Origin of the sequence: Arsukibacterium sp. (assembly GCF_018402695.1) — a bacterium.
Taxonomy (GTDB): domain Bacteria; phylum Pseudomonadota; class Gammaproteobacteria; order Enterobacterales; family Alteromonadaceae; genus Alishewanella.
This window is the reverse complement of record NZ_JAGYIM010000011.1, coordinates 57,672-288,357: the sequence shown is the minus strand read 5'-3', so window position 1 is coordinate 288,357 and position 230,686 is coordinate 57,672. Positions and strand designations below refer to the sequence as shown.

The 230,686-nt window shown below is 49.8% G+C and carries 209 protein-coding genes and 1 pseudogene (2 of these 210 only partly in view); 80 read left to right on the top strand and 130 right to left on the bottom strand.

Annotated features, from left to right (window positions below; all coding sequences use genetic code 11):
* Positions 1 to 100 carry the beginning of a hypothetical protein gene (locus tag KG631_RS06100; protein ID WP_213996705.1) on the bottom strand. Its footprint begins 275 nt before the window's first position, so 100 of the gene's 375 nt are visible here — the first part of the coding sequence; it begins with the start codon at positions 98 to 100; the stop codon falls past the left edge of the window.
* Between the two features lie 291 nt (positions 101 to 391).
* Here KG631_RS06100 and KG631_RS06095 point away from each other — a divergent pair, with 291 nt between their 5' ends.
* Together KG631_RS06095 and smrA are read left to right on the top strand one after the other, a co-directional pair.
* Entirely contained in the window at positions 392 to 679 is a 288-nt protein-coding gene (locus KG631_RS06095; RefSeq protein WP_213996701.1) for a hypothetical protein, read from the top strand.
* 96 nt (positions 680 to 775) lie between these two features.
* On the top strand, positions 776 to 1,351 hold the full coding sequence (smrA, locus tag KG631_RS06090) for a DNA endonuclease SmrA (protein ID WP_213996700.1): 576 nt from the start codon (positions 776 to 778) through the stop codon (positions 1,349 to 1,351).
* Between the two features lie 363 nt (positions 1,352 to 1,714).
* Here smrA and KG631_RS06085 read toward each other — a convergent pair whose 3' ends face one another.
* Positions 1,715 to 2,635: a glyoxylate/hydroxypyruvate reductase A gene (locus tag KG631_RS06085; protein WP_213996698.1), complete on the bottom strand. Its 921-nt coding sequence runs from the start codon at positions 2,633 to 2,635 to the stop codon at positions 1,715 to 1,717.
* A gap of 176 nt (positions 2,636 to 2,811) precedes the next feature.
* Between KG631_RS06085 and KG631_RS06080 the strand changes: the two genes are divergently transcribed.
* The 5 genes from KG631_RS06080 to KG631_RS06060 all read left to right on the top strand — a co-directional run bounded on the left by KG631_RS06080 (position 2,812) and on the right by KG631_RS06060 (position 9,989).
* On the top strand, positions 2,812 to 4,551 hold the full coding sequence (locus KG631_RS06080; protein ID WP_213996695.1) for a lysophospholipid acyltransferase family protein: 1,740 nt from the start codon (positions 2,812 to 2,814) through the stop codon (positions 4,549 to 4,551).
* Between the two features lie 114 nt (positions 4,552 to 4,665).
* Positions 4,666 to 6,189, top strand: a complete 1,524-nt coding sequence (locus KG631_RS06075) for a DUF3300 domain-containing protein (RefSeq protein ID WP_213996684.1) — start codon at positions 4,666 to 4,668, stop codon at positions 6,187 to 6,189.
* 173 nt (positions 6,190 to 6,362) lie between these two features.
* Positions 6,363 to 8,210, top strand: a complete 1,848-nt coding sequence (locus KG631_RS06070; protein ID WP_213996680.1) for a bifunctional acetyl-CoA hydrolase/transferase family protein/GNAT family N-acetyltransferase — start codon at positions 6,363 to 6,365, stop codon at positions 8,208 to 8,210.
* Positions 8,210 to 9,127, top strand: coding sequence for a histone deacetylase family protein (locus KG631_RS06065; protein WP_213996675.1), 918 nt, complete (start codon positions 8,210 to 8,212; stop codon positions 9,125 to 9,127). The genes KG631_RS06070 and KG631_RS06065 overlap by 1 nt, the downstream gene beginning before the upstream one ends.
* Positions 9,128 to 9,290: 163 nt before the next feature.
* Positions 9,291 to 9,989 (top strand): OmpW family outer membrane protein, encoded by a 699-nt coding sequence (locus KG631_RS06060; protein WP_213996669.1) that lies wholly within the window; start codon positions 9,291 to 9,293, stop codon positions 9,987 to 9,989.
* An 86-nt stretch (positions 9,990 to 10,075) separates the two neighbouring features.
* On the opposite strand, the gene purL is transcribed toward KG631_RS06060, so the two are convergent.
* Positions 10,076 to 13,969 (bottom strand): phosphoribosylformylglycinamidine synthase, encoded by a 3,894-nt coding sequence (purL, locus tag KG631_RS06055; protein ID WP_213996667.1) that lies wholly within the window; start codon positions 13,967 to 13,969, stop codon positions 10,076 to 10,078.
* Positions 13,970 to 14,119: 150 nt separating this feature from the next.
* On the opposite strand from purL, the gene mltF reads away from it, so the two are divergent.
* A complete protein-coding gene (gene mltF, locus KG631_RS06050) occupies positions 14,120 to 15,580 on the top strand; it encodes a membrane-bound lytic murein transglycosylase MltF (protein WP_213996665.1) in 1,461 nt (486 codons plus the stop codon).
* 239 nt (positions 15,581 to 15,819) lie between these two features.
* Here the strand turns inward: mltF and tadA are convergent, their stop codons facing one another.
* Complete coding sequence (gene tadA, locus KG631_RS06045; RefSeq protein ID WP_213996663.1) at positions 15,820 to 16,347, bottom strand: tRNA adenosine(34) deaminase TadA; 528 nt, start codon at positions 16,345 to 16,347, stop codon at positions 15,820 to 15,822.
* Between the two features lie 189 nt (positions 16,348 to 16,536).
* Between tadA and KG631_RS06040 the strand changes: the two genes are divergently transcribed.
* A complete protein-coding gene (locus tag KG631_RS06040) occupies positions 16,537 to 16,749 on the top strand; it encodes a hypothetical protein (protein WP_213996661.1) in 213 nt (70 codons plus the stop codon).
* A gap of 224 nt (positions 16,750 to 16,973) precedes the next feature.
* Positions 16,974 to 17,195 carry a hypothetical protein gene (locus KG631_RS06035; protein WP_213996659.1) on the top strand — a complete coding sequence of 74 codons (222 nt, stop codon included), beginning with the start codon at positions 16,974 to 16,976 and terminating at the stop codon, positions 17,193 to 17,195.
* Positions 17,196 to 17,278: 83 nt separating this feature from the next.
* Here KG631_RS06035 and KG631_RS06030 read toward each other — a convergent pair whose 3' ends face one another.
* Positions 17,279 to 18,238 carry a hypothetical protein gene (locus KG631_RS06030; protein ID WP_213996658.1) on the bottom strand — a complete coding sequence of 320 codons (960 nt, stop codon included), beginning with the start codon at positions 18,236 to 18,238 and terminating at the stop codon, positions 17,279 to 17,281.
* Positions 18,238 to 18,606, bottom strand: a complete 369-nt coding sequence (locus KG631_RS06025) for a PadR family transcriptional regulator (RefSeq protein WP_213996657.1) — start codon at positions 18,604 to 18,606, stop codon at positions 18,238 to 18,240. Before KG631_RS06025 ends, KG631_RS06030 begins: the two co-directional genes overlap by 1 nt.
* 277 nt (positions 18,607 to 18,883) lie before the next feature.
* Here KG631_RS06025 and KG631_RS06020 point away from each other — a divergent pair, with 277 nt between their 5' ends.
* Positions 18,884 to 19,303, top strand: a complete 420-nt coding sequence (locus KG631_RS06020) for a YccF domain-containing protein (RefSeq protein WP_213996654.1) — start codon at positions 18,884 to 18,886, stop codon at positions 19,301 to 19,303.
* A gap of 14 nt (positions 19,304 to 19,317) precedes the next feature.
* Positions 19,318 to 19,656, top strand: coding sequence for a methylated-DNA--[protein]-cysteine S-methyltransferase (locus KG631_RS06015; protein ID WP_213996651.1), 339 nt, complete (start codon positions 19,318 to 19,320; stop codon positions 19,654 to 19,656).
* Here KG631_RS06015 and KG631_RS06010 read toward each other — a convergent pair.
* Positions 19,653 to 22,385: a choice-of-anchor B family protein gene (locus tag KG631_RS06010; RefSeq protein ID WP_213996645.1), complete on the bottom strand. Its 2,733-nt coding sequence runs from the start codon at positions 22,383 to 22,385 to the stop codon at positions 19,653 to 19,655. The two genes, KG631_RS06015 and KG631_RS06010, sit on opposite strands and share 4 nt — an antisense overlap.
* Positions 22,386 to 22,508: 123 nt before the next feature.
* On the opposite strand from KG631_RS06010, the gene KG631_RS06005 reads away from it, so the two are divergent.
* Together KG631_RS06005 and KG631_RS06000 are read left to right on the top strand one after the other, a co-directional pair.
* Entirely contained in the window at positions 22,509 to 23,285 is a 777-nt protein-coding gene (locus tag KG631_RS06005; protein WP_213996636.1) for an MbnP family copper-binding protein, read from the top strand.
* A complete protein-coding gene (locus KG631_RS06000) occupies positions 23,278 to 24,435 on the top strand; it encodes an MbnH family di-heme enzyme (protein ID WP_213996633.1) in 1,158 nt (385 codons plus the stop codon). The genes KG631_RS06005 and KG631_RS06000 overlap by 8 nt, the downstream gene beginning before the upstream one ends.
* Before the next feature lie 178 nt (positions 24,436 to 24,613).
* On the opposite strand, the gene KG631_RS05995 is transcribed toward KG631_RS06000, so the two are convergent.
* Together KG631_RS05995 and KG631_RS05990 are read right to left on the bottom strand one after the other, a co-directional pair.
* Positions 24,614 to 25,177: a BON domain-containing protein gene (locus KG631_RS05995; protein ID WP_213996630.1), complete on the bottom strand. Its 564-nt coding sequence runs from the start codon at positions 25,175 to 25,177 to the stop codon at positions 24,614 to 24,616.
* Between the two features lie 158 nt (positions 25,178 to 25,335).
* Positions 25,336 to 25,791: a hypothetical protein gene (locus tag KG631_RS05990; RefSeq protein WP_213996628.1), complete on the bottom strand. Its 456-nt coding sequence runs from the start codon at positions 25,789 to 25,791 to the stop codon at positions 25,336 to 25,338.
* A 192-nt stretch (positions 25,792 to 25,983) separates the two neighbouring features.
* Here KG631_RS05990 and KG631_RS05985 point away from each other — a divergent pair, with 192 nt between their 5' ends.
* Positions 25,984 to 27,330, top strand: a complete 1,347-nt coding sequence (locus tag KG631_RS05985; protein WP_213996627.1) for a sigma-54 dependent transcriptional regulator — start codon at positions 25,984 to 25,986, stop codon at positions 27,328 to 27,330.
* Between the two features lie 84 nt (positions 27,331 to 27,414).
* Here the strand turns inward: KG631_RS05985 and KG631_RS05980 are convergent, their stop codons facing one another.
* The 9 genes from KG631_RS05980 to xerD all read right to left on the bottom strand — a co-directional run bounded on the left by KG631_RS05980 (position 27,415) and on the right by xerD (position 36,500).
* Positions 27,415 to 27,591, bottom strand: coding sequence for a DUF1328 family protein (locus KG631_RS05980; protein ID WP_213996625.1), 177 nt, complete (start codon positions 27,589 to 27,591; stop codon positions 27,415 to 27,417).
* A 193-nt stretch (positions 27,592 to 27,784) separates the two neighbouring features.
* The gene (locus KG631_RS05975; RefSeq protein WP_213996623.1) at positions 27,785 to 28,897 is read right to left on the bottom strand and encodes an AI-2E family transporter; all 1,113 of its coding nucleotides are present in this window, start codon (positions 28,895 to 28,897) and stop codon (positions 27,785 to 27,787) included.
* Between the two features lie 257 nt (positions 28,898 to 29,154).
* A complete protein-coding gene (locus KG631_RS05970; protein ID WP_213996622.1) occupies positions 29,155 to 29,625 on the bottom strand; it encodes a hypothetical protein in 471 nt (156 codons plus the stop codon).
* Positions 29,626 to 29,627: 2 nt separating this feature from the next.
* Positions 29,628 to 29,957, bottom strand: coding sequence for a DUF883 family protein (locus KG631_RS05965; RefSeq protein WP_213996621.1), 330 nt, complete (start codon positions 29,955 to 29,957; stop codon positions 29,628 to 29,630).
* 273 nt (positions 29,958 to 30,230) lie between these two features.
* A complete protein-coding gene (gene lysS, locus KG631_RS05960; protein WP_213996616.1) occupies positions 30,231 to 31,751 on the bottom strand; it encodes a lysine--tRNA ligase in 1,521 nt (506 codons plus the stop codon).
* A 40-nt stretch (positions 31,752 to 31,791) separates the two neighbouring features.
* Positions 31,792 to 32,890, bottom strand: a protein-coding gene (gene prfB, locus KG631_RS05955) for a peptide chain release factor 2 (protein WP_213996611.1) whose coding sequence is annotated in 2 segments (ribosomal slippage) — positions 31,792 to 32,814 and positions 32,816 to 32,890 — 1,098 coding nt in all. Because the reading frame shifts where the segments join, the coding sequence is not laid out codon by codon here.
* 134 nt (positions 32,891 to 33,024) lie between these two features.
* Positions 33,025 to 34,755, bottom strand: coding sequence for a single-stranded-DNA-specific exonuclease RecJ (recJ, locus tag KG631_RS05950; RefSeq protein ID WP_213996609.1), 1,731 nt, complete (start codon positions 34,753 to 34,755; stop codon positions 33,025 to 33,027).
* Between the two features lie 61 nt (positions 34,756 to 34,816).
* A complete protein-coding gene (dsbC, locus tag KG631_RS05945) occupies positions 34,817 to 35,551 on the bottom strand; it encodes a bifunctional protein-disulfide isomerase/oxidoreductase DsbC (RefSeq protein ID WP_213996602.1) in 735 nt (244 codons plus the stop codon).
* Between the two features lie 31 nt (positions 35,552 to 35,582).
* A complete protein-coding gene (gene xerD / locus KG631_RS05940; protein WP_213996600.1) occupies positions 35,583 to 36,500 on the bottom strand; it encodes a site-specific tyrosine recombinase XerD in 918 nt (305 codons plus the stop codon).
* Between the two features lie 135 nt (positions 36,501 to 36,635).
* On the opposite strand from xerD, the gene fldB reads away from it, so the two are divergent.
* Positions 36,636 to 37,154 (top strand): flavodoxin FldB, encoded by a 519-nt coding sequence (fldB, locus tag KG631_RS05935; RefSeq protein ID WP_213996598.1) that lies wholly within the window; start codon positions 36,636 to 36,638, stop codon positions 37,152 to 37,154.
* Here the strand turns inward: fldB and KG631_RS05930 are convergent.
* Entirely contained in the window at positions 37,151 to 37,867 is a 717-nt protein-coding gene (locus KG631_RS05930; RefSeq protein WP_213996595.1) for a methyltransferase, read from the bottom strand. The two genes, fldB and KG631_RS05930, sit on opposite strands and share 4 nt — an antisense overlap.
* A 77-nt stretch (positions 37,868 to 37,944) precedes the next feature.
* On the opposite strand from KG631_RS05930, the gene srmB reads away from it, so the two are divergent.
* The gene (gene srmB / locus KG631_RS05925; RefSeq protein WP_213996588.1) at positions 37,945 to 39,168 is read left to right on the top strand and encodes an ATP-dependent RNA helicase SrmB; all 1,224 of its coding nucleotides are present in this window, start codon (positions 37,945 to 37,947) and stop codon (positions 39,166 to 39,168) included.
* A 126-nt stretch (positions 39,169 to 39,294) separates the two neighbouring features.
* A complete protein-coding gene (locus KG631_RS05920; protein ID WP_213996585.1) occupies positions 39,295 to 40,362 on the top strand; it encodes an LD-carboxypeptidase in 1,068 nt (355 codons plus the stop codon).
* A gap of 253 nt (positions 40,363 to 40,615) precedes the next feature.
* Here the strand turns inward: KG631_RS05920 and KG631_RS05915 are convergent, their stop codons facing one another.
* The 3 genes from KG631_RS05915 to KG631_RS05905 form a co-directional block, all read right to left on the bottom strand.
* Positions 40,616 to 41,914 (bottom strand): inosine/guanosine kinase, encoded by a 1,299-nt coding sequence (locus KG631_RS05915; protein WP_213996584.1) that lies wholly within the window; start codon positions 41,912 to 41,914, stop codon positions 40,616 to 40,618.
* 93 nt (positions 41,915 to 42,007) lie between these two features.
* Positions 42,008 to 42,784 (bottom strand): peroxide stress protein YaaA, encoded by a 777-nt coding sequence (yaaA, locus tag KG631_RS05910; RefSeq protein ID WP_213996575.1) that lies wholly within the window; start codon positions 42,782 to 42,784, stop codon positions 42,008 to 42,010.
* A 100-nt stretch (positions 42,785 to 42,884) separates the two neighbouring features.
* On the bottom strand, positions 42,885 to 44,501 hold the full coding sequence (locus tag KG631_RS05905; protein WP_213996573.1) for a response regulator: 1,617 nt from the start codon (positions 44,499 to 44,501) through the stop codon (positions 42,885 to 42,887).
* Between the two features lie 213 nt (positions 44,502 to 44,714).
* On the opposite strand from KG631_RS05905, the gene tal reads away from it, so the two are divergent.
* The 6 genes from tal (at position 44,715) to KG631_RS05875 (ending at position 53,399) form a co-directional block, all read left to right on the top strand.
* Entirely contained in the window at positions 44,715 to 45,665 is a 951-nt protein-coding gene (gene tal, locus KG631_RS05900; RefSeq protein WP_213996571.1) for a transaldolase, read from the top strand.
* Between the two features lie 62 nt (positions 45,666 to 45,727).
* Positions 45,728 to 47,359, top strand: a complete 1,632-nt coding sequence (gene pgi, locus KG631_RS05895; RefSeq protein WP_213996565.1) for a glucose-6-phosphate isomerase — start codon at positions 45,728 to 45,730, stop codon at positions 47,357 to 47,359.
* Positions 47,360 to 47,495: 136 nt separating this feature from the next.
* A complete protein-coding gene (locus KG631_RS05890; RefSeq protein ID WP_213996562.1) occupies positions 47,496 to 50,072 on the top strand; it encodes a vitamin K epoxide reductase family protein in 2,577 nt (858 codons plus the stop codon).
* A 29-nt stretch (positions 50,073 to 50,101) separates the two neighbouring features.
* On the top strand, positions 50,102 to 51,262 hold the full coding sequence (locus tag KG631_RS05885) for a hypothetical protein (protein ID WP_213996559.1): 1,161 nt from the start codon (positions 50,102 to 50,104) through the stop codon (positions 51,260 to 51,262).
* 167 nt (positions 51,263 to 51,429) lie between these two features.
* A complete protein-coding gene (locus KG631_RS05880; RefSeq protein WP_213996556.1) occupies positions 51,430 to 52,197 on the top strand; it encodes a class II aldolase/adducin family protein in 768 nt (255 codons plus the stop codon).
* Between the two features lie 26 nt (positions 52,198 to 52,223).
* Complete coding sequence (locus KG631_RS05875; protein WP_213996553.1) at positions 52,224 to 53,399, top strand: mandelate racemase/muconate lactonizing enzyme family protein; 1,176 nt, start codon at positions 52,224 to 52,226, stop codon at positions 53,397 to 53,399.
* An 11-nt stretch (positions 53,400 to 53,410) separates the two neighbouring features.
* Here KG631_RS05875 and KG631_RS05870 read toward each other — a convergent pair whose 3' ends face one another.
* Together KG631_RS05870 and KG631_RS05865 are read right to left on the bottom strand one after the other, a co-directional pair.
* Positions 53,411 to 54,337, bottom strand: a complete 927-nt coding sequence (locus KG631_RS05870; RefSeq protein WP_213996549.1) for an amidohydrolase family protein — start codon at positions 54,335 to 54,337, stop codon at positions 53,411 to 53,413.
* Positions 54,318 to 55,046 (bottom strand): SDR family oxidoreductase, encoded by a 729-nt coding sequence (locus KG631_RS05865; RefSeq protein ID WP_213996543.1) that lies wholly within the window; start codon positions 55,044 to 55,046, stop codon positions 54,318 to 54,320. The genes KG631_RS05870 and KG631_RS05865 overlap by 20 nt, the downstream gene beginning before the upstream one ends.
* A 164-nt stretch (positions 55,047 to 55,210) precedes the next feature.
* Between KG631_RS05865 and KG631_RS05860 the strand changes: the two genes are divergently transcribed.
* On the top strand, positions 55,211 to 55,384 hold the full coding sequence (locus KG631_RS05860) for a DUF3545 family protein (protein WP_019675643.1): 174 nt from the start codon (positions 55,211 to 55,213) through the stop codon (positions 55,382 to 55,384).
* Positions 55,385 to 55,459: 75 nt separating this feature from the next.
* Here KG631_RS05860 and ung read toward each other — a convergent pair whose 3' ends face one another.
* From ung to KG631_RS05825, 7 genes are all read right to left on the bottom strand, one after another.
* Positions 55,460 to 56,128 carry a uracil-DNA glycosylase gene (gene ung / locus KG631_RS05855; RefSeq protein WP_213996539.1) on the bottom strand — a complete coding sequence of 223 codons (669 nt, stop codon included), beginning with the start codon at positions 56,126 to 56,128 and terminating at the stop codon, positions 55,460 to 55,462.
* Positions 56,125 to 57,405, bottom strand: a complete 1,281-nt coding sequence (gene thrC, locus KG631_RS05850) for a threonine synthase (RefSeq protein ID WP_213996537.1) — start codon at positions 57,403 to 57,405, stop codon at positions 56,125 to 56,127. Before thrC ends, ung begins: the two co-directional genes overlap by 4 nt.
* A gap of 2 nt (positions 57,406 to 57,407) precedes the next feature.
* Complete coding sequence (thrB, locus tag KG631_RS05845; RefSeq protein ID WP_213996535.1) at positions 57,408 to 58,403, bottom strand: homoserine kinase; 996 nt, start codon at positions 58,401 to 58,403, stop codon at positions 57,408 to 57,410.
* A gap of 5 nt (positions 58,404 to 58,408) precedes the next feature.
* The gene (gene thrA / locus KG631_RS05840) at positions 58,409 to 60,889 is read right to left on the bottom strand and encodes a bifunctional aspartate kinase/homoserine dehydrogenase I (RefSeq protein WP_365868307.1); all 2,481 of its coding nucleotides are present in this window, start codon (positions 60,887 to 60,889) and stop codon (positions 58,409 to 58,411) included.
* 232 nt (positions 60,890 to 61,121) lie between these two features.
* On the bottom strand, positions 61,122 to 62,090 hold the full coding sequence (locus KG631_RS05835) for a sensor domain-containing diguanylate cyclase (RefSeq protein ID WP_213996528.1): 969 nt from the start codon (positions 62,088 to 62,090) through the stop codon (positions 61,122 to 61,124).
* Positions 62,090 to 62,704 carry a chemotaxis protein gene (locus KG631_RS05830; protein ID WP_213996526.1) on the bottom strand — a complete coding sequence of 205 codons (615 nt, stop codon included), beginning with the start codon at positions 62,702 to 62,704 and terminating at the stop codon, positions 62,090 to 62,092. Before KG631_RS05830 ends, KG631_RS05835 begins: the two co-directional genes overlap by 1 nt.
* Positions 62,701 to 63,066, bottom strand: a complete 366-nt coding sequence (locus KG631_RS05825; RefSeq protein WP_213996520.1) for a response regulator — start codon at positions 63,064 to 63,066, stop codon at positions 62,701 to 62,703. Before KG631_RS05825 ends, KG631_RS05830 begins: the two co-directional genes overlap by 4 nt.
* Positions 63,067 to 63,261: 195 nt before the next feature.
* Here KG631_RS05825 and KG631_RS05820 point away from each other — a divergent pair, with 195 nt between their 5' ends.
* On the top strand, positions 63,262 to 65,010 hold the full coding sequence (locus KG631_RS05820) for an ATP-binding protein (protein WP_213996518.1): 1,749 nt from the start codon (positions 63,262 to 63,264) through the stop codon (positions 65,008 to 65,010).
* 45 nt (positions 65,011 to 65,055) lie between these two features.
* Complete coding sequence (locus tag KG631_RS05815; RefSeq protein ID WP_213996517.1) at positions 65,056 to 65,961, top strand: recombination-associated protein RdgC; 906 nt, start codon at positions 65,056 to 65,058, stop codon at positions 65,959 to 65,961.
* Positions 65,962 to 65,970: 9 nt separating this feature from the next.
* Here KG631_RS05815 and KG631_RS05810 read toward each other — a convergent pair whose 3' ends face one another.
* The 6 genes from KG631_RS05810 to guaB form a co-directional block, all read right to left on the bottom strand.
* The gene (locus KG631_RS05810; RefSeq protein ID WP_213996515.1) at positions 65,971 to 66,807 is read right to left on the bottom strand and encodes an HDOD domain-containing protein; all 837 of its coding nucleotides are present in this window, start codon (positions 66,805 to 66,807) and stop codon (positions 65,971 to 65,973) included.
* A gap of 18 nt (positions 66,808 to 66,825) precedes the next feature.
* A complete protein-coding gene (locus KG631_RS05805) occupies positions 66,826 to 69,480 on the bottom strand; it encodes a hybrid sensor histidine kinase/response regulator (RefSeq protein WP_213996513.1) in 2,655 nt (884 codons plus the stop codon).
* A gap of 95 nt (positions 69,481 to 69,575) precedes the next feature.
* Positions 69,576 to 72,029 carry an MMPL family transporter gene (locus tag KG631_RS05800; protein WP_213996512.1) on the bottom strand — a complete coding sequence of 818 codons (2,454 nt, stop codon included), beginning with the start codon at positions 72,027 to 72,029 and terminating at the stop codon, positions 69,576 to 69,578.
* The gene (locus KG631_RS05795; RefSeq protein ID WP_213996511.1) at positions 72,013 to 72,939 is read right to left on the bottom strand and encodes a VacJ family lipoprotein; all 927 of its coding nucleotides are present in this window, start codon (positions 72,937 to 72,939) and stop codon (positions 72,013 to 72,015) included. The genes KG631_RS05800 and KG631_RS05795 overlap by 17 nt, the downstream gene beginning before the upstream one ends.
* A 267-nt stretch (positions 72,940 to 73,206) precedes the next feature.
* Entirely contained in the window at positions 73,207 to 74,784 is a 1,578-nt protein-coding gene (gene guaA / locus KG631_RS05790) for a glutamine-hydrolyzing GMP synthase (protein WP_213996504.1), read from the bottom strand.
* A gap of 56 nt (positions 74,785 to 74,840) precedes the next feature.
* The gene (guaB, locus tag KG631_RS05785) at positions 74,841 to 76,310 is read right to left on the bottom strand and encodes an IMP dehydrogenase (RefSeq protein WP_213996502.1); all 1,470 of its coding nucleotides are present in this window, start codon (positions 76,308 to 76,310) and stop codon (positions 74,841 to 74,843) included.
* A 153-nt stretch (positions 76,311 to 76,463) separates the two neighbouring features.
* Here guaB and xseA point away from each other — a divergent pair, with 153 nt between their 5' ends.
* The gene (xseA, locus tag KG631_RS05780) at positions 76,464 to 77,804 is read left to right on the top strand and encodes an exodeoxyribonuclease VII large subunit (protein ID WP_213996497.1); all 1,341 of its coding nucleotides are present in this window, start codon (positions 76,464 to 76,466) and stop codon (positions 77,802 to 77,804) included.
* Between the two features lie 64 nt (positions 77,805 to 77,868).
* Here xseA and KG631_RS05775 read toward each other — a convergent pair whose 3' ends face one another.
* The 4 genes from KG631_RS05775 to KG631_RS05760 all read right to left on the bottom strand — a co-directional run bounded on the left by KG631_RS05775 (position 77,869) and on the right by KG631_RS05760 (position 80,207).
* Entirely contained in the window at positions 77,869 to 78,129 is a 261-nt protein-coding gene (locus tag KG631_RS05775; RefSeq protein ID WP_213996494.1) for a DUF2442 domain-containing protein, read from the bottom strand.
* A 37-nt stretch (positions 78,130 to 78,166) separates the two neighbouring features.
* Positions 78,167 to 78,715 carry a hypothetical protein gene (locus KG631_RS05770; protein ID WP_213996488.1) on the bottom strand — a complete coding sequence of 183 codons (549 nt, stop codon included), beginning with the start codon at positions 78,713 to 78,715 and terminating at the stop codon, positions 78,167 to 78,169.
* Entirely contained in the window at positions 78,706 to 79,233 is a 528-nt protein-coding gene (locus KG631_RS05765) for a hypothetical protein (RefSeq protein WP_213996483.1), read from the bottom strand. Before KG631_RS05765 ends, KG631_RS05770 begins: the two co-directional genes overlap by 10 nt.
* Positions 79,234 to 79,370: 137 nt before the next feature.
* Positions 79,371 to 80,207, bottom strand: a complete 837-nt coding sequence (locus KG631_RS05760; RefSeq protein WP_213996475.1) for a DUF2306 domain-containing protein — start codon at positions 80,205 to 80,207, stop codon at positions 79,371 to 79,373.
* A gap of 188 nt (positions 80,208 to 80,395) precedes the next feature.
* Between KG631_RS05760 and KG631_RS05755 the strand changes: the two genes are divergently transcribed.
* A complete protein-coding gene (locus KG631_RS05755; protein ID WP_213996474.1) occupies positions 80,396 to 81,514 on the top strand; it encodes a response regulator transcription factor in 1,119 nt (372 codons plus the stop codon).
* A gap of 36 nt (positions 81,515 to 81,550) precedes the next feature.
* Here the strand turns inward: KG631_RS05755 and KG631_RS05750 are convergent, their stop codons facing one another.
* Positions 81,551 to 82,204: a hypothetical protein gene (locus KG631_RS05750; RefSeq protein ID WP_213996469.1), complete on the bottom strand. Its 654-nt coding sequence runs from the start codon at positions 82,202 to 82,204 to the stop codon at positions 81,551 to 81,553.
* Positions 82,205 to 82,532: 328 nt separating this feature from the next.
* Here KG631_RS05750 and KG631_RS05745 point away from each other — a divergent pair, with 328 nt between their 5' ends.
* Positions 82,533 to 83,135, top strand: a complete 603-nt coding sequence (locus KG631_RS05745) for a gamma-glutamylcyclotransferase (RefSeq protein WP_213996467.1) — start codon at positions 82,533 to 82,535, stop codon at positions 83,133 to 83,135.
* Here KG631_RS05745 and KG631_RS05740 read toward each other — a convergent pair.
* Together KG631_RS05740 and KG631_RS05735 are read right to left on the bottom strand one after the other, a co-directional pair.
* The gene (locus KG631_RS05740; RefSeq protein WP_213996464.1) at positions 83,119 to 83,952 is read right to left on the bottom strand and encodes a DUF4824 family protein; all 834 of its coding nucleotides are present in this window, start codon (positions 83,950 to 83,952) and stop codon (positions 83,119 to 83,121) included. The two genes, KG631_RS05745 and KG631_RS05740, sit on opposite strands and share 17 nt — an antisense overlap.
* Complete coding sequence (locus KG631_RS05735) at positions 83,945 to 85,075, bottom strand: DUF2157 domain-containing protein (protein WP_213996462.1); 1,131 nt, start codon at positions 85,073 to 85,075, stop codon at positions 83,945 to 83,947. The genes KG631_RS05740 and KG631_RS05735 overlap by 8 nt, the downstream gene beginning before the upstream one ends.
* 159 nt (positions 85,076 to 85,234) lie before the next feature.
* Between KG631_RS05735 and KG631_RS05730 the strand changes: the two genes are divergently transcribed.
* Positions 85,235 to 85,936: a hypothetical protein gene (locus tag KG631_RS05730; protein ID WP_213996461.1), complete on the top strand. Its 702-nt coding sequence runs from the start codon at positions 85,235 to 85,237 to the stop codon at positions 85,934 to 85,936.
* A gap of 107 nt (positions 85,937 to 86,043) precedes the next feature.
* Here KG631_RS05730 and KG631_RS05725 read toward each other — a convergent pair whose 3' ends face one another.
* From KG631_RS05725 to trmJ, 21 genes are all read right to left on the bottom strand, one after another.
* Positions 86,044 to 89,175, bottom strand: coding sequence for an efflux RND transporter permease subunit (locus KG631_RS05725; protein ID WP_213996459.1), 3,132 nt, complete (start codon positions 89,173 to 89,175; stop codon positions 86,044 to 86,046).
* Between the two features lie 3 nt (positions 89,176 to 89,178).
* Positions 89,179 to 90,321 carry an efflux RND transporter periplasmic adaptor subunit gene (locus KG631_RS05720; protein WP_213996454.1) on the bottom strand — a complete coding sequence of 381 codons (1,143 nt, stop codon included), beginning with the start codon at positions 90,319 to 90,321 and terminating at the stop codon, positions 89,179 to 89,181.
* A 144-nt stretch (positions 90,322 to 90,465) separates the two neighbouring features.
* Entirely contained in the window at positions 90,466 to 92,727 is a 2,262-nt protein-coding gene (locus KG631_RS05715; protein WP_213996450.1) for an arginine/lysine/ornithine decarboxylase, read from the bottom strand.
* Positions 92,728 to 92,743: 16 nt separating this feature from the next.
* Positions 92,744 to 94,228 carry a ribosome biogenesis GTPase Der gene (der, locus tag KG631_RS05710; protein WP_213996448.1) on the bottom strand — a complete coding sequence of 495 codons (1,485 nt, stop codon included), beginning with the start codon at positions 94,226 to 94,228 and terminating at the stop codon, positions 92,744 to 92,746.
* Between the two features lie 72 nt (positions 94,229 to 94,300).
* On the bottom strand, positions 94,301 to 95,476 hold the full coding sequence (gene bamB, locus KG631_RS05705; protein WP_213996440.1) for an outer membrane protein assembly factor BamB: 1,176 nt from the start codon (positions 95,474 to 95,476) through the stop codon (positions 94,301 to 94,303).
* Positions 95,477 to 95,488: 12 nt separating this feature from the next.
* Positions 95,489 to 96,118: a tetratricopeptide repeat protein gene (locus KG631_RS05700; protein WP_213996433.1), complete on the bottom strand. Its 630-nt coding sequence runs from the start codon at positions 96,116 to 96,118 to the stop codon at positions 95,489 to 95,491.
* Positions 96,119 to 96,224: 106 nt separating this feature from the next.
* Entirely contained in the window at positions 96,225 to 97,499 is a 1,275-nt protein-coding gene (gene hisS / locus KG631_RS05695) for a histidine--tRNA ligase (protein ID WP_213996429.1), read from the bottom strand.
* Positions 97,500 to 97,575: 76 nt separating this feature from the next.
* Entirely contained in the window at positions 97,576 to 98,688 is a 1,113-nt protein-coding gene (gene ispG, locus KG631_RS05690; RefSeq protein ID WP_213996423.1) for a flavodoxin-dependent (E)-4-hydroxy-3-methylbut-2-enyl-diphosphate synthase, read from the bottom strand.
* Between the two features lie 2 nt (positions 98,689 to 98,690).
* Positions 98,691 to 99,620, bottom strand: a complete 930-nt coding sequence (locus KG631_RS05685; protein WP_213996422.1) for a RodZ domain-containing protein — start codon at positions 99,618 to 99,620, stop codon at positions 98,691 to 98,693.
* Positions 99,617 to 101,659, bottom strand: coding sequence for a type IV pilus biogenesis/stability protein PilW (pilW, locus tag KG631_RS05680; RefSeq protein ID WP_301003632.1), 2,043 nt, complete (start codon positions 101,657 to 101,659; stop codon positions 99,617 to 99,619). The genes KG631_RS05685 and pilW overlap by 4 nt, the downstream gene beginning before the upstream one ends.
* Positions 101,660 to 101,680: 21 nt before the next feature.
* Complete coding sequence (locus KG631_RS05675; protein ID WP_213996418.1) at positions 101,681 to 102,808, bottom strand: bifunctional tRNA (adenosine(37)-C2)-methyltransferase TrmG/ribosomal RNA large subunit methyltransferase RlmN; 1,128 nt, start codon at positions 102,806 to 102,808, stop codon at positions 101,681 to 101,683.
* A gap of 117 nt (positions 102,809 to 102,925) precedes the next feature.
* A complete protein-coding gene (gene ndk / locus KG631_RS05670) occupies positions 102,926 to 103,357 on the bottom strand; it encodes a nucleoside-diphosphate kinase (RefSeq protein ID WP_213996416.1) in 432 nt (143 codons plus the stop codon).
* A gap of 91 nt (positions 103,358 to 103,448) precedes the next feature.
* The gene (gene fdx, locus KG631_RS05665) at positions 103,449 to 103,787 is read right to left on the bottom strand and encodes an ISC system 2Fe-2S type ferredoxin (RefSeq protein WP_213996413.1); all 339 of its coding nucleotides are present in this window, start codon (positions 103,785 to 103,787) and stop codon (positions 103,449 to 103,451) included.
* A gap of 2 nt (positions 103,788 to 103,789) precedes the next feature.
* Positions 103,790 to 105,646 (bottom strand): Fe-S protein assembly chaperone HscA, encoded by a 1,857-nt coding sequence (gene hscA, locus KG631_RS05660; RefSeq protein ID WP_213996411.1) that lies wholly within the window; start codon positions 105,644 to 105,646, stop codon positions 103,790 to 103,792.
* 8 nt (positions 105,647 to 105,654) lie between these two features.
* Positions 105,655 to 106,179, bottom strand: coding sequence for a co-chaperone HscB (hscB, locus tag KG631_RS05655; RefSeq protein WP_213996410.1), 525 nt, complete (start codon positions 106,177 to 106,179; stop codon positions 105,655 to 105,657).
* A gap of 30 nt (positions 106,180 to 106,209) precedes the next feature.
* Positions 106,210 to 106,533: an iron-sulfur cluster assembly protein IscA gene (iscA, locus tag KG631_RS05650; protein WP_213996406.1), complete on the bottom strand. Its 324-nt coding sequence runs from the start codon at positions 106,531 to 106,533 to the stop codon at positions 106,210 to 106,212.
* A 6-nt stretch (positions 106,534 to 106,539) separates the two neighbouring features.
* The gene (gene iscU / locus KG631_RS05645; RefSeq protein WP_019675682.1) at positions 106,540 to 106,923 is read right to left on the bottom strand and encodes a Fe-S cluster assembly scaffold IscU; all 384 of its coding nucleotides are present in this window, start codon (positions 106,921 to 106,923) and stop codon (positions 106,540 to 106,542) included.
* 29 nt (positions 106,924 to 106,952) lie between these two features.
* Positions 106,953 to 108,167, bottom strand: a complete 1,215-nt coding sequence (locus KG631_RS05640) for an IscS subfamily cysteine desulfurase (RefSeq protein ID WP_213996404.1) — start codon at positions 108,165 to 108,167, stop codon at positions 106,953 to 106,955.
* Positions 108,168 to 108,186: 19 nt separating this feature from the next.
* Positions 108,187 to 108,669 (bottom strand): Fe-S cluster assembly transcriptional regulator IscR, encoded by a 483-nt coding sequence (iscR, locus tag KG631_RS05635; RefSeq protein WP_046555617.1) that lies wholly within the window; start codon positions 108,667 to 108,669, stop codon positions 108,187 to 108,189.
* A 101-nt stretch (positions 108,670 to 108,770) separates the two neighbouring features.
* Positions 108,771 to 109,580, bottom strand: coding sequence for a serine O-acetyltransferase (cysE, locus tag KG631_RS05630; protein ID WP_301003631.1), 810 nt, complete (start codon positions 109,578 to 109,580; stop codon positions 108,771 to 108,773).
* A 4-nt stretch (positions 109,581 to 109,584) separates the two neighbouring features.
* Positions 109,585 to 110,334, bottom strand: a complete 750-nt coding sequence (trmJ, locus tag KG631_RS05625; RefSeq protein WP_301003630.1) for a tRNA (cytosine(32)/uridine(32)-2'-O)-methyltransferase TrmJ — start codon at positions 110,332 to 110,334, stop codon at positions 109,585 to 109,587.
* A 193-nt stretch (positions 110,335 to 110,527) separates the two neighbouring features.
* On the opposite strand from trmJ, the gene KG631_RS05620 reads away from it, so the two are divergent.
* The 4 genes from KG631_RS05620 to KG631_RS05605 all read left to right on the top strand — a co-directional run bounded on the left by KG631_RS05620 (position 110,528) and on the right by KG631_RS05605 (position 115,521).
* Complete coding sequence (locus KG631_RS05620; protein ID WP_213996398.1) at positions 110,528 to 111,352, top strand: methyltransferase; 825 nt, start codon at positions 110,528 to 110,530, stop codon at positions 111,350 to 111,352.
* Positions 111,353 to 111,366: 14 nt separating this feature from the next.
* The gene (gene purD / locus KG631_RS05615) at positions 111,367 to 112,662 is read left to right on the top strand and encodes a phosphoribosylamine--glycine ligase (protein WP_213996393.1); all 1,296 of its coding nucleotides are present in this window, start codon (positions 111,367 to 111,369) and stop codon (positions 112,660 to 112,662) included.
* Positions 112,663 to 112,665: 3 nt separating this feature from the next.
* Entirely contained in the window at positions 112,666 to 114,459 is a 1,794-nt protein-coding gene (locus tag KG631_RS05610) for an ExeM/NucH family extracellular endonuclease (protein ID WP_213996389.1), read from the top strand.
* 165 nt (positions 114,460 to 114,624) lie between these two features.
* Positions 114,625 to 115,521, top strand: a complete 897-nt coding sequence (locus KG631_RS05605; protein WP_213996386.1) for a phosphoribulokinase — start codon at positions 114,625 to 114,627, stop codon at positions 115,519 to 115,521.
* A gap of 53 nt (positions 115,522 to 115,574) precedes the next feature.
* Here KG631_RS05605 and speD read toward each other — a convergent pair whose 3' ends face one another.
* The 10 genes from speD to rpe form a co-directional block, all read right to left on the bottom strand.
* Positions 115,575 to 116,381, bottom strand: a complete 807-nt coding sequence (gene speD / locus KG631_RS05600) for an adenosylmethionine decarboxylase (protein ID WP_213996941.1) — start codon at positions 116,379 to 116,381, stop codon at positions 115,575 to 115,577.
* Between the two features lie 48 nt (positions 116,382 to 116,429).
* The gene (locus KG631_RS05595; protein WP_213996380.1) at positions 116,430 to 116,858 is read right to left on the bottom strand and encodes an OsmC family protein; all 429 of its coding nucleotides are present in this window, start codon (positions 116,856 to 116,858) and stop codon (positions 116,430 to 116,432) included.
* An 84-nt stretch (positions 116,859 to 116,942) separates the two neighbouring features.
* Positions 116,943 to 117,293: a DUF3802 family protein gene (locus KG631_RS05590; RefSeq protein ID WP_213996379.1), complete on the bottom strand. Its 351-nt coding sequence runs from the start codon at positions 117,291 to 117,293 to the stop codon at positions 116,943 to 116,945.
* 108 nt (positions 117,294 to 117,401) lie between these two features.
* Positions 117,402 to 118,871, bottom strand: a complete 1,470-nt coding sequence (astD, locus tag KG631_RS05585) for a succinylglutamate-semialdehyde dehydrogenase (protein ID WP_213996377.1) — start codon at positions 118,869 to 118,871, stop codon at positions 117,402 to 117,404.
* Between the two features lie 13 nt (positions 118,872 to 118,884).
* On the bottom strand, positions 118,885 to 119,904 hold the full coding sequence (astA, locus tag KG631_RS05580; protein WP_213996372.1) for an arginine N-succinyltransferase: 1,020 nt from the start codon (positions 119,902 to 119,904) through the stop codon (positions 118,885 to 118,887).
* Positions 119,905 to 120,023: 119 nt separating this feature from the next.
* Positions 120,024 to 121,241, bottom strand: a complete 1,218-nt coding sequence (locus KG631_RS05575; protein WP_213996370.1) for an aspartate aminotransferase family protein — start codon at positions 121,239 to 121,241, stop codon at positions 120,024 to 120,026.
* 290 nt (positions 121,242 to 121,531) lie between these two features.
* Positions 121,532 to 122,647: an HDOD domain-containing protein gene (locus KG631_RS05570; protein ID WP_213996367.1), complete on the bottom strand. Its 1,116-nt coding sequence runs from the start codon at positions 122,645 to 122,647 to the stop codon at positions 121,532 to 121,534.
* Positions 122,644 to 123,258: an aminodeoxychorismate/anthranilate synthase component II gene (locus tag KG631_RS05565; RefSeq protein ID WP_213996364.1), complete on the bottom strand. Its 615-nt coding sequence runs from the start codon at positions 123,256 to 123,258 to the stop codon at positions 122,644 to 122,646. Before KG631_RS05565 ends, KG631_RS05570 begins: the two co-directional genes overlap by 4 nt.
* A gap of 30 nt (positions 123,259 to 123,288) precedes the next feature.
* Positions 123,289 to 124,296 (bottom strand): tryptophan--tRNA ligase, encoded by a 1,008-nt coding sequence (gene trpS, locus KG631_RS05560; RefSeq protein ID WP_213996363.1) that lies wholly within the window; start codon positions 124,294 to 124,296, stop codon positions 123,289 to 123,291.
* Between the two features lie 78 nt (positions 124,297 to 124,374).
* Entirely contained in the window at positions 124,375 to 125,052 is a 678-nt protein-coding gene (gene rpe / locus KG631_RS05555; protein WP_213996357.1) for a ribulose-phosphate 3-epimerase, read from the bottom strand.
* A gap of 222 nt (positions 125,053 to 125,274) precedes the next feature.
* Here rpe and KG631_RS05550 point away from each other — a divergent pair, with 222 nt between their 5' ends.
* The 3 genes from KG631_RS05550 (at position 125,275) to KG631_RS19180 (ending at position 126,556) form a co-directional block, all read left to right on the top strand.
* Positions 125,275 to 125,955, top strand: a complete 681-nt coding sequence (locus tag KG631_RS05550) for a TorF family putative porin (RefSeq protein ID WP_213996355.1) — start codon at positions 125,275 to 125,277, stop codon at positions 125,953 to 125,955.
* A gap of 152 nt (positions 125,956 to 126,107) precedes the next feature.
* On the top strand, positions 126,108 to 126,362 hold the full coding sequence (locus KG631_RS05545; protein WP_213996351.1) for a hypothetical protein: 255 nt from the start codon (positions 126,108 to 126,110) through the stop codon (positions 126,360 to 126,362).
* On the top strand, positions 126,362 to 126,556 hold the full coding sequence (locus tag KG631_RS19180) for a DUF2970 domain-containing protein (protein ID WP_213996345.1): 195 nt from the start codon (positions 126,362 to 126,364) through the stop codon (positions 126,554 to 126,556). Before KG631_RS05545 ends, KG631_RS19180 begins: the two co-directional genes overlap by 1 nt.
* On the opposite strand, the gene KG631_RS05535 is transcribed toward KG631_RS19180, so the two are convergent.
* From KG631_RS05535 to KG631_RS05495, 9 genes are all read right to left on the bottom strand, one after another.
* Positions 126,495 to 127,373, bottom strand: a complete 879-nt coding sequence (locus tag KG631_RS05535) for a Dam family site-specific DNA-(adenine-N6)-methyltransferase (protein ID WP_213996343.1) — start codon at positions 127,371 to 127,373, stop codon at positions 126,495 to 126,497. The genes KG631_RS19180 and KG631_RS05535 overlap by 62 nt on opposite strands.
* Positions 127,374 to 127,377: 4 nt before the next feature.
* Entirely contained in the window at positions 127,378 to 128,913 is a 1,536-nt protein-coding gene (locus KG631_RS05530) for a hypothetical protein (protein WP_213996340.1), read from the bottom strand.
* The gene (aroB, locus tag KG631_RS05525) at positions 128,913 to 129,968 is read right to left on the bottom strand and encodes a 3-dehydroquinate synthase (RefSeq protein ID WP_213996337.1); all 1,056 of its coding nucleotides are present in this window, start codon (positions 129,966 to 129,968) and stop codon (positions 128,913 to 128,915) included. The genes KG631_RS05530 and aroB overlap by 1 nt, the downstream gene beginning before the upstream one ends.
* Positions 129,969 to 130,004: 36 nt before the next feature.
* Positions 130,005 to 130,523 carry a shikimate kinase AroK gene (aroK, locus tag KG631_RS05520; protein WP_097112490.1) on the bottom strand — a complete coding sequence of 173 codons (519 nt, stop codon included), beginning with the start codon at positions 130,521 to 130,523 and terminating at the stop codon, positions 130,005 to 130,007.
* Positions 130,524 to 130,689: 166 nt separating this feature from the next.
* Positions 130,690 to 132,756: a type IV pilus secretin PilQ family protein gene (locus KG631_RS05515; RefSeq protein WP_213996332.1), complete on the bottom strand. Its 2,067-nt coding sequence runs from the start codon at positions 132,754 to 132,756 to the stop codon at positions 130,690 to 130,692.
* 18 nt (positions 132,757 to 132,774) lie between these two features.
* Positions 132,775 to 133,311, bottom strand: coding sequence for a pilus assembly protein PilP (locus KG631_RS05510; RefSeq protein WP_213996329.1), 537 nt, complete (start codon positions 133,309 to 133,311; stop codon positions 132,775 to 132,777).
* Positions 133,308 to 133,907 (bottom strand): type 4a pilus biogenesis protein PilO, encoded by a 600-nt coding sequence (pilO, locus tag KG631_RS05505; protein ID WP_213996328.1) that lies wholly within the window; start codon positions 133,905 to 133,907, stop codon positions 133,308 to 133,310. The genes KG631_RS05510 and pilO overlap by 4 nt, the downstream gene beginning before the upstream one ends.
* A complete protein-coding gene (locus KG631_RS05500; protein WP_213996322.1) occupies positions 133,904 to 134,500 on the bottom strand; it encodes a PilN domain-containing protein in 597 nt (198 codons plus the stop codon). The genes pilO and KG631_RS05500 overlap by 4 nt, the downstream gene beginning before the upstream one ends.
* Positions 134,488 to 135,567: a pilus assembly protein PilM gene (locus tag KG631_RS05495; RefSeq protein WP_213996319.1), complete on the bottom strand. Its 1,080-nt coding sequence runs from the start codon at positions 135,565 to 135,567 to the stop codon at positions 134,488 to 134,490. Before KG631_RS05495 ends, KG631_RS05500 begins: the two co-directional genes overlap by 13 nt.
* A 212-nt stretch (positions 135,568 to 135,779) precedes the next feature.
* Between KG631_RS05495 and KG631_RS05490 the strand changes: the two genes are divergently transcribed.
* A complete protein-coding gene (locus tag KG631_RS05490; RefSeq protein ID WP_301003628.1) occupies positions 135,780 to 138,386 on the top strand; it encodes a PBP1A family penicillin-binding protein in 2,607 nt (868 codons plus the stop codon).
* Positions 138,387 to 138,498: 112 nt separating this feature from the next.
* Here the strand turns inward: KG631_RS05490 and argH are convergent, their stop codons facing one another.
* From argH to metB, 9 genes are all read right to left on the bottom strand, one after another.
* The gene (gene argH, locus KG631_RS05485; protein ID WP_213996311.1) at positions 138,499 to 139,887 is read right to left on the bottom strand and encodes an argininosuccinate lyase; all 1,389 of its coding nucleotides are present in this window, start codon (positions 139,885 to 139,887) and stop codon (positions 138,499 to 138,501) included.
* Positions 139,888 to 139,892: 5 nt separating this feature from the next.
* Positions 139,893 to 141,098, bottom strand: a complete 1,206-nt coding sequence (locus KG631_RS05480; protein ID WP_213996309.1) for an argininosuccinate synthase — start codon at positions 141,096 to 141,098, stop codon at positions 139,893 to 139,895.
* A gap of 7 nt (positions 141,099 to 141,105) precedes the next feature.
* Entirely contained in the window at positions 141,106 to 142,020 is a 915-nt protein-coding gene (locus KG631_RS05475; RefSeq protein WP_213996308.1) for an ornithine carbamoyltransferase, read from the bottom strand.
* 66 nt (positions 142,021 to 142,086) lie between these two features.
* A complete protein-coding gene (gene argB, locus KG631_RS05470; protein ID WP_213996304.1) occupies positions 142,087 to 142,857 on the bottom strand; it encodes an acetylglutamate kinase in 771 nt (256 codons plus the stop codon).
* Positions 142,854 to 143,885 (bottom strand): N-acetyl-gamma-glutamyl-phosphate reductase, encoded by a 1,032-nt coding sequence (gene argC / locus KG631_RS05465; RefSeq protein WP_301003627.1) that lies wholly within the window; start codon positions 143,883 to 143,885, stop codon positions 142,854 to 142,856. The genes argB and argC overlap by 4 nt, the downstream gene beginning before the upstream one ends.
* A gap of 126 nt (positions 143,886 to 144,011) precedes the next feature.
* Complete coding sequence (locus KG631_RS05460; protein WP_213996298.1) at positions 144,012 to 146,909, bottom strand: ligand-binding sensor domain-containing diguanylate cyclase; 2,898 nt, start codon at positions 146,907 to 146,909, stop codon at positions 144,012 to 144,014.
* Between the two features lie 89 nt (positions 146,910 to 146,998).
* The gene (gene metF, locus KG631_RS05455; protein ID WP_213996296.1) at positions 146,999 to 147,892 is read right to left on the bottom strand and encodes a methylenetetrahydrofolate reductase; all 894 of its coding nucleotides are present in this window, start codon (positions 147,890 to 147,892) and stop codon (positions 146,999 to 147,001) included.
* Positions 147,893 to 147,916: 24 nt separating this feature from the next.
* Positions 147,917 to 150,313: a bifunctional aspartate kinase/homoserine dehydrogenase II gene (metL, locus tag KG631_RS05450; protein WP_213996293.1), complete on the bottom strand. Its 2,397-nt coding sequence runs from the start codon at positions 150,311 to 150,313 to the stop codon at positions 147,917 to 147,919.
* A 6-nt stretch (positions 150,314 to 150,319) separates the two neighbouring features.
* Positions 150,320 to 151,606 (bottom strand): cystathionine gamma-synthase, encoded by a 1,287-nt coding sequence (metB, locus tag KG631_RS05445; protein WP_213996292.1) that lies wholly within the window; start codon positions 151,604 to 151,606, stop codon positions 150,320 to 150,322.
* Positions 151,607 to 151,804: 198 nt separating this feature from the next.
* Between metB and metJ the strand changes: the two genes are divergently transcribed.
* On the top strand, positions 151,805 to 152,140 hold the full coding sequence (metJ, locus tag KG631_RS05440; protein ID WP_213996290.1) for a met regulon transcriptional regulator MetJ: 336 nt from the start codon (positions 151,805 to 151,807) through the stop codon (positions 152,138 to 152,140).
* An 83-nt stretch (positions 152,141 to 152,223) separates the two neighbouring features.
* On the opposite strand, the gene KG631_RS05435 is transcribed toward metJ, so the two are convergent.
* Entirely contained in the window at positions 152,224 to 152,871 is a 648-nt protein-coding gene (locus KG631_RS05435; RefSeq protein WP_213996288.1) for a response regulator transcription factor, read from the bottom strand.
* Positions 152,864 to 154,006 (bottom strand): histidine kinase, encoded by a 1,143-nt coding sequence (locus KG631_RS05430; protein WP_213996286.1) that lies wholly within the window; start codon positions 154,004 to 154,006, stop codon positions 152,864 to 152,866. The genes KG631_RS05435 and KG631_RS05430 overlap by 8 nt, the downstream gene beginning before the upstream one ends.
* Before the next feature lie 129 nt (positions 154,007 to 154,135).
* Between KG631_RS05430 and KG631_RS05425 the strand changes: the two genes are divergently transcribed.
* From KG631_RS05425 to KG631_RS05410, 4 genes are all read left to right on the top strand, one after another.
* The gene (locus KG631_RS05425) at positions 154,136 to 154,894 is read left to right on the top strand and encodes a hypothetical protein (RefSeq protein ID WP_213996284.1); all 759 of its coding nucleotides are present in this window, start codon (positions 154,136 to 154,138) and stop codon (positions 154,892 to 154,894) included.
* Positions 154,895 to 154,944: 50 nt separating this feature from the next.
* Positions 154,945 to 155,754: an SDR family oxidoreductase gene (locus KG631_RS05420; RefSeq protein WP_213996283.1), complete on the top strand. Its 810-nt coding sequence runs from the start codon at positions 154,945 to 154,947 to the stop codon at positions 155,752 to 155,754.
* Positions 155,755 to 155,890: 136 nt separating this feature from the next.
* The gene (locus KG631_RS05415; protein WP_213996282.1) at positions 155,891 to 156,871 is read left to right on the top strand and encodes a sugar phosphate nucleotidyltransferase; all 981 of its coding nucleotides are present in this window, start codon (positions 155,891 to 155,893) and stop codon (positions 156,869 to 156,871) included.
* A 231-nt stretch (positions 156,872 to 157,102) separates the two neighbouring features.
* Positions 157,103 to 157,450: a DUF805 domain-containing protein gene (locus KG631_RS05410; protein WP_213996279.1), complete on the top strand. Its 348-nt coding sequence runs from the start codon at positions 157,103 to 157,105 to the stop codon at positions 157,448 to 157,450.
* 67 nt (positions 157,451 to 157,517) lie between these two features.
* Here KG631_RS05410 and KG631_RS05405 read toward each other — a convergent pair whose 3' ends face one another.
* A complete protein-coding gene (locus KG631_RS05405) occupies positions 157,518 to 158,759 on the bottom strand; it encodes a malic enzyme-like NAD(P)-binding protein (protein WP_213996277.1) in 1,242 nt (413 codons plus the stop codon).
* Between the two features lie 567 nt (positions 158,760 to 159,326).
* On the opposite strand from KG631_RS05405, the gene KG631_RS05400 reads away from it, so the two are divergent.
* On the top strand, positions 159,327 to 160,232 hold the full coding sequence (locus KG631_RS05400; protein WP_301003625.1) for a tetratricopeptide repeat protein: 906 nt from the start codon (positions 159,327 to 159,329) through the stop codon (positions 160,230 to 160,232).
* A gap of 73 nt (positions 160,233 to 160,305) precedes the next feature.
* Here the strand turns inward: KG631_RS05400 and rpmE are convergent, their stop codons facing one another.
* Positions 160,306 to 160,518, bottom strand: coding sequence for a 50S ribosomal protein L31 (rpmE, locus tag KG631_RS05395; RefSeq protein WP_019675731.1), 213 nt, complete (start codon positions 160,516 to 160,518; stop codon positions 160,306 to 160,308).
* 203 nt (positions 160,519 to 160,721) lie between these two features.
* Between rpmE and priA the strand changes: the two genes are divergently transcribed.
* The 5 genes from priA to KG631_RS05370 all read left to right on the top strand — a co-directional run bounded on the left by priA (position 160,722) and on the right by KG631_RS05370 (position 165,885).
* Positions 160,722 to 162,896 (top strand): primosomal protein N', encoded by a 2,175-nt coding sequence (priA, locus tag KG631_RS05390; protein WP_213996273.1) that lies wholly within the window; start codon positions 160,722 to 160,724, stop codon positions 162,894 to 162,896.
* An 87-nt stretch (positions 162,897 to 162,983) separates the two neighbouring features.
* Entirely contained in the window at positions 162,984 to 163,559 is a 576-nt protein-coding gene (locus tag KG631_RS05385; RefSeq protein ID WP_213996271.1) for an SPOR domain-containing protein, read from the top strand.
* A 59-nt stretch (positions 163,560 to 163,618) separates the two neighbouring features.
* The gene (gene hslV, locus KG631_RS05380; RefSeq protein WP_213996269.1) at positions 163,619 to 164,137 is read left to right on the top strand and encodes an ATP-dependent protease subunit HslV; all 519 of its coding nucleotides are present in this window, start codon (positions 163,619 to 163,621) and stop codon (positions 164,135 to 164,137) included.
* Between the two features lie 11 nt (positions 164,138 to 164,148).
* On the top strand, positions 164,149 to 165,483 hold the full coding sequence (hslU, locus tag KG631_RS05375) for an HslU--HslV peptidase ATPase subunit (RefSeq protein WP_213996266.1): 1,335 nt from the start codon (positions 164,149 to 164,151) through the stop codon (positions 165,481 to 165,483).
* Positions 165,484 to 165,516: 33 nt separating this feature from the next.
* Complete coding sequence (locus KG631_RS05370) at positions 165,517 to 165,885, top strand: gamma-butyrobetaine hydroxylase-like domain-containing protein (protein ID WP_213996265.1); 369 nt, start codon at positions 165,517 to 165,519, stop codon at positions 165,883 to 165,885.
* Between the two features lie 8 nt (positions 165,886 to 165,893).
* Here KG631_RS05370 and KG631_RS05365 read toward each other — a convergent pair whose 3' ends face one another.
* Both KG631_RS05365 and KG631_RS05360 read right to left on the bottom strand, forming a co-directional pair.
* Positions 165,894 to 167,756: a methyl-accepting chemotaxis protein gene (locus KG631_RS05365; protein WP_213996262.1), complete on the bottom strand. Its 1,863-nt coding sequence runs from the start codon at positions 167,754 to 167,756 to the stop codon at positions 165,894 to 165,896.
* A gap of 75 nt (positions 167,757 to 167,831) precedes the next feature.
* A complete protein-coding gene (locus KG631_RS05360) occupies positions 167,832 to 169,832 on the bottom strand; it encodes an EAL domain-containing protein (protein ID WP_213996261.1) in 2,001 nt (666 codons plus the stop codon).
* Between the two features lie 163 nt (positions 169,833 to 169,995).
* On the opposite strand from KG631_RS05360, the gene rraA reads away from it, so the two are divergent.
* Positions 169,996 to 170,481, top strand: a complete 486-nt coding sequence (gene rraA, locus KG631_RS05355; RefSeq protein ID WP_097112461.1) for a ribonuclease E activity regulator RraA — start codon at positions 169,996 to 169,998, stop codon at positions 170,479 to 170,481.
* An 18-nt stretch (positions 170,482 to 170,499) separates the two neighbouring features.
* Positions 170,500 to 171,558 (top strand): formimidoylglutamase, encoded by a 1,059-nt coding sequence (locus tag KG631_RS05350; RefSeq protein ID WP_213996258.1) that lies wholly within the window; start codon positions 170,500 to 170,502, stop codon positions 171,556 to 171,558.
* On the opposite strand, the gene KG631_RS05345 is transcribed toward KG631_RS05350, so the two are convergent.
* Both KG631_RS05345 and hutI read right to left on the bottom strand, forming a co-directional pair.
* Entirely contained in the window at positions 171,555 to 173,030 is a 1,476-nt protein-coding gene (locus tag KG631_RS05345; RefSeq protein ID WP_301003624.1) for a bifunctional diguanylate cyclase/phosphodiesterase, read from the bottom strand. The genes KG631_RS05350 and KG631_RS05345 overlap by 4 nt on opposite strands.
* 141 nt (positions 173,031 to 173,171) lie before the next feature.
* Positions 173,172 to 174,392, bottom strand: coding sequence for an imidazolonepropionase (gene hutI / locus KG631_RS05340; RefSeq protein WP_213996254.1), 1,221 nt, complete (start codon positions 174,390 to 174,392; stop codon positions 173,172 to 173,174).
* A 130-nt stretch (positions 174,393 to 174,522) separates the two neighbouring features.
* Between hutI and hutC the strand changes: the two genes are divergently transcribed.
* The 4 genes from hutC to KG631_RS05320 all read left to right on the top strand — a co-directional run bounded on the left by hutC (position 174,523) and on the right by KG631_RS05320 (position 180,682).
* Positions 174,523 to 175,251 (top strand): histidine utilization repressor, encoded by a 729-nt coding sequence (gene hutC, locus KG631_RS05335; protein WP_213996253.1) that lies wholly within the window; start codon positions 174,523 to 174,525, stop codon positions 175,249 to 175,251.
* Positions 175,251 to 176,924 (top strand): urocanate hydratase, encoded by a 1,674-nt coding sequence (gene hutU / locus KG631_RS05330; RefSeq protein WP_213996252.1) that lies wholly within the window; start codon positions 175,251 to 175,253, stop codon positions 176,922 to 176,924. The genes hutC and hutU overlap by 1 nt, the downstream gene beginning before the upstream one ends.
* A gap of 4 nt (positions 176,925 to 176,928) precedes the next feature.
* Positions 176,929 to 178,464, top strand: coding sequence for a histidine ammonia-lyase (gene hutH, locus KG631_RS05325; RefSeq protein WP_213996247.1), 1,536 nt, complete (start codon positions 176,929 to 176,931; stop codon positions 178,462 to 178,464).
* A 190-nt stretch (positions 178,465 to 178,654) separates the two neighbouring features.
* Positions 178,655 to 180,682 carry a methyl-accepting chemotaxis protein gene (locus tag KG631_RS05320; RefSeq protein WP_213996246.1) on the top strand — a complete coding sequence of 676 codons (2,028 nt, stop codon included), beginning with the start codon at positions 178,655 to 178,657 and terminating at the stop codon, positions 180,680 to 180,682.
* Between the two features lie 155 nt (positions 180,683 to 180,837).
* Here the strand turns inward: KG631_RS05320 and KG631_RS05315 are convergent, their stop codons facing one another.
* The 5 genes and pseudogenes from KG631_RS05315 to typA all read right to left on the bottom strand — a co-directional run bounded on the left by KG631_RS05315 (position 180,838) and on the right by typA (position 185,800).
* Complete coding sequence (locus KG631_RS05315; RefSeq protein WP_213996242.1) at positions 180,838 to 181,458, bottom strand: restriction endonuclease; 621 nt, start codon at positions 181,456 to 181,458, stop codon at positions 180,838 to 180,840.
* 111 nt (positions 181,459 to 181,569) lie between these two features.
* Positions 181,570 to 182,493, bottom strand: coding sequence for a bifunctional GNAT family N-acetyltransferase/hotdog fold thioesterase (locus tag KG631_RS05310; RefSeq protein ID WP_213996240.1), 924 nt, complete (start codon positions 182,491 to 182,493; stop codon positions 181,570 to 181,572).
* Between the two features lie 30 nt (positions 182,494 to 182,523).
* Complete coding sequence (gene dtd, locus KG631_RS05305) at positions 182,524 to 182,961, bottom strand: D-aminoacyl-tRNA deacylase (protein ID WP_213996236.1); 438 nt, start codon at positions 182,959 to 182,961, stop codon at positions 182,524 to 182,526.
* Positions 182,958 to 183,805: pseudogene (locus KG631_RS05300) on the bottom strand (virulence factor BrkB family protein). The gene dtd and the pseudogene KG631_RS05300 overlap by 4 nt, the downstream one beginning before the upstream one ends.
* A 156-nt stretch (positions 183,806 to 183,961) precedes the next feature.
* The gene (gene typA, locus KG631_RS05295) at positions 183,962 to 185,800 is read right to left on the bottom strand and encodes a translational GTPase TypA (protein ID WP_213996233.1); all 1,839 of its coding nucleotides are present in this window, start codon (positions 185,798 to 185,800) and stop codon (positions 183,962 to 183,964) included.
* 347 nt (positions 185,801 to 186,147) lie between these two features.
* Here typA and glnA point away from each other — a divergent pair, with 347 nt between their 5' ends.
* From glnA to glnG, 4 genes are all read left to right on the top strand, one after another.
* Positions 186,148 to 187,557 carry a glutamate--ammonia ligase gene (gene glnA / locus KG631_RS05290; RefSeq protein WP_097112448.1) on the top strand — a complete coding sequence of 470 codons (1,410 nt, stop codon included), beginning with the start codon at positions 186,148 to 186,150 and terminating at the stop codon, positions 187,555 to 187,557.
* A 116-nt stretch (positions 187,558 to 187,673) separates the two neighbouring features.
* On the top strand, positions 187,674 to 188,195 hold the full coding sequence (locus KG631_RS05285) for a DUF4124 domain-containing protein (protein WP_301003623.1): 522 nt from the start codon (positions 187,674 to 187,676) through the stop codon (positions 188,193 to 188,195).
* Positions 188,196 to 188,276: 81 nt separating this feature from the next.
* Entirely contained in the window at positions 188,277 to 189,341 is a 1,065-nt protein-coding gene (gene glnL / locus KG631_RS05280) for a nitrogen regulation protein NR(II) (RefSeq protein WP_213996227.1), read from the top strand.
* Between the two features lie 4 nt (positions 189,342 to 189,345).
* On the top strand, positions 189,346 to 190,755 hold the full coding sequence (gene glnG, locus KG631_RS05275) for a nitrogen regulation protein NR(I) (protein ID WP_213996223.1): 1,410 nt from the start codon (positions 189,346 to 189,348) through the stop codon (positions 190,753 to 190,755).
* A gap of 2 nt (positions 190,756 to 190,757) precedes the next feature.
* Here the strand turns inward: glnG and KG631_RS05270 are convergent, their stop codons facing one another.
* A complete protein-coding gene (locus tag KG631_RS05270) occupies positions 190,758 to 191,228 on the bottom strand; it encodes a periplasmic heavy metal sensor (protein ID WP_213996219.1) in 471 nt (156 codons plus the stop codon).
* 134 nt (positions 191,229 to 191,362) lie between these two features.
* On the opposite strand from KG631_RS05270, the gene KG631_RS05265 reads away from it, so the two are divergent.
* Genes KG631_RS05265 through KG631_RS05255 form a run of 3 tightly spaced genes read left to right on the top strand, consistent with a single transcriptional unit; the run spans position 191,363 to position 194,453 of the window.
* Positions 191,363 to 192,058, top strand: a complete 696-nt coding sequence (locus tag KG631_RS05265; RefSeq protein WP_213996216.1) for a response regulator transcription factor — start codon at positions 191,363 to 191,365, stop codon at positions 192,056 to 192,058.
* 2 nt (positions 192,059 to 192,060) lie between these two features.
* Positions 192,061 to 193,443: an ATP-binding protein gene (locus KG631_RS05260; RefSeq protein WP_213996210.1), complete on the top strand. Its 1,383-nt coding sequence runs from the start codon at positions 192,061 to 192,063 to the stop codon at positions 193,441 to 193,443.
* Positions 193,440 to 194,453, top strand: a complete 1,014-nt coding sequence (locus tag KG631_RS05255) for an alpha/beta fold hydrolase (RefSeq protein WP_213996208.1) — start codon at positions 193,440 to 193,442, stop codon at positions 194,451 to 194,453. Before KG631_RS05260 ends, KG631_RS05255 begins: the two co-directional genes overlap by 4 nt.
* A gap of 3 nt (positions 194,454 to 194,456) precedes the next feature.
* Here the strand turns inward: KG631_RS05255 and KG631_RS05250 are convergent, their stop codons facing one another.
* Positions 194,457 to 194,921, bottom strand: a complete 465-nt coding sequence (locus KG631_RS05250; RefSeq protein WP_213996206.1) for a tRNA (cytidine(34)-2'-O)-methyltransferase — start codon at positions 194,919 to 194,921, stop codon at positions 194,457 to 194,459.
* Positions 194,922 to 195,090: 169 nt separating this feature from the next.
* On the opposite strand from KG631_RS05250, the gene KG631_RS05245 reads away from it, so the two are divergent.
* Positions 195,091 to 196,956: an EAL domain-containing protein gene (locus KG631_RS05245; RefSeq protein ID WP_213996204.1), complete on the top strand. Its 1,866-nt coding sequence runs from the start codon at positions 195,091 to 195,093 to the stop codon at positions 196,954 to 196,956.
* Between the two features lie 3 nt (positions 196,957 to 196,959).
* Here KG631_RS05245 and gpsA read toward each other — a convergent pair whose 3' ends face one another.
* Genes gpsA through KG631_RS05225 form a run of 4 tightly spaced genes read right to left on the bottom strand, consistent with a single transcriptional unit; the run spans position 196,960 to position 199,180 of the window.
* Positions 196,960 to 197,967: an NAD(P)H-dependent glycerol-3-phosphate dehydrogenase gene (gpsA, locus tag KG631_RS05240; protein ID WP_213996201.1), complete on the bottom strand. Its 1,008-nt coding sequence runs from the start codon at positions 197,965 to 197,967 to the stop codon at positions 196,960 to 196,962.
* A gap of 4 nt (positions 197,968 to 197,971) precedes the next feature.
* Complete coding sequence (gene secB / locus KG631_RS05235) at positions 197,972 to 198,466, bottom strand: protein-export chaperone SecB (RefSeq protein WP_213996200.1); 495 nt, start codon at positions 198,464 to 198,466, stop codon at positions 197,972 to 197,974.
* Between the two features lie 19 nt (positions 198,467 to 198,485).
* Positions 198,486 to 198,743, bottom strand: coding sequence for a glutaredoxin 3 (gene grxC / locus KG631_RS05230; protein ID WP_213996199.1), 258 nt, complete (start codon positions 198,741 to 198,743; stop codon positions 198,486 to 198,488).
* Between the two features lie 2 nt (positions 198,744 to 198,745).
* A complete protein-coding gene (locus tag KG631_RS05225; RefSeq protein ID WP_213996196.1) occupies positions 198,746 to 199,180 on the bottom strand; it encodes a rhodanese-like domain-containing protein in 435 nt (144 codons plus the stop codon).
* Between the two features lie 163 nt (positions 199,181 to 199,343).
* Here KG631_RS05225 and gpmM point away from each other — a divergent pair, with 163 nt between their 5' ends.
* The 3 genes from gpmM to KG631_RS05210 all read left to right on the top strand — a co-directional run bounded on the left by gpmM (position 199,344) and on the right by KG631_RS05210 (position 202,951).
* Positions 199,344 to 200,894, top strand: coding sequence for a 2,3-bisphosphoglycerate-independent phosphoglycerate mutase (gene gpmM / locus KG631_RS05220; RefSeq protein ID WP_213996191.1), 1,551 nt, complete (start codon positions 199,344 to 199,346; stop codon positions 200,892 to 200,894).
* Between the two features lie 11 nt (positions 200,895 to 200,905).
* On the top strand, positions 200,906 to 202,069 hold the full coding sequence (locus tag KG631_RS05215) for a peptidoglycan DD-metalloendopeptidase family protein (RefSeq protein ID WP_213996188.1): 1,164 nt from the start codon (positions 200,906 to 200,908) through the stop codon (positions 202,067 to 202,069).
* 108 nt (positions 202,070 to 202,177) lie between these two features.
* Entirely contained in the window at positions 202,178 to 202,951 is a 774-nt protein-coding gene (locus tag KG631_RS05210) for a divergent polysaccharide deacetylase family protein (protein WP_213996187.1), read from the top strand.
* Positions 202,952 to 203,010: 59 nt separating this feature from the next.
* Here the strand turns inward: KG631_RS05210 and rpoH are convergent, their stop codons facing one another.
* From rpoH to ftsY, 4 genes are all read right to left on the bottom strand, one after another.
* On the bottom strand, positions 203,011 to 203,871 hold the full coding sequence (gene rpoH, locus KG631_RS05205) for an RNA polymerase sigma factor RpoH (RefSeq protein WP_213996184.1): 861 nt from the start codon (positions 203,869 to 203,871) through the stop codon (positions 203,011 to 203,013).
* A 128-nt stretch (positions 203,872 to 203,999) separates the two neighbouring features.
* Positions 204,000 to 204,980 carry a permease-like cell division protein FtsX gene (gene ftsX / locus KG631_RS05200; RefSeq protein ID WP_213996176.1) on the bottom strand — a complete coding sequence of 327 codons (981 nt, stop codon included), beginning with the start codon at positions 204,978 to 204,980 and terminating at the stop codon, positions 204,000 to 204,002.
* A complete protein-coding gene (gene ftsE / locus KG631_RS05195) occupies positions 204,977 to 205,660 on the bottom strand; it encodes a cell division ATP-binding protein FtsE (protein ID WP_097112429.1) in 684 nt (227 codons plus the stop codon). The genes ftsX and ftsE overlap by 4 nt, the downstream gene beginning before the upstream one ends.
* Positions 205,661 to 205,662: 2 nt before the next feature.
* The gene (ftsY, locus tag KG631_RS05190) at positions 205,663 to 206,886 is read right to left on the bottom strand and encodes a signal recognition particle-docking protein FtsY (RefSeq protein WP_213996169.1); all 1,224 of its coding nucleotides are present in this window, start codon (positions 206,884 to 206,886) and stop codon (positions 205,663 to 205,665) included.
* A gap of 81 nt (positions 206,887 to 206,967) precedes the next feature.
* On the opposite strand from ftsY, the gene rsmD reads away from it, so the two are divergent.
* The gene (gene rsmD / locus KG631_RS05185) at positions 206,968 to 207,561 is read left to right on the top strand and encodes a 16S rRNA (guanine(966)-N(2))-methyltransferase RsmD (protein WP_213996161.1); all 594 of its coding nucleotides are present in this window, start codon (positions 206,968 to 206,970) and stop codon (positions 207,559 to 207,561) included.
* Here rsmD and KG631_RS05180 read toward each other — a convergent pair.
* Positions 207,558 to 208,163, bottom strand: a complete 606-nt coding sequence (locus tag KG631_RS05180) for a YjaG family protein (RefSeq protein WP_213996145.1) — start codon at positions 208,161 to 208,163, stop codon at positions 207,558 to 207,560. The genes rsmD and KG631_RS05180 overlap by 4 nt on opposite strands.
* Before the next feature lie 29 nt (positions 208,164 to 208,192).
* Entirely contained in the window at positions 208,193 to 209,422 is a 1,230-nt protein-coding gene (locus KG631_RS05175; RefSeq protein WP_213996138.1) for a hypothetical protein, read from the bottom strand.
* Between the two features lie 369 nt (positions 209,423 to 209,791).
* Between KG631_RS05175 and KG631_RS05170 the strand changes: the two genes are divergently transcribed.
* A complete protein-coding gene (locus KG631_RS05170; RefSeq protein WP_301003620.1) occupies positions 209,792 to 210,328 on the top strand; it encodes a DUF4136 domain-containing protein in 537 nt (178 codons plus the stop codon).
* On the opposite strand, the gene KG631_RS05165 is transcribed toward KG631_RS05170, so the two are convergent.
* On the bottom strand, positions 210,325 to 210,915 hold the full coding sequence (locus KG631_RS05165; RefSeq protein ID WP_213996126.1) for a DUF3833 family protein: 591 nt from the start codon (positions 210,913 to 210,915) through the stop codon (positions 210,325 to 210,327). The genes KG631_RS05170 and KG631_RS05165 overlap by 4 nt on opposite strands.
* 176 nt (positions 210,916 to 211,091) lie before the next feature.
* On the opposite strand from KG631_RS05165, the gene KG631_RS05160 reads away from it, so the two are divergent.
* Positions 211,092 to 211,745, top strand: a complete 654-nt coding sequence (locus KG631_RS05160; protein ID WP_213996119.1) for a 2OG-Fe(II) oxygenase — start codon at positions 211,092 to 211,094, stop codon at positions 211,743 to 211,745.
* Between the two features lie 24 nt (positions 211,746 to 211,769).
* Here the strand turns inward: KG631_RS05160 and KG631_RS05155 are convergent, their stop codons facing one another.
* From KG631_RS05155 to KG631_RS05145, 3 genes are read right to left on the bottom strand one after another with little or no spacing between them, the layout of a single operon-like run.
* Positions 211,770 to 212,204, bottom strand: a complete 435-nt coding sequence (locus tag KG631_RS05155; protein ID WP_213996112.1) for a DUF192 domain-containing protein — start codon at positions 212,202 to 212,204, stop codon at positions 211,770 to 211,772.
* A gap of 46 nt (positions 212,205 to 212,250) precedes the next feature.
* Positions 212,251 to 213,120 carry a 4-hydroxybenzoate octaprenyltransferase gene (gene ubiA / locus KG631_RS05150; protein ID WP_213996106.1) on the bottom strand — a complete coding sequence of 290 codons (870 nt, stop codon included), beginning with the start codon at positions 213,118 to 213,120 and terminating at the stop codon, positions 212,251 to 212,253.
* On the bottom strand, positions 213,117 to 213,638 hold the full coding sequence (locus KG631_RS05145; RefSeq protein WP_213996099.1) for a chorismate lyase: 522 nt from the start codon (positions 213,636 to 213,638) through the stop codon (positions 213,117 to 213,119). Before KG631_RS05145 ends, ubiA begins: the two co-directional genes overlap by 4 nt.
* 164 nt (positions 213,639 to 213,802) lie before the next feature.
* Between KG631_RS05145 and KG631_RS05140 the strand changes: the two genes are divergently transcribed.
* Complete coding sequence (locus KG631_RS05140; protein WP_213996097.1) at positions 213,803 to 214,201, top strand: flagellar basal body-associated protein FliL; 399 nt, start codon at positions 213,803 to 213,805, stop codon at positions 214,199 to 214,201.
* On the opposite strand, the gene glpG is transcribed toward KG631_RS05140, so the two are convergent.
* Positions 214,195 to 215,055, bottom strand: coding sequence for a rhomboid family intramembrane serine protease GlpG (gene glpG / locus KG631_RS05135; protein ID WP_365868229.1), 861 nt, complete (start codon positions 215,053 to 215,055; stop codon positions 214,195 to 214,197). The genes KG631_RS05140 and glpG overlap by 7 nt on opposite strands.
* Complete coding sequence (gene glpE, locus KG631_RS05130; RefSeq protein ID WP_213996093.1) at positions 215,009 to 215,335, bottom strand: thiosulfate sulfurtransferase GlpE; 327 nt, start codon at positions 215,333 to 215,335, stop codon at positions 215,009 to 215,011. The genes glpG and glpE overlap by 47 nt, the downstream gene beginning before the upstream one ends.
* A 175-nt stretch (positions 215,336 to 215,510) precedes the next feature.
* Here glpE and KG631_RS05125 point away from each other — a divergent pair, with 175 nt between their 5' ends.
* The 7 genes from KG631_RS05125 (at position 215,511) to KG631_RS05095 (ending at position 221,630) form a co-directional block, all read left to right on the top strand.
* Positions 215,511 to 216,101: a LemA family protein gene (locus KG631_RS05125; protein ID WP_213996075.1), complete on the top strand. Its 591-nt coding sequence runs from the start codon at positions 215,511 to 215,513 to the stop codon at positions 216,099 to 216,101.
* Between the two features lie 6 nt (positions 216,102 to 216,107).
* Positions 216,108 to 217,964: a M48 family metallopeptidase gene (locus KG631_RS05120; RefSeq protein ID WP_213996068.1), complete on the top strand. Its 1,857-nt coding sequence runs from the start codon at positions 216,108 to 216,110 to the stop codon at positions 217,962 to 217,964.
* A gap of 103 nt (positions 217,965 to 218,067) precedes the next feature.
* On the top strand, positions 218,068 to 218,544 hold the full coding sequence (locus KG631_RS05115) for a hypothetical protein (protein ID WP_213996064.1): 477 nt from the start codon (positions 218,068 to 218,070) through the stop codon (positions 218,542 to 218,544).
* Between the two features lie 97 nt (positions 218,545 to 218,641).
* Positions 218,642 to 219,517, top strand: coding sequence for an HDOD domain-containing protein (locus KG631_RS05110; RefSeq protein WP_213996058.1), 876 nt, complete (start codon positions 218,642 to 218,644; stop codon positions 219,515 to 219,517).
* A 19-nt stretch (positions 219,518 to 219,536) separates the two neighbouring features.
* Positions 219,537 to 219,674: a DUF2256 domain-containing protein gene (locus tag KG631_RS05105; protein ID WP_213996051.1), complete on the top strand. Its 138-nt coding sequence runs from the start codon at positions 219,537 to 219,539 to the stop codon at positions 219,672 to 219,674.
* 150 nt (positions 219,675 to 219,824) lie between these two features.
* The gene (gene nagB, locus KG631_RS05100; RefSeq protein WP_213996043.1) at positions 219,825 to 220,619 is read left to right on the top strand and encodes a glucosamine-6-phosphate deaminase; all 795 of its coding nucleotides are present in this window, start codon (positions 219,825 to 219,827) and stop codon (positions 220,617 to 220,619) included.
* A 57-nt stretch (positions 220,620 to 220,676) separates the two neighbouring features.
* The gene (locus KG631_RS05095; RefSeq protein ID WP_213996036.1) at positions 220,677 to 221,630 is read left to right on the top strand and encodes a tRNA-dihydrouridine synthase; all 954 of its coding nucleotides are present in this window, start codon (positions 220,677 to 220,679) and stop codon (positions 221,628 to 221,630) included.
* Positions 221,631 to 221,671: 41 nt separating this feature from the next.
* On the opposite strand, the gene tdh is transcribed toward KG631_RS05095, so the two are convergent.
* The 3 genes from tdh to KG631_RS05080 all read right to left on the bottom strand — a co-directional run bounded on the left by tdh (position 221,672) and on the right by KG631_RS05080 (position 224,716).
* Complete coding sequence (gene tdh, locus KG631_RS05090; protein ID WP_213996029.1) at positions 221,672 to 222,694, bottom strand: L-threonine 3-dehydrogenase; 1,023 nt, start codon at positions 222,692 to 222,694, stop codon at positions 221,672 to 221,674.
* A 14-nt stretch (positions 222,695 to 222,708) separates the two neighbouring features.
* Positions 222,709 to 223,905, bottom strand: a complete 1,197-nt coding sequence (locus KG631_RS05085; RefSeq protein WP_213996024.1) for a glycine C-acetyltransferase — start codon at positions 223,903 to 223,905, stop codon at positions 222,709 to 222,711.
* Positions 223,906 to 224,050: 145 nt separating this feature from the next.
* Positions 224,051 to 224,716 (bottom strand): TetR/AcrR family transcriptional regulator, encoded by a 666-nt coding sequence (locus tag KG631_RS05080; RefSeq protein WP_213996017.1) that lies wholly within the window; start codon positions 224,714 to 224,716, stop codon positions 224,051 to 224,053.
* A 119-nt stretch (positions 224,717 to 224,835) separates the two neighbouring features.
* Here KG631_RS05080 and coaD point away from each other — a divergent pair, with 119 nt between their 5' ends.
* A complete protein-coding gene (gene coaD / locus KG631_RS05075) occupies positions 224,836 to 225,321 on the top strand; it encodes a pantetheine-phosphate adenylyltransferase (protein WP_213996010.1) in 486 nt (161 codons plus the stop codon).
* Positions 225,322 to 225,329: 8 nt separating this feature from the next.
* On the opposite strand, the gene KG631_RS05070 is transcribed toward coaD, so the two are convergent.
* Genes KG631_RS05070 through nagK form a run of 3 tightly spaced genes read right to left on the bottom strand, consistent with a single transcriptional unit; the run spans position 225,330 to position 228,763 of the window.
* Positions 225,330 to 226,655 carry a sugar MFS transporter gene (locus KG631_RS05070; RefSeq protein ID WP_213996007.1) on the bottom strand — a complete coding sequence of 442 codons (1,326 nt, stop codon included), beginning with the start codon at positions 226,653 to 226,655 and terminating at the stop codon, positions 225,330 to 225,332.
* Positions 226,656 to 226,679: 24 nt separating this feature from the next.
* Positions 226,680 to 227,849: an N-acetylglucosamine-6-phosphate deacetylase gene (nagA, locus tag KG631_RS05065; protein ID WP_213996000.1), complete on the bottom strand. Its 1,170-nt coding sequence runs from the start codon at positions 227,847 to 227,849 to the stop codon at positions 226,680 to 226,682.
* Complete coding sequence (gene nagK, locus KG631_RS05060) at positions 227,846 to 228,763, bottom strand: N-acetylglucosamine kinase (protein WP_213995985.1); 918 nt, start codon at positions 228,761 to 228,763, stop codon at positions 227,846 to 227,848. The genes nagA and nagK overlap by 4 nt, the downstream gene beginning before the upstream one ends.
* A gap of 212 nt (positions 228,764 to 228,975) precedes the next feature.
* Here nagK and KG631_RS05055 point away from each other — a divergent pair, with 212 nt between their 5' ends.
* A protein-coding gene (locus tag KG631_RS05055; RefSeq protein ID WP_213995978.1) for a family 20 glycosylhydrolase crosses the window boundary here: on the top strand, positions 228,976 to 230,686 show its 5' portion. 857 nt of this gene lie beyond the right edge of the window; 1,711 of the gene's 2,568 nt are visible here — the first part of the coding sequence; its start codon is at positions 228,976 to 228,978; its stop codon lies beyond the right edge, outside the window.

The window sequence follows — 230,686 nt, the reverse complement described above, 5'->3', positions numbered from 1 at the left end:
CCGACGCCACCCCAGTTACAGACGGCAATAACATCATACTGACTAAACCAGCAACCATGTAACTGTACGGCAATGGTTCATATATTTTAGTTGGTAGCACAGCATCACCTTCTAATATCAACCAGATTAACTGTACTAAGTATAGAAGCCTGACAGCGATTTGCTGGTTTTTTATACAAACCCATGCTTACTTCGCATATCAGATTAGCTTTTCTAAGCAAAAATGAAGCATTAACCGCTACAAATCATCCTGTTAACTGACATAGCCCGCTCTGCCACACCAATAGTCATTAGATAATGTAATACTTAAACAGCAAAATTACTCAGTTGATGAAATGTTAGCCGCTGAGCATAATGCGCGCCATTGCAGTTAGCGTTGTGGCGGTACAGTATGGAAAATATCATGTATGACATTATCAGCTGGGTTGGTTTAACCATTTGTATCGGCGCTTTTTTTATTAAAGACGTATTCTGGCTCAGATTAGCCACACTAATAGGTTGCAGCTTATTGTTTGTCTATTACAGCCATATTGCTATTCCACAGGGAGTTATCTCTAACCTGTTAGTGCTGTTAATTAATGCATATTACTTAATCCGGTTTGCCAGCGCCCGCAGAAAAGCATTAGCTGAGAGTAAAAGGTTAACCCCGGGCCCTGTCACATTAACAACTGAAAATTAGCCAATAGCAGCAGGTTCTGCCCGGGCTTTTTTCAGACCGGGCGACAGGCTATACTTAACCGCGCGACGAGCACATTGCAGTAGTAGGAGCCGGTATATGCACGATAATGAACTCGATCTGTTTCTGCAGGAAATGGCTGATGTCAAACCCTTGTCGCAGGATGAAGTGCGTCAGCAGGCCGAATTCAGCCCCACCTTAGCGCAACAGGCCCGGCGCAAAGCGGCAGAGCAGGAAATGGAGTATGACCCCAACTATCTGAGCATGGAATATGTTGATTTAGTGAAACCGGACGATCCATTCGCGTTTTGCAAAGACGGTGTTCAACAAGGGGTATATCGCAATTTACGGCTGGGCAAATATCAGCTGGACGCCACACTTAATTTGTTGGGTAAAACCCTGACCGAAGCCCGCAGCCAACTACTGCACTTTATTGAAGACTGCCACAAACGCGGCATTCGTACCTTATTAATTCATCATGGAATGGGCCGCAACAGTAAGCCACACCCGGCAATATTGCGCAGCTATGTGTTTAAATGGTTACCCCAGTTGCCCGCGGTACTCGCCGCACACACCGCCCAACGCCAGCACGGAGGCTACAGCGCCACCTATGTCTTATTGCAAAAGAATGCTGAGCAAAAACGGCAAAACCGGGAGCGGCATAGCAAAAGCTGAAAGGGCAGCGTTAAAGCACCAAGGGGCCAGTGCTATTAACCGGCTTACACCGACAACAACACTAACCCCTTGATGTTTGGTCATTCCACTTGACCGAATCTTTTCCTGCAGCCGTAAGTTTAATTAACCTTTCAGATTAACAACCAGGCCGCTTCGGCTTTGGTCAGAAACGCCGACAGTGCCATAAGACACACAACAACGGCGATTGCAGTAAAGCCAAAACCACGACTGGACGCTTTACTCATAACATACCTCAGTGACGCATTTTTTTCTTTTTATTAGAATTTCAGTTTAAGTTTCCTTAAACCGTTGCAGAGTGTAGTTAACTTGTAACATATTTACAATAACTGTGTTTTTAACCAGTTAGTAGCCTCTGACGACGTCTACCGGGTTAAGCAATGCGCTGCCTTGCTGAGCGCGGCGGTAATTGTCTGCAATCTGACTGACAACGGTGCTGACATTCGTTACCGCCGAAACATGCGGTGTAATCAGCACCGCCGGGTGCTGCCATAGTGGACTGGCTGACGATAACGGTTCCTGCCGGAATACATCGAGGCAGGCCGCTGCCAGCGCCCCCCGCTCCAGTGCCGCAAGTAAAGCCTGCTCATCTACAATGGCCCCCCTTGCGACATTAATAAAAATGGCAGCGGGCTTTAACGTGCTGAAAAAATTCTCGCCCAGCAAGTTCTCTGTTGTTGGCGTTAGCGGCAGCAGACAAATAACCACGTCTGCCGCGGCGACAGCCTGAGCCAGTTGTCCTTCGCCAGCAAAGCACTGGATATTTTTCAAGCTTTTGCCACTGCGCGCCCAGCCAGATACCTGATAACCTGAACCATAAAAATGATTTGCAACTGCCCCACCCAGCTCACCCAGCCCGAGCACTGCAATATGGTTCAGCTTGCGCGGGCTCTTTGGCCGCCATACAGACTGCTGTTGCTGGCGGCTAAACACATCCAGCTGCAACCGGTAATAGTTCACTACCCCATCCAGATAGCCGATCATCGCCTCAGTAAGCGCGGGATCTACGATCCGGCTGACTGGCAGGTTCGGTAAGGTTGGATCAGCGAGGATCGAGTCGACACCCGCACCAAAACACTGAATAGCCTTTAAATTAATCAGACCATTCAGACAACCATGAGGTTGTTTCCACACCACGGCAAATTCCACCTCTGCCGGGTCGTGCAGCTCAGGCCAGATTTCAATCCGGGTATCCGGCAAAGCTTGCTGCAGTCGCTGTTGTAAGTCATCCAATTTTCGATCAGGAATGATTAAGGCAATACTCATAAACGCATCCAGGTAAGTTGCTGACAGACAGTTTTCTTTGATTCTAGCGCAAAAACAGCACTTGCAGCGACTGCAGCAAACTTCCGAAAACTGCCATAAAACTGTCGCGCCGTTGTCATATTGCAGGGTTAGCCTGCAGGTACTGGCCATTACACCGGTATTATACGGGAGGTTCTATGTTTAATGTCGAGCAGGTTATTCAACAACAAATGCCTGGGATCACGGGCAAACCCTGGCTGTATAAACCGGTAAAAGGCGCCCTGAGTTATTTGCTGCATGAACAGGAGTTTGCCGCGTTCAGTCAGCAATATCCTCATCTGCAGGGCCTGGACTTTGTGGAACAGGTCCTGGACTACTTTAACTTCAGTTACAGTGCCCGCGACACTGAAATTGCCCGGATCCCATCCAGTGGCAAAGTGGTGATTATTGCCAACCACCCTATTGGTTCCTTAGATGGCCTGGCATTGATAAAACTGATCAGCGATATCAGGCCTGACGTCAAAATTATTGCCAATCAGTTATTAATGTCAGTGACGGCACTGCACAGCCTGCTGTTGCCCGTCAATAATATGGAAGGCGGCACTGAGCGGGGTCGCTTAAGTGAGATCAGAAAACATTTGCAGCAGGACGGGGCGCTGGTGTTATTTCCGGCTGGCGAAGTTTCACGCCTGAAACCAAATGGCGTGCGCGATGGCAAATGGCATAACGGTTTTTTGCGTTTTGCCAGCAGTGCTAAGGCCCCGATATTACCGATTTACATTGATGGCAGAAATTCTGCGCTGTTTTATGGCGCGTCGATGCTTTATAAACCGCTGGCGACGATGCTGTTGGTCCAGGAAATGTTTAAGCAACAACGCAAAAACATCACCATGCGCATTGGCGAGCAAATTCCGTTTGACAGCTATGGCCAGTTACCGCTATCGACCAAAGAGCAGTTAAAGCTGTTTAAAAAACACTTATACCGGCTGGCCAAAGACAAAGCCCCGTTGCTGCGGACCCAAAGTACTATCGCTCACCCGGAATTGCGCAGTGAACTGAAAGCCGATCTGGCAAAATGCCAGCAATTGGGCACAACCAGCGACGGCAAATTAATTTATTTATATCGACATCAGCAAAGCTCGGCTTTGATGCGGGAAATTGGCCGGTTACGTGAACAGGCCTTTCGGGCAGTAGGTGAAGGTACCGGCAATAAACGCGACATTGATAAGTATGACAGCTACTATCACCATCTGATTCTGTGGGACCCGACCGAGCTGGAAATGGTTGGCGCTTACCGGCTTGCTCCCAGTGCCGAGGTTATGGCTAGTGAAGGAGCAGGCGGCTTATACACTGCCAGCTTGTTTCATTATAACCAGGCTATGCAACCTTACTTAGAACAGGGGCTGGAATTGGGCCGCAGCTTTATTCAACCGCGTTATTGGGGAAAACGCAGCCTCGATTACCTGTGGTATGGAATTGGCGCCTATTTGCAACACAACCCACAGGTCCGGTATTTATTTGGTGCCGTCAGCATTTCTGCCAGCTACCCGCAGACGGCCCGTGATTTACTGGTCTACTTTTACACCCTGTATTTTGGTGTAAAAAACAGCCCAGCCCTGGCTAATCAGCCTTACCTGCTATCGCCTGAGCAACAACAAAGCCTGCAGCAGCACTTCAGTGGTAACGACTACAGTGCTGACTTTAGCCAACTCAAGCACCTGTTGGCTAACATGGGTCTGAACGTACCTACCTTATACAAGCAATATAGCGAATTGTGCCAGCCAGGTGGGGTCAGCTTCCTGTCTTTCAGCACAGATCCAGCCTTTGCCGACTGTGTAGATGGGCTGGTATTAGTAGACCTGCAGCAACTGAAACCCGCTAAACAAGACCGCTATCTGACTCAGGCGGCAAGCAAACGCAACGTAAAGGCTGTGTAAAGATCAAACGAAGTTCAGTTGGCATTAAGTCTCAGCTGCCTATAACCTCTATACTTGTGTAACGTGCCGTCAATCTGATTGGCGGCAATACCGCCCACTGTGGAGGAAACCACTATGTATAGCACCGGTTTAAGCTTAAAAGCCCTGTTACTTAGCGTGCTGCTGGCCTTTAGTTTCAGCACTAAAGCCAGTGATACCTTGTCTCAGGCAGAACTGGATCAGATACTTGCGCCAGTAGCGCTTTATCCTGATACCGTCCTGACCCACGTGCTGATTGCCGCCACTTATCCGCTGGAAGTCGTTCAGGCCGCCCGCTGGTCAGAACGCAATTCAGACTTAAGCGGTGATGCTGCCGTGCAGGCTGTTGCCACAGAAGACTGGGAACCCAGTGTTAAAGCGCTGGTTGCCTTTCCTGATTTGCTACAACGACTCAGTGACGACTTAGACTGGACGCAACAACTCGGTGAAATGTTTTTAACCGATGAGGCTGCCGTTCTGGCCAGTATTCAGCAACTGCGTGAGCGTGCTTATCAGCAGGGTTCGTTAGACAAAATGAAGCACTTAACGGTGCAGCGCGAGCGTGAGGTAATTGTTATTGAACCGCGCCGGCCGGAAGTGATTTACGTACCTTATTACGACACCAGAGTAGTATATGGTAACTGGTGGTGGTCATCTTACCCTCCGGTATACTGGCATGCGCCCCGCGGCTTTCATGTCAGCAGCCACTTTTACTGGGGCCCAAGTTTTACCGTACGGCCATCATTTTATTTCAGCATTTTTGACTGGCATCACCGCCATATTGTGGTTAATCATCACTATTATCACAAACCACCGCGTTATTACCCGCGTCGCAACAAGCATTACACCGACGCCCGGCGCTGGCAGCACGACAGCTACCACAGACGCGGCGTGCATTACCGGCACGAAGTGTTAAACCGGCAGCACAACTTTGGCTATGCCCGCCAGGTTACTAAAGAATACCGGGCAGAAACCGGCAAGCGTCGCGAACAACAACATCGCAATCAGTACAATGCTAACCAGCAAAGTCGTGAACACCGCGATATGCAGCGTCCAGTGATGCAACGGCGAACCGCTGAACAGGTTAATTTACGGCAGGCTCCGGCGGCGACAGCCAGCCGCCAGCTGAACAGTCAGCAGCGGGCTGAACGGATTGAGCGTGCAGAGCAGCCGCAGTTTAATAGCCGCGAACAACAGGCAAACCGGCAACAGCAAGTAAGAACGACGGTAACCCGGCCAATGCAAACCAGCATACCGAAAAATGCTGAGCGGCAGCAAGTGGTGCGCCAGCCACAAGCACGGCCGGAGCAACGGACAACACCGGTAACCCGGCCAGAACCGCAGGTTCAACGCAGCCAGCCACAGCGTCAGGTGCAGCCGCAACGTCAGGTACAGCCGCAACGTCAGGTGCAGCCACAACGCCAGGTACAGCCGCAACGTCAGGTGCAGCCACAACGCCAGGTACAGCCGCAACGTCAGGTGCAGCCACAGCGTCAGGTGCAGCCGCAACGCCAGGTGCAGCCGCAACGTCAGGTGCAGCCACAGCGTCAGGTGCAGCGCCCGTCACCCAGTACCAGCCGAGAGGTCCGCAGTAATCGCGACGCCCGTAGCATTCAGTAGCTGGCAGGGGTAAATTACAGGAATATGAGCCAGGGTTACCCAACCCTGGCTTTTTATTGCGACTAAAGTTGGGGCTGGTAACGCTTCAGACAGTGCTTTAAAGTATGATTTACCGGGCATCTTCGGGTTAAGCATCTATTTCAGGTAACACATATAGTTCAGGTAACAGATCTATGGCCATCGCTTCGCTAAACTGGCAACAGCTGCTGAAATCGGGCAACCGCATTTTTATTGGCTCGCATGCCGCGGTGCCGGTAGCGCTGATCGACGATTTAATCAATCATGCCAATAGCCTGCACGATATTGAAATTGTCCAGCTGGTCACCCTGGCTGATAACAAATGGGCCGAGCCGCAGTACCAGCACCTGTTCAAGGTAAACACCTTTTTTATTGGCGGCGAAAAAATTCGTCAGGCCGTGGCCGAAGGCCGGGCCGATTATACACCCTGTTTTATGACGGATATCCCGGCGTTGTTTACCGATGGGGTTCTGCCATTAGACGCTGCCCTGATAATGGTAAGCCCGGCAGATGAACATGGCTACCACTCCCTTGGCGTCTCAGTTGATGTGGTCGCTGCCGCCGCTAAAGCAGCGAAAATTGTGATTGCTCAGGTTAATCCGCAAATGCCGATCACCTATGGCCAGTCTTTTATTCATCGGGATGATATCGACAGCTTTTTCTATGCGGATCAGCCCCTGCCTGAAGCGGCGATGCCGGAGCTGGATGCCCGTACCGAACGAATTGGCCAGTATGTGTCATTGCTGGTAGAGGATGGCTCTACCATTCAGTTGGGGGTTGGCCGCATTTGCGCCGCGGTTACTCAATACCTTGGCAACCACAAAGATTTAGGCCTGCACAGTGAAATGATCACCGATGGCGTACTGGGGCTGATTAAGAAAGGCGTGATCAATAACCGGCGCAAAACCTTTCATCCAGGTAAAAGCGTGGTTAGTTTTTGTATTGGCAGCAAGGCGCTGTATCAGTTTGTTGACCAAAATCCACATATTGGGTTTTATCCCAGCGAGTATGTAAACTCGCCAGCCAATATCGCCCGCAACGACAAAATGGTCGCAATAAACAGCGCCATCGAAGTTGATTTAACCGGTCAGGTGGTCTCAGACTCTATTGGTCATCAGTTTTACAGCGGTATTGGCGGTCAGGTCGACTTTAGCCGCGGCGCATCGATGAGCAACGGCGGCAAACCCATTATCGCCCTGCCCTCTACCGCCAAAAACGGCACGGTTTCACGCATAGTACCGCATATTCAGCAAGGGGCCGGGGTCGTCACCAGTCGTGGCCACGTTCATTACGTGGTTACCGAGTTTGGGGTAGCATCTTTGCGCGGTAAGAGCGTCCGCGAGCGGGCTCTGGAGCTGATTAGAGTAGCCCACCCGAAATTTCGCAGCCAGTTGCTGGCGGAAGTACGTAAATTTTACTGGGTACCGCATTACCAGTTACAAACGCCGGTCGAGGTCGCGGAACTGGGCGCTGTTGGCTTTAAAGAACTGCTTATTGATGGCGAAAGTTTCGATTTACGGCCTCTAAATCCGTCAGACGAACGTCGGTTGCAGGAGTTTTTCTACTCCCACACCAAAGAAACCCTGCAAATGCGTTACAACACTGTCCCTACTCAGATGAGCCGGGAAAAATCCTGTACCCTGGTCAGTGTCGATCAAACTGAAGATTTAGCACTGTGTATTGTAAAACAAAAAGGCTCGGTGGTAGAAATTCAGGCTGTTGGCCGCTATTACCTGATCAAAACACATAACAGTTGTGAAGTAGCCTTTGTAACCCGGGAAAAACATCAGGGCAAAGGCATGGCAAAACGGCTGCTGCAGGAGATGGTTGATATAGCCCGCAGCCGTAAATTAAGCAAAATGACAGCCTATGTCCGGGCTGAAAATAAACCGATGCTCAGCGTCTTTACTAAAGCCGGTTTTAAACGCAAAGGGTATGACGACCCGTCCGAAGTGTATCTGGAACTTGATTTAGGCTTGCCCGCAGCGAAAGGAGTCAGTTAATGGCCATTACTGTTTTTAGCCACGCTGTGTGTCGCCAGCACAGTGCCGGTGATGATCATCCCGAATGCCCACAGCGGCTGGATGCCATAAACGATCAGCTTATTCGCTCTGGGCTTGATTATGTCTTGCAACAAAAAGATGCCACACCGGCCAGCCACGCCGATTTATGCCGGGCCCACAGTACCTTGTATGTCAGCGAGCTGTATGCCAAAGCCCCAGCCGAAGGCCATATCTGGCTTGATCCTGATACTCAAATGATGAATAAAACCCTGCAGGCAGCCCTCTATGCCGCCGGCAGCGGCATTAATGCCGTTGACGAAGTGATGCAGGCCAGCGATAGGCAGGCATTTTGTGCCATTCGCCCGCCCGGCCACCACGCTACCCATGACCAGGCAATGGGCTTTTGTTTTTTTAATAATATCGCCATTGCAGCCGAATATGCGCTGAATCAATATCAGCTTAAGCGGCTGGCCATTGTCGATTTTGACGTGCACCATGGCAACGGCACCGAAGATATTTTTAAAAACGAGCCCAGAGTATTATTTTGCTCGTCTTTTGAGTATCCGTTGTACCCGCACACCGGCGCGGATACTGTGTCAGACCACATTATAAATTTACCGCTGCCCGGCGGCTGCAAAGCCAGCCAGTGGCGCTCAGCGGTCAGCAGCGAATGGCTGCCGGCTCTGGATGCCTTTGCCCCAGAGCTTATTCTGGTATCGGCCGGTTTTGACGGCCACGCCGAAGATGAGATGGCGCACTTTATGTTACGTGAAGACGACTATCACTGGCTGGCGACCGAGTTAAAAGGCCTGGCAAATAAGCACTGCCAGGGCCGGGTCGTTGCGATGCTGGAGGGCGGTTATGCACTAAGTGCGCTGGGGCGCAGTGTAGTGGCCTTCTTAAAAGGCCTGATGTAAGCAATATCTGCCCTGATAAACCAGGCGCTTAGCCCCAATTTTATTGATACAGAACAAAGTAACCGGCTGTAACCCGATAACGCCGGTTTTTTATTGATCCAGGCCAATATTCTGTTTTGGCTAACGCGCACAATTGCTCCAGAACTCAACTATGGAGCACCTTATGAAAACCTCATTACTCGCTATTCCTGTTATTTCTATGTTAGCTGCTGCCCCTGCTTTTGCGGATTTTTCTATCAATATCGGCGCTATTAATGTCTCGCCGGATGACAGTAGCAGCAGCTTAAATGTGATTGAGCAAGTCGCCGGCTTACCGAACGGCTCAACTGCACTGGCTGTCGACAGCAACACCCAGTTAGGCCTGACATTTGATTACCGGATAAAACCTAACTGGGCAGTGCAGTTAATTGCAGCCACCCCGTTCAGCCATGACATCACGGTAAAAGGTTCTGCTATCGATGGCCTGAAGGTAGGTAAAACCAAACACCTGCCACCGACCCTGCTGGCACAGTATCATTTTATGCCAGAGCATCAGACTTTTGACCCCTTTGTCGGTGTAGGCCTGAACTACACCATTTTCTTTGATGAACAGATTGATAACCAGTTAAAAGATACGCTGCAGGCACTGAACGTTACCAGCGCGGATGACAGTGTTACCTTAAAAGCGAAAAGCTCGTTTGGCTTAGCCCTGCAAGCCGGAGTAAATATTAAACTCAGCGATACCCTGGGTATCCACATGATGGTGAGCAAAATGGACATTGATACCACCGGCCGGGTGCAGGTTAACGGTACTACCGTACAAAGCGTTAATATTAATATCGACCCTTATGTGGCGATGATTGGCTTACGCTGGACGTTGTAATCCATCTCAAAGCAGTAATTACAATTAAATTCAGCGATAAAAAAAACCCTGCAATTGCAGGGTTTTTATTAAGTGTTACAGCAGTTTTAACCCAGCCAGACCCGGGCGTTACGGAACATCCGCATCCACGGGCTGTCTTCCTGCCAGTCATCCGGGTGCCAGGAGTTGGCTACGGTACGGAACACCCGCTCCGGGTGTGGCATCATAATACTGACCCGGCCATCAGTAGTAGTCAGCGCTGTGATACCCGCTGGCGAACCGTTGGGGTTAGCTGGGTACTGCTCCGTAACCTTGCCGAAGTTGTCGACAAAACGCATTGCCACGGTGCCGCTGTGGTTGGCCTTGGCAAAGGCCTCGCTGCTGGCAAACTCAGCATGGCCTTCACCATGGGAGACCGCAATTGGCAGCCGTGAACCCGCCATGCCACTGAAGAACAGTGACGGGCTTTGCTGAATTTCCACCAGGCTGAAGCGCGCTTCAAACCGCTCTGACTTGTTGCGGACAAAGTGCGGCCATAACTCGGCACCCGGGATCAGGCTTTTCAAATTCGACATCATCTGACAACCATTACACACTCCCAGCGAGAAGGTGGTTGGCCGCTCAAAAAACGCCGCAAACTGGGCCCGGGCAATATCGTTAAACAACACTGATTTAGCCCAGCCTTCACCGGCACCTAATACGTCACCGTACGAGAAACCACCACAGGCAGCTAAGCCATTAAAGTCGCTGAGTTTTACCCGGCCAGCGAGAATATCGCTCATATGCACATCAACCGCGCTAAAACCTGCCCGGTTAAAGGCTGCAGCCATTTCCAGATGCGAGTTAACCCCCTGCTCGCGCAGAATAGCCACTTTTGGCGCTGCGCCTTTTAAAATAACAGGTGCTGCAACATCTTCATTTGCATCAAAGCTAAGTTTGACATTCAGGCCCGGATCAGTGTCATCGGCTTTGCTTGTGAACTCCTGCAAGGCACCTGCCGGGTTATCCCGTAATGCCTGCATCTGGTAGGTGGTTTCGGCCCAGATACAACGCAAGCGGGTGCGGCTGTCACTGAACACCACTTTGCCAGCGCGGTTGAACGTCAGGTTATCACTGGCGGTTACCGGCCCCAGGGTATGGCTGCATGCCGCCAGATTGTGCTGAGCCAGTACCTGCTGCACGTAGACCAGTTCAGTATCGGCCACCTGAAGAACGGCACCGGGCTCTTCACTAAACAGCACCGCTAAATCATCGTCACCCAGACTGCTGATATCAGCGTTAAAACCCGCTTTACCGGCAAAAGCCATTTCCGCTAGCGTGACAAATAAACCACCGTCTGACCGGTCGTGATAGGCCAGCAGTTTTTGTTCGCGTAGCAATTGCTGCACGGCAGCAAAGAAGTTAAGCAACAGCTCCGGGCTGTCTAAGTCGGCTGGCGTATCACCCAGTTGTTTATACACCTGAGTTAAACATGAGGCCCCTAAACGGTTAGCGCCCTGGCCCAAATCGATTAGCAGCAAACTACTTGCGCCTTTATCGGTGCGCAGCTGCGGGGTAACCGTTTTGCGGATATCTTCTACCCGGCCAAAGGCGGTGATCACCAATGACATCGGCGAGGTTACCGCCTGCTCAGCACCATTTTGCTGCCATTTGGTTTTCATCGACATCGAGTCTTTGCCCACCGGAATGGTGACCTCAAGCGCCGGGCATAACTGTTCGCCAATCGCTTTTACTGCGGCATACAAACCGGCGTCTTCGCCCGGGTGACCGGCAGCAGACATCCAGTTAGCTGACAATTTAATTCGTTTTAAATCGCCAATATCGCTACAGGCAATATTGGTAATAGCTTCTGCAACGGCAAGCCGGGCTGACGCTGCAAAATCCAGCAGTGCCACCGGCGTGCGCTCGCCCATCGCCATCGCTTCGCCATGATAGGTATCATAGCTGGCCGCAGTGATACCACAGTTGGCTACTGGTATCTGCCAGGGACCAACCATCTGGTCGCGCGCCACCAGGCCGGTTACCGTGCGATCGCCAATGGTCACCAGAAAAGTTTTCTCAGCAATAGCCGGCAGGCGCAACAGGCGCTCAGCTGCATCGGCAATAGTGATACCGTCACGGTTTAACGGTTGACCAACGACTTTGGCACTTTGCACATCCCGGTGCATTTTCGGCGCTTTGCCCAGTAATACGCTCAGCGGTAAATCAATGGGTGTATTGCCAAAATGCTTATCGGTTAAGGTCAGGTGTTGATCCTTGGTTGCCTCGCCCACTACCGCATAAGGAGCCCGCTCGCGCTGACAAATTTGTTCAAATATCGCCATTTTCTCCGGTGGAATGGCCATCACGTAACGCTCTTGCGACTCATTGCACCAAATTTGTAACGGTGACATGCCAGGTTCATCATTCGGCACGTTACGCAGCTCAAATTTACCACCCACGCCGCCATCGTTTACCAACTCAGGGAAGGCATTCGATAAACCGCCAGCGCCGACATCGTGAATAAAACAAATTGGGTTATCGTCACCCAGTTGCCAGCAGCGGTCGATGACTTCCTGACAGCGCCGTTCAATTTCCGGGTTTTCCCGTTGCACTGAGGCAAAGTCGAGATCCTCAGCCGACTGGCCCGATGCCATTGACGAAGCCGCCCCACCGCCCAGACCAATATTCATGGCCGGGCCACCCAGCACCACCAGCTTAGCGCCAGGTGGTAACTCGCCTTTTTGCACATGTCCGGCGCGAATATTACCCAGACCACCGGCAATCATAATAGGTTTATGGTAACCACGTACTTCTTCACCGTTGTGGCTGGTGACTTTTTCCTCATAGGTACGAAAGTAACCGTTAATGGCTGGCCGGCCAAATTCATTGTTAAAAGCTGCGCCACCTAACGGGCCTTCCAGCATAATATCCAGTGCGCTGACAATCCGCTCCGGTTTACCGAAGTCAGTTTCCCATGGCTGCTGAAAACCGGGGATCCGTAAGTTTGATACCGAAAAGCCGACTAAACCTGCTTTTGGTTTGGAACCCACACCGGTAGCCCCTTCATCGCGAATTTCACCACCTGAACCGGTCGCGGCGCCCGGGTATGGCGAAATCGCCGTGGGGTGGTTATGGGTTTCCACCTTCATCAGGATATGAATATCTTCATGATGGTAGTGGTATTCACCGCTGCCAGCTACCGGAAAAAAACGGCCGGCAATAGAGCCTGTCATCACTGCCGCGTTATCTTTGTAAGCTGACAATACATAATCAGGCGTCTGTTCAAAGGTGTTTTTAATCATTTTGAACAGTGATTTAGGCTGCACCACGCCGTCAATGGTCCAGTCGGCGTTAAAAATTTTATGCCGGCAGTGTTCAGAGTTAGCCTGGGCAAACATGTACAGTTCAATGTCGTTCGGGTTACGGCCCAGCTGCTGAAAATTAGTGACCAGATAATCAATTTCGTCATCGGCCAGCGCCAGCCCCATAGCTATATTCGCATCGGCCAGTGCCTGACGACCACCGTTTATGATATCAACGGAGCTTAAACCGGCAGGATCAGCATGCAAAAATAATGCTTCAGCCTGGCTGAACTCGGTAAAGACCACCTCCATCATCCGATCGTGCAGCAAAGCACTGACGGCAGCAACTTCGCTGGCCGTTAAATTGCGGCTACTTTCAATGTAGTAAGCTATACCACGCTCTAACCGCCTGATTTTACTCAAACCACAATTGTGGGCAATATCACTGGCTTTCGATGACCAGGGCGAAATGGTACCCGGACGCGGGGTAACCAACAGTAACTGGCCAACTGGCTCGTGGCTGGCGATGGCCGGGCCGTAGGTCAGCAGTTTATCCAGGGTGCTTTGCTCGTCACTGCTCAGGGCAGCGCTGTTTTCGGCAAAGTGCATATACTCGGCGTAAATGGTGATTACCGGCAAGGTGCGCTCAGCACATTGGTCAAGTAATTTGGCAATTCGGAATTCGGACAGTGCAGGTGCACCACGCAGGATCAACATAGGCTAGGTTTCCGTTGGTTGAGCGTCGATGGAAGCTGATTTAAGCGCGCCATTATAAAGAAATTTGGCGCCAAGTGGTATGTGAAAAAACTGACTGTCCCGCTTAAGTTTGATATAACAGGCACCAGGGTAGTAAATTTCAGGTTATGCATGCAACTAAGGGTGCTTTTATGGCTGGCTGTCTGCCTGCTTAGCGCATGTGCGCCGGTAGCAGAGCAAACCTCGCAGCTAGACAGTATTTATCAGCGCAACAGCCTGCGGGTTGGCGTGTTGCATGGTCCTACCAGCTATTTTATCGGCGTCGATGGCCCTACCGGCTTCGAATACGAGCTGGCGCAAACCCTGGCGCATCGGCTGGATGTTAAGCTGGAACTGTTTCCCAGCTACCACTTAGATGAACTGTTACAAAAACTCGATAACGGCCAGGTAGATTTTATTGCCGGTGGCTTAACCCTTACGCCACAGCGGCTCAGCCGCTACCGGGCCGCACCGGCCTATCGCTGGATCAGTGAATTACTGGTATTTCGCCAGGGTGATGACTGGCCCCGCTCGCTGGATGATATTACCGAGCCGGTTGTTGTTATTCAGGACAGCAGTCATGCTCAGACCCTCGACAGATTAAGCAACGACTATCCCAACCTGCGCTGGCTGGAACAAAAAGATCTCGATGCAGATGATGTATTACAGCTGGTCGTTGACGGCAAAATTCCCTATACCCTGACCGACTCAAACCAATTGGCGATTAACCGGCGTTTTTATCCCAATCTAAGTATTGGCTTTACCGTTAGCGACAATCTCCCCGTTGCCTGGTTGCTGGCGGATAACAATGACGACTCGTTACTAACCGTGCTGATTGAATTTTTTGGTAATATTTATCAAAGCGGTGAGTTAATTACCCTGGAAGACCGTTATTTTGGCCATGTCAGTCAGTTCGATTATGTCGATACCCTGCAATATATTGATGCCATCAGCCAGACCCTGCCTGATTTCAAAGACCTGTTTATGCAGTATGCTGGAGAGCTGGACTGGCGTTTACTGGCAGCGTTGTCCTATCAGGAGTCGCACTGGGACCCGAAAGCCCGTAGCCCTACCGGCGTGCGGGGCCTGATGATGCTAACCTTGCCAACGGCCAAACAAATGGGCGTTAGCAGCCGGCTCGACCCCGAACAAAGCATCAGAGGCGGTAGCCGTTATTTACATCGTCTGGTTAGCCGGATCCCGGAGCGCATTGCCATGCCTGACCGGCTCTGGTTTGCCCTGGCCTCATACAATGTGGGATGGGGCCATGTTGAAGATGCCCGGATTCTTACCCAGCATGAAGGAGCCGATCCGGATAAATGGCTGGAGGTAAAACAGCGCCTGCCCTTGCTGCGGCAAAAAGCCGTTTACCAGCACACCCGCTATGGCTATGCCAGAGGAGATGAAGCCGTCACCTATGTTGAAAATATCCGCCGTTATTACGATACGCTGGTATGGACTGATGAAAAACAACAAGCTGAACAACGTCTATTGCAGCAACGGCTACGGCTGAGTGAACAACTACTGCCAGATCCCGCTGTGACGACAGCGCCCGGCACTGAACCTGACCCTCAGCTGGGCATTGAACGCTAAATTGTCTGCTTTAGCTGTCAGCCTCTTGTTGTCTGGCCGCTGCGGCCCTATAGTAACGCCATATTAACGTTGCGCTGGCAACGCCCGCTTTTTACTCAGGTACGTTATGCTTAAACGAAAAAAACCACAGCTGAAACGCCGCCAACTCAGTGCCTTTGCTATCAGTTCCAGCCGCAGGCGGGTTAAACGCAATACTGAATTATTAAAACTGCATCGCAGACGTCGTAATTACCAGACGATTATGCAGGACCATCCGGGGTTGCCGGATCATTCTGCTCAGGAGCCAGCTGCGAACTAGCCTGTTTCAGGGCTTTTTTCTGCTGGCGTCGCCGCTGAAAAAAAGCGGATAATCTGGTAGCGCACTCTTCTGCTAATACCCCGCCGGTTACCTCAAGTTGGTGATTTAGCTGCGGGTGCTGCACTAAATTCATCACCGAGCCGGCCGCCCCGGTTTTATAGTCGCTGGCGCCAAATACCAGACGGGCCAGCCTGCTGTGTACCAACATACCGGCACACATGCTGCACGGTTCCAGTGTGACATACAGGGTGCAGTCAGTCAGACGGTAGTTTTGCAACTGTTGCCCGGCCTGGCGCACAGCCTGCATTTCAGCGTGCGCAGATGGGTCATTTAAGCTAATCATCTGATTGTAGCCTTCAGCAATCAGCATATTATCTTTCACAATGACCGCGCCAACCGGTACTTCGCCAGCCTCTTCGGCTTTAGCAGCCAGTTGTAACGCTCTTTGCATCCAATGTTGATCTGTCATAAACCCTTACAATTTATTCGATTACCTATGATAAGTTTACCACTACTATCTGGTGATATTGACTAAACTTTTGACTTTCATACTACGGCCATAGCAGCGCAAATAATTTAAGATATTGATTAATATAAAAATTAAAACAGTGGCATCAGCCTTGCTTTTCAACAGACACTAATAAAAAGGGAGAATATCATGGGACCATTTGAAATTGCCGCTATCGCCATTGTAGGCGGCCTAGTATATGCAGGCTACGAAGTTTATATGAAACATAAAGGGAACACCGGCAAAGGTGAACTCGACGCATTACAAGCTGAACTCCAACGCCTGAAAGAGCGGGTAAGCACCCTGGAAAGCATAGTTACTGACAAATCGTATCAGTTGAAAGATCAAATCAATAAACTCTAATTACAGTATCGCTGCTATCAAAAGCTGCCACCTTCCTGGCAGCTTTTTTTATTGACTCATGTGCTAATCAGTTTCGCCATTATTTAGTTAAAACCACCAAAATACATTCAGGCCCCATTGGACCTCTCGCAGAAAACCCATATAAACCATTGTTAATTATCACTTTTAAAATATGGCATAGCTCTTGATAACTTTTGGCTAATACATCAAAAAGGAAAGATATCATGAACAAAACTATCGTCATTATTTTAGCTGTCGCGTTAGGTATTTATTGTCTGCCAACCATCCTGGCCATTATTGGCTCAATATTTGGTATTCTGATTGGCCTGGTAGCAGCGGTATTTGCCATTGGCATTACTGCTGTTGTTACCCTGGCACCGCTGCTGATTTTTGTCTGGCTGGTCTGGTGGCTGGTGCGGGATAAACGGAGACCACAGCAATACTAGAGCCAAACCGGTAATAAAACAGCCCCGCCAGATTAGCCATGGCGGGGCTTTTACTATCCACATATTGTAACGCTGCTTTGAGGTTAGTTTTTGGAAAAATTACGCAGGCGCAGCGTATCGCGCACAACTTCATAACCAGGGAACAGGCCAATAATAACTAAACCTAACCTGATGCTATCCTGGAATGCATCCGGGCTGAAGTAACGTTCCCAACGCTCAACATCAAGCTGCAACAGTGGTCCGGACACCGCCAGCAGAATGAACATCAATGCAAAAGCCAAATTAACCCCTATATTCAGCTGCAACATAGGTTTGCTCCAGATACGACGACGCAACTGCCATAAACTACTCACTATCCCCAGCACAATAAACGGGCTGAACCACATCAGCATAGCTAACGCCAACGGACTAAACACCTCACCGCCGGGCTCTGCTGCGGCAAACATCTGCTGCCACATTGGAAACCAGATAAGCAGTAACAAAAAAGCGTAGGTTGCCAGATCCGAAAAAATGTCATGCAGACTGATATGCTGCCAGCCAGCGCCCACAGGCGGTAAGTCTTGCGGTTGCCACTGGCTGCCGGTATTACAGGAACCTGACTGTTTACCGTTGAAAGCTACAGCAAAACCGATAGTTACAGCCGTAAAAGCAAAAACGGCATCTTCAATAAAGCCCGATGCCAGCCCCTTGATAAACAGCAACAGCCCCATGTCAGCGCCTGTTAACCAAATCTTAGTCATAAACACCACCTGCAGCACCAGCAACACACCTAGTACCATAAACAGGGTATGTTTATATAACGGCATTAACCATTCAGGTATCAACGGTGTGGGCGGACAAAACTGGCGGGCGACCTGCCTGGGGTGACCCATCTCCTGCAGTACGACCGCAACCTGCTGCTCGGTCAGTTCACTTTCCTGTTGTTCAGCCAGAGCATCCAGCTGATCCATAAGATTAGCGTTCAGTTCCCGGCCTATTTCCTGGCGTTTTTGTTCAGGCAGTTCGCGCTGCACTGCGGCGACATAACGTTTAACTAATTCCATTAGCCTTGCTCCTCTGTTTGCTTAGCTGGCACAGGTTGTTCTGGCTGCAGTAGCGGCCCCAGCGCATTATTTAAAGTGGTCCACTCCCCGGTAAGTTGCCCCAGCAGCTCACTACCCAGCTCAGATATCTGGTAGTAGCGCCGCTCCCGCCCCTCGCCCTGTTGCCATTCGCTGTCTAGCAACCCCTGCTCTGCCAGCCGTCGCACCAGCGGGTACAAGGTACCTTCGTCGATATCAATGCCCGCCTCCTGCAAGTGCCGGCGCAGCGAGTAGCCATAGTGGCGCTCGCGCAGGGCGGCAAGTACCGCCAGCACTAACACACCGCGGCGCAGCTCCAGCCGCATTTTATCCAGTTGAGCCGTCGTCATAAGCTATCCTTCTTTTACTAGCCAAAGTGCACTGAGCAAAGTGTACTGATCAAAATTTACTGTGCGACACATACTGTGCAATACACAGTAACAATACTAGGCGTCACACAGTATAAAAGCAAGTGCTGAATAGTACGTTTTGCTAAAATTTGGCATTAATATGTTGTGACAGCTAACCACTCAGCCCTAATTATCTGATTTAACTATTAATAATATTGGCCTGTTTTCTGCTTAATGCTTTGCACAATAATAATTTTCAGCAAGGAAAGAGCGCAAAATGAGTGTATTAAGAATAATATTTAATATCCTGTGGTTTGTACTGGGTGGTTTTGTCATGGGTTTGCTATGGTGGCTGGTGGGCTTACTGTGTTTTATCAGTATTATCGGCATTCCGTTTGGCCGCAGTTGTTTCGTGATTGGCGAAATGGCGTTCTGGCCTTTTGGCCAGGATGCAGTAAACCGCCGTTATATTAACCGCTATGATGATATCGGCACCGGCACCTTGGGCACCCTTGGCAATATTGTCTGGTTTTTATTGTTCGGCTTCTGGCTGGCATTGGGCCATTTAGGCCATGCTATAGTCTGTTTTATCAGCATCATCGGCATACCCTTTGGTATTCAGCATTTAAAGCTGGCAATGCTAAGCCTGGCGCCGATTGGCAAAACCGTGGTGGCACGCAGCGCTATGATTAACTAACCCGAGTAAATTTTGTGGCAGCAGATAACTACCAGCGAATTTGGCAAACGGTAATGCTTATTCCCAGCGGCAAGGTGGCCAGTTATGGCCAGATCGCTGATTTGGCCGGCCTGCCCGGCCGCGCCCGTCTGGTTGGTAAAGCATTGGGCTATGCCCCGCCAGAACTGGCTGTGCCCTGGTATCGGGTATTGCGTAGCGATCGCAGCCTGGCATTTTCTGCGGGCTCGGCCACCGCGCTGGAGCAACGCCAGCTACTGTTGGCCGAGGGTGTTATTTTGCACAACAACCGTGTAGCCAAAGCGGATTTATGGCAGCCCGATTTGGCTGAACTGCTATTTAAATTACAGTATTAGTGTTTAGCCACTCGGCGCCAATACACTACGCCCAGGCCCAGCAATAACCAGCTCAGCGGCATATTGCCACCGGAAGATCCTGTTGTGGCAGGCGGCGGTGGGCTGGCCACAACCGTCAGGGTAATGCTGGCACTGGTGCTTGCCCCTCTGGCATCGGTAGCGGTAACGCTAAACACCAGCTGACTGGCGCTGGCTGGCGCAATAAAGCTTACCGTGCTACTGGCTGAATTTTGCAAACTGACGCTGGGGCCACTTTGTTGCTGCCACTGGTAGCTGATAGCATCGCCTTCTTCATCGGTTGCCACTGCAGTCAACGTGACGCTCTGGCCAGCATTAACCTGGCGATTTTCGCCAATACTGACACTGGGTGCCGTGTTCGAGTCATTATCCAGAATTGTCAGGGTAATTGCGGATATCTCACCTAACTCACTGCCAGCAATACCGGATAGCCTTAAAACGGCAGTTTCATCTTCCTCTGGCAGCTCATCGTCAATAATTTGCAGCTCAATTTGCCGCTCGCTGTTATCGCCGTCACTCCAGCTTAGCTCGCCACTGGCCGCCACAATGTCTTCATCTACTGCAGCCGTGCCGCTGTCTAGCTGGTACGCCACGCTGATAGAACCGTCACTGCCGCCAACTCTGCGCACTACCACACTAACAGCGGTATCGGCTTCTACCACTGAGACTGCTGACTCCACCAGACTTACCACACCAGCCCGGGGCGGGTCTTCACCAAAGCGTAATCGTAAGTAAGACGGGCTGCTCAGGCTGGCACCATTGGTCGGGTCAAATAACCGGATAAACAGCTCTCGCTGCGCATTCAGCCCCCGGTCAAGGGTAGTAATACTGATGGTTTTAACACTGGTATCATTTGCCGCCCAGTTTAAACGGCCGGCACTTACCTGATAGTCCAGCTCTGGTTCAGCCCGGCCAGCCAGAATTTCATAACCCACACTTGTTGCAGTGCTACCGCCTGTTCGTGCTACCTGTAGCTCCGCCACCTCGCCAGGGCTTACCTGCAACTCGCCCTGACTGAATGATAATGCCCCTGCCGTCGGGCTAACCGTATTATCCCTGAATACATAAAGACCACTATTGATATCGCTGCCGATAATCAGCCCCGATGGCAGGTACGGATACACGCCCCACATACCATTAAAAGCCGCGCTGTCTGACGCCGGAAAGGTATCAAAATACCCCGCCTGCACCGGGGCTGCCGGATCAGTGATATCCAGCACGGTTAAGCCACGTTGATAATTCGACATGTAATAACGATTGCCGCGAACGAAGCCATTATGATCAATCGCTTTGGTCGGCCCAGTGTAAGTGGCTGTTAATATCGGTGCCGTTAAATCGGTTAGTTCAAATATACGCACTGTGGTGTTCAGACCATGATTAGTTTCGTCCAGTTCATCATGCACAAATAGATATTGCTGATCTTCAGTCCACCAACCTGAATGAACATAACTGGCCAGACTATAAGTAAAGTCGGCCAGGGCCAGATTGCTGGCACCACTGATATCCCACAGTTTGATATTTTGCTCATTAAAATCAAATAACACCTGACACTCTGGCCGGTCGCATTGGTTACCTGCACGCTGGTCGGTGACCAGCATGGAAGCAACATCATGGCTGTAGTCACTGCGGCTGGCGCCGGTTTGCAGCCAGTTGGCGCTTAACTGTAGCGGGTCAGCCAGACTGTAACTTGAGACCGCCCCTCCTTGCTGGGGCTGACCCGCAATGTGCAGTGCCGGTTGCTGACCGGTTAACGCCGTATTAGTGGTGTAGTCGACGTTACTGATGTACAGATTGTGAGCCGAGCTAGCAGCGCTGTCGGCAGCTGCCAGCCGCACGCTGAACGGCAAATCGTTTAAATCGATAATCTGAATATTGTTATTGGCTTCGGATGACACGTAAGCATAAGCCTGCCACTGGCCAAGGTTAACATCGAAAAACTGCAGCACTTTAATATCACGCCAGGTGGTGTTGCTGCCCGCTATCGTTCCCACTTCCAACGGGTTGGCCGGATCGGCCAGGCTTACCACGGCGGTACCATTATTCAGGCCAATTAAGCTATACTCAATACCGCTATTAAGATCGATATGGCCCCAGATATCGTTAGCTGAAGAAGGCGTGGAGCTAAAGTCAGCCAGCGCCAGATGCGCGACCAAATCGATATTTTCACAGCTATAAATGCCGGCCTTGCCTGCGACGCAGTCTGCACTTTGCTGGCTTTGTTGCAGCGCACTATGGGCTGCCAGTTGCTGGCTAAGTTCAGTACCAAAGCGGCCTGGACCATCATTAATAATCTGAAAGCCGCGCTGATACAGGCTATCGACAAATTCAGCCGGCACGCCGGACAGTACGGTTTTATTTAGCTGTGGTGCTTGTTGTAAAAAATGATCAAATTTGTTGTAGCCGCCCAGCACCGGCACAATTTCACTTAGCAACAGCACCGCTTCATCAGCACTGACAAGTTGATAATAGCCGGACGCCACCAGCACTTTGTCGCCCTTTCCGGCTTGCGTTAAGGCATAGCCTATGGTCCGGCAAGGTCGCAACACATTGGCACAACGGCCGCTATCGCGGCCGGATTCAGCAACAAAACGCGCTTTGTCATGTTCGGCATGGGCCTGGACTCTGCCACTGCATACGCTGCTACCAACAATAATGGCAGTAGCAGCCAACCAGACCGCTGTTGCCGGCTGCCAACATTTCCACATATTCATCCCTGCCACCTGAGTTATTTATTGTCTGTTTATAATAGTAGCCACTATTGCGGCGAAGCCTGTTCGATTTTCAACGAAGTTTAGCGTATTGTTTACTGTAGTTTTCCTAAACACAACCTTACTATGGCCATCGTACCCGGCGCTTTTGCCAACACATTTCTGCTAGCCGTTGTTGGCTTGCTGATGAGTTGCCAACCTGCAGCTACTACCAGTAGTTTGCCCAAACAACTCCCCGTGCAGTTGAGCTGGCAACAACAGCCGCTCAGTTGCCAGCAATTTATTTCTATTGCTAATCAGCAATGGCATCTGCAAAGTCTGCGATTTTATTTAAGTAATTTCCGCCTGAACCAACAACCATTGTCGCTGATTACCAATCAATGGCAGCAACCGCGGCTGGCATTGCTGGGTACCGATTGCCAGGGTAACAGCAACTTGCAATTACAATTTAGTGAGCCCTTAGCTACCGGTCAGTTGTCCTTCACCCTTGGTCTGCCTTTTTCGGTAAACCATCAGAACCCACTTGCCGCCAGCTCACCATTAAATCACAGCGAGATGTTCTGGAGCTGGCAACTGGGCTACAAATTCCTGCGTCTTGATTTACAGGGACCTGAACATGGCTGGGCATTTCACCTTGGTTCTACCGGTTGTCAGTCAGCCAGTGTACTTCGCCCACCAGCCGAGCCATGCCGGGCAGCCAATACGGTCGAGGTGACACTGGACTACCAGAGCAGCCAGAGTCTGCAACTGGATTTAGCCGTTTTACTGCAGCAGGTTGAGCTTGCCAGAGACAGTAGCTGTATGTCAGATAGCCTGCAAGCCAACTGTCGGCAACTATTTAGTAATTTAACACAACCCCGGTTATGGCGTATGGGTAACGCCGACGAGCAGCAACATGATTAACAGCAGAATATACCAGCTTGCCGTCGCTATCAGCGTATTACTCGGCATCATTAGCTGCAACAAAACCACTGCGCCTGATCCAGTCTGGCAGTGGTCACTTCCGCCAGATATGCCGCAGCCGAGGGTGCCCTCTGAAAACCCGATGACCGCCGCCAAGGTTGAATTAGGGCGTTATCTGTTTTATGACACTGGCTTATCTGCCAACGGCAAACAAAGCTGCGCCAGTTGTCATCAGCAGCAATTTGCTTTTGCAGAGCCCCGCGCACTGTCGGTTGGCAGCACCGGTCAGCAGCACCGCCGTAACGCGCTCGCTTTGGTTAACGTCGCTTATAACAATACCCTGACCTGGGCCCACGATGGCCTGACTGACATTGAACAACAGCTGCTGATCCCGATATTCAGTGAGGACCCGATTGAACTTGGCATCAGCGGTAAAGAGGCCGAGATATTACAACGTTTACACCGGCAGCCTTATCCGCAATTGTTCCGGCAGGCTTTTGGCGAGACTGCACCTGACATGCAACATGTTGTGCTGGCGCTGGCTAGCTTTGTCAGAAGCTTACTGTCTTTTCAGTCTGACTTTGACCGCTATGCCTACCAGAATGATGATGCCGCGCTTAGCCCGCTGCAGATTGAAGGAATGAATTTATTTTTTTCTGAGCGTTTGGAATGCCGTCATTGCCATGGAGGTTTTAACTTTACTCAGGCTACCAGCCATAGTAAGCAGCCTCTGGATTTACGTCCCTTTCATAATACCGGCCTGTACTTTACCCAGACAACTGAAAGCTACCCACCAGGCTACCCGCAACATGACAGAGGGCTGGCTGAAATAACCATGAACCCGGCAGATGATGGCCGTTTCCGGGCACCAACTCTACGGAATATCGCGCTGACTGCACCTTATATGCATGATGGCAGCCTCGCTACTCTTGAGCAGGTAATTGATTTCTATACCGCAGGTGGCAGGAACATTGGCAGTGGCACTCATGCCGGTGACGGCAGACAACATCCCGGTAAAAGTCAATTTGTAGCTGGTTTTGAATTAACAACCAATGAGCGGGCGGCCGTGCTGGCTTTTTTACATAGCCTGACCGACCCACATTTTATTACTAATCAGGATCATAGTAACCCCTGGCCGCTATTACCCTGATCAGAGCTCCCGCAAATTTACTGGTAATTGCCCAGATAATTACCACAGCCGTTACCATAACTTGTCTGCTTCATCTCGAACCAGCCGGGCAATCAACCGCAAAAAACCGGCCTGTTTCCAGGCCGGTGTGATTATAAATGGGTAAGGGCAGGATGTAGCTTACATCCTGAAAACCTACTTAGTAGTTTTTTGCTACGGTAAGTTGATTATCCACCCGTTTCACATCATTGGTCTTCTTAGCAATAGCTTCTGCCAGATCTTTTTCTGCATCAGAATCTACTTCACCTTTGAGCATTACGACACCGTTTTTGACGTCAACGTCGATAGCAGTGCCACTGGTTTCAGACTCAAACAATAAACGGGTTTTCACAACCGTCGCTACTTTTGCGTCAGTTAAACCACTACCATCATCGTCATGGTCTTTCTTATCCCGCATGTGGCGTTCGTTTGATACCGTTAACTTATTGTCAACTGAAGTAACACCATCCAGATTTTCAATCAATTCGGCAGCCAGTGCTTTATCCACTTCTCTGTCTACCTTACCGGTCAACGTTACTTTACCATTTTTAACATCTGTGTTGATGTCAAAGGAATTGAGGTTACCATTCAACAGTAAAGTTGTTTCGGCTTTACCATCTATCCATGCGTCTTTGGCACCATCTTTCCATTCATTTGCGTTTGCTGCAACGGAAGTACCTGCCAGTGCTAAGGTCATCATTACTGCTAAAGTAGTACGTTTCATATATTCACTCCTTTGTTGTGATACACAAATACTGTTGCCAGTTTGATGCCAACTTATCAGAAAAGTCTAAGTTATTGATTTATCATAAAACGTAATTTTATCATTCATTTAGTGTTAATTTTTTGATTGTATTTTTAACCGCCTTACCGGTAAATATTTCATATTTTACTGTTTAGCAGTAGCGGGCAAAGTTGATCAGTCACAATTTGCAGCCCTGCTGTTAAATTAGCCAGCGCCTTGGCATTATCGGCCTGAGTCAGGCCGCGGCTCAGCCGTTTAAAGGTATCCAGCTGCCAACGCAGTTGCTGTGGCAATTCGGCCAGCCAGTGATATTTGTCCTCACCGGGCTCTGCTGTATAGCGTCTGTACCACTGGCAAATAGCATTGACATTCTGATCAGTAGCAACTTTAAAATTATCGGCAGCGGTAAATTGCTCTGCCTGTTGATGCAATAGTTCCAACTCAATAAAATAGCGACGAATGTTAGTATCGCTCACTAATGGCGCAGTCTGTTGATAAAACAACCGGGCCTGCTCACTTACGGCCAGCACCAGACTTAATATGGCCTGATCGCCGGCACTATGCTTTGTTACTTGTGGGTCATATGCCAGCATAATATTGCCTCCTTAAACTTCTATCCCCATAAATTCATATTCAATTCATATACCAAGTTTAAACTAATGAATATTAATGAGAAAATTCTCTCACCCTCCGCTTGATATCATATTTCAGTAAATTTTACTGACGGCTATTGTTAATTTTACATTGCTGGATTAGAGTTAAGGACCACCACAGGGAGTGACGCCATGAGCAAACCCAGGTTATTTATTCATTTGCGTGACCCGGAACTCGCTGAGAAATTATTGCAGTCACCGGCAGTTAGACAATTTGTTATTGTCAAAAGCAGCGATAGTTCAGCCTGGTCTGAACAACTTCAACAACAGGACTGCGATCTTGCTGTTATAGAGTCTGATGACTCCGACAATGATGACTACCAGCGTTTACTAGTTAGTAAAGTTTTAACCGAAATTGATTTTATCTTTATCAGCAGTGGAACCCCAAACGAACTACTTGATACTTTAATGCGGCGCGGCGCCGGGTACCATTTCCGGGCACCACTGGATTTTGGCTCGGTTATCGATACCCTGCAGGATTTCTATCAGCAGCTCAGCACTGAGCGTAAACAGGTCAAGGCAACGTCCAGCGAACTGGACCAATTTGGCATGCTGGTTGGGTCGTCTAAACCTATGCTGAAACTGTACCGTACCATCCGAAAAGTTGCGATTACCGAAGCTAACGTGTTGATTGTGGGTGAAAGTGGTGCGGGTAAAGAACTGGTAGCTAACACGCTGCACCTGGCCAGTTTACGAGCTGACAAACCTTTTGTGGCAATTAACTGTGGCGCGCTCAGTCCGGAGCTGATTGACAGTGAGCTGTTCGGTCACATTAAAGGCGCGTTTACCGGTGCCCACCGGGATCATCAGGGTGTTTTTGCCCAGGCAGAAGGGGGCACCCTGTTTCTGGATGAAATCACTGAGATGCCGATAGAGCAACAGGTAAAATTGTTGCGGGTGCTGGAGAATGGTGAATATCGCCCAGTTGGTAGTGATAAAACGTTTACTGCCAATGTGCGGATAGCCGCAGCAACCAACCGTGATCCAATGCAGGCTATTGCCGAAGATATGCTACGGGAAGATCTCTATTTCCGGCTGGCTCAATTCCCGATAGCTGTACCACCACTGCGCGATCGGGACGAGGATGTTATTGGCCTTGCCCAACATTTTCTGGCTTATCGCAATGTGCAGGAACAGCAGAGCAAGCAGTTTTCAGCTGAAGCGCAAACCCTGATTGCTACTCACAGCTGGCCTGGCAATGTCAGGGAATTAAAACATGCGGTTGAACGGGCTTATATTCTGGCTGACAACCGCATTGAACCGGAACACTTACTGCTGGATGAGCCACATATTGATGCCAAAGATGACGCAGTAGTGGATGCTATTCCAACTGGCGTGCGGTTAGATGAACTGGAAAAAGCAGCAATATTACGGACCTTAGCCAAAAATGGCGGTAATAAAACCGATACTGCTCAACAACTCGGTGTTAGCGTAAAAACGCTATATAACAAACTGGAAAAATATCAGCTGGAACGCTGAGACTGCTGCTGAGGACAGCGGAACGATTACAACAGCAAAAAGGCCACCGTATGGATTACAGTGGCCTTTTCTACTGCGCTTACACTACATCTTCGGCGTTCGGCCTCTCAACGCACCAGCTAACAGTGATATCACCAGCAACACAATAAAAATAAAGAAAATAATTTTAGCAATACCTGCTGCAGCGCCCGCGATACCGCCAAAACCCAGTACGCCTGCAATTAACGCGATAACTAAAAAGGTTAATGCCCATCCTAACATTTTTGCTCCTTAGTGCATGGTTCGCACTTTGCCTGAAATATTCACTTTACTTAATGCGAATGGCGTGCCAACAATTCACAAACCATATACCACTGATATTTAATGATTTAATCACTTTGAGTGGGGAAAGAGCAAAAAATAATATGAAAAGTTAGAAATAATTACTTACCGTCAGGTAACTTTTTCCTGACAATTATTTATTGTGATGTACTTCACTGTCCGCGCTGAGTAAAATTTGCCAGTAAGGTAATAAATCAAAATGAGAGGCAATAATTTTAAGGCAGACCAACAATGGAATTGCGATTAAAACGCCCACCGCGCCCCACATCCATCCCCAGATAAACATCCAGATCACCACTAACAGCGGGTTCATATTAAACCGCTTACCCAACGCCATTGGCGTGACCAGCTGCGACTCTATAACGTTTAAAACCAAAAACGCCGCTGGAACAAACAATGCCTGGCCGGAACTTTGAAACTCAACAAAACCCACCGCTGTCAGTAATAGCGTCAGGACAAAAGGCCCCAGATAGGGGGCAAAATTTAAAATGGTTGCTAACACACCCCATAGCAATGGGTCCGCTACACCTAACATACTAAGCACCGCAAATGTAGCGACACCCAGCATAATGTTGATAACGGTAATGACCCAAACATACCGGCTGATATCATACTCAATAGTCTGATACATTTTTACCAGGTTTTTCTTTTCATGCAACGTCGAAGCCCCCCGCACGATATTGCGAAGTAAGGTACCGCCGAAAAGCAGGAACAAATAAGTTAGAATAACAACTGTTGCCAGCTGAACCAGCACCATCGCCGTAGTTTGCGCTAACATTGATAACAACGGCAGAAAACCAGACCCTAGTGCGGTGTCCAGCGGGCCTTTCTCATCTTCACTATCAGGATCGTCGCTGTCTGGCAGCATCGAGGATTTCAGGGTGTCCAGTGACTCCGCCATACCGTCAACTTGTAGCGCCAGTTTACTGCTGAGCAACGGCAACCGCTCCAGCCATGTCGCGGCAGGACTATAAAGCAGGCTAACTCCATAGCCAACGCCTACAATAAGCAGCGTAAGGACAATCAGTGAAGCCAGGGGTTTAGGGCATTTCAGTCGGGCCAGAAATCTGACCGCCGGGCTGGCAAACAGGGCAATTAAGGCAGCAAGAATAATTGGCAGCAGTAAACTTCGGGCGAAGTAGAAAGTATAAATTATTGCCAGCAATGTCAGAATTTTCAATGCTAATTCTGCACTAAGCCGCCGCGCTCTTACCGGCTGCCTGGTAGATACAGGACTTGTTGTCAACGGGAGGGCTCCGGATCACAGCGTAACGTTATAGAAGTCGTCGCAGCCATTGTATCATCCCGAGCCCGCGCAAAGTCTTAGCCATGGCGTTATGACGAAACTGCATCAGCATACCTGCGCTGAAGCTTAGGGTGAGTCCAGGTGTTGATCCCAAAAATTGCTTAGTGCGCTGGCCCGACAAAAATAAGAATGCATGTCGCAATTGCTGATGATGCTGAAACTGCTCAATACACTGCTGTAATTTCAATTTATCTTTTTTAATCAACAGGTCTATTAACATTATTGCCTCCTGCAGGTTCAGCAGTGAATCTAAGTATGCTTTTAATCTGGGCCATAGTGTTGCTGAAACCTACCTGTTTCAGAGAATACCGCATATTTCGTAAACACCAGTACAACACTGCAACCTGCAAGATGAATAATGATGCTGCAGTCAAAGGCACCGATGCCGTGGCCTGATACAACAAATAGCCGGCAAACACCAACACTGACCCCCATAGCATTACCACACCTGCACCCAGCGCAACCAGCAAACCTGCCGCAAGCATTAAGCTACGGCGTGATAAAGCCATTTCGGTGCTGGCGGTTTGTCTGGTAATTTGAGTTTGTTGTTTATATTGCTCGCCAGTCAGGCTGAGTAGCGCGACTATCTCAGTTAACTGAGCCATTACTTTATCTGGCAATGGCTCAGTAGCCGCTTGCTGCGGCTCAGTATCCCGAGATTCAACCATAATTAATTGCCGCGGCGTAGCAGTGCGCTAACCAGCATGCCTGCGGCAAAAGCAATACCCGCAGCTGCCAATGGATTCTCATGGGCAAACTGTTTGCTACGCTCATATGAGCTTTGCATTTGCATTTTCAGCTCTTCCTGTTTCTGATCTATGGTTGCTTTTGAACTGGCAGCGGTTTTACGTAGGGTATCTTCTGCCGATGCCGCCTTTTCTGCCATAGCATCAACTGCGTGATGTGCGGCTTCAGATGCTCTTTCAGTAACAGGCGAATTAACCGCAGCATTACTGGTTGAATTGCCTGCTGTTGCAGTACCACCTTGAGTTGTAGCCATTGTAAACCTCCTGCTTGTTTAACGAAGACACAACTGTGCATTAGCGCAGTTTGCATCAGTAATTGTTGCCTTGATATGCTGCAATGCCTGTGCCAGAACGACGATTAAAAATATAATTATTTAAAATCATAAAGTTATAACGATGATATCGGGCAGAGGTCGTTTACTACCCAATCAGTATAGTGTAGAAATTACCTGATAACAGTAAACATTACAGCAACCAGCTAAATAAAAAAGCCAGACCGCAGTCTGGCTTTTTTATACTGAAAATAATTACTTATCGTGTTGTAGCCGCATATGCGGGAACAGAATAACGTCACGGATAGAAGCAGCGTCGGCCAATAGCATTACCAGCCGGTCAATACCAATACCCTGGCCAGCCGTCGGTGGTAAACCATGTTCCAGCGCCGTAACAAAGTCTTCATCATAAAACATCGCTTCATCATCACCGGCATCTTTTTGCGCTACCTGCTCGCGAAAGCGTTCAGCCTGATCTTCTGCGTCATTTAATTCGCTAAAGCCGTTACCCAGTTCGCGGCCACCGATAAAAAACTCAAAGCGGTCGGTAATTTCCGGGTTATGATCATTACGCCGGGCCAAAGGTGAGACTTCTGCCGGGTATTCGGTAATAAAGGTCGGATGACGCAACTTGGTCTCAACCAGCTCGTCAAACACTTCCATTAAAATACGGCCATGGCCATAGTTAGCTTTAACTTCAATGCCCAGACTTTTCGCCAGTTCTGCTACCGCTTCACGCGTCGCCAATTGTTCTTTGGTCACCGTTGGGTTGTAGTGCAGGATAGACTCAGTTACTGACATCCGGGCAAATGGCTTGCCGAAGTCGAACACTTCGCCCTGATAGGGCACTTCAGTACTGCCCAGCACATCAAGTGCCAGCCCACGGAACAGCTTTTCCGTTAAGTCCATCAGGTCATTGTAATCGGCATAGGCCCAGTAAAACTCCAGCATGGTGAACTCAGGGTTATGCCGGGTCGACACCCCTTCATTGCGGAAGTTACGGTTCAGCTCAAATACTTTTTCAAAACCACCTACTACCAGACGCTTTAAGTACAGCTCAGGCGCAATCCGCAAAAACATCTGCATATCCAGCGCATTATGATGCGTTTCAAACGGCCGGGCTGACGCGCCACCAGGAATCGCCTGCAACATTGGCGTTTCAACTTCTAAAAAGCCATGGTCATTAAAAAACCGCCGGATATAGGCCACGGTTTTGCTGCGCACCAGAAAAGTATGGCGCGACTGCTCGTTAGAAATTAAATCCAGATAACGCTGACGGTACCGTGCTTCGTTGTCGGTTAAACCATGGAATTTATCCGGCAGGGGCCGCAGCGCTTTAGTCAGCAAACGGATATCGCTGAGCCATACCGTTAGCTCGCCGGTTTGAGTTTTAAATAAGTGGCCGGTAGCACCAATAATGTCGCCCAGGTCCCACTTTTTAAATTGCTCGTTGTATACGCCCTCAGCCAGGTTGTCGCGAGCGACATATAACTGAATTTTACCGCCCATATCAGCAATGGTGGTAAAACTGGCTTTACCCATAATCCGCCGGGTCATAATACGGCCGCCCAGGCTGACGGTGATTTTCTGCGCTTCTAATTCTTCTTTGCTCAAATGATCGTATTTAGCAATCAACTCGGATGAAATGCTATCGCGCCGGAAATCGTTCGGGAACATAAAGCCGTCGGCACGCAGTGCTGCTAATTTATGTTTTCGCTCAGCAATCAGCTTGTTAACGTCCTGAATTTCGTCATTTGGGTTCTGCTGTTCAGCCATTTTTGATTCCTGAGTCAAGTGAGTATTAGCGTTATTTAACTTACAAACCGGCTTTTAAGCTGGCTTCAATAAATTTGTCGAGATTACCATCCAGCACCGCCTGGGTATTACGGGTTTCAATGCCGGTGCGCAAATCTTTAATCCGTGAGTCGTCCAGCACGTAAGAGCGGATTTGACTACCCCAGCCGATATCCGATTTGGTATCTTCCAGCGCCTGCTTTTCGGCATTCTGCTTTTGCAGTTCAAACTCATACAGTTTGGCACGCAATTGTTTATAGGCATTGTCGCGGTTTTTATGTTGCGAGCGATCGTTCTGACACTGCACCACGATATTGGTCGGTAAGTGGGTGATCCGCACCGCAGAGTCAGTCCGGTTAACGTGCTGACCACCAGCGCCCGACGCACGATACGTATCGATGCGTAAGTCTGCCGGGTTAATTTCAATTTCAATATCGTCGTCAATTTCCGGTGCGACAAATACCGAGGCAAAAGAGGTATGGCGCCGGTTGCCCGAGTCAAACGGGCTTTTGCGCACTAAACGATGGACGCCGGTTTCGGTGCGCAACCAGCCATAGGCATAATCGCCACTGAACTTAATAGTACAACCTTTAATGCCAGCGACATCGCCATCGGTCACTTCATAAATCTCTGGCTTAAAGCCTTTGTCTTCACCCCAGCGTAAATACATCCGCATCAGCATGCTGGCCCAGTCCTGTGCTTCAGTACCACCAGAGCCAGCCTGAATATCAAGATAGCAGTCATTCTGATCATTTTTGCCGGAGAACATGCGCCGGAATTCCAGCAAGGCCAGCTGTTTTTCCAGCCCGGCTAATTCCGTTTTTGCTTCTTCAAAGGTTTCTTCATCTTCCGCTTCAACCGCCAGCTCGACCAGCCCGGCGACATCTTCCAGGCCCTGATCCAGCCGGTCGATAGTGCCCACCACCTGCTCCAATGCTGAACGCTCTTTGCCCAAAGCCTGCGCTTTTTCCGGGTTATTCCAGACGGCGGAGTCTTCCAGTTCGCGCGAAACTTCTTCTAAGCGCTCTTTTTTGCCATCATAGTCAAAGATACCCCCGAAGCACGTTAGTGCGTTCAGTCAGATCTTTAATGCTGTTGTTCACCGGATTCACTTCAAACATGGGTTATCTCAGGCCTTAAAACGGTCAAAAAAATTGTTGCGGATTATAGCAAAGATATGGCTGGCAGTGCAGCCATCTATTGATGTTTTTATTAAGCAGCTTGCCGGCCTTGCCTGGCTACAAAACCGGCGGGGTTAACTTAGCGCCGTCATATAACGAACAATAAGTTGAAGATTTTGCTGTTCGCGGTATTCGTTAATATCCAGCTGATAAGCCAGCCGGACTTTTTTAACGTTAACATCTGGCCAGGTTTTATTATCGGCATTAAACCAGATAGCATCGACTAACAGGCCATTGGGCCCCTGTAACATCAGTTTCAGGTGACGTTCGGCCAGCATTTTCTGACTAATTAGACTGAATTCACCATCAAATACCGGTTCCGGAAAAGCCTGGCCCCAGGGACCGGCGTTTTGCAGGAGCTGGGCAAAACCAATGTCAAAACAATCGGCTTCCAACTCACCGTCGCTGTATATCACCGCAGTCAGTTGCTCGGCAGTTAAATGTTTTTTAGCGGTCAGGCTCAGCGCCAGCTGAAAAGTCTCCAGCCGCTCAGCGGCAATGGTTAAGCCCGCCGCCATGGCATGGCCGCCAAACTTTTTAATCAGCCCGGGATACTGACTGGCAATTTCTTCCAGCAAGTCGCGGATATGTAATCCGGGAATAGAACGGGCCGAGCCTTTTAACTCGCCGTTATCACCCTCGGCAAACACGATAGTCGGCCGGTGAAACTGCTCTTTAATCCGGCCGGCTAAAATTCCAATAACCCCCTGATGCCAGTCATTGCGATACAAACACAGACATTCGGGCAGGTTGCTACCATCAAAAGACAATTTACTTAAAAACGCCTGGGCTTCCAGCTGCATACTTTGCTCAATGGCCCGCCGCTCAACATTCAGCGCATCGAGCTCGGCCGCATACTGACGGGCTAAACCCAGCTCAGGTGCCAGCAGGCAGCTTATGCCCAGCGCCATATCGTCCAGCCGGCCAGCTGCATTTAACCTGGGTGCCAGCGAAAAGCCAAAGTCACTGGCGGTCAGTTTTTCGGCACGGCGGTTAGCCACATCAATTAATGCCTGAATACCCGGCCGGCAGTTGCCACTGCGAATACGCATTAAACCCTGATGCACCAGAATACGGTTATTGGTATCCAGCGGCACCACATCAGCTACCGTACCGAGCGCAACCAGATCAAGCAGTTCAGCAATATTGGGCTCGTTCAGGCCTTTGTCACTGAAATACTTATTAGCACGTAAGCCAGCGCGCAAGGCCATTAGCAGATAAAACGCCACCCCTACACCGGCCAGGGCTTTACTTGGGAAAGTACAACCAGGTTGGTTCGGATTAACAATAGCATCGGCATTGGGCAAGGTATTCCCGGCCAGGTGATGATCGGTAACCAGCACCTTCACGCCGGCTTTTTTAGCCAACGCCACCCCTTCTACCGCCGAGATCCCGTTATCGACGGTGATAATTAGTTCAGCGCCCTGCGCCACCACTAATTCAGCCAGCTCAGGAGTCAGGCCATAACCGTACTCAAAACGGTTTGGCACCATATATTCCAGGTATTTAAAACCAAAGGCTTTTAAGCCGGCCATCAGCACGGCAGTACTGGTTGCGCCGTCGGCATCAAAATCACCGACAATCACAATATGCTGCTGTTGCTGCAAAGCATTGGTTAACAATTGCACAGCAGCGTCAATATCCTTCAGCGCACTGAAAGGCAGTAAGCCGGCAGCGCCCCGCTCCAGCTCTGAGCTACTGCTGATCCCGCGATTCTGGTAGAGCCGGCGCAGCACCGGATGCAGGTTCTGCGCGATAACCTCAGCGGTTACCGGCTCGCGCCGGCTGATTTGTTTTAACTGCACGCCTGATACCTGCTTATTGTTGCTGCATGATGAAATGCTGTGAGCTGTAACACTAGTACTGTCAGTTTGCCTGCAACTGGTTCAGCAAACCGGCGACGGGTTGATAGCCGGGAATAATCCGACCACTGGCCAGTACCAGCGCTGGCGTACCATTGATACCAAACGACTGGCCGAGCTCATAATGTTGTTTAACCGGGTTATCGCACATGGCCGGAGGATTGCGTTTGCCGTCTTTGGCCAGGTCCATGGCTTTTTGCTGGTTGCGTGAGCACCACAGGTGCTGCATTTCCAAAGCGGTTTTACTGTTTAAGCCACCCCGGGGAAATGCCAGATAGCGAATGGTAATACCGGCATCATTATATTGTTTCATTTCATTATGTAATTTCTGGCAATAACCACAGGTAGGGTCAGTAAAAGCGTATACCACGTGTTGCTCGTTCTTCGCTTTATATTCAATAAAACTGTCGGCCACGGCCGGCAATTGCTTGCTGACATAGCTGCGCATCTGCACATCATTAACCAGCTCGGCCTGCTGTAAATCGTAAACATTACCTTCAATAAAAAACCGGCCATCAGCGCTGGTAAAAAACAAGCCGCGCTGGGTAAACACCTGCAGCAAACCCGGCATGGGGCTATTGGCAACGGCATTCACCTGCAAGCCCAGTGGCGCCAGACTTTCCGAAATCTCAGCAAGCTCCGGGGCTTCGCTTGTTTGTTGCGCCAGGGCCTTGTTACTTACACCGAGACTTAAACCAAAGAACCCCAACGTCAGGGCAACAGATAACCAGTTTTTCATATACCTTCCTACGTAGCGCGGTTTAACACGTTTAACCGCGCGGGTGATGTTGTTGATGTAGCCGTTGCAAACGGGCCTGGGCTACATGGGTGTATATTTGCGTTGTTGATAAATCACTATGGCCCAGCAGCATTTGTACTACCCGCAAATCGGCACCATGGTTCAGTAAATGAGTGGCAAAAGCATGGCGCAGGGTATGTGGCGACAGCTCGGCCTGAATGCCCGCTACTTTCGCATAAAACTTAATCCGGTGCCAGAAGGTTTGCCGGGTCATCTGGTTGCCGCGGCTGCTGGCAAACACTAAATTACTATCACCTTTTACTAAATCGACCCGGGCATGACGTAAATAACGACTGAGCCAGTCTTGCGCATCCTCACCCATCGGCACCAACCGCTCTTTACTGCCTTTGCCCAGTACCCTGAGCACCCCCTGATTAATACTGACTTGCTGCAAGGTCAGGCTTATCAGCTCAGTTACCCGCAAGCCGCAGGCATACAGCAGTTCCAGCATGGCTTTATCACGAAACTGAATCAGCTCGTTGCAATCAGGGGCCTGCAGCAGCGCTTCGACCTCCTGCTCAGATAAGGTTTTCGGTAAGCTACGGCCAATTTTCGGGTTAACCAGTTCAGTAACCGGGTTGGCCGCACAGCGCCCTGCCTTATGATAATGCCGGTAAAACCGCCGCAAACTGCTTAACATTCTCGAGCTGCTACGCGGGCTCAGTTGCTGCTGGTAACGCTCGGCCAGAAACTGGTTAATCAGTTGACTGTCTACGTTCAGCAATTGCTGCTGTTCTTTTGCCAGAAAACGACCAAACAGGGTTAAATCACTGCCATACGCACTGAGGGTATGCGGGCTAACATCTTTTTCCAGCCAGAGCTGGTCCAGAAACTGCTGAATTAACGCCTGTTCAGCAGGGTCAAGGGCGTGTGATTGCTGCGGATTCATGATCCTGAACCTGACGGCTTTACAACTGAAGTCTGAAGCTATCATAGCCGATTGCAGGGCCAAGGCATAGTCTGACTTGGGCTCGGCTATCAGCTTCTGCTACAATGCGCGGCAGAACTTGCTGGCGGAAATCAGATGAAAATAGGCTTATTTTACGGTTCAACAACCTGTTACACCGAAATGGTAGCAGAGAAAATTCAGGCGCTGATTGGTGCCGATGTAGTCGACTTACACAATATTAAAACCGTACCTCTGGCGAGAATGGCTGACTACCAGGTGTTAATCCTGGGGTTGTCTACCTGGGATTTTGGTGAAATTCAGGAAGACTGGGAAGCGCACTGGGATGAGATCAGCAGCGTTGATCTGCGTGGTAAAACCATCGCTATTTACGGCATGGGCGATCAAATCGGCTATGCTGAATGGTTTATAGACGCGGTAGGCATGCTGCATGCTGCGATTGCGCCACAAAACCCGGATCGTATTGGTTTCTGGCCAATCAGTGGCTATGACTTTATTGCCTCGAAAGCACTGACAACTGACGGCGAGCTGTTTTATGGCCTGGCTTTGGACGATGAAAACCAGTACGAACAAACCGATGAGCGGTTAAATGCCTGGGTCAGCCAAATTCTGACAGAAATAGCAGAACGGCTTTAAAACTTCAGATAAAAGTCCCGCAGCAATTGGCGATATTGCTCAGTGTAACTACCATCGTCATTATGGATTAATAGCTGTTGCTGCCGGTGTTGGCAGGGTACCCGCTGCCACTGCATCAACCGGCGGATAGGGGCTTTATCTGCCCGGCTTAGCACCTGACAGCTGGCAATGGCAAACCAGCCCCGGGCCTCAGCCAGCTGGCTGAATGCATCAGCGGCCTGCTCGGGTAATACCAAGGCGAAACTGCCGCCTGGCGCCAGCAACTCTGCCGCTTTTGCTAACAATAATACCAACGGTAAACTAGCGGTATGCCTGGCGTGATTGCGCTGCAAATCAGTGCTTAACAGCGCGTTGTCGAAAAAAGGCGGATTAGAGACAATTAAAGCGTAACGTTCAGCTGGCTGATAGGTTAGAATATCGCCTTTTAGTAATTGCAGACGCTTGGCAAAAGGGCTTTGCTGAAAATTGTATTCAGCCTGACGGGCGGCATTGGCGTCAAGTTCAACAGCATGCACCCTAGCGTCAGGTGCCCGCTGTGCCAGCATCAGGCTGATTAACCCGCTGCCAGTGCCAATATCCAGCAACGCAGCGCCAGCAGACCTTGTGTTTGCCAGGCTGGTCCAGGCCCCCAGCAATAAACCGTCAGTACCGACTTTCATCGCGCACTGATCATGGCCCACAAAAAATTGTTTACACTTAAAACCAGCTGACATCTTCACCTCTGCCACCAGTTTACTGGCTGCCAGGCAAGTTTGTCATCTGAATACTGTTGACCTTAAGGAATACCTTTATGAGCTTTGCCGATTTTCAATTCGACGACTCTATTAACCAGGCCCTGGAAGAAGCGGGCTTTACCGAGCCCACCTTAATTCAGCAGCTCGCCATTCCACCCGCGCTGGATGGCCGCGATGTGCTGGCCAGCGCCCCAACCGGTACCGGTAAAACCCTGGCGTTTGTGCTGCCGGCTATTCAGTATTTACTGGATTTTCCGCGGCGTGACCCTGGTTTTTGCCGGGTACTGGTTATGACACCCACCCGTGAGCTGGCATTTCAGGTTTATGAAGAGTTTAAGCAGCTGGCGCAATACACCAAGCTAAACGTTGGCGTGATCACCGGCGGTATTAACTACGGCAGCCATAAAGATACCCTGGAAAAAAACAATGATATTCTGGTGGCCACGCCGGGGCGTTTAACCGAGTATCTGGATGAAGAAAGCTTTCAGGCTGACGAAGTAGAAGTGCTCATTCTGGATGAAGCCGACCGGATGCTCGATATGGGCTTTATTGGTGAAATGAACCGGATAGTGCTGGAAGCCCGGCGGCGGCGCCAGACGTTTCTGTTCTCTGCCACCTTAGAGGGCTTATCATTAGAGCGCTTTGCCGAGCGGGCACTTAAAGAGCCCGAACAAATTGAAGCGGTACCGTCACGCAAAGAAAAAGCCAAAATTTTGCAGTGGCTTCATCTGGCCGATGACAATGTCCATAAGGTGGCACTGTTAACCCATATCCTGAAGCAGGAGGATGTTACCAAAGCCATCGTTTTTGTCAAAACCCGCGAGCGGTTGGCCAGTTTAACCGGGCAGCTGGAAAGCGCCGGTGTTAAATGCTGCTGGTTACAGGGCGAAATGCCGCAGGATAAACGCTTACAAGCCGTACAGCGTTTCAGCCAGGGCCAGGTCCCGGTGTTAATAGCCACCGACATTGCCGCCCGCGGCCTGGATATTGACGATATCAGCCATGTTATTAACTACGATATGCCGCGTAGTGCCGACACTTATGTCCACCGGATTGGCCGTACCGGCCGCGCCGGCAAAAAAGGCACGGCTATTTCGCTTATAGAAGCGCACGATATGGCGATGGTGGCCAAAGTGGAGCGCTACACCGAGCAAAAGCTGAAGCGACGGGTAATTGACAGTCTGCGGCCAAAGCATAAAGAAGCCAAAATCGGCAGCAAGAAGAAAAAACCCGGTAAACTGGCAGCTAAAAAACTGGCCAAAAAATCCGCTAAAAAATAATCCCGTCTCAGCAGATAATCGCAGCAAGCTGGCGTATTTTTGTGCCAGCGCTGCTGCATTTTTAACAAAAGCATGCTATCAATAGCGATAAATTAGGAATAATTTATTACTAAGAGGCATCAAGTTATGAATAAACGGCAATTTTTACAGTCCAGCGCGCTGGCGCTAAGTGTCTTACCGCTGGGGCTGCTCCCTCTTAGTAGTTGTGCTGCAGTGAGTAACCAACCCGGAGCCGCTAACCGCAATGCCATTCTGCCTAAAATGCTTAATCCGGGTGACACTGTGGCGCTGGTTAGTCCGTCTAAAGCTACCGACGAGCGGTTGGATATCCAAATTGCCACTGAAGTGATGCAGGCTTTAGGCTTTAAAGTGAAAACGGGCCAGCATCTGCAGGGGCGCCGCGGTCATCTGGCAGGCACCGATCTTGAACGGGCCAGCGATATAAATGCCATGTTTGCTGATCCAGAGGTTAATGCCATCATTTGCCTGCGCGGTGGCTCGGGCGCTGCCCGGCTATTGCCGCTGCTCGACTACCCGCTGATTAAACGTAACCCGAAAGTGTTGCTGGGCTACTCCGACATTACTGCGCTGCACAATGCCATTAATGCCCAGACCGGGCTGGTTACCTTTCATGGCCCCAACGGTACCGGCAGCTGGAACAGCTTTAATGCCGATCAGTTTCAGCGGGTATTTTTTCAGCGTGAGCTGATGCAGTATCAAAATGAGTTAAATGCCAAAGACGAGTTAGTGCCGCGGCAAAACCGTATTCAAACCATTACTGGTGGTAAGGTGCAGGGCCAGCTGGTTGGCGGTAACCTGACCGTATTAACAGCATTAGCAGGCTCGCCGTACTTGCCTGACTTCACCGGTAAAATTTTATTCCTGGAAGATGTCGAAGAAGCGCCCTACCGGGTAGATCGGATGCTCAGCACCTTAAAGCTGATGGGCGCGCTGGATAAAATTGCTGGCCTGATTTTTGGTGAATGTACCGCCTGCCGACCAGGTGGTGGTTTTGGCTGGTTGACGATGGATCAGATTTTTGATGACCATATTAAGCCGCTGAATATTCCGGCGTATCGCGGCGCGATGATTGGCCATTTAAGCAAACAGTTTATTGTGCCGCACGGCGCCACAGTAGAAATGGATGCTGACGCCGGTACGTTCAGGATGTTACAAGGTGTGTTTCAGAGCTAAGCCTTTCTGAGGGAGAGTGCGGATTACTCTAAGACGACCGTTGAAGCCCTGGACGGGCGGAAACGAGCCTACAGGGATGTATTTACGGTGTGTCGTCGTGAGTAATGGGTACGATCCCGGGTTCCAGCGACTAAGCTGGAAATCCCGCTGTGCTCGCCACAGCAACTCGCAAGCCATCCCTGGCTTGCTCAGACACTCTGTGGCTGTGCATCGGGACACCAGCTCAGCACGCTAAATTTATCCGTGGAGTGATTTACCGCTCCCAGTACGCTTCTTCCAGGCTATCTTCGCGCTCAGGCAGGCCTTTTGACAAGCGCGGTGCATTCTGCACCAGAATTTCATAGCTTACCCGATTCGCATATTTACAAATCTGCGCGAAGCTGGAATACGCCAGGTAAGGCATTTCATGCTTACCCGACAATGGCTGTACCTGCTTATGGAAGTGATTTGCCGCCATATCGTGCAAAATAGCCGACAAGGCACCATCACCGGCACCATTGGTATTTTTAATGCGTTCCGGCCCACCCAGGTACGGGTCAATGTGTGAATAGACTTTTAATGGCTGCTCACAATATTTACGTAACATTGGCCGGCTGAATTCAAACTGGTTAAAATCGGCCAGGCTGGCTGATTTTATCGGGTTACTACTCTCCCGCTTTACGCTGTCATCAGTATGACCACACAAATACAGGCCCTCTGGCCCGGCGGTAATCAACACCATATCTGTATGATCAAGAATGGCCTCAGCCGCTTTTAACGGATCGGCAAAACCGGTCAGCGCTTCGGCTTCCAGTTCGTTCATCGCCAACACGTTAACGTAGTTTTTAATGGTGCTGATAATTTGCTCGCGGTTCTCTTCCACTAAATGCCGGGTGCCCAGGCTCATTACCACCGGCACATCATGCGCTTTGGCATCTTCCAGCGCCTTATGCATTGCCCGTTGAATCGGCTGGCCATTAGCTCGCAGCGGGTAAGCACTGACCACAAAGGCCGAGGCGGCGGCAATAATATCGGTTGGAATATAATCCGGCTCCAGCTGATCCATGTCGCTTGGGTCGATGACAAAGGTGCGTTCGCCGTCCGGGGTTATCATGGTAATGCCCCGGCCAATATCACCGGCCACGCCCTGCAAATGGTTCATATCCACTTTCGAGCTGGTATGACAGACATAATGATAGGCCGGTGAGCCGAGCGCAATATTAGCCGACATCACGCCGAGCAATACTGATTTATCATCTGCTAACACCGAGTAATTGTGAATGGTATTGCCAATGGTACCACCGGCAAAATGGTCGGATATTGCCTGCTTGGCCACCAGTTCCTGATAAATCGCATTGGCTTTGGCATGCTCTACCAGGTTAGATAAGCCCTTTTGAATAGCATAGCGGGCCAGAAAATCATCGGTGACACTGGCCACCACATCGACGATGGTTTGGTCCAGGCCCACAATATAAGTATCCAGCTCAGGTCGTACTTCAAAGCTGGGCAATTGCGGCTTTGGCTGAGATACAGGAAAGTAATGCTTAATTTTACGCAGGCCGGGAAATTTCATGCTAAAGGCTCAACAACAAACAGGTGGCTATTTTAGCAAAAATGTCAGCAAAGCCTAAGCGCCTTATTGCGCCTTTACTTAATTATTACTGATTTATTCTGGTTGCTGGCGTAGAAACACCGGTTTATCGGCCGTTGAATCATCTTTACTGTACTGATAACCCGCCAAATTAAATTTGATAATAGCTTCAGGATCAGTAATTTGCTGCTGAATAACATATCTCGCCATTAAACCGCGGGCTTTTTTGGCAAAAAAGCTGATTATTTTATACTGGCCGTTTTTATAGTCTTTAAATACCGGAGTGATGATTGTGGCTTGCAATGCTTTAGGTTTGACTGCTTTAAAATATTCCTGCGATGCCAGATTCAGTAACACGTCTGACTTCAGCTCAGTCAGCTGCTTATTCAGGTTATCGGTAATTTGCTGCTGCCAGAACGCATATAAGTCTTTGCCAGCTGGATTCTCTAACTTGGTACCCATTTCCAGCCGGTACGGCAACATCAAGTCAAGCGGTCGCAGCACGCCATATAAACCGCTTAAAATGCGCAGATGTTGCTGGGCATACTGCAGCTGTTTTGTGTTGAGACTTGCCGCATCCAGCCCCTGATAAACATCGCCGTTAAACATAAAGAGCGCTGCTTTGGCATCTACAGCGCTGTAATCTGGTTGCCACTGGCTAAAACGGGCAGCATTGAGGCCGGCCAGCTTGTCACTGATATGCATTAAAGAGCCCAGCTCAGCCGGACTGAGTTTTTTGCAAATGTCCGCCAACTCGCTGGCCTGCGGCAACAGTGCTGGCATTGTCGTGTCAAGCTGCAGGGAAACGGGGTTTGGATCAAGATCTTTTGCCGGGGATACCACCATCAACATAAAAACATTACCTGTATTGCGAATTCATTAAAATAAAGTGTAAGTAGGCTGCAAGGCCATACGTTGCCGGGCCAGCGTTAGTTCATCGTCTGAGCCAGGCTTAATCCAGATAAAGCTCCGGCAGTGCGTCAGTTAAGCTTGTTAACCTGTCGCGCTCCTTACCAGAAAGCGCTTTACTGTTCAGCAGTTGCAATGCCGCACTGGCCAGGGGTTTTAATGCTTTATGACCGGGTAATTTACTCAGTGTCTGTACCAGATTCAGTGTTGTTTCAATATGCGCCGGACAAAGCAGAAAGGCGCTACGCAATGCCTGTAACGCAGCCTTTGGCTTATTTGCCTGCAACTGCTGCTCACCCTGCTGTTGCCATTGCCGCAACTGCTGACTGCTACTATTGAGCATTTTGGCAAAGTGCTTTACCACCAGACACGCCATGCCCTCACCACGCTGGCTTAACGCATCGGCCGCGGCAGTTGCCTGCTGCAATAATTCACTGGCAGCTTTTGTATCATGACAAGCAAAATAGTACCAAACCAAGTCCAACATACTGTTAATTGGCAAACTGGTATCGGCTGCCGCCACCTCAGCCAGCAATGCTTCACTTTTTGCGCCATCACCCTGCAGCAAATAGCCATGCGCCAGTAAGATTTTTTGCTGAATCCCGCCCTGAGCATTAAGCAATTTTAATGGCACTGAATGCAGGGTATCTAAAAATTGCTTTAACAATTGTTTATACCCGGCCAGATCAGCAGTTTGAGCTGACCGCAAATGACTGCGGCTTAACGCCAGGTAAGGTTCAATATGGTCAAAAGCGGAGAACCGGTATTGTTGCAGCAATTTCTGCCAGTAGGCTGTTGCAGCCGCATCGTCGGCCATTAAATGCAATAAATTGCCGTAATATTGCTGATAAACATTATCAGTAGCATTATAGCGTAACAACTCCAGTACCCAGTCTTTCGCCTCAGCCAGCTCCCCCTGCACCAAAGCCAGTTCCACCAGATAAGCCAGCGCTTCAGGCCTTACGTCTTCATGCTTAACCAACGCTTGCAACTGAGTAAACGCCTCATCAAACCGCGCCAGTTGCAACAACGCAATTGCTTGCCCTAGCCGGGCCCAGCTGAAATCACGTTGCTGGCAGACATACTGATACAACGTCAGTGCTGCCGGGCTATCACCAGCGGCTAGCATTACTTCTGCTTTTAAACGCAGTGTTTGTAATGTCAGGGCCGGGTATTGTTTTACTACCTCATCAGCGTGCGCTAAGGCAGCAGCGTAATCACTAGCCGCAGCGCTCTGGTAAATTTTGCGCAGAGCAACAGATGTTTGAAACGCTTTCGCCAGCTTCTTTTCCAGCTCAAGGTAACTGAAGGGTTTAAGTAAGTAGCAATCTGGCTGCCCGGCCAACACCCCATGCACCGGTTGGCGCACTGGCTCGGCCGACATAATGGCATAGCAGGCACCGGGCTTCAGCCAGCCTTGTAATTTTAATTCAGTAAAAAACTGACTGCCATCTTTACCCTCACCCAGTTGAAAATCCGCTAAAATAAAATCAAACGACTGTTTTTGAGCCTGAATTAAAGCAGCTCCGGCGTCAGCCACAGCAGTAATCTGTTCGAAACCTATTTGTTGTAGCATCCCTTTTACGGAAGCGCGCACAGGTTCACAGTCTTCAACCAACAACAATTTTTTCGTTTTATAGAACCGGCTTTGTAAGATCATTTGCATCCTGTGCTAAGGTGATCAATAAACTGCGACGCTGGGCATAACTGGCGCGGTTTAATGCCATGGCAATATAGTAATTTAGTGATAATGGTGCAACGGTTTTTCAAAAAACCGGCTGACAACGCCCCATTTTGTAGTAATATTTCTACATTTATTGCCTGGCATCGGCATAAACCCTAAAATTCGTCAAAAAAACGGTAATTAAACTATATGAGTGATTTATTAAGCCAACTTAAAGCCGTCACTACAGTGGTCGTAGACAGTGGTGATTTGGGCGCAATTGAACAGTTCCGGCCAGTTGACGCCACCACTAACCCTTCATTATTACTTAATGCCAGTCAGCTTGATTTTGCCAAACCGATGCTGAGTGCCGCCATTGATTATGCCAAAGCACATGCCAGTGGCAAAGCTGCAGTACTGGAGCTAGCCTGCGACAAGTTCGCGGTTGATGTTGGCACCGCCATCAGTAAGCTGGTGCCAGGCCGGGTATCAACCGAAGTGGATGCCCGCTTATCATTTGATACTGAAGCAACCGTTGCAAAAGCACTGCAGCTGGTTGAGCTGTATCAGCAAAATGGTGTAAGTACTGACCGTATTCTGATTAAAGTGGCGTCAACCTGGGAAGGTATTCAGGCAGCCCGTCAGTTAGAGCAGCAAGGTATTCAATGTAATCTTACCTTGCTGTTCCATATGGCTCAGGCCCGGGCCTGTGCTGAAGCCGGTGCCTATCTTATTTCACCTTTTGTCGGCCGTATTCTCGACTGGTACAAAGCCAACACCCAGCAAGACTATACCGCTGATACTGATCCGGGCGTGTTATCGGTGCGTGATATTTACCATTTTTACAAAGAACATGGTTATGCCACTGTGGTAATGGGCGCCAGTTTCCGCAATACCGGCGAAGTGCTGGCGCTGGCCGGCTGTGATCGGTTGACTATCAGCCCGGGTTTACTGGATGAGTTGAGTAAACAAACCGGCACCCTGGATGTGAAACTGGTCGATGGTGGCGCTAAAACCGCTAAACCTACAGCGTTGAGTGAAAGTGAGTTCCGTTGGCAGCTGAACGAAGATGCGATGGCGACTGAAAAACTGGCCGAGGGTATCCGCAAGTTTGCCATTGACCAGCGCAAGCTGGAGCAGTTAATTGCCGGACAACTTTAACCTACTTAACAACTTTAACCCAGTTAGAAATCAACGGATTGGCAGCAGCACAGGAGCACTTTATGTCGGGCAGTTTTATTGATCATTTAAGTCAGCTGAGGGAACTGGGTAACCAAAGTGGCAATTTACGTGATGCGTTCAAAGACGACCCTAACCGGGCAGCGCGCTATCGCACAACAGCCTGCGGTTTAACCCTGGACTATGCCAAAAACCTGATTGATGACACCAGCTGGCAGGCATTGCAGCAACTGGCTGCTGACAGTAAAATAAGTAGCTTGCGCCAGCAAATGCAGCAGGGTGCTGCTATCAATAATACTGAGCAACGGGCGGTCTGGCATACCCGGCTGCGCCAGCAGGATGTCACCGGCTTAATGCTGAATGGTGAAGATATTGGTCAGCAAATTACTGAGTGCCGGGCCAGAATGGCGGCATTGGTAGACACCCTGCACCAGCAACAGTATCTGGGATATCAGGGCAATGCTATAACCGATCTGATTTGGGTCGGTATCGGTGGCTCTTTACTGGGGCCGCAAATGGCAGTAGAGGCATTGACGCCCTATCACTGCAGCCCGGTTAAGCTGCATTTTGCCGGTAATATTGATGGCGCTGTCATCAGCGATATTCTGGCCGGATTAAACCCGGCGACAACTTTGGTAGTGGTAGCATCAAAATCATTCGGTACCGAAGAAACCAAACAAAATGCACTGGCTATCCGTCAGTGGTTTACTGAGCATGGCGCCGATAAACACGCTATTGCCCATCACTTCTGGGCCACTTCGTCTAATATCAGCGCCGCCGACGAATTTGGTATTGAACAGAAAAACATTCTGCCGATGTGGGACTGGGTGGGTGGTCGTTACTCGTTATGGTCCGCTATTGGTCTGCCGATTGCTTTGATGATTGGCAACCAGCAATTCAACCAGCTGTTAGCCGGCGCTGAGGCGATGGATCAGCATTTTTTCAATGCGCCTTTTGCTGAGAATATGCCGGTGATCATGGCATTGCTGGGTGTCTGGTACATTAACGGCCACAGCTGTCAGGCGCAGGCGCTGCTACCGTACAGCCATTATTTACGTTTACTGCCCTCTTATGTGCAGCAACTGGATATGGAAAGCAACGGCAAAAGTGTCGATAGCAACGGTAAGTCGTTGCCATACGCTACCGCACCGGTGATCTGGGGCGATGCCGGCACCAACGGCCAGCACGCTTACCATCAGTTATTGCATCAGAGTGCGTTAGCCGTGCCGGCTGACTTTATTCTGCCACTAAAGGTCAAGCACCCGTTAAAAGACCAGCATAGCCGCCTGGCAGCGCATTGTTTTGCCCAGACTCAGGCACTAATGCAGGGCAAAACCCTGCAGGAAGCTACCGCCGAATGTCTGGCGCAGGGTATGAACGAGCAACAGGCTAAAGCCCTGGCGCCACATAAAGTGTCGCCGGGCAATAAACCCAGTAATACTTTATTGCTACCTGAGTTATCACCCTACTATTTAGGGGCATTAATCGCGCTTTACGAGCACAAGGTATTTTGTCAGGGCGCCATCTGGCAACTGAACAGCTTTGATCAATGGGGCGTAGAGCTCGGTAAACAACTATCCGGCCCGATTTATCAGGCCCTTACTGGCAATAGCAGTCACAGCTTCGATAGCTCTACCACGGCATTAATAAAGCAGTTTCTGGCTGCGCAGAACTAACCCGTTTAACTGAACCGTCGCTCTACCACACCGCTTTTGCTCCGGCAAAGCGGTGTTTTTATTTCGCCCGCGTTTGGTTAACCCGGCAAAAATCGTCTAACCTTTTATTAACTAAATTTCCTCTGCCCGTATGTTGATGAAACCGGCAACCGTTTCTAGCGAACCCAGCCAGACAGGAGGACATACTATTAACGCTATACAGTCTGCTACTAACAACCAGCAAGAACCCGATAAAAAAACCGCATCAGCAAACCAGACCCAACAGAAACCTGTAGTGCTGATAACCGGTGCCGGTGGCAATATTGGTTCAGCTTTAGCAAACAGCCTGCGCCAGGACTATCAGGTGGTGGGCATGGATCAAGACGAAGCCGACGGTATTTTGCAAGCGGATTTAACCTCAGCCGACTCGCTGGCCCTGGCATTTCATCATTTTCGAGAGCAATACGGCGGCCATATCGCAGCAGTTGTTCATTTGGCGGCTTACTTTGATTTCACCGGCGAAAAATCGCCGTTATACGACGAAGTAAACGTTAAAGGAACAGAGAAATTGCTAACCGCCCTGGCCGATTTTAAAGTTGAGCGGTTTATTTATTCCGGCACTATGCTGGTGCATCAGCCGGTATCGCCTGGCGAGCGGGTCAGCGAGTCCACACCTATAGCGCCCAAATGGGCTTATCCTGAGTCTAAAGCAGAAACTGAAAAGGCTATCCGGCAGCACCGCAACGGTATTCCCTGCACTTTTTTGCATCTGGCCGGCCTGTATAACGAGCATAGCGCCGTGCCAACCCTGAGCCATCAAATCGCCCGGATTTACCAGCGGGATTTAAAGTCGCACTTATATGCAGGTGATTTGGATGCCGGTCAGTCGTTTATTCATCAGGACGATATGTTGGCGTTATTCAAGCGTTGTATTGAGCGGCGCAATGACCTGCCAGAGGACTGCACTATTCTGGCTGGCGAACCTGACACATTAAGCTATAGCGAGCTGCAGGATAAGCTGGGCAAGTTAATTCACGGCGAACACTACTGGCGTACCATCAGTTTACCGCAACCGGTCGCTAAAGCAGGGGCCTGGCTGCAACTGAAAGCCGAGCCTGTGGTGCCCGATGCGATAGACCATGGAGAAGAGCCGTTTATCCGGCCGTTTTTAATTGAACTGGCCTCTGATCATTATGCGCTGGATATCAGTCAAGCCCGCCAGCTGCTGGACTGGCAGCCGCAGCACAGAATTAACGATAAGTTGCCACAAATGGTGAGACAGCTGAAAAAAGATCCGGTTGCCTGGTATCAGGACAATGGGATCCGGCCGCCTGACTGGCTGACAGAAGCCGAAGAGCTTAGCGGCAATCCGGAAACCCTGCGAAAACGCCATGAAACCTGGTACCGTCAGGAATATCAGCGCAACTTGTGGGGGCCGTGGTTTAATATCGGTCTTGGCTGTTGGTTAATGGCCTCAATACCACGGCTGGGTTACCAGTCGCAGGCCATGATCTACAGTGATCTGCTGTCCGGTGCACTGATAGTACTGTTGGCATTTCTGGCATTGTCGTGGCGACTGCCAGCTGTCCGCTGGGCCAGCGCAGCAGTCGGCTGCTGGGTCCTTACTGCGCCACTGCTGTTCTGGACTGAAGCACCAGCAGTCTATTTAAACAGTACGATTATTGGCACGTTGGTGATCGCCTTTTCTGTGTTATTGCGCCCGGCACCCGGGGTATCGCCGGTGGCAGTCATGACAGGCCCGGATATTCCGGTGGGCTGGTCATATTCACCCTCAACCTGGTTGCAACGCCTGCCGATTATTGTACTGGCTTTTATTGGTTTTTTTATTTCAGCCTATATGGCGGCCTATCAGCTGGGCCATATTGATGTCATCTGGGAGCCATTCTTCCAAGGTGCCATTGCAGGTGACGGCAAAAATGGTACTGCCGAAATCATCACATCATCGGTATCCGAGGCCTGGCCGGTGCCCGATGCCGGCGCCGGTGCCCTGGTATATTTGTTTGAAATACTGGTTGGTGTTGCCGGCTCAACCCGGCGCTGGCGTACTATGCCCTGGCTGGTTGTGCTATTTGGCTTTCTTATCGTGCCCATGGGCGTGGTGTCTATTACCTTTATTATCATTCAACCCATAGTATTGGGTACCTGGTGCACCCTTTGTTTGATAGCAGCAACGGCGATGCTGTTACAGATCCCGTTTTCACTGGATGAACTGATTGCCACCGGCCAGTTCCTTAAACGCCGCCGTCAGCAGGGCCAGTCAGTACTACGGATCTTTTTTACCGGCGATACCGATGAAGATGATGGCCGTCGCGACCATGACAGTTTCGAGCAATCGCCACGGCAAATTATAAGCAATGTTTTCAGTGGCGGTGTTCGCGTCTGCCCTGGCCTGATGGTGTGTATCGTTACCGGCCTGTTACTTATGTTCAGCCGGGTTTTACTGGGCGTGGATGGTGCCATGGCCGATGCCCAACACCTGTTGGGGGCGCTGGTTATTACCCTATCAGTTATTGCCCTGGCAGAGGTAGCCCGGGCGCTGCGCTTTGTTAATCTGCTGCTGGCGCTGGCCCTGATGATTTGCGCCGTCGTTATTCCAAGCAGCACCCTCATTATTATTGCCAGCCTGACAGCAGCCACAGTGATAATGGTTGCCAGCATTTTCCGGGGACCGGCAAACAGCAGTTATGGCCGCTGGTCGCGGCTGATTGTCTGAATTTTTCCGAAACAACACAGGAGAGTGTTATGAATGAACAACTAAGCAAAAATACCATTAGCGAACTGCTGAAAGTGGCAGACACGGTTTGTCTGTCATTATATATGCCAACTCACCGCAGTTTTCCAAAGCGCAATGAAAACCCGATTTTGTTTAAAAATCTGCTGTCGCAACTAGCGGAGAAATTGCAGCAGCAGTACCCTGATGCCGATAAGGCCAGTCTGATGCACGGCTTTGCAAAACTGCAGGATGACCAGGAGTTCTGGCAGCATCCGCAAAATGGGCTGGCGGTATTTGCAGCCGATGATTTTTTTAAAGTGCTGAAGCTGGAGCAGCCAGTTGCGGAGCGCACCTTTGTTTGTGACCATCCATATATATCGCCGCTAATCCGGCTGACTCAGACAACCGAAAATTATCAGGTATTGTGTTTAAGCCGTGACAGTATTCGTTTGTTTGCAGGTAACCGCGATACGATAAATGAAGTGTCACTTCATCCTGATGTGCCCGCTACCAAAGAGCAGGCATTAGGGCATGAACTTACCCCTTCCGACCAGACCGGCTACCATCAGGGTTTCGGTGCGACCAGCGATCGCGGCGATCCCTATGCCCACGAGTCCGGAGGCAACGATAAACAGGAAGAAATAGACATTGACCGCCAGCGTTACTTCCGGGCGGTCGACAAAGCCATTACTGAGCATTATTCCCAGCCTTCGGCATTGCCACTGATATTAGCCGCGTTACCGGAGAATCAGGGCTTTTTCCGCGAAGTCAGTCACAACCCCAATCTGCTGGCTGACGGCGTCACTGTCGATTTAAGTGACCTTGATACCAGCAAATTACGCGAGCAGTGCTGGCAGCTGATGGCTGCGTCGTATGATCAGAAAGTTGACGACCTGTTACAACAATACGGCCAGTCAGAAAATCAGGGGCAGGCCTCCAATAAACTGGCGGACATTGAACAGGCCGCAAAAATAGGCCGGATTGCCACCTTGCTGGTCGGCAAAGATCGGCTTGCCGTGGCGAAAGTAGATAAGTACGACGCCAGCAACGAGTATCCGGATTTGCTGGAAGAGTTAGTGCTGAAGGTAGTCCAGCACGGTGGTGACGTGATGGTAATTCCGCCTGAACGTCTCCCCGGCAAGAGCAAAGCCGCGGCAATCTACCGCTTTGAGTTAGCGGGCAACAAATAATGATGGCATCTTGCCCGGGCAGCTACGCTGTCCGGGCAAGATGCATAGATAGCGCCGCCACCACCACTTTATTTAAGCAGTGCCATTGATCCCCTCTGCTAACTCACTTAGACTTCTGAACATCTATTTGCCAGCGTATTGCTGGGCAGCTTGTCGGAGGTAACGCGTTGCAACCTTTACCAAAGCTCAATTTACGTGACAAAGTCAGTGCCGCAGAATGGCAGCTACGGCTCGATTTAGCAGCCTGCTACCGGCTGGTGGAGCATCATCGCTGGGGCGATTTAATTTATACCCACTTGTCAGCACGCTTGCCCGGAACCGAGCATTATCTGGTTAATGCCTTTGGCCTGACCTTTGACGAAGTGACCGCGTCCAATCTGGTTAAAGTTGACTTACAGGGCAATATTCTGGATGACACACCGTTTCAGATTAACCCGGCCGGCTTTACTATTCACAGTGCTATCCATCAAGTGCGACCTGATGCCCATTGCGTTATTCACCTGCATACCAAAGAAACCATCGCCGTGGCCAGCCAGCAGCAAGGCTTGCTGCCATTAAGCCAATACTCGATGTTTTCGCTGGGCTCGCTGGCGTATCACCAATACGAGGGTCTGGCGGTTAATCAGGATGAGAAAGCCCGCTTGCAAAGCGATTTAGGCCAGCATAACCATATGTTGCTGGTTAACCACGGCGGCTTAACCGTAGGCCCGACGGTAGGTGATGCCTTTATGCGCTTTTACGATTTACAGCGCGCTTGCGAAATTCAGTTGGCGCTGCAGGCCAGCGGCCAGCCGGTAATACCGGTTCCGCAGGCGATAGTGGATAATATCAGCAAGCAAGCCAAGGTTGTACACAGTGGCAGCACCGGCGGTCAGTTAGCCTGGCCGGCGATGTTGCGTAAAGCCTACCGGCTTGACCCCGGTTTTGCCCAATAGCCGTTGCCCATCTAACAGGAGTCAGCATGAAAGTTACCCGCGTCGAAGTATTTGATATTTATTGTCCGGATCGCCCGGCCTGGACTCCGGTTTTTGTCAGAATTCATACCGATGAGGGCATCAGCGGGGTCGGTGAAGCCGGCCTGGCTTATGATTTAGGCCACAGTGCCGCCGCAGCAATGATTAAAGAAATGGCCGAGGCCTTTTTAATTGGTCATGACCCGTTTCAGACCGAAAAGCTCTGGTCACGGATGCTGCGCGAAAGCTTCTGGGGCCTGGGCGGCGGCCCGGTTATATACTCAGCAATGAGCGCCATAGATACCGCTTTGTGGGATATAAAAGGTAAAGCCCTGAACCTGCCGGTGTATCAGTTGCTGGGCGGTAAAGTAAACGACAAGCTGCGTACCTATGCCTCGCAGTTACAGTTTGACTGGGGCCCGGAATTTAAAGCGTTGGTGCACCCTGAGCAATACGCTGAAGCCGCGTTAAAAGCCATTGCTGAAGGCTACGACGCCGTTAAAGTTGACCCTATTCAGTACGATAAAGACGGCAATACCTACTACGACCGTACCAATATTATCTCCCGTACCGAAATGAAGCTGTACCGGGCAAGAATGCAGGCCATTCGTGATGCCGTCGGTGATGAAGTGGATATCATTTTTGAATGCCACAGTCTGCCCGGTGCCACCTCAGCTATTCAGATTGGTGAAATAGCCAAAGAGTTCGACTGCATGTACTTTGAAGAGCCGGTCAATTACCTGAACCACTCCCTGCATGCCAAAGTAGCTGATAAAGTCGCGGTGCCCATTGCCGGCGGCGAGCGGCTCTACAACCGCTGGGGGGTGCGGCCTTATCTGGAAGATCAGAGCATCGACGTGCTGCAGCCGGATATCGGCCTGTGTGGCGGCTTTACTGAGACCAAAAAAGTTTGTGATTACGCCGATATTTTTGATGTCCGCATTCAGGCCCATGTTTGTGGCGGCCCGGTGGCAACGGCTGCTGCGTTGCATCTGGAAACCGCGATACCTAACTTTTTAATTCACGAGCATCACACCTACGCCATTAAAAAGTGGAACCGCGAGCTGTGTCTTCAGGATCCGCAGCCGAAAAATGGCTTTTTTCAGGTATCAGAAGCGCCGGGGATTGGTATTGAGCTTAACGATGAGATCGTTATGCGCTCACAACGGGTTGAGATTAAATAGCGAGCGGCGGCTTATTCCTCAGTCAGCCGATAACAGGCTCTGGCTGTGCCAGCACTTAGTTGCTGCCAGCCAGCGCTGCCAAGCCCCAGCTTAGTCAGTAACTGGTAATAGCGCCGCCACAACTGCTGATAACTACCCTGCCATAAACATAACGGATAATTACTGGCCAGCATCAGCCGTTCGACCGGCCACTCGCTGAGCACTGCAGCAAATACCTGCTGCTGCCAGGCGGGGTCTGCGGTACTGTAACGACCGGCATTTAACATCTCCCAGCCAGACAACTTCATTGCCACATTGGGCAAGGGGGCCAGCATCTGAATTGCCTGCTGCCACAAGTGAAAGTGCTCAGGCCGTGCTAAACCAGCATGATTCAGCACCAGCGTTAAATCCGGAAACTGCTGTGCCAGCTGCTGAATTCTGGCGACGTTTTTTGAGCTGGCCAGGCTGCACTGCACTTCCAGCACCAGCTTATGTTGTGCAAGCCGCGGGGCAATATTCAACAACTGCGGTGCATGCAGCCAGCACTCATCATCGCCTTCAAAAATATGCCGCACCCCAGCTGGCTGATAGGGCAACAGCGCCTGCAGGTTTTGCTGGATCTGGGCTATTGGCAGGCTGCAATCCAGAAACGCCACCGCACGGTGCGGGCAGGCGATTTGCTGACCGGCTATCCAGGCCAGCTCGCGCTCGGGTGCACTGTTATCAAAGCCGGCTTCAATATGCACCAGAGCGGCCAGTTTAAAGGGTGGTTTCAGCTCAAGCTTTGCCACTGAGTAATCATGCTGCAATAAAGCCTTATCCGGCCAGGCAGGCGGATTGGCGCTTTGCAGCCAATGGTACTGGCCCGCACTGAGTTGCCACAGGTGTAAATGCGGGTCGACAATCTGCAGCACCTCTGGCCGGGTCATATGGCAGCGCTCACTGACACGTATAGCCACCGTCAATTAATTGCAGACTGCCGGTAATAAAACGGGCATTGTCACTGGCTAAAAAGGCGACCAATGCAGCCACTTCCGCAGGCTGGCCTAAACGCCCCAGCGGCTGCTCGGCAGCTTCATCAGCCACCACAGCCGCCTTATCAGCCCCACTGTTAGCACAGTAACGGTCAATCGCCTGATGAAATAACGGCGTTTCAATGGTACCCGGGCAAACAGCATTTACCCGGATATTAAAACGGGCATAATCCAGTGCCGTGGTTTTCGCCATTGAGGCCAGTGCGTGTTTGGTCAGGTTGTAGGCAAAGGAGTTTTTCTTGGCGATCAAGGCCTGATCTGACGCCAGCAGCACAATGGCACCATTATGTTGCGCCCGCATTTGAGGCAACACCGCCTGCAGCGCGGCATAAGCGCCTTTAACATTAAGTGCAAATAAGCTATCCAGAGTAGTTTCGTCAGTCGCTTCAATATCGGCACTCAGATGCCGGCCCGCGTTAGACACCAATAAATCAATGCGGCCGGTTGTGCTTAAAATATGCTGAATAACACTTTTCACTGTCACGACCCGGCTAACATCACATTCGTGATATTCACCCAGATCACCTGGCACTATATCCAGATTAAACACCCGATATTGTTCACTTAATAGCTTTTCAACGATGGCATAACCAATACCGTGGCTACCGCCGGTCACAATAGCAACTTTTTTCATGCCAGCTCCTATGGTTTTCAGTTGCAAGCATCATAAGCCAACTTAGCTTTTTTTGAAATTTTTACCATCGCTGTAACGCTGTTGTCACTTAACTATTTTATTTTACAACAAAGTGTGGTAGAACTTTCGTTGAAAATTACAACAACATCAGCAGAGGCCGTATTATGGAAAGCTTCGAAGAATTACTGAACATGTTGGAACGCCCGGCAGCAAAACCTAAAGCTGTTAAGCGTAAATGGCGCGAAATTGAAGAGCTAAAAGAGCGTCATCGTCTTAAAAAAGAGCTATGCGATATAGACTGGACCATAGAACCAGAGCTGGCTGATATCGAATTATAACAACAACGCCCAATCATTGATTGGGCGTTGTTGTTTTAACTGCAGCTACGGGTTTATTGGGCTTACTTTGCTAAGCTAGCAGCAAACCGAGTGCCAGTTAATGGCGCTACGGTTACTGTCTTGCAGTAAACTATTGGTTTGCAAAAAGTGGCCGCAGCCTAAAAACCCCCGGTGTGCCGACAACGGCGACGGATGCGGCGCTGTCAGAATATGATGGCGCTCACCGTCAATCAGCCGGGCCTTTTTCTGGGCATGGCTGCCCCATAGTAAAAACACGATACCCTGGCAGTTTTGGCTGATGGCTGTTATTACCTGATCGGTAAACTGCTCCCAGCCTAACTTGCGATGCGAATTGGGCTGGTTAGCAATTACTGTCAGTACGGTATTAAGCAATAATACCCCCTGCCCGGCCCAGCTTTGCAAATTACCATGGCCAGGCGGGCAAAAATCCGGGTATTCCAGCGCCAGCTCTTTATAAATATTGGCCAGCGACGGCGGTACTTTTACGCCGTCCCGCACTGAAAATGCCAAGCCATGGGCCTGGTTCGGCCCATGGTAAGGGTCTTGTCCCAACACCACCACTTTTAACTGCGCTAGCCCGGTAAGCTTAAACGCATTAAATACATCAGCCTGCGGCGGATATATTACGGTGCCGGCGCTGCGTGCAGCCGCCACTTCATCTAGCAGCTTTTGGAAATACGGCTGCTGTTTTTGCTCACCCAATAGTTGCTGCCAGTCGGTCATGCGCGTTTTAAGGTCCTGATCACCTGTTCAAGAGCTGCAAAGTCTGCCGCAATATCGATGCTAAGTCCAGACTCTGCGGCACAAGCGGCCAATGCCGGTGGCAACGCAATCGGGCTACCGAGAATATTCTCAACCTGCTCTTTAAACTTTGCCGGATGAGCGGTACCAAAGAAAATACCAAACTCATCAGCTGCCAGGCTGCGTTTCAGTGCCTTGTAGGCCACAGCAGCATGCGGTTCGCTTAAATAGCCCAGTTGCCACAATTGACGCACGCCAAGCTGGGTATCGTCTTCATCGACTGCTACCGCGGCAATATCAGCGCGGCTAATCACACCTTGCGCCAGCAAGGCCTCTACCCGTGGCCAGTTATTAGGGGCACTGACATCCATAGCATTGGACAGCGTCGCTACCGTGGTTTTCGGTTGCCACTGCTGGTTTTGCCAGTAGCGCGGCACCGTATCATTACTGTTGGTAGCGGCAATCATCCGTTTTATTGGCAAGCCCATGGCTTTGGCAATCAGGCCGGCGGTCAGGTTACCGAAGTTACCACTGGGCACAGATATTACCACCTTGTCCCGCTGCGCTGGCGGCACCTGCGCTATGGCTTCAAAGTAATAACAAATCTGCGCAAACAGCCGGCTGATATTAATCGAGTTGGCAGAGGTAATATTGAATTCCTCTACCAGCGCTTTATTGTCAAACACCTGTTTGACCAGCGCCTGACACTGATCAAAGTCACCGTCGACGGCCAGCGTGGTAATATTGTCACCCAGGGTAGTAAACAGCTTTTCCTGCAGACTACTGATCTTGCCCTTCGGAAACAGAATAACCACCTGCACCCCGCTCTGGCGGTAAAACGCATGCGCTACCGCAGCGCCGGTATCGCCCGAGGTAGCGGTAACAATCGTAGTCGGTTCAGGTTGGGCTTTAGCCAGCGCCTGCGCCATAAAGCGGCCGCCGAAATCTTTAAATGCCAGGGTTGGCCCGTGAAACAGCTCCAGGGCACTGACGTTGTCGGTGACTTTTACCAGCGGCGCCGGAAAGGTAAAAGCCCGATCCAGCATCGCCAGCAACTCAGCTTCCGGCAACTCATCACCAATCAATGCGGCTAAAATTTTACTGCTGCGCTCAACCAGTGGCAGCGCCAGTAAAGCGTCAATATCCAGCTTTGGCCAGCGGGTCGGAAAGAATAAGCCCTGTTGCTGGCCCAGGCCCTGGCGTACCGCCTGTAAAAAGCTGACCTGCTCGGTCGCGACTTTTAAATTTGTTAATTGCATCTTTAGTTCCTTTGGCCTGAATCGGCAGGGAGCTGTGGCAGCGCTCTGGCACCAGCAGCAGAGAGTTGGCAAATCCGGGTACAGGCATCAGCATTTTTAGCATAATGTTGCTGCAGGTATGCTGCAGCCTCAATGGCAGTATTATCATCCGGACACAGTGCGAATAAGGTGGGTCCGGCACCGGAGATACCCAGATGTAACACGCCTTTTTCCATTAACCCACAGCGCAGCAACGGCAGCTCAGGAATGAGCGGCGTGCGCGCTGGCTCAGCCACCAGATCCTGCAGTGCTGCAATGGCTTCGCTTTCATCCTGACAATATAACGCACTGACAAAGCGGCTGAGCATGCCGGCAAATTCAATACTATCGGCCAGGCTGAGTTGCTTTGGCAATAAGGCCCGGGCAGCCTTGGTAGATAACACAGTGCCGGGGTAGCTTAATACCACCCGCCAGTGGCTGAACCAGGGCAACGCCCGGCTTGCTTTGCCACTGCCCGGCAGCATCAGCTGTAAGCCACCGAGATAGCTTGGTGCCACATTATCATAATGAACACTGCCGCTAACGCCACCCTCGGCTTCTGCCATTAACTGCAGCAACTGCGGTTGGGTTAATGGCTGACCAAAATACTGATTGAAGGCATAACAGGCAACGACAATAGAGCAGGCACTGGAGCCCAGACCACTACCGACCGGCAGGTTCTTCTGTAAATGCAGCGCCAGCCGCGGCAAGGGTTTACCAACAGCCTGCTCAAAGGCATAAAAGCAACTCAGTACCAAGTTATCACTGCTGTCTGCCGGTAACTGATGGCGATAACGGCCACTGATTTGCAGGCTCAGCTCGCTCTGCTCAGCATGAATTTCCAGTACATCGCCAAATAGCTCGTCGTTTGCTGTTCTAACGGGCAGCGGTTCAAAGGCCGCGCCCAGCAAATCAAAACCAACCGAGAAATTACCGGTTGACGCCGGCGCAAAATACCGCTGTATTGTTGAATTGGTCATCGTCGTTACACCTGCTGCTGCCAGCTCAGGGTGCGCATAATATCGCTGAATACCCCCGCTGAGGTAACCGCCGCGCCGGCACCATAGCCACGCAATACAAACGGAATAGGCTGATAATAACGGCTGTGAATAGCCAGCGCATTTTCACCGTCTTTCACCTTAGCCAGCGGGTGGTCCTGGTCCAGTGCCTTAATCGCCACCTGACACTTCCCATCATGAATTTCACCTATATAGCGCAGCACCTTACCCTCTGCTGCTGCCGCTTTCACCCTTGCTCTGAACGCGTCATCCAGTGCCGGCAACCGCGCCATAAAATCATCGGTACTGCCGCTGCTGTCAAAGTCTGCTGGTAATACCGGCTCAATGCTGACATCGCTCAGCTCCAGCGCCATGCCCGCTTCACGGGCCATTATCAGCAGTTTACGGGCGACGTCGGTGCCGGATAAATCATCGCGTGGATCCGGCTCAGTAAAGCCCATCGCTTTTGCTTTAGTGGTGACGGCAGATAAACTGGCACCGGCTTCCAACTCACCGAAAATGTAAGAAAGTGACCCCGATAAAATGCCTTCAAACGCCAGTAACTCATCGCCGGCATTTAGCAACCCCTGCAAGGTATCAATAACTGGCAAGCCGGCGCCTACCGTGGTTTCATATAAAAAGCGCCGCCGTTGCTGCTGTGCTACCTGGCGCAATTGCCGGTAGTAACTGAGGCTGGCAGTATTGGCTTTTTTATTGGGGGTTACCACATGAAAACCAGCGGCCAGAAAATCTGCATACTGGCTGGCAATAGCCTCGGCACTGGTACAATCGACCAGCACCGGGTTGGTCAGATGTTGCTGGCGGACAAAGTCACTCAGTGCAACCAGCGAAAAGCTGCTGTGGCTTTGGCTAAGATCTGACTGCCAGTGACTCAGGTCAACGCCCTCTTTAGCCAATAATAACTGGCGGGAATTAGCAATGCCGTACACTGTTAGTTTTACCTGGCGTTGCTGTAAAAAGCTTTGCTGGCGCTCAATTTGCGCCAGTAGCTCCGCGCCCACCACGCCGCAGCCCACCAGAAATACATCGATACTCGGAATATGGCTGAAAAAGTTTTCATGACATACCCGCACCGCATCTTTACACACCGCCTGCTCGACCACTGCGGAGATAGAACGCTCACTACTGTCCTGGGCTATCGCCACCACATTAACCCGGGCTTGTGCCAGGGAAGCAAAAAACTTGGCGGCCACGCCGCGATGCTGGCGCATGCCATCCCCGACCAGGCTGACAATCGCCATATCGGCCAGAATACTGAGCGGTCGCAATAAGCCGGTTTGCAGTTCCAGCTCAAACTCTTGCTCCAGCGCTTTTTGTGCCCGGTTTAAATGCAATTGCGATACACAAAAACTAATACTGAATTCTGATGACGACTGGGTAATCAAACTGACTGAAATTTGCGAGCGGGCCATCGAGGCAAATACCCGGCTGGCCATGCCGACTACCCCTTTTAAACCCGGGCCCGACACGGTAAACAGCGCTAAATGCTCCAGGCTGGAAATGCCTTTTACCAGGGCTTCACCATCACCGCTGACATCAATACAGGTCCCTGGCGCTGCCGGGTTCAGGGTATTTTTGATATAACAGGGGATCTGGTAGCGTGCCAGCGGACCAATGGTTTTCGGGTGTAGCACCTTAGCGCCAAAATACGACAGCTCCATCGCTTCATCGTAGGATAAACGGTCAATTAGCCGGGTTTGTTTTACCTGACGCGGGTCAGCGCTGTATACCCCATCGACATCAGTCCATATTTCGCACGCCGCGGCCCGGATACTGGCTGCGACTATTGCCGCCGAATAGTCCGAACCATTGCGGCCAAGCAGAGTCGGCTCGCCCTGGCTATTGCTGGAAACAAAACCGGCAATCACATACACCGCAGCGCTTTGTTTGGCGATAGCCTGTTGCAGGGTTTGCTCAGAGCCAGCGATATCGGCGCTGGCATTCAAGTAATCACCCTGACTTTTAATCAGCGTCACCGCATTCAGCGCCAGCGCATTAACCCTATTAGCCACCAGCAAGGCCGTCATCAATGCGACACTAAACTGCTCACCCAGGCCCAGAATTTTCGCTTTAATATGGTCAGGACAGTGCCGCAGCAAACTAATGCCCTGTAAATGCAACGCCAGCCCTGCCAGCTGTTGCTGCCACAATGCCTGCACCTGGCTCACCTGCTCTGCAGATAAGCCTGTTGCGTCGTTCAATAACTGTTGATAACGCTCCGCCAGTGCGCTGAGCACACTCTGATAGTCAGATCCCAGATAAGCCAGGTCGGTCAGCTCTACCAGCATATTGGTGACGCCCTGCGGGGCGGACAATACCAGACATACCGGGCCGGCAGCTGCCTGATGTTGCACAATTTGCGCAACGTCGGCAAAGCGTGGCAGTGATGCCAGCGACGAGCCACCAAATTTTAGCACTCTCATTTTTTTACTCCTTGCGCATCGAATTATTTGTTAATTTGTTACTGCCGACCAAGGCTGGGTAAGTACCCTTAATTGTTTCAAAAAAAAGGCCCGTGACATTTGAGGTCACGGGCCTTTTTACAGACAACACACCGCCGACCTCCTACCCCGAAGGGTGGGTGGTAATAATAATGGTGGTGAGGTCTGCTGTTTTTATTTTCATAAGAGCCACTATGCACAGACTTATAGACGTCTGTCAAACAAAAAATAACCGCTGCTACGACTTTACCTTTTTGAGGGAATCTATCAACTCAGGATAGTAGGTGACCACCTGATTACGGCCATTGCGTTTCGCCTGATACAAGGCTAAGTCGGCCTGCTGAATAAGCTCGTCTGCGCTGGTTGCCGTGCTGAACTGACTTACCCCGACACTGACACTGGTCATCAGTTGTTGCTGCTGATACTCAATCGGCGTGGCAGCCACCCGCCGGCAAATTCGTTTAGCCACCTCAATAGCGCCCTGCAGCGGGGTGTCGGGCAGGATAATGGCAAACTCTTCACCGCCATAGCGACCAAATAAGTCAGTTTCCCGTAGCAAGCTGCCTATTAACTTAGCCACTTCAATCAGTACGATATCGCCGGCCTGATGGCCATAATCGTCATTTAAGCGCTTAAATTTATCTAAATCGAAAAATAATAATGATAACGGATGCTGGTAACGACCGGCACGCTGTACTTCTACTTCAAGTTGCTGTTGCCAGTAATTGCGGTTCAGCACTCCGGTTAACCCATCCAGCCGGTTAACCTGCTGCAACTGCAAATTGCTTTGCTGCAACTGACTTTGGTACACATAGGCATCGGTGGCGTCTTCAATTAGCAGACAAACAAAATGCTCGCCGCTGGTAGGCTCCGTCAGCGGCAACATATTACAATTTTGTGCCATGTACTGATTAGCGCTGCTGATTGGTCGCAAATGCGGGAGTTTAAACAGATACTGGCGCTGCTCCCACGAACTGAACGCCGGGCTTTGCAAGCTGAGTACACTGTTGAGTTTGCGGCTGAGCCAGGCTTTAGGCGCATCCGGAAACGCGCTGAACAGGTCTTTGCCCTGCACAGACTCCAGCTGAATGTCCGCACGGCGGCAAATATACGGATTAATATACACAATCTGCAACTGTTGGTTCAGCAGAATGACGCCGCTGTTCAGCTGCTGCAGCAACGGACCAGACAGCCAGTCAATATTCATCAGAAATCCGCCAGTACATTATCCAGAATGGTTTTTAATTTTAATACTGCCTCACCTGGGATCAGCAAAATCATATTACAGTCGAAGCTGTAATCAGTGAGCTCATACCGAATATCGACTTTTAACGCCAGCTGCCAGTGAAACGCCGTTTGCTCCAGCTTACTGATAAAGTCATTATCGCGTGACGAAATAACCCGTGGCGCGGCGTAGGAAAAGCTATTATCAAGCTGCTCTGCCAAACCATTTAAAAAAGTAGTAGTAAGAATAGAGCTGATATCAGTCAGCATCTCTGCTTCACTGGTGGCATCGTCATCATAGCCCAGCAATGCCGCAATTTTGCCGGCATTCTCCAGCTGGTAAAGCAAAATAGTTTCACCACGCAACCCACCATCGCCGAAAAAACCCAGGCTAATCATTGAACTGTTCAGGCCCTGATACTGGCCCCGAAACTGCTCAGGTATTTCCGCGGCATTAACCAGGCCAATCGCCGGCACCTGTAAATGAACAAAGGTGTTGAGAAACCGGGCCAGTTTATCACTGGCCAGGCCCATCGCTACGTTGATCAGTTCCTGCAGGCAATCACGCTGCTCTTCCGTAAAACTCAAATCCGTCATATTAAGCCATATTGTCGCATCACTGCGCTGAGTTTGTCGGTATTTACCGGCTTCTGAATAAACGCCAGGGCACCGAGATCCATTACCCGTTTCTGCATTTCCGGCTGAATATCGGCCGATACCACAATGACAAAAACATCCATTTTTTCTGCTTTAATGGCTTCCAATACACCTACACCGTCCAGCTCAGGCATGGTCAGATCCAGAAAAACCACGCCGATTTCCTGACGACGTAATACCGCCAACGCCTCAAGACCATTGGTAGCCGTAACAATCTCGGCGTCAAATGCTGCAGGCAGGGATTTTTTCATTTGATTACGGGCTAATAAAGAGTCATCACAAATTAAAGCGGTTAAAGCCATCAGTACTGCCTGTTTTAAGTTGTATTTATCCATCTGTTGGTTAAAAAATATATACAGATGGCAGGCATAATGCAATATCCGGCCAATAATTAGCGCTGTGACACTTATTTAGTACCAGCTATTTTAAAAAGCTGCTTTATTGGGTAAGGTAGGCCAGAATAAGAATTATATAATCCGGTGAAAAAAGGTTATTGCATGCAGCAAAAAAGCCTGTCCCGCAATCTGCTTACCAAGGTGTTGTCAGTTTATTTTATTCTGACCTTAATCGTTACTCTCGCTCAGATTGTGGCGGAGTATTACAACACCAAAAACCTGATTAACAGTGACTTAGAAACGTTACAACAAACCTTTTCCGGTAGTTTAACCCGGGCGATCTGGGAGCTGAACACCCCACAGGCCTTGATCATTGCCGATGGCTTGTTATCTATTCCGGCAGTCGAGGGCATCGTGGTGCGTGATGACAGTGGTGCCGTTATTACCCAGTTAGGCCGTTACATCGATGTTAAAGAGCGCTTCAGCAGCCAGTTAGTGCGCGAAGGCGTGCGCTTAACCGAGCAGCAATCCGGGATTTTTGGTTACACCTTTCCGCTGATTTTTGAATTTTCCGGCCGGGCTACCCAGGTCGGTGACGTGACCTTGTTTTCAAGCCGTGCAGTGGTTATCGACCGCATTAAAGTCGGAATTTATTTTCTGGTGGGTAATGCGATGCTGAAAACCACTTTTCTGATTATTCTGTTTTTAATGGCATTTCGAAAACAACTGACTGAGCCGCTGGCCGATTTAAGCCGGCAGATTGAAGATTTGGAGCTGGATCAGTTAGATGGTGCCCGGGTTGAGATTGATCAAAGTCAGTCCTCTGAGCTGACCTTAATGGCTGATGCCTATAACCGGCTGATCAATCGGGTGCAGGACTACAAAGCTCAGCTTGGCAATACTCAGAAACAGCTACTGACATCAAATGAGAAACTGGACCAGCAGAACCTGGTACTGGAACAGGAAGTTGCCCGCAAAACGTCGGGCCTGAGTCAGGCTATGATGGACTTACAACAACAGAAGCAGGAGCTGGAACTTAAACAACAAAGCCTGCGCGAAGAAATTGAGCGCCGCCGTCATACTGAAGATGCGTTACGCAGTAAACAAACCGAACTGGAGCAACTGGTCGAACATTTAAATCAGGCGCAGGACCGGTTAGTGCAATCGGAAAAAATGGCGGCGCTGGGCGGCCTGGTTGCCGGTATTACCCATGAAGTCAATACTCCGGTCGGGATTGGCGTTACTGCGACCAGCTTTCTGACCGAAAAGCTCACCGGCTTGCAGCAGGCGTTTAACGATAAGTCACTGACCTCAAAAACCCTGGAAGCCTTCATTAATGAAGCCTTACAGGGAACTGATTTACTGCAGTCAAACTTAAGCCGGGCATCGGAGCTGATAGCCAGCTTTAAACAAATTGCCGTTGATCAGGCCAGTGAAGCTATTCGTACTATTAACCTGGCAGAGTACATTAACGAAGTTATCCGCTCACTGCAGCCAAACTTTAAGAAAACCCAACATCAGATTGAAGTAAATTGCCCGGACAATATTACCCTGCGTTGTCCGGCCGGAGCTATTTCGCAGATTTTCACTAACTTGCTGATGAACTCACTCATTCATGGTTTTGAAGACATCAAAGAAGGCCTGATCCGGATCACGGTACTGGATGAAGATAACAACGTTGATATTCGCTTTAGTGACAACGGTAAAGGCCTGTCACCGGAGCAACTGGAAAAGCTGTTTCATCCGTTCTTTACCACCAAACGTGAACAGGGCGGCAGTGGCCTGGGTACCCATATCACTTACAACCTGGTCCGGCAGACACTGGGCGGCAGTATTACCGTCAGCAGTGAGCCTGGCCAGGGGTTGCACTACCATATCCGCTTTCCAAAAAACCTGAAACTCGACAGCTGATCCGCGTTATACTCGCCAGCTTGTTAAAAGAAGGACAGGTTTGTTATGTGGTTTAAAAATATCCGGGTTTACAAATTAAGTGCCCCGCTAAGCACTGATCCGCAGCAGCTGGAAGCCGCGCTGGCTGAATTTAAATTTGCTCCCTGCACGGGCCAGGAAGCGGTTAGAACCGGTTTCAGTTTTCCGCTGCATCCCAGCATTAAGCAGTATTGCCATCCGATGGCCCAGGGCTGGCTATTCGCCGTAAAACGGCAGGAAAAAGTGCTCCCTGCTGCGGTAATTAATGAAGAGCTGCAACCGAAAATTGATGCGATGGCTGCTGAGCAGGGCCGGCCGCTAAGCCGCAAAGAAAAACAAAGCCTGAAAGAAGAACTAATCCAGACCTTGCTACCGCGGGCATTCAGCCGATCTACCCTGACCCACGGCTATTACGACGCCGAGCATAACTGGCTGGTCATTAACACCGGTGGTGCCGGCAAAGCGGAAGATATTCTGGCATTACTGCGTAAGGCACTTGGTTCACTGCCTGCTCTGCCCTGGCTGGACAACCATAAACTCAATTCTCACCTGCAGTTGTGGTTACAAAATCAGGCACTGCCCGAGGGCTTTATGCTGGGCAATGATGCAGAGTTAAAAGCCCCTGATGAAGAAGGAGCCAAAGTAAAATTTACCAATCATCTGCTAAGTGCCGACGAAGTACAAAGTCATCTGCAGGATAAACTGGTCACCAAAATTGGTCTGCAGCAGGCTGAAGGTTTAAGCCTGCACGTCAGTGATGACAGCAGCATTAAAGGTATTAAGTATCCCGAATTACTCACCGGCCAGAATGAAGAAATGGGCTGGGAAGATTTAAGCTTGCGCCTCGATGCAGACTTACTGCTGATGAGTAGCAGCCTGAATCAGGCATTGCTGGCAATTGCTAAGCAGTTGCAGCAGGCTGGCGGCGATTAATCAACGCCATTAATTAAACAACGCCCGCACATCCTGGTAACTGTCGGCAATTTCCCGTTGCTGCATAAATTCCGGCACGGGTACCAGCTCGCGGGTCACATACTCAGTTAACAAGCTCTGAGCCAGCTCTGGCAGGTAATAATTACGGTTAATTGCTGCCAGCCTGATAAAGTCGGTATAACCCGGCTCTGGCTCAGTGCGCGGTTTACGCCAGTGTTCTACCACCGGCATAAATTCCTCACCAAAGCCCCAGTTTTTAATAATTTTCAGGCCAACTGTAGCGGCAATTTTATCAATCAACACCTGCATAAAAGCCGGGTGACCAAACACCTCTGGATGCCGCTCTGCCTCAATCAGCACCGGCAGCGCACCAATATTATGCACCAGTGCAGCCAGTGCCATTACATCACTACTGAGCTTGCAATTGCTATGGCGGGCTTTGTAAAACTGCAGGCAGGCCACGGCCACGCTGGCGGTTTGCACACTGTCCCGCCATAACCTGTCCAGCTGCTGCTGTACCTGCTTGTGCTGCGATACAAAGAGTTGCTCCATTGCCATCGCTATAGAAATATTTTTTATCTGGCTCAGGCCAATCCGGGTTACCGCCTGATGTAAACTGTTTACCTGAATAGACCGTCCCATAAAGGCACTGTTGGCAACTTTGATCATCCTGGCCGACAATGCCGGATCCTGGCTGATAACCTCGGCCATTTGTTGCAAACTGATTTGTGGATCGTCGGCCCGCTCCCGCACTCTTAGCGCAATATCAGGTAAGGTCGGCAATACCAGCCGGTCAGAGCGGATTTTTTCATCCAGAATAATTAATAACGCACGTTGTGCACTCATACCCTCTCCCGCCGGTGTTTAATACTCATCCTGACTACTTAGCTGCATATCGTTAATATACTGTTCTATCTTAACCAGTAAACCGCTAATGGTAGCAGGCTGTCCGCTCACGGCCTGCTCTATTTCGCCAGCCAGCCTGGTTACTTGTGGATAACCCATACTGCCGGCACTACCCTTCAGGCTATGCGCAGCAAAGCGCAGTGCAGCCCAGTCTTCCAACCTGAAATGCTGCTGTAATTCAGCCAGCAATACTGGTAATTGCCGGCCAAACTGTCGCTTTAATGCCTGCATTTGCGGGTCTTGCTCTAAGCGCTGCAGCCATTCCTGCTCACTGTCTTTGCGCACCTTGGCAAAACGGTTCAGGATAGCCAGAAACTCGCTTTGTACCACAGGCTTGCCCAGTAATGCCTGACAACCGGCTTTTCTGTAACGCTCAACGTCTTCACTCATCACGTTGGCTGTTACGGCAATAATCGGCACTTCTATCCCGGCATGACGGATCAGCCGGGTCGCTTCTTCGCCCCCCATTAATGGCATCTGCATATCCATAAACACCAGGTCAAAGTCATCTTGCAGCACCTTTTCCACGGCTTTGTGGCCGTTATCTACCACTACCACAGTAGCATTACTTTTCTCCAGCAGTAATTTCAGCAGTAACTGGTTGTCGGGGTTGTCCTCTGCTACTAACACTTTTACTGAATTGTCAGCCGGTAGCGGGCTGATAGTCTCTGGCGGTTTTTGCTGGGGCTGATAGCTATCCACCAATTCTATGTCTTGCTGCTGGCAATTTAAGATAACCTCGAAACAGCTGCCAATGCCCTTAACGCTCTCTACCTGAATATCGCCATCCATTTGCTCCATTAACTTTTTAGAGATTACCAGACCAAGCCCGGTGCCTCCGAAATGCCGGGTAACGGTAGCATCGGCCTGGACAAAGGGGCGGAATATCCGGGCCAGTTCATCGTCGCTCATGCCGATGCCAGTGTCTTTAACTTTTACCGACAGTTGTCTGGCTATCTGATCATAGCTAACCTGAAATATGACCTTGCCATTTTGAGTAAACTTAACGGCATTGCTACTGAGGTTCAGTAGCACCTGCCGAAAGCGCAGGCTGTCGTTATTCAGCGTTTTAGGCAGAGGGAACTGCCATTTAAGCTGACAGTTCAGGCCTTTAGCCTGTGCCTGCTCGCATGCCAGCTGATAAATATCATCAATAGCTGCCAGACAATCAAACTGCTCGCGGTTTAACTCCAGTCTATCGGCTTCAATTTTGGACAAATCCAGAATGTCATTAATTAGTCCCAACAGATGATCACCACTTTTCAGCACCCGTTTCAGGTAATCTTGTCGTTTATGCGGATCATTTTCCTGCAGTGCCTGCTCACTGAAACCAATAATAGCCGTTAGCGGTGTACGGATTTCATGACTCATATTAGCCAGAAACACACTTTTCAGCCGGTTGGCCTGTTCTGCCGTCTCACGTGCCAGGATCAGCTCCTGGTTTGCAGCCGCCAGATCATCGTTAGCACGGGCTAAATCCTGGGTGCGGCGCAGTACTTTGTCTTCCAATTGTTGCTTGTAGGCCCGCTCCCGCTCGCGATAAACCCGCAACTGCCGAACCATGACGTTAAAAGCAGCAAACATGTCGCCCAGTTCATCCTGCTTTTTCACCTCCAGCAGCACCGATAAGTCACCGCGCCCTACCGCTGTTTTAGCGGCCGTCAGTTGTTTCACCGGATTAAATATGTGCTTAATCAGCAACCAATACACCAGGAGCGGCAACAACAGACAAACCAGCACCATCAGTAACAACAGCACTCGCGACAACCAACGTTGTTCATCGTAAAGCTGCGCCGGATCAAGCCCGTACAGCAGCTGATAATTACCGGGTAACGGTGCACCCAGTAACTCTCGGTACTGACCCAGTAATAACACAGTTTTGAGACTGTCGGCACCGATGCTCTGCTGGATCTGGCGAAAGTTAGTCGGCGCAAAGGCACTACTGATTAACGCCGGATCGGCAGCATAAGCAATGGTGGCAGTTTTGCTGATCATCAATGTAGCGCTGTTGCTGGTGTATGGCGTGTTGACGACAGTATCCAGTAAGTCCGGGCTGACCATCATAACCAGGTATCCCCACAAACGACGGGATTCTGTAAACGAGCTGATATAAAGTTTTTTGGCAAAGAACAGTTTTCGCTCACGGCTGCCGGGCAACGGCGCCAGAAAATAGCCCTGCTCATCTATCATTGCCTGCAGCGGTGAAAAATACTCGTTGCGAAAACGGTTTGGTACGGCGACAGCATCAGTTATCTCGGGCAGGTGCAGCGCGTACTCACCGTTAAGTTGGACCAGCTTAATGGCTTCAACTCTGGGTTGCTCTGCACTGAAACGCTGCCAATGTTGCAATAAGGGTGTCAACAGGGCGCTGTCATTGCTTTGCAGGTAGTTTTGCAAATTAGGGTTAAGCGCCAGCATTTGCAGCTGGGTTTGCTGGGTACTGATGAAGTCGTGCAACTGCTGCTGTTGTCCAGCCAACGCACTGCGCACCTGATAATAGGTTTGCTGCTGCATATAACGCTGACTGTACTGGTACGCCAGATAGCCGAACAGCAATACTGGCAACACCAGCAACGGCAACATGTAGGCAACCAGCGTTTCTCTTAACCTCATAACAGCACGAGCCTGCTCTGTACTTCAGTAGATAATAATAACCCCAGCATAACCAGCTAAATGCCAGGCGACAAGCATCTTGGCACAAAGGCTGATTAAGCTGGCTGGCTGTCTGCTGTCACGGCCTGCTGACCAGGCCCACCAGCACTGTTTGTGACAAAGCGGTTTAACAATGCCGGTAAAATGGTTAAATCGGTCAGCAAGGCCATTAACATAGCCGCCGCGGTCAGAATGCCAAAATACACGCTGGGCAAAAAGTCTGAAAAGCCAAACACCGCAAACCCGGCTGCTATAATAACCGAGGTAAACACAATTGCCATGCCAGTATGCTGAAAAGTGGCACTTAGCGCATTACCGGCTGACTGCTGCAGGTAGTTATGAATAAAGTGAATGGTATCATCCACCGCAATACCCATAGCAATAGCGGCGATAGTAATGGTCATTAAATCCAGGGGGATATTCAGCCAGCCAATTAATCCCAGTATACCCAGGGTGGTTAGTACATTCGGCAGCAGGGCAATAAGGGCAATTTTCAGCGAGCGGAAAATCGCCAGCAATACCAAGCCCAGTGCCAGATATACCAGGCCTAAGGTGGTAACCTGTGAGTCAAACAGCCGCGATAAAATATCCTGATACAACACAAATAAATTAGTCAGTTTGTAGTCTGCCTGGTCCAGACCAACGGCTTGTAAATCCTGATGCAACTGCTGCATCAACTGCTCACGGTTTAAATCGGCGGTAGTATCCTGAATACGGCTGGCAATACGCACCTGCCTTGGAGAATCAGCCAGATAAGCCCCCACCAGTTGATTGGTTACCTTGCTGCTGAGCATTTCGTAAATGGTGTCCAGCTCATATTCCGTCAGCGGTTTATCATCATTCAGCTGCCGGGCGAGAGTGGTAAAATTAATCAGTGATGTGACACTGCCGGTGGCCTCAAAAGCATTAACAGCCGCATGGGCAAGGTGTAACTGATTCAACTGGTCGGCGGCTATCACTAAATCCGGTTTAGACTGCTCCGGGTTCAGGGTAATGACGATATCCAGTGGCGTAGAGCCACCAAATTGCTGGTCAATGAACGCCAGTTCCTGATGCACCTGAGTGTCTTTGGCAAAATAATTAATAAAGCTGTTTTCAACATTCAGCCGGCTGATACCGGTAGCCAGGCCAGTAAACAAAATAGTGATCAGGACAATAACCGGGTAGGGCCGGCGTTTCACCAGGCCAGCCGCCCGTTGCAGGCCACCTGCCAGCCAGGCAAAATCGGCGGTTTCAGTACGGGCTTTTAACAAACTCAGTAGTGCCGGAAATAACAGCAGGCTGACACTCATGGTAATTAACATCGCAATCAGCATCATAAAGCCAAAATCGACTACTGGCTGAATACCACTGAATATAAGCGAGCCAAAGCCAACCGAGGTGGTTAGGGTGGCATAAAAACAGGGTGAGATTTTTTGCTGTAACATCCCCTTCACCCGTTGATGCTGGTTAAATTCTGGCTCATCGCGGGCAATTTCCCGGTAGGCGCCCAGCAAATGGATCATTACCGCCAGGGTTAAAATAAGCTGTAAGGCAATAAAATTGGCTGAAATAACAGTAGTGCGAATGTCCAGCAGCCCAAATAAACCACAGGTGAGCAACACACTGACGCTGCAACTGAGTAGTGGAAAAAACACCCCGCGCCAGCTGCGATAAATAATTAGTAATAACACCGCAATAATCAACGCTATCGCCAGACCAAAGCTGGTTAAATCACTTTTAATCATATCGACCAGATGCTGCCCGACCACATAAGCGCCACCGACATAAGTAGCCGCCCGCTCGCCTACCTGCTGGTTAAATTGTTCAATTTGCTCTATTTCCTGCTGGCGCTGCTTAATCAAGCGCTGGCGTATTGGATCCGCCGTCTGCTGTAATTGGGTAAGCTCAGCCTGTTCATCTGCACTCAACTCACGGCTAAGTGTATGCTGCTGAATATCGAGGATCTGAGCGTCAAGTTTGGTCAGCTCGGCATCGGGCTTAAACACGATCTGAATGCCAGCAGCTGTTTGCGCTTTGTTAAATAATAAATCGGTAAAAATAGGGTGGCCGGTTAGCAGCTGACGCATTTGGGCCGGCGGGTATTGTTGCTGCTGCCAGGTCAGGCTGCTGACATCCTCTCCTGAGGTAAATGCACTGGCATCGGCCAGCAATGGTACCGTCAACATTGAGGTAACCGACTTCACCCGCTGTAGCGTGGCATAGTCGGCACTTAACGCTGAAATATCAGCAAAGGTTTGCTCTGAAAATAACTCGCCGTCTTTGGGTTGGTAGGCCACCAGAATAAATTCATCTGGTGAAAAACGCTGATTGGCCAGCTGGCTCTCGATATACAAGGCATTATTTTTAACCAGCAGGGTTTCAGCTGAGGCGTCAATCCGGAACTGACTTAAAAACACCGCAGCTACTGCCATCAGTACCAGAAACAAGCCAATAATCGCCCAGCGACAGCGGACAATAGTGCTGGCCAACCAAAAGATTATTCCGCGTTGCTTACTCTGGTTTGACATAAGCTTCGTCCCGTTTTATGCCTTGTAAATGCTGGTTACGAAAGTAGATATATGGATCATCAGCCTGCTTGTACAAGGTCTGGTATAAGTTAGCGCGGTCTGAGAAACTGTTAATCACATTCACGCCCTGCAGGTAATAGGAGTCTGGAGCCCCGACCAACTGGTTAAGTGGATGTAAAAACGCTTCGCCTAATACCGAGCTGGCACCACGCACATCACTTTGGCCCAGAATGGGCAGCACTAAGTAAGGGCCATTACCCACCTGATAGTGGCTTAAGGTATCAGCAATACTTTGTTTTGACTCGGCAATATCAAACCAGGCCGTGGCCGGGTCAAACAGCCCCAGAATGCCAATGGTTGAGTTAATCAGGAAACGTCCCAGATTAGACCCGGCACCTTTGAAGTCGCCGGTCAGGGCGTTATTGACCAGATTAAGCGGTTCACGGATATTGGCAAAAGCATTACCGACTTTGTCACGTACTGGCGCTGGCAGTACTTTTTCGTAACCCTTGGCAATCGGAATTAAGGCGTAGGTATAAGAGACATGGTTAAACCGAAATATGGCCCGGTTCCAGCCCTCTAGCGGATCGTTATACAGCGGGGCTGGCTCTTCACCGTCGGCAACAGCGTCATCCTCTGCAACCGGCTCCATATCAACCACTGTGGGTTCAAGCTCCAACGTACCCTGCGAGGTTTCGACTTTGGTAGTCTGGCCGGCGCTTAACTGCTCTGCCGCGGTAGGCTCTTTATCTTCAGCGTTATCTTCAGTATTGGCCTTATCGACTTTTTCACTGCTGACAACGCTGTTGTCACTGACAGCTCCGCTGTCAGCTGGCTCAGGTTTAGCGGCACAGCCAGCCAGTGCCAGTGCCAGTGCCAGCAGCCAGATAAGGGTATAACGATGGTTCATCCTGTCACTCCGTATAACTTAACTGTAAGCGCCAGCTGCGCCCAAGATTAAAACAGCAGCATAACACGATAAACAAAAAAGGCGCCAAAGCGCCTTTTAAAAAAGATTTAACATTAACACTACCTAAAATACTAATTTTACTAATCCTAAATCATCGGCGGGCTGACAAAGCCGTCGAGCCGATCAGCTCCGGGAGCATACAAATAGTATGTGACCGGAGTGAGCGGTGAAGACAATGCCGTCAGCGTGGCGAGGATGACGGATAAGTTATTCCCATTCTATTGTGGCTGGTGGCTTGCCGCTAATATCATATACCACGCGGGAGATCCCATTTATTTCATTAATGATCCGGTTCGACACTTTACCCAGCATGTCATACGGCAAGTGCGCCCAGTGTGCAGTCATAAAGTCGATGGTTTCTACTGCGCGCAGTGAAATAACCCAGTCGTATTTACGGGCATCACCCATTACACCAACGGATTTCACTGGCAGGAATACCGCAAAGGCCTGGCTGACTTTGTTGTATAAATCAGCCTTGTGCAGCTCTTCAATAAAGATGGCGTCGGCACGGCGCAATAAATCACAGTACTCTTTTTTAATTTCGCCCAGTACCCGCACGCCTAAACCTGGCCCCGGGAACGGGTGGCGATACAGCATGTCGTATGGCAGGCCCAGCTCCAGGCCCACTTTACGTACTTCGTCTTTAAACAACTCGCGTAGCGGCTCAACCAACCCCAGTTTCATATGGGCCGGCAAGCCACCCACGTTATGATGCGATTTAATTACATGCGCTTTACCGGTAGCCGAGCCAGCAGATTCAATCACGTCAGGATAAATCGTGCCCTGGGCCAGCCACTTGGCGTTCTCCAGCTTTTGCGACTCTTCATCGAACACTTCAACAAATACCCGGCCGATAATTTTGCGCTTGGCTTCCGGCTCATTTTCACCGGCTAAGGCATCTAAAAAGCGCTGCTCAGCGTCAATTTTAATAATGTTCAGGCCAAAATGGTCACCAAACATATCCATTACCTGCTTGCCTTCGTTTAAACGCAGCAAGCCGTTATCGACAAACACGCAGGTCAGGTTAGTACCAATTGCGCGGTGCAGCAACATGGCGGTAACCGAGCTGTCGACGCCGCCGGATAAACCGAGAATAACCCGATCATCACCAATTTGCTGTTTTAAGCGGGCCACCGCATCTTCAATAATGGTGGCCGGGGTCCATAGTTTATCGCAACCACAAATGTTCACTACGAAATGCTCCAGCATCCGTAGGCCCTGGCGGGTGTGGGTCACTTCCGGGTGAAATTGCACGCCGTAGAACTGGCGGGCTTCATCGACCATGCCGGCATGCGGGCAAGTTGCGGTCTGGGCACAGGTGACAAAGCCTGGCGGGATAGTCATCACTTTATCACCATGGCTCATCCAGACATCCAGTAACGCATTGCCGTTACCACCGATATGATCTTCAATTTTGGCAAAAAAGTCGTTGGCGGCTATCACTTCTACCTGAGCATAACCAAACTCGCGTAAGTCAGAACCCTGCACTTTACCGCCCAGTTGCTCGGCCATGGTTTGCATGCCATAACAAATGCCCAGCACCGGCACACCGGCGTTAAAGACGTATTCCGGTGCCCGTGGCGAGTCCGGGTTTGGTACGCTTTCCGGGCCACCTGACAAGATAATACCGGTGGGGTTAAATTCACGAATTTGCTCGTCGCTGACATCCCAGGCCCATAATTCACAATATACGCCAATTTCGCGGACCCGCCGGGCAATAAGCTGAGTGTACTGCGAACCAAAGTCCAGAATTAAAATACGATGGTGGTGAATGTTCTTGCTCATAACAACCTTTGAAAAATAAGGCGGCGGGCTAAGCCCGCTGCGAAAACCGAATGTTGTCAGCCTAACCGGTAGTTAGGCGCTTCCTTGGTGATTTGCACATCATGCACGTGCGACTCACCCATACCGGCTGCGGTAACCTTAACAAACTCTGGTTTGGTACGCAGGGTCAGCATATCCGGGCTACCGGTTAAGCCCATAGCTGAGCGTAGGCCACCCATCTGCTGGTGAATAATATTTTCAATCGGGCCTTTGTAGGCCACGCGGCCTTCAATGCCTTCCGGCACCAGTTTTTCGGCATTGTTACTGCCCTGAAAATACCGGTCTGACGAGCCATTACGCTGTGCCATCGCCCCCAGTGAGCCCATACCGCGGTACGATTTGTAATAACGGCCCTGATACAACTCCACTTCGCCCGGCGCTTCTTCAGTACCGGCAAACATGGAACCGACCATCACGCAGTGCGCGCCAGCCACTAAGGCTTTGGCAACATCACCGGAGAACCGGATTCCGCCATCGGCAATAATGCAAACATCAGTGCCCTTTATGCCCTCTACTGCATCAGAAATGGCAGTAATTTGCGGCACGCCACAACCGGTAACAATCCGGGTGGTACAAATAGAACCCGGGCCTATGCCTACTTTTACGGCATTGGCACCGGCTTCAGCTAAGGCTTTAGCGCCTTCAGCGGTGGCAACGTTACCGGCGACAATTTGCAAATCCGGGTACTGAGCACGGGTTTGTTTTACCCGCTCAATTACGCCTTGCGAGTGACCATGCGAGGTGTCAATTAACAGAATATCAACGCCGGCTTCAACCAAAGCTGCAATCCGCTCGTCAGTGCCCGGGCCAACCCCCACTGCAGCACCAACCCGTAACCGGCCTAATTCGTCTTTACAGGCATTAGGTTTACTGGCAGCTTTGTAGTAATCACGTACCGTGATCAGGCCTTTCAATTTAAAGTTGTCATCGACCACCAGTACTTTTTCAATCCGGTGCTGGTGCATCAGTTTAAAGGCTTGTTCGCGCGGGGCGTTCTCATTGACCGTCACCAGCCGCTCCAGCGGGGTCATCACAGAGGTAACGCTGGCTTGCAAATCAGCTTCAAAGCTCATATCCCGGCCGGTAACTATACCGACCAGGTTCTGCTCTTTATCAAGTACCGGAAAACCGGAAAACCCATGCTGCTGGGCTAACGCCTGCACTTCACGCACTGTCATATCAGCTGAGGCGGTAACCGGATCAGAGACCACACCGCTTTCGTATTTTTTCACCTTGCGGACATTTGCGGCCTGCTCTTCAATGGTCATATTCTTATGAATAAAACCCAGACCGCCTTCCTGTGCAAGCGCTATGGCTAAGCGGGCTTCGGTTACCGTGTCCATAGAGGCCGATACCATAGGAATATTCAGCGTGATGCTTTTGGTCAGTTGAGTGCGTAAATCCGCAGTATGGGGTAGTACAGTAGAGTGCGCCGGTACCAATAACACGTCGTCAAAGGTAAGGGCTTCTTTCTTGATCCTGAGCATTGCAACAATCTCGCTGTGAAGGATGAAAAGATAGGGAATGTTGCGGCGCTATTTTAAAGGATTGTTGGTGATAGAACAATCGGTTTTTTCTTTTTGTGTTAACAGCAGGCCTTGGCGTAAACTAGCCCCAGAACAGCTAACCCTGGGCCACTAATGCAAAACCCCGATATTTATACCGTTTCCCGTTTAAACAGCGAAGTCAGGCTTATTCTGGAGCTGCAGTTTCAGCGGCTGTGGCTGGTGGGCGAAGTGTCTAATTTCGTGCAGGCGGCATCGGGGCATTGGTATTTCTCATTAAAAGATCAGGCCGCCCAGGTAAAAGTGGCGATGTTTAAGCAGGCGAATCGCCATGCCTCAGTAAAACCACAAAATGGCCAGCAGGTGTTAATCCGGGCGCGCATTAGTGTGTACGAGCCGCGTGGCGAGTATCAGCTGTTAGCGGAAATGATTGAACCGGCCGGCGACGGCATGTTAAAACAGCAGTACGAGCAGTTAAAAAACCGCTTGCAGGCCGAGGGCCTGTTTGATGAAACACGTAAACAGCCGCTGCCCGCCCATATTAACCGGGTGGGGGTAATTACCTCACCAACGGGCGCGGCCATTCGCGATATTGTCAGCGTGCTGCAGCGCCGCGCACCGGGTATTGAAGTAATTATTTACCCCTGCTTAGTGCAGGGCGAACAGGCCGCTGGCCAGCTCAGGCAGATGCTCAGCACCGCCATTCGCCGTAACGAAGTGGATGTACTTATTATTGGCCGCGGCGGCGGTTCGCTGGAAGATTTATGGTGTTTTAACGACGAGCAGTTGGCCCGCGCCGTGGCCGCCTGTCCTATTCCGATTGTCAGTGCCGTGGGCCATGAGATAGATTTTGCCCTGACCGACTTTGTCGCCGACGTGCGTGCCCCGACTCCCTCGGCCGCTGCCGAGCTGGTATCGCCCGATCAAAGTCATTTACTGGAACGGCTGCGCCGCTTACAAAGCGCGCTGGTGCAAGCGCAGCGCAGCCAGCTGAACCGGCTGAAACCAGATTTAAAACAGCTGGAGCAACGCCTGTTAGCGCTGCACCCGAAACGGCGCTTACAACAACAGCAACAACGCTTAGACGAGCTGCAACTGCGCTTAAACCGCACCATTACGCAGCAACTGGCCAATGCCAAACGCCAGCAGCAGTATTTGCAGCAAAGCCTGCAGCATTTATCACCAGCTAAAGCCATTAAGCAAAAGCACGAGCAACTGCAGCAACTACAACAACGGCTGCAACGCGGCATCGGCCTGCAACTTAAGCAGCAGCAACAAACCCTCGGCCGTTTAAGCAACCAGCTAAACACTGTAAGCCCACTGGCAACCTTAGCGCGCGGCTACAGCATCAGCTTTAACGCACAGCAACAGGTGCTAACCAGTATCAAAGATTTAAAAGCAGGTGATAGTGTTACGACCCAGTTGGCCGAAGGGAGTTTTAGTGCGGTGGTTAGTGAAGTTTCAGAAGGTAGGTGAATCTGATTAAAGGGTACAGATTAATTTTGAGCTGGCCTCAATTCATTGAATTCTAGAACGCCCGTTATGCCGGGCGTTTGATAAGACGATTGTGGTATAGATCTTCAACCGGAAAAATCATGGTGTAATCATCCCAATTGAGGTTGCCATCATCTAACTTGTAAGCCAGAAAGTTATCCAGCTTTTTATACTGCTCATAATCCGGATGACCAACAGAGAAGATAAAGGGCGCAAAATCGACTACTGAGTTATGGCCATCACTAAACGTGATGTCCAGAATATGTCCTGTTAGATGCTTAGCACTAACTACCGATTGTGCGGGCATTATTCAATAAACCTGGTTGGGCGTTTATCTTAAAGAATTATTCAGGTACAAGAACCTGCATACCATGTTCACTTTTTAAAAAGTCCGAGAAACCATGTTCTATTTGCTGCAGTACATCGTAGTGTTGCTCTACTTTAGAAAACTCCGCGCAACCGCTGGTCATGGTTATAGCGTCGGCTTTGGTAAGACCTGACATAGACAGCATTTTGTCGTCTTTAATAATATTAAGCTCTGCTACTGTGAAGGGCATACCAAAACTTTCCTGGCGGATAAATGACGAGACATATTTATATTTATCACCAGGCTGCGAGGTATGCTCCAATAACAACACTTCACTATCGCCGCTTTTGCTAAGGTTGCTGAAATATTCTCGCTCCGGGCCAGTATAAGAGGTAAACATAATTGACGCTGGTACCCAGTTCTCCAAGTCGTCCTCATCAACGCTATTGCGATAATGAAGCTCAGCTTTTTTACTAAAGCCAGCTGGAATGTTCCATTCGCAGTCCATGTAATTCTGGCTTTTAGCCTGACAAGCTGCAGCGCCAACTAACAACCCTAAAAAGGCAATACTTTTAATTAGCTCCATGGATTAATTACCTGATGATTATTTTTATCTGAATAATGGATTGCTTCAATTCTGAAATTCGAGTCATAGGTCCACCATAGAGAAATGCCTATGGGCATGCCGCTGGCAACCGTTGTAGGCCCCAGAACTTTGGCAACCAGACCTAAAGCACCTTTTGGCGTTCCGGCAATAATCATGGGCATGTCTGATTTAAGAAAATCAGCCTTTAGTAATTGAACCGCAATATTTCTTAAATTTAATGCTTCAATTTCAGCAGCCCGCTCAAGTTGACGATCAGTAAATCTCTTAGGATTGAGGCCCTGACCAAGCAGCATCACTCGGAATTCCTGCACAGATATATTGTTAAGTCTCTTCATTTCATCAATCGTAGCATTACGCATCCGCGCTGCTAAAACCCGATCGATAGTCACGCTGTTATCTTTAACAGACGCACCTGCTATTTCTTGTTTCTTTCGTACTTTATTGCTGGTACTTGGAAAAAGAGTTGCACCGCCAATGAGTAATTGAATAGTTGCCATAAACAGTCCCTTGTCGCAAAATAAAACCAAAGTTTACACCTCGTATATTATTTTGCAACAATTGACCTGGTTGTTTTACGGCAGTTAGTAGAAGTACTTTCGGCAATTAAACCCGCCGCTAATAACGTATTGCAGAACTAAAGTGCGCCAAACACCGCATCTATTCTCGGCCACCACATCATCATGCCTGTTGCTGCAACACCTATAATGGTAAACACCAAACCTGCTGCTGCAAACGCTGTGACTGACCACTTTATTTTGGCGTACCGGGAGCGTTTGGCGTAAAACACCAGTTCAGCAAGTAGCATCGGCGCTAAATAACACAGAAAAGATATAGCGATATCAGCCGGGCCGTCGATATGCTGAGTATTACCATTGGGTCCCTGATTGATCACATACCAGCCCATCAGATAGAGCCGGAAGAACCACACGCCATTGACCAGAATAAAACTATGAATGGCAAAACGTTGATGTGCGGCAAAGCGTTTAGTAACGGCGGTATACCAGGCTAGTGCTATAAAAATAGGGATCAACATGCCATTTAAGCTTATCCCCAAAGCCCCTATATCACTTAAACGTAACCCAGCAACCCAGGTTAAATACATGCCGGTAAAGGCACCCGCCACTCCAAGTACAAAAAACAGTCGACCATTCCAACGATGAAAAACAGGGAAACGTTGGCGTATAGCGGGGAACAACTGCAATAATCCACTCAATGCCATGATGATGGCAGGTAAAATATGGGCAAACAGCACGTTTAAGTCGCCACCAATGTCTTTCTTCATTCCTGTTGTCGGCGATAGCGTTGACACCAACTCAGGCGCGCCAACCAACACAGGCATGGCATACAACACAAATATATAGCTGGCAAATAGCCACTGCCCTAAAAGCGCAATAAAAACCCAACTTTTTACCGTGCCGTTTAGCACTTTATCTGCTGACAGATTGGGCCAGAATACTTTTGTTTGTGACATCAGCATGCTTGAACACCCTCTATTAATACATTGATTCTCAATAAATAGTGGCATGCCTGATTGGGCTTTTCGCACCGAATTTGAAATTCGGCACACATTTGTAGTGATATGTGTCCTTACAAAATTCGTTTGAGGGCACTACAGTCACAGGCTACTATGATAAGCCTTGCTTACTGGCGGAACCTGTTATGTGGACTAGCAACGTTAATTTGTTCTTACTTGTGATCTCGAGTGCTTTTCTCATCGCGCAAATTTTCGTTAAACAAAAACAAACAGCACACCTGATTTTTGCAGTCTTTTGTGGCTCGGTTGCCATGATTGCCCTAAAAAAGCTAACGGGTGAACAAATAGGCGCCTATCAATATCTAATTGGTATGGCAACGTGCGCGACCTGCAACGCCTATTGGTTACTGTCTCGCAGTTTATTCAGGTCAACCGGCGCAATAACCCTGCCCCATGTTCTAATGGCTATGGCGATTGCCATGCTCATTATGGCAAAACAGGGATATCTGTTTGTCTCTTCTGCGCTGGGTATAACGCCAGACAACCTACTTGCCCATAATCTACTTGGTGATTTAACCGGGTTGTTATCCTCTTGCATCATTGTATTGACGATGTGGGAAGGATTTAGAGGTTACCGGGCTGCGAGCACGCAACAACAAGCACAGCGTCGTTTTTTTATAATCACTATTGTTTCAGCCGTTGCCATCAGCACTATTCTGAACAACATATTCGCTGACAACCCCACACTGCATCAATGGTCGATAAGCCTGGTTACCTTAGTGGTGCTGATTAACACTCAACTATTGCTTTACTGGCGTTTTAAACCAGTAGTAGAGCCACAAGCCATGGTGGTTAAACGCCATTTTCAACAGCAGCCAGAAAAACCTGTTAATCAGCATTCAGACCAACCGGTAAGTGTCGCAGAAAAGCAATTTGCAAAGGTCATTCAAACCTTACTATTGGACGAGCAGCGATTTTTACAAGCCAGTTTAAAAGTGGCCGACATCGCGCGTGAACTGAAGGTACCAGAGTATCGCATTAGTAAAACACTTCGCTCGCAGCTAGACGCGAAAAATTTCAATGATTTCATTAACAAACTTCGAATTGAGCATGCCTGCGGACTATTGTCAGATCCAGGCAAACAACACTGGACCATTTTAGTAGTGAGTTTAGAAAGTGGCTTTGCATCGGTAGGCCCCTTTACCAGAGCGTTTAAGGCCATAACAGGCTCGACTCCCAATCAGTATCGCCAAAGTCATCTTAATAAATTAGCGCCCAATACCAGCAAATGGCGAACGGCATAGATAAACGGCCTTTCGGATCTTAATAAGTCGTAATATCTAATTGACTCCTACAAACCTTGAGTTTGTAATATAAACAATCCGAAAATAGCTATAACCGTCTTTTTCAACCATGCCATAAGTACCACCGCCTCCATTCACTGCTACTTTAGACAATCCTTGCTTGTTAAACAGTAACTCATCTTCTAATTGTGAAATCTCATCTTTGCTGAGCTGCTCTACACCCGCCAGAGACACAATGCAAAGATCGATATCACACTCAGCCAGCTCCAGTGATAAATTTGAAAATTCAGGTGTATTTCGAAGTGAATCGTAAAATGTCTGGTAAAGATAGAGCTGGTTTTCAACACTCTCATTTGTCTGGTTAGCAGTAATATAATTGGGTGTTTCTGTCATAAAGTCATCTGAAAACAGCAGCGAGTTAAACCGCTGGCTATCAAACGTCTGATTATTGACAATTTGATTGTCGTTTGCAGAGCTCTCTTGCACCTGACGCCCAGCATTATTGTCCGTAATATTACTATCAGCAGGTGCGCCCTGCCTTACTGCAGAGTCAGCAATATGTCCGCTTGTTTTTTCTACTGCGCCTGGCGCAGCAACAGAAGCGCTCGCATTCTCAGGCTCTTTATTGATAAATAAAAATCCTGTTAGTACACCTGAAAATACTGCGACTATCAGTAGAATTTTTTTCATCAGCTGTTCCTGAACATTATTTCTTATTTAAGTTAAACACTATGTATTTATGTTTTGGCAGTTCAGCGAAAGCCCTTAGTGTGATTACAAATGCTTTTAAAACCAACCGAAGTCAAATCCATAACATCTCTATAACGATAAGTTCTTTTATTGGTACAAACAAGCTACCACGACCGATTTAGCAAGTCGATAAATTTTAGAAGTTTAAAGGCAGCACAGTGCCAAAATATATTTAAGCCGCTTAGCCTGCATTCACATACATAATATTGCTACCATGCTGGTTAATACCCAAATGCATTTTTAGCTTAATTTAGCTAAGTGGAGCCTTATGTCACACAACACCATTAACCTGAACAAACAGCGCCAGCCGTTGGACCATCTGGAGTCGTTATGGCTGTTTGGTTATGGCTCGCTGATTTACAAAGCTGACTTTCCTTTTCTCAATCGTAAGCCTGCCTGTATATATGGCTGGCAGCGCCGCTTTTGGCAGGGCTCGCATGATCATCGCGGCACGCCGGAGGCACCTGGTCGGGTGCTAACGCTGATAGAGGCGCCGGGCGAGCGTTGTGCTGGTATGGCGTATCAGGTAACGCCTGACACCTTTGAGCATTTAGATCACCGCGAAAAAAACGGTTACTTGCGGGTATTTACCGATTTGCACTGGCTGGACGAGCCAGGCCAGACTGAAGGCTTAGTGTATTTAGCCAGCGCCGATAATGAGGCCTATCTGGGCCCCGCCAGTGACCAGGCAATCGCCGCCCACATTGCCCAAAGTGAGGGCCCCAGTGGCCCCAATAGCGAATACTTACTGAAATTAGCACAGGCGCTGCGGGATATGAATGAAAAGGATGAGCATGTGTTTGCCATTGAACGCGAGCTGCTAAAGCTTATCCCTGATACCAACAACGTTAAACTTATTTCAGAGCGCTAATCCAGGGCTCATGCAATTTGCCATAATAAATTACCGCCCGCAAAGGCTTGTTTTCGATATTGTCATTGTTTTCTGGCAGTTTGGCTGCCAGTTGCCTCGGCACATAAAGCGACTGCACAGCCAGCCTGTAAACGATAATTTCATTAGGTTTTGACTCATTGGCTTTAGTACAGCGGCCATAGCTGGTTTGTATTTCGGCGGGCACGATTACCAGCGTGCCGTCAGTCGTGGTTGGGCGCTGGGCGGTCACTTTTTGCAATAACTCCGGGGTAGCAGCAGCATCGATAACATATAAACGACTAGCACGCTCATTTGCTGCTTGCAGCAATTCTGCTGCCCGCTGTTGCTGTTTCAGCTGCGCGTCGGCGCTAAGCTCAGGGTTTGCCTGCTGCGTTAACGCATAATAGCGCTCTGCTTTTGCCCGGTAATCAACGTAACTTTGGCCGTTAAACTCCAGCAGCACCCACGCCTTTTTCTGCTGTCGCCGGTAACGTTGTTGCTGACATGGCTGAAACTGAAAACTGGCAAAGTTGGCATCGCTAACAGAAATAACGCGGTTAGTATGCCGGTATTGATATTGCCATTCGTCACTAACTGGCTCAGGAACAGGGGTGGACCACTGCAGGCTGATACGTTTACCTGAATTTTCGCCGGCAAAACCATATTGATAAGGCACGCGAAATTCCCGCTGCGTTAAAGGCAGTTCAGCTATTGTTGCGCTGCGATTGAGAAACACTTTGCCAAGTATCAGGCCATTTACCAGCAGTACCACAGCAACGGCTAGCCATAACAGTTTTTTAGATATCCGGTTAGCCATGTTGCACCCCGGCATGTTGCTCCGCGATATACTGCATCTTAGTGTGCTGCACAGCGCGAAAACGATTAAATATCATTAACACCAGAATTGCAGTAAGGCCAACCAGCAAAAAGAACAGATACTTGGGTAACCAATCCCACCACCAGTCAAAAAACTTGGTATATAAAAACAGGGCAAAGAACACATTGCCGGTTAGCATAAGTTTCGCTGCATGAGCGCGAAGACCATACAGCACCAGCAGTGCGCTGGCAGCAAACCCCACTACCTGATAAACGCCTTCAATGATATCGGTTGACCATGGCAAATAACTGACACTGCCCCAATTGGCTAAAACCAGCACCGCAATAAAAAATACCACGGCCGACAATGTCTGATAAATAGTGGCGAAGCCATCAAACTGCTGCTGTTTACACAACAGTGGCAACATAAAGAACATTGCACTGGCGAAAAGAAAATGCTCGGGGTACTCGCCGGCGTGCACCCAGTAGCTGCCCATCCAGCTGCCAAACTGCGCCCCGATAAACATAAAACTGCAGAGCATCGCTGCCGCCAACAATAACCGGACATGAAGCAGATACGCTAATACAAACCCATATAATGAAAATACCGCGAAGGCATTGGGCGACGGCGTGATGTTAAAAATACTACCGAGCATAATAATATTTAGTACCAAGGCAGTAAAAGATACTAATGCAGCCAGTTTTGCATAATAGCCCGAGTAATCAACCCGCTGCAGCCATACCGCCAGCGCCAGAGTCAATAACGGCGCAGTAACCAACAGCGCTACCTGACTAACGGTAGAGAAATAGCCCCAGTACTGGAAAAACAGAAAGAACAAACTGGCAGCAAGTGCGGTGGCACCAAGGAAAGAGACAATTTGCATACCCAGCGACAAATGACGGGCTTTCTCGTTAAGATCGATGTTCAGCCCTTGCTGCAGCTGCTGCAGTAAATCATTGTGATAGTCCCGAACTTTAGCCGCTTGCTCATCAGACAGTGCCAACACACTTTGCTCGGTTAATAGTTGCTGCTCTGCCCGAAATGCCAGCACCTGATCCGCTCTGGCCTGCGCCTGGGTTTTATTAAGTGGTGTGGGGGTTGTCACTGGCTTAGTTTCATCCATTGAATTTTCCCAAATGTATAACGCGGGTTGCTCTATGTCTATAATCTGAAGCGCTTATTTTTATTGAGAATAATATTTAGTCATTGAACCGACCACACCAAATGTTCACATAAATTTTTCTGTCTGCTAAAGTAAGCTAAAGCAAAAAAGGAACACAATATGAAATATTGGCCAGCATTGGTAGTAGCCACGGGCATTGCTACTATTGGTTACTTTAGCCTGTTTAGCGGGCGCTTGACCGATACTACAGCCCCGTCAAATCACTCAGGTGCTATGAGTGCCGGTAGCGCATTAACGCAGCAGCAAGCGCCTACACAGCGTAACGCCGGCAGACCGCAAGATACTACCACTCCGAAATTAGCAATCAGCAATGGTGCCAGCACCATCATCGCTAACGACAGCAACAATGAACTCACTTCAGCAGCAGACGAACCAGACTTAAACCAACAAGCACAGCGCTTTGCCGCTGCTGCCCTGGCAAATGGCTACTTTAACGTGGATGAAGTTGATGCCATGCTGTTAAGCGACAACTTCGATGAGCTGGCTGGTTACTTAACCTATCAGCATGATGATGATATTCAGGTGCGGTTAGATGTGGAGCAGCAGCTGGCGAATGCGTTTAACAACGGCGCGGTGATTAATAATATTAATTGCGGTAGTTATATCTGTTTGTTGTCAATTGACGCCGGTAACAACGACGATATTGAATCTATTGTTAATAAAGCGATTAGCTCAGATGACAAAGTTAAAACCGTGGTCTATCGCTCAGTGGTTATCAATGGCCAGGAACAACTCAGAGCCGTATTCTCGTACAACGACAAAATTAATGCAGTAGTGATCCCGCAAAGCACCGGCAGTTAATGGCTCTGGCCTGCTGTTGACTCAGTGCAGCGCTCATTATTTTACTGGTTCACTTTATGTCAGTTCAGGCTTTGCAGTCAGCAGACCACAAAGCCTGAACTGGAGCATTACCCGACTTCGCTGGCCTCTGCCTGCTGTTTTAATAAAGCTTTTGCTCTGCGACGCCGGAACGGGCTCTTAATATCTTCCAGGATCAGGTAGAAGCAAGGCACCAGGATCAAGGTAATTAAGGTGGCAAACAGCACCGCAAAACTCAGCGATATTGCCATTGGTATAACAAACTGAGCTTGCAGGCTGGTTTCAAACATTATTGGCACCAAACCAAAGAAGGTGGTCAGTGATGTCAGCAAGATAGCCCTGAACCGCATACTGCCGGCAGAAATAATACTTTCTCGTAATGTTAAACCTCTGTCGCGGGCCTGATTAACATAATCGGTAAACACCAGACTGTCGTTAATCACTACCCCGGCTGCGGCAATCATGCCGAAGAAAGAGAACAGCGACAGGTCAAAGCCAAGGAAGAAATGCGCCCATAACGCCCCTGTCATGCCAAACGGGATCACCGACATAATAATCACCGGCTGACTATAGCTTTTCAACGGAATAGCCAGCAGGATATAAACCAACAGCAAGCCGGCCACCATATACAGCATCATCTGGTTGCGTTGTTTTTGCTGTTCCTCTATCTGACCACCCAGCTCCGATTTAACCCCGGGAAAACGCTCCAGTAAATCAGGCATGATATCAGTTCTTACCAGCTTGACGACTTCAGACGTTGTCACCTGCTCCTGATCAACACTGGCTTCAATCCGCACGTTTCTGAAGCCTGCCTCGCGGTTAATCCGGGAAATTCCCGGTAACTCGGCAATCTGGGCGACATCACCGAGCATCACATACTCACCGGTTGGTAGTTTCAGACGGGTGTGCTGCAGTGATGCTACCTGCTGCCGATGTTCTTTCGGATAACGGACCATTACCCGCACTTCATCACCGTCGCGGATCATCCGTTGTGCTTCAATGCCATAAAAACTATGGCCAACCTGCTGCGCCAGCCAGGTCGAGGTTAAGCCCAACTGATGGGCCAATGGCTTCAGTTCCAGGTTAAGCTCTTTGCTGCCTGAATCGATGCTGGAGCCTAAGTCATAAACGCCCGGTATATTGCTTAATTCGCTGATTAACGCATGGCCAGCAGCATTTAACTGCTCAATATCGGTACCAAACAACCGATAACCCAGTTCCCGTTGTTCACCACCACTGAATAAATCGTCCCTGACCTGAATAGTGCGCACCCCGGCCAGTTCAGGTAAGCTTTCCCGCCAGCGGCGGCCCAGCTCAAAGGCACCAATAGGCCGCTCTTCTTCATCAACCAGGGTGACTAATACAGCGCCACTGGTCTGATTGTTCAGCCAGGCCATCACATGTTTAACCATCGGTTTGCCGGTTTGCTCCAGTACAATGGCATCTTGCTGGTAGACAATTTGCTCCAGCTGCTGCAAAATCGCCAGGCTTTGCTGCTCTGAAGCATTTTGATGCATTTCGAAGCGGATTTCCGGATAGTCATGCGGTACGGGCGGAGTCATTACTGTTCGGATATGGTTGGCAGATATTAAGCCAAAACCACTGAGCAGGATGCCAAAAAAAACGCCGAAAGTAACGTAGCGATGCGCCATACAAGCTTGCAAAAACGGCTGATAACGACGCTCTATAAACCCCTGAAAACGCTTGTTAAACCGCATACGCCAGCCATTCTCTGGCACCGGTTTTAACTTAGTATGAGCCAAATGCGCCGGCAATATCAGTTTTGATTCAACCAGACTGAAAAACAAACAGCACACTACCACAATAGAAATAACTTTAAATTCATTGGCTTCTATACTGTTGCCCAGCATAAAGGGCGCAAATACCGCCATAGTGGTCAACACGCCAAAAGTGGCCGGAGTAGCAACCCGTTGTGCACCGCGGATGATATTATCAATACTGTGGCCTTGCAGCTCAGTTTCGTGATACGCACTTTCGCCTATAACGATGGCGTCATCAACCACGATGCCCAGCACCATAATAAACGCAAACAGGCTGATGATATTGATCGTGACGCCGGCGAACGGCATAAGCCAGATGGCGCCCAGAAAGGCTATAGGTAAGCCCAGCATTACCCAGAAGGCAACTTTAAAACGTAAAAACAGCATCAGCATTAAGAACACTAAGACCGCGCCCTGCAGCAGATTGCTCCACATCATATTAAGCCGGCCATTCAGGTAGTAGGTCATATCTACCAGACTGTGTAGCTGATAATCACCCTGTAATTGTTTGTTTTTAAACTCAACATACTGTTTTACGCTGGCCGCCACATCAGGCAACGACTGCGTTGCTGAAGCTTTTACGTTCATAAAGGCTGCAGGCTTACCGTCGTAGCGCATATAGTTAATGCGCTCTTCAAAACCATCATAAATATTGGCAATATCACCCAGCCGGATTTGTTCACCCTGCGGTCCGGTTATAATAGGTAGCACAGCAAATTCATCGGCCCGGTAAGCGCGTTGCTCAGAGCGGATAGTGATCATGCCAGCGTCAGAACGGATCATCCCGGCAGACACATTGTCAGAATGCTGGGCTATCGCCCTGCTGATATCCTGTAAACTGATGTTATAACGCTCAAGCGTGGCAGGCTCAATTTCAATGCCTATTTCCCAGGCCGGCATCGCATCAAAATCAACGAAACTGATATTCTCCAGTTGCAGCAATTCGTTCTTTATCTGCCGCCCCATCGCTTTTAATGCCAATTGATCCTGAGTCCCGGTCAGCACCAGGTTAACCGCATCCTGGCGCCACTCTACCTGATAAATGGTTAACGGCTCCATCGCACTGGGAAAAGTACTGATGGCATCCATTTTCAGTTTTACCTGATCCAGGCGGGAGGAAATGTCGGTACCAGGTACCAGCTCAATACTGACCCGGCCACCACCACGCCAGGCATTACTACGATAACGCTTAATGCCTTCAATATCGGTCAGAGCTTCTTCTATTTTAATCAGAATGCCTTCTTCAATTTCCTGCGGTGCGGCGCCGCGAAAAGTGGCATTTACATGGATATAATTGACTTCCACCGATGGAAACATCTGGCGTTGCATAGTGGCATAGGTAACCAGCCCCATGATGACGATAAACACCATCAGCAAATTAGCGGCAACACTGTTACGGGCAAACCAGGCAATAATGCCTTTATCAGGATTATAGGGCATGATTTACTCCGCTTTTACCAGCTCACTGTCACTTTGGGTAGTACGCACCGCCATCCCCGCTTGCGGGAAATTGGGTACTGTTAAAATAAGCTGCTGGCCATCGGTTAAGCCCGCTTTGACATAAGCAAATTTACCGGTCTGGCGGACAACCTCGACTTCTTGCTGAACCATGGTCATATCCGGTTGCAATAACCAGACTTTACCATTGGATAACGCATCTTGCGGGATGGTGTAGACGTTATCTTCAACCCGGCCGGTCAGACGCACTTCCACATACTGGCCAAAACGGATAACCGGCTGCTCACTGCGTACCGCATAAGGGTCGTCCAGTTGCACTACCAAATGGCTCATTCTGGTCTGGCTGTTTACCAGGCCCAAATCACGTACTACTTGAGCATCACGAATAAAGTGCTCAGTTTTCAATTGGGCCGGAATACCTGCACGTTCTGCGGGTAAATAAGCCAGATCAAAGCTGGCCACCGGGACATAAAGCTCTGCCTGTTCCACGCTGTATAGCTGGCCGAGCGCTGTACCGGAACTGACCACCTGCCCTAAGCCAATGTTGCGGTTTACCACCAGGGCATCATAAGGGGCGGTAATGCGGGTACGTTCTAAGTCGCGTTGGGCTTTCTGCAGGCCCGCCTGAGCCGATTTTAATGCCGCTTCTGCACTGAGCAGCTGAGGCTGGCGTAATGCTAAAGCAGTAATTTGATCCCGGGATAAATGTTGTAATTCCCGCTCAGCCACCCGGGCCTGTGCCTGCTCCTGAGACAGCGCCGATTCGGCACTGGCGACAGCAGCCTGCGCACTGAGTAAGGCAACCTGATAATCAGCATCATCCAGCTGCACCAGTACCGTGCCTTTGGTAATAACACCTCCGGCAATAAAGTTCGGATCTAAAGCGATAACCCGCCCCGACACTTCCGGCGTTAAGGTAGTTTGTTCTTTGGGCTTTACTTCCGCCCAGAGTTGCAGCTCGAAACGATGAGGCTGTGCCTGCAATTGTTGCGTAACAACCAGTGGAGCCAGCGAGCCTGACTTATCTTTTTGCAGTGGTGGGGTAGCGGTAGCCTGTATCGCAATAAATACCACAATGGCCAACCCAAATACGCCTGCTGCAAACAATCCCTTTTGCCACGTTTTCATTAATCCGCTCCATCACTGTTACTAAGCATCTAACATAGCAAAAGGACGCTAAAAAGACAGCAACAAACTGTTAGCAAATATGAACTGAGGTAGCTGCAATAGGTAGGGATTGGCTTGTTTTAACTGGCCAATCCCCTTATCAGGTTAAGGATACTCTTTTACCACATCAATAAAGTACTGACTCTCACCAGCGATAGTTTCCCGCACCAGACCATGCACATCGGTCTCAAAACCCGGGAACTGGCCATTAAAGGCGCGGGTAAACTTCAGATAGTTAATAATGGTGGCGTTAAAGCGCTCGCCCGGCACCATTAGCGGAATCCCCGGTGGGTATGGCGTCACTAACATCGCAGTTACCCGGCCGGCAATATCATCTATCGACACCCGTTCAATTTCGCGATGGGCCATTTTGGCCCAGGCATCGGCCGGGGTCATCGCGGTTTCAATAGTCGACAGGTACATCTCAGTGGTCACTTTGGCCACGTCAAACTGGCGGTAGATATTGTGAATTTGCTGACATAAATCGCGCAAGCCCACTTTCTCATACCGCGGATGCTTGGCGACAAACTCCGGCATCACCCGCCACATCGGCAGGTTTTGGTCATAGTCGTCTTTAAACTGCTGTAGTTCGGTTACCATTGAATTCCAGCGGCCCTTAGTAATGCCAATGGTAAACATGATAAAGAACGAGTACAGGCCGGTTTTCTCAATGATAATACCGTGCTCAGCCAGATATTTACTGACAATAGTGGCCGGAATACCCTGCTCATCAAACTGGCCCAGCATATTCAGGCCTGGGGTAATAATGGTGGCTTTAATCGGGTCGAGAATATTAAAGCCCGACTCTATTGGCCCGAAACCATGCCAGCTGTCAGTGGCATGCAGTACCCAGTTATCCCGCTCACCAATCCCCTCTTCCGGTAAGTGCTCGGGGCCCCATACTTTAAACCACCAGTCGTCATCGCCGAATTCGGCATCCACTTTGCGCATGGCGCGGCGAAAATCGATAGCCTCCAGCAGGCTTTCTTCTACCAGAGAGGTACCGCCCGGTGCTTCCATCATTGCTGCGGCAACATCGCAACTGGCAATAATCGCATACTGCGGGCTGGTTGAGCTGTGCATTAAATACGACTCGTTAAAGCGGTGGGTATCTAAATTCCGGTTGGTGGCGTTTTGTACCAGAATTTGTGATGCCTGGGATAAACCCGCCAGCAGCTTATGAGTAGACTGAGTAGCGAAAACCAGGGTTTCATCCGAGCGTGGCCGGTCTTTACCGATAGCGTGCATATTTTTATAGAAATCGTGGAAACTGGCATGCGGCAGCCAGGCTTCGTCAAAATGCAGGGTGTCGATGGTTGAGCCCAACTGCTGCTTAATCTCTTCCACGTTATACAAAATACCGTCATAAGTACTTTGGGTAATGGTTAAAATACGCGGTTTTTTATTTTTAGCATTGCGGGCGAAAGGGTTCGCTTCAATTTTCTTGGCAATGGCCTCAGGGGAAAACTCGGCTTTAGGAATAGGACCGATAATGCCGTAATGGTTGCGGGTTGGCATTAAAAATACCGGTATTGCCCCGGTCATAATAATCGAGTGCAGTATCGACTTATGGCAGTTACGGTCCACCACCACAATATCACCCGGCGCCACGACTGAATGCCAGACCATTTTATTCGAGGTAGAGGTACCATTGGTCACAAAAAACAAATGATCAGCATTAAATATACGGGCGGCGTTTTGCTCACTTTGCGCCACCGGGCCGGTATGGTCCAGCAACTGGCCTAACTCGTCTACCGAATTACAGACATCAGCCCGCAGCATGTTCTCGCCAAAGAACTGGTGAAACATCTGACCAACCGGGCTTTTCAGAAAAGCCACGCCACCGGAGTGGCCCGGACAGTGCCAGGAATAGGAGCCGTCAGAAGCGTAATCCATTAAGGCATTAAAAAACGGCGGAGCTAACGCATCCAGGTACTTTTGTGCTTCGCGGATAATATGGCGGGCGACAAACTCCGGCGTATCTTCAAACATATGAATAAAGCCGTGCAGCTCGCGCAGTACATCATTCGGAATATGGCGGCTGGTGCGGGTTTCACCGTATAGAAAAATCGGAATATCAGCGTTACGCTTGCGTACCTCTTTAACAAAAGCCCGCAGCTCCGTCAGCGCCGTATTCACATCAGCATCGCTGCCGCTACCAAACTCTTCATCGTCTATCGATAGAATAAAGCATGAGGCACGGCTGGCTTGCTGGGCAAAGGCGGTTAAATCGACATAGCTGGTATAGCCAACCACCTCAAAACCATGGCTGCCGATAGCCTGGGCCAAATCACGAATGCCCGAACCTGAAATATTTTCTGAACGGAAATCTTCATCGATAACAATAACCGGAAAACGAAATTTCATCAGTTAATCCTTGCTGTTAATCTTTTTTCGCCACTTTCTGGCGCGCTTTCATTAGCCGCTCACGCTTGTACTTCTGCAGCGCAGTTTCGGTGTTTTTCTTGGTCGGGGTAAAGGGGTTTTCACCTTCCCGGAATTCCACCCGCACCGGCGTGCCCATCATTTGCAGCGCTTTGCGATAGTAGTTCATTAAGTAACGTTTGTAAGAGTCAGGTAAGTCTTTTACCTGGTTACCATGTATGACAATAATAGGCGGGTTATAACCACCGGCATGGGCGTATTTCAATTTTACCCGCCGGCCATGCACCATCGGCGGCTGGTGATCTTCCTGGGCCATTTTCATAATCCGGGTAAGTAACGAGGTACTAACCCGTTTTGTGGCCGAGTCAAAGGCTTCTTCTACCGACTCAAATAAGTTACCGACACCCGAGCCATGTAAAGCTGAAATAAAATGCAGACGAGCGAAGTCAATAAAGCCCAGCCGACGGTCCAGCTCGCGCTTTACTTCATCTTTAATACCGTCATTCAGGCCGTCCCATTTATTAACCGCGATAACTAACGAACGGCCGGCATTTAACGCAAAGCCCAGAATGCTTAGGTCCTGATCGGAAATGCCCTGGCGTGCATCCAGCACCAGCAACACCACGTTGGCCTCTTCAATGGCCTGCAGGGTTTTAATCACCGAGAATTTTTCGACCATGTCATCAATTTTGCCACGACGGCGCACGCCGGCCGTGTCAATCAGGGTGTAATTGCGCTCATTGCGCTGCATCGGAATAAAAACCGAGTCGCGGGTGGTACCGGGCATATCGAAAACCACTACCCGCTCTTCGCCTAATATCCGGTTGGTCAGGGTTGATTTACCGACATTCGGCCGGCCAACAATCGCCAGTTTTATATGCTCACTACGCAGCCGCGCAGCTTCCGCATCGGCCTCTTCTTCTGTCAGGGTTTCCAGCGCCGGGCCGGCATCGGCTTCGGCGTCATCATCGGCCTCTGCCTGCACGCTGTCGGCCAGAAATGGCAACAACGCATGTTGCAACAACGATGACACCCCGCGGCCATGGGCCGCCGCTATCGGATAGACTTCACCGATACCCAGGCTGTAAAAGTCTGCCACAGCGCTGTCGGCATCCAGGCCGTCGGTTTTATTGGCCACCAGAAACACGGGCTTTTCCACCCGGCGAATATGCTCGGCAATGGCACTGTCGCCCACGGTCGCGCCAGCCCGGGCGTCAACCATAAATAACACCACATCGGCCTCAGCAATGGCTTTTAATGACTGCTCTGCCATTTCCACTTCTATGCCTTGCTCATTGCCGTCGATACCGCCGGTATCCACCACAATAAACTCCATGCCCTCAAAGTTGACCGAGCCATACTTGCGGTCCCGGGTTAAGCCGGGAAAGTCTGCAACCAGAGCGTCCCGGGTGCGGGTTAAACGATTAAACAGCGTGGATTTGCCAACATTGGCGCGCCCCACCAGGGCCACTACAGGTAACATTCAGTCAACCTCAGAAATAAGAAAACAGGCCCAATCAGGCCTGTTCCTTCAGTTATATGCCTAGAGTACCGGTTAAGGTACTTGTAATAAGACTAGCTCACCATTGCGGCTTGTCACTAATATATAGTCGTCGTTTGCCACAGCTTCACGGTAAAAACCCGAGCCGTCCAAACTTTGCCGGGCAACGAATTCGCCACTATCCCGGTTCAGCCAGTGCAGGTTACCTTTATTGTCACCCACCACCAGATAATCTTTATAAACGGTTGGTCCGGTTAAAAAGTGGCGTTGTAAGCCTTGCTGGCCCCACAGTTCACTACCGTTGCGCCGGTCAACAGCATAAATACCACCCGTCGAATCGACCAGATATAAAATGTTGCCCGCCACAACCATATTGCGGAAACTGGCATAATCGCGTTTCCATAACTGGCGGCCACTGCGCAGCTCCATCGCTACCAGTTCACCGTTATAGGCAATAGTATATAAGGTACCGGCGACTACAATTGGCTTGGCATCAACATCGACCAACCGGGATAAATCGGTACTCCCCTGTGGGGAAGCAATAGCTTCTTCCCAGGCCTGATAACCACGATCAGCAATTAACACGCCCACCCGGCCAGTGCCGCTACCATAGATAACCCCACCCGCTTCGATCACCGGCTCACTGACCCCACGAATGGTCAGAGCAGGCTGCTCATCGTCAAATGTCCAGCGTTGCTCACCAGTTTCCGGATCCAGCGCAATCAGCGTACCAGCAGTTGTCGCAACGACCAGCAAACCTTCACCAACTGCCGGGCTTGCAATAACTTCACCTTTGACCGGTACCCGCCATAATAACGCGCCGGTTTCAGCATTCAGCGCAAATACTTCACCATCTTCAGTGCCCAGGTACAAGGTATTGTTGTTAAAGGTTACGCCACCGGCAATCCGGGCGCTATCACCACTAAACCGGGCCAGCAAAGATGTCTCACCTTCATTGCGTAAGTCAAAGCTCCATAAGGTGCGGCCGTTAACCAGGTTTTTAGCCACCACAATGCCATCGCGGCTGGCGGCATAAACTTTGTCTGCAACAATGACCGGCTTTAAGCCTGACTCATAATGCGCCACGCCCTTGCCCACTTTGCTCTGCCAGACTTTTTTCGGGTTGATGCTATTTTGCACATCTGGCAAAACCAGTTTTTCTTTACTGGAGCAAGCAGTTAACGCCAGAGCCACCACAACGGCCGCTGTTATATTTCCGAATAATTTCACGCCTACCCCTTGTTAACTGGCTGTAATATGTGCCAACTCATCCAGTTTTACCTGTAATAATGGCCGGGCTTGTTCGCTACTGGCTAACGCCTGCTGATACGCTGCTTTCGCTTGAGCCAACTCGCCCGTTAGCTGCAGAACGTCGCCTCTTAATTCAGCTTGCTGGCCAATAAAGCTTTCCGGCACCGGCAGCTGCAAGGTAGCCAGGGCGTCAGCATAGTTACCTTGCTCGCGCTGAACCCGCGCCAGCCGTAACTGAGCAATAGCTTGTACCGGAGTATCTTTTGCGTTATTCATCACCCAGCTTAAGTGCTCTGCCGCAACCGCCAGCTGCTGGCTGTCAATTGCTTCGCGGGCAGCAAGTAAGGCAGCAAATACTGCGTAGCTGGTGTCACCCTGTGCATCGATAAAGCCCTTGGCGCTGGCTAACCAGTCGCTGCCCTCTGTTTGCTGCTGTTCCAGTAGCTGGCTATACTCGGCTGAAATTTGTTCTGCCTGACTGCGTTGCTCTGCCTGAAAATAGCGCCAGCCGTACAGACCCGCCAAACCGATAACCACACCACCCAAAATCGCTTTGCCATAATCATTCCAAAAGCGTTTAATGGCTTCAACCTGTTGTTCTTCGCTACTGTAAATTTCCAATGTTACTACTCCGTAATATCCTGCTTATCTGCCTGAGTACCGGCCGGCTTACCTTTATTGTGGCTGTTCACAACCGATACTATTTACTGTTTGTTGAGCTGTTTTGCTATAGAACGCTGGCCAGAAATCGCGGTAGCTCTGCTAACGCCAGCATTTGTTGGGGTTTATCCTGACGTAGCCACTTCAGCGTTATTTCGCCCCGTTCCAGTTCGTCTGCGCCCAGAATTAACCCCAGTTCAGCACCTGATTTATCGGCCCGTTTCATCTGTTTTTTCAAGTTGCCACCACCGCAGTGCAAGATAACACGTTTTGGCGCCAACTCGCTACGCAGCTGTTCGGCAATAGCAATGGCTGCAAGTTCCGCCGCTTCACCCATTGGCATAATATAAATGTCAGCAGTCGCCTCAGGCAAGCTAACCAGCTGCAGGGTTTGCAGCAATAACACCAGCCGTTCCATCCCCAGCGCAAAACCCACTGCCGGGGTGGCTTTGCCGCCCAGTTGCTCCACTAAACCATCGTAACGGCCACCGGCACATACGGTGCCCTGAGCTCCCAGTTCAGTAGTCACCCACTCAAAAACGGTTTTGTTATAGTAATCAAGGCCACGTACCAGGGTCGGGTTTACCGTGTAGGCAATGCCGGCAGCGTCCAGCCGGCGTTTTAGCTGGCTGAAATGTTCTGCCGAATCAGCATCCAAATAGTCACTTAACTGTGGTGCAGCCGCTAATACCTCAGCCAATGCCGGGTTCTTGCTGTCGAGCACCCGCAACGGGTTGCTGTACATCCGGCGCAAACTGTCTTCGTCTAACTGAGACTTGTGCTGCTCCAGATAGGCTACCAGTGCATCGCGGTAAATTGCCCGGGCTTCGTTTGAGCCCAGCGAATTTAATTGCAAACTGACAAAAGGAGCCAGCCCCAGTTGCTGCCACAAATTCGCTGTCAGCATTATGACTTCAGCATCAATATCGCTGCTGGCAATGCCAAACGCTTCCAGACCGAACTGATGAAACTGACGATAACGGCCTTTTTGTGGTCGCTCATGCCGGAACATTGGCCCCATATACCACAGCCGTTGTTCCTGATTATATAACAGGCCATGCTCGTTGCCTGCCCGCACACAGCAGGCAGTGCCTTCTGGTCGCAGGGTCAGGCTGTCACCATTGCGATCGGCAAAGGTATACATTTCTTTTTCAACGATATCAGTTACTTCACCAATGGAACGCTTAAACAGTTCGGTCATTTCGACGATAGGAAAGCGAATTTCGCTATAGCCAAAGCGCGTTACGGTACTGCGCAATACCTGCTCCAGATGCTGCCATAGTGGCGTATCCTGCGGCAGGCAGTCGTTCATGCCGCGTATAGCCTGAATATTTTTTGCCAAAATTAAAGTCTCACTACCATGCTAAAAAACGGCTGATTATAAGAGGTGTTGGTAATAACACCAAGCCGCACACATTTTAATCCAGTTGTTTTATGCCAATCAGCTGCTCACGTGCCACCAGATACTGCCGCACCTGCTGCTCCAGTTGCTCAGCAATGTTGTTATTGTCCAGCCGCAGCTTCTGGCGCTGGCCATTTAAATAGAAACCACTTTTGCGGTTAGCGCCAGCTACTCCTAAATCAGAAATAAGCGCCTCGCCCGGGCCATTCACCACACAACCAATTACCGATACCGTTAAGGGCTCGACGATATCTTCCAGCCGTTGTTCCAGCTCATTCATGGTTTTGATCACATCAAATTCCTGACGCGAACAGCTGGGGCAGGCAATAAAGTTAATGCCGCGCTGCCGAATACGCAGCGACTTAAGAATATCAAATGCCACTTTGACTTCTTCTACCGGATCAGCCGCCAGCGAAATGCGCAACGTATCGCCGATGCCTTCTGCCAGCAGCATACCCAACCCGATAGCGGATTTAACGGCACCGGCGCGGGCACCACCGGCTTCAGTAATGCCTAAATGCAGCGGTTGTTTAATTTGTTTGGCCAGCAAGCGGTAAGCGCCTACCGCCAGAAACACATCTGAGGCCTTAACACTGACTTTAAACTGATCAAAGTTAAGCCGGTCCAGAATATCAACATGGCGCATTGCCGATTCCACTAACGCTTCCGGAGTTGGCTCGGTATATTTTTCCTGAATATCGGCCTCTAATGACCCGCCATTGACACCAATCCGGATCGGAATATTGTGATCACGGGCACAGTCGACTACCGCGCGGATCCGGTCTTCCCGGCCAATATTACCCGGGTTAATTCGCAGACAATCTGCACCATATTCGGCTACTTTTAACGCAATCCGGTAGTCAAAATGAATGTCGGCCACCAGCGGAATGGTTGCCTGCTGTTTAATTAGCTTAAAGGCTTCAGCCGCTTCCATCGTAGGCACCGATACCCTGACCAGGTCAGCACCGGCATCAGCAATAGCCTGAATTTGGGCCAGCGTTGCAGTGACATCCGTGGTGCGGGTGTTGGTCATCGATTGCACCGCAATCGGAGCGTCGCCACCAATGGCAACACTACCTACATGAATTTGGGTACTCGGGCGTCGGGTAATTGGATTGTCAGCAAACATGATTAGTCGGGTTCCGCCAGGGTAAATTTGGCCACTCTGCCTGCCGGCAGCGATGACATATCAAAGGGTTGGTTATTCAGGGTAATGCGCACCACACTGGGGTTGCCCAAGGTGACGACAAAGGGGGCTTTGCCATTTACGGTCATTTGGTAACCTGCTTCTTTGGTGCCATAGGCAATACGGTTGCCGTCAGCATCAAGCACATCTATCCAGCAACTGTCCTGGAATTCCATGGTAATAATGTCAGGCTGAGGTGAGCTATCTGCTTCTGCTGCAATCTGGCTGGCCAGCTCTGGCATGGATTCTGCTGCAACGAAATCAGGCAGGCTGACAGGCGCTGGTTCAGCGTTTGCACTGGGGCTAACTACGTCGCTGTCAGCAGTTGCAGCTGGTTGGATATTTTCCGTATTGTCGGCAGGCCCGCTGCTATCAATAGCTCCTGATACTGCGGTACCATTGTCAAGCTGCTCAACCGCAACAGAGTCCTGCGGCACTGCTGCAGCGTCAGGGCCGGTGCTTGTCGTTTGCCACCACCATAACACCAGCATCAATACCAGAATAAAACCTATAGCATAGGTTAACCACATAAAGCGGTTTTCAGTTGCCTGTAACTCTGCGCGATTTGAAAAAGTCCGCATCGGCTTCGCCGGGTCGCCGTTGCCTGCATTTTGCTGTTCGAACGCGCTCAGCACCTGCTGCTCGGGAAGTTTAACCAGCCGGGCGTACGCCCGCAGATAACCACGGACAAAGGTAACCAGCATGGAACTGTCCAGTTGGTCAGCTTCGATTTGTTGCACCAGATTAACCCGCAAATTTAATTGCAATGCGACTTCCGCTACGCTGAGTTTGCGGTGCTCTCTGGCCTGTCGCAGCAATTGACCGGCGGTCAGTTCTGCTGATTCTGATAACTCCGTTGGTTCAGTGGTTGTCATGGTTCAATACGGGCCGGGTCGACAACCAGCACCTGCTGGCCCACCTGCAACTTACTTTGCTCGGTCAGGTCATTCCAGGCCATAAAGCGCTCCAGCCGGATATTATAGCGATAGGAAATGCCAAACATGGTTTCACCGGCGGCCACCTGATGGTAAGGCTCAGCGGCATCAATGGGCTCATTGTACTCTGTAAGTCTGGCAACCGTTTGCGGTTGCTGTAACTGCTCTTCGTCAACTTCAGTTAACCAGATCCGCTGGCCGGTTTTAATGACTGACTCCGGGGTCAGCTGGTTCCACTGCATCAGCCTGGCCAGCCTGATGTTATGCACCACCGAAATGGCATACAGTGATTCCCCCTCTTGTACCACATGAAAGGTTGCCGGCTCGTCACTCAGTTCTGAGGCTGTTGCCACTTGCTCAGCCTGCGGTTCAGATTGAGCCGCAGGCTGGCTTACTGCAGCAACCTCAACCAGGCTTTCACCTTCAGTCTCTGCCTGAATCTCATTTGGATTTATAGTTTCACGGGCAGTTGCGGCAGAGTCAGCCTCACCTGTTGGCGAAGTTGTAGCGGGTTCTGTTAATACTGTTTCGGCCGGCAGACTTACCGGCGGCGTCGCTGCTAAAATAAGCTGGCTGGCTGCGTCCTGCTCAGCCTGCTGCTCTGCGGCTTGTTGCTGTGCTGGCTGGTCTGGCTGCTTATCTGCTGCCTGTTGCTTTGGAGCGAGTTGTTCAGCTAACTGTTCCTCTTCTAGTTGCCTGGCCGCCAATGCATCAGCTGCTGCCTGTTGCTCTTCTAATTCTCTGGCCGCCAATGCGTCGTCTGCGGCTTGTTGCTCCGCTGCCTGCTGCTCAGCAAGTTGGCTGGCAGCCAGTGCTTCGGCCGCAGCCTGCCGTTCTGCAGCTTGCTGCTCTGCCTGTTGTCGCTGTGCAAGAACTGCCGCTTCGTCTTGTGTCGGTAACTGGCTGCCTGCCAGAGCACCGGCAATGGCCTGACTGCTTACCGAACTGGCACTCGTTGCCGCTCCCGTTGTTATTTGCTGCGCACTATCTGTTACCTGTTGGCCGACCTGGGGTAAGGTCTGCGCAGACGGGTCTGGCTCATTAGCTACCGGCTCCGCCGTTTTTCGCCTGACAACTTTTAATTTTGGGTTTGCAACCGGTGCGCTTGGCGCTACCTCTGTTGCCGAACGGTCTGGCAGCACAATATTGGCCATCAGGCTCAATTTATACTGCTCACGTAATTGTTCAAACTCGCTTTCCAGCAACCGTTGCTGCAATAGTAAGCGGGCTTCCGGCGTATCGATATATAACGTCAGCAATAATTGCTCAGCGTGTTTCATGGTGCTGACATCGCCCTGCTTTTCTGCCACCAGGTAATTTAACAAGGTGCTGCGCGCTGACACGCGGCCCAAACGCTGAATCTTTTGCAGTGACGCCTTGGCGCCAACATTATCGCCCATCGCATAATTGAGCGCAGCTAAATTAATCAGTGAACTGATGCGGGTAGCATTATGTGATACTGAAGATTCAAGAAAGGTTTTGGCTTTGGTAAAGCCATGCTGGTCCAGCTGACACAGCGCCAGGTTTTCATAGCTCTCTGCTACCCGGATATACCCAGGCCGCGAAATCGCTTTTAACAGTAGCTCTTCCGCTTCATCATATTTGCCAACCTGACACAAAAAAGCGCCATAGTTGTTGTAAGCGTCAGCGTTGTCGCTGTCTTTATTGAGCGCCTGCTTGTAGGCTTCTTCTGCCTGAACCTGCTCGCCAACACTCTGATAGTAAAACGCCAGGGCGTTATACACTTCAGGCAAATCTGGCGCAAACGCTTTGGCGCGCTCTAAATTGTATTTAGCCTGGGTGGTATCACCCCGGCGCAAATAATTTAAACCCAGAGAAATTCGGGTACGGGCAGCTTCAGTATTATCAAGCGTACGCTCACCAACCTGACGGTCAGAGCCGACATAACTGCTTTGAGATACACACGCTGTCAGGGTTAACGACACACAGAGTGCAAGCCCTACCGAAAATTTCTGCATTACCACTGGTCATCCCTTGGGTTACGGCAGCGTTTTAACCAGAATAGGCTGGCCTTTCTGCTGCTTCTTTATCAATCTCTTGGTTCGATCAATCACATCGCCTACCAGCTGGCCACAGGCGGCATCGATATCATCGCCCCGCGTCTTCCGTACCATAACAGTAAAACCGTGTTGTTGTAACACCTTGTTAAAACGGTCAATCCGAGAATTGCTCGACCTTTTATAGGGTGAACCAGGATACGGATTAAAGGGGATAAGATTAATCTTTGCCGGCGTATCTTGCAATGCCTGCGCTAACTCATGCGCCTGTTCCATACTGTCGTTGATGCCGTCGAGCATAACATACTCTACTGTGACCTTATCATTGGCCTTAGAGTTCTCGACATAACGACGCGAAGCCGCTAAAAACTGCTCCATCGGATATTTTTTATTGACCGGCACCAGCTCATCCCGCAGGGCATTATTTGGTGCATGTAAGGAGATAGCCAATGCCACATCAATCCGCTCGCGTAATAAATCCAGCGCCGGCACGACGCCAGAAGTACTTAAAGTCACCCGGCGTTTTGATAAGCCAAAACCGTAATCTTCCAGCATCAGTTCCATTGCCGGTACCACATTGTTCAGGTTTAACAACGGCTCACCCATGCCCATCATTACCACATTAGTAACAGGCTTTTCGCCGGTATCACCGTAACTGCCAATAATCTGAGCCACCCGCCACACCTGACCGATAATTTCACTGACACTGAGATTGCGGTTAAAACCCTGCTGCGCGGTAGAACAAAACGTACAGTCCAGCGCACAGCCCACCTGGGAAGATACACACAAGGTGCGCCGGTCTTTTTCCGGGATCCAGACAGTTTCCACTTCCTGCCCACCGGCAAGGCCCATCACAAACTTAATAGTGCCATCACTGCTGTCCTGGCGGGTTACCACGACAGGCGCGGCAATAACGGCAAGTGTTTTTAACTTGTCGCGCAATGTTTTATTGATATTGGTCATTTTGTCGAAGTCATCAACGCAGAAATGGTAAATCCATTTCATCACCTGATCGGCCCGAAATGGTTTTTCACCCAACGACACAAAGAATTCCTGCATTTGCGCACGGGTAAAATCTAACAAATTTACCTGGTTTACCGGCTTGTTCATACCCTGATGACTCCTGCTGACACCTATCAATAACTCACTGTTACTACTTAATTCTGGCTCTTACTAAGACAGAAAAGGGGCTAACGCCCCCTTCCCTTCAGCCAACACATATCCGAATTAACGGGTACGGCTGCACAGCTCAGCTTCAGTGAAAAAGAAGGCAATTTCACGGGCGGCAGATGCTGCTGCATCAGAGCCATGTACCGCGTTTTCATCAATACTGTCAGCGTAATCTGCGCGTAAAGTGCCGGCTAAGGCATCTTTCGGGTTGGTCGCACCCATTATTTCACGGTTTTTCCGTACAGCATCTTCACCCTCTAACACCTGAACCATAACCGGGCCTGACGTCATAAAGCTTACCAGCGCTTTGAAGAACGGACGCTCTTTGTGCTCGCCATAAAAACCTTCAGCTTGCTCCTGGCTTAAGTGTAGCATTTTAGAGGCGACAATCTTAAGGCCGGCAGATTCGAAACGGTGATAAATAGCACCGATCAGGTTCTTGGCTACTGCATCAGGTTTGATGATTGAAAAAGTACGTTCTAAGGCCATGTCAGGCTCCTGTCATTAAAGGGTTAAAATTTTAAGGCGGCAAATTATACGCTAATTGCCAGAAAAAACCTACAGTGGCAGATATGCCAGACTAGTGGCCTTCACTAACCATATTGACGGTATATTTCGGGATTTCTACCACCAAATCCTCATCGGCAATCCGGGCCTGACAGCCCAAGCGTGATTCCGGCTCCAGCCCCCAGGCTTTATCCAGCATGTCGTCTTCCAGCTCATCACTTTCGTTCAGTGAATAAAAGCCTTCGCGGACAATGACATGGCAGGTAGTACAGGCGCAGGATTTTTCACAGGCATGCTCAATGGCGATGCCATTTTTTAGCGCTACATCCAGCACAGTGTCGCCGGTATTGGCATCCAGCGCTGCGCCTTGCGGGCACAATTCAGCATGGGGTAAAAATACAATCTTTGGCATAATTAAACCTCGTCAACTTTATGGCCCTGCAGGGCCTGCCGGATTGATTTATCCATTCGCCGGGCAGCAAAGTCATCTGTTAAAGTATTGGTATGTTCGATAGCGGCTTTAATTGCTGCCGTGTCGTCCTGCTGTCGCACTTGCGCTAAGGTGGCCAGTGCCGATTTGATTTCTGCAAGCTCCTGAGGATCCAGCAGCACGCCGTCCTGTGCCAGTGCTGCGCCAACCGCTTCCAACACCCGATCTGCTTCCACCTGTTGCTCACGCAATAAACGCTGTTGCATATCCTGACGGGCATGCTGCATTGAACCGCTGATCATCGCTGCCACCTGATCGTCAGTCAAACCATAGGACGGCTTAACCTGAATACCTGCAGCAACACCGGTTGATTTTTCTTCAGCACTGACATTCAGCAGGCCATCGGCATCAACCTGAAAAGTCACCTTAATATGGGCACCACCAGCAGGCATTGGCGGAATACCACGCAATTCAAAACGGGCCAGCGAGCGGCAGTCTTCAACCAGTTCGCGCTCGCCTTGCAGCACATGAATGGCCATGGCAGTCTGGCCGTCTTTAAAGGTAGTAAATTCCTGCGCCCTGGCGACCGGAATAACGGTATTACGCGGAATAACCTTTTCAGTAAGGCCGCCCATGGTTTCCAGGCCCAATGACAACGGTATAACATCTAACAGCAATGTTTCGTGCTCAGCTTTATTGCCTACCAGCACATTGGCCTGGATAGCTGCACCCAGCGCGACCACTTTATCGGGGTCAATCGAGGTTAACGGTTCAGTAGCAAAAAACTGGCCGACCAGGCTGCGTACTAAAGGCACCCGGGTAGAACCACCAACCATCACCACTTTTGCAACTTCATCAGGTGTTAAATCAGCATCACGCAACACCTGACGGCAACTGCGAATGGTTTTTTTAACCAGTGCACCACCCAATTGTTCAAACTCAGCCCGGCTGAGCGTGCCTGATAGCTTCTGCTCATCAGCGATAAAGGAATAATCAGCTGTATCGTTGTCGGTTAACTGCTCTTTCAGCTTACGGGCTGCCGTTAAATATTGGCGCCGGCCAGTATGGCTTAACTGATGCTGGCCACTTTGCTGCTGTAACCAACCGACAATAGCCTGGTCGAAATCATCGCCGCCCAATGCAGAGTCACCGCCGGTTGCCAGTACTTCAAACACGCCACGCTTTAACCGTAATATAGAAATATCAAAGGTGCCACCACCTAAATCGTAAACGGCAATCACCCCTTCCTGGCCGGAATCAAGGCCATAGGCCAGGGCAGCAGCCGTCGGTTCGTTTAGTAAGCGCAGCACATTTAAACCGGCCAGCCTGGCGGCATCTTTCGTGGCCTGACGCTGAGCATCATCAAAATACGCTGGCACGGTAATTACCACGCCATTTAACTCGCCGCCCAGGACCTGACTGGCCGTATCGGCCAGGGTAGCCAGAATTTCAGCTGATACTTCAACCGGGTTTTTTACCCCTGCACGGGTTGCCACGGCAGCCAGGCCGCCCTGGTCAACGAGCTGATAAGGCAGTAGCTCGGCCAGCGGCTGGGTTTCAGCATAGCCTTTACCCATCAGCCGCTTAATAGAAAAAATAGTATTGCTGGCATCAGCCGCGGCGGCGGCGACAGCGTCTTGTCCTACCTCTGTTTTATCCGGGCCGTACCGCACTACTGAGGGGATCATGTCATTGCCTGCAGCGTTGTGCAGGGTGTTAGCCTGGCCGCTGCGCACCGCTGCAACCAATGAATTAGTAGTACCTAAATCGATACCGGCAGCCAGTTTATGGTGATGGGGCGCAGCACTCTGGCCCGGCTCTGCAATCTGTAATAACGCCATAGCTTAGTTTAGTCTTGTAATTGCTGTTCAATTAACTCCAGCTCGTGCTGCAGTTTAAAGAAAAATTTGAGTTTACGCACCAGTTCCGCAGCCTGTTGGTTCTGCTCAGCCGTATTGGCCTCAAGTGCTGCGGCCAGTTGTTTCAACAATACCTTGCGTTGCTGCTGCAATTGTTGCTCTACCGCCATAATGGCGTCATCCGGATCTTCACTTGTGCTGATTTCTTCCAGCTGTTCCCGCAACTCCATTTGCTGCATTAAAAACACGGGATCGGTGAAGCTGCGCTGTTCATGGCTGATTTTCAGGCCACGTAACGCCAGCAAATGTTCAGCCCGCAGCAAGGGTTGCTTCAGGCTGTGGTAGGCATCGTTAATATTGGCGGTTTGCTGCACCGACATTAAACGGTCACGATTGGAGGCGGCGGCATAATTGTCGGGATGAAATTTGCGTTGTAACGCCAGATAGCGCGAACCGAGTTCAGTTAAATCCAGCTCGAAAGTCGCCGGCAAATCAAACAACTGAAAATAATTCATCTAATATCGGCCTTACAGCAGTCGGAAAAATTAAACGGTAAAGCTTTCGCCGCAGCCACATTCGCCATTAACGTTCGGATTCTTAAACTGAAAACCTTCATTCAGGCCTTCTTTGACAAAATCCAGCTGGGTACCGTCGATATACACCAGGCTTTTACCGTCGACAATAAGTTTAAGACCATGCTCTTCAAACACCTGATCATCAGCGTTCAGCTCATCGACGAACTCCAGCACATAGGCCAGGCCGGAACAACCGGTGGTTTTAACGCCCACTCTTAAACCCAGGCCTTTACCGCGGTTTTGCAGAAAGTTACGCACTCTTTCAGCTGCCGCTGTGGTCATCGATATGGCCATACCGCGTTAACCTCCGCGCTTTTGCTTATAATCGGCAATTGCCGCTTTGATGGCATCTTCCGCCAGAATAGAGCAGTGAATTTTCACTGGTGGCAGCGCAAGTTCGTGGGCGATATCCGTATTTTTAATTTGCTGGGCTTCGTCCAGGCTTTTGCCTTTTACCCACTCGGTCACCAGCGAGCTGGACGCGATGGCACTGCCACAACCGTAAGTTTTAAACTTGGCATCTTCAATAATGCCCTGCTCATTAACTTTAATTTGCAGTTTCATCACGTCACCACAGGCCGGCGCGCCGACCATACCCGTGGCGATGCTTGGGTCATCTTTGGCGAAAGAACCCACGTTCCGTGGATTTTCATAATGATCGATTACTTTATTGCTGTAAGCCATGATTGTTACCTCGTTGGGCCGGACTGCGCTTAGTGCGCAACCCATGCCACTGTGTTTAAATCAATACCGTCTTTGAACATGTCCCATAGCGGCGACATTTCACGTAATTTATCAATCGCCTGATGGACAATTTTTATCGTGTGGTCAATTTGTTCTTCCGTGGTAAAACGGCCGATACTGAACCGGATAGAGCTATGTGCCAGCTCATCATTTAATCCCAGCGCCCGTAATACATAAGAGGGTTCTAAGCTTGCTGACGTACAGGCTGAACCCGATGATACGGCGATATCTTTTAATGCCATGATCAACGATTCACCTTCAACGAAATTAAAGCTGATATTGGTAATGCCCGGCACACGCGGTGCGCCACCGCCATTTAGATACACTTGCTCAATATCTTTAATGCCATCCCACAGGCGATCACGCAAGGCGGTGATCCGCTCACGCTCAGCAGCCATTTCTTCTTTGGCTAACCGGAATGCTTCGCCCATAGCGGCAATCTGATGTGGTGCCAGAGTCCCTGAACGCATGCCGCGTTCATGGCCGCCACCATGAGTTTGTGCTTCTAAACGGATCCGCGGTTTACGCCGCACATACAATGCACCAATGCCTTTCGGACCATAAGTTTTGTGACCGGAGAACGACATTAAATCGACTTTCAGGCTCTGTAAATCAATGTCTACCTTACCGGTGGCCTGGGCCGCATCGACGTGAAATACAATACCTTTGCTGCGACACAGTTCACCAATAGCGGCAATATCCTGAATTACCCCAATTTCATTATTGACGAACATAATGCTAACCACTGAAGTTTCAGGGCGCATGGCGGCTTCCAGCTTGGCCAGATCAACCAGGCCGGTGCTTTCCACGTCAAGGTAAGTCACTTCGAAACCTTCACGCTCCAACTGGCGCATGGTATCGAGAACCGCTTTATGTTCGGTTTTGGCGGTAATTAAATGCTTGCCCTTTTTCTTGTAGAACTGGGCGGCGCCTTTAATGGCCAGATTGTTTGATTCAGTGGCACCAGAGGTAAACACAATTTCCCGTGGATCAGCGTTCACCAGTTCAGCTATCTGACTGCGGGCAATTTCCACTGACTCTTCTGCCTGCCAGCCGAAACGGTGCGAACGGGACGCAGGATTACCAAATTCGCCATCCATAGTCAGATATTGCATCATTTTTTCGGCCACACGCGGGTCAACCGGGGTGGTAGCCGCATAATCCAGATAAATAGGTAGCTTCATTGTTGGCTCCGTAATGCGTTTACAACTGGCAACTGACTTTAATGTCAGTTGCAGGATTCTTTACATTGCGACTGTTTTGCCGCTGGGCAATGTTTTGCACATCTTGCTGACTGACCAGCGCAGCCAGGCTGATATTAGTTAAAAAGTCTTCTATCCGGTGGCTTAAATCGTGCCACAGAGTGTGGGTTAAACATTTAGCACCACTCTGACAATCAGATTTACCCTGGCAGCGTGTCGCATCCACTGATTCATCAACCGCAGCAATCACCGCTGAAATTGAAATGGCTTCAGGTGCCAGCCCCAGCTGGTAACCGCCGCCCGGGCCGCGCACGCTGCTGACTAAACCTTGTTTACGCAAGCGGGCGAATAATTGTTCAAGATAAGATAACGAAATACCCTGGCGCTCAGAAATATCGGCCAGCGGCACCGGACCCTGCCCTGCGTGCAGCGCCACATCCAACATGGCAGTGACAGCATAGCGACCTTTCGAGGTTAATCTCATAACACGCTCCCTGACTTCATGGCGGCTATTGTACAATCCTGACTATTTTAGTCAAGTATATATCCTACCAGTATAGTCAGGTATTCACTGCACTGACGGAATTAAATGCCAGGATCAAAGGCATCCACTTCTTTCCGCCGCTGTTCAGCCGCTTGCTGCTCTGCCCGTTTAAAATCTTCTTCTGGCAAATCTAACTCCGGCATTTCAGCACAAACGTTACCGCCCAGGCTGTTGACGCTGCTGCACAGCTCCGCCACTTTATTATCTAGCAGATGGATGTGGTCGAGCAAAGTACCGATAGCGCTGGCCACCGGATCCGGATTTTCTGCTGACACTGCATAAGCATCAAACCCAAATTTCTTCGCCAGATGCTGGCGCTGCTCGCTGACTTCTGCCGCCACCTTGGCAACAATCCGGCCCGGAATACCCACCACGGTCGCACCTGCCGGCACATCACGCACCACCACGGCATTAGAACCGATGCGCGCATTTTCGCCCACCTGCAGTGGCCCCAGTACTTTAGCGCCAGCACCAATGACCACGCCATTGCCCAGGGTAGGATGGCGTTTACCCGGATTCCAGCTGGTGCCGCCTAAGGTAACACCATGATACAACGTGCAATCGTCACCTATTTCGGCCGTTTCGCCAATAACCACGCCCATGCCATGGTCAATAAAAAAACGGCGGCCAATTTTAGCGCCCGGATGAATTTCCACCCCAGTCAGCCAGCGGGCAATGGTACTTAAAAAGCGAGCCAGCCACTTAAAATTAGCCTGCCACAGCCTGTGGTTAAGCCGGTGCCACCAGATCGCATGCAGCCCCGGATAATTAGTAAGAACCTCGAACGTACTGCGCGCCGCCGGATCGCGGTCGAAAACGCTTTTTATATCTTCTCTGATACCCGCAAACATCGCCTTACTCCTTGTGAGTATTGCCATCTACTTTTTCAAGCCGCTGCATCGAGGTTAAAATGCCGCGCAAAATATTGTACTCGGCTTCTTCCGGCCGGGCCCGGTTAAACAGCCGTTTCAATTTCGTCATCACAACCCCGGGATGCTGCTTAATGATAAAACCGGTGTGCTGCAACGCCGCTTCCAGATGCTGATAAAAATTTTCCATTTGCGCTGAGCTTGGATAATTAACAAGCTCTGCTTCGGTAGCGATCGGCGCACTGGCCAGGTAGGCCATCCGCAACTCGTAACAGACAATTTGCACCGCCATTGCCAGATTCAGCGAGCTGTACTGCGGATTAGCGGCAATACAGACATGGTAATTACACAACTGCAGCTCTTCATTGCTAAGGCCGCTGGACTCACGGCCAAACACTACGGCTACCGGCTTATTACTATGAGCTATGGCTAACTCGGCGCATTCGCGTGGCTCCAGCATCGGCCAGCTTAGGGTGCGGGAGCGGGCACTACTGCCAACGACCAGGGCACAATCGGCGACCGCCTCTGCCAGGGTGTCATAGGTGGTGGCGCCGGCCAGAATTTCGCTGGCGCCGGCGGCCAGGGCATAGGCCTGACCATCCGGTGCGGTTTTTGGGGCGACCAGGCACAACTGGCTTAAACCCATGGTTTTCATCGCCCGGGCTACCGAGCCAATATTACCGGTATGGGTGGTACCAACCAGCACTACTTTAATATTGTCTAGCGCAGACGACATATTATTGTCCATAGCTGAAAACCTGATAACGCTTGCTAAAAAGGCAGGCATTCTAGCATAGGCCCTGGCAATTGTTGATTGAAATTTAGCAGTCTGGCCATCTAAATATGCCCGACAGCAACTGTCGATAATCACTGCAATTCATTGACTGCTTTGCTAAACTAACGCCACTTCCAACAAAGAGAGCCTGAAGATGAAAACACTTAGCAAAGTTATAACGTTATCAGCAATACTCTTGTCGCTGCCAGTACTGGCAGACAGTACCACTGACGCTCTGCAGCAAGCGGCTGATCATCATGTCCGCAGTGAGCAGAATAAAAGCCGGGATAAATACCGCAATCCGGTAGAAACCCTGCAATTCTTTGAAGTTACGCCGAAAAGCACTGTGGTAGAAATATCACCCGGTGGTGGTTGGTACACCGAAATACTGGCGCCGTTACTGGCCGCACATGGTACTTATTACGCCGCCCATTTTCCGGCTGACAGTAACTCAGACTATTACAAAAAAAACCTGGCGGCGTTTAAAGAAAAGCTGGCTGCAGATCCAATATACAGCCGGGTAACATTAACCGAATTTGCCCCGGGTAACAGTGATGCCATTGCACCGGCTGGCAGCGCCGATGTGGTGCTGACCTTCCGTAACCTGCATAACTGGTATGGTCAGGGTGGCGATGAGGCTATGGTGACAATCTTTAAGGACTTTTATAAAGCGTTAAAACCGGGTGGTGTGCTGGGTGTGGTCGAACACCGTCTGCCAGCCGACCAAATGGCCGGCGACTGGACCAAAACCGGCTATTTCCCTGAACAATTGACTGTCAGCCTGGCTGAGCAAGCAGGCTTTGTTCTGGAAGAAAGCAGCGATATTAACGCTAACCCGAAAGACACAGCAGATCACCCGCGCGGTGTCTGGACCCTGCCCCCGGTATTACGGCTGGGCGAGCAAGATAAAGCCAAATACCAGGCGATTGGTGAAAGCGATCGGATGACCCTGAAATTTCGTAAACCTGTAGCACAATAAAACGGAAAAACCCGATGAAAGTATTGGTAATCGGCGGCGGCGGCCGCGAACATGCGCTGGCCTGGAAGGCGGCACAATCTTCTTTAGTCAGCCAGGTCTTTGTTGCACCTGGCAATGCGGGCACCGCCCGTGAAGCAAACCTGCAGAACGTCGCTATTGCCGCTGATGATGTCGCGGGATTACTGGCTTTTGCCAAAGAGCAACATATCGATCTGACGATTGTCGGTCCGGAAGCCCCGCTGGCGAGAGGCGTCGTAGACGTATTTCGCCAGAATAGCCTGGCTATCTTTGGCCCGACCCAGGCAGCAGCACAGCTGGAAAGCTCAAAAGCATTTGCCAAGGACTTTCTGTCCCGCCATCAAATCCCGACCGCCGCTTACCAAAACTTTACTGAGATTGCCCCGGCCAAAGATTTCGTTAAAAAACTGGGCACACCCATTGTGATTAAGGCAGACGGACTGGCGGCAGGTAAGGGCGTTATTATTGCCCAGAGTGAAGCCGAAGCCTTTGCGGCGATTGATGACATGCTGGCCGGCAATAAATTTGGTGATGCCGGCAGCCGGGTGGTTATTGAAGAGTTTTTACACGGTGAAGAAGCGTCCTTTATTGTGATGGTAGACGGCGAGCATGCGCTGGCCTTTGCTTCATCGCAGGATCATAAAGCTCGCGACAACGGCGACAAAGGGCCTAATACCGGTGGCATGGGCGCGTATTCTCCCGCTCCGGTTGTTACACCTGCGGTGCACGACTGGGTAATGCAGCAGGTTATTTACCCGACTGTGCGCGGTATGGCTGCAGAGGGTAATGTGTTTACCGGTTTTTTATATGCCGGCCTGATGATCGCCCCTGACGGTTCAGCCAAGGTACTGGAATTTAACTGCCGCTTTGGTGATCCGGAAACTCAGCCGATAATGCTCAGATTACAATCTGACTTAGTGGCCCTATGCCAAGCTGCCGTTAACGGCAGGCTGGATCAGGTGACTATCGATTTCACAGAGCAGGCAGCGGTAGGCATTGTGCTTGCGGCAGGCGGTTATCCGGACAGCTACGCCAAAGGTGCGGCAATAGCCGGTCTGGACGGCATCGACACTGACAGCGCCAAAGTGTTTCATGCCGGCACGGCGTTAAAAGACGATAACGTCGTCACTAATGGTGGCCGGGTACTTTGCGCCACAGCACTGGGTGCCAATGTCAGTGCTGCACAGCAGGCTGCTTATAAGCTGGCCAGCCAGATCAGCTGGGATGGCATGTTTTATCGCAGCGACATTGGCTATCGTGCGGTTGCCCGCGAACAAGAACAACAAGGCTAAATCATGCGCGTAATGACGTTTATACCGCTTGTCTCGTTACTGTTAAGCCTGACGGCTTGTAGTAATTCTGAACAACAGCTCAGCTGCGACAACCCGTCCCGGCCAGTGGTCACGATTTCTGCTATTCAGGGCCAGGCGGAGCAAAGCCCGTTACTGGGCCAGCAAGTGATAACCCAGGGAGTGGTAATCAGCGAAGTCTATCCTGACTCGCCCCTGCCCGGGTTGATGCTGCAAAGTCTGGCAGCAGATGATAAGCCCAAGACCTCAGAGGGTTTATTTATTCAGCTTACAGAGAACAGTGGCTATCAGCACGGCGATGTATTGCTGCTGCAGGGCACGGTCGCCGAAATTAACGACCTGACATCGCTGGTTGATATCAACCAGGTTGTCCGTTGCGCTACTGAGACCCAACCTGCGCCAACGGCCGTTAACCTGCCGCTTAGCCCAGAACTGAGCTTTGAAGCGTTAGAGGGCATGTGGCTGAGCTTTTCGCAGGATCTGATTGTAAATGACAGCTATCAACTGGGCCGTTATGGTGAGCTGATCCTGGCCGACCAGCGTTTACTTGTCCCTACTGAAATTAAACTACCTGGCGAAGAAGCCCGCCGTTACGCCGAACAACAACTGCGACAAATGCTGGTACTGGATGATGGTCGCTGGCAACAGAACCCGGATCCGGCACCTTATCCGCCAAGCGGTTTAACAGCAGGTAATAGTCTGCGGCTGGGTGATACCGTGCGCGGTGTCAGCGGCGTATTGTTTCAGGATGAGCGTGGCTACCGCCTGATCCCAACAAGGACTCCGGAGTTTGTGAATACTAACCCACGGCCAGCGGCTCCTGCTGCCAAAGCAGAAGATGAGCTGCGGTTAGCGGTGTTCAATGTTCTGAACTTTTTTACCGGCCATGGCCAGGCACAGCCATTCCCAACCCGTCGTGGCGCCCGTACGCCGGAGGATTTGGCCCGCCAGCAGGCTAAACTGGTCAGCGCTCTGGCGGCAATGGATGCGGACATTATCGGTTTGCTGGAACTGGAGAACAATGGCTACGGCGATGGCAGTGCCATGGCTACCTTGGTTGCCGCATTGAACGACGTCGTCAGTTCCCCTTACAGCCTGGTCACAACCGCAGAAACGCCGGGCACTGATGCCATTAAAGTAGGTTTAATCTACCGGGCGGCAGCGGTCAGCGAAACCGGCACAGCTGTAACCCGGACGGCTGAGCCCTTTACCCGGCTGAACCGGGCACCGGTGGCTCAGACTTTTAAACATCTGGCCAGTGGTAAAGAGGTCACCGTAGCGGTTAATCACTTTAAATCAAAAGGCAGTTGCCCGCGGGACGACAGCCTGCAGTTACAGGCAGATCAGAATGACGGTCAGGCGTGCTGGAATGCGGCCCGGGTGGAAGCCAGCAACGCCTTGTCAGCCTGGTTAGCAACTTCGCCAACCGGTGTTGCAACCCCTTACCAGTTAGTTGTTGGCGACTTAAATGCCTACCGGATGGAAGACCCGGTGCGGGCCCTGGAACAGGCCGGTTGGACTTATCTGCATGATAAGCAAAACCCGGGGTTTTCTTATGCATTCCGTGGTCGCAGCGGTTCATTAGATCATGCACTGGCCAGCCCACAGCTGGCACAGTATCTGCGCACGTTGCAGCACTGGTCAATCAATGCCGATGAACCCGTGTTGCTGGATTACAGCAGCCGTTATAAATCAGCAGAGGCGCAACAGCGTCTGTATGGGCCCACCCCCTACCGTTCCTCTGATCACGACCCGGTGATAGTAACCTTCGGCTTTTAACTTCCGTATGTGCCAGGCGGCCGGCAATCGAATGCTGGCCGCCCTGTCAGCTCAGCATAACAGTTCAACACACCCGTTCAACATAGCAGGCCTCTGCCAGATAAAAGTTGCAGCCGGTAGCGGTGTTGCTTTATGGTATCTGCAATTAATTTAATGGCGCAGCCTATGTCTCATAAAAATCCGATTATCGCGATCACCGGCTCCTCAGGCGCCGGTACTACCACCACTACGATCGCTTTTCAGCATATATTCCGCACGTTGGGAATTGATGCCGCCTTTGTCGAAGGTGATTGCTTTCATCGTTTCAGCCGGCCGGAAATGGATTTAGCGGTGCGTAAAGCCAAGGAGGCCGGCCGCTATATCAGTTATTTTGGGGCGGAAGCCAATGACTTTGGCGCGCTGGAAACCTTTTTTGCCAGCTATGCAGAAACCGGCACCGGTCGCATCCGGCATTATCTGCATACCTTTGACGAAGCGGTGCCCTACAATCAGCTGCCAGGCACTTTTACCCCCTGGCAGGACTTGCGTGCCAATACCGATTTACTGTTTTATGAGGGCTTACACGGTGGGGCCGTTACTGAGCAACACAATGTCGCACAACATGTTGATTTACTGATTGGCATGGTGCCAATAGTGAACCTGGAATGGATTCAGAAAATTATCCGCGACACCTCTGAGCGTGGCCACAGCCGCGAAGCAGTGCAGGCCAGTATCGTCCGTAGTATGGATGATTACATTAACCATATTACGCCGCAGTTCTCCCGCACCCATATCAACTTTCAGCGGGTGCCGACAGTAGATACTTCTAACCCGTTCAGCGCCAAAGACATTCCATCACTGGATGAGAGCTTTGTCGTGATCCGCTTTCGTGGCATTAAACATGTCGACTTTCCGTATTACCTGCGGATGATCCACGGCTCTTTTATGTCACGGGTCAATACCCTGGTGGTACCTGGCGGCAAGATGGGCTTAGCAATGGAGCTGATTTTAACGCCGTTGATCGAGGCAATAATGCAAAAACGGCGCCAGGCTCGGGGTCAGGCAGACTGGTTAGGCAAGTAACCTGTTGCGCTGGCTGCCAGCTGGCGCCACTTTGGTTTTTGTCAATCTGGTACTTATTTCATCTCAGGTAAATTGCGACCGTAGAAAATTTCCCGGATTTCCTTAAACACCTTTTTACTGATCGCTTTCTGCTCATCTGCCGTCATGCTATCGGTACCCATGCCAAACAGGTAGTTGTTCAGATCAGCCTCTTTTAACATCATCTTGGTGTGAAACAAATTCTCCTGATAGACATTAACGTCAATCATCTGAAATGCTTGTTTGGTGTCACTGTCCATAAAGTTCTGGATAGAACTGATTGGGTGATCAATATAATGCTTGGTGCCACTGATATCGCGGGTGAAACCGCGCACCCGGTAGTCAATGGTGACCACATCTGATTCAAAGCTGTGGATCAGAAAATTCAGCGCTTTTAACGGTGAAATAATGCCACAGGTCGATACTTCAATATCGGCCCGGAAGGTACAGATACCGTCGTGCGGATGCACTTCCGGATAGGTATGAACACAGATATGGCTTTTATCCAGATGCGCGACCACCGTCTCTGGCAGTGGCCCCGGATTTTCTGAATTGTCCGGATTGACCAGCACCGGTTCTTCACTTACCAGAATCGTCACGCTGGCACCTTGCGGATCATAGTCCTGACGGGCGACATTAAGCACATTGGCCCCGATAATATCAACTACTTCCGTTAAAATATCGGTCAGCCGGTCAGCATTATACTGCTCATCAATATACTCAATATATTCCTGCCGGTGCTGCTCGGTTTTAGCATAACAAATATCGTATAAGCTAAAGCTTAAACTTTTGGTCAGGTTGTTAAACCCGTGCAGTTTCAGTTTTTCAAAAGGCTTTACCAATTTCTGCAATCTCCACTACAGCAACCGCTGTATTGTTTAGCTGGGCAATTACTCAGACGCGACAGTCTGGCTTGCGTTGTTTACACTATAGGAATGGCTTACAGCAACACTGCTGGCCAGCATAATTGACACTGAGCAATATTTATCAGCAGATAAATCGACTGCCCGTGCCACTTGTTTTTCGCTCAGATCATGGCCAGACACCACAAAGTGCAGGTGAATTTTTGTAAATACCCGGGGCACACTGTCCGCCCGCTCTGCTGTCAGCTCAACTTCACAACCTAGCACTTGCTGGCGGGCTTTTTGTAAAATACTGACCACATCGACTGAAGAGCATGCGCCGGCAGACATCAGTACCATTTCCATTGGGCTGGGGGCTGTGCTGTCTGCACTGTTTGCATCAAATACCACTGCATGGCCACTGGCCGAACGGCCTATAAAACTCAGGTTATCAACCCAGCTGACTTTTGCTTGCATATCCGGTTCCGGCATGAAATTTTAGGCTGGATATTCTACGGAAATATGGGGCGGGTAGCCAGCATTAATCCAATGCCCGCATTGCTAATCCATTAATCTGGCAATGGCACTGTCAAACAGGTTTTTGATTAACAATGCAATTTCATTAATCAGTTCGGCCTGCTCGACAGTCGCTTTTTTTTCCAGCACGCTGCTCAGCACTTCCTGAAAATCATACATGATGCCATCAACCTCACGAATGATCATGCTGCGGTGGTTCATTTCCAGCTCAGTATGCTGGGTACAGAGGGTAATAATCTGCTCAGCAATCCGCTCTTCCAGAATCACCCCTACCGCCTTGCCGTTGGCGGGCACGGTACCATCCTGGGTAAACAGGGAGAGATGCTCAGTTAAGAACTGAATAAGATGCTCGTAGCCGGGTTGATCAGTCACCATTTGGAAGGGTACCTGCATTACTTGGCGTTTAAAAAACACTACAATAGCGCAATTTAAGCAAAATGTCGGCAAGAAAACAAATCGGGGCCGCAGCCCCGATTTTACAGCTTAAAATGTCAGCCCTGGTGCTAATTGTTCAGGCATTAACACCTGATCTAATTCTACCGATGCGACCGGATAGGCGCAGTAATCGGCCGCGTAATAGGCACTGGCCCGGTGATTACCGCTGCCTCCAATGCCGCCAAACGGCGCTGCTGAGCTGGCACCGGTTATCGGCCGGTTCCAGTTAACGATACCCGCCCTGATCCGCCGGTAAAAATGCTGATACAGCTCCTGACTGTCACTTAGCAAACCTGCTGATAAGCCAAAACTAGTATTATTGGCCGCATCAATAGCCGCATCAAAATCATTGAAGCGGAATACTTTTAGCAGTGGGCCGAAATGCTCTTCGTCCGGGAAGTTCTTGACGTTACTGCATTCGATAATACCCGGCGACACCAACGCAGTATCATTTTGTAAATGCTGCAGTTCAACCAGAACCTCGCCACCTAAATCTATTAACTGCTGCTGAGCAGCCCGCATACCTTTGGCGGCGGCCACCGAAATCATCGCGCCAATGAATGGCTGTGGTTCAGCATCATACAGGCCCACTTTAATATTGCGGGTTACTTCAATTAGACGGGCCAGAATCGCATCGCCCTGAGCATTAGCTGGCAAAAACAGCTTGCGGGCACAGGTACAGCGCTGGCCGGCAGAAATAAACGCCGATTGCACAATATCGTGGACGACAGCATCAATATTGCTGACATCCTGCACAAGCAGTGGGTTATTGCCACCCATTTCCAGCGCCAGGATCTTTTCTGGCCGACCGGCGAACTGCTGGTGCAAATAGTGGCCGGTGCGCGAACTGCCAGTAAAAAACAGACCATCGATACCATCGTGGCTGGCTATCGCTTTACCAGTATCGACTTCGCCTTGCAGCAAATTAAGCACGCCTGCCGGCAAGCCCGCTTTTTCCCACAACTTAACCGTGTGCTCAGCTACCATTGGCGTTAACTCAGAGGGCTTGAACACCACGGTATTACCCGCCAATAAGGCAGGAACTATATGACCATTAGGTAAGTGACCGGGAAAATTGTAAGGACCGAATACCGCCACGACACCGTGGGGTTTATGCCTGACAAAAGCCCGACCCTGCGGCATCGGGTTCTCTTTAGTGCCGGTACGCTCTTCATAAGCCCGTACCGAAATATCAACCTTGCCTATCATAGCGGCCACTTCAGTGCGGCTCTCCCATAGGGCTTTACCGGTATCCCGGGCAATGCATAACGCCAATTCTTCTTTATTGGCGGCCAGTTGCTCAGCAAACTGCTTTACAACGTCAACTCTGTGCTCAAAACTTAAATCACCCCAGCCATATTGGGCTGCGCGGGCAGCACTAATGGCGGCATCCACCTGTTCTGCACTGGCGGCCTCACCCTGCCAGACCTGCTGGTTTTTAGCCGGATCCAGTGATGTAAAGGGCTTGCCCTCTCCTGCCAGCCATTGGCCATTAATAAATTGCGCTGCGTGGCTCATGTCTTACCCCTGCTTAAATTCTGGTTAATCGGACCTGATCACCGGCTTTTACTCCCAAAGCATCGGCACAGGCCTGCGGCAGTACAACCTGGTCGCTCTGCTCAGTGACAGTCAGCGATAACCAGGTCGCACGGAAATTGTCGATAGTGGTATTACAGATTAGATAGGGTTGGCTATCCGGTCCCGGCGTTCCAATCTGCACCTGTAGTTTGCGACTATACCGAATTGAACGGATATGCTCTACCCTTGCCTCCACCGTTGGCCCGGCGTCAAAAATATCGACATAGCCACGGTTAGAAAAGCCTTCGGACTGCAGTAATGCGATTGCCGGCCGGGTTTTTTCGTGTACTTTACCGATCACCTGCTGTGCCTCTTTGCTGAGCAAGCTGACATATATCGGATATTTTGGCATCAGCTCCGCAATAAAGACTTTCTGGCCGATACCCGTCAGATAGTCAGCGGTCGGGAAGTCGACTGAGAAAAAGTGTTCCTGCAGCCAGCGCCAAAACGGCGAATGGCCATTCTGGTCTGATACGCCACGCATTTCAGCGATGACTCTGTCAGCGAAGCGCTCAGCAAACTCAGCCATAAACAAAAAACGGGCTTTTGATAACAAGCGGCCATTGTTTTTTTCGCGACGGTTCTCGCGTAAAAATAACGTACATAGCTCACTGACTCCGGTGTAATCATTACATAAGGTTAGAATATCCACCGTTTTGTACACACCTAGCGAGCGAGAACTATGAACTACCTTACCCAGATGATAATGATAAAAGGCATCATCCAGGCCTACTGCGGCTTCGAGCGCGCTGGTACCACAAACCTCACCGTTGCTGGTGTCCTCCAGCACAAACAAGTAGCCTTCGTCACCCGGGCTGCTGACCGCCTTTTGTAACGATTGCTCAGAACGGCTAATCTTGCGCATCAGCAGCTCATCATTCACCGGCAGCGAGGTAAAACCATGCCCCGACTCTACTGCCATCTGATAGAGCGCCGGGTAATCATCCGCTCGGATTGGGCGAATCACCATCATCGTCGCTTACTCCATTTTTGCTTTATAACCTGACAGGGCAACCTGTGTTGCCCCGCTGTGCTTCATTACGCGGTCTTACTGCCGCTGTAGCTGTTGCTATGCCTCAGGCTCAGTGGCCGTTACGCCTCAACCACCTGTTTTACTGCTGCGGCAAAACGTTGCATACCTTCGCGAATATCCTGCTCGGTAATCACCAGTGACGGCGCAAAACGAACAACATCCGGCCCGGCAACCAAGGCCATTAAGCCATGATCAGCTGCAGCCAGGAAAAAGTCACGTGCCCGCCCCTGGTATTTTTCATTCAGAACGGCGCCCAGCAACATGCCCTGGCCACGAACTTCGGTAAATACGTGATACTGATTATTAACGTCCTGCAGACACTCGCGGAATAGTTGTTCATTACGCAACACATTTGCCAGCAATTCAGGCGTATTAATAGTATCAATAACCGCCTCCGCAACCGCACAAGCCAACGGATTGCCACCATAAGTACTGCCGTGGGTACCGACTTTTAAATGACTGGCAATGGCGTTACTGGTTAGCATGGCGCCAATTGGAAAACCACCTCCTAATGACTTCGCCGTGGTCAAGATATCCGGAGTGACACCATAGTTCATATAGGCATAGAGTTTGCCGGTGCGGCCCACTCCGGTTTGTACCTCATCAAATACCAGCAGCGCATTATGCTTATCACATAACTGACGCAACCCCTGCAGAAATTCCGGTGTTGCCGGAATAATACCACCCTCGCCCTGAATGGGCTCGACTACGATGGCGCAGGTATTATCAGAAATAAGCGCTTTGACACTGTCCAGGTTGTTAAACTCTGCGTGTTGCACTGCACCAGGTTTTGGTCCGAAACCGTCAGAATAAGACGCCTGACCACCTACCGTTACGGTAAAGAATGTGCGACCGTGAAAGCTTTTACCAAAAGAGATAATTTGTTGTTTTTGCTCACCAAATTTATCTAATGCCCAACGCCGGGCCAGTTTAAAAGCTGCTTCATTCGCTTCAGCACCAGAATTGGCAAAATACACTTTGTCAGCAAAAGTCGCATCAACCAATTTTTTGGCCAGGCGCAGCGCCGGCTCGTTGGTCAGGACATTACTTAAATGCCACAGTTTGTCCGCTTGTTGCTTGAGTGCCTCTACTAAGGCGGGATGGCAATGACCGAGGCTGCTTACCGCAATGCCACCGGCAAAATCAATATATTCACGTTCATTCTGATCCCAGACCCGCGAGCCCTGGCCACGCACCGGAATAACGCTGGCCGGGGCATAATTCGGTACCATCACTTCATCAAATAAGGCTCGGTTTACTGCAAAGTTTGTTGTCATGTTCCTTTCCTCTATCTTAAGCGGGGTCGGTCTGTTGGCCAGGATCTTGCTGCCACTGCCGGTTATTATCGCAGCATTATTACAGGTTTCGGGGCAGTTGTCTCGTCAGGAAAAATAGCTAAACCCTGAAAAATCAAGGGCTGCAGATAGATTTGCAATCGAACTGAATAACTAAGCAACCAGCGCCAAGTCCTCCGCACCAGGCTGCCACCCCCGTTAAAGGTGCCGCTGGCATTATGCCTGCTCGCGGGCAAAAATCTGGTTTTGCATGATTATGGCTAAAAAAATTGTTATAAATCGATGCTTAGCCGCTTTAAATTAGTTTTGGCCAGGGTATTCAACTGGTCTTCTGTTAATTTGACGGCAGCAAACCAGTTTTCTGCATCCGGGACACTTGCTTTACCCGCGGCCTTTAACTGCTGCCATTGCACATAAACCTGAGCTTGCTGCACTATTCGGCCCAGGGGGCTGATACCATTAAAACCGATACCTTCGGCCAGCTGGTCCAGCGTCTGGCACAGCGGTAACTGTTGTAATGTCCAGCGTGAACAAATGTCTGCACTTAAGATTTCAGCAAATTCCAGCAAACTGTTACTTAAAAAACTGGCGTCCGGTTCAAGGCTGTCCAACGCATCCGTTAATTCGTTATTACGCTCATCCCGTGCTTTAAGTAGCTCTTCCTGTTTAATTTGCTGATAAGTCCGCAGATAGTTGCGGGTTACCACTATATGGCCAAGCGGATGAAACAAGCCGACACAAAAAGCGGCATACGGCAGTTCTGCGCTGTCTTCCGCCAGCCGGCGTGCAGCAATGGCACACGCCAGGGTGTAATCCCATAACCGGGTTTTAAAGCCAACAAAAGGGTCGGTAGCATGCGGTAAACAGCGGCGCATGCCATATACCGGCACAATCAGCTGCAAGCTTTCCACCCCGAGAAAACGCAGTGCTGTTTTCACATCTTTGATTAACGCACCTGAGGCGGTGCGGTTACGATACTGGGGTTGATTGACCAGTTTAAGTAAGTCTTCTTTTAACCAATCAACTTCGCTTATTAACGGGTCAAGCTGATTAATAGTGACGGCTTTATGCGCCAGCTTATCCAGCACCTGATGATAAACCGGCCCTAAATCGAAAATGGAAGCACTGACCAGCGAGATATTTCCAAGGCGCTGAAACAATTGATCGGCAACCTGATCATGCATATGGGCCTGAGCAAACTCAACAAACTGCTGGCGGGCTTGTTGTCCCGCCAGGCGCTGCTGCATGGCGTGTGCATCGACGGCCAGCAATTTACGGGTAGTCGGCAAGCCGGTTTTAACCTGATACTGCAGTCGGTTTGCTTCAGGGTTGACGCCGATAAAGTCATCCCAGAAAAGTTGGTGTAATGGCGTATTAAGATTGCTCATTGCTGCTTGACCGCATTGTGGTGTGATACATTCGCAGGCTGCTGTAAAAAGTTACTCAACATGGCTTTACCCGCGCTACTTAAAATCGCTTCCGGATGAAACTGAACCCCATGTATCGCCAGCTGCTGATGCATTAAGCCCATGATTTCAGCCGGTTGCCCAGGCTCGCCGGTCCAGGCTGTAGGGGTCAGGTCAGCAGGCAGACTGGCTGCGTCAACCAACAACGAATGATAGCGGGTTACCGCTAACGGCGAAGGTAACCCGGTAAATACTGACTGGTTATAGTGGTGAATATCAGAGTTTTTACCATGCATGACTTTAGCGGCCCGGCATACCCTGCCGCCAAATACCTGCGCAATTGCCTGATGGCCAAGGCAAACACCTAACAGCGGTATTTTGCCAGCGAAGTATTCAATTGCCGCCAGGCTCACGCCCGCCTGATCGGGCGTGCCCGGCCCGGGCGATATCACCAGATAATCAGGTGCCAGCGCAGCCATTTGCGCCACATTAATTTCATCGTTGCGCTTTACCAAAACCTGCTGGCCAAGCTCAGCAAAGTACTGTACCAGATTCCAGGTAAAAGAATCGTAGTTGTCGACCATCAACAGCATGACTGACTCCGCCAGTACCGATATACCCGATTACTCAGGTACAACAAAACCCACTGCATCATTTACTTTTGCCAGGGTAACAGCTGCCCGGCTACGAGCTTTTTCAGCACCGGCACGCATTACGCTTTGTAATACCGGCAAATCGGCCCGCAACTCGGTAAAAGATTTTTGCACAGGCTCCAGCAGGGCAATCACAGCGTCTGCCACATCACCTTTAAGATGGCCATACATTTTACCTTCGTATTCGGCTTCCAGCGTCTGAACCGATTTACCCGTAACACCACTTAAAATACTGAGCAAATTAGCCACGCCAGGCTTAGCGTCCAGGTCAAAACGCACCCGCGGTGGGTCCTCTGAATCTGTCATGGCTTTTTTAAATTTCTTGCTGATTATTTTCGGGTCTTCCAGCAAGCCAACAAAATTCCACGGATTCTCGTCAGATTTTGACATTTTCTTGGTAGGGTCCTGCAAACTCATTACCCGGGCCGCGACTGGCGGGATATAAGGCTCTGGCACAGTAAATATCTCACCATGTGCCGCGTTAAAACGCATAGCAACATCACGGGCTAACTCTAAATGCTGTTTTTGATCATGGCCTACCGGAATTTGGTTAGCCTGATACAACAAAATGTCAGCCGCCATTAATACCGGATAGGTAAATAAGCCAGCATTAACATTATTATTGTGGCGCTCAGACTTGTCTTTAAACTGGGTCATCCGGCTTAGCTCACCAAACTGGGTATAACAGTTAAGTACCCAGGCTAACTGGCTATGCTCCGGTACATGTGACTGCATAAATACTGCAGAGCGTTGAGGGTCAATACCGCAGGCTAAATAAAGTGCCAGGCTGTCCAGTGACGCATTACGCAGCGCTATAGGGTCCTGCCTTACCGTAATAGCATGCAAGTCGACGATACAATACAAACAGTCATAATCATCCTGCATCTGATCCCACTGCCGCAGTGCACCCAGATAGTTCCCAATGGTGAGTTGTCCTGAAGGTTGGGCGCCACTTAATACTATTGGTTTGCTACTCATGATGGGTTCACTGTCCTCGGTTAAAACATCTGCAAAAGAGCGGCATTATAGCCGCAAGCAAGCGCAGAGCGCAGTATATTATTTGCCATGCACTGCCGCCAGCGTCTGGCGCATACTGTTAATCGTCTGCTGGTAATCATCGCTGTTGAAAATAGCCGAACCGGCAACAAACATATCTGCCCCCGCTGCGGCAATATCCCCAATATTGTCGGCTGTAACGCCGCCATCGACTTCCAGCCGGATCGGTAGACCACTGGCGTCAATTATTTTCCGTACCTGAGCCAGCTTATCCAGCGTGGCAGGAATAAACTTCTGGCCGCCAAAGCCCGGGTTAACCGACATCAGCAGAATAACATCCAGCTTTTCCAGCACGTAATCCAGGTAGCTAAGCGGCGTGGCCGGGTTAAACACTAAACCCGCCTGACAACCATGACTTTTAATCAGTTGCAGGGTGCGATCGATGTGGCGTGACGCTTCCGGGTGAAAGGTAATAATACTAGCACCTGCTTCGGCAAACTGTGGGACCAGACTGTCGACCGGCTCAACCATCAGGTGCACATCTATCGGTGCAGTTATGCCGTAATTTCGCAATGCCTTACAGACCATCGGCCCGATAGTCAGGTTTGGCACATAGTGGTTATCCATCACATCAAAATGAACCACATCGGCCCCGGCTGCCAGCACGCTCTGAACTTCGCTGCCTAGCCTGGCAAAATCTGCAGATAAAATTGAAGGGGCGATTAAATAAGGCAACATTGAGCTGCTCCACACATTTTAAAAAGCTGACTTTACTGAATTAACTGCTAAAAAGCACGCGTTGTAACTTGCACAAAAAGCAGGCAGCCGCGCACCAGTTGAGCGCAAAAAGTGAGTGAAGAACTTTGGCGTAACATTTAGCCTTTTGTTTTTTATGGTTTATTTCATTTGGCATAGTTATTGGAATGGAATAACCAGGGAATAAACAAAAGGGCAATACCAATGAAAATGACAACAACACTTTCCAGTTTAATCACCGCCGGTTTACTTATCGGCCTGGTCAGCACCAGCGCCGATAGCCAAGCAGTTGAGCTTAGTGGTGACATCACGTTCACGTCCGACTATGCATTTCGTGGTATTTCGCAAACCGATGAAGCTCCGGCTATTCAGGGTGGTCTGACCCTGAGCGACGCGTCAGGCTTTTACATGTCAGTATGGGGTTCCAGCGTCGACTTTGGTGGCCAGGGCACCCTTGAATTTGATGTTATGCTGGGCTGGAGCGGTGCAATAAACGAAGAATGGTCAGTAGATGTCGGCGTGATGCGTTACGGCTATCCGAATACGGAGTTTGCTGGTTCCAACTTCTATGAACTCTATGGCTCGCTATCTTATCAGGACTTCACTTTTGGTCTGGCTTATAGTGATGACTACTATGCCAACGCTGGTACCTATTTCTATCTGTACGGGGGTTACAGTTATGCACTGACGGATAATCTGGCACTTGACTTACACGTTGGTCAAAATGAATATGATGACAGTACAGCGAGCTATCTGGATTGGAGCATTGGCCTGAGTACTGAAGTGCTGGGGGCAGGTTTAAGCCTGGCTTACGTAGACACCGACATAAATGACTGTAACCTGTGTGACAGCCGGGTGATATTCAGTGTGTCAAAAAGCTTTTGAATGTAACTGACAGTCTGAAAAAAAGTTGCTCAGGCATACTGAGCAACTGATCCGGTTAATTACTGCAGCGTATACTAAATAAGCAACTTGTATCCACAATGCAGATCCATTACACTCTGCAACTAGTGATTAAAGCGTTAACTGGATTTAACATGAAAATTACCTTTAATAGTAAAGTATTAGCGATTGGCACAGCCATAGTGTTGACTGTTGTCGCCGTGGGTTATGTTAAATCTACGCCGCTTTGTCAGGATGGCAATGCCAAAACTGCTAACGAAATATGCCAGAATGTACAACAAAACTGGTTAAGCTGGATTAAAGGTGACAGCCGCTCTACCCAATTTCATTTTGTTGACTTTCTCGAATTATTAAACCGCTTAACCCCTTCCAACAACAAAACTAATTAATGGCGCAAAGCAAGGCCAGCACCTGGCAAGTAATTAAGGCCGTTTTGGGGGCGTTTGTCGGGGTGCAATCAGAGCAACAACGCCAGCTTGATTTTCAAACCAAAAGTATTGTGCCGTATATTGTTGTCGGCATCATTGCTGCACTGTTGTTTGTAGCAACTCTGCTACTGACAGTAACGTTGGTACTGGCTTAACTGCCGGATATAAAGCAAACAGTTCAGCTACTTTACCTCTGCCCGCCCCTTTCTGACTTATCGAACGTCCAACCTGTATACTATGTAACTTAGCCTGCTGGTATATTTTACGGGTCCAGGTAGTGTCGTGATTGCTTATTAGCACGCTATGGCCGCTTTGCTGCGCCCGCTCTGCTAAATTCGCCAGTTGTGCCTGATCATCCAGATTAAAACCCTGCCTGGCATAGCTGGTAAAGCTGGCTGTTTTACTAAGCGGCACATAGGGTGGGTCACAGTAAACAACAGCCTCTGCTGAAAGCCCGGCAAAAACCTGCTGGTAACTACTGCAGCTAAAGCGGGCTTTTTGCGCTTTTTCCGCAAAATAAAACAACTCAGCCTCTGGAAAGTAAGGTTTCTTATAACTACCAAAGGGTACGTTAAACTTGCCGGAAAGATTGTAACGACAGAGCCCGTTGTAACCATGCCGGTTAAGGTACAGAAACAATAATGCGCGTTGATAAGGGTCGGTACTGCTGTTGAATTGTTGCCGCAAAGCCAGGTAACTACTGCGCACATTAGCACTGGCACAGAACAGGTTCCGGGCATCGGCGACAAAGGTTTCCGCTTTATGCTGCACTATCTGATATAACTGAATTAAATCCGCATTAATGTCGTTCAGGACATAACGTGGATAATCGGTGTTCAGAAAAACCGAACCTGCTCCGACAAAAGGTTCAACTAACTCCGGCCCAGCAGGCAAATGTTTAATCAACTCCGGCACCAGGCTATATTTTCCACCGGCCCACTTTAGAAAAGCCCGGTTACGCTTTACATTCACCAGACTATTCCTGTACTTCTGTCGCTGCACGGTTTCTTGCCAGAGCTTTAATTTCTTGTTGTACCTGACCAACCGGTTTAACAAAGGGCCCCGCTGAGCGAAGTGCTTCAGGTAGCGACGCTCTGGCCTGTCTTGCGCTCCTGACATCAGGAAAATGATCCTGGGTAAGGATGATCCATTGCAACTGGCCCTGCCAGCTGCGCTGATATACCATGATGTCTATATCCGGGTAGGCGCTGACAAAACGCTGCAATGCAGGTTCAGATGATAGTACAGCCAACTGCAACACTCTGGATTCAGCTGGCAACATCAATAACTGTTGTTCCTGATAAAGCTGTCCCGCTAATTGGATCGCTGTTTCAGTGCTTCTGGACGGTAGTAAGTTTGCGACAGATTCAGAATCGACCTGCTGCCCGGCACCCTCTGAAAGCTCCGCTGTGCTTTCAGCAGATCCATCCAGGCGCTCGGTAGTTTCAGCTGGCCCTGCTTCTGTCGTACTGGCCTGTTGCTGCATGGACTCCGGCAGCGCAGGGCTGGTTACCGGCTCAGAACTTGCTTCTGGCTCAAGACTTACTTCCGGCTCAAGACTTACTTCCGGCTCAGGGCTGCTATCTTGCGCTGCGCTGATATTAAGTTCCAGGCCTGATATCACGTCAGTGTTGTCAGACCGCCCCGTGTCGTTTTCAGACTCGGGGCCCTTTGCTGGCTCAGAGGTATCTATTGGCTCAGGGCTGTTTTCTCGCTCAGGGCTGTTTACTCGCTCAAGGCTGTGTTCTCGCTCAAGGCTGTTTTCAGACTGGCTGCGGATTTGCAGCTCATTAGTTTTTGCCGTCATGTCTGGGGTTGTATGTTCAGTATTGGTGGGCCACCACCAGCTGATGGCAACAGCCAATACCAACAGAGCTATAGCTGCAGGCAATAACCAAAACGCCGCAACAGGCGTTTTGCGCTCTTCTGGCTTAACACGCGCACTGTGAAGCAAGTGCATATTGCCCGCACTGGCGGCAAACCGCTCAGCGACGGCCAGTGGATCCAATGCTTTGTCTTGCAATACCTGACTAGCATCTTGCAAGGTAGGAATATTAATACTTAAATTAAGCGCCATGTCGGCAGAAGGCTCGCCCAGCATGAAAAAACCGAGGCAATCTAGTTGTAATAGCCGTTGCCTTGAACTGCTGTTGAGCAAACTGAAATTATCGACGATTAACAATAGCGGCAGAGCACCCGCAACCGGGGCTGCCATTAGTTCTGCCAAAGTCGGTTCAGACTGACGTTGGCCAAACCAATGTTGTTTCAGCTGTCCTTCCAGCTCAGCTTCGGTGACCGGCCCGCTAAGCAATGCGACATTTGCCTGCTCCGAAAACAGTTCGGCTAACGCCAACGCCAGTATTGATTTACCACTACCCTCACCGCCTACCAGACCTATATTCTGGAAATCATTAAAGGCCAGCTGAAATAACAGCCTGTTAAGTAGTTCATGCTGTGATGGCAATAAATGGCGCTGTTCAGCCAGTTTTTGCTGTAATACGGTGGTGTCCATCAGCCAAAAACCTGCAGTAACTCTGCTTCGGTGACATCAGCAACCAGGCTGGCCTGCCCCAGGGCTGGTAGCAATACGAAACGCATCTGACCGTCTTTCACTTTTTTATCGGTTTTCATGTATGGCAAAAAATCGACAATCTGCATCTTGTCCGGCACTGACACGGGTAGTTTAAAACACTGCAAAGCGCTGCTTACCGTGGCAACGTCCTCTGTGCTTAACCAGCCCCGATGCGCTGACAATTTTGCCGCCATCAGCATACCGACCGCCACAGCTTCGCCATGTAACCAGTTACCATAGCCCATAAAAGCTTCGATTGCATGGCCAAATGTATGGCCAAGATTCAGTAATGCCCGCTCGCCCTGCTCTGTTTCATCCCGACTGACAATATCAGCCTTCATCTGACAACAGTGGCGGACCATTTGCGCCAGGATATCGGGTTGCTGCAGGCAAATCTGCTCATTATGTTGCAGCAGCCAGTTCAAAAAACCAGCGTCAGCAAGCAAAGCATATTTGACCACTTCAGCCATACCAGCAGCAAACTCACGGGGTGGTAGGGTTGTCAGGGTAGCCGTGCTGATAACAACATGTTCAGGCTGTTTAAAAGCACCTATCATGTTCTTACCAAGGGGGTGATTCACCGCAGTTTTTCCGCCAACTGAAGAGTCGACCTGAGAAAGTAAACTGGTGGGTATTTGCAAAAAGCGGACGCCTCGCTGAAAACACGCAGCAACAAAACCGGTCAGATCGCCAATAACCCCGCCACCCAGTGCAACCAGTAATACATCACGGGACATGCCTCTCTCAAGTAAAAAAGACATGATAGTTTCGAACGACGCCAGTGTTTTGAACGCTTCACCGTCTTCAATCAGAATATGCAGGGGAGAATTGCTGAATAAAGCACTGACTTTATCTAAATATAATGGCGCAACGGTGGGATTTGAAACAATCACAACCTGTCTGGCATTGGCAAGCGCAGCAGGCAGCGCAGTAAAGCCGGTATCAATCTCTATCGGGTAGCTGCGCTGACCAAGTTGGACTTCAACTTTATGCATTTGCAGCTCCCCTTTCTTTAAAAACCCAATTGTTCGTTAAAAACCCAACTGATCTATTATTTGGTTTGCTACAGCCCTGGCGCTCTGTTCGTCAGTGCGGACAGTGAAGTCTGCGATCTCTTCATAAAGCGGATTACGTTCAGCCGCTAATCGCTCCAGAACTTCACGCGGTGCTTCTTCTGTTTGAAGCAATGGCCGGCGTTTATCACGTTGGGTACGGGCTACTTGTTTTTCTATCGGTGTTTCCAGATAGACTACAATACCGCGGGCTGATAAACGGTTACGAGTTTCTTTGCTGATAACCGAGCCACCCCCTGTTGCTAAAACAATGCCCTGCAACTCGGTCAAATCTGAAATTACCGTTTCTTCGCGCACCCTGAAACCGTCTTCACCTTCCAAATCAAATACCCAGGCAATATCTGCACCGGTGCGGCGCTCGATTTCCTGATCTGAATCGTAGAAGTCAAGATGAAGCATGTCTGCTAAATGACGTCCGATGGTGCTTTTGCCTGCGCCCATCGGGCCAACAAGGAAGATATTACGTTTTTCTGCCATATGTCGTAGTGCTAAATCAGCTTACTCAATGAAAAGTTGAATTCAAGGACCAAAAGGCTCCCGCGAAAATTTGAAGCGCTGAATTATGTCAGGAATGGCCTTTCGTTGGCAAGTTAAATCTGACTTAATGCGGGAGCCGCTTCGCAGCTCCCGCATCAGCCATTGGTTACTGGCCTTCGGTCAGAATTTTCGGCGTGACGAAAATAAGTAACTCATTTTTCTCATTAACATCGCGTTTTGACCGGAATAACGCGCCTACGTACGGGATATCCCCGAACATTGGTACCTTAGACACAGTTGACAAAATTTGCTGCTGATAGATACCACCCAGCACGATAGTCTCACCGTTATCAACCAATACCTGGGTCTGAATTTGCTGGGTATCGATAGCCGTCGCTGGTCCGGTCGGTGTTTGTACCGTTTCACCCCGGGTATTCTGGGTGATGACCAAATCCAGAATAATTTTATTATCCGGGGTAATTTGTGGCGTGACGGTCAGACTCAATACGGCTTTCTTAAATTCAACCGTAGTAGCACCGCTTGAAGCTGCCTGCACATAAGGGATTTCAACACCTTGCTCGATGCGGGCCTCTTTCTGATTCGAGGTAGTAATCCGTGGGCTGGCGATAATTTCACCTTTATTTTCCTGTTCCAGTGCTGACAGCTCAAGGTCAAGCAGCGTACCGTCGGCTAAACGCGCCACATGAAAGGCAATGCTGCCAGCCGGGTTCTGAATGGGCAGGTTAACATTCCAGCGATCATCTAATGCCGGGAACTGGCCAGTAGAGATGGCATTTGAGCCATTTGCGTTACCAGACACACCACGGTTACCACCACTGGTACTTTGCTGATCACTGAAGCCCCAGCGGATTCCCAGCTCATCGGTGACGCTGTCCCGTACTGTTACCATTCTTGATTCGATAAGTACCTGACGCACTGGTACATCAAGCCGCTCAATAAGCTTGCGGACACTCTCGATATTTTTAGCTGTGTCTTTAATTAATATGGTGTTAGTCCGTTCATCCACTACCACGCTACCCCGGCTGGATAATAAGGTTGCATCCTTATTGCCCAGTAATCCTGCCAAATCACCCGCTTTGGCATAGTTAATGGTTAGATAATCCGAGTAAAGTGGCTCAAGCTGCTCAACCTGCTGTTTAGCCTCAAGTTCTCTGGCTTCGCGGGCAGATAACTCTTCGGTAGGTGCTACCATCAGGATATTACCGTCCATCCGCTTATCCAGGCCTTTAACCCGTAACACGATATCGAGCGCCTGATCCCATGGCGTGCCATCTAGCCGAAGCGTAATGTTGCCGGTAACGGAGTCACTGGTAACCAGGTTAAAACCGTTGTAGTCAGCAATAATCTGTAAAACGGTCCGGATAGGGATATCCTGGAAGTTTAATGATATTGCCCGCCCCTTATATTCACGACCGCCTCCTAAAATGCTGCGGTTTGAGGTATCTCGCTCAACGTTCAGGGTAAAGATATTATCGATTTGCTGATATGTATAAGTGAACGCATCACTGGTGGCAATTTCCAGCCGGGCTGACGCACCATCTTTAAAGGTTTCAATACCGGTAACGATAGTACCGAAATCCATAACATCTAATTGATATAACAGCTCGTCAAGAATATCAGTGTTGTGGAATTCAACAATCAACTTACCTGCCCGCTCGCTCACATCAACAGCGGCTGTATTCTCACGCAAGAACACTAACACCCGGCCTTCACCTTTCTCGCCGCGGCGAAAATCAATCGCTTGCAGCCGGTTGATATATGTCGGTGTTACATCTGCAGCCTGACCAACCTGCTCTGCCGTGGGGTTATCAGAAATGTGCATATAAAACACATTACCACGTACCCGGGTACGGTAAATTTTCAGGTAATCCAGATAGATTGTTGATTTAAAGCCTTCACCCAGGAATTCAGATTTTACTCTTTTTACCCCAGCTTTATCGATCAGTACTTCTTCAAGTTTTTCTTCATAATCTGAGTTATCAAAATATAATTCGATCCGCGCGGGTTCGTTAAATACCTGAATACTGGGATCGGTATAGAGATCTTCATCGAAAATAAACTCGATCTCTGTTTCGCCGGTGAGCAAGGGGTTATACCTGACATCGTACAGCAAAGGGACTGCCGCTGCGGGCAACGCTAACAACAGTAATGCTGCCAGACAAAGCCGGGTGCCGGTGATTCCTCGTGAAATTCTTTTGATTATTTTATCCATGATATACTCGCACACCTATCAATTACTCGTCATTGCTGTATTTTCGACCATTTGAATCATGGTAGTCCGCTCTTTCCAGCAACCTGCCCCATCTGGGATCAACTCTAACAATTCAACATGGGTTGGCTCTACCGTTATCACCCGCCCGTGAAATAAACCAACATAGTTATTCAGCGTTATCCGGTGCAAGGTTTTATCTGACGCTTCAATTAACGCCCAGATATTACCGGTGTCGCCCAGAGTACCGCGCATTTTCAGGTTATCCAGTGCATATTTCTCCAGTGGCTCTTTGCGCCGCCTTGGATCCGGATGCAAACAATCCTGCACTTGCAAGAATCGATCCTGCACAGCTTCTGGCCGTGGCTCAGAAAACGGGCTGCGGCTATTTTGTGAAACATAAGCAATATGCTCGAATTCCTTAACCTCGGGTAAAGGCTCGACTCGGGGTTGAGTACTGGCCTTGACTGAGTCCATGTGCGCCTGAACGTCACTTAAGTCATCAAAACAACCAGACAATAATGTAGCGACAGAGACGGCTAAGATGAGTTTTCTCATTGCGCAGTCTCCTTGTAACGGTAGGTTTTTGCAGTAACATTAAAACGCAGTCGTTCATTCTCTTCAGTTTGGATAGAGAAATCATGTAAGCTGACAATCCTGGGCAACTTAGCTACTTCACTAACGAAATTACCAAACTGATGGTAGTCACCCACTACGTCAATCTTAATCGGCAATTCGGTATAGAACTCTTTCTCAATTTCCGGCTCCCAGTTGATTCTGAGAAACGTTAAACCGCTGGTTGTGCCGACATAGGTAATATCATCCAGCAAGCCAGGTGTTTCATGAGTCGTAGGTAGCTGCTTAAGTAAAAATGAAAACGTATTTTCCATCTCTACCATCTGCTGTTTGTAAAGATCCAGGTTCACTGCTGAAGCATAGCGGGTGCGATAAAGTTGACGTAATTCAGTTTCTTTTTGCTTGGCGCTGTTTAATTCGTCAATTTTGCTGTCGATTAACATAAAATAAGTCAGGGTTGCCACCAGCGCCGCCAAAATAATGGCGAAAATGACTTTTGCAGCAACCGGCCAGGAACCCATATTTTCGATATCAAGATCATTAATATCAATTTCAGATAAATTGAAATTCATACTCATCGTGCACCACCTCTCGCACTGGGTGTAACCGGCTCACTATCCTGCACTGCTTCATAGCCTTTCACCGTAAGATGCATCTTGAAGTTACTTAGCAACCGGGATTCATCTTTACCTGCTTCAATAAACTCCAAGAGTGGACTGTCCAGTAATTCAGATTGTTCTGCATCACGTAGCATAGTCGACAACCGGTTATTAGACTCACTGCGACCTACTAACAGCAAATTCGAGCCTTTTTTCTCTAATTGAGTCAGGTAAATACCAGATGGCACCACCCTGGCTATTTCGGACATAATTTCCGTACCGAGGTTACGGCTACCCTGCAATTGTTCAATCAGGCTCATCCGCTGCTGCAGGCTGCGTTTTGTTTCATTCAGGGTGCGAATTTCAGCGATTCGCTGGTCAAGTACCTTGATTTCGTTCTCCAGATACCGATTCCGCTGATACTGACCATCAATCATGCTGCTGTACACCATGTTGATCAGGAAGAAAACCAGGAAGCTCATTACCGCAGTCATAGCCAGTATCGTTACATACTGCTTTTGTTTTTCTTTGCGCGCAGCTTCACGCCAGGGCAGTAAATTTATATATGCCATGATGAAAAACTCCGTAAGGCAAGGCCGCTGGCAACCATCAGTTGCGGAGCGCTTTTGTTTAATTGTTCGCGGTCTACTGAGGTAGCAACGTCAATCGTTTTAAAAGGATTGGCAACGACAGTATGAATGCCTAACTCGTCGATCAATAGCTTATCTATTCCTTCGATCAAAGCGGTACCACCTGAGACAATAAGATAGTCCACAGCATCACGGCCACTGCTGGTCAGGTACATTTGAATGCCACGGCGAATTTGCTGCAATAGCATCGTCTGAAAAGGTGCCAGCACTTCAAAAGTATAGTTAGGAGGTAAATCGCCACTGACTTTGGCCAGTTCTGCCTCATCGTAGCTTTTGTTGTAATAAGACAAAATGCTGCGGGTATACTGTTCGCCACCAAAAGCCTGATCGCGGGTATAAAGTGTTTTGCCTTTCTCAACAATACTCAGTAACGTCATTGTCGCACCAATATCAACCAGGGCAACGACCTTACCTGCAGCATCGTCAGGCAGTTGTTTCAAACACAATTCAGCCGCCCGGCTCAGTGCGTAACTTTCAACATCAACCAGTTTGGCGCTGAAGCCACCATTATCCAACGCCGCCACCCGTGCCTCAACACTCTCAGTGCGCGCTGCACTTAGCAAAACATTGACTTTGGAAGGATCTGATTCGTTAACATCTAATTTCTCGAAGTCGAGACTGACTTCGTTCAACGGATAAGGAATTAATGTATCGGCTTCAACTTCAATCTGACTTTCCAATTCAGCATCAGTTAATGACACATCCATAAAAATGACTTTACTGATCACGGTGGATCCTGATACTGCGGCAGCGGCAAATTTAACTGACCTTGGGATCTTTTTGCGGATCTTGCCGATCACATTACCCACGGCTTCGATGTCCTGGATCTCGCGATCCGACATCGCGCCTTTAATCATTGGCTCGACAGCAAAGGCTTCAACCTTATACTGGCTGCCATGCTGGCTTAACAGCACAGCCTTGACGGAATGGGCACCGATGTCAATACCCACCATCATCGGTGTTTGTTTACTGAACAGGCTTTTTATCATAGCTTCCTGTGGCCATTTTATAGTTATGATTCTTATTGTCGTATTCTTAGCTCAGTCGCTATTTTTAGCAAGAAAAAGCGTTTCATCGACAGCCAATAAATATATACTAGCAGCGTTGTAAAGGAATTGGGAGTAAAAATTGGGGTTATTCAGTGTCTTGGGTTAAAAAACTTTTAATAGTCTTTCTGGTTGGATTTTTAGCCGGGATCCTGATGATCGCGGCAATGTATTTTTATGTCAGAAATGATCTGCCTGACGTTGCTACCCTAAAGGAAGTAAAGCTGCAAACCCCAATGCAGGTTTATACCGCTGACGGTCAGCTTATCTCTCAATTTGGTGAGAAACGGCGAATACCATTAAAACTGGATGAAATGCCACCTTTACTGATTCAGGCATTCTTAGCTATTGAAGATACAAGATTTTATGATCACCCCGGTATAGATATTATTGGCATAATGCGGGCAGCCACTGTGGTTGCATCGTCGGGGGACTTCAGTCAGGGTGCCAGTACCATTACCCAGCAATTAGCCCGTAATTTTTTCCTCAGCCGGGAAAAAAAGGTCATGCGCAAAATCAAAGAAGTGTTTCTGGCATTTCGGATTGAGCAATTACTGAGTAAAGATGAAATTCTTGAACTGTACCTGAATAAAATTGAACTGGGCCATCGATCTTTCGGGGTAGGTGCTGCCGCTCAGGTTTATTTTGGTAAAACAGTAGATGAATTAACCCTGGACGAGATCGCCATTATTGCTGGTTTACCCAAGGCTCCCTCGACACTCAATCCCATCCGTTCTGCGGCTAATGCCAAAAATCGTCGTGATGTCGTTCTAACCAGAATGCGCGCCATCGATGTGATCAACGAGCAAGACTACCGTGCAGCTTTAGCTGCACCGATTACCAGTAAACTTCATGGTGTCCAGATCACGGCCTCAGCCCCTTATATTGCTGAAATGGTTCGGCAGCAAATGGTGGAGCGTTTTGGTGAAGAGGCCGCTTATTCAGAAGGTTACCGGGTTTATACTACGATAAATAGCCAGCATCAGCATGCGGCCAAGCAAGCCTTGCAACAGAATTTATACAACTATGACGAACGCCATGGTTATCGGGGCGCGGTTGCGAAATTGTGGCAAGCCGAGTTAGCCGAGCAAACCGGAACGCCAGAAGAGTCGGATCCAGCGCAAGAACAGCAGCCGTTATTTATTGAAGAGAACCGTCCTGAACACGCTGAGATAATCAGCTACTTAGCTAAGCAGCAGGGTATTGAAGACTTATTCCCGGCAATAGTGTTGACGGTATATAACAATAGTGCTGATGTTTTGCTGGCCAGTGATCAGATCGTGACCCTCGAGTGGGACGGTTTAAAATGGGCCAGAGCATTTATCACTGATGAGCGCCAGGCGGTTGCACCGAAAAGCGCGGCTGCCATTCTGGCACCTGGTATGCACATTCTGGTGCGCCAGCAAGATGAACAATGGCGGCTTAGTCAGGTACCAACTGCCAGTAGTGCCCTGGTCGCAATTAATCCTGAAAACGGCGCTATTCAGGCGCTGGTTGGCGGGTACAGCTTTAGCCAAAGTCAGTTCAACCGTGCAACTCAGGCCAAACGCCAGGTGGGTTCGAATATCAAGCCTTTTATATATTCAGCGGCTTTAGAGCAGGACTATACCCTGGCGTCGATCATGAACGACGCACCAATTCATCAGTGGGATGACAACGCCGGTATTGCCTGGCGGCCCCGGAACTCACCGCCGGTCTATGATGGACCAATCCGGATCCGGGAAGCGCTGGCTAAATCGAAAAACGTGGTATCTGTCAGATTGCTGCGTGGTGTTGGCATAGACGAGAGCATTCGCCATCTGCAACGTTTTGGCTTTGCGGCTGATGACCTGCCCCGGAATGAGACGCTGTCGCTGGGCTCGGCATCAATAACACCGTTAGAGCTGGTGACTGGCTATGCCGTGTTTGCCAACGGCGGTTTCCTGGTCACGCCATTCGTGGTCGATCGGGTGCTGAACGAGCAAGACGAAGTGATTTATCTACACTCACCGCAAATCGCATGTGCAGATTGCCAGGCAACGAGTGCGGCGGACGATGAGCTGGCAGCAGCCAGCGCTGAACCAGAACAAACAATCGACAGCGAACAACAATTGTTTGAGCTGTTCAATACCATGCAACAGGCTGATTTAACAGAACCTGTGGACACAGCATTTGAGCCTGATGAAGCCACTCCGATAGTGGCCGAGCAGGTTATCAGTAGTCAGAATGCTTTTTTAATTGCTGACGCCCTGACCAGCAGCGTCTGGGGCGGCGGGGACTGGAGCAAGGGCACCGGCTGGAATGGCACGGCCTGGCGGGTTCAGCGATTGAAGAGACGGGATATTTCGGCAAAAACAGGTACCACCAATGATTCAAAAGATACCTGGTTTTCTGGATTCACCACCGCAACTGCGGTCACAACCTGGGTTGGCTTTGACGATGCCAATCGCAGTCTGGGCAGAGCTCAGTGGCATGCCAACATGGGCCAGGACCAGAGCGCCGGCACTGAATCAGGTGCCCGCACCGCGCTGCCTGCCTGGCTTGAGTATATGACTAAAGTACTGCCAGACTATCAAGAACAACCGAGGCCAGCGCCCACCGGTTTAGCATCAGTCAGGATTGATCTGGCCACTGGCCTGTTAAGCCGCAGTACTGACCACACCAGTAGTTTTGAGTATTTTAAAATTGGCACAGAACCGACTCAGTACAGTCAGAATAGCGTCCAGCAAATTCATTTTGATAATGACAAAAAGGCGGAACCTGATGAGTCAGAGTTATTTTAAAGACCTGCTGTGGCCGGCAGAGCGGTTAAACTCCCGCTACGGTGATTACCGGTAAATAAATAGCCAGCATCTTGCTGGCTATTTATTTTAACTGAAAGCATTGTTCCGGTTGTTACCCGGAAACAGTCTTTTCAAACCAGCTTTTAGCATCAGCAAGGGCCTGTTTTACTTGTTCTGCCGCTGTGCCACCCAAGGCACAGCGTCTGGCCATGCCGGCTTCTAACGTCAGCGCCGGATAAACATCTTCAGCAATTAATTCACTGATCTGCTGAAGTTCACTTAAACTTAGCGCTTCCAGTGGCAACTGCTGCTTTGAGGCAACTAACACCAGCTCTCCAGCACATTCATGTGCATCCCGAAATGGCATGCCCTTACTGACCAGATAGTCTGCTAAATCAGTGGCATTGCTGTAGCCCAGCTCAGCCGCCTTGAGGCATTGCTCCCGGTTTACGCTCAGGTGAGGTAGCACCGTGGCCAGTACTAACAGCGATTGCTGCCAGCTATGCATCAGGTCAAAGAAGCCCTGTTTGTCTTCCTGCATATCTTTGTTGTAAGCCAGTGGCAACCCCTTTAATACATGCAAAATAGCCACCAGATGCCCCAGCACCCGGCCAGTCTTGCCCCGCAGTAATTCGAAAACGTCCGGGTTTTTCTTTTGCGGCATCAATGACGACCCCGAGCTTATCGCATCGCCCAGTTTAAAGAAGCCGGCTTCGCCGGAGCAGAAAAAAATCACATCTTCTGATAAGCGCGATAAGTGAGTCATACACAGGCTGGCTGTTGCCGACAGCTCTACCAGATAATCGCGGTCAGAAACCGCATCCAGACTATTAAGCGCTGCATTGCTAAAGCCCAACTCGTTTGCCAGGACCTGCCGGTCAATGTTGACGCCTGTACCCGCCAGAGCACCACAACCTAGCGGGCAACTGTCCATTCTGACCAAAGCATCATCCAGCCTTCCCAGGTCGCGTTTAAACATTTCAACGTACGCCAGAGCCCAGTGTGCTACCAAAACAGGTTGCGCCCGTTGCAGATGAGTAAAGCCCGGCATCACGGCTTGTTCAGCCTTGTCAGCAAACTCAAGTAAAGCAGCCAGTGCCGCCAACAGCGACTTACGTACCGTACCGGCTTGTAAGCGGGTCCACAGCCTTAAATCAGTTGCCACTAAATCATTGCGACTGCGGCCGGTGTGTAGTTTCTTAGCAACATCACCGAGCGTAGTGGTAAGCTGACTTTCGACCCAGCTGTGAATATCCTCTTCCCGGGTCTGCAAAGGCAACCGGGGGTCAGCATCAATTGCGACAGCTAAATCGGCCAGCCCCTGATCCAGCTGCTGCGCTTCGGAGACTGTAATAATGTCTGCTTGTAACAGTCCTTTGGCCCAGGCTCTGGAGGCAGCAATATCCTGCTGCGCCAGCAAATAATCAAAACTGAGCGAATCGTTAAAATCACGAAACTCGCTCAGGGTGGCTTCAGTAAAACGTCCTCCCCACATCGCCATGACGGTTAGTCCTTTTGTTGGTGCATTGCCCGGATCCGGCTGGCCAGGCTATACAGCCGGATAAAGCCTGCCGCATCTTTCTGATCGTATACTTCGTCACCTTCAAAGGTAGCGAAAGCTTCTGAATACAAAGTATTTACCGAGCGACGTTTCGCTACTGTGACATTACCTTTATAAAGCTTGATCACGACCTCACCGGTTAACTGCTCAGCCAGCGAGGTGGCCGCTGCCAGCAATGCATCTTTAAGCGGGGTAAACCAGCGACCATCGTAAACCAGCTGGGCAAATTCCAGGCCGATTTCCTCGCGGTACTTCAGTGAACTACGGTCATACACCAGTGCTTCCAGCCCTTTTAACCCCGCCAGTAAAATGGTGCCGCCCGGGGTTTCATAGCAACCACGTGACTTCATGCCTACCAGCCGGTTTTCAACGATATCAATCCGACCGACACCATGTTCGGAACCCAACTCGTTTAGCAGCTCAATGGCTTTCACACCATCCAACTGCTTGCCGTTAACCCTGGTTAACTGGCCCCGTTCAAATGCCAGCTCAACGTAGGCCGGATGATCCGGTGCCTGCTCCGGCGATTTAGTCCACATCCATACCTGTTCAGACGGCTCACACCAGGGGTCTTCCAGCTCGCCACCTTCATGCGAAATATGCCATAAATTGGCATCACGGCTGTAAATCTTGGTAGCAGAAGCGGTGGTAGGCACTTTTTTCTCTGCCAGGTAGTCCAGTAAAGACTGGCGCGAGGTAAACTGCCATTCCCGCCACGGCGCGATAACTTTCAGCTGTGGTGCTAACGCGGCAAAACAGCTTTCGAACCGCACCTGATCATTGCCCTTGCCGGTACAACCATGACATAACGCATCGGCACCAAGCTCCAGCGCCAGCTTTACCTGGGCGCGGGCGATAACCGGCCGGGCCATCGATGTTCCCAGTAAATACTGACCTTCGTATACCGCGCCGGTTTTTAAGGTCGGGTAAATAACCTCATTGACCAGTTCCTGGCGCAAATCGACCACATAACAGCTGCTGGCGCCAGAATTAATGGCTTTTTGCTCGACCCCTGCCAGTTCTTCATCGCCCTGGCCGACATTAGCGACAAAAGCAACAACTTCACAGTTATAGTTATCTTTTAACCACGGCACGATAGCCGACGTATCTAAGCCACCCGAGTACGCCAATACTACTTTTTTAACACTCATTGTTACCTCAACTAAATAAACTGACTAATACGGCATTCTGGGCATGCATCCGGTTTTCTGCCTGCTGCAACACCAACGAATAATCACTATCCAGCACTTCGCTGGTCACTTCCTGGCCCCGGTGTGCCGGTAAACAGTGCATAAAATGTTTCACGGCTAAGCGCTGCATGGCCGCAGTGTTAATCTGATAATCAGCAAACAACTGGCCCACTTGTTTTGGATCGGCCTTAGCCCCCATCGACAGCCAGGTATCGGTATAAATTGCATCTACCCCGGCAGCTGATGATAAATGCTGACTCAGGATCAATTTTGCACCGCTTTTTGCTGCCATTTGCTGGGCTTTTAACAGTACATGGGCGTCAGGGCCAAAGCCAGGTGGCGTAATAACGGTTAAGTCCATCCCCATAATTGCCGCGCCAAGCATTAATGAATGACAGACATTATTGCCATCGCCAACAAACGCCAGGTGCACTTTATCCAGTTCGCCAAACTGTTCGTGTAAGGTTAGTAAATCTGCCAACGCCTGACACGGGTGATATAAATCGCTCAGCGCATTAATCACCGGTTTTTTGCTGCTATGCGCCAGCTCAATCAGCGTTTTCTGGGAGAAAACCCTGGCGACGATAGCATCAGTCCAGCACGCCAGATTACTGCCAAAATCCTGTACCGATTCACGTACGCCCATAGCGCCATTTTGCAAGTCTAAATAAACGCTGTGACCACCCAGCTTATTAATGCCGACATCAAAACTTACCCGGGTTCGCAATGAAGGCTTTTCAAAAAGCAGAGCAATACTTTTACCAGCGAGGGCGCTACTGTACTGCGCCGGGTTTCGTTTAATTTCAACGGCTAATTTCAGAATCTCATTTAGCTGATTCCGGTCCAGATCGGCTAAGCACAGTAGCTGGCTTAATTTACTCATAAAACACGCTGTAATCCGCTAGGCGGTTTCCTGATTAAGCCATAGGTGTGCAACACCCTGGCGGGTTTAATACAAAATACAAGTGCCTACTGGCTCGTCCTGCATCAATTTTAATAAATTCTCTGGTTGCTGCCAGCCAGCGACAATAATATTGCGCTGTAACGCCATGCCGGTTTCCAGCGCAGCATCCAGCTTCACTTTCATGCCACCTTTAATAACCCCGCTGGCGACCAGCTCGGCAGCGCCCGCCGGGGTAAGCTCAGCAATCAATTGCATCTGACTATCCAGAATTCCCGGAACATCAGTCAGCAACACTAATTCGCCCTGTACCAGCTGACAAATAGCTGCAGCCGCTAAATCGGCATTCACATTCAGCAACTGGCCTTCGCTGCCGATGCCGACAGAGCTGAAAACCGGGGTAAAACCTTGCTCAAGCAATAAGTTAATCAGTTTAGGACTGTTTGCTTTGGCCAGGCCAACAGCACCCAGTTTTTTATTAACGGTAAACTGCAAACTGCTCCCGGCAGACAGGTTAAGACCCACCGGATTTAAGTGTTGCAACATCGCCCGACTTACCAACTCAGCATTCACTGCACCGTCCAGGGCGCCGGTAATGACCGGCATTTGCTCTGCTGGCGACACCCGCTGGCCGTCAATTTTTTCAGTAGTAAAACCAAATTTTGCCAGCCATTGATCAACCTGATCGCCGCCACCATGCACCAGCACAACAGGTCGCTGTTGTTTAAGTTGCTGACAAACTGCAAGCAAGGCATCAAGTGCCGGACGCTCCTGCAATAAGCGACCACCCATTTTTATTACCAGCGGTAAAGTCTTCATACCACCACCCCGCTGAATAAGCCCGCTGTTTCGGGCTTATTAAACCGGACATTGGCAGCCTGCATCGCTTGCGCAGCAGCACCTTTGAGCAGGTTGTCAATCGCCGACACGACCACCAGCTGTTCACCATCTTGCTGCCAGTACATATCACAATAGGGGGTGCCAGCGACATTAGCGACATTAGGAGACTGGGTTAACAGCCGGACCAGCGGTTTATGCTGATAAGCTTCAGTAAAGGCGTGTTTAACCTGTTCCGGACTGACGTCAGCTTTTAAGGTCACTACGCTCGTGGCAAGGATGCCACGTTTAAAATTACCCAAATGAGGGGTAAATACCACTTTACGTCCCAGGTTCTGCTCAATCTCAGGCCGGTGCCGATGGCCAAAAAAGCCATAAGCATTTAAGCCCACTTCACAAAATGACGTGCTAAGAGCAGCTTTACGGCCCGCGCCAGACACACCACTGGTTGCGTTAATTACCGGTATACAATGCTTAGCCAGCATGTCGGCTTTAATTAAGGGCAGTAACGCCAGCGAACAGGCTGTGGGATAACAACCGGGTACCGAAATTAAATTGCCCGGAGCTTCATTTAACCATTCCATCAGGCAATACACAGCGTCATTCAGTAGCTGTGGATGCTGATGCTGATAACCATAATATTTAGGGTACAGATCAGCTTGCTTCAATCGAAAAGCACCGGATAAATCAACCACCACTATGCCAGCGGCCAGTAATAATGGCGTAACGGCTTCGCTCGCTTCATGCGGCAGTGCCAGAAAAGCCACATCGACCTGTAGTGAACTGATGCGCTCGTCCTGCCAGGGCTCTACCATAATATCAATCGCATTGGTAAAGCGCGGATACAAATTACTTAAGGGCTCGGAAGTGCGGCCGGCAGAGGCAAATGCATGATCTAGTGAAAAATAAGGATTGGCAGTAAGCAAGGCGCATAACTCTGCGCCGCTATAACCGGCGGCACCTAATACCGCGCTACGAATTTTTTGTTCGGAAGAAGACACTAAAGACATGTTAACCATTCTCAATTGCAAAACCAGCTAAAAGTTATAGCATAAAACGGTTGCTAGTGTAGAACGGCAAACATGCAGAATCAACAATAATTATGCTGTTTTTGTGAATTTTTATCTATTTTATGTTTATAGCTCAGGGTCAGTGCCGACATGACTGACCACGGTATTACGCCCCCGGCTTTTTGCCTGATACAACGCCCGGTCAGCGTCAATAAGCAGTTGCTTTCCATCATCTTTATCCTGAAGCATTGCCAAGCCAATACTTAAGGTAACGGTCAAATCGGGTACGATGTCGGTAAAGCAGGTATCGGCCACGCGCTGGCGCAGTCTGTCGCATACTTCCTGCGCTAATGCCAAAGAGGTGTCCGGTAACAAAATAACAAACTCTTCCCCCCCCCAGCGCGCCAATGAATCAATATCACGGCAATGCTGCTGCAAGGTCGCTGCAACCCTTTTTAATACTTCATCGCCCACGCTATGTGACCAGTTATCGTTTACCTGCTTAAAGTGATCAATATCCAGCAGTGCCAGACAAAGCGGCTCTTGCTGGCGCTTCGCCCGCTTCAGCTCATGCTGCATAGCTTCATCAAACGCCCGACGGTTTGCCAGACCCGTCAGGGAATCCAGTCTGGCCAGAGCAGCAAGCTCAGCAGTTTTTTCGGCCACTTGTCGTTTCAGTTTCAATTCGCTGCGTTTTAAGCTGGCAAGACGCCAGCGCACGGCAGCAATCATCAAAGCGAGCAGAACTAATATTACCAGTAACTGAAATACCGGTCGCTGCCAGAGGTGAGGCGCAATACTAAAAGAAATACTAGCCGCTGCCGGGCTCCAGCCACCATCAGGGTATGACGCTGCAACATTAAAGGTGTAATGTCCAGGCGCTAAGTTGGTATATTGCACGTTGGCCTGAGTACCACGTCCAGCCCACTCCTGCTCAAACCCTTCAAGCATAGTGCGGTACTGAATGCGCTGCGGCATAATGTAGCCCAAGCCGGCATATTCCAGTTCTACCCGGCTGGTACCCGCTGCCAGTTCGACAGGTTGCGTCGGCGAATATTGCTTGCCATCTGCTACCAACTTTTCCAGCACAACTGGCGGTATCACCGCCGAAAACGCACTTAATCTGGCAGGCTGTACTTTACTGGCACCAACAGATGTCGCCACCCAAACCGAGCCATCGCTATGCAAACTGGCCGCCGGCGAGGAACCACCATTTGTCTGAGCGCTTGCCATTCCATCGCTTTCGCCGAATAGCTCGTAATTTATCTGGTCGCGACGGCCATATACAACGTCCAGCGCCTGCTGTCTGTCCAGACGTAACACACCACGATTGGTGGAAATCCAGAAGTGCTGTTGGTTATCAATAACTAACTGAAAAAGCTTATCAAAGGGCATGCCATGACTACGGCCTATCAATGCCAATTGCTCAGTGGCAAGGTCGAACGCGACCAGACCGCGGTCAGTGGTCATCCATAAGATGCCGGCAGCAGGGTCTTCGACAAAACCAAATGCATATTCGGCCTGGTCCAGCACACTGAAGTCAAGCTGAGTTACCCGATCGTTATGCCACACCGATACACCGGCACCACTGCCAATGAATACCCGGCCATCGTCAGTTTGGTGCAGTGTCATTATAAATGGTGAAGGTAATGCCACCGCTGCTACCGGCGTGGTGATCTGACCTTTTGCAATTAAATTCAGCCCCTGCGATGTACCCACCAGTACTGAACCGTCTGGTCTGGGTAAAATTGCCCGGACTTCATTAGCTGCCAGGCCATCCTCACTATTATAGTGCGCGACCACTTTACCCCCGGCGTAATGTAAAAGACCGTCAGTATAGGTGCCTATCCATAAACTTTGCTGCTGGCCCACGGCCAGACTGAGCACAGATTGCCCTTTCGCATGGCTGGACAAGTCAATATTGCTAATAACACCGTTGCAAACCTGATCGAGGCCTCTGCTACTGCCGACATACACACAGTCTGCCTGGTCAGACATCACAGTTCGCACATAATTATCTGCCAGACCCTGCTCACTGGTATATGTCGTAAAAGGTGCATCACGCAGACGGAAAACACCGCCGTTAGTACCGACCCAAAGGCTTTTTTCTTTGTCGCGCAACAACGCCAGTACCCGGTTATTTGGCAGCCCCTGCTCAATACTCAGTTGCTCCACGCTGTTGTTATACAGTCTGAGCAAGCCGCGGTCGACAGTGCCTACCCAAAGCACACCGGACGCCTCGGGTAGCAAGGTTGCAACCGGAACGTCTGCCAGGAGCTGGGTAAGCTGCTGTTGCTCATTTAGCTGAAATAAACCGCGCTCAGTACCAATCAGCAATTGCTGCTCACTGTTGGCTGCCAGAGCAAATACCGGAGAGGTAATCTGCTCGGGAAACTGGTGGCTCAGAACCAGGTTGGTGTCAACTAACGCTAGCCCCGCAGTGGTTCCTATCCAAATCTGCCCTTTGCTATCTTCATATAAACCATGCGCCGCATTGGCGGGTAAACCATTGTCTTCAGTAAACTGGCGACGACTACCATCCGACGCCTGCATGACAACCCCTTCCCCCTCTGTCGCCAGCCACAGCCTTTGCTGGCTGTCTACTATGGCTTTGTTTATTAATACCCCAAGCGGAGGATAGCTCTGCCACTGCTGACCGCGAACCCGGGCGATGCCGCCACGCGAGCCGGCAACCAGTAAGTCGCCATTTTTTGCCACAGTTAACGTCCGGATACCCGAATCAGGCAAGCCGGTTTCTGCACTGCGCTCAAAAATATCGAAACGCCGACCATTGAAGCGGGCCACACCCTCCCAGGTAGCAAACCATAGGTAACCATCGGGTGTCTGGGCAATGGCATTGACTGTGTTATGAGGTAAGCCATCGACGGTACTCCAGCTTTCACTGAAGTAGTTGTCAAGGCTGACAATGTCATTGGCTTTGGCGATTACGGGCGTAACCAGCAATCCACTAAACAACCATAGCAGGCTAGTTGCACCGCTTCGGCAAACAGTTAACAACGACATGGCCAATCCCTGTTTCAAGAATACTTAACTTGCGTCAGCAAGATTACCGTTTTTGCCGATACTTGGGAAGCCTGATTAAACAGATGTTGCTAAAGCACGGGGCGTACGCCCAGTAAATGACAAATGGCATAGCTTAATTCACTGCGGTTAAGCGTGTAAAAGTGGAACTGATCAACCCCCTCCCGGCTTAATACTTTTACCATTTCCATCGCAATGTTTGCCCCCACCAGGTTGCGGGTAGTCGGGTCATTATCCAGGCCCTGATAGGCTTTATTCATCCAGTCAGGAATAGCAACATTAGTCAGACCGGCAAATTTCTGCAACTGCTGAAAATTGCTAACCGGCAAGATGCCCGGAATAATATCGACATCAATACCTATGGCGGCACAACGATCGCGGTAGCGTAAAAACTTCTCGATATCAAAGAAAAACTGAGTGATAGCCCGCGAGGCACCGGCTTCAACTTTCCGTTTTAAATTCAATAAATCGAACTGGGCATTAGGGGCTTGCGGATGTACTTCAGGGTAGGCGGCCACAGAAATATCAAAATCGGCAACAGAGCGCAAAATTTCAACCAGATCAGCGGCATATAATTCAGGTACTTCGGTGCTACCTGGTGGTAAATCGCCGCGCAACGCAACTATATGGCGGATACCGTTATCCCAGTAGTCGCGGGCAATATCAATTAGCTGTTGTTTAGTGGCATCGACGCAGGTTAAATGCGGCGCCGCAATTAAACCGGTTCGTTGCTTTATCGATTTAATAATATCGTGAGTACGGTCCCGCTCCCCGGAATTAGCGCCATAGGTGACCGACACAAAAGACGGTGCTAATGGCGCCAGCCGTTCAATTGACTGCCATAAGGTTTGTTCCATTTGGGCGGTCCTGGGCGGGAAAAATTCAAAACTTACATTTACCTTACCCTGTACATCGTGCAGGTTGCGGTTAATTGCGTCCAGATATTGGGCATTAGCAAAGGCCATAATTCTTCTCGTTAACTATCAAACTTAGTGGCTTGCGCCCGTTAAAATGAGCTGCTGACACAACTGGGCCAAATCAGCGTGAATACCTCCGGCGGTAACGTGTTTACCGGCGCCCGGACCTTTTAATACCAGCGGGTTTTCGCAGTACCACTGGCTTTCTATCACAAAAATATTGTCGCACGGTGCCAGCGCGGCTAATGGCTCATCAGCTGCCACGTGCAGTAACTTTACTTCAGCCTCTGGCCCGTGGTCAGTCAGGGTTAAACTGGCGGCATAACGCAATAGTTTGCCAGCAGCGTTGGCTTCATCCCGGGCATTGGCCAGCATCCTATCCAGCAACTCACGTTGCTGCCAGGCCTCTGGCCAGCTGCCGGCGGCAAGGGCCTCTGGCATCAATGGCTGCAGGCTGATGTGTTCCAACTCCATACTCAGCCCCAGTTCACGCGCCAGCACCAGCAACTTGCGCTGGACATCAATACCTGACAAATCGTCCCGTGGATCAGGCTCGGTAAAGCCCAGCGCTGCCGCCTCAGCCAGTAAATTTGAAAACGGCTGGCTACCATCAAACTTACATAGCAACCAGGATAAGGTACCGGAGAAAACGCCGCTAATCCGTTTGATTTTATCGCCACTTTGCAGCAGACTTTGCACAACCTGCTGTACCGGAATGCCAGCACCAACAGTAGTATTGCTGCGCCAGCTTAACTGGTTACGGTGTAACTCTGCCCGGATAGCGTCGAACTCGGTCAGCGGCAGAGTAACCCCTTGTTTATTGGCACTAATGATATGACAACCTGCGGCAATAAAATCCGGATACTGCCTGGCAAACTGCAAGCTCGGCGTTATATCCACTAATACTTTTGGCTCCGGTAACTGGCCAATATATGCCAGCAACTCAGGTTCAGAATAGCTGTCGGCAGCAGCAAGCTCACTTTGCCACTGTGCCGGGTTCAGTTCTTCGCCAAGCAGGGCCTGGCGTGAATTAAATACCCCCGCCAGTTGTACGCTGATCTTAGCGCCAAGTGTTTCTATCTGCTCTGGCAGCATTTGTAAAAACTCAGTCCCGACATTACCGGTGCCCGCAACCAACACTTGCAAGGTGGGTTGGGTGGCCATACAGTGCTGGTGAACTTGATTTAGCTCTGTCACTGTTAACTCCCGTTTAAACAGCCATACGGCCAATTGATCGTTCTCATATAAGTTTTGTACCTCAAGCTTTTGTAATAACTGAGATAAAACAGGACTAACTTGTTGTTTGCCACTCGCCTTTAACCAAACCAGCGCATAGTAATCGAAGGTATCTGCCAGCGGATGACTACCTTGTTGTTGCAACAGCGTGGCCGCTTCAGGCCATACCGAGGATGGAATAAGCCAACGCTCGTTGTTGTCATCACTACCATCATAATGCTGTGGCAGCACAACCACGGGGTTTTGTAATTGTTCTGCCAGGGTATCGGCGTTTACAGCCTGGCTGCGGGTTAACGACACTAAGCGTACCGGTGCTAAACTGGTTAAAAATGCCTTTGCCGGGGCGTTGGCAACAACTTCACACCCTTGATGGCCTGGTTGCAATGCACTGCGTACCTCCAGGCTCGTGCTGCTGCCAGCAAGAGGAGCCAGTGTGCGGGCATGTAATACCGGGTTGCCCAACGCAGCCAGTTGACGAGCCTGCTGCACGTTTACTTTGCGGTAAGGTTTAGCACTGGCACATTTGCGCGGATCAGCGCTGTAAATCGCTTTGACATCAGTCCAGATGCTGACTTTATCTGCAGCAAGCAACGCTGCCAGCAATGTTGCGCTATAGTCGCTGCCATTACGACCCAGGGTGATACTTGCACCGTGCTGATTACGACCAATATAACCGGTAACGACATATATCAGCGCAGACGGCTGACTGGCTGCAGTTAAATCGGCTAACAACGACGAACTACACTGCCAGTCTGGGTTAGTTCCATTAAAGGTAAGAAAGTCCCGGGCATCAATTGCTACTGCTTTTTGACCCTGCTCAGTTAGTAATGCTGCCAGCAACGTAGCCGACAGTAATTCGCCAATGGCTAACACTTCGTTATTCTGACCGGTAGCTAACCACTTTGGAACCTGCTCAAGCCAATTGCTCAGCGCTGCAATTACCGGTGTTGCTGCCTGAATTGATAAGGCAGCTAAAATCAATTGTTGCAGCTGCTCTGAAAGATGCGCCAGTAGCGGGGCAACAGCATCACCTCGTTCAAAGCCGGCAATAAGTGCCAGTAAGGAGTCAGTGGTATCGCCTGGCGCTGAAACCACAACCCAGGGCTGACCTTGCTGCTGCTTGAGCAGCCGGGCAACTGCCAGATAACGCTCTGCGCTGGCCAGACTGCTACCACCGAATTTATGAACCTCAACCGCAGGCCGGGCTAATGATGCTGTTAAATGCTGACTCATCTTTGCTTACCAGAATGCGCTTAAGGCCGGGTTCAGCCGGAATTGCTGGTCGGCTGAACCTTTGACTGAACCTTTATCCGTATTACCGCTGGCAACCCGCTCTGTGTTGTTATTGGGTGGCGAGGTATTAAGCCAGTCCGCTACTGCATTAAAGCCAGCTTGCAAGTCGGCAATTAAATCTGCCGGGGCTTCAATGCCCACTGACAAGCGGATTAAGGTCGGGCCGATACCCGCTGTTTGCTGGGCAGCCGCATCCATTGAGGCATGGGTCATCGTGCCCGGGTGACAGATTAAGCTTTCAATACCACCTAATGATTGCGCCAGGGTAAAAAGTTGCAGGCTGGCGAAAAATACCGGTAAAGCGTCAGCCGGGCCGGCTAAATCAAAACTGCACATTGCCCCAAATCCTGTTTGTTGCGCTTTAGCAATGGCATGGCCGGGGTGGTCGGCCAGGCCCGGATAATATAATTTGCTGACCAGTGGCTGGCGCTGTAAAAAACTGACCAGCTCGCTGGTATTTTGTTGTTGTAGCTGCAACCGTGGCACCAGCGTGCGCAAACCCCGCAGTGTCATGTAGCTGTCAAAAGCCGGCCCGGTTACCCCCAGACAATTAGCCCACCATTTTAATTCATCGCCAATTACCGGGTCTTTTGCTATCAGCACCCCACCAACAATATCGCTATGGCCATTAATATATTTAGTAGTGGAATGCATCACAATATCCGCCCCAAGCAGCAATGGCTGTTGTAATACTGGTGATAAAAAGGTGTTGTCCACGACTACCTTTGCACTCAACTCTTTCGCCAACTGGCACACCGCTTTAACGTCGGTAATTTGCAGCAATGGGTTACTTGGCGTTTCCAGCCAGATCATTGCCGGCGTTGCTGCCTTAATTTTTTCAGCCCAGTCGCTTTGCTGGAAATTAATGATCACCAGCTTAAAAGCCTGCTTGCGCGCTGCCAGATTGGTAAATAAACGATAACTGCCGCCGTAGCAATCATGCGGGATCACCAGGGTATCATCCGGCCCCAGCAGTTGCAGCGCCAGTAAACAGGCTGACATACCACTGCCGGTAACAATTGCCCGGGCTCCTTGCTCCAACTGACATAACGCTTCGGCCAGGGTATCCCGGGTCGGGTTATTGGAACGGGAGTAATCATACTGGCCCGGTTGTTTGAATGCCGGTAACTCATACGTAGACGTTAAATATAAAGGTGGGGTAACTGCACCAAACGCCGTATCCTGAGCTATGCCGGCCCGGGCAGTAATGGTTGCAGCAGCTGAATCAGACATAACGACACCTTTTAGACTTGCATTTTTGGATGTTTAGACGTCTAAAAGTATATCGATCAAAAATTGGATGTCAAACCATTTAGCCGTCTATAATGATTATTTGTTGCTCACTATTGGACATGGCGGGATAAAAAGTTAGAATTTGGCAACTGCGCGAGCAAATACGAATAACCATTATAAATAACTAAGGTACCCTTTATGGCTAAATGGAATGGCGAATACATCCATCCTTATGCGGAACATGGTAAAAAGTCAGAACAAGTCAAAAAAATTACCGTGTCTATTCCGCTGAATGTTTTAAAAGTATTAACCGACGAGCGTACCCGACGTCAGGTTAACAACCTGCGCCATGCCACCAACAGCGAATTGTTATGCGAAGCCTTTTTGCATGCTTTTACCGGCCAGCCGTTACCCGCTGACGAAGATTTACGCAAAGATAACCCGCACCAGATACCAACTGAAGTACGGCAGATATTAACCAGCATGGGCAAGCCTATTCCGGTCATTATTGAAGCAGACGACACCGATGATTAACGCCTGAGCTGCCACTGAAAACCGCCTACGGGCGGTTTTTCTTATTATTTTGTCTGGTTTTTTAGCCCTAGCCGGGCAAAACCCTAGTTAATTAGCCCCAGCTCCAGCGCCAGCAACACTGCCCGCGTTCTGTCCCGCACCCCCAGTTTGGCTAAAATCGCTGAGCACTGGTTTTTCACGGTGCCTTCCGATTTATACAGTGCTGCCGCAATTTCTTTATTGCTGTAACCTGCCGCCATTAACTGTAAGATCTCCAGCTCTTTATCACTCAACGGCTCTAGCTGTGTGGGCATGCTAAAACCCGCATTGCTGCTTCCCCTGAGACTCCCGAGTAAGCGCTCGGTTATATTCGGGGCAAACCAGCTACCGCCATCGGCCAGGGTTGCAATCGCCTGCACCAGGGTCTCCAGTGATACATCTTTTAATAAAAAGCCCCGTGCACCATAAGAAATGCTTTTTAGCACCAGTTCATGTTCATCGAAAGTGGTCAGGATCAATACCGGTGTGCAAACGCCGGCCTGTTTCAATGACGCCAGGGTTTGCACACCATTCATTACCGGCATCGACAGATCCAGTAAAATAACGTCAGGCTGCAACTGTGAGCAAGCATTCAGCACGCCGGAACCATCAACACACTCCCCCACTACCACGACCTTTCCTGATAATCCAAGCAAACTTTTAATACCATCGCGGATCAGTTTCTGATCATCCACCAGCAATACTTTATGCATTGTCACTCTCGCTGTAGGGAAGTGTTATGGTTAACTGCATTGCCTGGTGATTATTGCTTAGTACTAAACTGCCCTTGCACTCAGCCAACCGCTCCTGCATGCCGGTAATACCGTTACCAGGCTGCCAGCGTGGTGCCAGGCTACCATTATCATAAATCACGAGTTGTAGCTGTTGTTGTGTTACCTCTGCTTCAATGGTCACTTCGCTGGCGCCACTGTGCTTTAAACTGTTGCTCAACGCTTCCTGTACAATACAAAGCAGATGCTGAGCCTGTGCCAGATCGTTGAGCATAATATCAGACGGGATTTGCAGCTTTACCTGCAGCTGTGCTGGTACTAACCGGGTTAAGCCACTCAATGCATCCAGTAAACTGATATCAGCATACTGACGCATGGTACTGACAGCGTCGCGAACATCTGACAACAATAGTTTCGCTAACTGATGACATTTATCGACCTGTACTTTTGCCTCACCGACGGTTAAATGGCTGGCAACCTGCAATTGAATAGTCAGCGCTGTTAAATGGTGGCCGACTACATCGTGCAAATTACGGGCAATCCGGGTGCGTTCACTCTGGCGCGACGCTGCCTGTAGTAATTGCTGGGTAGCCAGCAGCTGCTGATGTTTTTGCTCCAGTTCATCTTTGGCATTCTCAGCATCGCGGCTGGCACTTTGCACCATTACCGCAAATAAATGAAAGCAGCCATATAATAATGCTGTTATCCAGACCGCCCTGCCACCTTGCCAGGCCGCCAGCCCAAACCAAACTGCCACAACTATTATTGTCAGCAACAATGCCGGTCCGGTCCGCATAACAAAAGGCAACATAGCAGCCCAGATTACCGTCAGGATAGACAGAAACTCAAAATTGCGTGCTGGTGTCAGCCAGAGCAAGCCAATAGCCACCAGTAATTGCAACAGCAACAGATAGCGCCCAACAGGGCTTTGCAAACCATAGCGGCCTTGCTTACGAGTCAGCAACCAGAATAAACCACCATAAGCCAGAAACAATATATGCAACGTTAAGCCGCCATATGTTGCCGCTGTTTTCTGCAAAATATACAGGCTGATGCCATATACCATCAGCCAGGTTAGCAAACCGGCCAGGGTAGCGAAGTCAATTTTAGTTTTCATTTGGTCATTATGCTGAGTAACTAAATAACTGCAATAGGCCAGAAGTAACAGTACAAAGTCCTGACTTTTGGCACCTGTTTACACATCTGCTCAGGCGTAAACTGCAAGCCTCAACCAAGGAGGCTAGTCATGCAATTTATTCATACCAGTTTGCTTTATATGCACATCGTACTCGGTGCTTTCGCACTATTGCTGTTCTGGTTGCCGGTTATCGCCCGTAAAGGCAGTAAGCTGCATATTAATGCCGGCAAAGTGTTTTATTACATAATGCTGTTTGTAGCCGGCTCCGGCGTGATAATGAGCGTGATAGGTTTAGCAGACCCTGAAAAGATTTACATTGCAGGCAAACAACTGACCACAGAACAAATCGAGCGAATGCTGGTGTGGCGCATTCCGTTTAACTATTTTTTACTGCTACTAAGTATCCTGACCTGGGTAACGGTTCGCCATGCCATTGGTGCGCTGCGAGCTAAAGCTGACCGCAGCCTGCTGCGCAACTGGACCTATCAGGGCCCGGTATTTTTACTGTTCCCGGTTGCACTATTTGTTGGTTGGCAAGGAATGAGCATCAACATGCCGCTGCTGCTGATATTTGCAGTGGTTAGTCTGATCACCGCCAGCACGATAAGTTTGTATGTTTTTAAAGCCGATGTTAAACCACGCGCCTGGATTATTGAACACTTCAGCGCCATGGTCGGTGCCGGTATTGCGGTTTACACCGCCTTCTTTGCGGCAGGCGGACGGAGGGTGTTGTCGCAATGGTTGCCGGGCGACTGGCAGTTGGTCAGCTGGCTGGCGGCACCGGTTATTGGCCTGACCATACTTGTCACCCTGACCGGTTATTACAAACGTAAATATAAAGTGCAATACAACAAAGCTTTACAATAGCCTTGGGGCTGGCTTAATGTCCCTGACAATGCTGACCAGGGACAACAAAAATGACCATAAATAACACTGCAGTTAACAATAAAGTGATTTGGATCACCGGTGCCTCCGGTGGTATTGGTGAAGCCCTGGCCCGTGAGCTTGCCGCTGACGGGGCCAGACTGATATTAACTGCCCGGCGTCAGTCTGAACTGGTGCGGGTACGCGCCAGCCTGCCCAATGCAGCTTCTCACCTGATACTGCCGCTGGATATTACTGACAACCATGCCATCACAGCTGCTATTGCTGAGATTAAGCAACAAATTGGTGGCCTGGACTGGCTTATTAATAATGCCGGGATCAGTCAGCGCGCTTTAATAATGGACACCACACTGGATACTGAGCGCAAGCTATTTGAAATAGATTACTTTGCCCAGATTAACTTAACCCGCCAGGCCCTGTCACTGCTACTCGCCGATGGTGGTGGCAAAGTGGTATTTGTGTCCTCTGTCGCCGGTTTAGTGGGTACCCAGTACCGCGGCAGTTATTCTGCCGCCAAATCGGCGTTGCACTTGTGGGCGAATAGTTTGCGGGCCGAGCTATTTGAGCAGGGGCTTAGCGTCGCCACCATTTTTCCAGGCTTTGTCAAAACTGAAGTGTCACGCAATGCGTTGACCGGCGATGGTCATGCCCTGGGTGAAATGGATGAGGCACAGGCCAAGGCCATGAGTGCAGCACAATTTGCTGAAAAAGCCGTAAAAGCATTGGTTAAAGGCAAAAATTATATTGTTATTGGCGGCTTAAAAGAACGGCTGGGAGCCTGGGTATCGAGATTGTCGCCAGAACTATTGTATAAAATGATCCGAAAAAGCACAGTACGATAACTTCAGCAGGCCAGCAGACATTGGCGGCTCAGATTGCATTACAACTAAACACAATATTCTTTTGATCTGTATCAAGCCTTGTTGCCGCTGTTGAACTAGGCTTAATGACACTTCAAGCCAGCATGGTCAATCTACGATGTCAGTCGTGTTAAGTGTGTTACTGGCCGGTGGCTGCGGCAGCCGCTTGCGCCCTTTGACATTACATCAGGCCAAACCTGCGGTGCCCTTTGCTGGCCGCTTCAGAATAATTGATTTTGTATTAAGTAACTTACTGCATTCTGGCTTTACTGAGCTAATGGTACTCACTCAATATCAGGCTGCCAATCTGGAGCACTACCTGCAACAGCGTTGGGCTAGCCGCTTCTACCGCCAGGGCTTTCTGCAATGCTTTTCTGCACCAGCTTCAGTAACTGCTGGAACAGCCGGAGCCGTTGCCATGCAACTTAGTCAAATCCGCAATTTACGGCCACAACACATCGCGCTGCTAAGTGCCGACCATATTTACAAAATGGATTACCGGCAAATGCTGCAATACCATTTGCAGCAGCAAGCTGCGGTTACCGTTGCCGCGATAGCGATACCCAAAGCCCATGCCCACCATTTTGGTATCATTCAGACGGACGCCGAGGGCCGAATTACCGGTTTTGTTGAAAAACCTCAATCACCGCCGCCCTGCATGCCGGGCAAACCAGGTTATGTATTGGCGTCGATGGGAAATTACCTGTTTAATGCGCCAACCCTGTTTCAGGCTTTAGTAACCTGCCACCCGGGGCGCCCCCTTGATTTTGGCCAGCATGTGTTACCAGCATTGCTCCAGCAACATGCTGTTTATGTTTATAATTTTTCTGATAATCTGCTGCCCGGCACCCAGGCACTAGCCGGCTACTGGCGTGATGTTGGCACCCTGAACGCTTACTATGCCGCACAGCAGGATGTATTGAACCATCCAGACTGGCTGCATGGCCCCAACCAACCCTGGCCAATCCTAAGTGGCGGTGCCGTTGCTGCACGCCTCCCCCGCCATCAGTTGCGTAAGGTAAGACCGATGTCGGCCGGCAGGCCTTGTTATGCCGGTTGCCGGCTCCCCTTCGCAACAGCGGACCTGAAGTTCGACTGATAACTGGGCACCGCAATGCCAACTTTACCTTATTTAGGTACACCGAAAACAGACAATTTGCTCTAGAAACATTGGCGACCAATCAATCGTTAGTATTATCAGTCATTAAGAGATTTACAAATACGAACAAATTGCAGTAAATTTGATTTTAAGATGTAGTAACGTTGTCACCACGAATGCATCTCAGATACCCTTGCTAAGGGAGAATAACAATATCAAACGGAGTAAAAGATGAATTATTTTATAGATGCATTAAAACGGTATGCAGATTTTACCGGTCGAGCACGACGCAAAGAGTATTGGATGTTCTTTTTGTTTTATATTATTTTTTACACTGGTGCGGTCATTATAGACGCCGTGTTAGGTACTGGCTTGTTCGCACTTATTTTCGCGCTCGGTTTATTTGTCCCCAGCATTGCAATAGCCGCAAGACGCTTACATGACACAGGCCGCAGTGGCTGGTGGCAACTGATCGCACTTTTACCGATAATTGGTGCTATCGTCTTATTGGTATTCCTGGTGTTTGATAGCACCGAAGACAACCAATATGGCCCAAATCCAAAAGGTGTTAGTGCTTAAGCCAGAACCACTACATTTAAGATAAAGCGGCCGGCTAAGCGGCCGCTTTATTCTGCCAAACAGCTAATTATTTATAGTAATTATCGGGCAGCTCAATCCGGGCAACACCAGACGCTACAGCCGCCTCAGCCACCGCGCGGGCAACCCTCGGCAGCAACCTTGGGTCCATGGGCTTAGGTATGATATAGGCTTTGCCAAATTCCAGCTTATCGATTTGGGCTGCTTGCAGCACCTCCGCGGGTACCGGCTCTTTTGCGATGGCACGGATAGCATTGACCGCAGCAATTTTCATTTCATCATTAATAACACTGGCCCGCACGTCCAGTGCGCCACGGAAAATAAACGGGAAACACAAGACGTTATTAACCTGATTCGGATAATCCGAACGGCCGGTCGCCATAATTAAATCTTTGCGGGCTGCATGGGCCAATGCCGGCTTAATTTCAGGATCAGGATTAGAGCAGGCAAAAATAACCGGATTGGGTGCCATTAATTGCAGGGCTTCCGGTGGCAGAACATCCGGGCCAGACACACCCACGAAGACATCAGCACCGTTTAATGCATCTTCCAGCGTACGTTTATCGGTATTATTGGCAAACAACAATTTGTACTGATTTAAATCATCACGCCGGGTATGAATAACCCCTTTGGTGTCCAGCATATAGATATGCTCACGCTGAGCACCACATTTAATCAGTAGCTCCATACAGGCAATAGCGGCGGCGCCAGCCCCCATACAGACAATAATCGCTTTGCTGATATCTTTGCCTTGGATCTCCAGCGCATTCAACATGCCAGCTGCGGTAACAATAGCGGTACCATGCTGATCATCATGAAATACCGGTATTTTACAGCGTTTAATCAACTCTTTTTCAATTTCAAAGCATTCCGGCGCTTTAATATCTTCCAGATTAATACCACCAAAGGTATCTGCAATATTAGCCACGGTATTAATAAACTCTTCGGTAGTACGGTGGCTGACTTCAATATCAATTGAGTCCAGATTGGCAAAACGTTTAAACAGCAGAGCCTTACCCTCCATAACCGGTTTGGAGGCCATAGGTCCTAAGTTGCCTAAACCCAGAATCGCCGTACCATTGGTAATTACCGCTACCAGGTTTCCTTTGGCAGTATATTTGTAAACATTGTCGACGTCAGCGGCAATTTCCCGCACCGGCTCAGCAACACCCGGGCTGTATGCCAGCGCTAAATCTTTTACAGTTTCTGCCGGTTTACTGATTTCAATACTAATTTTGCCCGGGGTCGGCTCTGCATGGTACCTCAGTGCCTGTTCTCTGAAATCTGACATCTTGTTTTCCTGCGTTTAATGAATGAGGGTAACTTCGGATTATTGTTTTTGTGTGACGGCAATAGCGTGATCTTACCAGCGCAGCAGCACCTTACTGACCATACCACTTTAGTCTTATTGCTGTTTGTTATAGCAACTTCAGCGGTAATCGCCAAGCCTGCACCCAACACAGATTTTCCTGTATAAGGTAAAAATCGGGATCATCTGGCTGATTATCGCCGCTGCTGTCGCTTAAGATTGCGTTTAATATGATTAACTATCAGCAAATGTTGCCGGTTATTTCACGCCTAAACACTGGATTTTCAGGCGTATAGCCATCTAAAAAGTATCTAGCAACTGCATAATTAGTTAAACAATGGAAATTAAACTATTTTTTTTATAAATACCGACTATTTGCTTAAAAAAACAGCAGCGAGTTCTGCGGTAATTCGAACTTCTTTCCATTATTCCAATACATTTGTTTACAGTTTGTTGTCCCTATTGTCTTGACCCTGCAACCTGAGTGACCGATCATTGCGATATAAATTTTTTGTAAACACTTTTTTGTAAGTACTTCGGAGAAACATTATGCAGGCAACACGGATAGTAAGCGCAATAGCACTTGGCTTAACGCTGACATTGGCCGGAATTAGCGCTATGCCAGCCATGGCATCAGCCGGAGCAAAGGTCTGTGAAGGTGATCAATGCGCAAATGAGATGCGGCGGTTAATAAAACTGGCACGCAGTGGCAGCGGTGACGCAGCGGCGTTCGTTGCCATGGCTTACGCATCTGGTGATGGTCTGGAACTCGACCACAAAGAAGCAGCGCGTTTTATTAAGCTGGGCGTCAGGCATCGTAACCCGATGGCAACCTACCTGATGTCAGACTGGTATCGTAATGGTTTTGTGCTGGAGCAAGATACTGCTCAGGCAGATAAACTTCTGACGCAGGCAGTGAAAAGTGAATATCCACCCGCCATGTACCAGCAAGCGTTGTTATATTTACAAACTGACGATGAAACCAACGTCACTGAAGCTGTTACTTTGCTTGAAAAAGCAGCTGAAAATAAACTGATGAACGCAATGTTCCTGCTAGCCAGGCTGAAACAGACTGGTACCGCAACTGAACAGGATTTAGCCGGAGCAGGTGCTTTATTTAAAGCGTTAACACTGGCCCGCCATCCGGAGGCGCGTGACTATCTGCAACAGGTTATAGACGAAATGGCCACGGACGAGCAGCAACCTGAGCTGATTGCCGACTTCAGAAGTGTTGATAATATTGAAGTGATTGAGGTACGGGGCCAGAAAATGGAAGCCAATGTGATGCTGGATGGGTTAGTGCGGCGGCTTAATGCCAGTGGCAAATTTGACCGCCGCTCTATTGGCAGCCGGATCAGCGGCGTTACTTGCGAGAATTCAGGCTCTGCCTGTGCATCAATTAAACCAGGTAAAGGTGCCAGCTCACTAAATGAAGTGCTTAGCGGCGGCAAATAAGCTACAGCTAACACAGCAGCAATAAAAAAAGCACCCGAAGGTGCTTTTTTTATTTGCGCTATACTCAGGCGAATTAACGATTGCCCAGCACCGCGAAACGTTTCTTGAAACGGTCAACCCGGCCGCCAACGTCTAATACTTTCTGCTTACCGGTATAGAACGGGTGGCAGCTTGAACATACGTCCAAGTGAATGTCTTTACACAGCGCTGAGTGTGTTTTGAAGCTGTTACCGCAAGTACAGGTTGCAGTAATTTCTTTGTATTCTGGGTGGATACCTGGTTTCATGGGTTACCTCGTTAGGCCGTATCGCTATCTGGTCATCGTGTGCCAGACACCATACGTAATTACAGTTAATTAAGGGCGCGTAGCTTAATAGATAGCCAGCAAAGTTGCAACTGCCATACCGGCTTATTTACCACTTTGTTTTACTTGGCAGCGGCCAGACTGCACCTTACACTATCAGTTGCCTAACCTGAAGGATTTTAGCTGTGTCAGTTATTCGCGTTGCCCTGCCGCTGCCATTACGGCAACACTTTGATTATTTGCTTAGCGCCGGCCAGCAGGTGCAGGTAGGCAGCAGGTTGCGGGTCCCATTTGGCAAACGCGAGTTAATTGGTATTGCCTGGCAGCTTAACCCGGCAGATCACTATCCGCTGGAGCAGTTAAAACCGGTTATCAGTGTTATTGATAACCAGCCCGTATTAAGCGATACCCTGCGCCAGTTGTTGACCTTTGCTGCTGAGTATTATCACCATCCGCTGGGGGAAGTCTTAACGGCTGCCCTGCCCGCACTGCTGCGTGAAGGAAAAGACCTGGCAGATTACCAGCAATTTGCCTGGCGCCTGACCGCTGCCGGCGCTGCTGCCAGCGCTGCCGATTTTAAACGTTCGGCCCGTCAGCTAGCGTTATGGCAGGCGCTGCAGGATGGCGCTGTACCCGCTATTGAACTGCTGACGAACCATCCGCGCACTGCGTTGAAACAACTTACAGATAAAGGCTTGATTGAACAACAGCGGTTGCCGCTTTCGCCGTTCAGCCAGCGAGGGTTGAAACAGCCCGCATTGCAGCTGACTGCCGATCAGGCTTTGGCTGTAACGGCAATTAATCAGGCCGCCGGCCGTTTTCAGAGCTTGTTACTTGAAGGGGTTACGGGTTCAGGCAAAACAGAAGTCTACCTGCAGGCCATTGCGCCACTGCTTGATGCCGGCCAGCAAGTGCTGCTGATTGTGCCGGAAATAGGCCTTACCCCGCAAACCCTGTCCCGCTTTCAAAGCCGCTTTCAGGCCCCGGTACTGTGCTGGCATTCAAATCTGACTGATACAGAGCGCCTGAACTGCTGGCAGCAAACGCAGGCTGGCAGCGCCGCTATTGTCGTCGGCACCCGCTCCGCGTTGTTTTTACCCTTTGCCCGTCTGGGGCTAATTATAATTGATGAAGAACATGACCAGTCGCTAAAACAACAGGATGGCTTTCGTTATCACGCCCGGGATCTGGCCATAAAACGGGCGGCCATTGAGCAATGCCCGGTATTACTCGGCTCCGCCACCCCGTCGCTGGAAAGCCTTTATAACTGTCAGCAACAGCGTTTTATTCACCTCAGCCTGCATAGCCGGGCGGGAGGACAAGCCATGCCGCGTTACCAACTGGTCGATTTAAAGCAACAGGTGCTGCAATTCGGTCTGGCAAGCCAGACATTACAGTATATCCGGCAACAACTGCAGCAAGGTATGCAGGTAATGCTGTTTTTAAACCGGCGTGGTTTTGCTCCTGCTCTCAGTTGTCAGGAGTGCGGCTGGCTGACCGAATGCCATCGTTGCAGTGCGTTCACCACCTATCACAAACAAAGCAGGCAGCTGGTATGTCACCATTGTGGTGCAATAAAAGCAGTGCCGCGCCAATGCAAGCAATGTGGCAGCGCCCGGTTAGCACCTGTTGGCCAGGGCACCGAGCAGCTGGAAGAGAATTTACAGCAATTGTTCCCGGATATCGCGATTACCCGGCTTGACCGCGACACCACCCGCCGCAAAGGCGCGCTTGCCAGTGCACTGGACAGCATCAATCAAAGTGGCCCACGGCTGATACTGGGTACCCAGATGCTGGCTAAAGGCCATCACTTTCCGTTCGTCACCCTGGTGGTCATTGTCGATGTCGATGGCGCCCTCTACAGCAGCGACTTCAGAGCCCCAGAGCAACTCGGTCAGTTGCTAACGCAGGTGGCCGGCCGGGCTGGCCGGGGCAGTAATCCGGGCACGGTATTGCTGCAAACGCATTATCCGGAGCATGTGCTGTTACAGGATATTATTCAAAATGGCTATGCCTCTTTTGCCCGCAGCGCGTTGTTAGAAAGGCAGCATACCCGCTTGCCTCCATATCAGCATCTGGCGCTGTTTCGGGCGGAGGCGCTGCAAAGTAACTTATGTCAACAATGGCTGACCGAGCTGGCGGCACTGGCAAAAACCTTGCCCGGCCTTGAACTGTTAGGGCCGCTTAGTTCGCCCATGGAAAAACGCGCCGGCAAATACCGCTGGCAGTTGCAACTTTACAGCAGCCAACGGCCGCTGCTGCATCAGGCACTTAATACATTGCTAAGTGCGGTACAACACTGGCAGTTAAGCCGCCAACTTAAGTGGCAACTTGATGTCGATCCGATTGATCTCAGCTAATAGCATTGGCGCTGCATATTTCTTTTTCAGACTAAGCAGGTAGAATAGCCTCAGTGAATACTTAAGCCAGGTTGTTAAGCTGTCAATATGCCGCAAAAAGATTACGTTAAAACTGCCCGCCCCAAGCCCAAAGCCAAGCCTAAAGCCAGTAACGCGCGCCGCGGCAATGCCCGGCCGCCACAACGTGCCAGCCGTCCCTGGCTGCTAATTATGATTACTGTTTTGCTTCTTGGTGGTTTTGGCTGGTTTTTATGGTACTTAAACCTGCAACCGGCTACCCCGCAACAGCCCCCGGCTGAAGTGAGCAAAAGCAAACCCGTCGTTGACGATTTCCCTGTTAAACCGATTGCTGAGCCGTACCAATATATTAAAGAACTGGAAAATAAAGAAGTCCAGGTAGAAGTAGACACCACCGAACGGGAACCCCAGGGCCCGTTTCAAATGCAATGTGGCTCTTTCCGGCAGGCAGAGCAGGCCGAAGCCATGCGGGCTCAGATTGCTTTTGCCGGCTTTGCCTCTGCTGTGCGCCGCACCGAGGGCACTAATGGTATCTGGTATCGGGTGGTACTAGGGCCTTATGACTCCAAGCGCCAGGCTACTGCCGATCGAAACCGGTTGCAGCAACAAAATATCAATGGCTGCCAGATCTGGAACTGGACTTGAAAAGCAGAGCTGCCAGCCACACTTAAGCCCTAGGTTCATTCGCCATAGGGCAAAAATTCATGACAACTATCGTTTCTGTTCGCCGTAATGGCCATGTCGCTATCGGCGGCGATGGCCAGGTGTCGTTAGGTAATACCGTAATGAAAGGTAATGCCCGCAAAGTACGCCGGCTATACAACAATAAAGTGCTGGCCGGTTTTGCCGGCGGCACTGCCGATGCTTTCACGCTGTTTGAACGTTTTGAAGCTAAACTGGAATTACATCAGGGCCATTTGATGCGGGCCGCAGTTGAACTGGCCAAAGACTGGCGCACCGATCGTATGCTGCGCAAGCTAGAAGCACTGCTGGCTGTGGCAGACGCCAATTGCTCGCTGATTATTACCGGGAACGGCGATGTTATTCAGCCTGAGCAGGATCTCATTGCTATTGGCAGCGGCGGGCCGTTTGCCCAGGCTGCCGCTACCGCCTTATTGCAAAACACTGAGCTCAGTGCCCGGGATATTGTTGAGAAAAGCCTCACAATTGCTGGTGATATCTGTGTTTATACCAATCAGCAACACACCATTGAACAACTTTAAGCAGGTTTATTATGTCTGATATGACACCCAGAGAAATTGTCCACGAGCTGGACCGGCATATTATTGGCCAGAGTAAAGCAAAACGGGCTGTAGCCATTGCCCTGCGCAACCGCTGGCGCCGGATGCAGTTAGAAATAGGCCTGCGTGCCGAAGTAACCCCAAAGAACATTCTGATGATTGGCCCGACTGGTGTTGGTAAAACTGAAATTGCCCGCCGCCTGGCCAAACTGGCCAACGCCCCCTTTATTAAAGTTGAAGCCACTAAATTTACTGAAGTAGGTTATGTTGGCAAAGAGGTTGAGAGCATTATTCGCGACCTAACCGACAGCGCAGTAAAAATGCTGCGCGAACAGGCGATTGCGAAAAATCGCTTCCGGGCAGAGGAAGCGGCCGAAGAACGGATCCTGGATGCACTTCTGCCAAAGGGGCGGGACAACTGGGTAGAAACTGATAACCAACCCGCACCTGATAATAATACCCGGCAAATTTTCCGTAAAAAGCTGCGCGAAGGTCAACTGGATGACAAGGAAATTGAACTTGAGCTGGCCCAAACCCCGGTTGGCGTAGAGATCATGGCGCCACCTGGCATGGAAGAAATGACCTCGCAGTTGCAAAGTATGTTTCAAAGCCTGGGCAGTGATAAAAAGAAAAAACGTAAATTGAAAATTAAAGACGCCTTTAAGCAGCTGGTTGAAGAAGAAGCCGCCCGGCTGGTCAATCCGGAAGAATTAAAGGCTGAAGCACTGGAAGCCGTTGAACAAAATGGTATCGTTTTTCTGGATGAAATCGATAAAATTTGTAAGCGCGGTGAAACCAGTGGCCCCGATGTCTCCCGTGAAGGGGTGCAACGCGACCTGCTGCCATTAATTGAAGGCTGCACCGTTAATACTAAACATGGCATGGTAAAAACTGATCATATTTTGTTTATTGCCTCCGGCGCCTTTCAGATGAGTAAGCCGTCAGATTTGGTACCCGAGTTACAGGGCAGACTGCCGATCCGGGTAGAGCTGGAAGCGCTGACGGCAGCCGATTTCGAGCGCATTTTAACTGAGCCCAAAGCGTCACTAACCGAGCAATCTATTGCCATGCTGGCAACTGAAGGGGTTAATATCAGCTTTAGCGACGAGGGTATTAAACGGATAGCTGCGGCAGCGTTTCAGGTAAATGAGACCACCGAAAACATCGGGGCTCGCCGCCTGTATACGGTAATGGAACGTTTACTGGAAGAAATATCCTATAATGCCGCCGACCATGCCGGTGAGCATATCGAGATAACTGCCGACTATGTTGAGCAACACCTCGGTGCCCTGGTGCAGGATGAAGATTTAAGCCGCTTTATTCTGTAATGGATAACGCCTTACCAAAAGGTTTAGTAACTGATGACATTATGCACCCTGCACTACCACCAGCAACGACGTTTGCTGGACTTAATATTCACTGACGGCACAGTTAAAGTGCTATCTGCTGAGTTTTTGCGGGTGCATTCACCATCAGCAGAAGTGCGCGGTCACGGCCAGCCTAAACTGGTTGCCAATAAACGCGACGTTACTATTCAAACGATCAGCCGGGTAGGTCATTACGGCGTTAAATTAACTTTTGATGACGGCCATAATACCGGCTTATATCATTTCCGGTATTTGTGTCAGTTAGCAGACGAGCAGCAAACGCTTTGGCAACGCTATCTGGCCCAACTGAAAGCAGCCAATGCCAGCAGAGAAAGCCTGATCAGCAGCCGCCAGCTTAGTTAATACGCCATTCAAGCCTTAAAAATTTCCACACTCTGGCGCAAACTGGCAGCCTGCTGTGCCACTTCTTCACTGATTGCTGCATTTTGCCGGGCATAACCAAAGGTATCGTCCGATAAATCGCGAATTTTCACCACGTTTTTATTAACTTCCGCGGCAACATGGCTTTGCTGCTCAATTGCGGCGGCTATCTGAGTGGTCATATCCATAATATTGGTTACATCTTCGGTAATTTCAGCAAGCAATTTCATGGCAATACCGGCCTGCTCTGCGCTGTCTGTACCTTGTTGTCGGCACTGCTGCATCGCTTCAACAATATGGCGGGTGCGGCCTTGTAATGCCGCGATGATCTCTTCAATTTGCCCGGTTGACTGCGCCGTGCGCTGTGCCAGGTGACGCACTTCATCCGCAACCACGGCAAAGCCGCGGCCCTGATCCCCTGCTCTGGCTGCTTCAATGGCGGCGTTTAAGGCCAGCAGGTTGGTCTGTTCGGCGATCCCCCGAATAACATCCAGTACCGAGCCAATCGTCTGGCTATCCTGCTCCAGCTCGGTAACAATCGAAGTAGCTTGCTCTAACCGGCTTGATAACTGTTGAATTTGATTTACCGTTTGCTCAACTTCCCGCCGGCCGCTGTTAGCATTTTGATTGGTGCTATCTGCTTTGGCGGCCGTCATCTCTGTATTACTGGCAATTTCATTAATGGTAGTGCCCATCTCGGTTACTGCAGTGGCAACCATATCGGTTTCTGCCTGCTGGCGTTGCATCCCCTGACTGGTGTCAGACGTTGACTGCGCCAACTCAGCTGTTGCCTGATCAAGCATCGTCAGCGCTTCATTGACAGTGCGGATTAAATGCTGGATATCGGCCAGCATGGCATTAAAGTCCTGCGCAAGATGGCTCATCTCGTCCTGGCCACTTTCATCTACCCGCTGCCGGAAGTCGTGTTGATGCCGAATTAAGCCGATGGTTTTGCATACTGCCAACACCGGGCCAATAATGCTCTTGCTGGTTAAGCCCACCAGAACCAGCATTAGCAGCAGCACAACAACAAAAATAATGACTGCCAACTGTTTGGTGGTAGTGACGGCTGTGGTAATGGCGTCGCGGGTTTCACCCGACAAGGTGTCAAGGCTGGTCTCTGTCTGGTGAATAGCGTCACGCATCTGGCCGGTCAGGCCTTCGGTTTCAGTCAATCCCAGTTGCTGCATGCCGGCAACCAGGGCATTAAACCCCTCGCTGTAGGCGGTAGCGGCTGCTATTCCCGACCTGTAGTCCTGCTGCAACGTGGTGCTCAGTGTTGCGAAATCCCGGTTAAATCCTTCGACATAACGCATATCGCGCCTGAGTAAAAAATCTTTTTCCTGTCGGCGTAATTGCAACAGCTGCAGCTGCCACGCGGTTTCACCCGCTGCCGACAACTGTTGCTCCAGGCTGTGAGCGCCATCACGCAAACGACCACTCAACCCCTCTTCAGCAGTGAGTCCCAGATGTTGTTGCTGAGCCACCAGGCTATTAAATACTTGCTGATACTCGGTAGTCAGCTGGCTGAATCTGTCCAGGGGGCCGACCGCAATATCGTGACGTTGCAGATACTGACGCAAAGAACTTATTTTATCGGTTAGTTGCCCGATACGATCATTTAACCGTTGTTGATATTTCAGATCGCTGCGCATCATAAAGTCTTTTTCATGCCGCCGTAACATCAGTACATCGGTATTGAGTTGCTCAACTAACTGCTGAGTGGTGGCAAGGCTGGTCAGTTGATTACTCTGATAAAACAAAATTGCCAACATCAGCAGCATGGCAATAATTAAGGCAAAAGCATTGGCTAACAGCCGTTGTTTAATGGTTAACCGACGTAACAACTTCATAAGTCATACTCTTAATTCAGACCGAAGTATAAGATTAGATTACTTTAGGAAATGTTAACAGCAAGCCCCAACGATTTAGCGCTGGTAGCTTTTAAAAAATGTCAGCGCTTCAGCTTCAGGCAACGGCTTGGCAATATAATAGCCCTGCACCGCATCGCAGGATAAATTGCGCAGTAAATTAAGTTGCTCCACGGTTTCGACCCCCTCTGCCAGAATGCGTTTGCCAAGACCATGTGCCAACTTAATCATGGTTTTGACGATCATCATATCGGAATCATTCGACGTCATATCCATGACGAAGCTGCGATCTATCTTAATTTTTTCAATCGGCATTTTGCGCAAATAGGCCAGCGATGAGTAACCGGTGCCAAAGTCGTCTATCGATACTTTAATGCCCATTTGTTGCAGCTCAAGCGCAAAATTCGACCCCTTTTCCATGTCCTGCATGGCGGTGTTTTCCGTCACTTCCAATTCAACCATTTCCGGTGATACGGCATATTGTTGCAGTAACCCTTTTAATTCCTGTTTTAAGCCTTCCTGCTCAAAATGGATTGGCGACATATTTATTGCTAACGGTATATGGATACCTTGTTGCTGCCAGCGTTGAATACTGGCGATGGCATTACGTAATATCACTAAATCCAGTACCTGACTCAGGCCAAGTTGCTCACAAAGCGGTAAAAACTCGCCCGGCATTAACAAACCGCGCTGCGGGTGTTGCCAGCGCACTAATACTTCAAAACCCTCCAGCAAATTGGTACGCAGACTGAGCTGCGGCTGATAATACAACACAAACTGGTTTTCACTGACAGCCTGCAGTAATTCACTTTCCCAGGCCAGTAAGCGGGCAGTTTCTTCTTCCATACCGGTTTGATAACTGAGCCAACTGGCTTGCAGACGCTTTGCCTGGTGAAAGGCGATGTTTGCCTGTTGCAGTAGCTGCTCAGCGCTGCCGGCATGCAACGGATACTGCGACAGACCGATGCTGGTAGTCAGTTTTACCGGGCCACTATCAAGTAAAAATGGTTTCTCAACCAGTTGCTGGACATGCTGCAGGGTATACTGCAATTGCTTTTCATTAACGACATCCGCCAGCACCAACGCAAAAATATCACCGCCGGTCCGGGCTATTAATACCGGTTTCACAATACTTTGTTCAAACCGTCGAATCACCTCGCGCAGGATCCTGTCACCTTGCTTCAGACCCACTGATTCATTAACGTTTTTAAATTTATCCAGCCCCAGCATAACCAGGTACACATTCCCAACATTAGCCGTTGCAATCAACTGGTCGAGCTTGATTAACAGCGCATCACGGTTAAGCGCTCCGGTAAGCTGATCGTGCTGGTCCAGATAACGGGTTTTTTCGGTCAGTTTCAGGTTGGTACTGCGCTCATTTTCCTGTAGCCAGATCACCAGCGAAAAGCCCAGGGTTACCAGCAAAGCCAGCTCAATGCTCTTATAAATGAAAATAAAGTTTAACGAGGAAAAACTGCTAAGCTGCAACAGATTGCCAAAGACACCGCCCAAATACAAAAGTCCCCACACCACCAGCACTGCAGACGCTAATGTCGGCCCAAAACCGCGGCTTTTGCTCTGCCACAACCCCGTGCCGGCCATAAGCAACAATATTCCGGTTAGCACTAAGCGAAATTGAGACTCCAGCACCTGTTGCCAGGCTGCCAAAGCTGGCAACAATAACGGCAGCAATATCCCTGCACAGGACAAAAGAAAGAAAATGACGAAGTACCGATAAACAGGCTTAGGTTTTGTTTGCCCCGAGTTAACTGGAAATTGTAATCGATTACCCAGTAACATTAGTAAGGCAAAACTATAACAGGCAAAGTGAATGAGCACAGCCAACGGCAGTCGCACGTTGCTCTGGCCCAAATCAGTAGTATAGAGCAGTAATATAGCTACCTGATATCCGGCAAAAGCCAGAAACGCAAGCAACCAGACTTTAAGATAGGTTTGTTGGTAAATTCTCAGGTAATACCAGAATAACAAAGCCATAAGTAAGGCCAACCCGGTTTGGGTTAAATACAGGGCAATTCGGGCGAATAATTCTGCTGGCACGTTGCGCTCTCTGGTTACTTGGCGAATACACCTTAGCAAACAATTTGCTTTTGCAGCAATACTTTGTTGAATGCAAAAGCAGTCTCCATATGCATTATTACCTTGAGCTTGTAAGGCATAGCGCTATACTGTGCAAAAGCTGTTGCTGCCTACGGAGCCTTACATGGAATACAATACCTCAGAACTGTGCGATCTTTATGCAGACCAGGTCGATGTCGTCGAACCAATATTTGCAAATTACGGCGGCAGACGTTCATTCGGCGGCCAAATCCATACCATTAAATGCTTCGAAGACAACGGTCTCGTCCGACAGGTGTTAGCGGACAGCGGTGTGGGCAAGGTATTGTTAATTGACGGGGGAGGCTCTGCCCGGCGGGCATTAATTGACGCAGAATTAGCCAGCCTGGCCGCCAGCAATGGCTGGGAAGGCATTGTGTGCTATGGCAGTGTGCGCGATTTAGATGCACTGGAAGACTTTGAGATTGGTATTCAGGCTGTAAATGCCATCCCTATCGGGGCAGATGACAATGGCTTTGGGGAAACTGAAGTACCGGTTAACTTTGCTGGTGTGACTTTTTTACCCGGCGATCATTTATATGCTGACAGCACCGGTATTATTATGTCACCGGATCCGCTCGATATTGAATAAAAGTATTTATAAGACACTATGTTACAGCGCTTTACTGTTGACGATTTAGCCAAATATTGTGTCAGGCGCAGTGGTGAAAGCCGCTTGGGCCAACAGATCCTGTTGCCCGATGTTGATTTGCCCTACCCTGACCTGTTGGCTACCCATAAAGCAGCCGGCGGCCAGTTCGTCCTGCTGGGTATAGCAGAATGTATTGGTCCACTGGCGAATATGGGCAAGGGTGGGGCTGAACTGGGCTGGCAGGCATTTTTACAACGATTCTTAAACCTGCAGCATAATGATAGTCTGGCAACTGACAGTATTCTGTTACTTGGACAAATTGATTGCGCTAATCTGCAGCAACAAGCCACCGCATTAGATAACCAGAACCCGCAGCATTTGGCACAGCTACGTCAGCTTTGTGCCGAACTTGATTTACGGGTAGAGCAGCAATTAAAACCAATTTTCGAGGCAGGGCTCTGCCCTGTGGTTATTGGTGGTGGCCACAATAATGCTTATCCGTTGCTCCAGGCATTGGCTGACGTTGGCCAGCAGCCGGTAAACTGCGCAAACCTGGACCCTCACGCCGATTTCAGGCCGCTGGAGGGCCGGCACAGCGGCAATGGCTTTAGTTATGCCAGCGCGGCGGGTTATCTCGGTCACTACATGGTACTGGGGCTTGATCTGCAAAAAAACTCTGCCACTAGTTTAGCCATGCTGCAACAAGCTGGGACTGATTACATCAGTTACCAGCAGCTAGCGGTTCGAAAAGAGTTAAGCTTTCAGCAGGCGCTGGATAAAGTAATTGAGCATTGTTGTCATGGTTTGGCTGATATTGCTATTGAATTGGATACAGACAGCATTCAGGCAATGCCTGCCAGTGCCCTTAACTATACGGGTTTAACTGTCGAGCAAGCCGCGCAATTTGTCTTTCAGCTGGCGCGTTTGCCGCGCGCCCGTTACTTGCATCTCGCTGAGGCGGCGCCGGCCTGCCACCCTGCAGGCCTTGCCGCTGGCATGAACCAGTGTGGTCAGGTACTGGCAGCGCTTGTACTGGCGTTTATCGATGGTAAAACATTACAACCACCGGAAATTTAACCCGGATGACGGTGTTGCCATTGCTTTAACCAGGCAGGAAAGCCGCTTAGTTCGAAAGGCTGGGAATACCAGAAACCCTGACCGCGGGCGCAGCCCATTCGTAGCAGTTTGTCTTCTACTTCGGCGCCCTCTACCCCTTCAGCAATAACCCCCAAACCGAGATTTCGTGCCATGTCTATTATGGCGCCGGTGATAGCCATATGCGCTTCGGTCTTATGAAGCTCGCTGATAAAGCTGCAGTCTACTTTGACATACTGTACCGGCAGTTTTCGCAAATAAGCCAGGGATGAAAAACCAGTACCAAAATCATCCAGGGCCAACTCAACACCCAGCCGATGCAGGCGCTGCATCATCGCCATAGTGCGCTCTGGATCTGCTAATAATGCGTTCTCGCTGACTTCCAGCATTAGCAGTTGTGGTTTTACCTGATATTTTTCTAATAGCTGCTCCAGTGCCTCTACCAGTTCATCCTGCAGTAAATCTTTGCTGGAAATATTGACTGCGATCCGACTAACCAGCTGCTGTTCAGTTAAACTGGCAATGGTTTTAATTGCCTGTTCCAACACCCACAGGCTAAGTGGGTAAATAACGCCCATTTCTTCCGCCAGCGCCAAAAATGCCTCGGGTGCCAGCAAACCTTTTTTCGGATGCCGCCAGCGGATAAGAACTTCCGCTGCCAGCACCTGGCGGTTGCGCATTGCCATTTGGGGTTGCACAAATAACACTAACTGATCTTCATCAATGGCCTGGCGTAATTCTGCCATCAGCGCCAGCTTTTCGGTGGTATAGTTGATCATATCGGGGGTAAACATCTGGCTGGCACCACGCTGCCATTGAAAATGCTGCAAAGCCAGATAAGCCCGCTCTAACAGTTCATTTAACTGAGTGCTGTGCTCAGGATAGAGCGATATTCCCACGCCTAACTGATAATCAATTGCGCATCCGTGCACCAGCATGGGCTGTGGCACCGATTGTTGTAATTGTCTTGCTAAAAACTCTGCACGTGCCGGCTGGTTACCAATATCAAGCCAGACAGCAAAGTCGACACTGCCCAGGTGACATACCCGCACTGGTTGTAGCTGCCGATATTCATAAGTCAGAATTTTATTTTCGTCGGCAAGTTTATCGTTAATCCGCTGGGCGATTTGAGCCAGAATTAAATTACTGTTGCTGTGACCCAGCAGCTGGTTTATCTGATCGAACTGTTCAATCTTAAGCAGAATAAGGGCGAACTGCTGGTCCGGAGCACTTTTCAGAATATCGTCAAGTTTGCGTTGCAACGCAAATTTATTCGGAAAACCGCTGATGTCGTCGTGCAGGGAGTAAAAGCCCTGCATATCAGGTTTAGGTTGTAAGGCTCGTTTAAGCCGGAATTTTAAGGTGACGATGTAAATAAACGCCATCATTAACAACAGCAGTAGCAGTACTAACACTACAGCCACCGGCAAAGCCGGTTCGGTCTGATTAGCCATTGCCGGACCGCTTGAGGCGAGTAGCCCCAAAGCCCACAAACGTTTGAATCCAATTACCATGGCGCTATCACACCTTGTTACTGCCGCATTGTTTTCTGCTGACAGCTTACCCCAATTTTGTTACTTGTAAAGCCACCTGATTTACAGCCTGACTGGTTTACCTTTTATAATCAGCTGCTTAAGCTGACTCACACCAAACTGATAACAAAGCTCCGCAGGCTGGCTGATAGAAAAACAGGCAAAATCTGCCCGCATTCCCGCAGTTAATACGCCCCTGTCGGCCAAGCCCAGCGCTGTAGCAGCATGGCGGGTTACCCCGAGCAGGGCTTCCTCTGGTGTCAGGCGGAACAAGGTGCAAGCCATATTTAACATTAACGGCAATGAACACAACGGCGAGGTACCAGGATTTAAATCAGTGGCCACGGCCATCGGCACCTTGTATTTCCGTAACAACTCAACAGGGGGTAGCTGGGTTTCACGTAAGAAATAGTATGCGCCCGGCAACAGCACGGCCACGGTGCCAGCTTCTGCCATCTTCGCCACACCAGCCTCATCCAGAAACTCAATATGATCAGCCGACAGCCCGCGAAATTCAGCAACTAAACTGCTGCCACCAAGATTCGACAGCTGCTCTGCATGTGCCTTTACCGGTAATCCCAGCGCCCGTGCGGTAGCAAACACTTTACGGCACTGGCTGACGCTGAAGCCCAGGCCTTCGCAAAATACATCTACCGCATCCACCAGTTTGCGGGCATGTAACCCGGGTAACATTTGGCAGACTTCGTCGATAAAACCATCAGCATTGTCGGCGAACTCAGCCGGCAGAGCATGGGCGCCCAGAAAAGTCTTCACGATTGTCGCCGGGTGATGGTTATCCAGTTCAGCTGCCACTTCCAGTATTTTCTGCTCGTTGGCTAAATCGAGGCCATAACCTGACTTTATCTCTACTGTGGTCACCCCCTGGCCCAGCAACGCATTCAGACGGTCTTTTGCCAGCACAAACAATTGCTCATGACTTGCTTCACGGGTTGCCGCTACCGTCGCTTTGATACCACCACCTGCGGCGGCGATTTGCTGGTAACTGGCACCTTGCAAGCGCATTTCAAACTCATTAGCCCGGTTGCCCGCATAAATAAGGTGGGTATGACAGTCAATAAAGCCCGGTAACAACCACTGGCCCTGCATGTCATACAATGGTGTGGTAATCGCCTCAAACTCAGGCAGTTCATTGCGCGCACCAACAAATACAATAAGGCCATCTTTTACCGCCAGCACGCCATTTTCAATGGCGCCATAAGGCTTGCCATTGTCAGTCATAGTAGCGATATTGGCATTAATCCAGATGGCATCAAACTGCTGCATGGAGCACTCCCTTTTACAAAGATAAAATAATTTTACACCACCAACTTGTATATACAACCAAATTGTCGTATTTTTATTTGGAATCGTTAATCTTAAATCGCATTTTTTCTAATTCAGTAACGGAGTTGCTATGGCTGTCGCCAAATTTGCTGAAATTAAAGAGTTTATGCTGAGCCAGATTGAAATTGGTGCCTGGCCCGAGCATAGTCGGGTGCCATCTGAAAATGAGCTGGCCGAGCAATTCAGCGTTAGCCGGATGACAGCACGTCGGGCACTGCAGGAGTTAACAGAACAAGGTATATTGTATCGCACACAAGGTGTCGGCAGCTTTGTGGCAGCGCTGAAGTCGCAATCTTCGTTGTTGGAAATCCGCAATATTGCCGATGAAGTAGAGGCCCGCGGCCATGCATACAGTGCCCGTTTGCTCCAGCTGACTGAATTACCCTGCCCAACTATTATTGCCAGCGCCCTTGGGCTGCGGCGCAATGATCCGGTATTTTTTTCATTAATTGTTCACCTGGAAAACAGCCTGCCGCTGCAATTGGAAGCGCGCTATGTCAACCCGCTGCAGGTACCAGACTATACCACTCAGGACTTCAGTTCCCAGACACCACATCAGTACCTGAGTCTGATAGCGCCGCTGACCGAAGCTGAACACACAGTAGAGGCCATCTGGCCGGATGATTTTACCTGTAAACATTTAATGCTGAAAAAAGCCGAGCCTTGCTTGCGTCTGACCCGCCGGACCTTTAGTCGTGACGGTGCCGTCAGCCTGGCATATTTAACATCACCAGGTAGCCGTTATCGCTTAGGCGGCCATCTGAATTTTTCATTACCAAATAGTAAAGAGGGTATCTGATGACAGACTCACGCATTGATAACAGCAGAGTGGTACGCGCAGAGCGCGGTGCCACCATCAGTGCCAAAAGCTGGCAAACTGAAGCTGCTAAGCGAATGTTAATGAACAACCTTGACCCTGAAGTGGCCGAGCATCCACAAGCACTAGTGGTGTATGGGGGTATCGGCCGCGCCGCCCGCAACTGGCAATGCTTTGATAAAATTGTCGAGGTACTGAACCGGTTGGAAGATAACCAGACCTTGCTGGTACAAAGCGGCAAACCAGTCGGGGTATTTCCAACCCATCCCGACGCGCCCCGGGTACTAATCGCCAACTCTAATCTGGTTCCGGCCTGGGCTAACTGGCAGCATTTTAACGAGCTGGACCGCAAGGGTTTGATGATGTATGGCCAGATGACCGCCGGCTCCTGGATTTATATCGGGACTCAGGGCATTGTTCAGGGCACTTACGAAACCTTTGTCGCGATGGCTAAACAACATTTTGACGGCGACGCCAGCGGCAAATGGATTTTAACCGGCGGTTTAGGGGGTATGGGCGGCGCGCAGCCACTTGCTGCCACCATGGCCGGCTTTCATATGCTTGCCTGTGAGGTTGATGAAAGCCGCATCGATTTCCGGCTGAAAACCCGCTATTTGGATAAGAAAGCCTACTCGCTGGACGAAGCACTGGCCATGCTGGAGCAGGCGAAAACTGACGGTAAACCGACTTCTATCGGCCTGCTGGCAAATGCCGCTGACGTATTTGCTGAACTGGTAAAACGTGACATTACGCCGGATGTGGTAACTGACCAGACTTCAGCCCATGATCCGCTAAACGGCTATTTGCCACAAGGCTGGAGCATGCAGTCTGCCGCTGAACAACGGCAGACTGACGAGGCCAGCGTGGTAAAAGCGGCCAAGCAATCGATGGCGGTGCAAGTCCAGGCCATTCTAACCTTGCAACAACGTGGGGCTGTGGCCACCGACTATGGTAACAATATCCGCCAGATGGCTAAGGACGAAGGTGTGACCAATGCGTTCGATTTCCCGGGCTTTGTACCGGCCTATATCCGGCCGTTGTTTTGTCAGGGTATCGGGCCGTTTCGCTGGGTAGCATTATCTGGCGATGCCGAAGATATTTATAAAACCGATGCCAAAGTAAAAGAGCTGATCCCGGATGACCCGCACCTGCACAACTGGCTGGATATGGCGCGGGAGCGGATCCAATTCCAGGGTCTGCCAGCCCGTATTTGCTGGATAGGCTTAAAAGATCGGGCTCGCATCGCCCTGGCCTTTAACGAGATGGTGCAAAACGGCGAGTTAAAAGCGCCTGTTGTGATAGGCCGCGACCATCTGGATTCTGGCTCGGTCGCCAGCCCCAACCGCGAAACCGAAGCGATGCTCGACGGCTCGGATGCCGTATCAGACTGGCCATTATTAAATGCCATGTTGAATACGGCTGGCGGCGCCACCTGGGTATCGTTGCATCATGGCGGTGGCGTGGGTATGGGTTACAGCCAGCATAGCGGCGTGGTGATCGTTGCCGACGGCACTGCCGCTGCAGCGGCACGTTTAGGCCGGGTCTTGTGGAATGACCCGGGTACCGGCGTGATGCGCCATGCTGATGCCGGCTACGACATCGCGGTCAATTGCGCGAAAGAGCAAGCCTTAGACTTACCAATGGTTACGGAGTAACAACATGAGTTTCACCCTGAATTTAGTACCGGGTAAGTTAACCCTGGCCCAATTGCGCCAGGTCCAGCAAAGCCCGGTGCACCTGACACTGGATAGCTCAGCTATACCAGCAATTGAAAAATCTGCGGCCTGTGTCGCAGACGTGATCAAACAGAACCGGGTTGTGTATGGCATTAACACCGGCTTTGGTTTACTGGCCAATACCCGGATAAAAAATGATGAGCTGGAATTACTGCAGCGCTCTATTGTGTTATCGCATGCCGCCGGGTTTGGTGACTTTATGGATGACAGCACCGTGCGCTTGATGTTGGTCCTGAAAATTAATGCGCTGGCCCGCGGTTTTTCCGGGATCCGCCTGAGCGTAATCGAAGCCTTGATTGGCCTCGTCAATGCCGGGCTTTACCCTTGCATTCCGGTTAAAGGCTCAGTAGGCGCTTCAGGAGACCTGGCACCACTGGCCCATATGGTATTACCATTAATTGGCGAGGGCGAAGTCAGTTTTAACGGCCAGATATATGATGCTGCCGAAGGCTTAGCACTGGCAGGTATGACGCCTTTGACATTGGCTGCCAAAGAAGGGCTGGCGTTGTTAAACGGTACCCAGGCGTCAACTGCGCTGGCACTGGAAGGTTTGTTCCGGGCCGAAAACCTGTTTGCAGCCGGAACGGTCATTGGCGCCATGAGTGTCGAGGCAGCGCTTGGCAGCCGCGCCCCTTTCGATGCCAGAATTCATGAGGCCCGGGGCCAGAAAGGACAGATTGATGCCGCGGCTATTTACCGGCAGCTGCTCGCCACGGGTTCCGAGGTAGGTGCATCACATAAAGATTGTGAAAAAGTGCAAGATCCCTACAGTTTGCGCTGTCAACCTCAGGTTATGGGTGCCTGCTTAACACAGATCCGGCAGGCGGCTGATGTGCTGCAGATTGAAGCTAATGGTGTCACAGATAACCCCTTGGTATTTGCCGATGAAGGCGACATTCTGTCCGGTGGCAATTTCCATGCAGAGCCTGTTGCCATGGCTGCCGATAACCTGGCATTGGCGATTGCCGAAATTGGAGCCCTGTCAGAGCGGCGAATGGCATTATTAATTGATGCCAGTTTAAGTAAGTTGCCTGCTTTTCTGGTACCTAATGGCGGTGTTAACAGTGGCTTTATGATTGCCCAGGTTACGGCGGCAGCATTGGCATCAGAAAACAAGAGTCTGGCTCATCCGGCTTCGGTTGACAGCCTGCCGACCTCAGCAAATCAGGAAGACCATGTTTCAATGGCAACTTTCGCCGCCCGACGCTTGGCGGATATGAGTGAAAACACCACCGGTGTGCTGGCCGTAGAATATTTAGCTGCCGCTCAGGGGCTGGATTTCCGGGCGCCGTTAAAATCGACTCCTTTGCTGGAGAATGCTAAAACACTGTTGCGGGATGAGGTGTCCTTCTACAATCAGGATCGGTATTTCGGCCCCGATATTGAAAATAGTGCCGCTTTGGTGCGAAGTGGTAAGCTGAACCAGTTTATTCAGCCAGCTAAGCTTTGCAGCTTTTAAGCCGACAAGAAGATCCGTGTCACAGGCGTACCTCTCTGGTACGCCTGTCCTTTCGTTAATACTATTATTGTGACTTCTGCTGTTATTTCTGGCTAGACCAGTTTGTCTTTGTTTGCTACCTTGTTGTTTTCCCTCCAACTACTGATTTTGTCACTATACTCTGACAAGCAGGTATTAACTGGCGAAGGTTATGACGTTAAAAGTTGCTCATAAAGTCATTTTAGGTTTTGGTTTTATCGCCGCATTATTATTGTTAGCCAGCATTTTGGCACTGTTCAGCTTTAATACCGTGACCCGCTACAGCAATGATGTTAACCAATTGGCGGTACCTGCCCAGCAGCAAAGTAATCTGGCTCAGATCCAATTGCTAAAACTGGCAAAACTATCGGCATTGGGCTTTACCGCTGAACAACAAGCTGAAATAGACAATTATCAACAGCAGTTTGTGGCCAGCAGAAATCAATTCAGCTCGCTGATTAATGACTTTAACCAACTTACCGCCCAGGATAACGCCTTACAACTGCCACTGCAGACAGCACTGGGACATTTTGAGCAATACAGCAAAGCAGTAGACACCATGTTTGCTGCACGCAGCCAGAGCAATGCTGCGGCGGAGGCGGTGGCCTCCGAACTAAAGCAGTTGGAAACCGCAATTGATGATGCCGGTGCCAGTCTGCTTGATTTAGCTGATGCCGATTTATCTGTCGACGCTACCATGATGGAACAAATCAGCGGTAATGCCGGGCGGATTGACGGCCAGATCCTCGGACTGCTTAACACTGTGCGGGAAGTTGCCGGCTATGTTGATTTAGCCGTGCTGGAGCGCAACCAACAAAATATCGGGTTCACCCTCAGTGATATTCAGGTAAATATTGATTATCTGGACCGGCAAATAGGTGATATCGATTCGGATGGCCTGTGGCCGCAATTCCGGCAGCAATTTGCCGGACTTACCGAGCAACTGCAAGGTAATACCAGCCTGTTAAACCTGAAACAACAGCAACTGCAACAACAGCAAATTGCCCGGCGTCAGCTAAACAGTTCGGAGCAACAGGTCGCGCAAGCTGTTTTGGCGCTGGATCAGGTGGTTGAGCTGGCTGATCAGCGGTTTAATCAATTACAACAGCAGGTTTCAACAGCCTTGAGCTCTGGTAGCAACCGTACCCTGCTGATGATGCTGGTACTGGTTGTGCTGGCGGTGGTCGCCGCTTACTTTACTATAAGCGCGATGTTAAAGCCGCTGGCAAGTATCAATCATATGCTGGGCGACATTGCGAAAGGCGATCTGACCCGGGAGTTAACGATTGTTCAACAAGATGAATTCGGTGCCTTGTCGGCCAAGGTCAACAGTCTGATAGCAGCACTGCGCAGTTTAATCACCAACATTCAGCAAAACGCTACTGATCTGAACACTAATGCCGGCCAGTCCAGCAGTGAAGTTCAGGAGATAAGTACATCGTTGCAACAGCAACAACAACAAATCAGCCGGGTTAACGACATTACCGGCGAGTTAGCAGACAACACCCAGACAGTGGCTAATCAGGCGCAGCAGGCGGGCGAGGCAATGCGTCAGGCGTTAGAGCAAAGTCAGCAGATCCAACAGATCGCTGACAAGAACCGACAACTGATAACCGGCCTTGCCAGTCAGTTATCGGGTACCAGCGATGTCATGAATAAAGTAAATGATCAATCCACCAATATTGGCGGCATTCTGACGACCATTAGCGCCATTGCTGAGCAAACCAACTTATTGGCATTAAATGCCGCAATTGAAGCCGCCAGAGCTGGCGAGCAAGGTCGCGGCTTTGCCGTGGTAGCCGATGAAGTCCGCTCGTTAGCCGGGCGCACGCAGCAGGCAACCAATGAGATAAGACAGATGATTGCCAGTTTACAACAGCAAAGCCAACAAGCGGTAGCATCGGTGCTTACCGGTAAAACAGACGCCGAACAATGTGTCGCCACGACACAACAACTGGCTGCAGCGCTGGAAGCTGTAAATCAGGCTATGGCACAAACGCGGCAAATAAGTAATGCAGTCAGTGACGCCAGTGCCAGCCAGTTGGACTTAGGGGCAGCCATTAGCGATAATATGCAGCAAATGGTGCAACTGGCAAATAACAGCGCCAGCAAAGCACAAAGTACGTTAGTACACAGTGATGATGTTGCCAGATTAGCAGCACAACTTCAGTCAGCCGCGACCCGCTTTAAAATTAACTGACACTGCCTCCTTTCTCACTACCGGATAGCTGGCAATAAAAAAGCTGGCCGAAGCCAGCTATGCAGGAAGTGAAGCAGTCCATGTTTATTATTTTGATTCCTTTCACCACCGAATATCGCTCTTTTATCAATAAAAATCCTGATGAAACTTTGATATCAGCTCTGAATTATCGGTACTTGCTGAATTTTTGCGCGCTTTTGCTGTTTTCGTAAACTTTTACTGTCCAGCAAACTGATATTGGCTTCCTGAGCGAAAATCCAGGCCTGATTAGAAAAACCTGCACTACTTACCACAATGCCATCAGCGATATCGACCGCCAGCATTTGCTGAAACATCGCCCTGACCTGAGTGATGTCGACGGGCAAACCGTTTTGCTGAACGAAAACCAGGGTATCACGGTGAGCCTGCAGTAACTGGTAGTCAGCAGCTACTTTGTCACTGGCAGACAGCAAGCCTTTGCGACTAAGCAGACGCTGCGCTTCCTGTAAAAACTGTTGCTGGCGGTCACCACCGATAAACATAGCCCTTAAACGCTGATTAACTCCGGCCAGGCGATGCTCGTCATCAAGCTCCATAAATGCCAGGACATTGCACAACAGCGCTACGACAAACATCAGCACAAAGGCCCATAACATAAATGTTGACCAGAAAGCCGACAAAGTCAGGTCTTTATCACTCAATAACAACGAATGCTCAGCGAAAAACAGGTATACGCCACCGGCTACTATGCCAATTAATGTGCTAATAGACGAAACCCAAAGCCACTTACTTTTCATAACCACCTCAAACCGGTATTGCCTGAGATGTATTATCTGTCGCGGCCCGTTATGCTGCTTTACCAAGTTTTGATAAATGCTTTATAAATACTGACAGTATCCGTTTATTGCTTAATTTTCCGGCAGGGGCTCAGGAATTACCACGTAATGACCAACAAACTCGGCGCAACATTGCTGCTGACAATAAATACCGACCCTGATCCGTTGTCTGACTTTTTTACCGTGCGCCAGTGGCATTAAGTTACCCGTACAATCCAGTAACTCGCACCGTGCCTCCGCTTCACCGCCAACGGGCCGCAAGTATCTGATGTCCGCGTTGGCAAGCACCTGGGCTCCCTGCACTCCCGCAGCTTTTAATTGCATATACAGCATACCCCAGCCTGTTAGTGTGGCCAGGGTGTAAATACTGCCGGCAAACATGGTTTGGTGTAAATTAATATTCGGTGCCAGCGGCGCGCTGCAGCTTAACCGGTAGCCATCAAAGCTGTTGATCTTAAGCTGCATATACTGACTGAGTGGGATAGTTTGCTGCCAGGTTTGTGCCAGCTGTTGCTGCCACTGTTTAAAATCATCATCGGTGCCCGCCAGCTGGATAGTTTTGCTCATTTTCAGGTGAGCAATACCAAACATAGATGGCGCCTCTCCAACCAATTGATAACCGTGCTGGCGATAAAAGCCCACTGCTTCCTGTCTGGCGTTAAGCTGGAGTTGTTGCAGCCCCAGATAAACCGCCTGTCGCTCAAGTGCATTCAATATCATGCTGCCGGCACCTTTGCCGCGGGCGCTTTCAGCCACCGCCATATAACGGAGCTGCCCCGTTTTATCGTCCAAACGGTGCAACCTGCCCACGGCCTGAATCACTCCCTGACCATCAGTTAGCATCTGATGATATGCCTGAGGTTCAAATTCATCCTGCTCTGAACCCAATGGTTGCCGCCAGGGTGCGCGCAGTATTTGCCAGCGCAACTGATAATAAGCCTGCCATTGCTCAGGCGTTTGTGGATGAGTTAATTGCCAGTCAGCAGGTATTGCCATAAAGGTGTCCATTAAAAAAACAGAGAAAAGTTAACTGTGCAGCATAAAGGTTACCGGCCCGTCATTAACCAGGCTGACCTGCATATCAGCAGCAAACCGGCCGCATTGCACCGGTATGTTAAGTGCCGATAACTGTTGAATAAATTGTAAATAATATTGCTCTGCAACCCTCGGCGCTGCAGCAGGTGTAAAGCTGGGACGCAGACCGCTTTGGGTATCCGCTGCCAGCGTAAATTGCGACACGACCAATATCGCGCCACCAGCCTGCTGCACGTTTAAATTCATCTTGCCGTTGCTGTCGCTAAACAACCGGTAATGAGCCACCTTATGCACCAGTTTAAGCAACGTTGTGTCATTATCCTCAGCTTCTACCGCCAAAAACAACAATAAGCCCGGGCCAATGCTACCGATTAGCTCGCCGCCAACGGTAACTGATGCCTGGCTTACCCGCTGAATTAACGCTTTCACGCTTGCGACTCACCGGAAGCCTCGGCTTCCTCTAGTTCTGCCCGTTGCTGCAACAACGCAGTAAGCTCCGCGCCCAAGAGTACTACCAGCCAGGATAAATAGACCCAAATAAACAGGATCGGCACCAGAGCCAGCGCACCATACAGTGCCTGATATGAAGGAAACTCACTGACGTATACAGTAAAGCCGCGTTTAAAAATTCAAACAAGATGGTAGCTAACAGGGCGCCCCATAACGCATGACGTACCCGAACTTTCAGATTGGGTACGACCAGGTACAGAATAAAAAATGCCAGCAGAGACATCACATAGGGGATAAGCCATAAAATAAAGTTAGAGACACCCGGCGTATAATCATCTGCGTAGCGACTTAACGTTGCCAGATAAGAGGTTACCGCAATAGAGGTACCAATCAGTACCGGGCCCAGGGTCAGGATCATCCAGTAAATCGAAAACGAAATAATCGGCCGTGGCCGCTGCTTCACCCGCCAGATTTTATTTAAGGTTTTATCAATGTTGTAGATAAGCAACAAGGCGACAACGATCAGTACCAGAATGCCAACGGTGGTCATTCCACCAGTATTATTAATAAATTCATTAATATAGCTTTGAATTTCCTCGCCTCTGGTAGGAATGACATTGGCAAAAATCAGCTGTTCTAATTCCGATTTTAACTCTTCAAACATCGGGAACATGCCTAGCATCGAAAACATTACGGCAATCAGCGGAACTAGAGATAACAGCGAGATATAAGCCAGATAACCAGCAACGATTGAAATTTGGTCTTGCTGACAACGTTGAACGTAAGCGGCAATGAAACTTTTACTCTGATGCAGATACCGCATCAGTTGTGGCTTGTCCATAGCAGCTCCGTAAAAACCCTGATACGGGCAAGAATACAAGAAAAATCAGTGTCAGACCAGCTTTCAACTCGCGCTATTATCCTTGCCAGAAACAATAAAGCCAGCATAACGCTGGCTTTATTTTAAAACGGAAAACGCTTAGGCAGCGGGGCCACGACTGGCGCGCTTACGGTCGTTTTCAGTTAAGTGACGCTTACGAATACGGATAGATTTTGGCGTTACTTCTACCAGCTCGTCGTCGTCAATAAATTCCAGTGCCTGCTCCAGGGTGTAGCGGATTGGTGGCACCAGGTTAATGGCTTCGTCGGTACCTGACGCGCGAACGTTAGTTAATTGCTTACCTTTCAAGCAGTTAACTGTTAAGTCGTTACTGCGGCTGTGGATACCAATTACCTGACCTTCGTACACCTCTTCAGCGTGACCAATAAACATCTTACCGCGTTCCTGCAGTGAGAAAATAGCGTAGCCGGCAGCTTTACCTACCGCATTAGAGATCATTACACCATTCATACGCTGACCAATAGTGCCGCCTTTGTGCGGGCCGTAGTGGTCGAAGCTGTGGTACATCAGGCCGGTGCCTGAAGTAATCGTCATAAACTCAGTACGGAAACCAATTAAGCCACGGCTTGGCATGTTGAAGTCCATCCGGATCCGGCCTTTCCCGTCTGGTTGCATATTGGTTAAGTCGGCTTTACGCTCACCCATCCGCTCCATGATAGAGCCCTGATGCTGCTCTTCACAGTCGATGGTGACGTTTTCCATCGGTTCCATTTTCGCACCATCGACCATTTTCATGATAACTTCTGGCCGTGATACCGCTAACTCGAACCCTTCACGCCGCATATTTTCGATGAGTACACCTAAGTGCAATTCACCGCGGCCAGATACTTTAAACTTGTCACCGTCTTCAGTTTCTTCAACCCGCAATGCCACGTTGTGTTTCAATTCATGGGTTAACCGCTCTAAAATCTGACGAGAAGTAACAAACTTACCTTCTTTACCGGCAAACGGTGAAGTGTTTACCTGGAAGGTCATCGTCACCGTTGGTTCGTCAACCTGCAGTGCCGGTAGTGCTTCCACTTTGGTGGTACTACAAATAGTGTCTGAAATTTTTAACTCACCAAGACCGGTAAAGGCAACGATATCACCGGCTTGAGCTTCATTAGTTTCAATCCGCTCCAGGCCTAAGTAACCAAATACCTGACCTACTTTACCATTACGTTTGCTGCCATCGGCACCAATAATCGTCACTTGCTGGTTAGGCTTAAGACTGCCACGTTTAATCCGGCCAATACCGATAATACCCAGATAGCTTGAGTAATCCAGTTGTGATACCTGCAACTGTGTTTCGCCGTTCAGCTCAACGGCTGGTGGTGCTACATGCTTAACGATGGCTTCGAACAAGTCAGTAATATCCGGCTTCTGCTCGTTATAGTCTAAGGTCGCCCAACCGTTTAACGCTGATGCATAAACAATCGGGAAATCAAGCTGTTCATCGGTTGCGCCTAAGTTGTCGAACAGGTCAAATACCTGGTCGATAACCCAATCCGGACGCGCACCAGGACGATCAATTTTATTAACAACCACGATGGGCTTTAAACCGTGTGAGAAAGCTTTCTGGGTCACGAAGCGAGTTTGCGGCATTGGGCCATCAACCGCGTCGACCAGCAGTAGCACGGAGTCTGCCATAGACAGTACCCGTTCCACTTCCCCACCAAAATCGGCGTGGCCAGGAGTATCCAGGATATTGATATGATAGCCATTCCAGCGCACTGAGGTATTTTTAGCCAGGATGGTAATACCGCGCTCAGACTCCTGAGCATTGGAGTCCATCATCCGCTCCTGCAATTTGGCCCGGGCATCAAAGGTGCCAGATTGTTGCAACAGTTTATCTACCAGGGTGGTTTTGCCGTGGTCGACGTGCGCGATGATGGCAATATTACGCAGTTTATCTAAAGTTGACGCGGTAACGCTCATGTATCAATATCCTCTGTGGCACTAGATGACCATAATGACCACCAGGCAAACGCTTTTCAAAAGTAAAGGGCGCATATTCTACTCTTTTTTTTCACAGAAAGAAAAAGAGGTTGTACGCATTGGCGGTTTTTTTTTAATCAGGACCGAAATCTAGGCTACACTTGGCTGTCATTGCAGCGCACCATATGAGAGCGCAGCAGCACCACATTGGTGCAAACTGGTTCACCCCAGAAGCTGCTTTTTCAATAAATACATTAAAATCAATATAGTTATATGTTGGCATATATCTGGCATTTAACAGGGCAATCACTAATTCAGTGTTCAAATCGGGTCAATTGGAGGAATGCATGTCTGCATCGGAAGTATTAAAACTAATTAAAGAAAACGACGTTAAATTTGTCGATCTGCGCTTTACCGACACTAAAGGTAAAGAGCAACATGTCAGTATTCCGGTAAGCCAGGTCACCGAAGACATGTTTGAAGACGGTAAAATGTTTGACGGCTCTTCTATTACTGGCTGGAAAGGCATTAACGACTCAGACATGATTTTGCTGCCAGACCCAAGCACCGCTGTGTTAGATCCATTCTTTGAAGAAACAACCCTGAACGTAACCTGCGATGTTATTGAACCGAGCACTATGCAAGGCTATGACCGCGACCCGCGCTCAATCGCCAAGCGCGCCGAAGAATATTTAAAATCAACCGGGATCGCTGACACCGTGTTATTTGGCCCAGAGCCAGAATTTTTTATGTTTGACGACATTCGTTTTGAAACCACAATGGCCAGCTCATTCTTTAAAATCAACTCGACTGAAGCGGCCTGGAACTCAGGAACCGCTTATGAAGAAGGTAATAAAGGCCACCGTCCAAGCGTGAAAGGGGGCTACTTTCCGCTACCGCCAGTAGATTCGGGTCATGATATCCGTAGCGCTATGTGTATGGTGCTGGAAGAAATGGGCCAGGTCGTTGAAGCACACCACCACGAAGTTGCTACTGCTGGTCAGAACGAAATTGCTACCCGCTTTAATACGCTGACCAAAAAAGCCGATGAAGTACAGCAATTAAAATACGTTATACACAACGTTGCTCATCTATACGGCAAAACTGCCACCTTTATGCCCAAGCCGCTGGTTGGCGATAACGGTTCAGGTATGCACTGTCACCAGTCATTAGCCAAAGATGGCGTGAACCTGTTTGCCGGTGATAAATATGCCGGTTTGTCAGAACTAGCGCTGTATTACATTGGCGGTATCATCAAGCATGCTAAATCTATAAACGCCTTTACTAACCCGTCAACTAACTCTTACAAGCGCCTGGTGCCACACTTTGAAGCGCCGGTAATGCTGGCTTACTCAGCCCGTAACCGTTCTGCGTCAATTCGTATTCCACTGGTACCCAGTGCCAAAGCGCGCCGGATTGAATGCCGCTTCCCGGACCCCGCAGCTAACCCTTACCTGGCCTTCACTGCCCAGTTAATGGCTGGTTTAGACGGAATTCAGAATAAAATACATCCTGGCGATGCCATGGATAAAGATTTATATGATTTACCAGCAGAAGAAGCCGCGAATATTCCACAAGTATGTACTTCTTTGGACGAGGCAATGGACGAACTGGACAAAAACCGCGCCATCTTCACTAAGGGCGGCGTAATGTCTGATGCGATGATTGATGCTTACATTGCGATTAAACGTGCCGAGTCGCGCCGCGTGTCGGTAGCGGTGCACCCGCTCGAGTTTGAACTGTATTACAGCGTATAACAAAAGCTTCCCCGAATCAGGCCCACCTTGGTGGGCCTTTTTTTTGGTAGAATTCTTTATTAAAGCGCGCTAAAGTGTGATAAGAATAATTAAAATGCAACATCAATGGATGTGATATGCACATAAATAAGTTACTGTTGTTATTAACTTTACTGATAATCATGCTGCCGCTGCAGGCGCAGGAAAATCGTATTTTTGTCACGAAAGATGCCAATGGTGTATTGATATTTTCTGACAGCCCACAGCCAGGTGCCGAAGAAGTAAACTTATCAAGTCGCCCAAATATCATGGAGTCAACCGGAACTAACCTGCCCGCCAGGAAACCTGTTGAAATTGAACCCTTCAAAATTGAAATTGCCCAACCAGAAAACAATGGTACAGTGCGCGATAATACCGGTTCAGTCTATGTGTCTGGCCGGATTACGCCGATGTTTCAACGAGGCTTGCAAGTCAGGTTGGTCGTTGATGGTACCGCACTGAGTGAGCCGCAGAATAAAGCCACTTTTATCCTGCGCGACGTTGAACGCGGCGAGCATACTTTGCAAATGGAATTATTTGATCAAAGCGGCAAGCTTATTGCAACCAGTCCTGTCACAACCTTCTATCTTCACAGAGCGTCGGTAATTAACCCCAATTAGGGCAGCCCAGGCTGTATTTCGGTTCGAAACCGATTACACTGCCAATCACCTGCACTAACTTGGTGCAACAGAGGTGGCAGTGTGACAACCCAAAGCAAACAACCTGATTTTATGGCGCTGGCTGAACAGCTCACCACAGCGGTGCTGCTGCTCGACCGTGATTTAATGCTGCGCTACTTTAACACCGCTTGTTGTGCCGTAATGGGACTAGGCGAGAAACGTTTAACTGCCCAGTATTTTCCGGGGTTATTTCAGCATCTTGATATTAAAGCCAACCATTTATCGGCCGCATTAAACAGCAAACAAGGTTTCAGTGTCAGCGATGTGCAGGCAGTGTTGCTTGATGGCAGGCACCTGTTGCTGGATATTTCGCTGACAGTTAGTGAGCAGCCGGCCAATCATTTACTGCTGGAGCTACGCCAGGTAGACCAGCAGCGGAAGATCAGTATGGAAAGCCTGCAGCAACATCAGCACTTAGCGGCGCGGGAGCTTATCCGGGGCCTGGCTCATGAAATAAAAAACCCGTTAGGTGGTCTGCGGGGCGCGGCACAACTACTGGAAGAGTCGCTGGATGAAGAGCAAAAAGAATATACCCAGTTAATTATTGCACAGGCCGATCGCTTACGTAATCTGGTAGACCGTTTGCTTGGCCCCTACCGGCCGCCTCAGAAAGTCACTACCAATCTGCATCAAGTCATAGAGCAGGTGCTGCAACTGGCACTAATGGATAATCCTGCAAAAGCCCGTTTTAGTCGGGACTATGATCCCAGTATTCCGGATTTCAGCTTTGATCCTGAATTATTGGAACAAGCGTTACTCAATATCGTCCGCAACGCCCAGCAGGTGCTACCGGACGGCGGTGCTATTTGTTTACAGAGCCGTATTTTGCATCAGCATACCCTGAATGGTAAGCGCTATAAATTAGTCGCTTTTATTAAGGTGATTGATAACGGTCCGGGCATTCCCGCCGAGATTAAAGATACCTTATTTTACCCGATGGTGAGCGGCAAGGCCGGTGGTACTGGCCTTGGTCTGTCCATTGCCCAGACGTTGATTCATCAGCATGGTGGTTGGATAGACTGCGACAGTTGGCCTGGCCAAACAGAATTTACTTTATATTTGCCTATCTCAGACACGGAGGAATAACGCAATGAGTGATACCGTCTGGATTATTGACGATGACAACTCAATTCGTTGGGTGTTAGAAAAGGCACTGGGCCGGGCTGACATTCTGTGTGAAAGCTTTGCTTCAGCCGATTTGATGCTGCAACGCCTGGAATACGAGCAACCAGCAGTGGTGGTGTCCGATATCAGAATGCCCGGCACCGACGGCATGGCATTGCTGGCAAAACTGCAAGACCTGGCGCCGGAAATACCGGTAATTATTATGACAGCCCACTCAGATCTGGACAGCGCCGTCAATGCTTTTAAACGCGGGGCTTTTGAATACCTGCCAAAACCCTTTGATGTTAACGACGCCGTAGCATTGATCAGTCGCGCCCTGCAACATAGCCATAGTCAGCAAGCAAAGCAGAAACCGCAAGTTGCCAGTATTACCCCGGAGATTATTGGCGAAGCGCCGGCAATGCAGGAAGTATTCCGGGCTATTGGCCGGCTGGCCCGCTCCAGTATCAGCGTATTAATTAACGGCCAGTCAGGTACCGGCAAAGAGTTGGTAGCCCGTGCACTGCATAAACATAGCCCACGCTCAGAGCAACCATTTATCGCACTTAATATGGCGGCAATACCCAAAGATTTAATCGAGTCAGAACTGTTTGGTCACGAAAAAGGCGCATTTACCGGCGCCAACAATTTACGTAAAGGCCGTTTCGAACAGGCCGACGGCGGTACCCTATTTTTAGACGAAATTGGTGATATGCCACTGGATGTGCAAACCCGCTTGCTACGGGTGCTGGCTGATGGTCAGTTTTACCGGGTTGGCGGACATCAGGCCGTTGGAGTGGATGTACGGATTATTGCGGCGACACACCAGAACCTTGAGCAACTAGCGCAGGAGGGTAAATTCCGGGAGGATTTATTCCATCGGCTGAACGTGATCCGGGTGCATTTGCCGCCACTGAAAGATCGCAAACAAGATATCGCCAGACTGGCGCAGCATTTTTTGCAACAGGCCGCCAAAGAGCTGAACGTGGAAGCCAAAACCCTGACTAAAGAAGCCGAGCAGTTCTTAAGCCAGTTGGACTGGCCCGGCAATGTTCGTCAGTTGGAAAACAGCTGTCGCTGGCTGACCGTAATGGCAAGCGGCAAACATATTGTGGTCGCGGACCTGCCGCCAGAGTTAACCCAACCGGCAAAAAGCAATTCTAAACCGGTTACTGCTCAGAGCGGTGATTGGCAAAGCCAGCTGGCCAGCTGGGTAGAGGATAAGCTTAGCGCCGGTGAGCAGAATATTCTGGCCGAAGCCAGCCCGGCGTTTGAACGAATTGTGCTGCAGCAGGCGCTGCACTTCACTCGTGGCCATAAACAGGAAGCGGCCCGATGTCTGGGCTGGGGCCGCAATACCTTAACGCGCAAACTTAAAGAGCTGGAAATTGAATAGCTTTACTGGCTTTCCCGGTTGCTTCGTTGCTGCCACTTAAGCTTGCGCTGTTGATGCTTTTCAGCCAGTTGCTGCCGTTGTTCCGGCGACAGCAACTGGTATAGCTGATGACGCAGTTTTAACCGGGCCACCCGCTGTGCCAATTGTTGCTGTTGTTGCTGTTGTAACAACTCAGTGACCGCGACTTCATCAAAGTAATCCGCTTCGATCAGCTGTCGCAGCGCGCCCCGTGCCTTTACAGCTTGTTCCCGGTCAGGTCTGCTGGCCTTATGCTCTTGCAGCAGTTGTTGCAGTTGCTGTTGCTGAGCAGCTGTAAGGTCAACGCCGGCCAGCATTTTCTGATATGACAAGCCGCCACGCTGCATCTTATAAGACTTGTCTGTTTGTTCAGGCTTGCTATGATGCCCGGCATTAACGCTGCCGGTTACTATCAATAGGCCGGCAAGAGTTAACAATAACGTTATTGCTTTCATGATTTTTACTCCATAGTTATGACCCTGACAGCATAGTGGCTCAAATGCAAAGTAACGCAAAGCTCAGGTAAAGGTTCAGTAAAGACACTGGCAGCAAACACGACCTTCGATAAACTGGGCTAAAAGGAGTTGGGATGACGGCTATCTTAATGATTGATGATGACATCGAATTATGCCAGCTGGTGGCCGATTACCTGGCGATGGATGGCTATCAGTTCGAGGCAGTGCACGACGGTATTAGTGGTTTAACCAAAGCGCAAACCGGTAACTATCAATTGGTTTTGCTGGACGTGATGTTGCCCGGGCTGGACGGGCTCAGCCTGCTAAAAGCGTTGCGCAATGATAATTATTGTCCGGTGTTAATGCTAACCGCCCGCGGCGAAGACGTTGACCGGATTATTGGCCTTGAGCTTGGCGCTGACGATTATCTTGCCAAGCCATTTAACCCGCGAGAATTACAGGCCCGGGTGAAAGCGATTTTGCGTAGGGTAGAGCTGGCCCATCATGATAACAATCAATCTGCGCAGTTACTTGAGGTTAATCAGGTGACCCTGAACCCACGAAACCGTCAGGTACGTTGCCAACAACATGACATCAGCCTGACTGCGACCGAGTTTCAGTTGCTGGAAATGCTGATGCGCCATGCTGGCCAGCTGGTCAGTAAAGAAACGCTAAGCCTGCAGGTATTAGGCCGACGCTTGCAACTGTATGACCGTAGTCTGGATATGCATATCAGTAACATACGGAAAAAGCTCAGCCAGTTTGCTAGTGATGAAAAAATTCAGACATTGCGCGGCAGTGGCTATTTGTTTCTCAGTGGGCCACTTTGAATATGCTGCGCTGGTTAAACCCTGTCAACTCACTTGCCGGACGTATTTTCGTCTGGTTCTGGCTGGTCTTGCTGTCAACAGTTTGTCTGACCCTGCTGATATCGCGCAGCCTGACTGACCCAACTGACATTCGCCGGTTACCTCCGTCACTCAGCCAGCAAATGCAACGTCATTTGGCACCACTGACACAAAGTATTGACCGTACCAGTTTGTTGCAACAAGTGGCGCAGGATGAACGTAATCGCTGGCTGGTAGTGAATAACGCAGACCAGCAACTGCTTAACCCCGAGGCCTTGCCTGCCCGTTTTGACCCTCACTGGTTGACAGAACTGGCTCAACTTAACCGACCACGCTTGTTACGGCATCGCAATGTCTATCTGGCGGGGCCTTTTGTGATTGAGGTTGCCGGTGAACAACTGGCGCTGTATCAGCAGCGGCAGCGCCCGCGACGGGCCTGGTGGAGCCTGCGTGCGCTATCAGAGCCAGTACTGATTTTTTTACTACTGACTGTATCTGCCACCGCCAGTTTTATTCTGGCAGTATCTATTTCCCGGCCGCTACGGGAACTGCTGCAACAAAATCTGTCCTTTGCTTCCGGTAAACTCAACAGCAGGGTCCGCAAGCTGGCAAAGCGACGCGACGAACTGGGTCAGCTTGGTCGTAGCTTCAACACCATGGCAGAGCAGATTAGTGATCTACTGCAGAATCAGCAACGTTTGCTACGTGATATTTCACATGAGTTACGCTCCCCCCTGACCCGTGCGCAGCTGGCATTAGGCCTGGCAGAACAACAACAGAATTTGCAGCAATTGCCCAGACTTAAGCAGGAACTGGAACGCATTGATACAATGCTGGATGAATTGCTGACATTTAGCAGACTTGATGCCGGCCAGTATCAATTAGATTTTAGTCCTTGCGACCTGACAGAGATGCTCGCCGAGTTAATTGAGCTGAACAGGGTTGAAGCAGACAGCAAGCAACAACGGCTGTTACTCGACGCTCCTGAGCAACTGTGGCTGGATGCAGACGGCCGGTTGTTAAGCCGGGCGTTAGAAAACATTCTGCGCAATGCTATTAAATACAGCCCAACTGACAGCACTATCCGTCTTAGCCTGCAGCAACAGCCCGAACACGTACTGTTAGAAATCAGCGACCAGGGACCAGGTCTGCCAGACGCCGAGCTGGCAGCTGTGTTTCAACCATTTTACCGGGTTAGCGACAGCCGCACCCAGCAAACCGGTGGCACCGGCCTTGGCTTGGCTATCGTCGCTAAAATTGTTCATCAGCATAACGGCACTGTGCAGGCATTGAATCGAAGTCCTGGCTTATCTGTGCAGGTAAAATTACCGCGGCTTGCCGCGACAACGCGGGCCGACCAGATATGATGCCCCCCATCAACGCTGGCATAACGGAAAAAAAGTTTGCCGAACATTGGCAACAACAGTTACTGCCATTGTGGCAGAAGTTTGTACACGCCGACCTGCTTAGTGGCGACAAGACCCGACTGAGGTACAGTTATTATCTGGCCGACAAAAAGACTCAAGCAGTGGTATTCAGTACCGGTCGGGTTGAAATGGCGATAAAGTATATTGAGTTAATGCAGGAGTTTATCACCGCTGGCTATAGCGTATTTATTCTGGACCACCGTGGCCAGGGCCAGTCAGCCCGTTTACATCCCGACCCTCATCTGGGCTATGTCGGCAACTTTCAGGATTACGTCAGCGATTTTGACCAGTTTGTCACTGAAATAGTGAAGCCTGCCGGTCACCAACAGCATTTACTGCTGGCTCATTCAATGGGAGCGGCTATTGCCTGCAGGTATTTACAACAATCTACCCACCCGTTCAACGCTGTAATTTTTGGCTCTCCAATGTTTGGTCTAAGTGCCGGCAGCATACCATCAGCTCTTGCCAGCCGTTTAGTTGCTGGGTATGGCTGGCTCAGGGATAAGTTGAAATGGGATAACCGGCAATATTTCCCCGGGCAGACTAAGTACCTGGAAAAGCCATTTGCCGGCAATCTGCTAACCCATAGCGAGGCACGCTATCAGTGGCTGCAGCGTCTTTATCAGCAGTACCCCGACAGCCAGTTAGGGGGCGTAAGCTGGGCATGGCTCACCCAGGCAATTCACGCCATGACCCACATTCAATTGCAGGCTGAAGAGTTCAACGTCCCGGTACTACTATTACAGGCTGCTGAAGATCAGATTGTCAGCAATCGTGCTCAGAACAATTGGTTCCAGCGTTTACCAGTAAAGCTCTACAAAAAACGAGTTCTTATAACCGGAGCTCATCATGAAATCTGGATGGAGCAAGACGGGATCCGACAACACGCCCTTACTGCCATTAACCAGTTTCTGGCGGAACTTACAGCCGTCGATAATCAACAGAATTGATAACTAAACCCCGCCGGCAAAGTCATGCTGGCGCCAGGCCTCGTAACAGACAATTGCTACAGTATTAGCCAAGTTAAGGCTACGGGCACCTGGCCGCATCGGCAACCGGATCCGCTGGTCCGCAGGAATGGTATCGCGTACTGAATCCGGTAAGCCTGACGTCTCCGAACCAAACAACAAAATGTCATCTGCCCGGAAGTGTTGCTGCTGAAACGGCTGACTCCCTTTGGTAGTTAATGCCAGGATCCTTTTCCCTGCCATCGCAATAGCAAAGGTCTGGTAATCAGCATAGCGACTGACATTAGCCAGATCATGATAATCCAGCCCGGCCCGGCGTAGCTTCTTCTCTTCGAAATCAAATCCCATTGGCTCGATAATATGCAAACGACAACCAGTGTTGGCAGCTAACCGGATGATATTTCCGGTGTTGGGAGCAATTTTGGGTTCGAACAATGCAATATGAAACATAAAAGCCGCTGCCAAATTATTACGGGGCCTTAATTTACACCCTGTACTGCCAGAATTAAAGGCGTTAATTGGCCGGGGCTGGCGAAAATATCATCATTTAATTTGCTTAAGGACCGGTATGCCAGCTATATTTAAGCGGTATTGTGTATATTACAAGGACGTTTCTGTTATGCCACTGTCAGGTTGGCTGTGTTTTTTCGCCCTGCTGCCGGCCTTTTCGGTCCAGGCAATGATTGCTGATGGGCTTTCAGCTACCCCGGTGACCCTTTTACTATCGGCTTTTGCCGCAGGTCTGGTTGTGGCTGGCATCGTGGCCTGGTGGTTTGTCCAACAGCAACGAGCCAGTCAAAAAGCTCAGCAAAAAGTATTACGTCAACTGCTCGCTGATACCAGGGCTTTGGTAGCGGTGCTGGATCAGGATTGCCAACTGCTAATTGCCAGCAATGTACTGGAGCAGCTTACCCAGGATCAGAACCTTTGTCACTGCATGTATTTTGACCCGGCAGCCAAACAAACCGCCTGGCAAGATATCCAGCAAGCATTGCAGCAACAACGCAGCTGGCAAGGAGAGGTTTGGTGGCAACTTAAAAATGATTTAGTTGCTGTTAGTCTGACTATCACTCAAAGCAATAATACCGCATGGCCAGCAGCCCGATATTTGCTGGTTGCTCAGGACATAACCGAACGTAAAAGAGCCGATCAGCAACAGCTAAATAACCTGACCCGGGACCCACTGACCAGCCTGCCGAACCGGATTATGCTGGAAGAGCAACTTGCCAGCAATATTGCCTGCTGCACCAACCTTTATCCCACGACCGCCCTGTTGCTGATCAAGTTTAACCAGTTACTTGGCTCTGAGCACTCCGGAACCAATCACAGTAGTGCCAAAAGAATTGCCCAAGCAGCGCAGGGGTTACGCCAGAGTATTTCGCCACAATTTACTGTTGGTCGATACAGTAGTGACAGCTTTGCAATATTAGTAGCCCCCCATCTTTGCACATCACCAGTTGAATTACCGCTAAACCAACTGGCGCATCAGGTATTATTGCAAATTAACCAATTTAATATTATCAGCAAGCCTAGTCAGGTATATGCCAGTATTGGCATCAGCCGTTATCCGGAAGACGGTACAGATGCAAGCGCCATCATGCACAGTGCTGAACGTGCTGTCCTAAATGCGGCACGAAGCGGTACCAGTCAATTTTGCTTCGCTGACAGTAGGTTACAACAACACGCAACTGAATTTCTTGCACTGCAAACTGAGCTGAGCAAGAGTCTGCATCAGGACGATTTTATTGTTTACTACCAGCCTCAGTTAAGTATCAGCAGCAACCGGGTGGTTGGCTATGAAGCACTACTACGCTGGCATAATCCAAAACGCGGTATTATGCAACCTCAGAGCTTTCTGGCACTGGCAGAACAAAGCGGCATGATTATTACTCTGGATCGTTTAGTGTTCAAACAAAGCTGTCAGCAAATAAAACTGTGGTTACAAACAAACCAACTTCGGGGTCGGGTTGCACTAAACATCTCAGTCCAACATTTTCAACAAGTCGATTTTATTGAATACCTCAACGGCTGTCTGCAGGATCACAAACTGCAGGCTGAGTATTTTACCCTTGAGTTGGACGAAAGGATTTTTCAGCAACCAAGTGCAAACTTGCATAGCCGGCTGTCAGCGCTGAACGATTTAGGTTTTCAGTTGGTATTAGACAACTTCGGTGATGGGATCTCATCTCTGACCACTTTACGCCAGTTGCCACTGCATGGCGTCAAAATTGCCCGAAGTCTTATCAACCAGATGGAGCAAAAAGAGCAACAACGTAATATTACTGCAAGTTTAATCCGGCTGGCAGGCTATTTACAGCTAGAGGTTACGGCCAGCGGCATCGACAATGAAATGCAAGCCTACCTTTTGCACGTGATGGGATGTGATAAATTACAGGGAAATTTATTTAGTAAGGCATTGCCAGCCAGTGAGATACCGGCACTGCTGGCAAAAGAAAACAAATTAATAAAAAAGGCAGCAGGTTAACACCTAATTAACTTCGTCACGTTTTTCACGGCCCAGCAAATCGACGGCAGCCAGTTTAACGTCTTTATTCTGGTATAAAACCTGGAAAATCTGCTCTGAAATAGGCATTTCAATACCAACACGCTGCGCCAGGTTAAATACCTCTTTAGCATTTCGATAACCTTCCACGACCTGGCCTATCGTCGCCATGGCTTCGTCAACCGTTTTCCCCTGACCTAACAGCAAACCAAAGCGGCGGTTACGCGACTGATTGTCAGTGCACGTCAGCACTAAATCACCCAGGCCTGCCATACCCATAAACGTGTCTTTCTGAGCACCGAGGGCACATCCTAGCCGGCTCATTTCTGCCAATCCACGGGTAATGAGTGCGGTTCTGGCGTTCGCTCCAAAACCAATACCATCGGCCATGCCAGCACCAATAGCAATAACATTCTTAACGGCCCCACCCAACTGAACACCAATAAAATCGGGGTTGGTGTAAACCCGGAAGCTTTTTGCACAGTGCAGTAAGTCTGATAGCCGGTTAATAAAATCCTGATCTACCGATGATAAGGTTATTGCTGTAGGCATTCCCGCTGCCATTTCTTTGGCAAAAGTAGGGCCTGACAAAACCGCCAGCGCAACCTGTTCGCCAAGAATTTCGCGGGCTACATCTTGTAACAGGCGGCCCGTCTCCGGCTCCAGGCCTTTAGTTGCCCAGGCAACTCTGGCATTAGCAGGCAAAAACGGTTTGATCTGTTGTAAGGTATCAGCAAACGCATGGCTGGGCACAACAACCAATATATCACGACTGCTTTGGACCACAGCCTTAAGGTCGGCGCTAACCGTTAAACTGTCAGGTAAACGGATGTCGGGTAGATACTTCTGATTGCAGCGCTGTTGCTGCATTTGCTCAATGTCATGGCTGTTTCGCCCCCATAGGGTTATCGGGTTACCGTTACGAGCCAGGCAAATAGCAAGGGCGGTGCCATACGACCCCGCCCCTAATACCGCAATCGCTGCGTTACTCATCGGCTTAAGCGTCAGCTTTAACGTCCTGGCCTTCGGCTTGACGCTTTTGCAGATATTGTGCAAATAGAGCATCAAAATTTACCGGTGCCAGGTTCAGCTGCGGGAAGGTGCCACGATTAACCAGACTTGATACCGCTTCACGGGCATAGGGAAACAGAATGTTCGGACAGAATGCTGCCAGCATATGCGCCAGCTGGTTTTCTTCCAGATCACCGATAGAGAAAATGCCGGCTTGTTGTACTTCACACAGGAACGCGGTTTCTTCACCGACCATGGTTGTTACAGTTAACGATAACGTGACCTGGTAAACCCCCTCCTCCACTTTTTCGCTGCGGGTATCTAAATCAAGTTTTACTTCAGGTTTCCATTCTTTGCGGAAAATTGCTGGCGCGTTTGGCGCTTCAAATGAAATGTCTTTTACAAATATCCGCTGGATAGCAAATTGTAAACCCTGTGCCTGTTGCTCGTTTGCAACACCATTTGCCTGTTGTTCGGCCATGAATAATTCCTAGTTTAAGTTATGCGGTTAACAGTGGATCGAGCTTGTTAGCTGCATTTAGCGCCAACATCTCATCGCATCCACCAATGTGAATTGTACCAATAAAAATTTGCGGCACAGTTGAGCGACCGTTGGCTTTTTCAATCATTTCAGCACGGCGCTCTGGTTGCTCATCAATCTTCACTTCCTGGTAGGCAACCTGTTTTTGATCAAGTAACGACTTGGCGCGAACACAATAAGGACAATACGCCTTGGTGTAAATAATCACTTCTGCCATGCTTACCTCTTTGCTTTGACTACGGGTAGGCTGGCACTGGACCAGGCTCCCATTCCGCCCTGCAATACAGCGACGTTGCTAAAACCCTGTTTAGCCAGAGCAGCCGCACTTTTCTGTGCAGTCATACCTGCCTGACATACCACAATAATGGGAGCATCTTTCTGTTTTTCAAGTCCCGCCAATTTTTGCTCATTGATCTGGCTGGCGGTTAGCTGCCGGGCGCCAGCTATGTGGCCTTTCTTAAAATCTTCTTCATTTCGGATATCCAGCACTACTCCATCCTGACGATTCACTAACATGGTTAGTTCGGTTGGTGACACCTGACGGATAGCGGAGAAGCGGGTCTTTATCCAGCCACCCACAATCAATAAAAAAATAACAACCCAGGCCAAACTCAGCAAAGGGTGATTAGTCACAAACTCAATAAACTGCGCCATAGCGTTACATTCTTACTCTGAACCATTTAAAGTGGGCTGAGTATAACGATTTTGTTATAAGAAAGCAGCCCTAAAACGGTTAATCCGGACTGGAGAAAGTTAGAAAAAGCGGTAAGATACTAGCCTTGCTTAAATGTTCAGCTAAATCAAAATCGGAGTCAGCATGAGTCATCCCAAAAAGCCCCTGGTATTATTAATTCTTGATGGCTGGGGATACCGCGAACAAACAGACAATAATGCGATTGCCCAGGCCAATACACCGGTGATGGATAAACTGTGGCAGGATTACCCGCATAGCCTGATTTCCGGCTCTGGTCTGGATGTCGGTTTGCCAGAGGGCCAAATGGGCAATTCAGAGGTTGGCCATGTTAATCTGGGATCGGGCAGAGTGGTCTATCAGGATTTCACCCGCATCACCAAAGCCATTAAAGAGGGTGATTTTTTTCAAAACCCGGTGCTGGTTAAAGCCGTAACGGCTGCGAAACATGATAATAAAGCGGTGCATATTATGGGTTTGCTGTCCGAAGGCGGCGTCCATAGTCACGAAGACCATCTGCTTGCCATGATCAAACTGGCTGAGCAACAGGGTGCCAGCCCAATTTACTTGCATGCCTTTTTAGATGGCCGTGATACACCGCCAAGAAGCGCCGAAGCGTCACTAAAGAAAATTCAGCAACACTTTGCCAGCAGTGGCAGTGGTCAGATCGCCTCAGTTATTGGCCGCTATTATGCGATGGACCGAGATAAGCGCTGGGACAGAGTACAGCAAGCCTACGATTTGCTTACCCTCGGTAAAGCCAAATTTACTGCCCCTGATGCGATTACTGCGCTGCACAATGCCTATCAGCGGGACGAAAATGATGAGTTTGTGCAAGCTACTGCCATTGTTGATAGCGATGACAAGCCTGTGCAGATGGCAGACGGTGACGCGTTAATATTTATGAATTTTCGCGCCGACCGGGCCCGTCAATTTAGTCGTGCTTTTACCGAGCCGGACTTCACTGGTTTTACACGGGAGCATCAGCCCAGACTCAGCAGCTTTGTAATGCTTACCGAGTATGCTGCTGATATCGACGCGCCCTGTGCCTACCCGCCAGAAGCGTTAAATAATGTATTGGGAGAGTGGCTGGCCAAGCATGACAAAACACAGTTACGGATCTCTGAAACAGAGAAATATGCGCATGTTACCTTCTTTTTCAGCGGTGGCCGTGAGACAGAGTTTGCCGGTGAAAGTCGCATTTTAGTGCCCTCTCCCTCGGTCGCAACTTATGATTTGCAACCGGAAATGAACTCAGCCGAGCTAACCGACAAGCTGGTTGCGGCCATTCACAGCGGCGACTTTGATGTGATTATCTGTAACTACCCGAATGGTGACATGGTAGGCCACACCGGCATTATGGCGGCCGCTATCAAAGCTGTTGAGGCGGTAGATCATTGCGTTGGCCGGGTAGTTGAGGCCTTACAACAGGTCGGTGGCGAGTGTTTAATTACCGCAGATCATGGTAACGCCGAAATGATGCAAGACCCAAGTTCCGGCCAGGCACATACCGCGCATACCAGTGGTCCGGTGCCATTGATCTATGTGGGTCGCCCTGCCACAGCGGTAGAGGGGGGAATTTTAAGTGATATCGCCCCTACCATGCTATCGCTGTTAGGATTGCCTAAACCTGCTGAAATGACCGGTAAAGTGCTGATGCAACTTAAAAAAAGCTAACCCGGCAGCTGATGAGAATACGCTTAATCCCTCCAGCATACCCGCGGTCTTTGTGGCTGCTGGTGTTATGCTGTCTTACTTTTACTCTTCCGGTAGATGCGCGTCAGCAAGCAGAACAGCAGCAAGAACTGGAACAGGTGCAACAGCAAATAAAAATGACTGAGCGCCAGCTAAAAAAACAACAACAGCAACTTAATAAAGCAGAGCAACTACTGCAACAGTCAGACCGCCAGCTGGCCGGGGCTTCCGCTGAACTCAGGCAAACCGAGCAGCAACTTACGCAGCTTAAGCAGCGCGGTGAGGATCTTAACCAACAGCAACGACAGTTGCAGCTTGATCTGCAACAGCAGCAAAGTCAGTTGGCGGCGCAGTTAAAAAGCGCTTACAGCCTTGGGCAACACGATTACACCCGCATGCTGCTAAACCAGCAGGATGCCGGTAAGCTGGAGCGGGCACTGACTTACTATCAGTATTTTAACCGTGCCAGGGTAAAACAGCTGGCAGAAATAAATAATACTGTTTTGCAATTGGAACAAATAAGCAAACAGCTGGCAGAACAGCAGCAACAGCTTCAGACCATACTGACTGAGCAACAACAGCAGCAGCAACAGTTACTTACGGTAAAAGCAGAGCAGCAAAAAGCTGTCAGCCAACTGCAACAGCTACTGAAAGAGCAAGGAAATCAGCTAAGTTACCTGCGCCAGAACGAGACCAGCTTACAAAATACGATTGACCAACTGCGGGCATTAGCCGAACGTAGCCTGGAGCTGTTGGGCTTAAGCGCCAATAAAGGCAAGCTGCGCTGGCCGTTAAACGGTACCCTGCTACAAGGGTTTGGTGAAAACCGTCAGGGCGGTATGCGATCTCGTGGAATTTTAATCGGCGGCAGGGAAGGGAACCCGGTTCAAGCTATTGCTGATGGCAGAGTAATATACGCTGACTGGTTAAAGGGCTATGGCTGGGTCATAGTGCTGGACCATGGCGAGGGCTTTATGAGCCTTTACGGCCACAATCAGAATATTTTGAAGCAACCCGGCGAGCAAATTATCGCTGGTGAAACCATTGCACTGGTTGGCATGAGTGGTGGCCAGGCTGACGCCGGCCTTTATTTCGAGATCAGAGAGAAAGGCGACGCAGTTAACCCGTTGTCGTGGCTGAGCAAAAACAAGGGATAAAAATGACTTGCGGCCCGTGTTGGCATACGCCAATATATCAGCCAATAACAGGATGATCTGACCATCACTCACTGGCAGACAGAACCGGTAAACAGGAATAATAACCGCGTGCGTATAACTATATTTGGGCTGATATTGGCTGGGTTGCTCAGTACTGAAGCGCTGGCAGAGACGCCGCGTATTGCCATTATTATCGACGATATCGGCTATCAGAAAGCTGATTTGAAGATGGTAGCCTTACCCTATCCACTTACTTTATCAGTGTTACCCCATACGCCTTACGGTCAAAAGTCAGCACAACTGGCGTTTTCACAGCAAAAAGACGTAATGCTGCATATGCCAATGGAAGCCAATAATCGCAAAAGTCTGGGGCCAGGTGCGCTGACCCGCAATATGAGCCGTCAGCAAGTACGTGAAGCCTTGCAACAGGCTTTGGCTGACATTCCATATGCTATTGGGGTAAACAATCATATGGGTAGCCTGTACACAGAGCTCGATCAGCCGATGGCCTGGACCATGGAATATCTGCGACAACGCCAGCTTTTCTTTGTTGACAGTCTGACCACTCCGCAAAGCAAAGCCCGCTTATATGCCCGCCAATATGGTGTAGCCAGCTTAAGCCGCCATGTTTTCCTCGATAACGATTTGTCTGAGGCAGCGTTGCAGCGCCAGTTTCAACAACTGCTGCAGATAGCTAAACGTCATCAGGTAGCGATAGCTATTGGCCACCCCTACCCGCAAACTTATGAATTTCTGAAGAAAAACCTGCCAATGTTGAATAAGCATGGCATTGAACTCGTTAGAATTTCTGCACTGCTACCACAAGAGCACGATGTCGTAGCTGCCGGCTTTACTGCACCGGCTATTTCTGCACCCCAATAAATCTGGCTGTAAAGCAAAAAAACCTGCCGTAGCAGGTTTTTCCCGTGTCAGAGCGTTAATCAGCTCAGCGCAGAATGTAGTTTTTTCATTGCATTCTTTTCAAGCTGGCGAACCCGTTCAGCTGATACCTGATAGCGCTCTGCTAACTCTTGCAAAGTTAACTTATTATTATCCAGCCAGCGTGCCCGGACGATATCCTGGCTCCGGTCGTCCAGTGTGCGCATCGCTGCCTGTAAACGGTCTGCGGCTGCATTATCCCATTGCTCATCTTCCACCTGCACCGCCAGATCAGACGCTTTATCCTGTAAATAATATACGGGTGCCGTAAAAGCTGAATCGTCATCTTCATCTGGTGCGTCATAAGGCATGTCGTAATTACTCATCCGGGATTCCATTTCCCGAACTTCATGCTCTGCCACACCCAGTGATTCAGCAACGTGTTTCACTTCATCCTGATTAAACCAACCCAGATGCTTTTTGGCTTTGCGCAGGTTAAAAAATAACTTCCGCTGTGCTTTAGTGGTGGCAATTTTGACAATACGCCAGTTTTTCAGTACGTATTCATGTATTTCTGCTTTAATCCAGTGCACTGCAAAAGACACCAGTCGAACACCCACTGTCGGGTCAAAGCGTTTAACCGCTTTCATCAGACCAATATTGCCTTCCTGCACCAAATCGCTGATAGGTAAACCATATCCGGAATAACTACGGGCGATGTGAACAACAAAACGCAGGTGAGACATAATAAGCTGACGGGCGGCTGTCAAATCGCCGTCCTGCTGTAGACGTTCAGCTAAACTACGCTCTTGCTCGGCAGTTAACATTGGAATGGTGCTAACGGCGTGAGTATAAGCCTCAAGGCTGCCGCTGGCAGCGACGGTAAGCGGCATAAATTCTGATTTATCTGCTTTAATTGTCATGTTTTGCCAATCCTGTTTCAATCGAATGCGACTATATTAGCACTCTTTACGCAAGAGTGCTAATTGTCGATTAAAAGTTTTTAAGAACTGGTTATTCTAAAAATGACACTTTAATAATTAATTATTATTTACGGCCCGGTCGGCTCAATAGCGCTTATATGGCGGCGTACTGACAGATAAGACCCTGCCAGGCCAAGTAGCACAGCAATCAGCAATAAGCCTATGAATTCACGGAAGCTCATGGCCATTAGCGTAAAATCACTCTGATATAGCGCTGTTACATTGCTGATAGCGCCTTGCAGCCACCACAGCATTAATTCAACCACCAGAAAAGCCAGCAGTCCGCCAAAAATGCCAAACCAGACACCGGTATATAAAAATGGCCGTTGAATAAAGGCATCGGTAGCGCCTACCAATTTCATCACTTCAATCTCGTCTTTTTTATTCATAATGGATAAGCGGATCGTGTTACCCACTATCAGTAACACTGCACTTAACAGCAACAACGCAATAATAGCTACCGCTTGTTGCAACATGCTGACAATGGCATTTAAGCGGGTTAACCAGTCAATATCCAGCTTGGCAAAATCAACTATCCGCTCGCTACTCAGCCGCTGCAACAGTGCTTCGGCTGCCTGCGGTGCCGTATTTTTCGGTAGCACCCGGATGAGATCGGGTAACGGATTACTTTCCAGATAATTAAGCGCAGCACCAAAACCAGATATCTGCTGAAACTCTGTCATGGCCTGCTGCTTGCTGACAAAGATAACCTCTGCCACATCACGATCAGCCTGCAAAATAGTTACCAGGCTCTGCACCTGATTTGCTGGGGTTTGTTCACGAATATACAAACTGATTTCTGCTGCCTGGGTAAAGCTGCTACTGATCTGTTGCATATTCTTCACCAGCAAATGCAAAGTTGCCGGCAATGTTAAGCTGACCCCGAGTACTGCGATGGTTAAAATAGACGCAGAGGGGGTTCGCCATAACTCGCCCAGACTGGCAACGGCCTGGCGGGCATGATTAAGCCAAAACATAATAAAGCGGCGCAGTAAACCAATTTTCTTTGCAGCTGCGCCCGTTGCCCTGCCGGTAAATAAAATACTCATACCGGCTCCTGATATTGCAATAAACCGTCGTTAATCATCCGGCCATGTTTCAGGGTAAGAGTGCGATATTTCATCCTTGCTACCAGACCAAGATCGTGGGTAGCAACTAGTACCGAGACGCCTACCTGATTAAACGCTTCAAAAACCCGCATCGTGTCTTTAGACAAGTCTGGATCCAGGTTGCCTGTGGGCTCATCTGCCAGCAACAATGGCGGCTTATTTACTACCGCCCGGGCAATACCCACCCGCTGCTGCTCACCGCCAGATAACGTAGCTGGCAAACAGCGTACTTTATCCAGCAAGCCTACTTTATCCAGTGCTGCATGCACCCGCTTTACCATTTCTTTACCGGTAAATCCCTCAATCACCAATGGCAAAGCCACATTGTCAAATACGGTGTGGTTCATCAGCAGACGGTGATTTTGAAAAATAATACCGACATCGCGCCGGACATAAGGGATCTGACTACGTTTAATCCGACTTAACTCAATATCGTTAATTAATACCCTGCCGGCACTGGGACGCTCAATCAGGCTAATCAGTTTCAACAATGTGCTTTTACCTGCACCAGAATGGCCAGTCAAAAAGGCCATCTCGCCTTTCTCCAGCCGGAAACTGATGCGGTCCAGCGCGACAAAGCCACCGGGATAACTTTTACTGACCTGATCAAACTGCAACATGATTAGTGTTCCTTACTAAACAAGGCTTTAATAAAGTCCTGGCTGTTGAACTGGCGTAAATCGTCGATGGCCTCACCTACACCAATATAGCGAATAGGCACCGTAAACTGATTAGCAATTGCGAATATCACTCCGCCTTTGGCGGTACCATCCAGTTTGGTCAGGGTAATTCCGGTCAGAGGTACTGCTTCATTAAATAACTTAGCCTGGCTTAACGCATTCTGACCCGTGCCCGCATCAAGTGTCAGCATAACCTCATGGGGCGCAGCGCCGTCAATTTTTTGCAGCACCCGGACAATTTTTTTCAGCTCGTCCATTAAATGCGCTTTGTTTTGTAAACGGCCTGCGGTGTCAGCAATTAACACATCCACTTTACGGGCTTTTGCGGCCTGATAAGCATCAAAAATAACCGAAGCGCTGTCTGCGCCGGTATGTTGCGCAATCACCGGAATAGCGTTGCGCTCCCCCCACACCTGCAATTGCTCTACTGCCGCAGCACGGAACGTATCACCCGCTGCTAACATAACGCTTTTACCCTGCTGGCGGAACTGCTGGGCCATTTTGCCAATAGTGGTAGTTTTGCCCACACCATTTACCCCAACCATTAATATTACGAAGGGGCCTGCCGGATTACTGGCAACTAAAGGTTGCTCAACTTTGGCTAACAATGCTGCCATATCTTGCTGTAATTTATTAAATAATAAGCCAGCATCTTTTAATGCTTTGCGATTGGCATGCTGAGTCAACTGAGAAATCAGCTGCTGGGTGGTATCCATACCAACGTCTGCCATCAATAACTGCGTTTCCAGCTCCTCATATAACTCATCATCAATCTTCTTACCGCTGAATAAACCCGCCAGACCATCACCAAGGTTCTGGCTGGTTTTTGCCAGCCCTTGTTTCAGCCGAGTGAAAAAACCGGCCTTTTTAGCTGGTGTTGACGCCCCCTGCTCAGCAGTAATTGGCGCGACGGGTGATTGACTGGCAGTATCAGCAACAGGCTTCTTAATATCCTGCCTGTCAGGCTGGTCAACCTGTTTTGATTCTGAAAGCAGAGGAGATGCCGTGTTGGCGTTCTGTTCAGTCGCCAGTTCAGCTAAACTATCTTCTGGCTTAACGTCAGCATCTTTTGCAGGCTGCGTCCCTTGCTCAGGCTGTTCTGTTTCCGGCTCTGCAGTTTTTTTACCCAGGCCGAGCCAGGAAAAAAGATTTTTCTGTTTTGTCATAAGCTTTTGTGTCGAAGGCAATATTCAGGATAAAATTGTTGCTAATACTACCACCTTTAACTCGCAGGCAAAACGGAAACGATGAAACAAGGCAAAAGCGCCAGAAGTAAAACCGGCCAACCCGGTTTTGTCAGAATCATCAGCGGTCAGTGGCGTGGCCGCCGTTTGCCGGTTGCCGATGTTACCGGCTTACGGCCGACGACTGATCGGGTGAAGGAGACCTTATTCAACTGGCTAATGCATGACATTAATGACAGCATAGTACTGGATTGCTTCAGCGGTTCCGGTGCACTGGCCTTTGAAGCGCTATCGAGGTATGCCGGCTTTACCAGCCTGATTGAAAAAGATCCTGCTCAAGCGAAAAGACTGCAAACATTATTGGCCAGCTTTAATGTAACTGAGGCAGAGGTTATTAACATTGATTGCCTGCGTTTTCTGGCTCAACCAGCCAGTCGTCAGTATCAGATAGTATTGGTTGACCCACCTTTTCGGCAAAACCTGGCACTGCCATGCTGTCAGTTGTTGGAACAAAACGGCTGGCTTAGCGAAAATGCATTGATTTATCTGGAAACAGAGAAAGAGCTGCCCATTGCCGATATACCGGCTAACTGGAGTCTGCTAAAGGAGAAAATAGCCGGTCAACTAGCCTACCGGCTGTGGTTAAAAAACGCTTAAGTTATTTCCATACCTAAGTTTGTCAGTCCCTGTTGCTGCACCCAGGCTTTTAGCTGCAGCATTTGCTCGCGCTCTATTTGCTTCATCTGGCTTACCAGCTCAATAAGTTCGGCCAGGCATTCCATTTCATAAGCCATCAGCGGATGATCCCGCACATGTTTTTTCAGCTCATTTTCTGAGGTAATATCTTCATCTTCAGCCTGATGCTCTATGAGTCGGGCTACCGTTGCCTGAGATATTTTCGCCACATTAATAAATTCGCTGCTGTCTTGCTGGCTAATACCATTAAACATTGCATCCAGCGCGGTAGCACAATCTACTGCCGGGTATACCCCAAACATGGAAAAGTGATTTACTTCCGGAATTAGCGGTTCTAGCTCTTCAGCAAGCCGGGGGAAATTTATTTTTGCTTTTTTGACGGTCAGCCACTCCCAGCTTAAATCCAGCATATGCCTTAGTGCATTGGCATCACCAAATTCGCTGACTTCGCTGAACAACTGATAATTGGGTAGCATGCGTTCAAGCAAACAGGCTGCAATAGCAGCCTGTTGATAAAACCCCAGCTCACGCATCAGCTGGAAGTTATTGGCTTTTTCTTTCATAGTGCTCCAGAACGGATTAAAGCCCGGCGTTAACCCGATACGGCCAACTGTTTCTGAGCATACTCAAACTTAAGTTTGTACTCCATAATTTTTTGTTCCAGATCGCTAATCTGTTGCTGATTGACTTCGTCCTGCTCGGCGAGCTGGGACCGCAACTGCCGGATCATTTCTCGGCTTTGGTCAGCTTCATTTTGCTGTTTCTGCTCAGCAGCCTGTTGCCGGTTTACTGCGTGCTCCAACTGGCTCTCCAGCTTTTTACTCCGACTCTGGCTCTGGCTTAAAAGCTCATTTATATTAACAAACTCAGCTTGCAAGCGAGTCAGTTCTGAGCCTAATTCAGCGCTTGTGTCAGCCAGTTCACTGCGGTGTTGCTCAAATTCATTAATTTGTGCTTGTAAGGCTTCAGTGTGTGTTTCTAATTCTGCAAGCTGTTGTTTAAGCTCATTATGCTCTTGTTGTTGCTCACTGAGTTGCTGGTCCCGCTCCGCCAATTGCTGCTCTAAATCGCGAACTTGTTGCTGGCTTTTTGCCAGAGCTTGCAACTTATCCTGCTGGGCCTGAACCTGTTGTTCGTTTTCTTGTTGCAGTCTCTGGTAGCGCTCATTCAGCTCGGCAAGTTGCTGCTCGCTTTGCTGCTGTTCATTTTGTTGCTGTTGCACACTGGTTTTCAGCTGTTGTAACGCCAGCTTACTCTCATGTGCCTGCGCCCGTGCTTGCTCCAGTTCTGCCCGTAGCTGGGTAAGCTCTTCGGGATCTGCTGCATTTTGCTGGGCAACTTTCAGAGTCTGTTCAAAATGCCGGGCCTTATGCTGTTCAAGCTCCAGCTCTTTTGATAATTCAGCAAGCTGCTGTTCAAGATTAATTTCCCGTTCGCTTAGCGTAGAATTATGTTGTTGCGCCTTTTTTAACTCTGCAGCCAGGGCCGCCATTTGCTTGGTTGTTTCGCCGGCTTTCTGTTTCAGCACAGCAAGTTCCTGGTTGTCTGCGCTGGCAACAGGTACCGCTAAATCAAGTTGCTGCTTGGTTTGTTGCCAGTCTTTAAACAGTTTCTGGTAAGCCTGTTCCTGTTCTATTAACCTTTGTTGCCACTGGCTTTGTGATTTGGCCAGGATCTGAGCGCTGTAACCCTGCAACAACTGCTGCTGTTCATTCATCAACTGTTTGCCAAAGTCAGCCAGGCTGGCGGCAAGTTGCTGTTGAGCTTGATTTTCAAGTTCAGCTGCGAGCTGTTGCTCGTTGTTATTATTATTTTTTTTCACTGCATTCATGTTCTGGTCTCGAATTGAACAGCCACCCTGGCTGCATACTATCAGCGTTGTGCCGAGATCCCTGCTGCACTTTATCAATAAGTGTAATATGACTTGAGACTGATAGCTAACGCTATTGTGTATTTAGTCAGCACCTGTTTTATCACACTTCGCATGCCATAATAAATATCGAAGTTGGCAAATTAAGATTACATCTGAAATGATTTACCTACAGCGCCTGAGTTTTTGATGCGCAACTTAATAACAAATCGCCTGTCAGATGACATAGGCTGTAACCAGAGGACAGATGGAATGACACCTTTACCAAATTTAAAGTTACCGAATTTAATCCGGGGTCGAAAATTGTTAACAGCAGCTGTTATGGCCATTGCGTTAACAGCGTGCAGTAGTGGGCCTAAAGTCCGCTCTGATCAAGCAGCCGGTATCAACTTCACTCAGTATAAAACCTTTTCCTTTGTGACAGATTTGGCAACTGACCGTGCCGGTTATACCACCTTAGTTACCCAGCACTTCAAAGACGCGATTTCTGCCGAGCTGACTGCCAGAGGCTACCGTTACGTTGAGTCAGACCCGCAATTACTCGTTAACTTTAATTCAAACGTCGCCAACCGTTCCGATACCCGCAGCATTCCGACCACCAGTTACCATTACGGATATTATCACTACCGGCGTGGCATTGTTTATGCTGGTTTCCCGGTATACAGCAATGACGTCAGTACCGTGCACTATAAAGTGGGCACGGTTAACATTGATTTGGTCGATGCAAAGGAACGTCAGTTAATCTGGGAGGGCATTGCTGAGGGTACGTTAAAACAAAAAGATTTAGAGCAACCACGCGAAGCCGCCGCACGCACCGTTGCCCTTATTTTCGAGAAATTCCCACAATCTGGTAGTTAATCAGCTGCAATTTCAGCAACTTGCTGCTTTAACGCTGAGCAGTCGGCGTTGGCATCAAGTTGCTGTATGGAAAGGGTCAACTCTGCTACCTTAAAGCCGAATTTGTGTAACGTAGTTCGGTTAATCAGGTTTTTTTCATCAACCAGATGCAACCAGTCTTTCACAGTAACATCCAGCGTATCTCCGTCATAAGGGATCCGCAGCACGTACTGCCAATACAGACTGTTACCCGCAAGTTGGCCACTAGCTTCACCTACCACATCCCCAGCTGTACCCCGAACCTCCCCGTCTGCGCTTTGGATCAGCTGCCAGTGACGTTGCTCGACCCGGCCATCACTAAAATAAAAAACTTCATATAAATCGCCCTGTCCCTGTTGCCACTCACCGCATAGATCGGCAACAAACCGGACGCTTTGTTGGCCGCGCCAGTCGTGCATTACCCCGTAAGCCCGGCCAGCCCCGAGAAAAAAGCGGTCAAGCTTCAATGCTGGCGTAAGTTGTGTATAGTCAGATATGGACTGGCTGCAGCCAGTCATTAAGGTCAGGGCGCTAGCTAGCGCCACGCTTTGCCAGAAAGATTTTTGCATGATGATATCCTTGTTTCATTCAACCTTAGCAGATGCTACGCGGATAACGGTGCTTTAGCCCACTCTAACCTGAAATGATACTCTCCAGAAACACTTATCCTGAAGACAAGTTTTTCTTGTTAGACAGATTGGCAGCAACCCCGTAAAAACGCAGCCCTGGATCGGGAGCCCCAAATATGACTGAATCGATTATGAGTATAGCGGCACAGCAACTAAGCGATGCTGTTATTGACGACGCGGTCATGCTGGCTCAATTTTATCAGCAGGGCTGGACTGTTATCCGCGATTTCCTGCCAGAGCGCTTAAATCAGCAGCTGCTGGATGAAGCACGCTATGACGCGACCTTAACACCTGCCGGCGTCGGACGGGCACGCGACCACACCCTGAACCGTCAGATCCGTCGTGATAAAACGCATTGGTTCGATGGCCAGAGTATGGCACAACAGCATTACCTGCAGTTAATGCTGCAATTAAAGCTGCAGTTGAATCGTCAGTTCTTACTGGGATTATTTGATTTTGAATGCCATTTTGCCTGCTACCAGTATGGTGATTTCTATCAGAAACACTTCGATGCGTTCAGTGGCCGCTCAAACCGGGTACTGACAACTGTCAGTTATTTAAATAACGTTGCTGCCGGTGGTGAGTTAGTTTTGTATGGCCCGGATGACAAAATTTTAAGCCGCATCCAGCCACAGGCGGGCAATTTAGTACTGTTTGAAAGTGAGCGTTTTGCCCATGAAGTCTTAGCGGCAGTTGATGACCGGTATAGCATTGCTGGCTGGTTCCGGCACAACAACAGTATTAACGGTGTTATTGACCCCAGCCGCTAACAATGCCGGGGCTTGCACCCGGGTTCAACGGCGCAGCGTCAGTTTATCGCCCACCTGAATGTTGCGCTCAGCAAACCAGCCTCTTGGCATTTCCAGTGCAGCCAGTGCCGCAGAGGGAGCAGGTAACGGTGTTTCATCCAACGGATGCAGCTGCTTTATCGCTATGATTCGCCACTGCGGGTCGATAAAGGCCACATCCAAGGCTAAATCGGTATTACGCATCCACAGACTAATCAGCCGAGGCTCGGGGTACAGCAATAACATGCCTGCCTCAGCACTTTGCTGAAACATCAATCCCCGTTCACGCAACTGTGGGGTATCTGCCAACTGCACTTGCCGTTCAATGCCAGCAATCTGAATAGTCGCTTGTGGGAAACTTACCGACGGTTCGGGTTCTGGCGTGGCACAGGCACTGACTACAAACACAGATAAAAACAGAGCAAGAATTCGGTTTTTCATTGTCAAACACCCGCAGCTAATAAATGCGCAACCATCCGGTTAGCGCTTAAAAAAACAAATAATGCAGAGCAATACCAGAAAATACCAGCAGCCCAACATAGTGATTATGTAAAAATGCCCGGAAACAACCTGCCCGGCCAGCTACAGCTATACGAAACTGATATACAAAAGCCAACAGACAACACAACAGAGCACCGAAGTAAACCAGGCTTAACTGCGCCAGCAAACCGACATACCCCAGCAACAGCAAAGTTAACAGTTGCAATATACCGACAATTAAAAACGCCTGCTGACCAAATAAAATTGCCGTTGACTTGATACCCGCTTTCAGATCGTCTGGCTTATCGACCATGGCGTAATAGGTATCGTAGGCTACGGTCCAGCACAGGTTGGCCAGATACAAATACCAAACTAACGCCGGTAATTCTAGTTGAATTGCCATAAAGGCCATCGGCATCCCCCAACTGAAGGCTGCGCCAAGCACTAATTGCGGTAAATGAGTGTAGCGCTTCATAAAGGGGTAGGTGGCTGCCAGCAGCAGAGCCCCCACGGACAACAGCACTGTTTGCCAGTTCAGCCAGAATAACAAACAGGCGCTCAGCGCCACCAGCAGCGCAAATAATTGCAACGCCTCCGCGGCACTTACCCGTCCCTGAGCCAATGGCCGCTGGGCCGTGCGTTCTACCAGGCCATCGACATGACGGTCAGCATAATCATTGATAACGCAGCCCGCTGAGCGCATTAAAACAACGCCCAGACTAAAAATAACCAACAGGCCAGGATCCGGTAAGCCTTCAGCAGCCAGCCACAATGCCCACCAGGTTGGCCACAACAATAAGTAAATGCCAATCGGCTTATCCAGCCGCATTAGCAGCCGGTACTGGGGCCACTGTTGCCAGCTCAGTTGCCAGCTCAAAGCGCAAGGACTCCGTCTAAAAACACCTCAGCAACCAGTAAAGGATGTCCCGCCAGGGTAAACACTGAACGACGGGCCCAGTATTCGCCAGAAGCCACTGTAGTGGCTAATGGCTGCTGCAATTGCACTCTGGCAACTTCAACAGCACTGCGGATAACATTCTTTTGCTGAAAAATTACTTCGCCCAGAGGTTGCTCACCAAGGGCCGCGAGAGGTTGTAACGCGGCCAGTGTCTGCAACGGTAGCCAGCTCTGGGCATAAACACAGGGCAGCGCATTGCAGGACATCAGTACTTCACGACACTGAGCAAGATGAGTGTCAGGCAAAAGTGCTTGTAAATATGCAGGTAACTCATGCTGCTGTTGCTGCAGGACCTGCAACTTAAAATCACGCGCCCGGCGTTTTAACCTTGCGGTCAGAGAGGCGGGCTCCATTAACCAGCCCTGCAGCAAAGGGGGCAATGTAACGACGCTGGCCCTCTGCCAGTCAGCGGCTAATGAAATAGCAGGTTTGGCCACTACAGTACTCAGATAGTAAAAATGTGGCCGAATGATAACAAGTTCAGCTTCCCTTTTCAGCTGAAAAAACTATTGCTCTGAAATAGAAATTAACTGGTAATGGCCAGGGGAAAACACTAAGGTTAACAAAGTATTCCCCTGATACAGAAAAAAGGCCAGGCCAGATGAAATTATTCGTTTTTGTACTTAGTGCTTTGCTGCTAACGCTGGCGCCAGCCAGTGCCAGGCAACAGGAAGCAGAATTCGTTTATTATGGCTTCGATCCGGATATTGTTACTAATTATGTCTCTGGCAACCGGCGCAGCCTTGGCTATGTCAGGGTGACTGTAGAGTTAATGATTGCTGACAAAAGTCTTCTGCCGGCTATCGAGCATCATGAGCCGTTAATTCTCGACACCATCATCGGCATCCTGAGTAAGCAGACAGAAGACAACGTAAAATCGCTGACCGGAAGAGAACAAATCCGAACTACGATTTTAACAAAATTACAGGAAGTACTGAAAAGAGAAACCGGTGACACCATCATCAAAGACCTGTTATTTACCAAATATCTGTATCACTGATTTGCAGCCGCTGGTAAGGGTTTAACTAGCAACGCCATAATCAGACCTGACAGTAAACCGGCTAAATGTGCCCAGTTTGCCATACTGACCCAAAGCACGTCTGCAAACCCCAGTATTAACCAAACTACCATAAAAACCGCCAGCGCATCGCTTATCAAAGGCCGTGGTTGCGGATACCGTTTCTGATTAAGCCAGCAGAAACCAAACAGCGCATAAACTACTCCTGACAAACCGCCAAAGTTGGTACCCACCAGAAAATATTGTGCCGCGTTAGACATAACGGCGGTAACGACCATGAAATTTAATAAATAAACACTACCAAAACGACGCTCTACTGCCGCACCGAGCAATAGCCACCACAATAAATTAAACACCAGATGGGTTACCGAGAAATGCAACAGCGCCGGAGTAAACCAGCGCCAGAGCTGTTGGGGTTCCGTTAACTGTAAGGTCGTTACGGCGCTTTGAAAATTGACTTGCTGCCAAACGTAAACCAACAGACAAAACACCAGCATTATGCTGGTGACCGGACTGTGTACCAGTTTTGCCCAGGGAATATGCATAGCGCCTTGTGATCCGGACTGAGCTACTGGCTGGCTGCGCTGCCATGCCGCAGTCTGGTAACGGGGGTGATCTGGCTGGTTTATAAACTCGCGGAGCAATTCAGTTGCCTGCTCATAACTCGCCTGATCGCAATGCAGTATTGCCGGCCCCTGGGGTGTCAACTCAGCTTCTACCTGCAATCCTTTGCTCTGACAATAGTCAGCAAAGAGTAAGGCGGCAGCGGAGTTATTAATTTCCGCCAGCTTACGCATCGCTATCGCGCTCAAACGGCTGGGATTGTTGCCATTCACTAAAACCGCCATCCATACTGTAAACTTTTTCGAATCCCTGCTGAGCCAGATATTGCGCTGCTCCCTGGCTGGAATTGCCGTGATAACATACTACGACAACAGGCTGGTCAAATTCGACTTGTTGCATAAACTGACTCAAACTACCGTTAGTCAGATGGTAGGCACCGGCAATATGGCCATTGGCAAAGCTTTGCTCATCCCGGATATCGGCAATAATCACTTGTTGCCCTGTCAGCATTGCTGCAGTATCTGCAACTGAAATGTGGTGAAAATCGGTCATATATGCGTCCTGTAAGCTTAATAATTCACTAGCGCGGTATAATAACGTACTGCTGTCCAAATATCAGCTTACAGCTGGCCACCTTGTTTAAGCAATCACTGAACAATAAAGGCTGGACATTCAATTAAACTATTGTTAACAATATGGCATTAAACCATAGTGCCGGGAATTCACCATGAATCTACTTATTGTCCTTGTCATACTCGCTATCATAATTTTCTATGTTATTAGTATTTTTAACCAGTTGGTTAAGTTAAAAAACCGTTTTCAGAATGCCTTTGCTCAGATTGAAGTTCAGTTAAAGCGGCGCTACGATCTGATACCTAACCTGGTTGAAACTGCTAAAGCTTATATGTCACACGAGCGGGAAACGCTGGAAGCGGTTATTAGTGCCCGTAACGCGGCGATGGCCGGACTAAAGGTAGCCGCGAACAACCCTGGCGATGCAGGTGCTATCAGCCAGTTGGCCGGTGCTGAAGGTGCATTGCAAAGTGCGATGGGCCGGCTGAACATGGTTATGGAAGCGTATCCTGATCTGAAAGCCAACCAGAATATGATGCAGTTGTCTGAAGAGCTAACCAGTACTGAAAACCGGGTTGCCTTTGCCCGGCAAGCTTTCAATGATGCGGTTACCGAGTACAATACTTATAAGCAAAGCTTTCCACCCGTTTTAGTGGCAGCTACATTTGGCCACGCCAACGATGCCGCCTTGCTGGAATTTGAAGACAGTCAGTTAATCCAGGCAGCGCCTAAAGTAAGTTTCTGATAAACAATGGCAACTAACTTTTTCAGTCAACAGGATTTAGCCCGTCGTAACACCCGCATCCTGGTGACCTTATTCAGCCTGGCTGTTGTCCTGCTGCTGCTACTGACTAATGCTCTGGTCTTAGTCGGCCTGGGTTTCGTTGATCTACAAAATGTCGACTCATCTGCTGTAGAACGTGGTCTGCCCTGGCCAACAATTTTTTTTATCAGTATTGGTGTGATAACCGCTGTCGGTATAGCGGTGCTGGTTAAATGGCAGCAACTAAAAGGTGGTGGTAAAGTTGTTGCGGTCAGTCTGGGGGGGAACCGGATTGATGGCGCCAGCGACGACCCGCTTGAGCGGCGCCTGTTAAACGTCGTGGAGGAAATGGCGATTGCTGCCAACGTGCCCGTGCCACCGGTTTATCTGTTGCCTGAAAAAGGGATCAATGCTTTTGCCGCCGGTTACAGCCCGGGTGATGCAGTAATAGGCGTTACCAGAGGCTGCATTGAGCAATTAAACCGCGACGAACTGCAGGGTGTGGTAGCGCATGAATTCAGTCATATCCTGAACGGCGATATGCGGATGAATATCCGGATGATCGCCATATTAAACGGTATTTTATTTTTGGGACATGCGGGCTACTACATGCTGCGTGCCGGCAGCACTGGCAGAGGCACCATAAGCCGCAGTAGCAGTGGTAGAAATAAAAACGCCGGTGGCGTCCTGGCCATTGCGCTGGGCCTGGTCGTAATTGGTTATGTAGGTTCATTTTTCGGCAACCTGATTAAAGCGGCTGTCAGCCGGCAACGCGAATATCTGGCCGATGCTTCAGCAGTGCAATTCAGCCGTAACCCCAGGGGAATTGCCGGCGCCTTAAAACGAATAGGCGCTCACAGTGCTGGCACCCGAATCAATAATCGGAATGCCGATGAAAACAGTCACCTTTTTTTCGGTGAAGCGATTTCGCGGTGGGCCAGTATTTTTGCCACACACCCGCCACTTGAACAACGAATTAAACGCCTGGAGCCGCACTGGAACGGTAAATTCCCCAGCGCAATAAACCAGGTAGAAGCAGCAACAGAATCCCCTGCAGCACAAGCAACCAGCAACACCATGCCAGATAAACAAGCAATAATTCATGCTGTTGCCGCTTTACCCATGCTTCTGGTACAAAACAGCCGCCAACCGTTGCAGGCACAAGCAATTGTTTGCGCCATGCTGTTACGACACGCCGATTATGAAGCTGAACAAATAAAACTGATTAAAGAGCTGGGATCACTGGAACTGTTGCAACAGGTAGACCAACTCATTGATGCAGTGCAGGCTTTGACACTACCCTTGCAAGTTCAATTATTGCAGCGCATCGTGCCGGCCTTAAAAACGCTTAACCACGACCAATTTGTTCAGTTTGAGCAACTGATAGTAGCGCTGACCGCTGTTGACAAACATTTGTCACTGCCAGAATGGTTGGTCATTCATTTTATTGACCATACCGTCGCCAGCCATTTTAAACCTAAACCGCAAATTCAGAGAACCCGGCAGACCGATTTTGCACGTTTACAAACGCCGGCGTTGCACTTGCTCGCTGCCGTGGCAAAAGCAGCCGGAGAACCGCAAGCCTGTCAACAAGCATGGCGTGCGGGGCTTAATGCTCTGGCACTTGCTGACACTACCCCGATGCCTGACGGCGATTTCAGCGAATTGAGCTCATGTATTGACCGGTTGCTTGGCGCGGCCCCTCTTCTTAAGCAACATCTCTGGCATGCCTTACTGGCAGCAGTGGCGGCAGACAAACTTGAAACACAGACCGAGCAGGCACTTTTAACAGCACTGGCCCTGATGCTGGAAATGCCATGGCAGCCCCAGACACCCAGTCGCTAAATTAATGGCAGTTGAAGCAAAATGTTAAAAATTCACTTTAGGGCTTTAGCCCTGGCCTCAGCTAAGGTAAAATAGCCGGTTCTTGTTTAATTCCGGAGGCTCTGTGTCCGACACCCCGTCAGAAAGTCGCTTGTTTTTATTGTACGATTCCTCGTTCGACGATATGGACGCGGAGGGCTGCCCTGGTTTCGGCTTCGTATTGTTATTTAATGAGGCCGATGTCAGTCAGTTCACCGCCGGAGAAAACCCCTCTTGCCCTGCTGTATCGATGTTATTTACCGACCATGCAGATGGCAGCATAAGTGGCGACCTGCTGGGCTGGGCGCATTTAGATGCTGAAGTGTTTCAGCAGTACCCACTTGGTCAGTTTTTAACCCTGATGGAGCAAGCAGCTCAGGTCGCCGTAAACGCTTTCAGGCAAGTGGGTCAGGTCCCTGACAAGCTGGTTGCCCTGAATCTGCCAGACGAGGACCTAATTCAGTTTGACGTACAATTTAACGACTTGCAGCTCAAAGATAAACAAAGTGAGCTAATGCTGGCACAGCAATTGATGGCTGGCCGGCCCTATCTCGATTCCTGAGATAGTCAATATGGTAGTGAGCCAATTGCAATTTATCGCTGATCTTTTACTATAGCGAATATCGGTAAACAGCTGGCCAGCAGACGGAGTAACCGCAATGAAAACTGCCCTAGATATGGCTTTAATTGAGAGGGCCTTAAGCGGTTTTACTATTCCACCCCGCCCCGAGATATTACAGCACATTCAGCAGCAGCTGGCTAAACCCGATCCAAGCATCAGCCGGATAGCGGCGTTAATTAATCTGGATGTCGGTATAGCCGGGTTTACCTTAAAAGTGGTTAACTCAGCTTTCTTCGGACTACGTCAGAAAATCACCTCAATTGAACATGCTTGTAAGTATCTTGGCCTGAGCCGGGTTATTGCTCTGGTTCGAAGTATTCTGCTGCGCTTTACTCTGGCAGAAGGGCGACAGGATCCTTTTAGTCAGCGCTTATGGAGCAGTGCTTTGCACACTGCCACCATTGCAATGGCGCTGGCAAAACAGTTTAATCTCAACCAGGCCACACAGGACGACTGTTATAGTCTGGGGCTATTTCATAACGCCGGTATAGCTCTGATTAGCGAACAGGCACCGCAATACGCGATGGTTTTGCAACAGGGTTTACAACTGGGCAGAGGCTATAGCGAGATTGAAGAACAGCATTTTCAAACCTGCCATGAAGTGCTGGGCTATTTAATTGCTCAATCCTGGGGGTTAACCCCGGAGCTTTGCAATGTCATTGCCTATCACCACAGCCCGGCGCTTATTTTGCAATCAGATAACGATTACGAACAGCAGTTATTTGCTCTGCTTAAACTGGCTGAGTTCTTCAGTGGTGAAAGTCGGGTGCTCTACAATGTTAATGTTGACCCGGAATGGCAAAATTACAGTGGAGCTATTCTGGATGTACTGGAGCTGGACAGCCTGAGTCTGCCTGATTTTGCAGAGTTGTTGCACCGCCAGAACATTCAAACCGTATATAGCCTTAACTAAACCCGGTTAAGGTGTAGCTGTGGTCCACCGCAAGTTATTACTGCCCCAGAAAGTATGTCCATGTTGTCAGCGACCTTTCAGCTGGCGTAAAAAGTGGCAACTGAACTGGGATAAGATCATTTATTGCTCTGAACGCTGCCGCCGGACGAAAACCTAGCTGCCAGCGCAATAAACCTATCGCTGAATCGAACCACATCATTAACACACCCCAAATGACAGCGTTGTCATAATTGATTATATCTGCTACATTTAGCTCATAGACGAAACCATGCAGGTAGTGTTTGCACTTTTTCATAAGGCTGGCCCGATGCAAATTGTTATATTACCCACAGCAGACGACGTTGCAGCATATGGCGCACAACTGTTTATCCGACAACTGACAGATAAACCGCAGTCTGTGCTGGGGTTAGCAACAGGTTCAACCCCCCTGGCATTGTATCGGCTGCTGATTCGTGCCTGCCAACAGCAAGAAGTGTCTTTCGCCAACGCTAAAACCTTTAATCTTGATGAGTATCTGGGGTTACCCGCCGATCATCCGCAAAGCTACCGCTATTTTATGCAGCAGCATTTATTTAATGCCATCGATATTGTGCCAGCTAATACTGCTGTACCTGATGGCTCAGCTACCGACCCTGTCGCCGCGTGCCAGCGATACGAGCAGCAAATTGCTGATGCCGGAGGAATAGATCTGCAATTGCTGGGACTGGGCCGCAATGGTCATATTGGTTTTAACGAGCCGTCTTCCGGACTGCGTTCCCGCACCCGGATTAAAACCCTGACTCCAGCTACTATTGCTGATAACGCCCGTTTTTTTGCGCCGGGTGAATATCAGCCTCATTTGTCGATCACCATGGGAATAGGCACCATTCTGGATGCCCGTAAAGTATTACTACTGGCCACCGGTGCCAATAAAGCCGCAGCCGTTAAAGCCATGATTGAAGGCCCGCTAACTGCCGCTTGCCCGGCCTCTGCTTTGCAATTACATGAGCAGGCTATTGTCGTGCTGGATGAAGCCGCAGCAGCAGATCTATCTGATATTGAGTTCTACCGGCACATTGAACGGGAAAATCAGGCACTGCTAAAACGACTTGCCAGTCAGTAATACCCATCCAGGCCGGTTCCGGCTACAATAGCGCCCTTATTTCAGCCGGGAGTCGCCATGAATATTGTATTAGCACCAATGGAAGGTGTGGTAGACCATCTGATGCGTGAAATGCTAACCCGGATTGGCGGTTACGACTTGTGTATCACTGAATTTGTCCGGGTGGTTGACCAGCGTTTACCCGCCCGGGTATTTCAGCGCATTTGCCCGGAACTGTTGCAAGGTGGCAAAACCACCACAGGTACACCGGTCCGGATACAATTACTGGGACAGGAGCCAAACTGGCTGGCTGAAAATGCAGTACGGGCAGTCGAGCTGGGCTCCCCGGGGGTAGATTTGAACTTTGGCTGCCCGGCCAAAGCAGTGAATAAAAGCCGCGGCGGCGCTGTGTTGTTGAAGGAAACTGAGCAATTATACCGGATAGTAAAGGCGGTGCGTGATGCGGTGCCCGCTGAATTCCCGGTCAGCGCCAAAATCCGGCTAGGTTATGATGATACCAGCCTGACTTTAGCCAACGCCGCTGCAATTTGTGCCGCCGGCGCCAGCAGCCTGGCGGTCCACGCCCGGACCAAAAGCGATGGCTATCGGCCCCCTGCCTACTGGCCATGGATCGCTAAAATTAAACAGCAGGTCAATATGCCAATTATCGCCAATGGCGAAATATGGACCGCAACTGATGCCTTGTTGTGTCAGCAGCAAAGCAATTGTCAGGACATTATGTTAGGACGCGGCGCACTGGCCATGCCCAACCTGGCACAAACTATCAGACAACACCAAAGCGTAATGCCATGGCAGCAAGTACTGGCACTACTGATGCATTACTCAGAATTTGAAATTGCAGGCGATAAAGGTAAATATTATGCCAACCGGGTGAAACAGTGGTTCAGCTATTTGAAGCTGCAGTACCCGCAGGCTGCAAGCCTGTTTCAGCGCCTGCGTTTGCTACGAACCGGCGCTGATATTCTGGCATTGTTGACGACAGAATCAGCAAAATTTAGCGCTCAGCAATAACCTGCCAACCTGAGTTCGCAGGCTATTTACCAGCACCTCAGCTACCAATTTAACACGACTTTCCCCGACTGGCCGGAACACATAATGTCGAACCCTTCCTGAAAGCGCTCCATTGGCATTTCATGCGTCACCATCGGAGTCAGATCCAAGCCTGACTGGATTAAACTAGCCATTTTGTACCAGGTTTCAAACATTTCCCTACCGTAAATACCTTTTATAATCAGGCCTTTGAAAATAACTTTGTTCCAGTCTACCGCCATATCTGACGGTGGAATACCCAGCATAGCAATTTTGCCACCATGGTTCATGGTATCGAGCATGCTGCGAAACGCCGACGGCACGCCAGACATTTCCATGCCGACATCAAAACCTTCTGTCATGCCGAGCTCATTCATCACATCTTTTAAGTTCTGCTTGCTGACATCTACTGCCTTAGTTGCGCCCATCTTCAGGGCCAGTTCCAGCCGGTAAGAATTAACATCGGTGATCACCACATGCCGTGCTCCGACGTGGCGCGCCACGGCGGCGGCCATAATACCAATAGGGCCGGCACCGGTAATTAACACATCTTCGCCAACCAGATCGAACGACAGCGCGGTATGCACGGCATTACCAAAGGGGTCAAAAATAGCCGCAATATTATCCGGAATGTTGTCAGGGAGTTTAAAGGCGTTAAACGCCGGGATCACCAGATACTCGGCAAACGAGCCTGGCCGGTTTACACCAACCCCGGTGGTGTTTCGGCACAAATGCACCCGGCCCGCCCGGCAGTTACGGCAATGACCACAGGTAATATGGCCCTCACCCGATACCCGGTCGCCTACCTTAAAGCCCCGTACTTCTGAGCCCATGCCCTCAATAACGCCGACATACTCATGACCCACGACCATACCGTGCGGAATGGTGTTTTGAGCCCACTCATCCCATTTATAAATATGCACATCAGTGCCGCAAATTGCGGTTTTCTTAATTTTAATTAACACGTCATTCGGGCCAACTTCAGGCTTTTCAACCTCAGTTTGCCAAATGCCGGGCTGTGCTTTTAATTTTGCTAATGCTTTCATTCTACGTCCCGCCCTTATGCGATCACGCCCATGTCTTTACCGATCCGGATAAAGGCATCAATCGCCTTATCCAGCTGTGCTTTACTGTGTGCCGCGGAAATTTGGGTACGAATACGAGCCTGGCCTTTTGGCACTACCGGGAACGAGAAACCCACCACGTAAATACCTTCTGCCAGCATGCGTTTCGCCATTTCAGCAGCCACTTTGGCATCGCCCAGCATTACCGGAATAATCGCGTGGTCTTTGCCTGCCAGGGTAAAACCGGCAGCTGACATTTTTTCGCGGAAGTAATTGGCGTTATCCCAAAGCTTTGCCCGCAGTGCATCGCCCGATGCCAGCATGTCCAGCACCTTAATTGAGGCGGTAACAATGGACGGGGCCAGCGAATTTGAAAATAAATAGGGCCGTGAGCGCTGACGCAACCAGGCGATCACTTCTTTTTTACCTGAAGTATAACCCCCTGAGGCCCCGCCGAGAGCTTTACCCAGGGTGCCGGTAATAATATCGACCCGTTCCAGGACATCGCAGTATTCATGAGTGCCACGACCGTTTTTACCGACAAAGCCAACAGCATGACTGTCATCGACCATAACCATGGCATTGTATTTATCGGCTAAATCGCATACCGCTTTTAAGTTGGCAATAATCCCGTCCATCGAAAACACGCCATCGGTGGCGATCAATTTAAAGCGGGCACCATCTGCATCAGCTTGCTTCAGCTGCGCTTCCAAATCAGCCATATCGTTGTTGGCATAACGGTAACGTTTCGCTTTACATAAGCGCACGCCATCAATAATTGAAGCATGATTCAGCGCATCGGAAATCACTGCATCTTCTGCGCTTAAAATGGTTTCAAATAAACCGCCGTTAGCATCGAAACAGGACGAATATAGAATAGTATCTTCAGTACCCAGAAATTCGCTGATTCTGGCTTCAAGAGTTTTGTGAATATCCTGAGTACCGCAAATAAAGCGTACTGATGCAACCCCAAAGCCATGGCTGTCCAGGCCGTGTTTAGCCGCCGCAATCAGATCGGGATGGTTCGCCAGGCCCAGATAATTGTTGGCACAAAAGTTTAGTACCTGAGTCCCGCCCACGGTGACATCCGCCTGCTGCTGGGAAGAGATAATCCGCTCGGCCTTAAATAACCCTTCAGCGGTTACGTCTTCAATTTGGTGTTGTAAATGTTGCAGAAAAGCGCTGTTGCGCATGCGGCCTCCTGGTTGGCGATGGTCTGAGCGAGTTTAAAAGATGCACATTGTAAAGGTTAAGACGCTGCTGTGCAGCGTTTCGTTATTAAGTGTAATGGCTGGCAGTTTTACAGCTGTAAATAATCAGATACAAGCGGACCCTTTTTCAGTAGCTGGTCTGATCTGCGCCGGCCAGATTGGCATAGTGCTGCTGCAAATTACTGATCCGGGGTAAAGCATGAGCGGTGGCATAGGGTTTAAATAATAGCAGCACCTTTAACACCCCCTGATAAACACTGGCCTGATTTATTGGCTTATCCGGGGCCTGGGTTTTCAGATAACTGATCCAGAACGTCACCAGCAATTTAACGCTGTGGGCAAAGCCCGTGATATCCTCGTCGGCAATTTCAATCACCCCTTTGGCTTTCAGTACCTTTAATACCGAGATCACCCGCTCCAGCACTCCTTGTTGCACCCTGGCATAATCTTGTTGCAGTGCCGTGTCACGTGCCAGAATATCAGGCAGGTTGGCGTAGAAAAAATGAAAGCGCCACATCAATTCAAATACCACGTCTAAATACTCAGCTAAGGCGTCCAGCGCTTCGGTTTGGACCGAGGGCGGTTTTATCCGGGTTTCCAGTAATTTGGCATACTCTTTAAAAATTTGCCGGACAATGTCTTCTTTATTGCGAAAATGGTAATACAAATTACCCGGGCTAATACCCAGATGGGCGGCGATATGGTTGGTGGTAACCTGACGCTCACCTACTTCGTTAAACAGCGCGATACTGGCCTGTAAAATTTTGTCTTTGGTGCGGAGCTTTTTTTCCATTGCAGTGGCTAAGCTTCTTTGTTGGTATAGTAGTTTGCTATAGTAACGCCAAACCGCCTAAAAACTCTAGTCGCTTGCGCCATGCTGTGCTCAGGTGACACTAACTTAAGTATCAAAATATGAAAGTAAAAGCGATTTATCCCGGCACCTTTGACCCACTGACCAATGGCCACAGCGATTTAGTGCTGCGGGCCGCCCGGTTATTCGACTCGGTAGTGGTTGGGGTAGCATCAAACCCCAGCAAGCAGCCGTTATTCAGCCTGGATGAACGGGTGCAACTGGCTGAGCAAGCCTTTGCAGATTGTCGCAACGTACAGGTAATTGGTTTTTCGGGCTTACTGGCCCAGTTTGCTAAAGAGCAGCAGGCTCAGGTGCTGCTGCGGGGCGTGCGTGCTGTTGCTGATTACGAATACGAGTTTCAGCTGGCCAGTATGAACCGGCAGTTAAACCCCGAGCTGGATAGTCTTTTTATGACGCCTTCCGAAAAAAATACGTTTATTTCTTCAACCCTGGTTAAAGAAGTATGTCGGCATGGCGGCGATATCAGTAGTTTTGTGCCCGCTCATGTTGAACGGGCACTGAAAGCGAAATTCAGTAAAACCTGAAACCTGGCTTACCCCCAGTTCCTTAACTTATGCCCCTTGAAAGCATAAAACAAAATATAGGCATAGCATGGCAGCATCATCCAATAAGCAAGCTGGCTGTCACCTGAGCTATGCGCCAGATAACCATAAACCATGGGTAAGATTGCCCCCCCGGCAATACCCATAATCAGTAAGGCTGAGCCAGTACTGGTTAATTTACCCAATCCCTGCAGCGCCAGTGGCCATACTGCCGGCCATACCAGTGCATTAGCAAAGCCCAGTAACGCCAGAAACATCACGGTATCCGGTACTACCGGAATGCCACTCCAGCCAAAAAGCAGATTTGCCAGCACGCTGCTATCCGTCTTGCCAAACATTACCCCTAACGTAAACAATAACCCGAACACAGCTGACCCCTGTAATGCACGATCCTGTGACAAGTATTTAGGGATGCAAAATACACCTACCAGGTACCCCAGTACCATAAAGGCCATGGTGTATGACGTTAGTGCGCCAAAGTGGGCAACACCAAGGCCCTGCCCATACAAACCGATGGTATCACCGGCAATCACCTCCACGCCGACATAGACAAAAAGTGCCACCACACCCAATACCAGCTGCGGATGACTGAAAACGGCAGTCCAGGATGTATCAGCGGCATTATTGTCCCCGCTATCATTTAAATTGAGCTCAGGCAACGGTGAAAACTTCACAAATGCCGCAAGCAGCAACAGGGCAACAGTCATATAAAGGTAAGGGGTGACCAGCCGGTTTGATAATTCAGCCAGCTGAACATTGCGCTCTGCCTCTGTTAGTACCGCCAGTGCTTCTGAGGAAAATTGCTCCATGCCCGTCAGAACCCAGGCGGTAAATAGGATTGGCACAATAAAGCCCGCCCCTTTATTCACCAGTCCCATAATACTGATGCGCATCGCGGCACTTTCACGCGGGCCTATACACACTATGTAAGGGTTAGAAGCAGTTTGCAAAATGGTAAGGCCGGTGCCTAATATAAATAATGCTGCCAAAAACAAAGCATAGTGAGATGTTTGCGCTGCCGGAATAAACATAATGGCGCCAATTGCCATAATCAGCAGACCCAGCACCATGCCGTTCTTGTATCCTACTTTATTAAGCACAAACGACATCGGCAACGCCATCACAACGTAAGCAATATAAAACGCAAAGGTAACCAGCAAGGCCTGGAACTCATTCAGCTCGCAAACAATTTTTAAAAACGGGATCAAAGAACCATTTAACCAGGTTACAAAACCAAAGATAAAAAATAAAATACCGATAATGATCATTGGCAACACACTGCTGTGACTTACCGGCCGGGCAAAGGATCTATCCATCTTGTTTATTCCTATTTATTATAATCATTTATGCGGTCCTGGCGGAGGCGCCTTATAAAAACTGTTGCCAGCAATCCAGTTTTGCTGCACCCGATACTGCGCGTCCAGCAATACCATATCTGCCTGATAACCGTTGCGCAGCTGACCGCGGTTGTCAGCACAACCCAAGGCCTCAGCCGGATAACGTGCTGCCATCCGCAAGGCTTCACCCGGTTCAACGTCAAGCACCTCAATGGCATAGCGCACAGCGCTGGCCATATCCAGCACCGACCCCGCCAGTGCGCCGGCTTCATTGGTCAGCTTATTGCCGTCGCGCTTCACTTTGCCGCTAAAAAAAGCAAATTCCGTATCATCAGTACCAACCGGCGACATAGCATCGGTTACCAGCACCACCTTACCTTTCGGTTTAGCGGCAAGTGCCAGCCTGGCAGCAGTGGGATGCAAATGCAGACCGTCCAGAATAATGCCGCACCAGCTGTCTTTGTCCGTCAACGCCACACCTACCATGCCCGGCTCGCGCGAGGTTAGCGGCGACATCGCATTGTAAAGATGAGTAAAACCGCAGGCTCCGGCAGCCAGTGCCTGCTGTACAGTGGCCGCATCGGCATTGGAATGTCCCAGCCAGACCTGCATGCCAGCTGCAGTGAGTTGTTTGATTTGATCCGGCGTAACGTTCTCCGGTGCCACGGTGATCAGCTTAATACCAATATCTGTGCGTTGATATAACGCCAGCTCTGCTGCCGATAACGGCCGGATGTGTTCCGCCGGGTGAACCCCTTTTTTCGGCACCGATAAGTGCGGGCCCTCGAAATGCAAACCAATAATGCCCGGTAATTTTGCGGCGATAGCCTGGGCAACCACATCAGCGGTTTGCTGCATTAAGGCAACAGAGTCGGTAATAACAGTAGCTAACATGGCGCTGGTGCCAAAGCGGGCGTGGGCCTGTACCATGGTGTTTAACGTTGCTAAGGTGGGCGCAGTATTAAACAGCACGCCGCCGCCACCATTAACCTGTAAGTCAATAAAACCCGGTGCCAGAATGCCGTTAAGCACTGTGCCGGCTGCAGGTCTGATGTCAGTAATTACCCCGGCGCACCAGCTAAGCTGGACATTGCGGTGCCAGTTATTGCCATCAAACATTGAAGAAACGGCGATAACATTATTGGTGTTGCCCTGGTCAGATAATCTATTCATTCGGTTGTTCCGGTTTCAACGGCACTGGCACTGGCTTGTCTGGCAAACCATACTGCACCGTATTCAGGCGGCTGCGACGGCGGTACCACTAGCTGGCGTACCGCAGGTGCAAGATAAGGTTCTACTTTATATGCCAGACCACCGATTAAACACAAGGCTGCAGGCTGAATAGTCAGTAACCGCTCAGCAATTGCGTTAATATGGCCAGCACCCTGCTCAACTATTTGCCTGGCGACAACGTCACCCTGCTCTGCCGCAGTAAATACCAGCGGTGCCAACCGCGCGTACTCGGTGGGGCTGGCATTCATAAAATGTGACGCCAGTTGCAAGGTGTCATTGCTCTGCAACTCAATCTGAAGCATTTCCGTCAGTAACGTTGGCGCAATCAGCTGGTCTTTACTGCAAAGCACCTGTTGCAAAAGTTGCAGGCCAAACCAGGCACCACTGCCATTATCGCCATAGGGAAATCCATGGCCTCCTACCTCCAGCAACCGGCCATTGACCGCTGCCAGACCACAAGAGCCGGTACCACAAATCAGCACCGCACCATCCTGGCCCTGATGCGCGCCAATGCAGGCAATATGAAGGTCGCTGGTCAGATGTAAACTGGCAAAAGGATGTTGCCAGGCTGAAAAAATCTGAAAATACTCTGGTAAATTAACACCTGCCAGACCAGCCCCCACTACCAGCTTTGCCATAGTACTGCGAGGCAGGCCGGCATCTGCCAACGCCTGACCGGTAGCATCCAGAATTGACTCAGTGACCAGTTGCATGCCACGAAGCGGATTCGCCGGCCCAGACAACCCTTCACCCAGCAGCTGATTATCTGCTGTCATCAACACCACCCGACATTTACTACCGCCGCCATCAATGCCCAAATACAGGGGTTGTTGTGTTCGTACCTCAGTGCTCATCCTACATCCTCTTTGCTGAGTCGGCGTAATTCACTCAGCTCGCTGTGCTATATCGAAAACAGTTTGTTGGCTAAAACTTGACTTTAGCACAAGTCTTTGCCAGATTGACAGCGTTGTCATTTTGTTTTTCAGCATATAATAAATCTGACAAATAACAAGAGGCTTGTTTAAATTTCAGCCGGATTTTTACCGGCAACGCTGGGAGCAGGGAAATGCGGTACCTTTACATACTAATATTTTTGGGGTTAATTAGCGGACATACCAAGGCCGCCCTTACCAGTCAAAGCGACTTAGCGGATTTTGCTGATGGCGCTGAATTATGGTTTGCCGTTGAGTCAAACTTACTGGCCGAACCCTCTACTTTTGCCGGGAGCATCAGCCTGATAAACAATTCTAGCCAGGCGCTACCCGCTGGCAAGGCTGACTGGCACATCTATCTGCATATGGTGCGACGCCTGGAAACAACAGAACAGGCGGGCCTGCGATTACAGCATCTTCAGGGCGACTTACATCGTATCTCGCCAACGGCAAAATTCAACGGATTGGCCAGTGGCGAACAAATACAGCTTAATTTCAACTCTGCGCCCTGGATCATCAGCTACAGCGATTTTATGCCCCGGGCCTTTGTTGTTGCCCCGGGCCTCACTCCGGAAATATTTGCTAATACTGACAGCGAAGATTTCAGTCATTTCGTCAGGCCGTTAACTGAGCCCCGACAACGGCTGCGCAATATTGGTACTGGCGATAAATTTGCCACGATGACCGATCGGCAGCGATACCGGCAAAACCTGACAGCTGACGGTAACCTGCTAACCGACTCACAGCTGCAGCAACGTATTATACCTGCGCCAGCTAAACTACAGGCCCTTGAGGGTAGCATCACGCTTAGCAGTAAATGGCAACTGCATATCACTGCAGAACTACAACACGAAGGCCAATATCTGCAGCAGCAACTGCAACACTATTTCGATAGCGATATTACGGTTACCCGGGCAACCGGCAGACAACAAATCCAGCTGAAACTCGCTGCTAGTCAACCCTCTCAAATTGCGGAGAGCTATCAGTTACATATTAAAAACGACGTCATCGAGATTATCGGTACTGACAGCGCCGGCGTGTTTTACGGTATTCAGAGTTTGCTGGCACTGCTTCCTGTCAGGGAGCAGAGCACAAATCGCGTCCAGTTGCCTCAACTATTGATTAGCGACCAACCCCGTTATCGCTGGCGCGGCATGCACTATGACATGGGGCGGAATTTTCATGGTCTGGAAGTGACCTTGCGCCTGATTGAACAAATGGCCCGTTACAAACTGAATAAGCTGCATCTGCATCTGACTGAAGATGAAGGCTGGCGCCTGGAAATTCCGGGCTTACCTGAACTGACTGAGCTCGGCGCTTATCGCTGTTTTGATTTAACTGAGCAGCGCTGCCTGCTAACTCAGCTGGGTACCGGCCCGCATACCGATGGTTCCGGCAATGGCTATTACAGCCGTGAGCAATTTATTCAGCTGTTGCGTCATGCTAAAGCCCATCATATAGCAGTGATCCCGGAGATTGACTTACCCGGCCACGCCCGTGCGGCCATTAAAGCAATGGAAGCGCGTTATCAGCGGATGAATCAGGCCGAACAGCCAGAGCAGGCTGCCCGTTACCGGCTGACTGAAGATCACGACCAGTCTGACTATCTGACAGTGCAAAACTATAACGATAACTCGGTCAACGTCTGTCTGGAATCAAGTTATCAGTTCGTTGACAAAGTAATCAGCGAACTACAGCAAATGTATCTGGACGCAGGAACAATATTGCGCCTGTTTCATATGGGCGGCGATGAAGTGGGCAAAGGCTCCTGGCAGGGCTCACCGGCCTGTCAGCAGCTTATTGCCACACCCGATAACAACGTTAGCAGTGTGGCCGATTTAAAGC

Coding starts and splice junctions, on each gene's coding strand:
- KG631_RS06095 (WP_213996701.1), top strand. CDS start 392: ATGGAAAATATCATGTATGACATTATCAGCTGGGTTGGTTTAACCATT.
- smrA (WP_213996700.1), top strand. CDS start 776: ATGCACGATAATGAACTCGATCTGTTTCTGCAGGAAATGGCTGATGTC.
- KG631_RS06085 (WP_213996698.1), bottom strand. CDS start 2,635: ATGAGTATTGCCTTAATCATTCCTGATCGAAAATTGGATGACTTACAA.
- KG631_RS06080 (WP_213996695.1), top strand. CDS start 2,812: ATGTTTAATGTCGAGCAGGTTATTCAACAACAAATGCCTGGGATCACG.
- KG631_RS06075 (WP_213996684.1), top strand. CDS start 4,666: ATGTATAGCACCGGTTTAAGCTTAAAAGCCCTGTTACTTAGCGTGCTG.
- KG631_RS06070 (WP_213996680.1), top strand. CDS start 6,363: ATGGCCATCGCTTCGCTAAACTGGCAACAGCTGCTGAAATCGGGCAAC.
- KG631_RS06065 (WP_213996675.1), top strand. CDS start 8,210: ATGGCCATTACTGTTTTTAGCCACGCTGTGTGTCGCCAGCACAGTGCC.
- KG631_RS06060 (WP_213996669.1), top strand. CDS start 9,291: ATGAAAACCTCATTACTCGCTATTCCTGTTATTTCTATGTTAGCTGCT.
- purL (WP_213996667.1), bottom strand. CDS start 13,969: ATGTTGATCCTGCGTGGTGCACCTGCACTGTCCGAATTCCGAATTGCC.
- mltF (WP_213996665.1), top strand. CDS start 14,120: ATGCAACTAAGGGTGCTTTTATGGCTGGCTGTCTGCCTGCTTAGCGCA.
- tadA (WP_213996663.1), bottom strand. CDS start 16,347: ATGACAGATCAACATTGGATGCAAAGAGCGTTACAACTGGCTGCTAAA.
- KG631_RS06040 (WP_213996661.1), top strand. CDS start 16,537: ATGGGACCATTTGAAATTGCCGCTATCGCCATTGTAGGCGGCCTAGTA.
- KG631_RS06035 (WP_213996659.1), top strand. CDS start 16,974: ATGAACAAAACTATCGTCATTATTTTAGCTGTCGCGTTAGGTATTTAT.
- KG631_RS06030 (WP_213996658.1), bottom strand. CDS start 18,238: ATGGAATTAGTTAAACGTTATGTCGCCGCAGTGCAGCGCGAACTGCCT.
- KG631_RS06025 (WP_213996657.1), bottom strand. CDS start 18,606: ATGACGACGGCTCAACTGGATAAAATGCGGCTGGAGCTGCGCCGCGGT.
- KG631_RS06020 (WP_213996654.1), top strand. CDS start 18,884: ATGAGTGTATTAAGAATAATATTTAATATCCTGTGGTTTGTACTGGGT.
- KG631_RS06010 (WP_213996645.1), bottom strand. CDS start 22,385: ATGAATATGTGGAAATGTTGGCAGCCGGCAACAGCGGTCTGGTTGGCT.
- KG631_RS06005 (WP_213996636.1), top strand. CDS start 22,509: ATGGCCATCGTACCCGGCGCTTTTGCCAACACATTTCTGCTAGCCGTT.
- KG631_RS06000 (WP_213996633.1), top strand. CDS start 23,278: ATGATTAACAGCAGAATATACCAGCTTGCCGTCGCTATCAGCGTATTA.
- KG631_RS05995 (WP_213996630.1), bottom strand. CDS start 25,177: ATGAAACGTACTACTTTAGCAGTAATGATGACCTTAGCACTGGCAGGT.
- KG631_RS05990 (WP_213996628.1), bottom strand. CDS start 25,791: ATGCTGGCATATGACCCACAAGTAACAAAGCATAGTGCCGGCGATCAG.
- KG631_RS05985 (WP_213996627.1), top strand. CDS start 25,984: ATGAGCAAACCCAGGTTATTTATTCATTTGCGTGACCCGGAACTCGCT.
- KG631_RS05980 (WP_213996625.1), bottom strand. CDS start 27,591: ATGTTAGGATGGGCATTAACCTTTTTAGTTATCGCGTTAATTGCAGGC.
- KG631_RS05970 (WP_213996622.1), bottom strand. CDS start 29,625: ATGGTTGAATCTCGGGATACTGAGCCGCAGCAAGCGGCTACTGAGCCA.
- KG631_RS05965 (WP_213996621.1), bottom strand. CDS start 29,957: ATGGCTACAACTCAAGGTGGTACTGCAACAGCAGGCAATTCAACCAGT.
- lysS (WP_213996616.1), bottom strand. CDS start 31,751: ATGGCTGAACAGCAGAACCCAAATGACGAAATTCAGGACGTTAACAAG.
- dsbC (WP_213996602.1), bottom strand. CDS start 35,551: ATGAAAAACTGGTTATCTGTTGCCCTGACGTTGGGGTTCTTTGGTTTA.
- xerD (WP_213996600.1), bottom strand. CDS start 36,500: ATGAATCCGCAGCAATCACACGCCCTTGACCCTGCTGAACAGGCGTTA.
- fldB (WP_213996598.1), top strand. CDS start 36,636: ATGAAAATAGGCTTATTTTACGGTTCAACAACCTGTTACACCGAAATG.
- KG631_RS05930 (WP_213996595.1), bottom strand. CDS start 37,867: ATGTCAGCTGGTTTTAAGTGTAAACAATTTTTTGTGGGCCATGATCAG.
- srmB (WP_213996588.1), top strand. CDS start 37,945: ATGAGCTTTGCCGATTTTCAATTCGACGACTCTATTAACCAGGCCCTG.
- KG631_RS05920 (WP_213996585.1), top strand. CDS start 39,295: ATGAATAAACGGCAATTTTTACAGTCCAGCGCGCTGGCGCTAAGTGTC.
- KG631_RS05915 (WP_213996584.1), bottom strand. CDS start 41,914: ATGAAATTTCCCGGCCTGCGTAAAATTAAGCATTACTTTCCTGTATCT.
- yaaA (WP_213996575.1), bottom strand. CDS start 42,784: ATGTTGATGGTGGTATCCCCGGCAAAAGATCTTGATCCAAACCCCGTT.
- KG631_RS05905 (WP_213996573.1), bottom strand. CDS start 44,501: ATGATCTTACAAAGCCGGTTCTATAAAACGAAAAAATTGTTGTTGGTT.
- tal (WP_213996571.1), top strand. CDS start 44,715: ATGAGTGATTTATTAAGCCAACTTAAAGCCGTCACTACAGTGGTCGTA.
- pgi (WP_213996565.1), top strand. CDS start 45,728: ATGTCGGGCAGTTTTATTGATCATTTAAGTCAGCTGAGGGAACTGGGT.
- KG631_RS05890 (WP_213996562.1), top strand. CDS start 47,496: ATGAAACCGGCAACCGTTTCTAGCGAACCCAGCCAGACAGGAGGACAT.
- KG631_RS05885 (WP_213996559.1), top strand. CDS start 50,102: ATGAATGAACAACTAAGCAAAAATACCATTAGCGAACTGCTGAAAGTG.
- KG631_RS05875 (WP_213996553.1), top strand. CDS start 52,224: ATGAAAGTTACCCGCGTCGAAGTATTTGATATTTATTGTCCGGATCGC.
- KG631_RS05865 (WP_213996543.1), bottom strand. CDS start 55,046: ATGAAAAAAGTTGCTATTGTGACCGGCGGTAGCCACGGTATTGGTTAT.
- KG631_RS05860 (WP_019675643.1), top strand. CDS start 55,211: ATGGAAAGCTTCGAAGAATTACTGAACATGTTGGAACGCCCGGCAGCA.
- ung (WP_213996539.1), bottom strand. CDS start 56,128: ATGACCGACTGGCAGCAACTATTGGGTGAGCAAAAACAGCAGCCGTAT.
- thrC (WP_213996537.1), bottom strand. CDS start 57,405: ATGCAATTAACAAATTTAAAAGTCGCGACCGAGCAGGTCAGCTTTTTA.
- thrB (WP_213996535.1), bottom strand. CDS start 58,403: ATGACCAATTCAACAATACAGCGGTATTTTGCGCCGGCGTCAACCGGT.
- KG631_RS05835 (WP_213996528.1), bottom strand. CDS start 62,090: ATGAATATTGACTGGCTGTCTGGTCCGTTGCTGCAGCAGCTGAACAGC.
- KG631_RS05830 (WP_213996526.1), bottom strand. CDS start 62,704: ATGACGGATTTGAGTTTTACGGAAGAGCAGCGTGATTGCCTGCAGGAA.
- KG631_RS05825 (WP_213996520.1), bottom strand. CDS start 63,066: ATGGCTTTAACCGCTTTAATTTGTGATGACTCTTTATTAGCCCGTAAT.
- KG631_RS05820 (WP_213996518.1), top strand. CDS start 63,262: ATGCAGCAAAAAAGCCTGTCCCGCAATCTGCTTACCAAGGTGTTGTCA.
- KG631_RS05815 (WP_213996517.1), top strand. CDS start 65,056: ATGTGGTTTAAAAATATCCGGGTTTACAAATTAAGTGCCCCGCTAAGC.
- KG631_RS05810 (WP_213996515.1), bottom strand. CDS start 66,807: ATGAGTGCACAACGTGCGTTATTAATTATTCTGGATGAAAAAATCCGC.
- KG631_RS05805 (WP_213996513.1), bottom strand. CDS start 69,480: ATGAGGTTAAGAGAAACGCTGGTTGCCTACATGTTGCCGTTGCTGGTG.
- KG631_RS05800 (WP_213996512.1), bottom strand. CDS start 72,029: ATGTCAAACCAGAGTAAGCAACGCGGAATAATCTTTTGGTTGGCCAGC.
- KG631_RS05795 (WP_213996511.1), bottom strand. CDS start 72,939: ATGAACCATCGTTATACCCTTATCTGGCTGCTGGCACTGGCACTGGCA.
- guaA (WP_213996504.1), bottom strand. CDS start 74,784: ATGAGCAAGAACATTCACCACCATCGTATTTTAATTCTGGACTTTGGT.
- guaB (WP_213996502.1), bottom strand. CDS start 76,310: ATGCTCAGGATCAAGAAAGAAGCCCTTACCTTTGACGACGTGTTATTG.
- xseA (WP_213996497.1), top strand. CDS start 76,464: ATGCAAAACCCCGATATTTATACCGTTTCCCGTTTAAACAGCGAAGTC.
- KG631_RS05775 (WP_213996494.1), bottom strand. CDS start 78,129: ATGCCCGCACAATCGGTAGTTAGTGCTAAGCATCTAACAGGACATATT.
- KG631_RS05770 (WP_213996488.1), bottom strand. CDS start 78,715: ATGGAGCTAATTAAAAGTATTGCCTTTTTAGGGTTGTTAGTTGGCGCT.
- KG631_RS05765 (WP_213996483.1), bottom strand. CDS start 79,233: ATGGCAACTATTCAATTACTCATTGGCGGTGCAACTCTTTTTCCAAGT.
- KG631_RS05760 (WP_213996475.1), bottom strand. CDS start 80,207: ATGTCACAAACAAAAGTATTCTGGCCCAATCTGTCAGCAGATAAAGTG.
- KG631_RS05755 (WP_213996474.1), top strand. CDS start 80,396: ATGTGGACTAGCAACGTTAATTTGTTCTTACTTGTGATCTCGAGTGCT.
- KG631_RS05750 (WP_213996469.1), bottom strand. CDS start 82,204: ATGAAAAAAATTCTACTGATAGTCGCAGTATTTTCAGGTGTACTAACA.
- KG631_RS05745 (WP_213996467.1), top strand. CDS start 82,533: ATGTCACACAACACCATTAACCTGAACAAACAGCGCCAGCCGTTGGAC.
- KG631_RS05740 (WP_213996464.1), bottom strand. CDS start 83,952: ATGGCTAACCGGATATCTAAAAAACTGTTATGGCTAGCCGTTGCTGTG.
- KG631_RS05735 (WP_213996462.1), bottom strand. CDS start 85,075: ATGGATGAAACTAAGCCAGTGACAACCCCCACACCACTTAATAAAACC.
- KG631_RS05730 (WP_213996461.1), top strand. CDS start 85,235: ATGAAATATTGGCCAGCATTGGTAGTAGCCACGGGCATTGCTACTATT.
- KG631_RS05725 (WP_213996459.1), bottom strand. CDS start 89,175: ATGCCCTATAATCCTGATAAAGGCATTATTGCCTGGTTTGCCCGTAAC.
- KG631_RS05720 (WP_213996454.1), bottom strand. CDS start 90,321: ATGAAAACGTGGCAAAAGGGATTGTTTGCAGCAGGCGTATTTGGGTTG.
- KG631_RS05715 (WP_213996450.1), bottom strand. CDS start 92,727: ATGAAATTTCGTTTTCCGGTTATTGTTATCGATGAAGATTTCCGTTCA.
- der (WP_213996448.1), bottom strand. CDS start 94,228: ATGTTACCTGTAGTGGCCCTGGTGGGGCGCGCCAATGTTGGCAAATCC.
- ispG (WP_213996423.1), bottom strand. CDS start 98,688: ATGTTTGCTGACAATCCAATTACCCGACGCCCGAGTACCCAAATTCAT.
- KG631_RS05685 (WP_213996422.1), bottom strand. CDS start 99,620: ATGACAACCACTGAACCAACGGAGTTATCAGAATCAGCAGAACTGACC.
- pilW (WP_301003632.1), bottom strand. CDS start 101,659: ATGCAGAAATTTTCGGTAGGGCTTGCACTCTGTGTGTCGTTAACCCTG.
- KG631_RS05675 (WP_213996418.1), bottom strand. CDS start 102,808: ATGAACAAGCCGGTAAACCAGGTAAATTTGTTAGATTTTACCCGTGCG.
- ndk (WP_213996416.1), bottom strand. CDS start 103,357: ATGGCCTTAGAACGTACTTTTTCAATCATCAAACCTGATGCAGTAGCC.
- fdx (WP_213996413.1), bottom strand. CDS start 103,787: ATGCCAAAGATTGTATTTTTACCCCATGCTGAATTGTGCCCGCAAGGC.
- hscA (WP_213996411.1), bottom strand. CDS start 105,646: ATGGCGTTATTACAGATTGCAGAGCCGGGCCAGAGTGCTGCGCCCCAT.
- hscB (WP_213996410.1), bottom strand. CDS start 106,179: ATGAATTATTTTCAGTTGTTTGATTTGCCGGCGACTTTCGAGCTGGAT.
- iscA (WP_213996406.1), bottom strand. CDS start 106,533: ATGGCCATATCGATGACCACAGCGGCAGCTGAAAGAGTGCGTAACTTT.
- iscU (WP_019675682.1), bottom strand. CDS start 106,923: ATGGCTTACAGCAATAAAGTAATCGATCATTATGAAAATCCACGGAAC.
- KG631_RS05640 (WP_213996404.1), bottom strand. CDS start 108,167: ATGAAGCTACCTATTTATCTGGATTATGCGGCTACCACCCCGGTTGAC.
- iscR (WP_046555617.1), bottom strand. CDS start 108,669: ATGAGATTAACCTCGAAAGGTCGCTATGCTGTCACTGCCATGTTGGAT.
- cysE (WP_301003631.1), bottom strand. CDS start 109,580: ATGTTTGCGGGTATCAGAGAAGATATAAAAAGCGTTTTCGACCGCGAT.
- trmJ (WP_301003630.1), bottom strand. CDS start 110,334: ATGTCGTCTGCGCTAGACAATATTAAAGTAGTGCTGGTTGGTACCACC.
- KG631_RS05620 (WP_213996398.1), top strand. CDS start 110,528: ATGAAAACACTTAGCAAAGTTATAACGTTATCAGCAATACTCTTGTCG.
- purD (WP_213996393.1), top strand. CDS start 111,367: ATGAAAGTATTGGTAATCGGCGGCGGCGGCCGCGAACATGCGCTGGCC.
- KG631_RS05610 (WP_213996389.1), top strand. CDS start 112,666: ATGCGCGTAATGACGTTTATACCGCTTGTCTCGTTACTGTTAAGCCTG.
- KG631_RS05605 (WP_213996386.1), top strand. CDS start 114,625: ATGTCTCATAAAAATCCGATTATCGCGATCACCGGCTCCTCAGGCGCC.
- KG631_RS05595 (WP_213996380.1), bottom strand. CDS start 116,858: ATGCAAGCAAAAGTCAGCTGGGTTGATAACCTGAGTTTTATAGGCCGT.
- KG631_RS05590 (WP_213996379.1), bottom strand. CDS start 117,293: ATGGTGACTGATCAACCCGGCTACGAGCATCTTATTCAGTTCTTAACT.
- astD (WP_213996377.1), bottom strand. CDS start 118,871: ATGAGCCACGCAGCGCAATTTATTAATGGCCAATGGCTGGCAGGAGAG.
- astA (WP_213996372.1), bottom strand. CDS start 119,904: ATGATGGTGATTCGCCCAATCCGAGCGGATGATTACCCGGCGCTCTAT.
- KG631_RS05575 (WP_213996370.1), bottom strand. CDS start 121,241: ATGACAACAAACTTTGCAGTAAACCGAGCCTTATTTGATGAAGTGATG.
- KG631_RS05570 (WP_213996367.1), bottom strand. CDS start 122,647: ATGAGCAATCTTAATACGCCATTACACCAACTTTTCTGGGATGACTTT.
- KG631_RS05565 (WP_213996364.1), bottom strand. CDS start 123,258: ATGCTGTTGATGGTCGACAACTACGATTCTTTTACCTGGAATCTGGTA.
- trpS (WP_213996363.1), bottom strand. CDS start 124,296: ATGAGTAGCAAACCAATAGTATTAAGTGGCGCCCAACCTTCAGGACAA.
- rpe (WP_213996357.1), bottom strand. CDS start 125,052: ATGTTGCCTTATTTAATCGCCCCTTCAATTTTATCTGCAGATTTTGCC.
- KG631_RS05550 (WP_213996355.1), top strand. CDS start 125,275: ATGAAAATGACAACAACACTTTCCAGTTTAATCACCGCCGGTTTACTT.
- KG631_RS05545 (WP_213996351.1), top strand. CDS start 126,108: ATGAAAATTACCTTTAATAGTAAAGTATTAGCGATTGGCACAGCCATA.
- KG631_RS19180 (WP_213996345.1), top strand. CDS start 126,362: ATGGCGCAAAGCAAGGCCAGCACCTGGCAAGTAATTAAGGCCGTTTTG.
- KG631_RS05530 (WP_213996340.1), bottom strand. CDS start 128,913: ATGGACACCACCGTATTACAGCAAAAACTGGCTGAACAGCGCCATTTA.
- aroB (WP_213996337.1), bottom strand. CDS start 129,968: ATGCATAAAGTTGAAGTCCAACTTGGTCAGCGCAGCTACCCGATAGAG.
- aroK (WP_097112490.1), bottom strand. CDS start 130,523: ATGGCAGAAAAACGTAATATCTTCCTTGTTGGCCCGATGGGCGCAGGC.
- KG631_RS05515 (WP_213996332.1), bottom strand. CDS start 132,756: ATGGATAAAATAATCAAAAGAATTTCACGAGGAATCACCGGCACCCGG.
- KG631_RS05510 (WP_213996329.1), bottom strand. CDS start 133,311: ATGAGAAAACTCATCTTAGCCGTCTCTGTCGCTACATTATTGTCTGGT.
- pilO (WP_213996328.1), bottom strand. CDS start 133,907: ATGAGTATGAATTTCAATTTATCTGAAATTGATATTAATGATCTTGAT.
- KG631_RS05500 (WP_213996322.1), bottom strand. CDS start 134,500: ATGGCATATATAAATTTACTGCCCTGGCGTGAAGCTGCGCGCAAAGAA.
- KG631_RS05495 (WP_213996319.1), bottom strand. CDS start 135,567: ATGATAAAAAGCCTGTTCAGTAAACAAACACCGATGATGGTGGGTATT.
- KG631_RS05490 (WP_301003628.1), top strand. CDS start 135,780: ATGATCGCGGCAATGTATTTTTATGTCAGAAATGATCTGCCTGACGTT.
- argH (WP_213996311.1), bottom strand. CDS start 139,887: ATGGCGATGTGGGGAGGACGTTTTACTGAAGCCACCCTGAGCGAGTTT.
- KG631_RS05480 (WP_213996309.1), bottom strand. CDS start 141,098: ATGAGTGTTAAAAAAGTAGTATTGGCGTACTCGGGTGGCTTAGATACG.
- KG631_RS05475 (WP_213996308.1), bottom strand. CDS start 142,020: ATGAGTAAATTAAGCCAGCTACTGTGCTTAGCCGATCTGGACCGGAAT.
- argB (WP_213996304.1), bottom strand. CDS start 142,857: ATGAAGACTTTACCGCTGGTAATAAAAATGGGTGGTCGCTTATTGCAG.
- argC (WP_301003627.1), bottom strand. CDS start 143,885: ATGTCTTTAGTGTCTTCTTCCGAACAAAAAATTCGTAGCGCGGTATTA.
- KG631_RS05460 (WP_213996298.1), bottom strand. CDS start 146,909: ATGTCGTTGTTAACTGTTTGCCGAAGCGGTGCAACTAGCCTGCTATGG.
- metF (WP_213996296.1), bottom strand. CDS start 147,892: ATGGCCTTTGCTAATGCCCAATATCTGGACGCAATTAACCGCAACCTG.
- metL (WP_213996293.1), bottom strand. CDS start 150,313: ATGAGTCAGCATTTAACAGCATCATTAGCCCGGCCTGCGGTTGAGGTT.
- metB (WP_213996292.1), bottom strand. CDS start 151,606: ATGTCTGATTCAGCTGCTGCAACCATTACTGCCCGGGCCGGCATAGCT.
- metJ (WP_213996290.1), top strand. CDS start 151,805: ATGGCTAAATGGAATGGCGAATACATCCATCCTTATGCGGAACATGGT.
- KG631_RS05435 (WP_213996288.1), bottom strand. CDS start 152,871: ATGCATAAAGTATTGCTGGTGGATGATCAGAAACTGATCCGCGATGGT.
- KG631_RS05430 (WP_213996286.1), bottom strand. CDS start 154,006: ATGAAAACTAAAATTGACTTCGCTACCCTGGCCGGTTTGCTAACCTGG.
- KG631_RS05425 (WP_213996284.1), top strand. CDS start 154,136: ATGCAATTTATTCATACCAGTTTGCTTTATATGCACATCGTACTCGGT.
- KG631_RS05420 (WP_213996283.1), top strand. CDS start 154,945: ATGACCATAAATAACACTGCAGTTAACAATAAAGTGATTTGGATCACC.
- KG631_RS05415 (WP_213996282.1), top strand. CDS start 155,891: ATGTCAGTCGTGTTAAGTGTGTTACTGGCCGGTGGCTGCGGCAGCCGC.
- KG631_RS05410 (WP_213996279.1), top strand. CDS start 157,103: ATGAATTATTTTATAGATGCATTAAAACGGTATGCAGATTTTACCGGT.
- KG631_RS05405 (WP_213996277.1), bottom strand. CDS start 158,759: ATGTCAGATTTCAGAGAACAGGCACTGAGGTACCATGCAGAGCCGACC.
- KG631_RS05400 (WP_301003625.1), top strand. CDS start 159,327: ATGCAGGCAACACGGATAGTAAGCGCAATAGCACTTGGCTTAACGCTG.
- rpmE (WP_019675731.1), bottom strand. CDS start 160,518: ATGAAACCAGGTATCCACCCAGAATACAAAGAAATTACTGCAACCTGT.
- KG631_RS05385 (WP_213996271.1), top strand. CDS start 162,984: ATGCCGCAAAAAGATTACGTTAAAACTGCCCGCCCCAAGCCCAAAGCC.
- hslV (WP_213996269.1), top strand. CDS start 163,619: ATGACAACTATCGTTTCTGTTCGCCGTAATGGCCATGTCGCTATCGGC.
- hslU (WP_213996266.1), top strand. CDS start 164,149: ATGTCTGATATGACACCCAGAGAAATTGTCCACGAGCTGGACCGGCAT.
- KG631_RS05370 (WP_213996265.1), top strand. CDS start 165,517: ATGACATTATGCACCCTGCACTACCACCAGCAACGACGTTTGCTGGAC.
- KG631_RS05365 (WP_213996262.1), bottom strand. CDS start 167,756: ATGAAGTTGTTACGTCGGTTAACCATTAAACAACGGCTGTTAGCCAAT.
- rraA (WP_097112461.1), top strand. CDS start 169,996: ATGGAATACAATACCTCAGAACTGTGCGATCTTTATGCAGACCAGGTC.
- KG631_RS05350 (WP_213996258.1), top strand. CDS start 170,500: ATGTTACAGCGCTTTACTGTTGACGATTTAGCCAAATATTGTGTCAGG.
- KG631_RS05345 (WP_301003624.1), bottom strand. CDS start 173,030: ATGGCTAATCAGACCGAACCGGCTTTGCCGGTGGCTGTAGTGTTAGTA.
- hutI (WP_213996254.1), bottom strand. CDS start 174,392: ATGCAGCAGTTTGATGCCATCTGGATTAATGCCAATATCGCTACTATG.
- hutC (WP_213996253.1), top strand. CDS start 174,523: ATGGCTGTCGCCAAATTTGCTGAAATTAAAGAGTTTATGCTGAGCCAG.
- hutU (WP_213996252.1), top strand. CDS start 175,251: ATGACAGACTCACGCATTGATAACAGCAGAGTGGTACGCGCAGAGCGC.
- hutH (WP_213996247.1), top strand. CDS start 176,929: ATGAGTTTCACCCTGAATTTAGTACCGGGTAAGTTAACCCTGGCCCAA.
- KG631_RS05320 (WP_213996246.1), top strand. CDS start 178,655: ATGACGTTAAAAGTTGCTCATAAAGTCATTTTAGGTTTTGGTTTTATC.
- KG631_RS05315 (WP_213996242.1), bottom strand. CDS start 181,458: ATGAAAAGTAAGTGGCTTTGGGTTTCGTCTATTAGCACATTAATTGGC.
- KG631_RS05310 (WP_213996240.1), bottom strand. CDS start 182,493: ATGGCAATACCTGCTGACTGGCAATTAACTCATCCACAAACGCCTGAG.
- typA (WP_213996233.1), bottom strand. CDS start 185,800: ATGAGCGTTACCGCGTCAACTTTAGATAAACTGCGTAATATTGCCATC.
- glnA (WP_097112448.1), top strand. CDS start 186,148: ATGTCTGCATCGGAAGTATTAAAACTAATTAAAGAAAACGACGTTAAA.
- KG631_RS05285 (WP_301003623.1), top strand. CDS start 187,674: ATGCACATAAATAAGTTACTGTTGTTATTAACTTTACTGATAATCATG.
- glnG (WP_213996223.1), top strand. CDS start 189,346: ATGAGTGATACCGTCTGGATTATTGACGATGACAACTCAATTCGTTGG.
- KG631_RS05270 (WP_213996219.1), bottom strand. CDS start 191,228: ATGAAAGCAATAACGTTATTGTTAACTCTTGCCGGCCTATTGATAGTA.
- KG631_RS05265 (WP_213996216.1), top strand. CDS start 191,363: ATGACGGCTATCTTAATGATTGATGATGACATCGAATTATGCCAGCTG.
- KG631_RS05260 (WP_213996210.1), top strand. CDS start 192,061: ATGCTGCGCTGGTTAAACCCTGTCAACTCACTTGCCGGACGTATTTTC.
- KG631_RS05255 (WP_213996208.1), top strand. CDS start 193,440: ATGATGCCCCCCATCAACGCTGGCATAACGGAAAAAAAGTTTGCCGAA.
- KG631_RS05250 (WP_213996206.1), bottom strand. CDS start 194,921: ATGTTTCATATTGCATTGTTCGAACCCAAAATTGCTCCCAACACCGGA.
- KG631_RS05245 (WP_213996204.1), top strand. CDS start 195,091: ATGCCACTGTCAGGTTGGCTGTGTTTTTTCGCCCTGCTGCCGGCCTTT.
- gpsA (WP_213996201.1), bottom strand. CDS start 197,967: ATGAGTAACGCAGCGATTGCGGTATTAGGGGCGGGGTCGTATGGCACC.
- secB (WP_213996200.1), bottom strand. CDS start 198,466: ATGGCCGAACAACAGGCAAATGGTGTTGCAAACGAGCAACAGGCACAG.
- grxC (WP_213996199.1), bottom strand. CDS start 198,743: ATGGCAGAAGTGATTATTTACACCAAGGCGTATTGTCCTTATTGTGTT.
- KG631_RS05225 (WP_213996196.1), bottom strand. CDS start 199,180: ATGGCGCAGTTTATTGAGTTTGTGACTAATCACCCTTTGCTGAGTTTG.
- gpmM (WP_213996191.1), top strand. CDS start 199,344: ATGAGTCATCCCAAAAAGCCCCTGGTATTATTAATTCTTGATGGCTGG.
- KG631_RS05215 (WP_213996188.1), top strand. CDS start 200,906: ATGAGAATACGCTTAATCCCTCCAGCATACCCGCGGTCTTTGTGGCTG.
- rpoH (WP_213996184.1), bottom strand. CDS start 203,871: ATGACAATTAAAGCAGATAAATCAGAATTTATGCCGCTTACCGTCGCT.
- ftsX (WP_213996176.1), bottom strand. CDS start 204,980: ATGAGTATTTTATTTACCGGCAGGGCAACGGGCGCAGCTGCAAAGAAA.
- ftsE (WP_097112429.1), bottom strand. CDS start 205,660: ATGTTGCAGTTTGATCAGGTCAGTAAAAGTTATCCCGGTGGCTTTGTC.
- ftsY (WP_213996169.1), bottom strand. CDS start 206,886: ATGACAAAACAGAAAAATCTTTTTTCCTGGCTCGGCCTGGGTAAAAAA.
- rsmD (WP_213996161.1), top strand. CDS start 206,968: ATGAAACAAGGCAAAAGCGCCAGAAGTAAAACCGGCCAACCCGGTTTT.
- KG631_RS05180 (WP_213996145.1), bottom strand. CDS start 208,163: ATGAAAGAAAAAGCCAATAACTTCCAGCTGATGCGTGAGCTGGGGTTT.
- KG631_RS05170 (WP_301003620.1), top strand. CDS start 209,792: ATGGCCATTGCGTTAACAGCGTGCAGTAGTGGGCCTAAAGTCCGCTCT.
- KG631_RS05165 (WP_213996126.1), bottom strand. CDS start 210,915: ATGCAAAAATCTTTCTGGCAAAGCGTGGCGCTAGCTAGCGCCCTGACC.
- KG631_RS05160 (WP_213996119.1), top strand. CDS start 211,092: ATGACTGAATCGATTATGAGTATAGCGGCACAGCAACTAAGCGATGCT.
- KG631_RS05155 (WP_213996112.1), bottom strand. CDS start 212,204: ATGAAAAACCGAATTCTTGCTCTGTTTTTATCTGTGTTTGTAGTCAGT.
- KG631_RS05140 (WP_213996097.1), top strand. CDS start 213,803: ATGAAATTATTCGTTTTTGTACTTAGTGCTTTGCTGCTAACGCTGGCG.
- glpE (WP_213996093.1), bottom strand. CDS start 215,335: ATGACCGATTTTCACCACATTTCAGTTGCAGATACTGCAGCAATGCTG.
- KG631_RS05125 (WP_213996075.1), top strand. CDS start 215,511: ATGAATCTACTTATTGTCCTTGTCATACTCGCTATCATAATTTTCTAT.
- KG631_RS05120 (WP_213996068.1), top strand. CDS start 216,108: ATGGCAACTAACTTTTTCAGTCAACAGGATTTAGCCCGTCGTAACACC.
- KG631_RS05110 (WP_213996058.1), top strand. CDS start 218,642: ATGAAAACTGCCCTAGATATGGCTTTAATTGAGAGGGCCTTAAGCGGT.
- nagB (WP_213996043.1), top strand. CDS start 219,825: ATGCAAATTGTTATATTACCCACAGCAGACGACGTTGCAGCATATGGC.
- KG631_RS05095 (WP_213996036.1), top strand. CDS start 220,677: ATGAATATTGTATTAGCACCAATGGAAGGTGTGGTAGACCATCTGATG.
- tdh (WP_213996029.1), bottom strand. CDS start 222,694: ATGAAAGCATTAGCAAAATTAAAAGCACAGCCCGGCATTTGGCAAACT.
- KG631_RS05085 (WP_213996024.1), bottom strand. CDS start 223,905: ATGCGCAACAGCGCTTTTCTGCAACATTTACAACACCAAATTGAAGAC.
- KG631_RS05080 (WP_213996017.1), bottom strand. CDS start 224,716: ATGGAAAAAAAGCTCCGCACCAAAGACAAAATTTTACAGGCCAGTATC.
- coaD (WP_213996010.1), top strand. CDS start 224,836: ATGAAAGTAAAAGCGATTTATCCCGGCACCTTTGACCCACTGACCAAT.
- KG631_RS05070 (WP_213996007.1), bottom strand. CDS start 226,655: ATGGATAGATCCTTTGCCCGGCCGGTAAGTCACAGCAGTGTGTTGCCA.
- nagA (WP_213996000.1), bottom strand. CDS start 227,849: ATGAATAGATTATCTGACCAGGGCAACACCAATAATGTTATCGCCGTT.
- nagK (WP_213995985.1), bottom strand. CDS start 228,763: ATGAGCACTGAGGTACGAACACAACAACCCCTGTATTTGGGCATTGAT.